The 230,686-nt window shown below is 33.7% G+C and carries 218 protein-coding genes, 5 tRNA genes, 2 rRNA genes, 50 pseudogenes and 1 riboswitch (2 of these 276 running past the window's edge); of the genes and pseudogenes, 114 read left to right on the forward strand and 161 right to left on the reverse strand.

Annotation, left to right across the window (positions count from 1 at the left end; translation table 11 throughout):
* The 6 genes from M3L71_RS06090 to M3L71_RS06115 form a co-directional block, all read left to right on the forward strand.
* Window positions 1–1,660, forward strand: partial view of a hypothetical protein gene (locus M3L71_RS06090; protein ID WP_280143385.1) — the 3' portion only. It extends 1,352 nt beyond the left edge of the window; the window shows 1,660 of its 3,012 coding nt (coding positions 1,353–3,012); the start codon falls outside the window, past its left edge; it ends in the stop codon at window positions 1,658–1,660.
* Window positions 1,633–3,885, forward strand: a complete 2,253-nt coding sequence (locus M3L71_RS06095; protein ID WP_280143386.1) for an SET domain-containing protein-lysine N-methyltransferase — start codon at window positions 1,633–1,635, stop codon at window positions 3,883–3,885. Before M3L71_RS06090 ends, M3L71_RS06095 begins: the two co-directional genes overlap by 28 nt.
* Before the next feature lie 83 nt (window positions 3,886–3,968).
* Window positions 3,969–4,481, forward strand: coding sequence for a leucine-rich repeat domain-containing protein (locus tag M3L71_RS06100; protein ID WP_280143387.1), 513 nt, complete (start codon window positions 3,969–3,971; stop codon window positions 4,479–4,481).
* Window positions 4,482–4,560: 79 nt separating this feature from the next.
* A complete protein-coding gene (locus M3L71_RS06105) occupies window positions 4,561–4,962 on the forward strand; it encodes a hypothetical protein (protein ID WP_280143388.1) in 402 nt (133 codons plus the stop codon).
* 32 nt (window positions 4,963–4,994) lie between these two features.
* Window positions 4,995–5,243 carry a hypothetical protein gene (locus tag M3L71_RS06110; RefSeq protein WP_280143389.1) on the forward strand — a complete coding sequence of 83 codons (249 nt, stop codon included), beginning with the start codon at window positions 4,995–4,997 and terminating at the stop codon, window positions 5,241–5,243.
* Between the two features lie 44 nt (window positions 5,244–5,287).
* Complete coding sequence (locus tag M3L71_RS06115) at window positions 5,288–6,151, forward strand: IS4 family transposase (protein WP_280143390.1); 864 nt, start codon at window positions 5,288–5,290, stop codon at window positions 6,149–6,151.
* An 80-nt stretch (window positions 6,152–6,231) separates the two neighbouring features.
* Here the strand turns inward: M3L71_RS06115 and M3L71_RS06120 are convergent.
* Window positions 6,232–7,151: pseudogene (locus M3L71_RS06120) on the reverse strand (Rpn family recombination-promoting nuclease/putative transposase).
* Window positions 7,152–7,390: 239 nt separating this feature from the next.
* Here M3L71_RS06120 and M3L71_RS06125 point away from each other — a divergent pair.
* Window positions 7,391–7,631 (forward strand): annotated as a pseudogene (locus M3L71_RS06125) (ATP-binding protein); the annotation flags it as partial.
* Window positions 7,632–7,645: 14 nt separating this feature from the next.
* Here the strand turns inward: M3L71_RS06125 and M3L71_RS06130 are convergent.
* A pseudogene (locus M3L71_RS06130) lies at window positions 7,646–8,646 on the reverse strand (IS630 family transposase).
* An 83-nt stretch (window positions 8,647–8,729) separates the two neighbouring features.
* On the opposite strand from M3L71_RS06130, the pseudogene M3L71_RS06135 reads away from it, so the two are divergent.
* Together M3L71_RS06135 and M3L71_RS08470 are read left to right on the forward strand one after the other, a co-directional pair.
* Window positions 8,730–9,086, forward strand: a pseudogene (locus M3L71_RS06135) (transposase); the annotation flags it as partial.
* A 37-nt stretch (window positions 9,087–9,123) separates the two neighbouring features.
* Complete coding sequence (locus M3L71_RS08470; RefSeq protein ID WP_410543475.1) at window positions 9,124–9,414, forward strand: transposase; 291 nt, start codon at window positions 9,124–9,126, stop codon at window positions 9,412–9,414.
* A 190-nt stretch (window positions 9,415–9,604) separates the two neighbouring features.
* Here M3L71_RS08470 and M3L71_RS06145 read toward each other — a convergent pair whose 3' ends face one another.
* Window positions 9,605–10,462: an IS630 family transposase gene (locus M3L71_RS06145; RefSeq protein ID WP_280143391.1), complete on the reverse strand. Its 858-nt coding sequence runs from the start codon at window positions 10,460–10,462 to the stop codon at window positions 9,605–9,607.
* 61 nt (window positions 10,463–10,523) lie between these two features.
* Window positions 10,524–10,655, reverse strand: a pseudogene (locus M3L71_RS06150) (IS630-like element ISWpi10 family transposase); the annotation flags it as partial.
* On the opposite strand from M3L71_RS06150, the gene M3L71_RS06155 reads away from it, so the two are divergent.
* Window positions 10,649–10,771, forward strand: coding sequence for a hypothetical protein (locus tag M3L71_RS06155; RefSeq protein WP_280143392.1), 123 nt, complete (start codon window positions 10,649–10,651; stop codon window positions 10,769–10,771). The pseudogene M3L71_RS06150 and the gene M3L71_RS06155 overlap by 7 nt on opposite strands.
* A 179-nt stretch (window positions 10,772–10,950) precedes the next feature.
* On the opposite strand, the pseudogene M3L71_RS06160 reads toward M3L71_RS06155, so the two are convergent.
* The 4 genes and pseudogenes from M3L71_RS06160 to M3L71_RS08475 form a co-directional block, all read right to left on the reverse strand.
* Window positions 10,951–12,224, reverse strand: a pseudogene (locus M3L71_RS06160) (IS4 family transposase).
* A gap of 84 nt (window positions 12,225–12,308) precedes the next feature.
* Complete coding sequence (locus tag M3L71_RS06165) at window positions 12,309–12,497, reverse strand: hypothetical protein (RefSeq protein ID WP_280143393.1); 189 nt, start codon at window positions 12,495–12,497, stop codon at window positions 12,309–12,311.
* A gap of 170 nt (window positions 12,498–12,667) precedes the next feature.
* The gene (locus tag M3L71_RS06170; RefSeq protein ID WP_280143394.1) at window positions 12,668–13,324 is read right to left on the reverse strand and encodes a JAB domain-containing protein; all 657 of its coding nucleotides are present in this window, start codon (window positions 13,322–13,324) and stop codon (window positions 12,668–12,670) included.
* Between the two features lie 165 nt (window positions 13,325–13,489).
* Window positions 13,490–14,205: pseudogene (locus tag M3L71_RS08475) on the reverse strand (helix-turn-helix transcriptional regulator); the annotation flags it as partial.
* A 54-nt stretch (window positions 14,206–14,259) separates the two neighbouring features.
* On the opposite strand from M3L71_RS08475, the gene M3L71_RS06180 reads away from it, so the two are divergent.
* Window positions 14,260–15,119, forward strand: a protein-coding gene (locus M3L71_RS06180) for an IS630 family transposase (protein WP_280143396.1) whose coding sequence is annotated in 2 segments (ribosomal slippage) — window positions 14,260–14,584 and window positions 14,584–15,119 — 861 coding nt in all. Because the reading frame shifts where the segments join, the coding sequence is not laid out codon by codon here.
* A 28-nt stretch (window positions 15,120–15,147) separates the two neighbouring features.
* Here the strand turns inward: M3L71_RS06180 and M3L71_RS06185 are convergent.
* The 3 pseudogenes from M3L71_RS06185 to rnhA form a co-directional block, all read right to left on the reverse strand.
* Window positions 15,148–15,325, reverse strand: a pseudogene (locus M3L71_RS06185) (helix-turn-helix domain-containing protein); the annotation flags it as partial.
* 67 nt (window positions 15,326–15,392) lie between these two features.
* Window positions 15,393–17,156, reverse strand: a pseudogene (gene mutL / locus M3L71_RS06190) (DNA mismatch repair endonuclease MutL).
* Between the two features lie 92 nt (window positions 17,157–17,248).
* Window positions 17,249–17,672, reverse strand: a pseudogene (gene rnhA, locus M3L71_RS06195) (ribonuclease HI); the annotation flags it as partial.
* Window positions 17,673–18,089: 417 nt separating this feature from the next.
* Here rnhA and M3L71_RS06200 point away from each other — a divergent pair.
* From M3L71_RS06200 to M3L71_RS06210, 3 genes and pseudogenes are all read left to right on the forward strand, one after another.
* Window positions 18,090–18,983, forward strand: a complete 894-nt coding sequence (locus M3L71_RS06200) for an Rpn family recombination-promoting nuclease/putative transposase (protein WP_280143397.1) — start codon at window positions 18,090–18,092, stop codon at window positions 18,981–18,983.
* 504 nt (window positions 18,984–19,487) lie between these two features.
* Window positions 19,488–20,492: pseudogene (locus M3L71_RS06205) on the forward strand (IS630 family transposase).
* A gap of 226 nt (window positions 20,493–20,718) precedes the next feature.
* On the forward strand, window positions 20,719–22,842 hold the full coding sequence (locus tag M3L71_RS06210; RefSeq protein WP_458695200.1) for a heme lyase CcmF/NrfE family subunit: 2,124 nt from the start codon (window positions 20,719–20,721) through the stop codon (window positions 22,840–22,842).
* Between the two features lie 48 nt (window positions 22,843–22,890).
* On the opposite strand, the gene M3L71_RS06215 is transcribed toward M3L71_RS06210, so the two are convergent.
* On the reverse strand, window positions 22,891–25,410 hold the full coding sequence (locus M3L71_RS06215) for an ankyrin repeat domain-containing protein (RefSeq protein ID WP_280143399.1): 2,520 nt from the start codon (window positions 25,408–25,410) through the stop codon (window positions 22,891–22,893).
* A 113-nt stretch (window positions 25,411–25,523) separates the two neighbouring features.
* On the opposite strand from M3L71_RS06215, the gene mutS reads away from it, so the two are divergent.
* A complete protein-coding gene (gene mutS / locus M3L71_RS06220) occupies window positions 25,524–28,034 on the forward strand; it encodes a DNA mismatch repair protein MutS (RefSeq protein ID WP_280143400.1) in 2,511 nt (836 codons plus the stop codon).
* Between the two features lie 61 nt (window positions 28,035–28,095).
* On the opposite strand, the gene M3L71_RS06225 is transcribed toward mutS, so the two are convergent.
* The gene (locus tag M3L71_RS06225) at window positions 28,096–29,496 is read right to left on the reverse strand and encodes an ankyrin repeat domain-containing protein (protein ID WP_280143401.1); all 1,401 of its coding nucleotides are present in this window, start codon (window positions 29,494–29,496) and stop codon (window positions 28,096–28,098) included.
* Window positions 29,497–29,629: 133 nt separating this feature from the next.
* On the opposite strand from M3L71_RS06225, the gene aspS reads away from it, so the two are divergent.
* Together aspS and M3L71_RS06235 are read left to right on the forward strand one after the other, a co-directional pair.
* Window positions 29,630–31,432, forward strand: a complete 1,803-nt coding sequence (gene aspS / locus M3L71_RS06230; protein WP_280143402.1) for an aspartate--tRNA ligase — start codon at window positions 29,630–29,632, stop codon at window positions 31,430–31,432.
* A 35-nt stretch (window positions 31,433–31,467) separates the two neighbouring features.
* Window positions 31,468–32,730 carry an MFS transporter gene (locus M3L71_RS06235; RefSeq protein ID WP_280143403.1) on the forward strand — a complete coding sequence of 421 codons (1,263 nt, stop codon included), beginning with the start codon at window positions 31,468–31,470 and terminating at the stop codon, window positions 32,728–32,730.
* 7 nt (window positions 32,731–32,737) lie between these two features.
* On the opposite strand, the gene M3L71_RS06240 is transcribed toward M3L71_RS06235, so the two are convergent.
* The 3 genes from M3L71_RS06240 to M3L71_RS06250 form a co-directional block, all read right to left on the reverse strand.
* Complete coding sequence (locus M3L71_RS06240) at window positions 32,738–33,661, reverse strand: RluA family pseudouridine synthase (RefSeq protein ID WP_280144161.1); 924 nt, start codon at window positions 33,659–33,661, stop codon at window positions 32,738–32,740.
* A 108-nt stretch (window positions 33,662–33,769) separates the two neighbouring features.
* Entirely contained in the window at window positions 33,770–34,525 is a 756-nt protein-coding gene (locus tag M3L71_RS06245; protein WP_349292696.1) for a hypothetical protein, read from the reverse strand.
* 48 nt (window positions 34,526–34,573) lie between these two features.
* Window positions 34,574–34,819, reverse strand: a complete 246-nt coding sequence (locus tag M3L71_RS06250; protein WP_280143404.1) for a hypothetical protein — start codon at window positions 34,817–34,819, stop codon at window positions 34,574–34,576.
* Between the two features lie 171 nt (window positions 34,820–34,990).
* Between M3L71_RS06250 and M3L71_RS06255 the strand changes: the two are divergent.
* Window positions 34,991–35,251: pseudogene (locus M3L71_RS06255) on the forward strand (IS4-like element ISWpi18 family transposase); the annotation flags it as partial.
* Here M3L71_RS06255 and M3L71_RS06260 read toward each other — a convergent pair.
* Window positions 35,193–35,762 (reverse strand): IS630 family transposase, encoded by a 570-nt coding sequence (locus M3L71_RS06260; RefSeq protein ID WP_349292748.1) that lies wholly within the window; start codon window positions 35,760–35,762, stop codon window positions 35,193–35,195. The pseudogene M3L71_RS06255 and the gene M3L71_RS06260 sit on opposite strands and share 59 nt — an antisense overlap.
* The gene (locus tag M3L71_RS06265) at window positions 35,741–36,118 is read right to left on the reverse strand and encodes an IS630 transposase-related protein (protein ID WP_280143348.1); all 378 of its coding nucleotides are present in this window, start codon (window positions 36,116–36,118) and stop codon (window positions 35,741–35,743) included. The genes M3L71_RS06260 and M3L71_RS06265 overlap by 22 nt, the downstream gene beginning before the upstream one ends.
* Before the next feature lie 38 nt (window positions 36,119–36,156).
* Between M3L71_RS06265 and M3L71_RS06270 the strand changes: the two are divergent.
* Both M3L71_RS06270 and M3L71_RS06275 read left to right on the forward strand, forming a co-directional pair.
* Window positions 36,157–37,186 (forward strand): annotated as a pseudogene (locus tag M3L71_RS06270) (IS4 family transposase); the annotation flags it as partial.
* Window positions 37,187–37,812: 626 nt separating this feature from the next.
* Window positions 37,813–38,919 carry a D-alanyl-D-alanine carboxypeptidase family protein gene (locus M3L71_RS06275; protein ID WP_280143405.1) on the forward strand — a complete coding sequence of 369 codons (1,107 nt, stop codon included), beginning with the start codon at window positions 37,813–37,815 and terminating at the stop codon, window positions 38,917–38,919.
* 32 nt (window positions 38,920–38,951) lie between these two features.
* On the opposite strand, the gene M3L71_RS06280 is transcribed toward M3L71_RS06275, so the two are convergent.
* The 14 genes from M3L71_RS06280 to pgsA all read right to left on the reverse strand — a co-directional run bounded on the left by M3L71_RS06280 (window position 38,952) and on the right by pgsA (window position 49,704).
* Entirely contained in the window at window positions 38,952–40,292 is a 1,341-nt protein-coding gene (locus tag M3L71_RS06280; protein ID WP_280143406.1) for a DNA recombination protein RmuC, read from the reverse strand.
* Window positions 40,293–40,565: 273 nt separating this feature from the next.
* A complete protein-coding gene (locus M3L71_RS06285; protein WP_280144164.1) occupies window positions 40,566–41,726 on the reverse strand; it encodes a porin in 1,161 nt (386 codons plus the stop codon).
* A 100-nt stretch (window positions 41,727–41,826) separates the two neighbouring features.
* On the reverse strand, window positions 41,827–42,630 hold the full coding sequence (locus M3L71_RS06290; protein WP_280143407.1) for a hypothetical protein: 804 nt from the start codon (window positions 42,628–42,630) through the stop codon (window positions 41,827–41,829).
* A gap of 172 nt (window positions 42,631–42,802) precedes the next feature.
* Window positions 42,803–43,399: an IS630 family transposase gene (locus M3L71_RS06295; RefSeq protein ID WP_349292749.1), complete on the reverse strand. Its 597-nt coding sequence runs from the start codon at window positions 43,397–43,399 to the stop codon at window positions 42,803–42,805.
* Window positions 43,378–43,755 (reverse strand): IS630 transposase-related protein, encoded by a 378-nt coding sequence (locus tag M3L71_RS06300; RefSeq protein WP_280143348.1) that lies wholly within the window; start codon window positions 43,753–43,755, stop codon window positions 43,378–43,380. The genes M3L71_RS06295 and M3L71_RS06300 overlap by 22 nt, the downstream gene beginning before the upstream one ends.
* A gap of 104 nt (window positions 43,756–43,859) precedes the next feature.
* Window positions 43,860–44,204 carry a thiamine diphosphokinase gene (locus M3L71_RS06305; RefSeq protein WP_280143408.1) on the reverse strand — a complete coding sequence of 115 codons (345 nt, stop codon included), beginning with the start codon at window positions 44,202–44,204 and terminating at the stop codon, window positions 43,860–43,862.
* Between the two features lie 19 nt (window positions 44,205–44,223).
* Window positions 44,224–44,508 carry a SemiSWEET family sugar transporter gene (locus tag M3L71_RS06310; protein ID WP_280143409.1) on the reverse strand — a complete coding sequence of 95 codons (285 nt, stop codon included), beginning with the start codon at window positions 44,506–44,508 and terminating at the stop codon, window positions 44,224–44,226.
* A riboswitch (TPP riboswitch) is annotated at window positions 44,493–44,595 on the reverse strand. It overlaps the preceding gene by 16 nt.
* A gap of 76 nt (window positions 44,596–44,671) precedes the next feature.
* Window positions 44,672–45,541 carry an SPFH domain-containing protein gene (locus tag M3L71_RS06315; RefSeq protein ID WP_280143410.1) on the reverse strand — a complete coding sequence of 290 codons (870 nt, stop codon included), beginning with the start codon at window positions 45,539–45,541 and terminating at the stop codon, window positions 44,672–44,674.
* The gene (locus M3L71_RS06320) at window positions 45,525–46,565 is read right to left on the reverse strand and encodes a M23 family metallopeptidase (protein ID WP_280143411.1); all 1,041 of its coding nucleotides are present in this window, start codon (window positions 46,563–46,565) and stop codon (window positions 45,525–45,527) included. The genes M3L71_RS06315 and M3L71_RS06320 overlap by 17 nt, the downstream gene beginning before the upstream one ends.
* A complete protein-coding gene (locus M3L71_RS06325; RefSeq protein ID WP_280143412.1) occupies window positions 46,562–47,302 on the reverse strand; it encodes a YebC/PmpR family DNA-binding transcriptional regulator in 741 nt (246 codons plus the stop codon). Before M3L71_RS06325 ends, M3L71_RS06320 begins: the two co-directional genes overlap by 4 nt.
* Before the next feature lie 7 nt (window positions 47,303–47,309).
* Window positions 47,310–47,996: an outer membrane protein assembly factor BamD gene (gene bamD / locus M3L71_RS06330; protein ID WP_280143413.1), complete on the reverse strand. Its 687-nt coding sequence runs from the start codon at window positions 47,994–47,996 to the stop codon at window positions 47,310–47,312.
* 67 nt (window positions 47,997–48,063) lie between these two features.
* The gene (locus M3L71_RS06335) at window positions 48,064–48,900 is read right to left on the reverse strand and encodes a hypothetical protein (protein WP_280143414.1); all 837 of its coding nucleotides are present in this window, start codon (window positions 48,898–48,900) and stop codon (window positions 48,064–48,066) included.
* A 17-nt stretch (window positions 48,901–48,917) separates the two neighbouring features.
* A complete protein-coding gene (locus M3L71_RS06340; RefSeq protein WP_280143415.1) occupies window positions 48,918–49,061 on the reverse strand; it encodes a hypothetical protein in 144 nt (47 codons plus the stop codon).
* Window positions 49,062–49,161: 100 nt separating this feature from the next.
* Window positions 49,162–49,704 (reverse strand): CDP-diacylglycerol--glycerol-3-phosphate 3-phosphatidyltransferase, encoded by a 543-nt coding sequence (pgsA, locus tag M3L71_RS06345; protein ID WP_280143416.1) that lies wholly within the window; start codon window positions 49,702–49,704, stop codon window positions 49,162–49,164.
* 127 nt (window positions 49,705–49,831) lie between these two features.
* On the opposite strand from pgsA, the gene M3L71_RS06350 reads away from it, so the two are divergent.
* Genes M3L71_RS06350 through grxD form a run of 3 tightly spaced genes read left to right on the forward strand, consistent with a single transcriptional unit; the run spans window position 49,832 to window position 51,748 of the window.
* Window positions 49,832–51,151 (forward strand): malic enzyme-like NAD(P)-binding protein, encoded by a 1,320-nt coding sequence (locus tag M3L71_RS06350; RefSeq protein ID WP_280143417.1) that lies wholly within the window; start codon window positions 49,832–49,834, stop codon window positions 51,149–51,151.
* 38 nt (window positions 51,152–51,189) lie between these two features.
* The gene (locus M3L71_RS06355; RefSeq protein ID WP_006012412.1) at window positions 51,190–51,408 is read left to right on the forward strand and encodes a BolA/IbaG family iron-sulfur metabolism protein; all 219 of its coding nucleotides are present in this window, start codon (window positions 51,190–51,192) and stop codon (window positions 51,406–51,408) included.
* Window positions 51,409–51,424: 16 nt separating this feature from the next.
* A complete protein-coding gene (gene grxD / locus M3L71_RS06360) occupies window positions 51,425–51,748 on the forward strand; it encodes a Grx4 family monothiol glutaredoxin (protein WP_280143418.1) in 324 nt (107 codons plus the stop codon).
* A gap of 269 nt (window positions 51,749–52,017) precedes the next feature.
* On the opposite strand, the pseudogene M3L71_RS06365 reads toward grxD, so the two are convergent.
* The 4 genes and pseudogenes from M3L71_RS06365 to ppdK form a co-directional block, all read right to left on the reverse strand.
* Window positions 52,018–52,485, reverse strand: a pseudogene (locus M3L71_RS06365) (HlyD family efflux transporter periplasmic adaptor subunit); the annotation flags it as partial.
* 13 nt (window positions 52,486–52,498) lie between these two features.
* Window positions 52,499–53,503, reverse strand: a pseudogene (locus M3L71_RS06370) (IS630 family transposase).
* A gap of 271 nt (window positions 53,504–53,774) precedes the next feature.
* A pseudogene (locus tag M3L71_RS08480) lies at window positions 53,775–55,115 on the reverse strand (hypothetical protein).
* 157 nt (window positions 55,116–55,272) lie between these two features.
* Window positions 55,273–57,942, reverse strand: a complete 2,670-nt coding sequence (ppdK, locus tag M3L71_RS06385; protein ID WP_280143422.1) for a pyruvate, phosphate dikinase — start codon at window positions 57,940–57,942, stop codon at window positions 55,273–55,275.
* A 532-nt stretch (window positions 57,943–58,474) separates the two neighbouring features.
* Here ppdK and fabG point away from each other — a divergent pair.
* Complete coding sequence (gene fabG, locus M3L71_RS06390) at window positions 58,475–59,209, forward strand: 3-oxoacyl-[acyl-carrier-protein] reductase (protein WP_264374640.1); 735 nt, start codon at window positions 58,475–58,477, stop codon at window positions 59,207–59,209.
* 93 nt (window positions 59,210–59,302) lie between these two features.
* The gene (locus M3L71_RS06395; RefSeq protein ID WP_280143423.1) at window positions 59,303–59,638 is read left to right on the forward strand and encodes a TrbC/VirB2 family protein; all 336 of its coding nucleotides are present in this window, start codon (window positions 59,303–59,305) and stop codon (window positions 59,636–59,638) included.
* Window positions 59,639–59,640: 2 nt separating this feature from the next.
* On the opposite strand, the gene M3L71_RS06400 is transcribed toward M3L71_RS06395, so the two are convergent.
* From M3L71_RS06400 to carA, 36 genes are all read right to left on the reverse strand, one after another.
* Entirely contained in the window at window positions 59,641–60,930 is a 1,290-nt protein-coding gene (locus tag M3L71_RS06400; protein ID WP_280143424.1) for a M48 family metalloprotease, read from the reverse strand.
* Window positions 60,931–61,001: 71 nt separating this feature from the next.
* Window positions 61,002–61,646 carry a 3,4-dihydroxy-2-butanone-4-phosphate synthase gene (gene ribB, locus M3L71_RS06405; protein WP_280143425.1) on the reverse strand — a complete coding sequence of 215 codons (645 nt, stop codon included), beginning with the start codon at window positions 61,644–61,646 and terminating at the stop codon, window positions 61,002–61,004.
* Between the two features lie 3 nt (window positions 61,647–61,649).
* A complete protein-coding gene (gene greA, locus M3L71_RS06410; RefSeq protein ID WP_007302559.1) occupies window positions 61,650–62,144 on the reverse strand; it encodes a transcription elongation factor GreA in 495 nt (164 codons plus the stop codon).
* A 9-nt stretch (window positions 62,145–62,153) separates the two neighbouring features.
* The gene (atpA, locus tag M3L71_RS06415) at window positions 62,154–63,695 is read right to left on the reverse strand and encodes a F0F1 ATP synthase subunit alpha (RefSeq protein WP_280143426.1); all 1,542 of its coding nucleotides are present in this window, start codon (window positions 63,693–63,695) and stop codon (window positions 62,154–62,156) included.
* Window positions 63,692–64,240, reverse strand: coding sequence for an ATP synthase F1 subunit delta (gene atpH / locus M3L71_RS06420; RefSeq protein WP_280143427.1), 549 nt, complete (start codon window positions 64,238–64,240; stop codon window positions 63,692–63,694). The genes atpA and atpH overlap by 4 nt, the downstream gene beginning before the upstream one ends.
* Before the next feature lie 38 nt (window positions 64,241–64,278).
* Window positions 64,279–64,632: a YraN family protein gene (locus tag M3L71_RS06425; protein ID WP_280143428.1), complete on the reverse strand. Its 354-nt coding sequence runs from the start codon at window positions 64,630–64,632 to the stop codon at window positions 64,279–64,281.
* Window positions 64,633–64,643: 11 nt separating this feature from the next.
* Window positions 64,644–65,072, reverse strand: a complete 429-nt coding sequence (gene rplQ / locus M3L71_RS06430) for a 50S ribosomal protein L17 (protein WP_010404731.1) — start codon at window positions 65,070–65,072, stop codon at window positions 64,644–64,646.
* A gap of 7 nt (window positions 65,073–65,079) precedes the next feature.
* Entirely contained in the window at window positions 65,080–66,147 is a 1,068-nt protein-coding gene (locus M3L71_RS06435) for a DNA-directed RNA polymerase subunit alpha (RefSeq protein ID WP_280143429.1), read from the reverse strand.
* 20 nt (window positions 66,148–66,167) lie between these two features.
* Window positions 66,168–66,554, reverse strand: coding sequence for a 30S ribosomal protein S11 (gene rpsK, locus M3L71_RS06440; RefSeq protein ID WP_006012273.1), 387 nt, complete (start codon window positions 66,552–66,554; stop codon window positions 66,168–66,170).
* Between the two features lie 24 nt (window positions 66,555–66,578).
* Window positions 66,579–66,947 carry a 30S ribosomal protein S13 gene (gene rpsM / locus M3L71_RS06445; RefSeq protein ID WP_280143430.1) on the reverse strand — a complete coding sequence of 123 codons (369 nt, stop codon included), beginning with the start codon at window positions 66,945–66,947 and terminating at the stop codon, window positions 66,579–66,581.
* A 59-nt stretch (window positions 66,948–67,006) separates the two neighbouring features.
* Entirely contained in the window at window positions 67,007–67,648 is a 642-nt protein-coding gene (locus M3L71_RS06450; protein WP_280143431.1) for an adenylate kinase family protein, read from the reverse strand.
* Complete coding sequence (gene secY, locus M3L71_RS06455) at window positions 67,645–68,973, reverse strand: preprotein translocase subunit SecY (protein ID WP_280143432.1); 1,329 nt, start codon at window positions 68,971–68,973, stop codon at window positions 67,645–67,647. Before secY ends, M3L71_RS06450 begins: the two co-directional genes overlap by 4 nt.
* A 3-nt stretch (window positions 68,974–68,976) precedes the next feature.
* Window positions 68,977–69,447, reverse strand: coding sequence for a 50S ribosomal protein L15 (gene rplO, locus M3L71_RS06460; RefSeq protein ID WP_006012263.1), 471 nt, complete (start codon window positions 69,445–69,447; stop codon window positions 68,977–68,979).
* A 3-nt stretch (window positions 69,448–69,450) separates the two neighbouring features.
* Window positions 69,451–69,963, reverse strand: coding sequence for a 30S ribosomal protein S5 (gene rpsE, locus M3L71_RS06465; RefSeq protein ID WP_010404712.1), 513 nt, complete (start codon window positions 69,961–69,963; stop codon window positions 69,451–69,453).
* Window positions 69,964–69,975: 12 nt separating this feature from the next.
* The gene (gene rplR, locus M3L71_RS06470) at window positions 69,976–70,347 is read right to left on the reverse strand and encodes a 50S ribosomal protein L18 (protein WP_280143433.1); all 372 of its coding nucleotides are present in this window, start codon (window positions 70,345–70,347) and stop codon (window positions 69,976–69,978) included.
* A 5-nt stretch (window positions 70,348–70,352) separates the two neighbouring features.
* On the reverse strand, window positions 70,353–70,898 hold the full coding sequence (gene rplF, locus M3L71_RS06475; protein WP_280143434.1) for a 50S ribosomal protein L6: 546 nt from the start codon (window positions 70,896–70,898) through the stop codon (window positions 70,353–70,355).
* A gap of 16 nt (window positions 70,899–70,914) precedes the next feature.
* A complete protein-coding gene (gene rpsH / locus M3L71_RS06480) occupies window positions 70,915–71,310 on the reverse strand; it encodes a 30S ribosomal protein S8 (RefSeq protein ID WP_007302546.1) in 396 nt (131 codons plus the stop codon).
* A gap of 22 nt (window positions 71,311–71,332) precedes the next feature.
* Entirely contained in the window at window positions 71,333–71,641 is a 309-nt protein-coding gene (gene rpsN, locus M3L71_RS06485; RefSeq protein ID WP_280143435.1) for a 30S ribosomal protein S14, read from the reverse strand.
* Window positions 71,642–71,653: 12 nt separating this feature from the next.
* Window positions 71,654–72,190, reverse strand: coding sequence for a 50S ribosomal protein L5 (rplE, locus tag M3L71_RS06490; protein ID WP_264374629.1), 537 nt, complete (start codon window positions 72,188–72,190; stop codon window positions 71,654–71,656).
* Between the two features lie 6 nt (window positions 72,191–72,196).
* Window positions 72,197–72,511 (reverse strand): 50S ribosomal protein L24, encoded by a 315-nt coding sequence (gene rplX, locus M3L71_RS06495; protein ID WP_405197776.1) that lies wholly within the window; start codon window positions 72,509–72,511, stop codon window positions 72,197–72,199.
* A complete protein-coding gene (gene rplN, locus M3L71_RS06500) occupies window positions 72,511–72,870 on the reverse strand; it encodes a 50S ribosomal protein L14 (RefSeq protein WP_007302542.1) in 360 nt (119 codons plus the stop codon). The genes rplX and rplN overlap by 1 nt, the downstream gene beginning before the upstream one ends.
* 18 nt (window positions 72,871–72,888) lie before the next feature.
* On the reverse strand, window positions 72,889–73,119 hold the full coding sequence (gene rpsQ, locus M3L71_RS06505) for a 30S ribosomal protein S17 (RefSeq protein WP_010404696.1): 231 nt from the start codon (window positions 73,117–73,119) through the stop codon (window positions 72,889–72,891).
* Window positions 73,112–73,315: a 50S ribosomal protein L29 gene (rpmC, locus tag M3L71_RS06510; protein ID WP_280144166.1), complete on the reverse strand. Its 204-nt coding sequence runs from the start codon at window positions 73,313–73,315 to the stop codon at window positions 73,112–73,114. Before rpmC ends, rpsQ begins: the two co-directional genes overlap by 8 nt.
* 11 nt (window positions 73,316–73,326) lie before the next feature.
* Window positions 73,327–73,740 (reverse strand): 50S ribosomal protein L16, encoded by a 414-nt coding sequence (gene rplP, locus M3L71_RS06515; protein ID WP_019236922.1) that lies wholly within the window; start codon window positions 73,738–73,740, stop codon window positions 73,327–73,329.
* 11 nt (window positions 73,741–73,751) lie between these two features.
* Window positions 73,752–74,372 (reverse strand): 30S ribosomal protein S3, encoded by a 621-nt coding sequence (rpsC, locus tag M3L71_RS06520; protein WP_280143436.1) that lies wholly within the window; start codon window positions 74,370–74,372, stop codon window positions 73,752–73,754.
* A 39-nt stretch (window positions 74,373–74,411) separates the two neighbouring features.
* A complete protein-coding gene (rplV, locus tag M3L71_RS06525) occupies window positions 74,412–74,762 on the reverse strand; it encodes a 50S ribosomal protein L22 (protein WP_280143437.1) in 351 nt (116 codons plus the stop codon).
* Between the two features lie 9 nt (window positions 74,763–74,771).
* Window positions 74,772–75,056, reverse strand: coding sequence for a 30S ribosomal protein S19 (gene rpsS, locus M3L71_RS06530; protein ID WP_010404687.1), 285 nt, complete (start codon window positions 75,054–75,056; stop codon window positions 74,772–74,774).
* 3 nt (window positions 75,057–75,059) lie between these two features.
* Window positions 75,060–75,884, reverse strand: a complete 825-nt coding sequence (rplB, locus tag M3L71_RS06535; RefSeq protein ID WP_265030536.1) for a 50S ribosomal protein L2 — start codon at window positions 75,882–75,884, stop codon at window positions 75,060–75,062.
* Window position 75,885: 1 nt separating this feature from the next.
* A complete protein-coding gene (locus M3L71_RS06540; RefSeq protein WP_010404680.1) occupies window positions 75,886–76,173 on the reverse strand; it encodes a 50S ribosomal protein L23 in 288 nt (95 codons plus the stop codon).
* On the reverse strand, window positions 76,170–76,784 hold the full coding sequence (gene rplD / locus M3L71_RS06545) for a 50S ribosomal protein L4 (protein WP_280143438.1): 615 nt from the start codon (window positions 76,782–76,784) through the stop codon (window positions 76,170–76,172). The genes M3L71_RS06540 and rplD overlap by 4 nt, the downstream gene beginning before the upstream one ends.
* Before the next feature lie 2 nt (window positions 76,785–76,786).
* Entirely contained in the window at window positions 76,787–77,509 is a 723-nt protein-coding gene (gene rplC, locus M3L71_RS06550; RefSeq protein ID WP_280143439.1) for a 50S ribosomal protein L3, read from the reverse strand.
* 9 nt (window positions 77,510–77,518) lie between these two features.
* The gene (gene rpsJ / locus M3L71_RS06555; RefSeq protein ID WP_264683408.1) at window positions 77,519–77,839 is read right to left on the reverse strand and encodes a 30S ribosomal protein S10; all 321 of its coding nucleotides are present in this window, start codon (window positions 77,837–77,839) and stop codon (window positions 77,519–77,521) included.
* Between the two features lie 14 nt (window positions 77,840–77,853).
* A complete protein-coding gene (gene tuf / locus M3L71_RS06560; protein ID WP_280143440.1) occupies window positions 77,854–79,026 on the reverse strand; it encodes an elongation factor Tu in 1,173 nt (390 codons plus the stop codon).
* A 77-nt stretch (window positions 79,027–79,103) separates the two neighbouring features.
* A tRNA-Gly gene (locus tag M3L71_RS06565) sits at window positions 79,104–79,174 on the reverse strand.
* A 4-nt stretch (window positions 79,175–79,178) separates the two neighbouring features.
* A tRNA-Tyr gene (locus M3L71_RS06570) sits at window positions 79,179–79,260 on the reverse strand.
* A gap of 109 nt (window positions 79,261–79,369) precedes the next feature.
* Window positions 79,370–80,458, reverse strand: coding sequence for a glutamine-hydrolyzing carbamoyl-phosphate synthase small subunit (carA, locus tag M3L71_RS06575; protein ID WP_280143441.1), 1,089 nt, complete (start codon window positions 80,456–80,458; stop codon window positions 79,370–79,372).
* A 203-nt stretch (window positions 80,459–80,661) separates the two neighbouring features.
* Here carA and M3L71_RS06580 point away from each other — a divergent pair, with 203 nt between their 5' ends.
* Complete coding sequence (locus tag M3L71_RS06580; RefSeq protein WP_280143442.1) at window positions 80,662–81,378, forward strand: SDR family NAD(P)-dependent oxidoreductase; 717 nt, start codon at window positions 80,662–80,664, stop codon at window positions 81,376–81,378.
* A gap of 132 nt (window positions 81,379–81,510) precedes the next feature.
* Window positions 81,511–81,978, forward strand: coding sequence for a hypothetical protein (locus M3L71_RS06585; RefSeq protein ID WP_280143443.1), 468 nt, complete (start codon window positions 81,511–81,513; stop codon window positions 81,976–81,978).
* 775 nt (window positions 81,979–82,753) lie between these two features.
* Here the strand turns inward: M3L71_RS06585 and fsa are convergent.
* On the reverse strand, window positions 82,754–83,398 hold the full coding sequence (gene fsa, locus M3L71_RS06590) for a fructose-6-phosphate aldolase (RefSeq protein ID WP_280143444.1): 645 nt from the start codon (window positions 83,396–83,398) through the stop codon (window positions 82,754–82,756).
* A gap of 249 nt (window positions 83,399–83,647) precedes the next feature.
* Here fsa and M3L71_RS06595 point away from each other — a divergent pair, with 249 nt between their 5' ends.
* The 3 genes from M3L71_RS06595 (at window position 83,648) to M3L71_RS06605 (ending at window position 87,012) form a co-directional block, all read left to right on the forward strand.
* Window positions 83,648–83,995: a transposase gene (locus tag M3L71_RS06595; protein ID WP_264336399.1), complete on the forward strand. Its 348-nt coding sequence runs from the start codon at window positions 83,648–83,650 to the stop codon at window positions 83,993–83,995.
* A gap of 28 nt (window positions 83,996–84,023) precedes the next feature.
* Window positions 84,024–84,548 (forward strand): IS630 family transposase, encoded by a 525-nt coding sequence (locus M3L71_RS06600; RefSeq protein WP_280144167.1) that lies wholly within the window; start codon window positions 84,024–84,026, stop codon window positions 84,546–84,548.
* Window positions 84,549–84,729: 181 nt separating this feature from the next.
* Window positions 84,730–87,012, forward strand: a complete 2,283-nt coding sequence (locus tag M3L71_RS06605; RefSeq protein ID WP_410543480.1) for a hypothetical protein — start codon at window positions 84,730–84,732, stop codon at window positions 87,010–87,012.
* Between the two features lie 368 nt (window positions 87,013–87,380).
* Here M3L71_RS06605 and M3L71_RS06610 read toward each other — a convergent pair whose 3' ends face one another.
* The 3 genes from M3L71_RS06610 to pstC form a co-directional block, all read right to left on the reverse strand.
* Window positions 87,381–87,722: a F0F1 ATP synthase subunit epsilon gene (locus tag M3L71_RS06610; RefSeq protein ID WP_264682324.1), complete on the reverse strand. Its 342-nt coding sequence runs from the start codon at window positions 87,720–87,722 to the stop codon at window positions 87,381–87,383.
* A 5-nt stretch (window positions 87,723–87,727) separates the two neighbouring features.
* A complete protein-coding gene (gene atpD / locus M3L71_RS06615) occupies window positions 87,728–89,164 on the reverse strand; it encodes a F0F1 ATP synthase subunit beta (RefSeq protein ID WP_280143446.1) in 1,437 nt (478 codons plus the stop codon).
* A gap of 94 nt (window positions 89,165–89,258) precedes the next feature.
* Window positions 89,259–90,347, reverse strand: a complete 1,089-nt coding sequence (pstC, locus tag M3L71_RS06620; protein WP_280144168.1) for a phosphate ABC transporter permease subunit PstC — start codon at window positions 90,345–90,347, stop codon at window positions 89,259–89,261.
* A gap of 107 nt (window positions 90,348–90,454) precedes the next feature.
* On the opposite strand from pstC, the gene rpmH reads away from it, so the two are divergent.
* From rpmH to M3L71_RS06635, 3 genes are all read left to right on the forward strand, one after another.
* Entirely contained in the window at window positions 90,455–90,589 is a 135-nt protein-coding gene (gene rpmH, locus M3L71_RS06625) for a 50S ribosomal protein L34 (protein ID WP_010404613.1), read from the forward strand.
* Entirely contained in the window at window positions 90,573–90,950 is a 378-nt protein-coding gene (gene rnpA / locus M3L71_RS06630) for a ribonuclease P protein component (RefSeq protein WP_280144169.1), read from the forward strand. The genes rpmH and rnpA overlap by 17 nt, the downstream gene beginning before the upstream one ends.
* 73 nt (window positions 90,951–91,023) lie before the next feature.
* On the forward strand, window positions 91,024–91,233 hold the full coding sequence (locus M3L71_RS06635) for a hypothetical protein (protein ID WP_280143447.1): 210 nt from the start codon (window positions 91,024–91,026) through the stop codon (window positions 91,231–91,233).
* A 1,035-nt stretch (window positions 91,234–92,268) separates the two neighbouring features.
* On the opposite strand, the gene rrf is transcribed toward M3L71_RS06635, so the two are convergent.
* Window positions 92,269–92,375: ribosomal RNA gene (rrf, locus tag M3L71_RS06640) — 5S ribosomal RNA — on the reverse strand.
* A gap of 67 nt (window positions 92,376–92,442) precedes the next feature.
* A 23S ribosomal RNA gene (locus M3L71_RS06645) occupies window positions 92,443–95,207 on the reverse strand.
* Between the two features lie 331 nt (window positions 95,208–95,538).
* On the opposite strand from M3L71_RS06645, the gene M3L71_RS06650 reads away from it, so the two are divergent.
* Genes M3L71_RS06650 through ruvX form a run of 3 tightly spaced genes read left to right on the forward strand, consistent with a single transcriptional unit; the run spans window position 95,539 to window position 98,967 of the window.
* Complete coding sequence (locus M3L71_RS06650; RefSeq protein ID WP_280143448.1) at window positions 95,539–96,609, forward strand: methyltransferase domain-containing protein; 1,071 nt, start codon at window positions 95,539–95,541, stop codon at window positions 96,607–96,609.
* A 48-nt stretch (window positions 96,610–96,657) separates the two neighbouring features.
* Window positions 96,658–98,442, forward strand: coding sequence for a ribonucleoside-diphosphate reductase subunit alpha (locus tag M3L71_RS06655; protein ID WP_280143449.1), 1,785 nt, complete (start codon window positions 96,658–96,660; stop codon window positions 98,440–98,442).
* Window positions 98,443–98,499: 57 nt separating this feature from the next.
* Window positions 98,500–98,967, forward strand: coding sequence for a Holliday junction resolvase RuvX (gene ruvX / locus M3L71_RS06660; protein WP_280143450.1), 468 nt, complete (start codon window positions 98,500–98,502; stop codon window positions 98,965–98,967).
* 25 nt (window positions 98,968–98,992) lie between these two features.
* Here the strand turns inward: ruvX and ruvC are convergent, their stop codons facing one another.
* The 15 genes and pseudogenes from ruvC to pheS all read right to left on the reverse strand — a co-directional run bounded on the left by ruvC (window position 98,993) and on the right by pheS (window position 109,509).
* Window positions 98,993–99,481 (reverse strand): crossover junction endodeoxyribonuclease RuvC, encoded by a 489-nt coding sequence (gene ruvC, locus M3L71_RS06665; protein WP_280143451.1) that lies wholly within the window; start codon window positions 99,479–99,481, stop codon window positions 98,993–98,995.
* A complete protein-coding gene (locus M3L71_RS06670; protein WP_280143452.1) occupies window positions 99,482–100,309 on the reverse strand; it encodes a cytochrome c oxidase subunit 3 in 828 nt (275 codons plus the stop codon).
* Window positions 100,310–100,356: 47 nt separating this feature from the next.
* Window positions 100,357–100,674 carry a thiaminase II/PqqC family protein gene (locus M3L71_RS06675; protein WP_280143453.1) on the reverse strand — a complete coding sequence of 106 codons (318 nt, stop codon included), beginning with the start codon at window positions 100,672–100,674 and terminating at the stop codon, window positions 100,357–100,359.
* A 100-nt stretch (window positions 100,675–100,774) separates the two neighbouring features.
* A pseudogene (locus M3L71_RS06680) lies at window positions 100,775–101,845 on the reverse strand (IS3 family transposase).
* 103 nt (window positions 101,846–101,948) lie between these two features.
* On the reverse strand, window positions 101,949–102,308 hold the full coding sequence (locus M3L71_RS06685) for a thiaminase II/PqqC family protein (protein WP_280143454.1): 360 nt from the start codon (window positions 102,306–102,308) through the stop codon (window positions 101,949–101,951).
* 39 nt (window positions 102,309–102,347) lie between these two features.
* A pseudogene (locus M3L71_RS06690) lies at window positions 102,348–103,014 on the reverse strand (TenA family protein).
* 102 nt (window positions 103,015–103,116) lie between these two features.
* Window positions 103,117–104,292, reverse strand: a complete 1,176-nt coding sequence (metK, locus tag M3L71_RS06695; RefSeq protein ID WP_280143456.1) for a methionine adenosyltransferase — start codon at window positions 104,290–104,292, stop codon at window positions 103,117–103,119.
* 39 nt (window positions 104,293–104,331) lie between these two features.
* Window positions 104,332–104,408, reverse strand: a tRNA-Ile gene (locus M3L71_RS06700).
* Between the two features lie 8 nt (window positions 104,409–104,416).
* Window positions 104,417–104,686, reverse strand: coding sequence for a 50S ribosomal protein L27 (gene rpmA, locus M3L71_RS06705; protein WP_280143457.1), 270 nt, complete (start codon window positions 104,684–104,686; stop codon window positions 104,417–104,419).
* A gap of 10 nt (window positions 104,687–104,696) precedes the next feature.
* Window positions 104,697–104,999 carry a 50S ribosomal protein L21 gene (gene rplU, locus M3L71_RS06710; RefSeq protein ID WP_280143458.1) on the reverse strand — a complete coding sequence of 101 codons (303 nt, stop codon included), beginning with the start codon at window positions 104,997–104,999 and terminating at the stop codon, window positions 104,697–104,699.
* 218 nt (window positions 105,000–105,217) lie between these two features.
* Window positions 105,218–105,690 (reverse strand): annotated as a pseudogene (locus M3L71_RS06715) (P44/Msp2 family outer membrane protein).
* A gap of 234 nt (window positions 105,691–105,924) precedes the next feature.
* Complete coding sequence (locus M3L71_RS06720) at window positions 105,925–106,395, reverse strand: porin family protein (RefSeq protein WP_280143459.1); 471 nt, start codon at window positions 106,393–106,395, stop codon at window positions 105,925–105,927.
* Between the two features lie 235 nt (window positions 106,396–106,630).
* A complete protein-coding gene (locus M3L71_RS06725) occupies window positions 106,631–107,167 on the reverse strand; it encodes a P44/Msp2 family outer membrane protein (RefSeq protein ID WP_280143460.1) in 537 nt (178 codons plus the stop codon).
* 62 nt (window positions 107,168–107,229) lie between these two features.
* The gene (locus M3L71_RS06730) at window positions 107,230–108,465 is read right to left on the reverse strand and encodes an NTP transferase domain-containing protein (protein ID WP_349292697.1); all 1,236 of its coding nucleotides are present in this window, start codon (window positions 108,463–108,465) and stop codon (window positions 107,230–107,232) included.
* Window positions 108,466–109,509: a phenylalanine--tRNA ligase subunit alpha gene (pheS, locus tag M3L71_RS06735; protein WP_280143462.1), complete on the reverse strand. Its 1,044-nt coding sequence runs from the start codon at window positions 109,507–109,509 to the stop codon at window positions 108,466–108,468.
* A 661-nt stretch (window positions 109,510–110,170) separates the two neighbouring features.
* Here pheS and M3L71_RS06740 point away from each other — a divergent pair.
* From M3L71_RS06740 to M3L71_RS06755, 4 genes and pseudogenes are all read left to right on the forward strand, one after another.
* A pseudogene (locus M3L71_RS06740) lies at window positions 110,171–110,353 on the forward strand (hypothetical protein); the annotation flags it as partial.
* Window positions 110,354–110,404: 51 nt separating this feature from the next.
* Window positions 110,405–110,752 carry a transposase gene (locus M3L71_RS06745; protein ID WP_264336399.1) on the forward strand — a complete coding sequence of 116 codons (348 nt, stop codon included), beginning with the start codon at window positions 110,405–110,407 and terminating at the stop codon, window positions 110,750–110,752.
* Between the two features lie 28 nt (window positions 110,753–110,780).
* The gene (locus tag M3L71_RS06750; RefSeq protein ID WP_280144170.1) at window positions 110,781–111,281 is read left to right on the forward strand and encodes an IS630 family transposase; all 501 of its coding nucleotides are present in this window, start codon (window positions 110,781–110,783) and stop codon (window positions 111,279–111,281) included.
* Window positions 111,275–111,855, forward strand: a pseudogene (locus M3L71_RS06755) (hypothetical protein); the annotation flags it as partial. The gene M3L71_RS06750 and the pseudogene M3L71_RS06755, both read left to right, overlap by 7 nt.
* A 13-nt stretch (window positions 111,856–111,868) precedes the next feature.
* Here M3L71_RS06755 and M3L71_RS06760 read toward each other — a convergent pair.
* Window positions 111,869–112,525: pseudogene (locus M3L71_RS06760) on the reverse strand (IS630 family transposase); the annotation flags it as partial.
* Between the two features lie 78 nt (window positions 112,526–112,603).
* On the opposite strand from M3L71_RS06760, the pseudogene M3L71_RS06765 reads away from it, so the two are divergent.
* The 3 genes and pseudogenes from M3L71_RS06765 to M3L71_RS06775 all read left to right on the forward strand — a co-directional run bounded on the left by M3L71_RS06765 (window position 112,604) and on the right by M3L71_RS06775 (window position 115,030).
* Window positions 112,604–113,605 (forward strand): annotated as a pseudogene (locus M3L71_RS06765) (IS630 family transposase).
* Between the two features lie 183 nt (window positions 113,606–113,788).
* On the forward strand, window positions 113,789–114,385 hold the full coding sequence (locus M3L71_RS06770) for a riboflavin synthase (protein ID WP_254229936.1): 597 nt from the start codon (window positions 113,789–113,791) through the stop codon (window positions 114,383–114,385).
* 57 nt (window positions 114,386–114,442) lie between these two features.
* Window positions 114,443–115,030, forward strand: coding sequence for a CvpA family protein (locus M3L71_RS06775; protein WP_280143463.1), 588 nt, complete (start codon window positions 114,443–114,445; stop codon window positions 115,028–115,030).
* A 148-nt stretch (window positions 115,031–115,178) separates the two neighbouring features.
* Here the strand turns inward: M3L71_RS06775 and M3L71_RS06780 are convergent, their stop codons facing one another.
* The gene (locus tag M3L71_RS06780; RefSeq protein WP_280143464.1) at window positions 115,179–116,504 is read right to left on the reverse strand and encodes a phosphomannomutase/phosphoglucomutase; all 1,326 of its coding nucleotides are present in this window, start codon (window positions 116,502–116,504) and stop codon (window positions 115,179–115,181) included.
* A 129-nt stretch (window positions 116,505–116,633) separates the two neighbouring features.
* On the opposite strand from M3L71_RS06780, the gene M3L71_RS06785 reads away from it, so the two are divergent.
* Both M3L71_RS06785 and M3L71_RS06790 read left to right on the forward strand, forming a co-directional pair.
* Window positions 116,634–117,110: a hypothetical protein gene (locus M3L71_RS06785; RefSeq protein ID WP_280143465.1), complete on the forward strand. Its 477-nt coding sequence runs from the start codon at window positions 116,634–116,636 to the stop codon at window positions 117,108–117,110.
* Window positions 117,100–117,447 carry a transposase gene (locus M3L71_RS06790; protein WP_264336399.1) on the forward strand — a complete coding sequence of 116 codons (348 nt, stop codon included), beginning with the start codon at window positions 117,100–117,102 and terminating at the stop codon, window positions 117,445–117,447. Before M3L71_RS06785 ends, M3L71_RS06790 begins: the two co-directional genes overlap by 11 nt.
* A gap of 248 nt (window positions 117,448–117,695) precedes the next feature.
* Here M3L71_RS06790 and M3L71_RS06795 read toward each other — a convergent pair.
* Window positions 117,696–118,698: pseudogene (locus tag M3L71_RS06795) on the reverse strand (IS630 family transposase).
* Between M3L71_RS06795 and M3L71_RS06800 the strand changes: the two are divergent.
* The 3 genes and pseudogenes from M3L71_RS06800 to M3L71_RS06810 all read left to right on the forward strand — a co-directional run.
* The gene (locus M3L71_RS06800) at window positions 118,692–118,814 is read left to right on the forward strand and encodes a hypothetical protein (protein ID WP_280143383.1); all 123 of its coding nucleotides are present in this window, start codon (window positions 118,692–118,694) and stop codon (window positions 118,812–118,814) included. The pseudogene M3L71_RS06795 and the gene M3L71_RS06800 overlap by 7 nt on opposite strands.
* Window positions 118,815–118,839: 25 nt before the next feature.
* Window positions 118,840–119,079 (forward strand): transposase, encoded by a 240-nt coding sequence (locus M3L71_RS08485; protein WP_410543496.1) that lies wholly within the window; start codon window positions 118,840–118,842, stop codon window positions 119,077–119,079.
* Window positions 119,070–120,539, forward strand: a pseudogene (locus tag M3L71_RS06810) (hypothetical protein); the annotation flags it as partial. The gene M3L71_RS08485 and the pseudogene M3L71_RS06810, both read left to right, overlap by 10 nt.
* 88 nt (window positions 120,540–120,627) lie before the next feature.
* Here the strand turns inward: M3L71_RS06810 and M3L71_RS06815 are convergent.
* Window positions 120,628–121,696, reverse strand: a pseudogene (locus M3L71_RS06815) (IS3 family transposase).
* Between the two features lie 108 nt (window positions 121,697–121,804).
* Window positions 121,805–121,945 (reverse strand): annotated as a pseudogene (locus tag M3L71_RS06820) (IS110 family transposase); the annotation flags it as partial.
* Between the two features lie 303 nt (window positions 121,946–122,248).
* Between M3L71_RS06820 and M3L71_RS06825 the strand changes: the two are divergent.
* Window positions 122,249–122,497 carry a hypothetical protein gene (locus tag M3L71_RS06825; protein ID WP_280143466.1) on the forward strand — a complete coding sequence of 83 codons (249 nt, stop codon included), beginning with the start codon at window positions 122,249–122,251 and terminating at the stop codon, window positions 122,495–122,497.
* 372 nt (window positions 122,498–122,869) lie between these two features.
* Here the strand turns inward: M3L71_RS06825 and M3L71_RS06830 are convergent.
* Window positions 122,870–123,701 (reverse strand): annotated as a pseudogene (locus M3L71_RS06830) (hypothetical protein).
* A 144-nt stretch (window positions 123,702–123,845) separates the two neighbouring features.
* Between M3L71_RS06830 and recG the strand changes: the two are divergent.
* Both recG and M3L71_RS06840 read left to right on the forward strand, forming a co-directional pair.
* Window positions 123,846–125,885 (forward strand): ATP-dependent DNA helicase RecG, encoded by a 2,040-nt coding sequence (recG, locus tag M3L71_RS06835; protein ID WP_280143468.1) that lies wholly within the window; start codon window positions 123,846–123,848, stop codon window positions 125,883–125,885.
* 427 nt (window positions 125,886–126,312) lie between these two features.
* The gene (locus tag M3L71_RS06840; RefSeq protein WP_280143469.1) at window positions 126,313–126,444 is read left to right on the forward strand and encodes a hypothetical protein; all 132 of its coding nucleotides are present in this window, start codon (window positions 126,313–126,315) and stop codon (window positions 126,442–126,444) included.
* A gap of 170 nt (window positions 126,445–126,614) precedes the next feature.
* Here M3L71_RS06840 and ykgO read toward each other — a convergent pair whose 3' ends face one another.
* Together ykgO and M3L71_RS06850 are read right to left on the reverse strand one after the other, a co-directional pair.
* Window positions 126,615–126,743: a type B 50S ribosomal protein L36 gene (gene ykgO / locus M3L71_RS06845; protein ID WP_006015378.1), complete on the reverse strand. Its 129-nt coding sequence runs from the start codon at window positions 126,741–126,743 to the stop codon at window positions 126,615–126,617.
* Between the two features lie 69 nt (window positions 126,744–126,812).
* Window positions 126,813–127,631 carry a pyruvate, water dikinase regulatory protein gene (locus M3L71_RS06850; protein WP_280143470.1) on the reverse strand — a complete coding sequence of 273 codons (819 nt, stop codon included), beginning with the start codon at window positions 127,629–127,631 and terminating at the stop codon, window positions 126,813–126,815.
* 142 nt (window positions 127,632–127,773) lie between these two features.
* Here M3L71_RS06850 and ccmC point away from each other — a divergent pair, with 142 nt between their 5' ends.
* From ccmC to M3L71_RS06875, 5 genes are all read left to right on the forward strand, one after another.
* The gene (gene ccmC / locus M3L71_RS06855) at window positions 127,774–128,484 is read left to right on the forward strand and encodes a heme ABC transporter permease CcmC (protein WP_280144171.1); all 711 of its coding nucleotides are present in this window, start codon (window positions 127,774–127,776) and stop codon (window positions 128,482–128,484) included.
* A 681-nt stretch (window positions 128,485–129,165) separates the two neighbouring features.
* A complete protein-coding gene (locus tag M3L71_RS06860) occupies window positions 129,166–129,420 on the forward strand; it encodes a hypothetical protein (protein WP_280143471.1) in 255 nt (84 codons plus the stop codon).
* Window positions 129,421–129,985: 565 nt separating this feature from the next.
* On the forward strand, window positions 129,986–131,461 hold the full coding sequence (locus tag M3L71_RS06865) for a type II secretion system protein GspD (RefSeq protein ID WP_410543481.1): 1,476 nt from the start codon (window positions 129,986–129,988) through the stop codon (window positions 131,459–131,461).
* Window positions 131,462–131,688: 227 nt separating this feature from the next.
* Window positions 131,689–133,251 (forward strand): glutamine-hydrolyzing GMP synthase, encoded by a 1,563-nt coding sequence (guaA, locus tag M3L71_RS06870; protein ID WP_280143473.1) that lies wholly within the window; start codon window positions 131,689–131,691, stop codon window positions 133,249–133,251.
* A gap of 549 nt (window positions 133,252–133,800) precedes the next feature.
* Window positions 133,801–134,322 carry an ankyrin repeat domain-containing protein gene (locus M3L71_RS06875; RefSeq protein ID WP_280143474.1) on the forward strand — a complete coding sequence of 174 codons (522 nt, stop codon included), beginning with the start codon at window positions 133,801–133,803 and terminating at the stop codon, window positions 134,320–134,322.
* A gap of 232 nt (window positions 134,323–134,554) precedes the next feature.
* On the opposite strand, the gene M3L71_RS06880 is transcribed toward M3L71_RS06875, so the two are convergent.
* Entirely contained in the window at window positions 134,555–135,247 is a 693-nt protein-coding gene (locus tag M3L71_RS06880) for a TerC family protein (protein WP_280144172.1), read from the reverse strand.
* A 282-nt stretch (window positions 135,248–135,529) separates the two neighbouring features.
* Between M3L71_RS06880 and M3L71_RS06885 the strand changes: the two genes are divergently transcribed.
* Entirely contained in the window at window positions 135,530–136,906 is a 1,377-nt protein-coding gene (locus tag M3L71_RS06885) for a malonyl-CoA decarboxylase (protein ID WP_280143475.1), read from the forward strand.
* Between the two features lie 529 nt (window positions 136,907–137,435).
* Here the strand turns inward: M3L71_RS06885 and M3L71_RS06890 are convergent.
* Together M3L71_RS06890 and M3L71_RS06895 are read right to left on the reverse strand one after the other, a co-directional pair.
* A protein-coding gene (locus M3L71_RS06890) for an IS3 family transposase (RefSeq protein ID WP_280143476.1) occupies window positions 137,436–138,550 on the reverse strand; the annotation gives its coding sequence in 2 pieces (ribosomal slippage) (window positions 137,436–138,277 and window positions 138,277–138,550; 1,116 coding nt in all).
* 69 nt (window positions 138,551–138,619) lie between these two features.
* On the reverse strand, window positions 138,620–138,862 hold the full coding sequence (locus M3L71_RS06895; RefSeq protein ID WP_280143477.1) for a hypothetical protein: 243 nt from the start codon (window positions 138,860–138,862) through the stop codon (window positions 138,620–138,622).
* A gap of 143 nt (window positions 138,863–139,005) precedes the next feature.
* Between M3L71_RS06895 and M3L71_RS06900 the strand changes: the two genes are divergently transcribed.
* From M3L71_RS06900 to M3L71_RS06910, 3 genes are all read left to right on the forward strand, one after another.
* Complete coding sequence (locus tag M3L71_RS06900) at window positions 139,006–140,538, forward strand: actin-bundling T4SS effector WalE1 family protein (RefSeq protein WP_280143478.1); 1,533 nt, start codon at window positions 139,006–139,008, stop codon at window positions 140,536–140,538.
* 227 nt (window positions 140,539–140,765) lie between these two features.
* Complete coding sequence (locus tag M3L71_RS06905; RefSeq protein WP_280143479.1) at window positions 140,766–141,473, forward strand: uroporphyrinogen-III synthase; 708 nt, start codon at window positions 140,766–140,768, stop codon at window positions 141,471–141,473.
* Entirely contained in the window at window positions 141,473–142,255 is a 783-nt protein-coding gene (locus M3L71_RS06910; RefSeq protein ID WP_280143480.1) for an exodeoxyribonuclease III, read from the forward strand. The genes M3L71_RS06905 and M3L71_RS06910 overlap by 1 nt, the downstream gene beginning before the upstream one ends.
* Before the next feature lie 37 nt (window positions 142,256–142,292).
* On the opposite strand, the gene M3L71_RS06915 is transcribed toward M3L71_RS06910, so the two are convergent.
* The 3 genes and pseudogenes from M3L71_RS06915 to M3L71_RS06925 all read right to left on the reverse strand — a co-directional run bounded on the left by M3L71_RS06915 (window position 142,293) and on the right by M3L71_RS06925 (window position 144,444).
* The gene (locus M3L71_RS06915) at window positions 142,293–143,204 is read right to left on the reverse strand and encodes a hypothetical protein (RefSeq protein WP_280143481.1); all 912 of its coding nucleotides are present in this window, start codon (window positions 143,202–143,204) and stop codon (window positions 142,293–142,295) included.
* Window positions 143,205–143,416: 212 nt separating this feature from the next.
* The gene (locus M3L71_RS06920) at window positions 143,417–143,626 is read right to left on the reverse strand and encodes a hypothetical protein (protein WP_280143482.1); all 210 of its coding nucleotides are present in this window, start codon (window positions 143,624–143,626) and stop codon (window positions 143,417–143,419) included.
* Window positions 143,623–144,444 (reverse strand): annotated as a pseudogene (locus M3L71_RS06925) (IS630 family transposase). The gene M3L71_RS06920 and the pseudogene M3L71_RS06925 overlap by 4 nt, the downstream one beginning before the upstream one ends.
* 76 nt (window positions 144,445–144,520) lie before the next feature.
* On the opposite strand from M3L71_RS06925, the gene M3L71_RS06930 reads away from it, so the two are divergent.
* Both M3L71_RS06930 and M3L71_RS06935 read left to right on the forward strand, forming a co-directional pair.
* Window positions 144,521–144,898, forward strand: coding sequence for an IS630 transposase-related protein (locus M3L71_RS06930; protein WP_280143348.1), 378 nt, complete (start codon window positions 144,521–144,523; stop codon window positions 144,896–144,898).
* Window positions 144,895–145,260, forward strand: a pseudogene (locus tag M3L71_RS06935) (transposase); the annotation flags it as partial. The gene M3L71_RS06930 and the pseudogene M3L71_RS06935, both read left to right, overlap by 4 nt.
* Before the next feature lie 119 nt (window positions 145,261–145,379).
* Here M3L71_RS06935 and M3L71_RS06940 read toward each other — a convergent pair.
* The 10 genes and pseudogenes from M3L71_RS06940 to M3L71_RS06985 form a co-directional block, all read right to left on the reverse strand.
* A pseudogene (locus M3L71_RS06940) lies at window positions 145,380–145,493 on the reverse strand (IS630 transposase-related protein); the annotation flags it as partial.
* A gap of 424 nt (window positions 145,494–145,917) precedes the next feature.
* Complete coding sequence (polA, locus tag M3L71_RS06945; RefSeq protein ID WP_280143483.1) at window positions 145,918–148,446, reverse strand: DNA polymerase I; 2,529 nt, start codon at window positions 148,444–148,446, stop codon at window positions 145,918–145,920.
* Window positions 148,447–148,557: 111 nt separating this feature from the next.
* Complete coding sequence (gene gatA, locus M3L71_RS06950; protein WP_280143484.1) at window positions 148,558–150,024, reverse strand: Asp-tRNA(Asn)/Glu-tRNA(Gln) amidotransferase subunit GatA; 1,467 nt, start codon at window positions 150,022–150,024, stop codon at window positions 148,558–148,560.
* 192 nt (window positions 150,025–150,216) lie between these two features.
* Entirely contained in the window at window positions 150,217–152,589 is a 2,373-nt protein-coding gene (gene gyrB / locus M3L71_RS06955) for a DNA topoisomerase (ATP-hydrolyzing) subunit B (RefSeq protein WP_280143485.1), read from the reverse strand.
* 221 nt (window positions 152,590–152,810) lie between these two features.
* Window positions 152,811–154,043 carry a hypothetical protein gene (locus tag M3L71_RS06960; protein ID WP_280143486.1) on the reverse strand — a complete coding sequence of 411 codons (1,233 nt, stop codon included), beginning with the start codon at window positions 154,041–154,043 and terminating at the stop codon, window positions 152,811–152,813.
* Between the two features lie 58 nt (window positions 154,044–154,101).
* On the reverse strand, window positions 154,102–154,863 hold the full coding sequence (locus M3L71_RS06965) for an ankyrin repeat domain-containing protein (protein WP_280143487.1): 762 nt from the start codon (window positions 154,861–154,863) through the stop codon (window positions 154,102–154,104).
* The gene (locus M3L71_RS06970) at window positions 154,856–155,482 is read right to left on the reverse strand and encodes a group II intron maturase-specific domain-containing protein (RefSeq protein ID WP_280143488.1); all 627 of its coding nucleotides are present in this window, start codon (window positions 155,480–155,482) and stop codon (window positions 154,856–154,858) included. Before M3L71_RS06970 ends, M3L71_RS06965 begins: the two co-directional genes overlap by 8 nt.
* Before the next feature lie 202 nt (window positions 155,483–155,684).
* Window positions 155,685–155,828, reverse strand: coding sequence for a hypothetical protein (locus M3L71_RS06975; protein WP_280143202.1), 144 nt, complete (start codon window positions 155,826–155,828; stop codon window positions 155,685–155,687).
* A pseudogene (locus M3L71_RS06980) lies at window positions 155,825–156,678 on the reverse strand (IS630 family transposase). Before M3L71_RS06980 ends, M3L71_RS06975 begins: the two are co-directional and overlap by 4 nt.
* Window positions 156,679–156,737: 59 nt before the next feature.
* A pseudogene (locus M3L71_RS06985) lies at window positions 156,738–157,633 on the reverse strand (IS630 family transposase); the annotation flags it as partial.
* An 83-nt stretch (window positions 157,634–157,716) separates the two neighbouring features.
* Here M3L71_RS06985 and M3L71_RS06990 point away from each other — a divergent pair.
* The 4 genes and pseudogenes from M3L71_RS06990 to M3L71_RS07005 all read left to right on the forward strand — a co-directional run.
* A pseudogene (locus tag M3L71_RS06990) lies at window positions 157,717–158,749 on the forward strand (IS3 family transposase); the annotation flags it as partial.
* Window positions 158,750–158,849: 100 nt separating this feature from the next.
* Entirely contained in the window at window positions 158,850–159,194 is a 345-nt protein-coding gene (locus M3L71_RS06995; protein ID WP_280143489.1) for a hypothetical protein, read from the forward strand.
* A gap of 219 nt (window positions 159,195–159,413) precedes the next feature.
* Window positions 159,414–160,640 carry a tRNA (N(6)-L-threonylcarbamoyladenosine(37)-C(2))-methylthiotransferase MtaB gene (mtaB, locus tag M3L71_RS07000; protein WP_280143490.1) on the forward strand — a complete coding sequence of 409 codons (1,227 nt, stop codon included), beginning with the start codon at window positions 159,414–159,416 and terminating at the stop codon, window positions 160,638–160,640.
* Between the two features lie 59 nt (window positions 160,641–160,699).
* Complete coding sequence (locus M3L71_RS07005; protein WP_280143491.1) at window positions 160,700–161,614, forward strand: P44/Msp2 family outer membrane protein; 915 nt, start codon at window positions 160,700–160,702, stop codon at window positions 161,612–161,614.
* A 179-nt stretch (window positions 161,615–161,793) separates the two neighbouring features.
* Here M3L71_RS07005 and M3L71_RS07010 read toward each other — a convergent pair.
* A pseudogene (locus tag M3L71_RS07010) lies at window positions 161,794–162,111 on the reverse strand (transposase); the annotation flags it as partial.
* Between the two features lie 99 nt (window positions 162,112–162,210).
* Between M3L71_RS07010 and M3L71_RS07015 the strand changes: the two are divergent.
* A pseudogene (locus M3L71_RS07015) lies at window positions 162,211–163,278 on the forward strand (IS3 family transposase).
* Between the two features lie 252 nt (window positions 163,279–163,530).
* On the opposite strand, the gene pdxH reads toward M3L71_RS07015, so the two are convergent.
* Genes pdxH through M3L71_RS07030 form a run of 3 tightly spaced genes read right to left on the reverse strand, consistent with a single transcriptional unit; the run spans window position 163,531 to window position 165,185 of the window.
* On the reverse strand, window positions 163,531–164,124 hold the full coding sequence (gene pdxH / locus M3L71_RS07020) for a pyridoxamine 5'-phosphate oxidase (protein ID WP_280143492.1): 594 nt from the start codon (window positions 164,122–164,124) through the stop codon (window positions 163,531–163,533).
* 15 nt (window positions 164,125–164,139) lie between these two features.
* Window positions 164,140–164,955, reverse strand: coding sequence for a bifunctional DNA-formamidopyrimidine glycosylase/DNA-(apurinic or apyrimidinic site) lyase (gene mutM, locus M3L71_RS07025; RefSeq protein WP_280143493.1), 816 nt, complete (start codon window positions 164,953–164,955; stop codon window positions 164,140–164,142).
* A gap of 17 nt (window positions 164,956–164,972) precedes the next feature.
* On the reverse strand, window positions 164,973–165,185 hold the full coding sequence (locus M3L71_RS07030; protein WP_280143494.1) for a hypothetical protein: 213 nt from the start codon (window positions 165,183–165,185) through the stop codon (window positions 164,973–164,975).
* A gap of 28 nt (window positions 165,186–165,213) precedes the next feature.
* Here M3L71_RS07030 and M3L71_RS07035 point away from each other — a divergent pair.
* Window positions 165,214–165,286 (forward strand) — tRNA-Thr (locus M3L71_RS07035).
* 211 nt (window positions 165,287–165,497) lie between these two features.
* Here the strand turns inward: M3L71_RS07035 and M3L71_RS07040 are convergent.
* Window positions 165,498–165,737 carry a hypothetical protein gene (locus M3L71_RS07040; protein WP_280143495.1) on the reverse strand — a complete coding sequence of 80 codons (240 nt, stop codon included), beginning with the start codon at window positions 165,735–165,737 and terminating at the stop codon, window positions 165,498–165,500.
* Window positions 165,738–165,785: 48 nt separating this feature from the next.
* Between M3L71_RS07040 and M3L71_RS08490 the strand changes: the two genes are divergently transcribed.
* A complete protein-coding gene (locus M3L71_RS08490; protein WP_410543482.1) occupies window positions 165,786–166,163 on the forward strand; it encodes an IS630 transposase-related protein in 378 nt (125 codons plus the stop codon).
* Complete coding sequence (locus M3L71_RS08495; RefSeq protein WP_410543466.1) at window positions 166,094–166,642, forward strand: IS630 family transposase; 549 nt, start codon at window positions 166,094–166,096, stop codon at window positions 166,640–166,642. The genes M3L71_RS08490 and M3L71_RS08495 overlap by 70 nt, the downstream gene beginning before the upstream one ends.
* A 25-nt stretch (window positions 166,643–166,667) precedes the next feature.
* Here the strand turns inward: M3L71_RS08495 and M3L71_RS07050 are convergent, their stop codons facing one another.
* The 7 genes from M3L71_RS07050 to M3L71_RS07080 all read right to left on the reverse strand — a co-directional run bounded on the left by M3L71_RS07050 (window position 166,668) and on the right by M3L71_RS07080 (window position 170,593).
* Window positions 166,668–167,396: a recombinase zinc beta ribbon domain-containing protein gene (locus M3L71_RS07050; protein WP_280143497.1), complete on the reverse strand. Its 729-nt coding sequence runs from the start codon at window positions 167,394–167,396 to the stop codon at window positions 166,668–166,670.
* Entirely contained in the window at window positions 167,383–167,679 is a 297-nt protein-coding gene (locus M3L71_RS07055) for a hypothetical protein (protein WP_280143498.1), read from the reverse strand. The genes M3L71_RS07050 and M3L71_RS07055 overlap by 14 nt, the downstream gene beginning before the upstream one ends.
* Window positions 167,680–167,741: 62 nt before the next feature.
* A complete protein-coding gene (locus tag M3L71_RS07060; RefSeq protein WP_280143227.1) occupies window positions 167,742–168,101 on the reverse strand; it encodes a recombinase family protein in 360 nt (119 codons plus the stop codon).
* 631 nt (window positions 168,102–168,732) lie between these two features.
* Window positions 168,733–169,251, reverse strand: coding sequence for an IS630 family transposase (locus M3L71_RS07065; protein ID WP_349292750.1), 519 nt, complete (start codon window positions 169,249–169,251; stop codon window positions 168,733–168,735).
* A 10-nt stretch (window positions 169,252–169,261) separates the two neighbouring features.
* Window positions 169,262–169,609 carry a transposase gene (locus M3L71_RS07070; protein WP_264336399.1) on the reverse strand — a complete coding sequence of 116 codons (348 nt, stop codon included), beginning with the start codon at window positions 169,607–169,609 and terminating at the stop codon, window positions 169,262–169,264.
* On the reverse strand, window positions 169,599–169,736 hold the full coding sequence (locus tag M3L71_RS07075; RefSeq protein ID WP_280143499.1) for a hypothetical protein: 138 nt from the start codon (window positions 169,734–169,736) through the stop codon (window positions 169,599–169,601). Before M3L71_RS07075 ends, M3L71_RS07070 begins: the two co-directional genes overlap by 11 nt.
* 65 nt (window positions 169,737–169,801) lie before the next feature.
* Entirely contained in the window at window positions 169,802–170,593 is a 792-nt protein-coding gene (locus M3L71_RS07080) for a M61 family metallopeptidase (RefSeq protein ID WP_280143500.1), read from the reverse strand.
* A 358-nt stretch (window positions 170,594–170,951) separates the two neighbouring features.
* Between M3L71_RS07080 and M3L71_RS07085 the strand changes: the two genes are divergently transcribed.
* The 3 genes and pseudogenes from M3L71_RS07085 to M3L71_RS07095 all read left to right on the forward strand — a co-directional run bounded on the left by M3L71_RS07085 (window position 170,952) and on the right by M3L71_RS07095 (window position 172,847).
* Window positions 170,952–171,356, forward strand: coding sequence for an IS630 transposase-related protein (locus M3L71_RS07085; protein WP_280143501.1), 405 nt, complete (start codon window positions 170,952–170,954; stop codon window positions 171,354–171,356).
* Window positions 171,349–171,777: an IS630 family transposase gene (locus tag M3L71_RS07090; protein WP_280144174.1), complete on the forward strand. Its 429-nt coding sequence runs from the start codon at window positions 171,349–171,351 to the stop codon at window positions 171,775–171,777. Before M3L71_RS07085 ends, M3L71_RS07090 begins: the two co-directional genes overlap by 8 nt.
* Before the next feature lie 64 nt (window positions 171,778–171,841).
* Window positions 171,842–172,847 (forward strand): annotated as a pseudogene (locus tag M3L71_RS07095) (IS630 family transposase).
* An 872-nt stretch (window positions 172,848–173,719) separates the two neighbouring features.
* On the opposite strand, the gene M3L71_RS07100 reads toward M3L71_RS07095, so the two are convergent.
* The 3 genes from M3L71_RS07100 to M3L71_RS07110 all read right to left on the reverse strand — a co-directional run bounded on the left by M3L71_RS07100 (window position 173,720) and on the right by M3L71_RS07110 (window position 176,265).
* Window positions 173,720–175,246 (reverse strand): acyl-CoA carboxylase subunit beta, encoded by a 1,527-nt coding sequence (locus M3L71_RS07100; RefSeq protein WP_280143502.1) that lies wholly within the window; start codon window positions 175,244–175,246, stop codon window positions 173,720–173,722.
* A 124-nt stretch (window positions 175,247–175,370) separates the two neighbouring features.
* Complete coding sequence (locus M3L71_RS07105) at window positions 175,371–175,532, reverse strand: hypothetical protein (RefSeq protein WP_007302286.1); 162 nt, start codon at window positions 175,530–175,532, stop codon at window positions 175,371–175,373.
* Between the two features lie 46 nt (window positions 175,533–175,578).
* Window positions 175,579–176,265 (reverse strand): hypothetical protein, encoded by a 687-nt coding sequence (locus tag M3L71_RS07110; protein WP_280143503.1) that lies wholly within the window; start codon window positions 176,263–176,265, stop codon window positions 175,579–175,581.
* 63 nt (window positions 176,266–176,328) lie between these two features.
* Between M3L71_RS07110 and der the strand changes: the two genes are divergently transcribed.
* The 6 genes from der (at window position 176,329) to lpdA (ending at window position 181,835) form a co-directional block, all read left to right on the forward strand.
* Window positions 176,329–177,654, forward strand: a complete 1,326-nt coding sequence (gene der / locus M3L71_RS07115; RefSeq protein ID WP_280143504.1) for a ribosome biogenesis GTPase Der — start codon at window positions 176,329–176,331, stop codon at window positions 177,652–177,654.
* A gap of 206 nt (window positions 177,655–177,860) precedes the next feature.
* Window positions 177,861–178,268: a hypothetical protein gene (locus M3L71_RS07120; protein ID WP_280143505.1), complete on the forward strand. Its 408-nt coding sequence runs from the start codon at window positions 177,861–177,863 to the stop codon at window positions 178,266–178,268.
* Window positions 178,258–178,605, forward strand: a complete 348-nt coding sequence (locus M3L71_RS07125) for a transposase (RefSeq protein ID WP_264336399.1) — start codon at window positions 178,258–178,260, stop codon at window positions 178,603–178,605. The genes M3L71_RS07120 and M3L71_RS07125 overlap by 11 nt, the downstream gene beginning before the upstream one ends.
* A gap of 28 nt (window positions 178,606–178,633) precedes the next feature.
* Complete coding sequence (locus M3L71_RS07130) at window positions 178,634–179,146, forward strand: IS630 family transposase (protein WP_280144175.1); 513 nt, start codon at window positions 178,634–178,636, stop codon at window positions 179,144–179,146.
* Window positions 179,147–179,293: 147 nt separating this feature from the next.
* The gene (locus M3L71_RS07135; protein WP_280144176.1) at window positions 179,294–179,773 is read left to right on the forward strand and encodes a disulfide bond formation protein B; all 480 of its coding nucleotides are present in this window, start codon (window positions 179,294–179,296) and stop codon (window positions 179,771–179,773) included.
* 676 nt (window positions 179,774–180,449) lie between these two features.
* Window positions 180,450–181,835, forward strand: coding sequence for a dihydrolipoyl dehydrogenase (gene lpdA / locus M3L71_RS07140; RefSeq protein ID WP_280143506.1), 1,386 nt, complete (start codon window positions 180,450–180,452; stop codon window positions 181,833–181,835).
* A 1-nt stretch (window position 181,836) separates the two neighbouring features.
* Here the strand turns inward: lpdA and M3L71_RS07145 are convergent, their stop codons facing one another.
* Window positions 181,837–182,199, reverse strand: coding sequence for a hypothetical protein (locus M3L71_RS07145; RefSeq protein ID WP_280144177.1), 363 nt, complete (start codon window positions 182,197–182,199; stop codon window positions 181,837–181,839).
* A gap of 29 nt (window positions 182,200–182,228) precedes the next feature.
* Between M3L71_RS07145 and M3L71_RS07150 the strand changes: the two are divergent.
* Both M3L71_RS07150 and M3L71_RS07155 read left to right on the forward strand, forming a co-directional pair.
* Window positions 182,229–183,234: pseudogene (locus tag M3L71_RS07150) on the forward strand (IS630 family transposase).
* A 138-nt stretch (window positions 183,235–183,372) separates the two neighbouring features.
* The gene (locus M3L71_RS07155) at window positions 183,373–184,395 is read left to right on the forward strand and encodes a UDP-N-acetylglucosamine--N-acetylmuramyl-(pentapeptide) pyrophosphoryl-undecaprenol N-acetylglucosamine transferase (RefSeq protein WP_280143507.1); all 1,023 of its coding nucleotides are present in this window, start codon (window positions 183,373–183,375) and stop codon (window positions 184,393–184,395) included.
* Here M3L71_RS07155 and gshB read toward each other — a convergent pair.
* Window positions 184,380–185,306 (reverse strand): glutathione synthase, encoded by a 927-nt coding sequence (gshB, locus tag M3L71_RS07160; RefSeq protein ID WP_280143508.1) that lies wholly within the window; start codon window positions 185,304–185,306, stop codon window positions 184,380–184,382. The two genes, M3L71_RS07155 and gshB, sit on opposite strands and share 16 nt — an antisense overlap.
* Before the next feature lie 63 nt (window positions 185,307–185,369).
* Between gshB and bcp the strand changes: the two genes are divergently transcribed.
* Window positions 185,370–185,837: a thioredoxin-dependent thiol peroxidase gene (gene bcp, locus M3L71_RS07165; RefSeq protein ID WP_010403789.1), complete on the forward strand. Its 468-nt coding sequence runs from the start codon at window positions 185,370–185,372 to the stop codon at window positions 185,835–185,837.
* An 8-nt stretch (window positions 185,838–185,845) separates the two neighbouring features.
* On the forward strand, window positions 185,846–186,925 hold the full coding sequence (gene recF / locus M3L71_RS07170; RefSeq protein WP_264336463.1) for a DNA replication/repair protein RecF: 1,080 nt from the start codon (window positions 185,846–185,848) through the stop codon (window positions 186,923–186,925).
* Between the two features lie 15 nt (window positions 186,926–186,940).
* Here the strand turns inward: recF and M3L71_RS07175 are convergent, their stop codons facing one another.
* The 5 genes from M3L71_RS07175 to M3L71_RS07195 all read right to left on the reverse strand — a co-directional run bounded on the left by M3L71_RS07175 (window position 186,941) and on the right by M3L71_RS07195 (window position 191,409).
* Window positions 186,941–188,101: an aspartate kinase gene (locus tag M3L71_RS07175; protein ID WP_280143509.1), complete on the reverse strand. Its 1,161-nt coding sequence runs from the start codon at window positions 188,099–188,101 to the stop codon at window positions 186,941–186,943.
* A 19-nt stretch (window positions 188,102–188,120) separates the two neighbouring features.
* Complete coding sequence (locus tag M3L71_RS07180) at window positions 188,121–188,684, reverse strand: IS630 family transposase (RefSeq protein WP_349292751.1); 564 nt, start codon at window positions 188,682–188,684, stop codon at window positions 188,121–188,123.
* 10 nt (window positions 188,685–188,694) lie between these two features.
* Window positions 188,695–189,042: an IS630 transposase-related protein gene (locus M3L71_RS07185; RefSeq protein ID WP_280143264.1), complete on the reverse strand. Its 348-nt coding sequence runs from the start codon at window positions 189,040–189,042 to the stop codon at window positions 188,695–188,697.
* Window positions 189,043–189,112: 70 nt separating this feature from the next.
* Window positions 189,113–190,831: a monovalent cation:proton antiporter-2 (CPA2) family protein gene (locus M3L71_RS07190; RefSeq protein WP_264375200.1), complete on the reverse strand. Its 1,719-nt coding sequence runs from the start codon at window positions 190,829–190,831 to the stop codon at window positions 189,113–189,115.
* A gap of 5 nt (window positions 190,832–190,836) precedes the next feature.
* Window positions 190,837–191,409 (reverse strand): thioredoxin family protein, encoded by a 573-nt coding sequence (locus M3L71_RS07195; protein WP_280143510.1) that lies wholly within the window; start codon window positions 191,407–191,409, stop codon window positions 190,837–190,839.
* A 106-nt stretch (window positions 191,410–191,515) separates the two neighbouring features.
* On the opposite strand from M3L71_RS07195, the gene tmk reads away from it, so the two are divergent.
* A complete protein-coding gene (gene tmk / locus M3L71_RS07200; RefSeq protein WP_280143511.1) occupies window positions 191,516–192,109 on the forward strand; it encodes a dTMP kinase in 594 nt (197 codons plus the stop codon).
* Window positions 192,110–192,134: 25 nt separating this feature from the next.
* On the opposite strand, the gene M3L71_RS07205 is transcribed toward tmk, so the two are convergent.
* Window positions 192,135–192,503 carry a hypothetical protein gene (locus tag M3L71_RS07205; protein WP_280143512.1) on the reverse strand — a complete coding sequence of 123 codons (369 nt, stop codon included), beginning with the start codon at window positions 192,501–192,503 and terminating at the stop codon, window positions 192,135–192,137.
* Between the two features lie 756 nt (window positions 192,504–193,259).
* Between M3L71_RS07205 and M3L71_RS08615 the strand changes: the two are divergent.
* From M3L71_RS08615 to sucD, 4 genes and pseudogenes are all read left to right on the forward strand, one after another.
* Window positions 193,260–194,214, forward strand: a pseudogene (locus M3L71_RS08615) (IS5 family transposase).
* A 249-nt stretch (window positions 194,215–194,463) separates the two neighbouring features.
* On the forward strand, window positions 194,464–194,664 hold the full coding sequence (gene rpsU, locus M3L71_RS07220; RefSeq protein WP_280143515.1) for a 30S ribosomal protein S21: 201 nt from the start codon (window positions 194,464–194,466) through the stop codon (window positions 194,662–194,664).
* Window positions 194,665–194,694: 30 nt separating this feature from the next.
* Window positions 194,695–195,846, forward strand: coding sequence for an ADP-forming succinate--CoA ligase subunit beta (gene sucC / locus M3L71_RS07225; protein WP_280143516.1), 1,152 nt, complete (start codon window positions 194,695–194,697; stop codon window positions 195,844–195,846).
* 3 nt (window positions 195,847–195,849) lie between these two features.
* The gene (sucD, locus tag M3L71_RS07230; RefSeq protein ID WP_280143517.1) at window positions 195,850–196,731 is read left to right on the forward strand and encodes a succinate--CoA ligase subunit alpha; all 882 of its coding nucleotides are present in this window, start codon (window positions 195,850–195,852) and stop codon (window positions 196,729–196,731) included.
* Between the two features lie 6 nt (window positions 196,732–196,737).
* On the opposite strand, the gene dapF is transcribed toward sucD, so the two are convergent.
* A complete protein-coding gene (gene dapF / locus M3L71_RS07235) occupies window positions 196,738–197,532 on the reverse strand; it encodes a diaminopimelate epimerase (RefSeq protein WP_280143518.1) in 795 nt (264 codons plus the stop codon).
* Between the two features lie 276 nt (window positions 197,533–197,808).
* Here dapF and M3L71_RS07240 point away from each other — a divergent pair.
* Window positions 197,809–198,880, forward strand: a pseudogene (locus tag M3L71_RS07240) (IS3 family transposase).
* Window positions 198,881–199,125: 245 nt separating this feature from the next.
* Here the strand turns inward: M3L71_RS07240 and M3L71_RS07245 are convergent.
* The 3 genes and pseudogenes from M3L71_RS07245 to M3L71_RS07255 form a co-directional block, all read right to left on the reverse strand.
* The gene (locus M3L71_RS07245) at window positions 199,126–199,248 is read right to left on the reverse strand and encodes a hypothetical protein (protein WP_280143519.1); all 123 of its coding nucleotides are present in this window, start codon (window positions 199,246–199,248) and stop codon (window positions 199,126–199,128) included.
* Window positions 199,249–199,269: 21 nt separating this feature from the next.
* Window positions 199,270–199,470, reverse strand: coding sequence for a hypothetical protein (locus M3L71_RS07250; RefSeq protein ID WP_280143520.1), 201 nt, complete (start codon window positions 199,468–199,470; stop codon window positions 199,270–199,272).
* 323 nt (window positions 199,471–199,793) lie between these two features.
* Window positions 199,794–200,828: pseudogene (locus M3L71_RS07255) on the reverse strand (IS3 family transposase); the annotation flags it as partial.
* 83 nt (window positions 200,829–200,911) lie between these two features.
* Between M3L71_RS07255 and M3L71_RS07260 the strand changes: the two are divergent.
* Window positions 200,912–201,914, forward strand: a pseudogene (locus M3L71_RS07260) (IS630 family transposase).
* Between the two features lie 86 nt (window positions 201,915–202,000).
* Here M3L71_RS07260 and M3L71_RS07265 read toward each other — a convergent pair.
* Window positions 202,001–202,702 carry an ABC transporter ATP-binding protein gene (locus M3L71_RS07265; RefSeq protein ID WP_280143521.1) on the reverse strand — a complete coding sequence of 234 codons (702 nt, stop codon included), beginning with the start codon at window positions 202,700–202,702 and terminating at the stop codon, window positions 202,001–202,003.
* The gene (locus M3L71_RS07270) at window positions 202,695–203,477 is read right to left on the reverse strand and encodes an MlaE family ABC transporter permease (RefSeq protein ID WP_029237671.1); all 783 of its coding nucleotides are present in this window, start codon (window positions 203,475–203,477) and stop codon (window positions 202,695–202,697) included. Before M3L71_RS07270 ends, M3L71_RS07265 begins: the two co-directional genes overlap by 8 nt.
* Before the next feature lie 234 nt (window positions 203,478–203,711).
* On the opposite strand from M3L71_RS07270, the gene rpmF reads away from it, so the two are divergent.
* The 4 genes from rpmF (at window position 203,712) to M3L71_RS07290 (ending at window position 206,105) form a co-directional block, all read left to right on the forward strand.
* Complete coding sequence (gene rpmF / locus M3L71_RS07275; protein WP_280143522.1) at window positions 203,712–203,894, forward strand: 50S ribosomal protein L32; 183 nt, start codon at window positions 203,712–203,714, stop codon at window positions 203,892–203,894.
* An 8-nt stretch (window positions 203,895–203,902) separates the two neighbouring features.
* Entirely contained in the window at window positions 203,903–204,940 is a 1,038-nt protein-coding gene (gene plsX, locus M3L71_RS07280) for a phosphate acyltransferase PlsX (RefSeq protein WP_010405337.1), read from the forward strand.
* On the forward strand, window positions 204,933–205,889 hold the full coding sequence (locus M3L71_RS07285; protein WP_280143523.1) for a beta-ketoacyl-ACP synthase III: 957 nt from the start codon (window positions 204,933–204,935) through the stop codon (window positions 205,887–205,889). The genes plsX and M3L71_RS07285 overlap by 8 nt, the downstream gene beginning before the upstream one ends.
* A gap of 142 nt (window positions 205,890–206,031) precedes the next feature.
* A tRNA-Arg gene (locus tag M3L71_RS07290) sits at window positions 206,032–206,105 on the forward strand.
* 8 nt (window positions 206,106–206,113) lie between these two features.
* Here the strand turns inward: M3L71_RS07290 and M3L71_RS07295 are convergent.
* Both M3L71_RS07295 and M3L71_RS07300 read right to left on the reverse strand, forming a co-directional pair.
* Window positions 206,114–207,079, reverse strand: coding sequence for a complex I NDUFA9 subunit family protein (locus M3L71_RS07295; protein WP_280143524.1), 966 nt, complete (start codon window positions 207,077–207,079; stop codon window positions 206,114–206,116).
* Between the two features lie 33 nt (window positions 207,080–207,112).
* A complete protein-coding gene (locus tag M3L71_RS07300; protein ID WP_280143525.1) occupies window positions 207,113–208,489 on the reverse strand; it encodes a UDP-N-acetylmuramoyl-tripeptide--D-alanyl-D-alanine ligase in 1,377 nt (458 codons plus the stop codon).
* Between the two features lie 184 nt (window positions 208,490–208,673).
* On the opposite strand from M3L71_RS07300, the gene M3L71_RS07305 reads away from it, so the two are divergent.
* From M3L71_RS07305 to mdh, 7 genes are read left to right on the forward strand one after another with little or no spacing between them, the layout of a single operon-like run.
* Window positions 208,674–209,408 (forward strand): hypothetical protein, encoded by a 735-nt coding sequence (locus M3L71_RS07305; RefSeq protein WP_349292752.1) that lies wholly within the window; start codon window positions 208,674–208,676, stop codon window positions 209,406–209,408.
* A gap of 3 nt (window positions 209,409–209,411) precedes the next feature.
* Entirely contained in the window at window positions 209,412–209,672 is a 261-nt protein-coding gene (locus M3L71_RS07310; RefSeq protein WP_280143527.1) for a hypothetical protein, read from the forward strand.
* A gap of 6 nt (window positions 209,673–209,678) precedes the next feature.
* Window positions 209,679–210,047 (forward strand): HIT domain-containing protein, encoded by a 369-nt coding sequence (locus M3L71_RS07315; protein ID WP_006014413.1) that lies wholly within the window; start codon window positions 209,679–209,681, stop codon window positions 210,045–210,047.
* Window positions 210,048–210,064: 17 nt separating this feature from the next.
* Window positions 210,065–210,418, forward strand: a complete 354-nt coding sequence (ndhC, locus tag M3L71_RS07320; protein ID WP_280143528.1) for an NADH-quinone oxidoreductase subunit A — start codon at window positions 210,065–210,067, stop codon at window positions 210,416–210,418.
* A complete protein-coding gene (locus M3L71_RS07325) occupies window positions 210,409–210,912 on the forward strand; it encodes a NuoB/complex I 20 kDa subunit family protein (RefSeq protein WP_015588278.1) in 504 nt (167 codons plus the stop codon). Before ndhC ends, M3L71_RS07325 begins: the two co-directional genes overlap by 10 nt.
* Before the next feature lies 1 nt (window position 210,913).
* A complete protein-coding gene (locus tag M3L71_RS07330; RefSeq protein WP_264374529.1) occupies window positions 210,914–211,489 on the forward strand; it encodes an NADH-quinone oxidoreductase subunit C in 576 nt (191 codons plus the stop codon).
* Between the two features lie 3 nt (window positions 211,490–211,492).
* Window positions 211,493–212,437, forward strand: a complete 945-nt coding sequence (gene mdh / locus M3L71_RS07335; RefSeq protein WP_280143529.1) for a malate dehydrogenase — start codon at window positions 211,493–211,495, stop codon at window positions 212,435–212,437.
* Window positions 212,438–212,442: 5 nt separating this feature from the next.
* Here the strand turns inward: mdh and M3L71_RS07340 are convergent, their stop codons facing one another.
* Genes M3L71_RS07340 through M3L71_RS07350 form a run of 3 tightly spaced genes read right to left on the reverse strand, consistent with a single transcriptional unit; the run spans window position 212,443 to window position 214,301 of the window.
* The gene (locus M3L71_RS07340) at window positions 212,443–213,231 is read right to left on the reverse strand and encodes a TatD family hydrolase (RefSeq protein WP_280143530.1); all 789 of its coding nucleotides are present in this window, start codon (window positions 213,229–213,231) and stop codon (window positions 212,443–212,445) included.
* Window positions 213,221–213,709, reverse strand: coding sequence for an RNA pyrophosphohydrolase (locus M3L71_RS07345; protein ID WP_280143531.1), 489 nt, complete (start codon window positions 213,707–213,709; stop codon window positions 213,221–213,223). The genes M3L71_RS07340 and M3L71_RS07345 overlap by 11 nt, the downstream gene beginning before the upstream one ends.
* A complete protein-coding gene (locus M3L71_RS07350) occupies window positions 213,702–214,301 on the reverse strand; it encodes an AAA family ATPase (RefSeq protein ID WP_280143532.1) in 600 nt (199 codons plus the stop codon). The genes M3L71_RS07345 and M3L71_RS07350 overlap by 8 nt, the downstream gene beginning before the upstream one ends.
* 128 nt (window positions 214,302–214,429) lie before the next feature.
* Between M3L71_RS07350 and rsfS the strand changes: the two genes are divergently transcribed.
* The gene (gene rsfS / locus M3L71_RS07355) at window positions 214,430–214,747 is read left to right on the forward strand and encodes a ribosome silencing factor (protein WP_064085463.1); all 318 of its coding nucleotides are present in this window, start codon (window positions 214,430–214,432) and stop codon (window positions 214,745–214,747) included.
* A 230-nt stretch (window positions 214,748–214,977) separates the two neighbouring features.
* Window positions 214,978–216,240: a tyrosine--tRNA ligase gene (gene tyrS / locus M3L71_RS07360; RefSeq protein WP_280143533.1), complete on the forward strand. Its 1,263-nt coding sequence runs from the start codon at window positions 214,978–214,980 to the stop codon at window positions 216,238–216,240.
* 102 nt (window positions 216,241–216,342) lie between these two features.
* Here tyrS and M3L71_RS07365 read toward each other — a convergent pair.
* A pseudogene (locus M3L71_RS07365) lies at window positions 216,343–216,570 on the reverse strand (ankyrin repeat domain-containing protein); the annotation flags it as partial.
* Between the two features lie 147 nt (window positions 216,571–216,717).
* Window positions 216,718–217,458 (reverse strand): annotated as a pseudogene (locus M3L71_RS07370) (IS630 family transposase); the annotation flags it as partial.
* 421 nt (window positions 217,459–217,879) lie between these two features.
* Between M3L71_RS07370 and M3L71_RS07375 the strand changes: the two are divergent.
* Window positions 217,880–218,261: pseudogene (locus tag M3L71_RS07375) on the forward strand (IS4-like element ISWosp8 family transposase); the annotation flags it as partial.
* A 79-nt stretch (window positions 218,262–218,340) separates the two neighbouring features.
* On the opposite strand, the gene M3L71_RS07380 reads toward M3L71_RS07375, so the two are convergent.
* Window positions 218,341–219,510: a WD_0033/WD_0034 family tandem repeat-containing protein gene (locus tag M3L71_RS07380; protein ID WP_280143534.1), complete on the reverse strand. Its 1,170-nt coding sequence runs from the start codon at window positions 219,508–219,510 to the stop codon at window positions 218,341–218,343.
* Between the two features lie 129 nt (window positions 219,511–219,639).
* Between M3L71_RS07380 and M3L71_RS07385 the strand changes: the two genes are divergently transcribed.
* The 3 genes from M3L71_RS07385 to M3L71_RS07395 all read left to right on the forward strand — a co-directional run bounded on the left by M3L71_RS07385 (window position 219,640) and on the right by M3L71_RS07395 (window position 221,605).
* The gene (locus tag M3L71_RS07385; RefSeq protein ID WP_280143535.1) at window positions 219,640–220,659 is read left to right on the forward strand and encodes an Mrp/NBP35 family ATP-binding protein; all 1,020 of its coding nucleotides are present in this window, start codon (window positions 219,640–219,642) and stop codon (window positions 220,657–220,659) included.
* 66 nt (window positions 220,660–220,725) lie between these two features.
* Entirely contained in the window at window positions 220,726–221,073 is a 348-nt protein-coding gene (locus tag M3L71_RS07390) for an IS630 transposase-related protein (RefSeq protein ID WP_280143264.1), read from the forward strand.
* 19 nt (window positions 221,074–221,092) lie between these two features.
* Window positions 221,093–221,605, forward strand: a complete 513-nt coding sequence (locus M3L71_RS07395; protein ID WP_280144179.1) for an IS630 family transposase — start codon at window positions 221,093–221,095, stop codon at window positions 221,603–221,605.
* Here the strand turns inward: M3L71_RS07395 and M3L71_RS07400 are convergent.
* Window positions 221,595–221,918 (reverse strand): annotated as a pseudogene (locus tag M3L71_RS07400) (IS630-like element ISWpi10 family transposase); the annotation flags it as partial. The gene M3L71_RS07395 and the pseudogene M3L71_RS07400 sit on opposite strands and share 11 nt — an antisense overlap.
* On the opposite strand from M3L71_RS07400, the gene M3L71_RS07405 reads away from it, so the two are divergent.
* Window positions 221,912–222,052: a hypothetical protein gene (locus M3L71_RS07405; protein ID WP_280143536.1), complete on the forward strand. Its 141-nt coding sequence runs from the start codon at window positions 221,912–221,914 to the stop codon at window positions 222,050–222,052. The pseudogene M3L71_RS07400 and the gene M3L71_RS07405 sit on opposite strands and share 7 nt — an antisense overlap.
* On the opposite strand, the pseudogene M3L71_RS07410 reads toward M3L71_RS07405, so the two are convergent.
* From M3L71_RS07410 to M3L71_RS07420, 3 genes and pseudogenes are all read right to left on the reverse strand, one after another.
* A pseudogene (locus M3L71_RS07410) lies at window positions 222,001–222,288 on the reverse strand (DNA-3-methyladenine glycosylase); the annotation flags it as partial. The gene M3L71_RS07405 and the pseudogene M3L71_RS07410 overlap by 52 nt on opposite strands.
* A gap of 68 nt (window positions 222,289–222,356) precedes the next feature.
* The gene (locus M3L71_RS07415; protein WP_280143537.1) at window positions 222,357–222,878 is read right to left on the reverse strand and encodes a hypothetical protein; all 522 of its coding nucleotides are present in this window, start codon (window positions 222,876–222,878) and stop codon (window positions 222,357–222,359) included.
* A 243-nt stretch (window positions 222,879–223,121) separates the two neighbouring features.
* On the reverse strand, window positions 223,122–223,322 hold the full coding sequence (locus M3L71_RS07420) for a hypothetical protein (protein WP_280143538.1): 201 nt from the start codon (window positions 223,320–223,322) through the stop codon (window positions 223,122–223,124).
* A 157-nt stretch (window positions 223,323–223,479) separates the two neighbouring features.
* Between M3L71_RS07420 and mraY the strand changes: the two genes are divergently transcribed.
* Together mraY and M3L71_RS07430 are read left to right on the forward strand one after the other, a co-directional pair.
* A complete protein-coding gene (gene mraY, locus M3L71_RS07425) occupies window positions 223,480–224,460 on the forward strand; it encodes a phospho-N-acetylmuramoyl-pentapeptide-transferase (RefSeq protein WP_280144180.1) in 981 nt (326 codons plus the stop codon).
* Window positions 224,461–224,465: 5 nt separating this feature from the next.
* Window positions 224,466–225,083 (forward strand): ribonuclease HII, encoded by a 618-nt coding sequence (locus M3L71_RS07430; RefSeq protein WP_280143539.1) that lies wholly within the window; start codon window positions 224,466–224,468, stop codon window positions 225,081–225,083.
* Here the strand turns inward: M3L71_RS07430 and virB9 are convergent.
* Window positions 225,067–225,852 carry a P-type conjugative transfer protein VirB9 gene (virB9, locus tag M3L71_RS07435; RefSeq protein ID WP_280143540.1) on the reverse strand — a complete coding sequence of 262 codons (786 nt, stop codon included), beginning with the start codon at window positions 225,850–225,852 and terminating at the stop codon, window positions 225,067–225,069. The genes M3L71_RS07430 and virB9 overlap by 17 nt on opposite strands.
* A 246-nt stretch (window positions 225,853–226,098) precedes the next feature.
* Between virB9 and M3L71_RS07440 the strand changes: the two are divergent.
* Window positions 226,099–227,426: pseudogene (locus M3L71_RS07440) on the forward strand (IS4 family transposase).
* A gap of 143 nt (window positions 227,427–227,569) precedes the next feature.
* On the opposite strand, the gene M3L71_RS07445 reads toward M3L71_RS07440, so the two are convergent.
* Together M3L71_RS07445 and M3L71_RS07450 are read right to left on the reverse strand one after the other, a co-directional pair.
* Window positions 227,570–227,956: a histidine phosphotransferase family protein gene (locus M3L71_RS07445; RefSeq protein WP_225247280.1), complete on the reverse strand. Its 387-nt coding sequence runs from the start codon at window positions 227,954–227,956 to the stop codon at window positions 227,570–227,572.
* The gene (locus M3L71_RS07450) at window positions 227,920–228,195 is read right to left on the reverse strand and encodes a hypothetical protein (protein WP_012481935.1); all 276 of its coding nucleotides are present in this window, start codon (window positions 228,193–228,195) and stop codon (window positions 227,920–227,922) included. Before M3L71_RS07450 ends, M3L71_RS07445 begins: the two co-directional genes overlap by 37 nt.
* A 101-nt stretch (window positions 228,196–228,296) precedes the next feature.
* Between M3L71_RS07450 and M3L71_RS07455 the strand changes: the two genes are divergently transcribed.
* The 3 genes and pseudogenes from M3L71_RS07455 to M3L71_RS07465 all read left to right on the forward strand — a co-directional run.
* Window positions 228,297–229,124 (forward strand): IS630 family transposase, encoded by an 828-nt coding sequence (locus M3L71_RS07455; RefSeq protein ID WP_280143542.1) that lies wholly within the window; start codon window positions 228,297–228,299, stop codon window positions 229,122–229,124.
* Between the two features lie 64 nt (window positions 229,125–229,188).
* Window positions 229,189–230,089 (forward strand): annotated as a pseudogene (locus M3L71_RS07460) (IS630 family transposase); the annotation flags it as partial.
* A gap of 59 nt (window positions 230,090–230,148) precedes the next feature.
* Window positions 230,149–230,686 (forward strand): annotated as a pseudogene (locus tag M3L71_RS07465) (IS630 family transposase); it runs 314 nt beyond the window's last position.

Below are 230,686 nucleotides of genomic sequence, written 5' to 3' on the forward strand. Positions count from 1 at the left end.
TGAGGATTTGTGTGATCTTTGGTTTGATGAGAAGAAAGGATACCTAAAAAAATTGAAGGAAGCAGGAGTAGATCTGGCTCGCGTGTCCGGTATCTTACATGGAGCAGGGGCTAAGGCACCAAAAGCTTTTAAGGATTTGTATGATCTTTTGCTTGATGAGAAAGGAGAGAAGAAAGAATACCTAAAAAAATTGAAGGAAGCAGGAGTAGATCTGGCTCGCGTGTCCAGTATCTTAAGTGGATCAGGGGCTAAGGCACCAAAAGCTTTTGAGGATTTGTGTGATCTTTGGTTTGATGAGAAGAAAGGATACCTAAAAAAATTGAAGGAAGCAGGAGTAGATCTGGCTCGCGTGTCCGGTATCTTACATGGAGCAGGGGCTAAGGCACCAAAAGCTTTTAAGGATTTGTATGATCTTTTGCTTGATGAGAAAGGAGAGAAGAAAGAATACCTAAAAAAATTGAAGGAAGCAGGAGTAGATCTGGCTCGCGTGTCCAGTATCTTAAGTGGAGCAGGGGCTAATGCACCAAAAGCTTTTAAGGATTTGTGTGATCTTTGGTTTGATGAGAAGAAAGAATACATAAAAAAATTGAAGGAAGCAGGAGTAGATCTTGCTAGTGTGTCCAGTATCTTAAGTGGAGCAGGGGCTAATGCACCAAAAGCTTTTAAGGATTTGTATTATCTTTGGTTTGATGAGAAGAAAGAATACATAAAAAAATTGAAGAAAGCAGGAATAGATCTGGTTACTGTTTCCAGTATCTTAAGTGGAGCAGGGGCTAAGGCAAAAGATGCTTTTAAGGATTTGTATTATCTTTGGTTTGATGATGAAGGAGGGGAGACAAAATATCTAAGAGTTCTAGAAGAACAAAGAATAGATCTGGTTACTGTGTCCAATATCTTAACTCGAGCAGCGGCTAAGGCAAAAGATGCTTTTAAGGATTTGTATCATCTTTGGTTTGATGAGGAAGAGGAGAAGACAAAGTATCTAAGAGTTCTAGAAGAACAAGGAATAGATCTGGCTAGTGTGTCCAGTATCTTACATGGAGCAGGGGCTAAGGCAAAAGATGCTTTTAAGGATTTGTATCATCTTTGGTTTGATGAGGAAGAGGAGAAGACAAAGTATCTAACAGTTCTAGAAAAACAAGGAATAGATCTGGTTACTGTTTCCAGTATCTTAAGTGGAGCAGGGGCTAAGGCACCAAAAGCTTTTGAGGATTTGTATAATCTTTTGCTTAATAAGGAAGGAGAGAGGAAAGAAGACCCAAAACATTTGGAGAAAGGAGGAAGAAGTTTTGCTAGTGTGATCAGTAACTTAGGTAAGGCAAAAGATAAAGGTTTGTCTTATAGAGAGGGAAGAGAAAATTCAGAGGAGTATAATTCTCAAGCTGAAGAACAATTATTGTTGCCAGAAAAGAATGATTTTACAATTACAGAAAGTAATCCTTTAATCGATAAGGATTCGTTGAAAAAGTATACGTTAGAAGAGTTCAAGAAAGAACTTGAGAAAGAGGGAAAAATTGAGTATAGGCCAGGTGTTGAAGCTGAAAGTAGAAGAGGCATTTATAAGAATAATGTAGAGAAAGGAGAGCCTAAAATTTTGATCGCGCAAGTTGCTGCATTGAAAGGAGAAAAGAATTGGGAGTATTTGCAAAGGATGAAATAAAAGCAGGAACTTTTTTAGGGACTTTTGCAGGAGAGAGGATGAGCCAAGATGAAAATCTGGAAAGTTTATATGTGTTCAACGTTGGTAAGAAAACCATCATAGATGGAGAGAAAAAGCGCAACTGGGCAAGTTACCTAAATCACGGATCAATAAATAACGTTAACCTTCAGCACTTTATAGAAAAATTCCAGAACAAAGGACAGGTTACGTTTTATGCAAAAGTGGATATTTCTCCCAATTCACAACTACTTTTTGATTATGGGGAAGGTTATTTTTCTAAATTAGGTAATTACAACCCCATTTACTTACATCCAACAGATAACGATCTAACACCATCACAGCGTTATAATAGTGTAAAAGATGTTTACTATGATCATGTTATTGAGCTTGATGAAAAAATTGCTCAAGGTTTAGGGTATAGTAGGGAAAAGTACTTTGTAGTACCTAAATTGTTTCAAAAAATATATAATAATGAAGATATATCAGATGATAAAACATTATCAAAGGGGTTAAATACACCAATTTATGCAGTAAAATTAAATGGAGATAAAAAATGGGAGTTTTATAGTTATGATAAACAACAACAAGCAACGTCCTTGATGCTTGCATGTTATTCAGGGAGAGAAGGTTCAGTAAAGTCTTTATTAAGAGAAAACAGTATTGATATTACGCGCAGTACGTTACATGGTGGACGTAATGCACTATTTTTTACGATTCTAAGTGATACGGACGATAAAGGTACTAAAGAGAGCATTTTAGGCTTCTTGGTTAACAAGATAAAAGATCTATATAAGAGTAATAAAGTAAATGAGTATGTAAGTGAGTTGTTATATGCTCCTGATGGTTCTGGTAAAAATCTATTTGATCATATGATGGATAAAGGTGAGTACTCATTGTATAAAGCATACTATGAGAAGAGTAGTAAACCGTGGCAAAAAAAGGTGGCAGAAGAGTATATAGCTGATCAGGGGATACTTAGTATTGTACTGAGCTTAGGTACACAAGAGCATGTGGAAGTGATAGATGCATTATTAAAGCGATTATCAGCATCTTTTACTAGAACATGCCTCAAAAATGATGTAAAGGATAAGGAAAATGTTGACTATAGGAAAGAACAGTTGAGTAAATTAAAACAGCTTACAAACCTTAGTGAAGCCATGAAGAAAGAGATGATAGAAATATTAGAGGAGAAATATGGATCATCTACTGATGAGAAAGAATTAGAAACATCAGATCAGCACAGTCAAATTGAAAAAAGGAGGAAAGTTTTCGGCCACAATCTAGCCGCTACTGATGAGAAAGAATTAGAAACATCAGATCAGCACAGTCAAATTGAAAAAAGGAGGAAAGTTTTCAGCCGCAATCTAGCCGCAAGGGAAATTTTCAGTCCTGATATAAACGAATTGAAATTACTGGAATCAACTGTAGTGAGCAAAGGGGAAACTTTTCCGAATTGGGTTGATGTAGGAAGAGATCGGTTAAAGGGCTGGGGATCTAGATCTAAAAAAATTCAGAGTATTGAGGAATATTTAGCACAATTTAAACCTGGTATTGATAAGTTTTTGGATCTATCCAATATAGGTTTGGAGGATTGTCAAGTTCAAGAATTAACTGAATTTCTAAAAGCAAACAAAAATGTGGAGATTGATTCCTTAGACTTTTCTAGTAATAACCTTAGCCCAGAAGGAGCAGTAGAGTTAATAAATGCTCTAATAGAAAGTAAGCAAGGAGCATTTTCTCTAGATTTATCTAACAATGATATAGGTTCATACGGTTCTAAATCACAAGCTATTGCCTTACTTGCTAAGCTCATTAGGAGCAATAAGATTACCCATTTAATTATCAATGATATTGGACTCATTACTCCCGATTACAGTAAAATATTTGGAGCTTTGAAAAGTAATACCAGCATAGAAAAATTAGATCTTTCTGGAAATTACGTATCTCAAGGTTTTAGCAAAAGAATTGCTAAGCAAATAGCTCGTGGTTTACATAATCATCCAAAGCTGGTTTCATTGAACCTAAGTGAAACAGGTATAACTGATAGTGTGATGGAAGATGTTGTAAAGTATTGTACAGAATCAAGTATAAAAGAACTAGATATAGGGAACAATGAAATAACTGAAGAAGGAATGGATTCATTAGTAAAGCTTGTGCAGCAGTTTAGAGAATTGGAGAGTTTGAAGTTATATGATAATTTTATAGGTGAGGGTATAAAAAGTTAGTAAATGTATTAGAAGATACCCGTATTAGTATTTTAGACCTTTCTCGCACTTCCTTACATGATGCTAAAGACGTAACAAGTGCAATGATAAAATTAGTCGATAAATCAAAAATTACTACTCTTAATCTTCTTGGTAATTCTTTAGATGAGGAAGTGATAAAAGAAATATTTATTGCTATATCAAACAAGCAAGAGAAGGTGCTTAAGGAGCTTAATTTATCACATAATTTCATAACGAATGAAATGGATGAAGATGATTTATGGAACAAGCTACATAATGGATTAGGCAGTAATAATTCTTTAGAATTCTTGAGTTTATCGGATATGGATATAACAGATAGTGGTTTAGAAAAAGTAGTTAATGCATTAAAGGGCAGTAACATTCAGGGTTTAAATATTGATAATTATGGTGGTATAGGTCAAACTACCATACAAGCGTTACCAGGGCTTTTAGAGAGTAGCAAATTACGCTTTTTAAGTATTGCTAATTGTGGTGGATATACTGTAAAACATCCTTCTTTGGAAATAAAAGGGTTATTTAATACCTTAAAAGGATCGATCTTTAATATATTTAGATATTTCAGGCTATTCTCTTAATGGGGGGTCTATTGATATTATTTCTGAGTATTTAGGTTCCAATATCGGTCTTAAGTATCTTAACCTTGCTCATAGCAAGTTGGAAGCTGGAGATTCAATAAAAAGTTTATTTCAGTCGTTAAAGAATAATAGTCAACTTCAGTACCTGGATATCAGAGGTATTCCAATAACTAATGAAGTAGCAGACGAGATAATCGAATATGTAAAAGTAGAAAACATAGTAAAGTTTTTGTATGTAAGTCAAGACCAATTATCTCCTGATAAACAAGAAGCTTTTGTAGATCTATTTTCAGAAGTTTCTGTAGTAATAGATTCTAAGCCAGTGATTCGAAAAGATGTTATCAGTTCAAAACGCAAGCTCTCTGATTTGGGTATCAATCAAGAACCATCAGCTAATCAAGATGAAAATGGTCCTCCTACAAAAAAACAGCAGGTGAGTCTAGAGCCCATAAGTGTTGAAAGTAGTATCAGAAAGGTATAAAGAACTGTTATTGCAAGAAAATGTAGGCAATAATGGATCAAATAGAAAGAGTACTAAATTTAATAAAAGATGAGGATTTAGAAAGGCTAGGAAAATTAAGTGAAGTAGATAAATGTAATACTAAATTGTTGGGCAAGATTATATTTAAAGGTCTAATGAAGTTAATATTAATGGGGCAAAAAACAAGCCCAAGAGCGCTAGAAATGGTAATAAACAGGTGTATAATGGATAAGAATAGCGATAAAAGTACAGTAACATACAGTGGTTTGTCAAAAGGTTAAAAGTTATAAATCCAGAATATTTTAAGGGAGTATATATTGATTTGATGAGCAAGATTAAAAAGCTATTACCCCAAAAAACATCAAATAACTTACATAAGTTTGATTCGACGATCATAAATTTATCGGGATATCTCATAAAAGATGGGCTAAAAATAGGCGGTAAAAGTAACGACAGTCAAGTTAAAGTGAGTGTAGGATTAAAGGATCAATTGCCTACAAGTATAAGATTTTGTAAAGGACAAGAAGAAAGTAGTGAAGATATAGCATTAGTGAGAGCCATTAATGAAGCTAAAGTTGAAAAAGAGGATATTTTATTATTTGATAGAGGAATCAGAAAAGTTGGGACTTTTGCCGAATTTGATGAAAAGGAGTACAAATTTATCACAAGAGTTAAAGTAGGAAGAAAACATGATGTTATAAGCAGGAACAAAGTTATAAGAGAACAAAAATCGGATGGATCAGAGATTTTAGAAGATATAATAGTTAATCTTTATCGTGCACGAGGTAAAGTAGCAGAAAAGCATGACCTACGTTTAATAAAAATTCGAAATAAGGCAGGAGATGAAATATGGTTTTTAACCAACTTGCTTGAAATGCTAGCTTATGAAGTAACAGAGCTATATAGGCGCAGGTGGGACATAGAGGTATTCTTTAAATTTATAAAGCAAAATCTTGGATATAAGCACTTTTTAAGCCATACTATGAATGGCATGAAAGTGTATATTTACATGATTATTATTACGGCTTTGTTATTTCTTGTTTATAAAATCAAAAATAATCTACACGGATTCAAAATAGCACTATTACAATTCACATTGGATCTTAATGATTCTTTTATACGTTCAATTGTTTTACTATCAGGAGGGAATTTACATGCCGTCAATCACCTTGTATCACGCCACTTATAGCACTTTCAACACTTATGGTCTAGAGCCTCAAAGTTATTTAAGTAATGCTTCAGTCCAAGGTCATTTGACTAAGAATAAGGTTAAATTAATTTCTTAATATCATCTAAAGAAAGTCCGGTTATTTCAGCAATAACATCAATAGATACACCGGCCTTAAGTGAGTTTTTTGCCACAGCAATTTTAGCCTGTTTTTCGCCTTCTGCTTTGCCTTTTTCATGGCCTATTTGGATGCCTTCTTGTCTACCTTCTTGTCTACCTTTTTGAGTGGCATCATCGAGTTTTTGTTCCAAGATAGCAGCTTCTTTTGTAAATCCATTACCCTTTCTTCATAAGCTACAAGATCTTTCTCATTCCAATGAAACTTATCTAACTCGTCATATGCTAGCTTTATTATTGGTGACTTTTCTGCTATTTTTCTTAAATCTTCATCCGTAGTTTCTTCTGCATATTTGAAGAAAAATAGCCAACGATCTACCACATTTTCTAGCTGCTCTTCTCTACTCTTAGGAAACTTTGGCAGCTCAATGAAGATAAATTGAAAATCTTTTAAGTCATGCTCGTTAGTTTTTTCATCTCTTATGGTATGGCTAGATATATAATCAGGCTTATCAGGAAATAAATTACAATTGGAAATAGCAATAAAGAAAACCTTCTTTAAATCAATGTACTTACCACCTTTATCAGCCTGCCTTGAGTAAGCCTTAGCAGCATAAAGTTGGGCACGTTTTTCGAAGCCTTTATCACGAGCGAGTTGCATTTCAATCACGTATCTGGCCCCAGTGGAATCTCTGCACAGAACATCAACAATACTCTGCTTATCAGAGGCAATTTCAGGGTCCATAATGGTGCTGAGGAACTCAACATCTTGAATAGCATTGACTCCAGTAAACCCCAAAATATCATTCAAAAAGTGGATAAGGATATTCTTATTTTTTTCAGTACCAAAAATTTTCTTAAATGTTAAATCAAGCTTAGGATCTAAAAATTTTGAAAGAGCCATGAGAAATTAAGATAAAAAGCATTAATAATCATACACAATTCTGAAGAAATATTCAACTAAAATTCAAATATGTTAGTCAGAGAATGATCTACTCAGAAGGACTAGCGTTTTAAGCTTTATAGGGTTTCTATACATCTTTATTACAATTATTTCTGTTTTGAAATCAGTGAAGATGCCTAATAGAGATTGATTTTTATTAACATTGAAGCTATATCTTCATCAGACTGAGAGTTGAAAATATGGCAATAATTCTTTTAGACACAAAAACTATAAATCGTATAGCAGCGGGAGAGGTAATAGAAAGGCCAGCAAAAGGAATTAGTAGAAAATGCAATAGATGCTGGAAGTTCAGAGATAGAGATCAAAATAGAAAGTGGTGGGCGTAATCTTATAACTGTAACAGACGATGGAAATGGAATAGAAAAGGAAGATTTGGAACTTGCGTTTATGCGCCACTCTACTTCAAAATTAAGCGATAGTTATACCAAAATCCATTACTGACGGAACAAATAAGAAACATTATAAACTCGTTTAATAGTAGTACTGGAAATATTGACAATAAAATTACACAAAACATCTTCAAGTAAACCTATGGTATCGTAGATACTATTGCGTAAAGTATTGTATTTGATATATTGCCACAACCTTTCAACAGGATTCAGTTCCGGTGAATAAGGAGGCAAGTATATGATGGTAATGTTTTCCTGAATTTTCAAACTTTTTGATCTATGCCAACTTGCACAATCCATTACAAGAAAGGCTTCTTTCGTGCCTAAATCTTTCGACATCTGCTCCAGAAATATATTCATACAATCAGTGTTTACATATGGAGCAAGTAGGCTAATTTTCTTACCACTTCTTGGATTTACCGCACTTTAGATATAGAAATTTTGTCTACCAATTTTCATTTTAACCTGCGTTCTGAACCCTTTTAAACCATCCGTGTCCGATTTTTGAATGAGTCCCAAATCGTGATTCATCAAAAACACCTCCCTTTTAGGGTGGAAATTGACTATTTTATTGAAGTATCTTTTAAACTCTTCTTGCTTGTTTTTATCTTGTTTATGGTGCATTGGCCTCGGTGTTATGTAAGAAAATTTCATCCTTTGTATCTCACGGTGCACTGTTGATTTGCTGATGTTTAGGCAAATTCCTCTGAGATTTTTATTTGTACTTCCTTAATAGTAATATTTGGATTTCTTTCTACCCATATTTCAATTTGCTCACGTTGATTTTTGTTTAATTTGCTTTTTCTTCTCCGCTGAAACGGGGCAAATAATTTTTCTACTCTACCAAATTTTAGATGCTTTATCCATTCAGTCAAAGCAGTCCTTGAAATTTTACATATTCTTGCCACAGCGCTTATACTACTTTCTTTTCCTGCTATCACCGCTTGTAACTTTTTTGAAACATATGCGTTATTTCTTACCTTTTTTAACATTTCTTTCGCTAAATTTACAACTCTTTCGTCTAATAGTTTTGACCTTAATGCCATTTATACCTCGCTATTTCACTTACTCTAGTATGACTTTTTCCCCATTATTCTCTATCTGTTCTTTCTATAGCGGGAATTGGTATAAGAAAATTAGCCTACTTGCTCCATATGTAAACACTGATTGTATGAATATATTTCTGGAGCAGATGTCGAAAGATTTAGGCACGAAAGAAGCCTTTCTTGTAATGGATTGTGCAAGTTGGCATAGATCAAAAAGTTTGAAAATTCAGGAAAACATTACCATCATATACTTGCCTCCTTATTCACCGGAACTGAATCCTGTTGAAAGGTTGTGGCAATATATCAAATACAATACTTTACGCAATAGTATCTACGATACCATAGGTTTACTTGAAGATGTTTTGTGTAATTTTATTGTCAATATTTCCAGTACTACTATTAAACGAGTTTGTAATGTTTCTTATTTGTTCCGTCAGTAATGGATTTTGGTATTATTTGTTCGGTCAGTAATGGATTTTGGTATTATTACCTAAATTGCCACTTGGCACAACCATAGTTATGGATAATGCTACATTTCATAAGACCACTAAAACAAAATCATTAATAGAGTCTTTTGGCTTTCATGTGCTGTATCTTCCAACATATTCACCAGATTTGAATCCCATAGAGCACTGTTGGCATACCATCAAAAGCCGCCTCAGACCTCTAATGTATAAATGTACAGACTTACAACTTTTGGTTGGTAATACCATAATGGAAATTTATCCATTCATTTTAGAAAATACTATAGTGGAAAATTTAAAGTGAGGGTAGCCAAAATAATTAGGGAAACAACCAGTAGCAAGTTTGATAGTCTTAATGCTAAAATGGATGAAGTAGACATTAAATGCTAAGTGGTTAATGTGTTTTCCATATTGAACTTACAGTACGTAGCTTTGATATAGAAGTTTGGGTAATGTTATGATAGTATAGCTCTTTTCATAATAGTCCGGAAAGTTCATAGAAAAGCAGAATCAACAGCATGACGAAAAGATGTGAATAGAGGGATGTTTTTCCTAGCTCTATTTTTTATAGCAAACCAATGATGCTCAATTTTATTGAAATCTGGGGAATACGTAGGAAGATACAAAATTTCAGCACCAACTTCTTTAGCAAGTTCAGTAATCTTATTAGACTTATGAAAAGTAGCATTATCAAGGATAACAGTTTGTCCAGGTTCCAAAATAGGTGTCAAAAACTGCTCAAACCATTTATTAAAGATATCCATATTACAATGGCCCTCAAATGTTAACGGAACAACTATTTTTCTACTATTTAGAGCTGCAATCATGCTAATTCGTTGAGTTTTCTTTCCAGATTTTAGGGCATAAAATCGCTGTCCTTTCTGAGAATATCCATAGGGATAGTCTTCGGTATTATCAATACCAGATTCATCTATATATACTAAGTTTTGAGGTTCTTTCGTTGCTATAATTTTCAAAAATTCAGCACGTTTTTCTTCATTCCTTTCTTTGTATCCATATGTCTTTTTGCGTGTGAGTCCAATTTTTTTAAGAGCTAGATGAATCGTTGGGATACTAACATTACTCCAAAGCTTAGCCATTTCCGATAGAGTTTTTCCACCATGTTTTTTGGCAAATTCAGTAAATTTATTCCAGTCGGTAATTTTATGATTATAACCTCCATTTCCAAGTTTTTTCGACTGAAAATCTCCTGTTTCTTTTTTTCTTTGCTGCCACTCCCATAATGTAGTTCTTCCAATTTTAAATCTTTCTGCTACCGTTTCTCTGCTTTCCCCTTCGTCTAGTACCTCCATTGCTTTTTTTCTTAAATCATAACTATATGCTGCTGGCATACTTACCTTCACTACTATAAACTCTTATTTTAAACCGTTTGGAACATTATGAAAAGAGCTATACTATACTTTCTTTTCCTGCTATCACCGCTTGTAACTTTTTTGAAACATATGCGTTATTTCTTACCTTTTTTAACATTTCTTTCGCTAAATTTACAACTCTTTCGTCTAATAGTTTTGACCTTAATGCCATTTATACCTCGCTATTTCACTTACTCTAGTATGACTTTTTTTCCCCATTATTCTCTATCTGTTCTTTCTATAGCGGGAATTGGTATGAGCAGTACTGGATCACTGCCATTAAGTTAAGGGAAAGAGAAGTTAAGATTGGACAAAAAATTTGAAGTGATTGATAATTATGGTAAATACTAGGGTGAATTTTTAAGAAAAGGGAGTCTGAAAAGTGCAAGTTATTTAAAAAAGTAATAATTGCAGGTTATTTTGCAAAGAATGTACTAATACAATGATACTGAAAAGATATCTTGAATTTAAAACACATGTTTTCTAGCTCTTTTCTGGTAGTTGAGTGAACGAATATCAGATATCTTATGACGATTAACTCTTCTCCCTTTTCTCACCACTAAAGTGTTCATCAAAAATAACTGTGATAGTCGATACATAATGCAGTCTATGTCTGACTCTGTAGAAAAAATATCAAAGGATAAGTTTTTAATCGCATTAAATGAGACAGATTTATTGATGCTTTTTTAGTTCACTATTCTGTGAGCTCAATGTCTCTTCATCATCTTCTATCATGATACTTTCTAGATTACTGATGAAGATAGTTGACCAAAAATCCTGCTTGATAGTTTCAATACTTTTTCCTGTGAAATTCTCTAAATTTAATCTTCCCTTCAGCCTAGAAAAATGTTTCTACTCCCCAGCGCAAGTAATATAATCTCTCAAACTCTTCAACTGTAAAACGTTTCTCATCTAACAGAGATGTTACTAATACTTCAACTTCTCCAGAAGAAAGTATTATTTTGACTAACCTGAATTTCATCTCATCAGGTAATCCTAGCTTTCGTAGCTGTCTTGCTACTTTAATAGGTGCGGTAGACACTACCACCGTACTAGATGGGCTTTCCGGCTTAAACATAGCGTTTATTTCATTGAAAGACGAACTTGAACAGCGAATTATATAATTGATTTTCCTTCCTGTAAGCTCAGCAAGAAATCGATAAGATACGTATCCTCTATCACAGATTAACAAATCGTCTGATTTTATGGATTCAAGCATACCGATCGCTAAATCAACCTCATAGCTGTCACCTCTACTTAGCACAGATTTTATTGCAATATTATTTGGCACATCGTAGCAAACTTCAAAGGTTGCACTTGTATAGTCTTCAAATCTCTGGATTCGATTTCATACTGCTCTTGAGCCAAACTCGCCTATTATTTTGTCGCTCTTTGGCAGAATCAGTATTGAAGCATCAAATGCAAGTACTCTGAAGCCATGGTGGGTTTTAAATTCCTGATCTTGTTAGTATAGGGAAACTATATCATCATTTAACTCTGAAAACGCAGTATGCTTTAGCTTCTTTCTTGCTTGAGTAAATGCACTTGCCGTAATTGTGTAATCTTTTCTTGTATGCAGAACAAACTCATTAAGCATTACTTGTAATGACTTTACACTCTTTCTAAAAATCAGGAGAAATACACTAATGAAGGGCAGATTTCTTTTTCGTGAGAAGTCTTTTGAGGATGCTCTGTGTGCGTTTATAAAGTTTAAACTCATCAATTTATTTTTTATAAACATGATTATTCTTTTTTTTACTCATGTCATTACTTCTTTTAATTTGTGGATCTTACCTGATTTTACAATACAGTCCATCACTTTCCCTTAACTTAATGGCAGTGATATTTCCTCAGGCTTTTTAGCCTTATTAATTTTTCTTACAAAGGTGTTAGTACGACCTATTCCTACAATAGCATTTAACACCTCACCTTTTGATAATCTATCAAGATCAATGTTTAACTCGCAAGTACCTCCTTCTTGATCATCAAAAGGTACAATTATTTTATTACTCATATTAGCCTCCGCTATTAAATATATTTAACTAAGTCTATAACCGACTTTATTACTTTATTATTAATTTAGTATATACTTTCTCATTAATTGTAAGCAATAATTAATGCACTTGCAAATACTTTCTTCATTCAAGTAGTTAAACAACTCATGAAAATCTTCAAATATCTGCTTTATAACAGTCCTTGCTCTTTAAAGCTAAAATACCCAACACTTGTGATGATAATGTGATCCAGTAACCTAATCCCTATAGTCTGACAAGCTTTAGCCAAGTCTTTAGTTACAGCTTCATCCTCATCAGATGGCTTTAACCTTCCTTCTGGTTGGTTATGCGATATTATTATTGACGTCGCTTTTCTTATTAATGCCTTTCTTGTAATCTCCTTTATGTATACTGGTGCTTTTTCCATTTCACCAATATAGGATTCTTCTCCGATTAATTGGCGCCTCTTATTCAAATACAGTATTTTTACACATTCCCTTTCTGAGTGTCCTATACTTACGTTCAAATACTCTACTAGCCCTTGTAAGTCCATTATTGGGTCACTCTTAAGCTTTTCTCTGAGCACCCTTTCTAGTGTTTCCTTAACACACATAATCATTGCTACTGCAGAATCAGTTACTCCTTCTATAACTTTCAGGTCATCCATTTCTCGGACTAAAATCCTTCCTACTCCCGTATAGCTATTCACCAGATTTTTAGCAATTTCTTGAGCTTGTGGTCTTTCATGTACTGCACTTAGAAACGTTTCCATTATTTCACGATCAAGTAGTACTTTGCCTTTGCTTTCTAATATTATGAATTCGATTTCTTCTTTACTTTTATTCATATAATTTACCCTTCACTAACAACAAACTTTTTTTAGATATTTACTGCTGTTTTTTTATCAGCATTGGCATAGAGCCATAGCTTTCGAGTGAAGTCAAATCAATTTTTCAATCTTTTTTACTTATTTTTTCATCTAAGAGTAAAGATATTAATATATACTGATTTTTTATTGTTGAATTTCTCCTAAAGAGAGGCCTGTTATTTGCAAAATAATATCGGTAGAAATTCCTCCTTTCACTAAATCCTTTATCTTTTCTGCTCTTTTCACTTTCTCTTCGCAAATCCGTATGCCTTCAAACAGAGATTTTATTAGTACATTACTTGGCTTTTAATCTTTTTGTATTCTTCTATTAACTTTGATAGCTCTGCTTCACTATTCTCATTTTCTCTTGTTTCTGGAAGCAGATCTGTAATATTAATTCTTTGCTATTTCATCTAGCATTTCAAGTATATCTTCCTTGTTCATACTCATATATTCTTTATGCCCACTTTACTTGCCAAATCTTCTTGTGTGTATCCTCTTCTCAACCTCCATTCTTTTATTCTTCGACCTACTTTATACGGAATAGAAATTTTTTTTTCATCATTATCATCTTCATCAATAGATAAACTGGTCGTTTGAGAGATAGAAACTCCTTCCTTAACCAAACCCTTTGCTACTTCTATTTTTACCGCCTTTCCACTTTCTTCCTCACTAATACGGATGAATTTAGTTAATAAATAAAACGTTTCACGTAATTCTTGATCCTTAATCTCTTTATGTCTTCTTACTAGATTTAGTACCTCCTCTTCCTCATACCTTCCCTCATTTGATACTTCTTGTACGCAAGCTAGATCTCTAGCAGTTGTTGATAATGCTTCTGCTAACTCATATATAGCTCTTTTCATAATGGTCCAAACGGTTTAAAATAAGAGTTTATAGTAGTGAAGGTAAGTATGCCAGCAGCATATAGTTATGATTTAAGAAAAAAAGCAATGGAGGTACTAGACGAAGGGGAAAGCAGAGAAACGGTAGCAGCAAGATTTAAAATTGGAAGAACTACATTATGGGAGTGGCAGCAAAGAAAAAAAGAAACAGGAGATTTTCAGTCGAAAAAACTTGGAAATGGAGGTTATAATCATAAAATTACCGACTGGAATAAATTTACTGAATTTGCCAAAAAACATGGTGGAAAAACTCTATCGGAAATGGCTAAGCTTTGGAGTAATGTTAGTATCCCAACGATTCATCTAGCTCTTAAAAAAATTGGACTCACACGCAAAAAAAGACATATGGATACAAAGAAAGGAATGAAGAAAAACGTGCTGAATTTTTGAAAATTATAGCAACGAAAGAACCTCAAAACTTAGTATATATAGATGAATCTGGTATTGATAATACCGAAGACTATCCCTATGGATATTCTCAGAAAGGACAGCGATTTTATGCCCTAAAATCTGGAAAGAAAACTCAACGAATTAGCATGATTGCAGCTCTAAATAGTAGAAAAATAGTTGTTCCGTTAACATTTGAGGGCCATTGTAATATGGATATCTTTAATAAATGGTTTGAGCAGTTTTTGACACCTATTTTGGAACCTGGACAAACTGTTATCCTTGATAATGCTACTTTTCATAAGTCTAATAAGATTACTGAACTTGCTAAAGAAGTTGGTGCTGAAATTTTGTATCTTCCTACGTATTCCCCAGATTTCAATAAAATTGAGCATCATTGGTTTGCTATAAAAAATAGAGCTAGGAAAAACATCCCTCTATTCACATCTTTTCGTCATGCTGTTGATTCTGCTTTTCTATGAACTTTCCGGACTATTATGAAAAGAGCTATAATTTCTCAATTGAAATTCTGCGTGTTCCTTTTTCATATTGCAGTATTACCTGATATGTTGTTCCGATTTTTTTGCTAAATCTTTTTGAGTATATCCCTTTGCTAGCCTACGATTTCTTACTTCCTGTCCTATTACTTTGTAATCTAAAAATTAGAGCATTTATTCTCTTTTTTCACATTTTATACTCATAATCAGAAGAGCAGTTACTTATACTTAATTGGGAACCTTTTTGACAAACTGAACTCATCTCCTTTCAAACAATTTTTCTATATCACTTAGTTTCATTTCTATATACGTTGGTCTTCCGTGATCAGAATATGGAGTTTTCTCAATTTGTCTTAGTATCTCATTCATCTCTTCCAATTTCATTTTTCTTCCTGCTCCGTGGCAAGCGATTATGGATGATATTTTGTTCACCTTATCCTCTATTGGTAGAGTATCTTCTATTTCCATTAACTTATCTACTATATCAACTAGCATCTCTTTTATATCTATTGTTCCCAAGATTGCAGGTATTTCTTTTACCCTTACTTTATCTTCTGATTCTATTTCAATACCAAAACCCATTTCAAAAAGCTTATCTTTATAAGTTTTAACCATCTCCATTCCAGCTTGGTTTTTAATTTCAACTATTTCAGGAATGAGAAGTTTTTGTCTTTTTATGCTTGTTAAGCACTCGTATATCAACCTCTCATAGGCTGCATGTTGATCTACTATAATCAGCCTATCTCCAGCCTCAGCAATAATGTAAGTATTGTGGACCTGACAACGTGCATATCCTAGAGCTCTACCAAATCAATTTGCTTCCTTTCTAAAACCATCGTTCCCTTTTGGGGTGGAGATTCTCCATATTTAAACGTTTCTGGTAAGCTTTGCCTTCTTTCATCTGGTGAATTGAATTATTTCATTAGACGATTTTCTAAAAGACTTGGTCTCTTTTCATAAAACTCTTTTTGATCTTTTTTCTCTTGACTATCAACCTGCTCTTGGCTTTTACTATCATTAAAAATTATCTCCTCTTCAATACCTTGATCACCCGCTGCAAATCTCGTTGATAGTGTTTTTATTATCCCTCTTCTCACTATTTCATATATTAGCCTTTTATTCTGAAATCTTACTTCCGATTTATTTGGATGCACATTTACATCTACTTGGTCATATGGTACTTCTAAATGCAACAATGCAAAAGGATACCTATTGTTTGGAATAAAATCGTGATACGCATATCTAATTGCACCAATAAGTAGATTATCCTTGATTGGCCTTCCATTAACAAACGTATAAATTTGAGTTGAGTTGCCACGATTGACATTAGGTTTACAGATGTGTCCCTTAAGTTTGATGCCTTCTTCTTCCTCTTTAACTTCCAGTGAATTGTTTTGAAATTCTTCTATTTCACATAATCTGTTGAACAGCGAAGTTTGCTTAACATATTTTAAGAGCTTTTATTACCGGAAGTGAGAGTAAACCCAATACTATAATTAATCATCGCTAAGTTATTCACAATATCAACAATACTTTGTGTTTCTGCCCTTTCGGTTTTTAGAAATTTTAGTCTATTTGGAGTGGCAAAAAATAAGTCACGAACTTCAATATATGTACCCTGTAGCAAAGAACAAGGGATAACCTCTCCTATTTTTTCTCCTCCTTCATAACTTATAGACCATGCTTCCTTTGCTCCACTTGCCTTAGACGATAAGTTCATTCTACTTACTGCTGCAATTGAATTCTCCCCTAAAGCCAAGATGTTTGACTTCTATTAACTCACTATCGCTTAATTTTGAAGTAGAGTGGCGCATAAACGCAAGTTCCAAATCTTCCTTTTCTATTCCATTTCCATCGTCTGTTACAGTTATAAGATTACGCCCACCACTTTCTATTTTGATCTCTATCTCTGAACTTCCAGCATCTATTGCATTTTCTACTAATTCCTTTTGCTGGCCTTTCTATTACCTCTCCCGCTGCTATACGATTTATAGTTTTTGTGTCTAAAAGAATTATTGCCATAACACTCCCTCCAATCTATAAAACTTAGAGCTCCCTCTATTTTTTTGTGATTTCTTGATCTCACAATCTCTATATTTTAGCTTTTTAGATTCCTTTCTAGCAAGTCTATCTGCTTCTTTATTATAGGTATTACCACTGTGAGCCTTAACCCACTTCCAGTTAATATCATGCTGCAAGACAATTTCATTCAATTCCTTCCATAATTCCTTGTTCTTTACTGGCTTTTTATCAGCTGTCTTCCAACCATTTGTTTTCCACTTATTGATCCACTCTGTTATACCTTGTTTAATATACTGACTATCAGTGTGTAAAACAACTTTGCAAGAAACTTTCAACATCTTTAGCCCGTTAATCACAGCCTCTAACTCAATTTTGTTATTCGTTGTGTTTTCTTCACCTCCAGAGATGCGTTTTTTGATAAAGATACTTTTATTTTCATACATCACCACGGCTGCCCATCCACCAGGCCCCGGATTTCCATCCATCTGTATATATTATAACCTTCTTTTTGTCCATATTGACAGGATATAGATTTAACATAAATTTGCTACTGAAATGTTGACACTAAGTTTCAAGATCTTTATCATGTAGAGGTGTGGGAGATTAATGAACCTGTCCTCACGATATTAGGTAAATCATAATTGAGCTTTTGGGCTTGTATTTTTATTAGGAGGTTAATCTCTCACACCCAAAATAAGTGTTTTTAAAGCTCTTTATAGCTCATGAATTCATTTGCTGGGGTTTATGGAGGGAGTTGTAAAAGATGATAAAACAAACAGCTAAGGTGCGCAGTAGCATTCTATGGTCATCTATGAAGGTAGTTTTTTTGCCAACTCTTGAAATTTAGCTAACTTTAATAGACTTTAGCACAAAAACGTTGAATATTTCTTCACAATTGTGTATAATTATTAATGCTTTTTAAGTCGATTCCCTATGGCTCTTTCAAAATTTTTAGATCCCAAGCTTGATTTAACATTTAAGAAAATATTCGGTACTGAAAAAAATAAGAATATCCTTATTCACTTTTTGAATGATATTTTGGGGTTTACTGAAATAAATACTATACAAGAAGTTGAATTCCTTAGCACCATTATGGACCCTGAAATTGCCTCTGATAAGCAGAGTATTGTTGATGTTCTGTGCAGAGATTCCACTGGGGCCAGATACGTGATTGAGATGCAACTCGCTCGTGATAAAGGCTTCGAAAAACGGGCTCAATTATATGCTGCTAAGGCTTACTCAAGGCAGGCTGATAAAGGTGGTAAGTACATTGATTTAAAGAAGGTTTTCTTTATTGCTATTTCTAATTGTAATTTATTTCCTGATAAGCTTGATTATATATCTAGCCATACCATAAGAGATGAAAAAACTAATGAGCATGACTTAAAAGATTTTCAATTTATCTTCATTGAGTTACCAAAGTTTCCCAAAAGTAGAGAAGAGCAGCTAGAAAATGTAGTAGATCGTTGGCTATTTTTCTTTAAATATGCAGAAGAAACAACTGATGAAGATTTAAGAAAAATAGCAGAAAAATCACCAATAATAAAGCTAGCATATGATGAATTAGATAAGTTCCATTGGAATGAGAAGGACCTATTAGCTTATGAAGAAAGGGTAATGGATTTACAGAAAGAAGCTGCTATCTTGGAACAAAAACTTGATGATGCTAAACATGAAGGCATCCAAATCGGCCATCAAAAAGGTAAAATTGAAGGTAAAATTGAAGTAGCAAAAAACTCGCTCAAGGCCGGTGTTTCTATAGATGTTATAGCTCACATTACTGGTGTCTCTCATTCTGAAATTTCACAACTCAAAGAAAAAACATAATACTCCTACTTATTCACTTCAACATTGATGAAAATCTTTCCTAAGTTAGACATATCCCCTAATTAAGAATCTAGTGAACTGTCTAAAATCGCTATAAAGATTGCACATAGAATTATATAAATTACTATCATAACATTACCCAAACTTCTATATCAAAGCTACGTGCTGTAAGTTCAATATGGAAAACACATTAACCACTTATTTACCAATTCTAGTCTTGTATTTCTTATTCCTATTTCATCCATTTTAGTATTGGGATCATCAAACTTAGTCTGGTATCCCTAATTATTTTGGCTACCCTCACTTTAAATTTTCCACTACTTGGCATATTATAGCTCCACCTCTTATATTATAACCTACCTGTTGAGATTACCTCCAAGTTTGGTTACTCCTATCTAAGAAAGACAATTTGATACTTCTGATACCAATTCCCGCTATAGAAAGAACAGATAGAGAATAATGGGGAAAAAGTCATACTAGAGTAAGTGAAATAGCGAGGTATAAATGGCATTAAGGTCAAAACTATTAGACGAAAGAGTTGTAAATTTAGCGAAAGAAATGTTAAAAAAGGTAAGAAATAACGCATATGTTTCAAAAAAGTTACAAGCGGTGATAGCAGGAAAAGAAAGTAGTATAAGCGCTGTGGCAAGAATATGTAAAATTTCAAGGACTGCTTTGACTGAATGGATAAAGCATCTAAAATTTGGTAGAGTAGAAAAATTATTTGCCCCGTTTCAGCGGAGAAGAAAAAGCAAATTAAACAAAAATCAACGTGAGCAAATTGAAATATGGGTAGAAAGAAATCCAAATATTACTATTAAGGAAGTACAAATAAAAATCTCAGAGGAATTTGCCTAAACATCAGCAAATCAACAGTGCACCGTGAGATACAAAGGATGAAATTTTCTTACATAACACCGAGGCCAATGGACCATAAACAAGATAAAAACAAGCAAGAAGAGTTTAAAAGATACTTCAATAAAATAGTCAATTTCCACCCTAAAAGGGAGGTGGGTTTTTTGGTGAGTCACGATTTGGGAGTCATTCAAAAATCGGACACGGATGGTTTAAAAAGGGGTCAGAACGCAGGTTAAAATGAAAATTGGTAGACAAAATTTCTATATCTAAAGTGCGGTAAATCCAAGAAGTGGTAAGAAAATTAGCCTACTTGCTCCATATGTAAACACTGATTGTATGAATATATTTCTGGAGCAGATGTCGAAAGATTTAGGCACGAAAGAAGCCTTTCTTGTAATGGATTGTGCAAGTTGGCATAGATCAAAAAGTTTGAAAATTCAGGAAAACATTACCATCATATACTTGCCTCCTTATTCACCGGAACTGAATCCTGTTGAAAGGTTGTGGCAATATATCAAATACAATACTTTACGCAATAGTATCTACGATACCATAGGTTTACTTGAAGATGTTTTGTGTAATTTTATTGTCAATATTTCCAGTACTACTATTAAACGAGTTTGTAATGTTTCTTATTTGTTCCGTCAGTAATGGATTTTGGTATCAGCTGTGCTTTTTTGATTTTTTATTGCTTCCAAAGCTATCTTTGCTTTTAACTCTGGTTCATATTTTTTTGTTGCCATTCTTTTACCCCTTTACCTTCCTACTCGGATCAACCATTTTTTTGGTCTAGTTTATGGGGTGCATTATAAACTTTGTTCCTATATTAAAACTTTAACTCCCAATTTATTATTAGTAATATCATTATATGAATCTTATGCCTGAATTTGGGAATATATTGTTATTGGTAGCCTGTTTGTTATCTTTAACTTATTTGTTTCTACCGTTTAGTTCTTACCGATTCGTCTCCTCTGCCATATTTTTTTGTGTGTCAGCATCAATGGCTATTTTGATATACTGCCACATTAAAAATGATTTCTCACTTGAAAACGTATATTACCACTCACACACAACAAAACCTTTAATCTATAAGATTTGTGGTGTTTGGGGAAATAAAGAAGGGTCTATGTTGCTTTGGACCTTAGTGCTTGTCATGTATTTATTACTAATGGATATTTATATACCTTCTGTCATCCCAGTGCCCAGACACTGGGATCCAGACAATTTAATTGCAAATGAGTACATCAAATGGCAGTGTAATAAAAACTGGATTCCAGTGTCAGCTACTTGCATGACACCAGAACGAACTAATGGTAGTAAATTAAAAAAAATATCTCTTATCACCCAAGGCTTGATTTGCTTTTGTTTTTTACTGTTCACTTTACTTGAATCCAGCCCCTTCACTAAAATGCCAGGCATTGAAACAGATGGACTGGGTTTTAATCCGATATTGCAGGATATAGGCCTTGCTATTCATCCACCGGTATTATATTTGGGGTACCTTGGATTTAGCGTTCCTTTTTCGCTCTCTATAGCTGGATTAATTTTAAATACTGAAGGAAATGTTTGGGCTAAAATTGTCAGGCCTTGGGTACTTATTTCTTGGTCGCTGCTCACTTTGGGCATCAGCTTGGGTAGCTGGTGGGCATATCGTGAACTCGGTTGGGGTGGATTCTGGTTCTGGGATCCAGTGGAAAACGTTTCTTTGATGCCTTGGCTAATTGCAGTGGCGCTGACACATTTGTTGCTCGTTGTACGAAATTTCAATACTTTAAGGAATTTCGCTATTTTACTTACGCTTACAACTTTTATATTGAGTGTGACTGGAACATTTCTAGTCCGCTCAGGAATACTTACCTCAGTGCACACATTTGCGGATGATCCAAAATATGGATTATATATATTAGCTTTGCTCAGCGTAATTACAGTCAGTAGTTTAGTAGTATTTATCGTATTTGTAAAAAAGAATAGATCTCTTGCACAACCACCTGTCATTCCAGTGCTTGACACTGGGATCCAGGAAAAAAATATGTGGTCACGCGCTGGAATGACATCAGGGGACATACCAAAGCAAAACTTCCCTATTTTCTCACGTTTTACAATGATGCTAATAAACAATCTATTATTTATTACTGCATTTTTTATCGTATTTGTTGGCACTTTATACCCTACAGTGCTTGAGTATTTAACCGGTGAATTAATTTCAGTTGGAGCACCATATTACAATTCTTTATTTAACTCTATTGCACTAGCTATTCTAGTGCTCACCATGATAGGGCAATACTGCAGTTGGCAGGGAAATAGTCTATTGCCAATATTCCGTGAATATAGATTTTCATTTTGTAGTGCTGCAGCTATTTTGCCGTTTATCTTTCACATGGAGCTAATGATTGTGCTATCAATTACAATCTCCATAGCATTATTAATCTTTGTTTTAGAAGCATATAGTAAAAGAATTTGTTTATTTAAGGTAGCATTTGGTGAATCAATTTTATTAGCAAGAAGAGTTTCTAAGTCCTACTATGCAATGATGCTTGCTCATGCTGGAGTGACAATTCTAGTGCTTGGTATATCTTATTCAGTTGGTTGGCAGGAGAAAAAAGAAAACTACTTGGGAATAGGAGACAGCATAACAGTCAATAAATTTAAAGTTACTTTACGAAATATTGAGCTAATAAAAGAAAAAAATTTCCATGCAGTGAGGGGTACAATGGATATCAGGAATTTGCTGAATAATAAGATATTAGGTGAAGTAACTCCTGAATATAGATTTTACCTTGCGGAAGGTCAGAAAAATGTTGAAAGCAGTATCTACCACAATTTATTTTCTGATATTTATGTTGTAATTGGAGAGATTGATAAGAGTAAGAGCAAAATTGCAGCTAAAGTGCACTATAAACCTGGAATGTCTATAATCTGGCTTGGATCCTTTCTTATCGCTTTTGGTTCGCTCCTTGCTGCTTTGCCTTCTAGCAAAAAAGTAGTTCCTTCAGTATCATAAATTGCATTTTTTGGCAATTTAAACTTAAGCTAAGCAACACTAACCTTGCTAGCGAATTTTCTCTATGTTCTGTTGTACAATAGGAAATAAAGATATATTTTCTAATGAAGAACTTACATGATATATGGAATCTACTTCCTCAGGCCTTTTAAAATATCCCTGCTTAATAGCTTCGTAGACAGAAGAACCACCAAGCAAGCAGTTCTCACCTAACTCTTCTTTATAATTTTTAAACTTTTCCAATATTTCCTCCTTGTTACTCACTTCTACTATAATTTTTCCTGCATTTTGCACATCAGAATACAATCTAGCATCTACTTTTCCCAAATCAGTATGAAAAGTCAGTACTATATTACCTATAAGGTAAGTATAATTTCTTACCCCACCTTCCGTTAAAATTTCTATCTCGCTTTCACCGATTGCTATCACGTCTCTTCGAAATTCTGTGCTTTCATCTGTTCCATTTATGATTTTTGCAACCTCGACTATACTATTCTTTGAGTATTTCAAGTAGAAAGTGAAGTTGTCCATTTTTGCCTCTTTTACCTTGCCAGTAGTTGCGTTTTTTGCAGCTTCCAAAAACCTTAGAGAATAATGTATATAGCTTTTACGTGCTTCTTTCAGATTAGCTTTGTGGTCTTTAAACTTCTCTAGTTTATCAATTACAATTATACTACTTAGAGTTTCAAATACTGCACCTCTTTTTACCAAATTACATACTATGCGACTAGCAACTTCTATGTCCCTTTCACCTTGAAAAATCTTTAATTCACTAATTCTTCTTATTACATAATCTGTAAAATTATACTTACTCTCATAAGTATTTTCATATATATTTCCCTCACAAGTAAGATTGAACCTTACCTTAGATTTTATAGCTTCATTTACAACCTGTTCTAGCTGATTTATGTCTTGAGCTTTATCTAATCGATCTAAATATTTCAATGGGTCTTGCTTATCTAGTGTGAAATCATTCCATAAATTTATATATTTGTCTTCTCCATTAAGGTCAACTTGTGTTTTTTTACGAAAAGTTCCATAAAGAACATCATCAGTTAAAAAGTACTCTTTAATATTACGGTTGGGATTATTAACTGCAAATTCTATTGGGGTTTTACCTTTCTTATCCTTTATATCAGGATTAGCTCCTTTCCTTAGAAGCAATTTGATGATTGTACCACAATGACCAGAACGAGTAGCATAATGCAAAGGCGTTCTTCCTGTGTCGTCCTTTTCATTAGGATCAGCACCTGAATTCAACAGTAAATCTATGAATTCTCCCGCATTGCTACATTCCATACTTGATAGAATATGCAGTATTGTCAGTTTAGATTCTCCTCTTTTAAGGTTGAGGATTGTTTTTAGATCTTGATTACTTTTATGATCCAGTAAAAATTTTTTAATTTTTTCAACATCGTTCTTATAATCCTTATAAGTAACATGTGGAAAGTCTTTAAAAGTACTTAAGAATTTTTTATTCAACTCCTTCTGACTCTCTGTTAAGTTGGACATGTCAACAAGCCACGTAGATATCAGCTTACCAAATGCACCTCTTTCAGCAATATCAGTTAAAGAACAGTCATTGCGAAGTACCAGCGAGTATTTAATCAATTCATATTCATCATCCTCTTGTTGCTGTGTTTCTTCTGCTTTCTTAGAGTGCTTAAAATCATTTTTTATTAATTCAATCAAGAGCTTTAATGTGTTAAAACTTTTATGTCCCAATAAAGGATCTGCTTTGTTTTCAAGTAGAATTCTTGCTATTTCTGAATAGCCATTTCTAATAGCCCAGCATAACGGAGTACGCCCGTATTTATCCGCTATGTCAACAGCAGCTTCCTTTTCTATGATAGCTTTTACTATTTCCACTTGGCAATTTTCAGCAGAAACAGCATGATGTAATGCAGTACTCTCAGCCTGACTTACTGCATCAACATTAGCTCCCGTGTCTAATAGGAGTTCTACTATCTCTTTATTTGCATTGTGAGCAGCACAATGCAAAGGAGTACACCCATTTTGATCTGCTGTATTAACATTAGCCCCGTTTGCTATGAGAACTTTTATTATCTCTGTATAACCAAAGCGAACAGCAGCGTGTAAAGGAGTTATCTTAACTTTATCTACTGCATCAACATTAGCCCCCTTGTCTAATAGGAGTTCTACTATCTCTTTATGTCCATTGTGAGCAACAGAATGCAAAGGAGTACACCCATCTTGATCTGCTGCATTAACATTAGCCCCGTTTGCTATGAGAATCTCTACCACTCCTATACTACCACTTGCAGCAGCAAAGTGTAAAGGATTCCATCCATCTTGATCTGCTGTATTAACATTACCCCCTTTTTTTATTAAAAGCTCTGCTATCTTTACAAGATCATTTCTAGCAGCTATATGTAACAATGTACTTTGATCATCGAATGTATAATTTATGTTAAATCCATTATCTTGCCACTTTTTATACGTGTCTGGATCTTCTTTTTCCAATTCCTCTTTTACCCTTTCGATTATATTGTTCTCATTTAAGTCACTTATTGTCCTTAATATTTTTAACAACCGTTCATATTCCATAATTCTACCTCAAACTGTTTGTTTTTGTACTATAGCTAAAAAAAAATATTGATCCATAATAAAATAACCAACACCAGAGTAAGTGGTTTGCTGCTAACATATTTAAAAATGTTATGAACTTAATAAGAGAAAAAAATACCCCTGTAATGGAGCAATATTTAAATTTGAAAGCTCAATACACGGATCATCTATTGTTTTATAGACTGGGCGATTTTTATGAATTGTTTTTCGATGATGCTATTAAAGCTGCGAAATTGCTGAATATAGTGCTAACCAAGAGGGGCAATTCAAATGGGCAAGAAATACCAATGTGTGGAGTGCCAGCACACAGTAGTGAGTCTTACCTGCACAAGCTAATAGATTTAGGATTCAAAGTAGCAATCTGTGACCAATTAGAAACTGCTGATGAAGCAAAAAAGAGGGGCTATAAATCCATAGTAAAACGTGATGTAGTACGAGTTGTAACTCCAGGTACAATTATAGAAGATTCGCTACTGGAGGATAAAAGCAATAATTATCTCGCATGCATAGTTGAACAAAATGACGAATATGCTATTGGTTGTCTTGAATTATCAACGGGAAAGTTTTTTCACACTTTAACGAATTTGAAAGCTCTAGATAGTGATTTATTGCGTATATCACCAAGAGAATTATTAATTTCTGAAAAATTCACTGAGGACGAAAAAATTAGATCGATTTTAAAAAATTATAAAATATCAATTACGCAACACGCACAGAGTTTTTTTGAGTATAGTAAATCTCACAGAACGTTATGCGAGTTTTATAAAATCAGGGAACTTGGGAGTATAGGAAATTTCAGCAAAGTAGAAATCATGGCGTGCGGTGCACTGCTTGAATATGTCAGAGTAACACAAAGGGGCTCCATTCCAAGGCTTGAATTCCCAAAAAACTATAAGCAACAAAATTTCATGCTTATTGATGCTTCAGCAAGGAGAAATCTTGAGTTGTTTTCAACTCAATTTGGTGAAAAGAAAGGTTCACTAATTTCAGTTATTGATCACACAGTTACAGCCTCTGGTGTACGCCTGCTCAACCAAATGCTCGCTTCACCCCTTGCTTGCTCTAAGGCAATTAATTTGAGGCTCAGCACCGCTCAATTTTTTGTAAATAATCATGAGCCACGCAGAAAAATACGAGAGATATTATCTAACATTCCAGATATTGAGAGGTCTTTATCGCGCTTAATACTAGGGCGTGGTTCACCAAAGGATATGAACCTATTAAAAATAGGCCTAGGAAAAACTTTAGAGTTGTCTGAGTTTCTGTCTACCTTGCATAATTATTGTTTAAGTGAAAAATCAGAAATTAACTCTCAGATGTCATTCCAGTGCTTGACCAGAGAAAAGGAACCAGTGTCTACTACTCAGGTGATAAGTAGTGACGAAAGTGAACTAAGCACAATACATAAAAGCCTTGGCAATCATAAAGACCTATTTGAACTGTTAAATAGTGCTATACTTGATAATAACCTCAGTTCCGTGAAAGAAGGAGGATTTATTCACTCAAAATACAACTCAGAATTATCTGAGTTATCCTACATATTAAATAATAGTAATAAACTAATAACCAAACTCCGTGAATCTTATCGCGACCTAACTGGTATTGCCGCACTTAAAATATTACATAACAACATACTCGGTTATTACGTTGAAGTGTCGGCAAATCACAAAATAACTTCGGATATATTTATTCATAGACAAAGCTTAGCAAATAGCATGCGCTACACTACTAATGAATTGAAAGAACTAGAAAATAAAATTCTTACGGCACGTGATGCTGCAATCGGCTTAGAAATGAAAATTTTTAGTGAACTGTGTAGTGAAGTCGCTAAAGAATCTGAAAAAATTGCTCTTGCTGCAAATGCTTTGGCAAAACTTGATATTAGAACCGCGTTTGCAGAGCTTGCAGTGCAAAATAATTACGTAAAACCCATCATTGATGACAGCAAAGAGTTCAATATCTGTAGCGGAAGACATCCAGTGGTTGAAGTTAACGATAAATTCATTTCAAATAGCATCAATTTAGCTGGTATACATCTAATTACTGGGCCTAATATGGCGGGAAAAAGCACTTTTTTGAGGCAAAACGCTCTCATTGCAGTTTTAGCTCACATGGGGTCATTTGTGCCAGCAGAGAGTGCGCATATAGGAGTGATTGACAAGATATTTAGCAGGGTTGGTGCAACAGATAATATAACAGCTGGTTATTCTACCTTCATGGTAGAGATGATCGAAACAGCAACGATAGTAAATCAGGCAACAGATCGTTCCTTGGTGATACTTGATGAAATTGGTAGGGGCACAGGAGTGTATGATGGATTATCTATTGCACAGGCAGTGATTGAACATATTCACAATGTAAATAAGTGCCGCGCCATTTTTGCAACTCATTATCATGAATTGACTAAAGTAGGTGAATACTTAGAAAATGTGAAATGTTTTTGTATGAAAATAAAAGAATGGAAAGGAGAAGTCATCTTTTTACATGAAGTAATTGAGGGCTTTGCAGATGAGTCATATGGAATACATGTAGCAAAACTTGCTGGTTTTCCTGATTCTGTTTTAAACAGAGCAAGAGAAGTATTTGAGGAGCTAAAGGCTTGAGGAAAGTAACATTATATTACTCCACAATTATGGAGTTTTAGCAATCTATGGCGCTTTAATTTTAGTCAGCTTTCTGAGTAGCTGAATTAACGTAGCATTGATCTATTGCCACATTGGTCAAGATTACAGTTCCACCACCTACAACTGCACCTACAGCTCCTAATGCTAGTTGAGTACCAATTCCAGCATCAGACCCAATGATTAATGGAGCAAGAAAATATAATGCTAAAGCGCAAGTTATTGCAGCTACACTTATAACAGCCAGCTTTCTCGGACAAAAATTTTCTGGTGCCTCAGCACTAGATATGAATGATGATTTTACTAGATTTTTTCTACTTTCATGATCTAAAAAGCCACTCACTGTTCTCATTATAGGACGGGTAGAGCCGTCACCAGTCAAGTCAATTCTATCTTCCACTATATCATTAAGTTCTTTAACTTGAGCTTTATATTCGTCCCAGTAGACTGATAACTCTTGTTGGTCATTGAGAAGATCTGGTTTATTTGAAGTTGTTAAACAGTGTGAGTCATGTTTCAAAATATATCGAATTGTAGCTTTCCCTATATCTATATGCCCTTTAGTAATTGCATACTTTAAAACACCTTCTGCTTTTTCCATTCCAACATTAAGATCAGCACCAGCTTTTATCAATAATTCTACTATCTTTGGAGAATTATTAGATATAGCAATATCTAAAGGGACCCTCTCATTACAACCTTTAATATTTAAGTTTGCTTTTTGTTCTATTAAATAACTTATAAATTTTAAGGTTTCATCAGATTTTTCATCGTCTATGTCTTTATATTGGTCATATATTCTAATTGCAAAATTCAACGCAGTCTCACCCTTTAACGCAATACCACCAATAATTAATTTCCGATAGCTTTTTACCTCTTGATTTATTAAGTTAACATCCGCGCCGTTTTCTATTAAAGCCTTAGCTCCTTTGAAATTGCCTCGTGCAATTTGCAGATGAAGTGAGTAACGACCAAAACGATCAGTTACATTAGGATTTGCACCTTGTTCAATCAAATACCTTACAATTTTATCATTAAATTTGTGATCATGAGTTGCATGTTGTAGTGGCTCAGGATTTCGCGATAACTCATTTTTAGCTATTGATTTATTCATCTGACAGATTGATTTGACTAACTCTAAATCTTTTTTCATAACTGCCTTTCCGACTGCATTGACGAATTGTACACCTTGCTCTATTAGATATTTAGCCATTTTACTATCAATAGCATAACCTAATAAATTTTCACCATCTGGGGCATTAATATGAGTAACAACATCTTTAATAATAGAGCTGTTTTTCTCAAAAATTGATTTTACTTTTTCTAAGTCATTCTCCTTAACAGCTCTAAGAAGCTTTTTTAATACAGAATGTTTCTTCTCACTTTTAGATTGAAATTTCTCTCTTTCAGCTAGAATTTTGTCTAGTTTTTCTTCAGGATTCATAAATACACCTCAATACACACAATCAAAAAAATTATATCCACATCAGAATTGTTTGTAAAGGATCTTTAGATATTATCTTGCCCAAAGGTTAATTTATTTTATAATCTTTCTGTATTCTAGAAATTTCAATTAAATGAACTTCTATAAAACTCACGCGTGTAATGAATTAAGGAAGAATGATGTAGAAAAGGAAGTTACTCTCTCTGGGTGGCTGTACCGTAAACGTGACCATGGTAACCTAATCTTTGTTGATTTAAGAGATTTTTATGGAATTACTCAACTGGTATTCAATAATGACAAAGACTTTTTTGATGAAATTTCAAATTTAAAATCAGAAAGTGTGATTACTGTCACAGGAATAGTAAAAGCTAGAACTGAAGACACGGTAAACAGCTCTATTTCCACAGGAGAAATTGAAGTTATAGTTAGTAATTTACAAGTTGAATCGGAAGTTGAATTACACTGTGATGAGGAAATAGCAAAAGAAGAAAGGAGTATATTGGCAAGCATTGCCGGTGAGCAAGAATACCCAGAAAATATGAGATTTAAATATCGTTTTCTTGACTTAAGGCGAGAAAAAGTCCGCAATAACATTATTCTTCGCTCACAAATCATCGCAGAACTCAGGAAGCTCATGATAGAGCAAGAATTTTTGGAAATTCAAACCCCAATACTTACTGCCTCTTCTCCTGAAGGTGCACGTGACTACTTAGTGCCAAGCAGACTAAATCCTGGTAAATTCTATGCATTACCACAAGCTCCTCAGATTTTTAAGCAGTTACTTATGGTTTCAGGGTTTGATAAATATTTTCAAATTGCACCTTGTTTTCGTGATGAGGACGCAAGGGCTGACCGTTCTCCTGGGGAGTTTTATCAGCTCGACCTTGAAATGTCTTTTGTGACTCAAGAAGATATATTTCAGGTTATTGAATCTACTTTATATAAAGTGTTCGCGAAATTTTCTCGCAAGTCTGTCGATAAAGATTTTCCACGTATTACATACAAAGAAGCAATGCTCAAATATGGATCTGATAAGCCAGATTTGCGTAATCCATTATTAATTAGCGATGTAACAGAAATTTTCCGTGATTCAGAGTTCAATATTTTCAAAAGCAATATTGAACGCGGTATGGTAGTGAGAGCCATTCCTGCTCCTAAAACAGCAGAGGAACCACGCAGCTTTTTTGATAAAAAAATAGAACATGCGCAAAAAGAATTAGGTGCTAAAGGTCTTGGGTATATAACATTTGATAAGGACGGCATTGCAAAAGGACCAATTGCTAAATTTCTTGATGACAATAGGTTAAATTCTATAAAAGAAATAACAAATGTAAAGCCTGGAGATAGTGTATTTTTTGCTTCTGACAAAGAGAATGAGGCAGCAACAATTGCAGGGAAAGTGCGTATTCTTTTGGGATCAGAACTAGGTCTTATAGATGACAATATCTTCAAATTCTGTTGGGTGATTGATTTTCCTTACTTTGCGTATGAAGATAAAAGTAAAAAAATTGATTTCTTTCATAATCCATTTTCTATGCCACATGGTGGCTTGAAAGATTTAGAAGAAAAGAATCCACTGGATATCCTTGCTTACCAATATGATCTTGTTTGCAATGGAATAGAGCTGTCAAGTGGAGCAATTCGTAATAACAAACTAGATATTATGTACAGAGCTTTTGCCATTGCAGGCTACAGTAAAGAGGAAGTTGATACAAAATTCGGTGCGCTCGTGCGTGCATTTAGGTTTGGAGTGCCACCTCATGGTGGAATAGCACCAGGGGTTGATAGAATGGTTATGCTGCTTGCTGATGAGACGAACATTCGTGAAGTAATCTGTTTTCCTATGAATCAGCAAGGTGAAGATGTTCTAATGGGTGCTCCTTCTAAAGTAGAGGATAAGCATTTACGTGAGTTGTCTTTAAAGGTTGTTGAATAAAAATTTTTATAGCGGAGTGTGGTAAACTGGAAGTTATGAACAATATTAAAAAAGCAATACTATCAAGCATAATCTGCAATATGATTATATGGTATGAAGTAACTCTGTTTGGAGTTTTAACGCATATAATAAGCAACGTTTTTTTTCCTTCAGAAAGTGATTATTTAAGCACAATCAAATTTCTTGGCAGTTTTGCAATTGGATTTGGATTTAGACCACTTGGTGCATTTATTTTTGGTTACATTGGAGATAAATACGGCAGAAGGAAAATTTTGCTGACTTCCGTAATATTAGCTTCGATATCATCTACTGCAATTGCGATTATACCAAGCTTTAAAGAAATCGGAATATTTTCTCCTATAATGCTTCTGCTTTGTAGAATAACACAAGGAATGGCAGCAGGTGGAGAAACAAGTATCAATTCAGCTTTTTTAATAGAGCATTCAAGAGACAAAAAAAATCTAGGCTTTTTAGGTAGCATGAAAGCTTTTAGTGGTGCTCTTGGTTCTATTATATGCTTTGTAATGATAGCTGTTTGCAAAAAGTTTACAGGTGAAAATTATGAAATTTGGGGCTGGAGGTTGCTCTTCTATTTCTGCTCTGTTATGGGTGTAATAGGCTTTTTAATAAGGTACATAATGGAAGAGAGTCTAGCATACAAAACTCATGACCAAAATAAAAGCTTATCTAATTCTCCCTTTTTAGAATTAATCAAGAATTATAAAAGAGCATTTGTGATAGCAATTGGACTTGGCATTGCTCAAAACGCAATTGTTTATTCAGTAATCATGTTTTACAACATATCTGTAAAAGAGCTTATTCTTTCAGATATTGATATTAAAAATGTAGTAAGGATTATGGTTGAAATTACATTTGGGACGTCTGCAGTGCTGTTTGCAATACTGTCTGATAAAGTTGGAAGAAAAAACGTGATCATTCCTACGTTATTAGCTTTAGCTTGTGTCAGTTTGCCGGCACTTTCACTATTATCATATGATAACCACTATATTGTAACGCTCACTTTTCTATTAATAAGTGTGCCGATAGGCTCATCTTTTGGAATATATAATTCTCTCGCCTGCGAGTTATTTCCAACAAAAGTTAGATGCACTGGCTTTAGCCTAGCACATAACATATCTGCAGGTATTTTTGGTGGTCTTTCTCCATCGATATGCATGTGGCTTATAGAAAAAACTGAAACAAAACTTGCAGCAGGCATTTATCTTACTATCTGTGCATTAATTAGCCTAATATCTGTACTTCAAATTAAAGCCAAAGATAGAAAAGTTGATTGGTGAAATCGTTTTAGTTGAAAGATAGCACTTCAATAGATTTTTCGATATGCCTAGGGATAGGAGCAGTAATAGTGATTTCTTTATTATTTGGCAATTTTAAAGATAAAGAATGCGAATGAAGGTGGATCTGATTTACTACCCCATCAATAAAAGCTTTTTTACCACCATATTTACCATCACCAATAATAGGACAATTTATATGAGCTAAATGTGCACGTAACTGATGAGTTCTACCCGTAATTGGTTGTAATTTTAAATAAGCTGTATTGTGTTTTAGCTTTGCTATAGTTGAAAAATGTGTAGTGGCATTTTGAGGTGAATCTTCATCAACGACTACTTTTTCTTGCCCTGAAATATATTTTTTCACCAACGGATAGTCTATTGTTCCATTATCTTTGCTCGGTATACCATAAGTCAATGCTAGGTAAGTTTTTTTTATTCTCCGTCCTTTAAATTCTTCCATAAGATATCTTGCAATATTAGCATTGCGCGCGAATATTATTACTCCACTTGTATCTCTATCAAGTCTATGGACAATTTTGAATATTTCCCCTTCTCTTATTTGATCAAGCAAATCACTAATGCTAATTTTTACCTTTATGCCGCCTTGAACAATGACCCCTGCGGGTTTGTTTATAGCTATTATATATTCGTCTTCATATAATATGTTCTCTCTTAGTAGATTCACTAACTTTTCATTATATTTGCAGTCAGAATTAGTGTTCTCAATATAGTCTAAGTATCTTATCATTATAGTTTGCCCAGAGCTTACCCTATCGCTGGATTTTGCCGTGCAATTATCAACCTTGATTAATCCTTTCCTTAAAGACTTCTCAATTGCAGATTGTTTCAAATTGGGAAAAATTCTTCTGATGTACCTATCGAGCCTAGCGTTATTGTCTTCTACTAATATAGTTTTGATACCTTCTGACATCTTACTTATAAAAATTTTATTGTGTAAACTAAAATCTAACATAGCTAATGTACTCCTCAGTTTCAGCTACTTGCATCGAGTGCTACGTGCTGGAATTTAGAGGATTATTTAACTATTTATAACAGCTTCATATTTTCCTACAGCTGAGTAAAGTGGTAACAATGATAGTTTCTCGATCATAGAGAGGTGAGTATTAGGCTCTTTAGTACTAGGGCCTGGACACGCTTCAGTGTTAGGCCCTAACTTCATACACTCAATGCCGTTAGCTAAAGATGTTACTCTTCCTACATTAACATTTTTAGTGCGATATGACCACCTGCAAGGACTATGTAATATTTGTTCTTTTACTCCATCCATTTCAGCTGGACACGCTTTAGTGTTAGTTCCTAACTGCATACATTTAATGGGGTCAGTTATAAGTACTACTCCTTTTTCATTAAGTTTAGCGTTATACTGTAATTGTTCAATTTGATTATCTTGATCTCTTATCATAAATTCAAAGCTGATAGATAGATGTAATTCTATTTCTCTCAACATATGTGATGCTATGTGTTGCACCATATGTGAATCTGTGTGTTGCACTGTCATTAATGCTTTGTTTCTGAGTATACTTAATTCTAAGTTAAGCCGCGTAAGTATATCTGGTGCTCTTTTTTCTGCTTCTATTAGAAGATTACTTATACCTTGACGTTCAGCTAAATCTTTTACAGTTTCACCGCAGTGATCAGGCAATGAAGTTTTTGCGCAATAAAATAGTAAGGTCATTACTACTATCCAGTGTCTACGTTCGATAGCATAACTTAAAGGACATTCGCCTGAGTTATTCTGTGCATTAACATTTGCTCCATATGAAATTAAGGTCATTACTACTTTCGGATGGTTATACTTGGCAGCTTTATGTAAAGCAGTTGATCATAAATCGTCACTTGCATTAACATTTACTCCAGCTTCTAATAAAGCACATACCATTAGTATATTACCATTTCTGGAAGCATAACGTAAAAGATCAGTTTCCACCAATTTTATCACATCCTTACATATTTCAAGTTGTATCATAGTATTTACTGCTTTTAGAAAATTATATGGATGAATAGAAAATAATATTTTCTGTGGATCATTCGTCTCAATATTTGCTCCATTGGCTATTAGACAATTCATTACTTCTATATTGCCTCTTGCAGCAGCACAATTAAAAGGAGTCCATCCCCATGCATCCTTATAGTTAACCCACTGCCATTAAGTTAAGGGAAAGTGATGGACTGTATTGTAAAATCAGGTAAGATCCACAAATTAAAAGAAGTAATGACATGAGTAAAAAAAAGAATAATCATGTTTATAAAAAATAAATTGATGAGTTTAAACTTTATAAACGCACACAGAGCATCCTCAAAAGACTTCTCACGAAAAAGAAATCTGCCCTTCATTAGTGTATTTCTCCTGATTTTTAGAAAGAGTGTAAAGTCATTACAAGTAATGCTTAATGAGTTTGTTCTGCATACAAGAAAAGATTACACAATTACGGCAAGTGCATTTACTCAAGCAAGAAAGAAGCTAAAGCATACTGCGTTTTCAGAGTTAAATGATGATATATAGTATTTTCTAAAATGAATGGATAAATTTCCATTATGGTATTACCAACCAAAAGTTGTAAGTCTGTACATTTATACATTAGAGGTCTGAGGCGGCTTTTGATGGTATGCCAACAGTGTTCTATGGGATTCAAATCTGGTGAATATGTTGGAAGATACAGCACATGAAAGCCAAAAGACTCTATTAATGATTTTGTTTTAGTGGTCTTATGAAATGTAGCATTATCCATAACTATGGTTGTGCCAAGTGGCAATTTAGGTAATAACATCTTCTCCAACAATATATTGAATACCTCTTTTTCACACCCACCTTTGAAAGTCATTGGTGCAATAAATCTCATTCCAATCCACCCGGCTACTATACTGATTCTCTCTCGAGTTCTCCCTGGAACATCTGCATAAATTTTCTTTCCTCTTGGAGCACGTCCATATTCTCGGTATAACTTATTATCAACTCCTGCTTCATCTATATATAAGATGCTGGAATGTTCTATTTTTGAGATTTTATCAATAAATTGCTGCCTATCTTCTTGATTGCGCTCTTGATATAGTGTGACTTTTTTAAAGTAATTTTTAGCTGTTTTAGTCTATACCAAATTGAATTTATTCCAAATCCAAGATTTTGTTTCATCTCTGCCAGAGTATGATCTGGATTCTTTGTAACATATTCTTCGAGTATTTTTGGGTCTATTTTTCGAATAAAGCTACCGTTTTTAGATGGCTTTAAGCTTTCACCAGCAGCTTTCTTTTTTAACCAGCGGTACAGAGTTGCTATTCCTATCTCCATGAGCTCTGCTATCTCAACCTTTGTCTTCCCTTTTTCTATCATCAATACTGCCTTTTCCCTTAAATCCACACTATATGCCATTATAACTCAAATACTTTGTTATACCTTTATCATTTGCTTTGGGAAATACTATAGTTTCCCTATACTAACAAGATCAGGAATTTAAAACCCACCATGGCTTCAGAGTACTTGCATTTGATGCTTCAATACTGATTCTGCCAAAGAGCGACAAAATAATAGGCGAGTTTGGCTCAAGAGCAGTATGAAATCGAATCCAGAGATTTGAAGACTATACAAGTGCAACCTTTGAAGTTTGCTACGATGTGCCAAATAATATTGCAATAAAATCTGTGCTAAGTAGAGGTGACAGCTATGAGGTTGATTTAGCGATCGGTATGCTTGAATCCATAAAATCAGACGATTTGTTAATCTGTGATAGAGGATACGTATCTTATCGATTTCTTGCTGAGCTTACAGGAAGGAAAATCAATTATATAATTCGCTGTTCAAGTTCGTCTTTCAATGAAATAAACGCTATGTTTAAGCCGGAAAGCCCATCTAGTACGGTGGTAGTGTCTACCGCACCTATTAAAGTAGCAAGACAGCTACGAAAGCTAGGATTACCTGATGAGATGAAATTCAGGTTAGTCAAAATAATACTTTCTTCTGGAGAAGTTGAAGTATTAGTAACATCTCTGTTAGATGAGAAACGTTTTACAGTTGAAGAGTTTGAGAGATTATATTACTTGCGCTGGGGAGTAGAAACATTTTTTTCTAGGCTGAAGGGAAGATTAAATTTAGAGAATTTCACAGGAAAAAGTATTGAAACTATCAAGCAGGATTTTTGGTCAACTATCTTCATCAGTAATCTAGAAAGTATCATGATAGAAGATGATGAAGAGACATTGAGCTCACAGAATAGTAAACTAAAAAAGCATCAATAAATCTGTCTCATTTAATGCGATTAAAAACTTATCCTTTGATAATTTTTCTACAGAGTCAGACATAGACTGCATTATGTATCGACTATCACAGTTATTTTTGATGAACACTTTAGTGGTAAGAAAAGGGAGAAGAGTTGATCGTCATAAGATATCTGATATTCGTTCACTCAACTACCAGAAAAGAGCTAGAAAACATGTGTTTTAAATTCAAGATATCTTTTCAGTATCATTGTATTAGTACATTCTTTGCAAAATAACCTGCAATTATTACTTTTTTAAATAACTTGCACTTTTCAGACTCCCTTTTCTTAAAAATTCACCCTAGTATTTACCATAATTATCAATCACTTCAAATTTTTTGTCCAATCTTAACTTCTCTTTCCCTTAACTTAATGGCAGTGTTGTCATCTCCTGCTCCCTCCTTCTTGTCATTCAAGTAGCCTCTATCCCAGTGGGCTTTGTTGCAAATATTAATAAATTTACCAAGCGAAAAAAGGCAAAAAATCCCCATGTAACGAGTTTAATAATGTAAATTGGCGCTGTAATAATCTGCTAACGCTTAAAATAAGAGCGTTTTGGCTGAATGTAGAAAAAATAAAAAAAGACATGCAGCCGCTATAATTTTTATGTAATTTGCCAATAAATATCTGAGTTTTTTACTGAATTTTTGTTGTTGAACCCGCGCGGATCGAAAACAAGGATAAATGCTCTTATTGTCATAATAAGGGGGCTGGCGCAGTTTGTCAAGGAAGTTTTATGCGAGAGATCTATTGAAATGCTCGTGCAAAATCATACTATTAATTAGTACACTATAAATTTAAAATTATAAATATGTTAAGTAAATTAGTAACTTTGCTATTAATTTTTATACTCCCTTTTAATTCGTACTCATATCAGTTTAGAACTAAAGCAAAGCAAGCAGTTGTTTTAGATTTAGCTTCAGACTCTTTCATTTTTGACCATAATTCCAGTGAAAAAATGGCCCCATCTTCAATGAGTAAGTTAATGACTTTATATGTAGCTTTTGATTATCTAAAAGCTGGAATAATAAAAATGGAAGATAAATTTCGAGTAAGTAGAAAAGCATGGGAAAGGAAAGGATCTTCTATGTTTTTGAAAGAAGGTCAATTTGTTACGGTAAAAGAACTACTTGAAGGAATTACAATTGCCTCAGGTAATGATGCATGCATAGCGCTAGCCGAGGGTATTGCAGGATCAGAGGAGAATTTTGTTGCTGAAATGAATGAAGTTGCACAAGATTTAAATCTTAATGATAGTCATTTTGTTAACTCAAGCGGGTGGCCAGATGAAAACCATTTTATGAGCGCAAAAGACTTGGTAACACTGGCAAAAAGAATTTTCACCGATTTTCCTGAATACTATGATCTATTCTCTGAACAATATTTGACATATAACGATATTGTACAAAAAAATAAAAATCTTTTACTTTTCCATGATATTGGAGTTGATGGTCTAAAGACAGGTCATACAAGTGCTGGTGGTTATGGCATTATAGCATCTGCAAAACGGAACGATAGGAGAATTTTTGCTATTGTGAATGGTTTGGACACCGAGAAAGAGCGAATAGAGGAAGCAAAAAGACTAATACAATATTCCTTAAATCATTTTAATACCAAGAAAATATTTGCTAAGGATAGCGTAGTTGAAGAAATAAATATTGTTTATGGAAAAGATAAAAAAGTGCCCGTTACAGTTGCAAACGATGTTACCATAACTTATAACCGCAGATTACATAATAAAATTAAAGTGCGTATTGAGTATAAAGATATGGTACCCGCACCAATTAAAAAAGGTCAAGAAGTGGGCAAAATTTTTGTAGAAATAACTGGTACTGAGCAACAAACTATACCTGTTTATGCAGCAAATGATGTGCAGGAATTGAGCTATATAAAAAAAATTTTTAGAAAGTTGTTTTAATCAGCAAATGTAAGTTAAGTAGACCTGAAATACTAATCTACTTTCAACCCCTCAGCATGTAAACTGCGTGGTAAAGATTCCAACTCTTTTGCAGCAGTGAGTTCTTTATTTTTTGCATGTATACCAAGATTATTGAATTCTCGAGCAGCGGGAAATACTCTTACCTCAAGCGAGCCAGCAGTTTTATTGTAATGGTCGACAGCGCTTTTTAAGCTCCTGCGTAAATTGTCAAAGTTTTCGCCCATTGTGCAGATTCGCTCATATAAAATATGGCCTAGTTTACTTATTTTCTTTGCATTTTCTGCTATCACCTCTTGCTTCCATCCATAGGCTACTGCCCTAAGCAGCGCAATTAAAGTTATCGGTGTTGCAATAATAACTTTTTTTTCTATTCCAATTTCTATCAAAGCTGGTTCACACTCCAGTGCTGCGCTGAAAACTCCTTCTCCTGTTAAGAAAAGTACTACAAGTTCTGGCGTATTTTCAAACTGATTCCAATATTCCTTTCTGCCTAGATCGTTTATATGTTTTTTTATTGCCAGAGAATGATTCTTCAATTTTTCCCTTTGTATCTGCAAATCATTTTGCGACATAGCATCCATATAAGAATCAAGTGGTACTTTAGCATCTATTATTATTTGCTTTCCTGATGGCATTTTTATTATCAAATCAGGACGCAACAAATTGTCCTCATTTTTATCAATTACTGAGGCTTGAGTCAAAAAATCGCAATATTCAATCATTCCCGCCATTTCCACTACTCTTTTTAGCTGCATTTCACCCCATTTTCCCCTAATGTGAGGCTTCCTCAGGGCGTTAGCAAGGCTAGAAGTTTGACTCATTAATGCTCCAATTTGCTCCCTTAAACCTTCATAGGCCCCTACCCTCTCCTTCTCTAAGTCACGTATTTCACTATCGAATTTTTCTAACTTTTCTTTTATTGGAGTGACAACTTCGTTGATCGTTGCTTGCCTTTTTTTGAAATCACTTTCTGTTTCTTTTAGTTTACTATCGATTACTTCCTTCGCTAAATTCAGAAAATTATTGTTGTTTACCTGCAAAGCATCAAGAGAAAGCGCTTTAAAAGTATTTGTAAGCCTCTCCTCTGCTTTTGTCAGTAATTCTATTTCCTTTTTCTTTTCCTCACGCTCTTTTTGTAGAATTACTTCAAGCTCTGCTTTTTTGACTTTCAACCCAACTATCTCTTCATCCTTATTCAGTAAAGTTCGCTTTGCCTCTTGAAGCTCACGCTCTAATTTAAGTTCAAGATTTGCTTTCTCCTCACTTAGCTTTCTATTCTTTTTTACGACGAAAAAGAGAAATAACAGTAAAAAAAGAAAATTTAACCCGAGAACTATAGAATTGAGAAGCATCAGAATACAGAAAAAACCGCACTCACAATACTATCTAATTTTTCTATATATAAAAAAGAAAAAAGAGAATGAAATGAGGTACTCTTTTGTGAAGGATTTGGTTTGCTAATTAATAATCGCCTACACTTGGATTAGTGACATAATGTCTTTTTATTAAAAATCTTATATGATAGTTATTTTTATCATATTAAATAGCACATATATTAACAACTCGATTTTACTCTCATTGCTTACTATTTACCACATTACAACACTTACAAACCGTTTATTTCATTAAAAACTTAGCTTCAGCCCAGACAAAAGCACATACCCGGAGTTATTACTTTCGATTTCAGGTTCTTTGGTAATAAATTTTACAATATCGAAGTAGTATGAAGTGCCAAGAGCTAATGGATATTCAAGACTGAAAGCCTGTGATGTTAATTCGTTTGTACCTTTGCCTACAATATCCCTGCTACTACTAAAATATGTTAAGCTCACTTTACGAGAATCAGAATGATAAGCAACACCTGCATTTATATAATTCATATTACTTGTTTCAGGACTACGTTTCTCACCAGATTTACCGCCATTACCGTACGAAAAAATGCAATCAAGTTCAAAAAGTTTTAGCTTCAAGCCAAAATTCCAGTGTAGCAATTGATTACGGCATTTATAATTTTCAGAAGTACCATCCGAGCAATCAGTTAAATTTTCTCTTACAAACTCACCAGTAAAAGCAGTAGTAAAATTTATTTCATCTGATAAGCCATTTTTATAGGAAAGACCAGCGGCTATTAGATTGTTATATTGCAAATTATTTTTTCCTGGAACATAACTGAGTCCAAGTTGAAAGTTATAGATTTCAGGAGAAAGATAGTTTATCGTTGGTTGTTTTAACTTCAGCTCTAGTCCATTATAGTCGCTGTAAATATTGGGTTTTACCCAAAATACCTCATCTTTATCATACCCAGGATCATTATCTTTTTTTTCATTACCGCGCAAATTTGAGTAATTTGTCCAATGACCATTTATTCCTCCGGCAGCTGTGTAAATTTTTGAAGTGTTAATTAACATACTCTGACTAACTAAACTTCCTTTACCATATTCAATTGATCCAAATTCCTGGTTCTTTATGATAAAATACCACTTCTCCATTTCTAACTTTTCTATGTCTAGTGCCTTTAAGTTTGCAATACCAGAAACTCCTACCTTAACATCAAACCCCATTTGTGTATTTGGATAAACTTGCTGCAAATAAAGAAAGCGCAGGTCTGAATAGCTTGAGGTCTTGTCTTTTGTAGAGCTAAAATAATCTCTGTTGAAAGCGTAGCCAAATCTTAAATCTATTTTTCCATCTAGTTCTGCATAAAATATCTCCTTATCTAGAATTACCCTAGCGTTAGCACTCCCTACCACGAATAATAATGAAAATAGTGTGATCAGTAACCTCATAGGCAAGCTTAAATTTTTAATATAAGCTTAACAGAAATAAAAAACAATCCTTATATTGTGTAGAACTTAGATACTACAAAGCAATTAATGACAAAAGCGTTTAAGCATTCTTCACACTATGTTTTTGAATTATATTTCCATAAATAATTGATATACTTGATAGTTTTCGCTTTAATAACTGCTTGTTAATGGAAGAATGTATACGATTAACTATTTTAGATGTGTTATTTGCATCACAGTTCATCAAAATAAAAAGTACCTTATTCTCATCAATACATCCTAGAAAATCATCACTACGGCAATTTTTATAAAAATGCTCTATGATCAAACTCAATGCATTGTTTGTCTCATTCAATTTACTATTAAAACCTATTATCCCTATAACTGCGTTAATTTGATATTCAAAGGCAAAATTCAATACAACATATAACTCCAAAATAGTGGACTCATTGTCTGGTATATCAAACAAGTTGTGTTTTTTATATTTCTTACCCATCAGATATTTATCCCTAAACATTGCTAGCTTATGAAACAGGCTAATGTCACGTATCAATAGCTCATAATTAATCTTGCTATTAGTAAATTGCGTGGTGCGAAAAACTTTTACCTTTGTTTTTATATCTTCTCCTTTAGCATCAATTAGAGAAAAGCCTATCACTTTTGGCAATATATCGGGCAAATCGCGCCCATCTTGAGTATACTCCAAATAGCTTTTCATATCTTCAGCTGCTCTTTTACTTAAAATATTAATTAACGGCTTATTAAGTAAATTCCCTTCCTCACATTTTAATAAATTCCTTGCAGCTTGATTGAGTCCCGAGATTAATACGTTCTTTTTCTCATTATCCTGACAAACAGATATCACAGCATCATCTTTCCTTCTTGCAGTCATAAAATCTTCCATATCTTCTCACATATAACGTATTTATAAGTATAATAAGATTGTATTAAAATTCATTTACCCATTAATATACTTGATAAAGCATAGACAAATCGTCATGTTGCTGCATGTTCTAAGTCATGATAAAGGAAGCAAAATTATAAATATAATTTTGCTTGTTCTCTTTATACCTTCACTACAACAACTTATTTTGCTGTATTGGATTAGATGGTTGAATATAACCTAAACTACTGTAACACGATTCTTCGTATGAAGGTAGTATAGTATTTTCTAAAATGAATGGATAAATTTCCATTATGGTATTACCAACCAAAAGTTGTAAGTCTGTACATTTATACATTAGAGGTCTGAGGCGGCTTTTGATGGTATGCCAACAGTGTTCTATGGGATTCAAATCTGGTGAATATGTTGGAAGATACAGCACATGAAAGCCAAAAGACTCTATTAATGATTTTGTTTTAGTGGTCTTATGAAATGTAGCATTATCCATAACTATGGTTGTGCCAAGTGGCAATTTAGGTAATAACATCTTCTCCAACAATATATTGAATACCTCTTTTTCACACCCACCTTTGAAAGTCATTGGTGCAATAAATCTCATTCCAATCCACCCGGCTACTATACTGATTCTCTCTCGAGTTCTCCCTGGAATATCTGCATAAATTTTCTTTCCTCTTGGAGCACGTCCATATTCTCGGTATAACTTATTATCAACTCCTGCTTCATCTATATATAAGATGCTGGAATGTTCTATTTTTGAGATTTTATCAATAAATTGCTGCCTATCTTCTTGATTGCGCTCTTGATATAGTGTGACTTTTTTAAAGTAATTTTTAGCTGTTTTAGTCTATACCAAATTGAATTTATTCCAAATCCAAGATTTTGTTTCATCTCTGCCAGAGTATGATCTGGATTCTTTGTAACATATTCTTCGAGTATTTTTGGGTCTATTTTTCGAATAAAGCTACCGTTTTTAGATGGCTTTAAGCTTTCACCAGCAGCTTTCTTTTTTAACCAGCGGTACAGAGTTGCTATTCCTATCTCCATGAGCTCTGCTATCTCAACCTTTGTCTTCCCTTTTTCTATCATCAATACTGCCTTTTCCCTTAAATCCACACTATATGCCATTATAACTCAAATACTTTGTTATACCTTTATCATTTGCTTTGGGAAATACTATACCTTTTTGTAAGGCGTACCCCACCATGGGAGGCGAAGGCATATAAAAGATACTATCTGTACTTAAAAAAAAAGTTAATATTTTGTAGTATATGATCAATTGCTCCTCCAGTAATACCCGTTACTATTGATGGCAATAACTTTACTGTTTTTAAGTGAGCCATTGCTTTAGAAAAGTCGCAATAATCTTGATCAGGTAGATATACTGTATTTAAATCAGCACGTAAATTCGGATTTATACTATCCAAATCTCCTATTACAAGATCAGGTTTTACGCCAATTGATAGAAGATTATTTGCTCCTCCATCTACAGCAATAACAGGTATATCTTGTTTAAAAAACGATGAATCAGGTATTTCTCGATTTAGTACTACAATAGAACGATATTCTTGCTCCACGCTACAATGTAGCATATGGTTATAAAACGCTTCGTGCAGTTTTTGCATCGTAGTAACATTTTTGAACAATTGATATTATACTGATCACTAATCCAGCAATATTACTGAGTATCACAAAAGTTAAACCCTGACAAATACCGTAAATAAGCCGAGATGATGAAAAAATAAGATAATTCACCAACATTAGCATCGATACGTCACGAGTAAGTTTTGTGATATATGCTCTATATACTTGAGGCAATAACCCAATGAGAGATGTAATGAACGGGATGAAGCCAAAGCATTCTTCAATATTTATATACATTTTCCTACGTTTGTTTTAACAAGATCAGGTTCAAAGGGTTGTACTTTATGTACTCTCAGCTTTTTTAGAGCACCCCTAATGCGTGTAATTTATAACATCATTTAGTCTATTAATCAAGAAATTAACAGTGACTTGCATTCATGAAACCCAATCGGCTTATATGCTAATTATTATCCAAACTAATAGTCGGCTGTGCATCCTGCTCAGAGATCAGAGCAACTAGCAAATTGTTTATCAATTGAACCTTTTGTTTTACATCCAATTGTAAGCTTTTATTTTTTTCAAAATGGGCTATTACTTCTTCGATAATTCCTATTGCATTTTGCACTATATGCCTTCTTGCAGAGGTGATGGCATGTGCTTGTTGACGTCTCAGCATTGCTTGTGCAATCTCAGATGAATACGCCAAATGCGATATTCTCGCTTCTGCAATTTCAATTCCAGCAATATTCAATCTTTGTTGTAACATTGACCGCAATTCATTTGAAATTTTGTCAGAGTTTTTACGCAAAGATTCTTCATCGTTTTCGCTATCATACGGATAATTACTTGCCAGTTCTCTAATTACCGAGTCACTTTGCACAAAAACAAAATCATGATAATTATTAACATTATAATATGCCTTCGCAGGACTGCTCACTCTCCAAACAATTACTACTGAAATCTCTATCGGACTTCCATTAGCATCATTAACTTTAATTTTTTCTGTATTGATATTCTGAAATTTCAAAGAAACTCTATATTTACTCGAAAATGGAAGCGTTACGCATATTCCAGACTTAAAATAAGTTCCAATATAATGACCAAAAAACTCTATCACTCTTGCTTCATTAGGATCATTAACGAAAAATCCTTGAGAAAAAGTCAATATTGAAACAGCAGCAACTCCAAGTGCAATTGTGCTGTCATACACAAAAAGTACCAATAAAATTAACCCTAGCGCTATTAGTACGGGAAAAGCCCGAATTTTACTTAGATTTCTATCATTTATTGTATTTTTATCTGTACTGTCTTCATCAGATTGCTTTTTCACTTGCACCCTCTCTGCTGATTATTTCATCTACCTTACTTACAAATAATTTAAACTCTCTTAATTCACAATCAGGCAACTTTATCTCATTGCCATGAGCTATCGTAAGCGGATCAATGTGTTTACCATTATACATAACTTCATAATGTAAATGGGGCCCTGTTGCAACACCAGTGCTACCAACATAAGCTATAACCTGACCCTGCTTTACTTTAGAGCCTAACTTTACATCGCTACTAAATTTGCTTATATGTGCGTAACAAGTTGAATATTTATTGTTGTGCTTTATTTTGATGTAATTCCCATAGCCACCATTCTTTCCTATATATTCTATTACACCTTCTGCAGTGGCGTGTATAGGAGTGCCAAGTTTAGCTGCATAATCTACTCCTTTATGAAAAGCAATTTTACCATGAATGGGATGCTTTCTATTACCAAAATTCGAGGATATAGGAAAATCTCCGTTTAAAGGACTTACAAAAATTTCGCTACTCTTCAAGCTTACCCCCTCTTTATTAAAATACTCTTCTTTGCTGTTTTGTGACTCATAATAATATAAACTTATAGCTTTATTGCTTGTTGTGAGTGAAGTATATAAAATTTTTTCTTCAGCCTTCTGATTACCGAGCGATTTCTCAAAAAGAACCTCCAACTTACCTTTTGGCACAATGTCTTTTTTAAAATCTACACCATAATCTTTATATATGCCGATTAATCTCATTATTGTATCTGGCGCCAAACCTTCTGCATCAAAAAAAGAGGATTTTATGTCACTGGATATGAATAACAACTTTCTATCACTTTCTGTAGCTTTTTTTTTCCTGATCCCGTCTTGGAATAACACTGGAGAGTGGGTTAGTGTCATTCCAGTGCTTGACCAGTTTTTTAATCGAAAATGTTGTATAGCGTGCTGTTTACAATCAATTTCCAGTGTCTGGGCACTGGAATGACAATAGTCTTTCTGCGCAAATGTTTGAGTTGCATATGCTGGTAAAATACAAAGCAGTAGAAATATTACCAGCCTCATAGTTTATCAGCAAAAATAAAATTACCTTCAACATACTGCACATCATCATTATCTTCTAGCTCTTCAACTAATGTAGATAATTTATCAATTAATTCTTTGTCGCTAACTTCAATCAGGTCCTTTGGTTGCCATGAAAGACGAGCAAGTTCTGGTTCTCCAAATTTTGTATAGAAAGCATCACGCACTCTACCAAAATCTTTCACTTCACAAGTTATAACATATAATTCTTCCTTGTTATTTTCCTCAACATTCAATACTTCTAATTCAATTCCATAGTTAAATAAATCTTCAAAATTTATACCCTCTGCTTTATAGACAATTAAGCCTACATGATCGAAAAGGTAACTCACACATCCTGTTTCTCCCAAATTACCGCCTTTGCGAGAAAAGATATAACGTATCTCAGAAGCAGTTCGGTTGCGATTATTTGTCAGAGCATGGACAATAAGTGCAGCACCAGAAGGTCCGCAGCCTTCATATTGTATTTCTTCATAACTTTCTCCAGCAACGTTACCAGCTGCATTTTTTATTGCTGTTTCTATTTTATCTTTTGGTACATTTTCCTTTCGCGCAGAAAAGATAGCAGAGCGAAGACGTGGATTAAGCTCGGGATCAGGTAGCCCTTGTTTTGCAGCAACTGTTATTTCCCTAATGAGCTTCGTAAATTTTTGCGAGCGCTTTGCATCCTGAGCACCTTTTCGATGTTTTATATTTGAAAACTGTGAATGACCAGCCATAAGAAAACTAATTCACCCCTTCTACTAACATATTTTCATACTGCTCAGCTTCTAAGTCAAGGCCAAGAGCTAAGTGAGCTGTTATTAAATAACTAATAACTCTAGAAGAATATTTAGAATCTTTATTGCTTATCATATCTTGAAAACGCTTAATTGCTGCTAAATATTCACCACGCTTTAGGTAAAATTCACCAATAGAATACTCTTTTTTTGATATATGTTCTGTGATTAATTTTTCTTTTTCTTTGATCTCTTCTATATATTCGCTATTCGGAAAAAGATTAATATATTCAGTAGCTAGCTCTAAAGTTTTATATGAAATTTGTTGCCCAAGCTGCACTTTGTTAATTTGCATGTAATAAGATAATACTCTTAAGTAATATACATATGGCAAATCTTCACCATTTGGATAAACGTATATATAATCATCCACATCACTTGCAGCACCGCTGTATTTACCCATATTATAGTGAGAAACACCAGACAATAATTTGGCTTTCATTGCCCAATAAGATAAAGGATACAAATCCTCTATCTTTTGAAATGCTCTAATAGCTTGCTTATATTTTTTCTGATCATAAAGCTTAACTGCCTCCTCATATAGTTCAGTTTCAGTGTGTTCAAGATAATTCGCATACGACTGCGTGAAGGGGCAAGTCAGAAGAAAAAAGCATATGATTAAAGTCTTATACATAAGATTTTTTTTGATCAAAATAAAGTATAGACTAAATATTACCTAAATAAACAAATTTTTGGCATTATCATCGAACGAAAAGCGGCTCTTGGCCACCATTACCTATATTGCTCGCACCACCACCTATTGCAACACCCTTTCCACTCACTTCTACGTTCTCTAGCTTTCTACTATAAGAATGTGTGATCAATCCACTTCCTACCATCAAAAGAGCAATACCTACCAGACCTAAAGCAGGCCCAACAGAAGATGATGCTAATGCTACTCCAGAAATCAATATTATTCTCCTGATTAGTAATAAAGAAGAACCAGCGAGCATTAACTTAGCTGCAGACATATTGCTTGTCTTTTTTTCAGATTTCTCATCAAAATCTTGCTCTTTTTCTACTTCATATTTTTTACTTTTCTTGTACTCGCGATAGCAGAAAGTAGCACTCGCTACAAAGTAAAATAGACTAGAAATTGAAAAAGCTACGTCTCCTATTATTCCTTTCTCCAATGCTTCACCTACTATGCTAGCCACAATAACTAATGTAACTAAAGCAGCATCAGCATAGTTAAAGTAATCATCAACGGTACAAGAAAGGTCTCTCTTTTCTTTTTCTACTGTTTTCCCACTTTCAATATTCTCCAATTCTCGTTCTTTTTGTGCTATTTTTCTATTATTATAAATTAAATATAGCGTGCAAATAAGGGATAAGACTGTGAAAGGTAATATAGTATGGCCTAATGAGGTGCTTATAAGGCCAAGTAATACCTGATCGCTACATATTTTTTCCAGCTCAATTGCCATAAACAATGCAAATGGAACCATTGTTGCCAATGATACACATTTTCTATATAGCTCTCTTTTTTTTAACGTTAATAACTCCTGTTCCAGCTTCTGCTTTTTTTTCTTCTTCAAGTATTAATAATTCTTGCTCAAGTTTTTTTCTCTTTTTTTTCTTCTTCATCAACTGTTGACCAGAAATCTCGAAAAAAATCCTCTATTTTAATATCTTTCTCAGAACTTGATCTCTTAAAGGAAGACTCAGTATTAAAGCTATCTATAATAATACCAGTCATACAAAATTGACTAATTTATAAACTAATACATTATACAGGATTTTAACTAATCAGTCAATATTGTGAAATTATTAACTTTCTTTGTATGCTCTTAAGTAATTTAGTCAATCTGTTTGATGCCAGCTAGAATGTAATTATAGCCTGACCACATAGTCATAACAGCCGCAGCCCATAAGCAAACCACACCTATATATTTAGTTGCTTCATAATCACTCATTATTAACGCTACTATAGCAACCATCTGCAAAAATGTTTTAATTTTCCCAGCCTTACTCACAGGTAAACTAACGTTTGTAGCTATCAAGAACTCCCGCAAGCCTGAAACTAATATCTCCCTACAAACAATTATAACTGACGGTATAATTGTAATATCATCTATCTTATGCTTATAAACTAGCATGATTATTGTTGAAGCTACTACTAACTTGTCGGCAATTGGATCAAATAACTTGCCAAAATTCGATTGGACTTTCCATGCACGCGCTAAATAACCATCAAAAAAATCTGTAATGCACGCAAACATAAAGATCAATATTGTTATTAGACTTGCATATTTACTTTCTATATAAAAGCTTGATATTATTGCCGGTATTGCGAGCGCACGAGAAATTGTTAGCAAATTAGGCACGTTTTTCTTAAGCATGTCACATCACCCTACTTAGTAGATAAATTTATACAGAAGTACAATAGAGTTCACAAGCTAATAGTTGAACATTCATAAAAACCCCATATACTTAAAAAATTACTAACAATAAGCTCAAAGCATAAGAATGAATAATGATTTATATAACACCACAAAACAAGAAGCACTGAAGTATCATAATAGGGGTGGTAAACCTGGTAAAGTGTCGATTATACCAACAAAACCCTTATCCACACAGTATGACCTATCACTTGCTTATTCCCCTGGTGTTGCAGCCCCATGCCTTGCAATAGCTAAAAATCCTAAAGCTGTTTATGATTACACGGCAAAAAGCAATTATGTGGCTGTCATTTCAAATGGCACCGCAGTGCTGGGACTTGGCAATATCGGTCCTCTTGCTTCAAAACCCGTCATGGAAGGCAAAGCTGTTTTATTTAAGCGTTTTGCTGACATTGATGCAATTGATATAGAAGTTGACACAGAAGATATAGAAAATTTCATCAATGCAGTAAGGTATCTTGGGCCAAGTTGGGGGGGAATAAATCTAGAAGATATAAGATCTCCTGATTGTTTCATAATAGAAAAACGTCTAAATGAATTGATGGATATTCCGGTTTTTCACGATGATCAACATGGAACTGCAGTAGTTGTTGCAGCTGGTATAGAAAATGCCCTCGATATTGCTGAAAAGAAATTAGAGAATGTCAAGATCATCATGAATGGAGCTGGAGCAGCTGGTATTGCGTGTTTGGAAATACTAAAGTCCATGGGCGCTAAGAACATAGTACTATGTGACAAACAAGGAGTAATACACAAAGACAGAAAAGAGGACATGAATGAGTGGAAGGGAAAATATGCAATTGACACTAAAGAACGTTCTCTACTTGATGCCATAAAAGGCGCTGATGTATTCATCGGACTCTCTGCAAAGGATGTGCTCAGCGAAGAGATGTTAAAAAGCATGGGTAAAGACCCGATCATTTTTGCTCTTGCTAATCCTGATCCAGAAATAAGGCCTGAATTTGCAAAGTCTGTAAGGCCAGATGCAATAATTGCAACTGGTAGGTCAGACTATAACAACCAAGTCAATAACGTAATGGGGTTTCCTTATATATTCAGAGGAGCACTTGATGTACATGCAACGACAATAAATGAAGAAATGAAAATTGCAGCTGCAGATGCAATAGCGAAGCTTGCCCGTGAGCCAGTGCCGAACGAGATATCTGCAGCCTATGGCGGTCGTAAAATGAGCTATGGACGTGAATATATAATACCTACTCCATTTGATCCAAGATTAATTTCTATGGTATCTCCTGCTGTTGCAAAAGCTGCCGTTACCTCAGGTGTGGCAAGAAAGGAAATAGAGGACTGGAATGAGTATGCAAGTCAACTAAAATCTCGTCTTGCTAGTGCTCTCAATACGCTCAATTTATTGTCTTCACAATAATCAATTGCATATTTTAGGCTTATAATTAAAATAAACCAATGACTATTACAATTCACGAGTTAGAGAAAATTATCAAACAATCATTTCCTGATGCTGATATAAAGATTAAGGACCTTGCTGGAGATGATGATCATTATCATTTAAAAATAACTTCCAAGTGTTTTTCTGGAAAGACAAAAATAGAACAACACAGAATGGTATATAAGGCTCTTGAAGGTCAGTCTATACATGCATTGCAACTAGAAACTGGAGCTTAAAATTAAGGTGATATTTATGAACAACTTTGAACAAATAAAAAAAGACATAGCAGAAAACGATGTAGTGCTGTATATGAAAGGCACCTCTGACTTTCCTCAATGCGGATTCTCTGGACTTGTCGTGTCAATTCTCAAAAACTTAAATGTAAAGTTTAAATGCATCAACGTGCTTGAGAATGATGAAATACGTCAGTCCATAAAAAGTTTTTCTGATTGGCCAACAATTCCACAATTATATATAAAGGGAGAGTTTATTGGTGGTTGTGACATAATTCGTGAGATGTATGAAAAAGGTGAGTTACAAAATTTGCTAAAAGAAAAAAAGGTTATTGCAGAGTAAGTTTACACAGCAGAGTGGCAAAATAAGATAGATAAAAACATAGTGTTAGTGTCCAGACACTGCCTTCTTTTCTCGATTTTAGTGTCAGCTACTTGAATGACATCCTTTTAGTAGCACACACACAACTGTACAAATATTGTGATTTATACCTCAAAAATGCGAGTAGCTCATTTGGTGTCATCCCAGGTGGGGTCCAGGAATTTTGAGTTTTTGATGAGATTATGACCACGCACTGGGATGACAGGATTCGTTGTCATGTTACATTCGAGTTATACCTTATCACCAGGCTTAACAGATAGATGACCCAATGTTATTAAATTTATAGGCTTATTTTCGTTATTTACCACCACCCAAACACCATCGTTTTCATGATCAACAATTTCTATTGGTGTAAATACTACATAATTATTGTCATCAACAATCTTTATTCCAAGAACACCATCGTCACTTAAGCTCAAGGCTGAAGAAGGAATTTTATATGCAAATTTTTCACCTGAAGGTAGGCTTACACTAGCAGTCAGTCCTTGCAAGGATATAATTTCATTATCAGTTACCTTGACCTCCACTCTATAAGATCCAGTTTTAGGCTCAGCAATTTTACTAATAAAACTCACTTCACCTACTAATTCCCTTCCGTCTAGCAAATTAATTTGCGCTGCACTACCCAGTTTTATTTTATTTACTTCATTTTCTGAAACATACAACACTACAAGAACCTGATCAAAATTAACCATGTCATACCAAAATCCATTACTGACGGAACAAATAAGAAACATTACAAACTCGTTTAATAGTAGTACTGGAAATATTGACAATAAAATTACACAAAACATCTTCAAGTAAACCTATGGTATCGTAGATACTATTGCGTAAAGTATTGTATTTGATATATTGCCACAACCTTTCAACAGGATTCAGTTCCGGTGAATAAGGAGGCAAGTATATGATGGTAATGTTTTCCTGAATTTTCAAACTTTTTGATCTATGCCAACTTGCACAATCCATTACAAGAAAGGCTTCTTTCGTGCCTAAATCTTTCGACATCTGCTCCAGAAATATATTCATACAATCAGTGTTTACATATGGAGCAAGTAGGCTAATTTTCTTACCACTTCTTGGATTTACCGCACTTTAGATATAGAAATTTTGTCTACCAATTTTCATTTTAACCTGCGTTCTGACCCCTTTTAAACCATCCGTGTCCGATTTTTGAAAGAGACACACATCGTCTTTCATCAAAACAAACCCCTCCCTTTTAGGGTGGAAATTGACTATTTTATTGAAGTATCTTTTAAACTCTTCTTGCTTGTTTTTATCTTGTTTATGGTGCATTGGCCTCGGTGTTATGTAAGAAAATTTCATCCTTTGTATCTCACGGTGCACTGTTGATTTGCTGATGTTTAGGGCAAATTCCTCTGAGATTTTTATTTGTACTTCCTTAATAGTAATATTTGGATTTCTTTCTACCCATATTTCAATTTGCTCACGTTGATTTTTGTTTAATTTGCTTTTTCTTCTCCGCTGAAACGGGGCAAATAATTTTTCTACTCTACCAAATTTTAGATGCTTTATCCATTCAGTCAAAGCAGTCCTTGAAATTTTACATATTCTTGCCACAGCGCTTATACTACTTTCTTTTCCTGCTATCACCGCTTGTAACTTTTTTGAAACATATGCGTTATTTCTTACCTTTTTTAACATTTCTTTCGCTAAATTTACAACTCTTTCGTCTAATAGTTTTGACCTTAATGCCATTTATACCTCGCTATTTCACTTACTCTAGTATGACTTTTTCCCCATTATTCTCTATCTGTTCTTTCTATAGCGGGAATTGGTATAAGTATAACACAGCTATTGTCACTCTATAAATAGTTTTATATGAGCAAGTTTTCTTACAATAAATAAGTTTTTATTGCAAAAATGCAATTTTTAATCAAATAAAAAAGTTGTGCATAAAATTTCCATCATATTATATGATGAAAATAAGAATATTGTAACAAAACTAAATATATATTTAAACAGAGCTTTAGCCCATCACCAAACTGGTACTCAATTGTTCAACACTATCAATTTTAATTTGTAAAGTGCCCTTTATAAATTTATTAGCCTGGTCTGTACTCATAAAAACTGTATGTTCATTGGGCATTAATTTTTCCATATCGGCTCTATTTTTTTTATCTTGCAAATGAGGTTCGCAAATATAGCTATACTTTTTAAAATCTAGAAGTTTAGCAAAGCCATCACGATCATTCTCATGGTGAAAAGCAACATTTATACCTACTATTTCGTCCGTTTCTTGCAGCTTTCCATCTTTATCTATTACCTGTGCCTTAGCAAGCGCAACTGTAGGTTTATAGACATAATTTGCTCCAATAATTCTCCTTATTGAGTGTTCTATTGCCATTTTTATTATTTTAGGATTACTGCAGTCTGAAATAGGCACTGATTTATAATTATGAGCAGCTACTTTAGCATAAACCGACTGGCTTTCTAATTTCTCTGAGTATTTTTCATTAAATTCTTTTATCCTGTGAAAATGTCTTTCATATTGAGTCAATCCATCTTTCCCTTTTTTCTCCATCCTTTCCAAGAATTTCTCTACAGGTTCTCGTTTGGCTAGACTAATTTTGCGTATAAGCGGAATTTGTTTTTTCAAGCTAATCCAATATGGTAGGCAAACAACTTTCGCATCTTTCGAAAATAGACCTTCTAACTTTTTCACTGCATTGTATAAGTTTGCTGATTATGGTTTATAATGCCCGCTATTATTGTCTATATAAGTTATTTTACCATTTACCACTTTCATTAAACCAGAACATAAAACTGGCCTACCACCTGCAAGAGTTGAATGACGATAAGCCCATTCGCTTTTGTTAACATTAATATGTTCATGAGTTACTAATTTTCCATCAAGCGTGATAACATAAGCTACACAACCTTTTTTACCCTTACTAATTTTATCAGTTGTATCATATAGTTTGCCTTTAAAGCCTTTTAACTTATTACCTTCCACTTCTGGAATTAAGTCCACGTATAATTTTCCTTTATAAGGAATTTTAGTATATTCTGCTTGGTCATCTGGAGTAAAATACTTAACCCTTGTATTAGTTCCAGGAATTTTTCTTCCTTCAACTCCAACTTCTGGAAACAAATTATATCGTGAAAAAAAATAAGTAAAATTATTCTCTATCCAATACAGAATCTTATTTATGATACCAAAAACTTTTCTATTACCTAAATCAATAGAGAGTTGCTGTTCCTTTGGTACTGCTAGATGATTGGACTTTGTACCAGACTTGCCAAATTCTTTGGCAGCATATTTAAACTTTTCTAGTAAATATTCCTTATGTTCTTTTGATATTGACATTTTTACCTCACTCACTACTATTTTATCGTATATTATTTTAGACAAAAAGTCAATCTTTCTTAAGATATTAAGAAAAAAAGTAGCAGCAAAATAGCTAAACTGACTTAGATTTATCGACAATTTGAAAAATCATCATTCCGCTACTTGTTAGCGAAATCTATGTTCGTACAGTTGTGCTGCCCAACAAACTTATGCTAAGCTGTGCTGCCACTAATTTTGCAATCGGTACTCTGTAAGGCGAGCATGACACATAATCAACCCCTGATTTGATGAAAAACTCTATGGACTGTGGATTCGCTCCATGCTCTCCACATATACCAAGTTTAATTTCTTTTCTGGTTTTTTTGCCCCTTTCGATAGCTATTCTGATTAATTCCCCTACCCCTTCGACATCTAGCACCTCAAAGGGATCGTTTTTGAATATGTTGCTTTCCTTATAAGAATCGAGGAAATTAACTGAATCATCTCGTGAAAGTCCCATAGTTGTTTGTGTTAAATCATTAGTGCCAAAACTAAAAAATTCTGCGTGTTTTGCGAGTTTGTCAGCAATAAGTGCTGCTCTTGGCAGTTCTATCATCGTTCCAATTGAATAGTTCACATCGAAATTTTCGGCTTCTTTCTTTATTAACTCGCATATCAGAATAAACTCTTTCTCACTCATGATAAAAGGAATCATGATTTCAGGTTTCACTTCTATCTTCTTTTCTTTCCTTAATTCACTTGCAGCACTGAGTATTGCCCTAATCTGCATTTTATATATTTCAGGATGAGAAATAGCAAGTCTACAACCTCGATGGCCAAGCATTGGATTTTTTTCTGATAACTGCGCTATTTTATTTTTTACTGATTCAACTGACTTATTCAGTGATTTGGCAATTTTCTCTATAATAGATTGATTGTGGGGCAAAAACTCATGTAGAGGTGGATCAAGTAAACGTATAGTAACCTCCCTGCCCTCCATAATAGAAAATATTTCTTTGAAATCAGACTTTTGCATTTCTTCGAGTTTATTTAATGCATTTGTCCTTTCATTTTCATCATCAGCTATTATCAACTTTTGAATGAATTCGATTCTATCACTAGCAAAAAACATATGTTCTGTGCGACATAATCCTATACCTTCTGAACCGAATTCTTTTGCAATTTTTGCATCTTTTGGAGTATCAGCATTCGCTCTCACCTTCACTGTTTTGATTTCATCTACCCAGTTAATTATCGTTTTGAATTCTTGAGATAATTCAGGCAAAATTGTAGGGAGAATACCAAGCATAACCTCTCCTGTTCCTCCATTGATGGTGATTGATTCACCTTTATTTACTTTTATATCCCCTATAGAAAGAAATTTTTCATCTTTATCAATATAAAGTCCATTTAGACTACAAATGCATGGTTTACCCATTCCACGAGTTACAACAGCGGCATGCGAGGTCATACCTCCTCGCGCTGTTACTATTCCACTTGCAGCATTCATTCCATTAATATCTTCAGGGCTCGTCTCTGATCTTACCAAAATTACTTTTTTACCCTGCTCTGCAGCTTTTTCAGCATCACTTGCACTGAATACTACATATCCAGAAGCAACGCCTGGAGAAGCTGGCAGTCCTTTGCCTATTACTTCTTGATCGATTTTAACATCAAGAACTGGATGTAATAAATTGTCAAAAGTTTTTTGATCAATTCTCAATATTCCTTCCTCTTTTGTAATCACTCCTTCGTTTACCATATCAACTATTATGCGAATAGCAGCTTCGGCTGTGCGCTTGCCAGACCTAGTCTGCAAAATCCATAACTTACCGTCCTGTACAGTAAATTCGATATCCTGCATGTCCTTATTATGACTTTCAAGTTTTTCACATACCGCGCATAATTCTCGGTAGATGTTTGGTAGCAACTTCTCTATGGTGTTTTCTTGCTCGCCGTTAACTGGCATAGGAGTATAAACACCAGAAACCACATCCTCACCCTGAGCATTAACTAAAAACTCACCAAAAAGCTTTTTTTCTCCAGTTGAAGGATTACGTGTAAATATCACGCCGGTTGCAGAATTATCGTTCAGATTGCCAAAAACCATTGCTTGTACATTAACTGCAGTTCCAAGGTTTTCAGAAATACTATGTATTCTTCTATAGGAAACAGCCCTATCGTTTTTCCAAGAGGCAAATACTGCATTAACCGAGTTTAACAATTGCTCTTCAACGTTCTGCGGGAAATGCTTTCCAGTTTTTTCATATACTATCTCTTTGAAATCATTAACAATTTTCTTTAAAACATCAACATTAAGATCAGCTAAGCTTTTTGCTCCACTTTTTTGCTGTTCACTATCAACAATGTCTTGAAATAAGTGATGGTCAAGCTGTAGTACAACACTCGAGTACATCATGATGAAACGACAGTAGCTATCATAGGCAAAACGTTCGCCACTTTTTTTTGCAAGCCCAACAACGGTTTCATCATTTAGACCAACATTTAAAATAGTATCAAGCATGCCCGGCATTGAATTCACACTACCAGAGCGTATGGAAACTAATAAAGGATTATTTGAATCCCCGAATTTACAACCGATGTCACTTTCGAGCATCGCCATGTAGTTTTTTATCTCGTTACGTAGATCACAAGACAATTCATTATCTTGACAATAGGCCTGACAAACAGCAGTGGAAATTGTAAAACCATGTGGAACAGGAATGCCAATGTTACACATCTCTGCCAGATTTGCTCCCTTCCCTCCCAGTAGATTTCTCATTGCTGCATTACCTTCACAGTTGCTTTGGCTAAAGTAATATATTAACTTTTCTTGCATTTTTTTCGGATTTTCACTAATAAACATACTATACATACTATTCTAATAAATTTGTCAGGCAGGAGTAATAAATTTTGTAAAATTCAGCACAATTAAATAGCCTCTTTTCCTTTCATTCTAATGTCCCTATTGTCATTCAAGTCTGTCATCTCAATGACCTCTATGATGTCATACCTGTTGGAGTATGAATGTAGCCTTATCTCACACTCCTGTCATCCCAGTACTGGGATCCAGAAGACTGATCAAGTAATAAGAACTAGTCACGCGCTGGCTCTCTAAAATTACTTTAGCTATAAGTGTTAAGAAATTTACCAGTCAAAAAAAGGCAAAAGAATCCACATGGTGCTGATTTTATTACTGTAATTGATAATGTGCTAACGCTTAAACGAAGCGAGTTTAGGCTGAATAGAAAAAAATAAAAAAAGGCATGCAGCCGCCATAATTTTCGCCAATAAACACAAGAGTTGTCAAGAAGCTTCTATTAAATGAAAGTTATGAAAAAAATCTATTGCAATTCTTTTAATATTCTGTTAAGGGCTGGAATAATATAAAAATTATCATGTTCGGATTAGAAGACAGGAAATTTCTGATTACTGGTGCATCAGGCGGGATAGGGCAAGCAATTGTAGAAATTATGCATAAGGCCAGAGCAACTTTATGTATTTCTAGTACAAAAAAAGAAGTACTCGAAGAAGTTGCTAAAAAATATGAAAAAAACATTCACGTACTTCCTTGCGACTTATCAAATCCTGAAGAGGTAAATCAACTAATAAATAAAGCAAGTGAGTTGATGAAAGGCTTTGATGGACTCATATGCAATGCAGGAATTACACAAGACAGCTTATTGTTGAGAATGACAGATGAAGCATGGCAAAAGGTAATTGATATTAATTTGAACTCTACATTTAAACTAAATAGAGAAGCATGCAGAAAATTAATTAAAAACAACTGGGGAAGAATCATAAATATTTCCTCAATAGTAGGATTGACAGGAAATGCCGGGCAAGTAAATTATGCAGCATCAAAAGCTGGAATAATAGCTATGAGCAAATCTATAGCAAAAGAAGTTGCAAGTCGCGGTGTAACAGTAAATTGCATTGCTCCTGGGTTTATAGATACTAAGATGACTGAAGTTTTAAATGAAAAACAAAAAGAAAAAATATTAGATAATATTCCAATGAAAAGAATGGGAACAGGAGAAGAAATAGCAGCAGGGGTATTGTTTTTAGCAAGCGACGAAGCAAGATATATAACGGGGCATGTGCTTAACATCAATGGTGGGCTATTTATGTAGCAACACTTATTTATGGACAAACTATGAGTTTTACCTTAAAATAAATATATATAAATTTAGATTCACACTAGTTTATTACTTGGAGGCAAAAGAATGAGCTATATAACAAAAAAAATTTTTAATGCTTTATGTATAGTGCTGTTTCTCTCTTTTTCAGATTACGCAAGTGCTGCTAGCGACATAGAAGATACAACTGCCCAAGTAATATGCAACATTATTGGTTACGTTTGGGGAATAGGCGGACCACTTATGACTGTAGTCATAATAGGTGCAGCTTTGCTTGCAATATTTGGTAGAATGCCATGGCCAGCTCTCTTTGCCTTAGGTATGTTTTGTGGTGTATTTTTTGGCGCCAAAACGATTATAATGAAAATTATACCCAATATAAGTACTGAAGTAAAAGATATGCTGGATAAGTGTGGAAAATAATCCTAAAAGTAAGCGTGTTTTTGTGTGTATTGTTGTTTCATATCTTCAATTTGTAGCAAGTAAGATCTGTCTTTTGGTAAGCTTTTAACAGCTAAATCGGCGTATTTCATAAATTTCTCTAAATTACCTTCAATACAAGCCTTTTTCGTCAAAGCAAAATAATACATTGCCATATCAGCGCTACGTTTATATGCAATACTTAAATACTTCCAGACAAAGGCGTTATTTGTTTCTACGTTTGCAACCTGCTCTAGGTAAAAAATTGCCTTCTCTATTTCACCGTGTAATAATAAAGTATGAGATAACGCAAGTTTCACTAAATAGTTATTCTTCTCAGATAAATATCTAAGTGATTCTTCATACATTTTTATTGCTTCACTTAAATTTCCAGCTTTGTATAACATCTCCGCTTTTAATTCATATAAATAAGGATCATTGCGTGACTCTTGAATCAATGAATTAACTTTAGTAATAGCCTCTTCTATCTTTCCTTTCCTATAGTAAATTACAGCATTTACATACTTAGAACTACCTTCATATTTATTAGATAACACATGAATAGGAGCAAAAAAAGAGTCTAGCTTTGCAACCATACGCTCAAACTTCAGCAATTTATCTGCAAGGATTGGTTTTATATTGTTTTTAACCTTATAATTCTGTACAGCAAATATACGCTTATCACTAAGTGGGTGAGTGCGGAAATACTCTTCAGTGTTTTCATGCTCAATACTCTTAAAATAGTCAAAAATCTCTTTCATACCCAAATTATCATAGCCAGATTCATCTAGGTATCTTAAAGCATAGCTATCTGCTACACTCTCTTGCTCTTGAGAATAGTTAAAAAACAACCTTGAACTAAGCGTTACACCACTAATCAAGATTGCACTCGCAACCTGAGGGTTAATGACAATACTAGAAACTAATCCTACCATATAACTAATCATTGCTATTGATTGAAAATAACCTACAGCACTACTCATTTGTAATACATGACCAGCAGATATATGAGCAATTTCATGTGCTAATATACCAAGTAAGACATAAGGTTCAGTCGAATATTGTAAAAGCCCTAAATGAATGAAAATGCTATTATTGTTAATTACAAAAGCATTAATCGATCTATCATCAACTATAAAAACTTTTGTTTTATCATTATCAATACCCGCAGCAGAAAATAAAGGTTGCGCTAGATCCTTAACTACCGCTTCCACTTCATTATCTCTAATAATACTAACAGAGTAAGCGCTATTACAGTATACGAAAAAAAATAGTAAAACAAAAAGCTTAGACATGGAAATTCCTTGTTTGTATAACTTTGAGGAATTTTGTATTTTAACACTTAAACTATACGAATCTATAAACGCTAGTTTAAATTTTGAACGTAACTGATAAGTTTATCAATGGTAGTTAACTTAATATTATGTTGTTCAGCAAATTCAAGCAACTGGGGTAAGCGCATCATAGAGCCATCATCATTCACTAATTCACAAATAACTGCAGAATGATTACATCCCACTAACTTAGCTATCTCAACACTTGCTTCAGTATGACCAGCACGTTGCTCTACTCCACCCTCATGTGCAATCACAGGAAAAATATGACCGGGAGTTATAATGTCATCCTTAGTTCTATTTTTATCAATAGCAACATGTATAGTTTTTGTTCTATCCTCAGCTGAAACACCCGTAGTAATACCATAACGTGCATCAATTGATGTAGTAAAAGCAGTATGATTTTCACCAACATTTTTTTTTTCCATGAAACTAAGGCCTAACCTTTTCATGTGAACTTTAGTCATTGCTAAACAAACAATCCCTGTACCGTATCTAACCATAAAAGCCACATGTTCTGGCTCTAATTTCTCAGCTAATACAATAAGATCACCTTCATTCTCTCTGTTTTCATCGTCAACTAAAATGAATAATTTACCAGAAATAGCATCCCTCAATACATCTTCCACAGAAGAAATACCGGGTAGACTAATTGAAGGATAAGTTACTTGTACCATGATTTACTTAAACTCAATCTTAACTATTTTATACAATTTCTCTCCATTTGGCACTATCACTTCCACATACTCACCAACTTTTTTGCCAATTAAAGCACTACCGAGTGGTGAATCCGTAGAGATCAACTGCTTTGAAGCATCAGCTTCATACCCACCTACAATCTTATAAACATATTCTATTTCACTGTTATCATCACCGAGCATACTTACCGTAACAGTTGCACCAAACATTACTGTGTCACCAGACAAATTTTTTACTTCTATCACTTCTGCATGTGAAAGTTTACTCTCTACCTCAATTATGCGGCCTTCAATAAAACTTAATCTTTCCCGTGCTGCATGATATTCTGCATTTTCAGATAAATCGCCTTGATCACGAGCATCAGAAATAGCCTGTATGATAGAAGGTTTTTCTTCCTTTAATTTCTCAAGTTCGACTTGCATACTCTCAAAACCTTCCCTTGTAATAGGAAACTTGTTAACAATGGATGAAGTCATAATCACCGCCTAAACGCAATTAAATTGAGTGACAAAATCACTCACAATACCAAGAATATCATCTTTTATATCATCATTAATGTCACCTGACAACTTTTTTAAAACTCCAGGGTGAACAGTTTGAAAATAATTGATAAGATCACACTCGAACCTATTGATGTTGCTCACCTGTACCTTATTTAATTGACCATACAGATTAGAAAAGATATACATAAGCAATACTTGCTCTTCTATTTGCATAGGTGAATACTGTTTTTGCTTTAATAATTCAATAAGGTATTTACCTTTGTTTAAGGACAATTGAACAGTAGCATCAAGATCAGAACCAAATTTAGCAAAGTCTTCCAGTTCTCTATATTGGGCCAAACTCAGCTTTATAGAACCAGCAACTTTTTTCACAGATTTCAATTGTGCAGCAGAGCCAACCCGAGAAACCGATAAACCTATATTCACTGCAGGGCGAAATCCTTTGTGAAACAATTCAGACTCAAGAAAAATTTGTCCATCGGTAATTGAAATCACATTAGTTGGAACATATGCAGATACATCGCCAGCCTGAGTCTCAATAATCGGCAAAGCAGTCAAAGATCCCCGTCCTTTTTCATCAGACATTTTGGCAGCTCTTTCAAGCAAGCGAGAGTGTACATAGAATATATCTCCAGGATAAGCTTCACGACCAGGAGGACGTCTGAGCAATAAGGACATCTGCCTATATGCCACAGCATGCTTAGATAAATCATCATATACCACCAAGCAATGCATTCCATTATCACGGAAAAATTCTCCAATAGTGCAACCGGTATAAGGTGCTAAAAATTGCATAGGCGCGCAGTCAGATGCGCTAGCCACAACTACGGTTGTATACTCTAATGCTCCACTTTCTTTTAGCTTATTCACCACTTTTGCTACTGTCGAAATTTTTTGTCCAATAGCAACATAAACACAGTAAATTTTTTGATTTTCGTTTACCTCATCATTAATCTTCTTCTGATTGATAATAGTATCAATCGCAATAGTGGTTTTACCAATTTGTCTATCGCCAATAATTAATTCACGTTGGCCTCTACCTATAGGAATCAACAAATCTATAATTTTAATTCCTGTCTGCAGAGGTTCATGCACAGATTTACGGTCAATAATACCTGGCGCTTTAGATTCTATATACATTTTGTTCTTGGCTCTAATTTCTCCGCCATCGTCTATAGGATCGCCTAATGCATTTACAACTCTCCCTAATAATTCATGACCTACAGGCACCTGTACAACATCACCACTACATTTTACAACGTCCCCTTCTTTTACATCACGGTCATTGCCAAGCACAACTATTCCAGCTGTATCATGATCTAAATCAAGAACTATTCCTTCTACACCTCTTGCAAAAGATACCTTTTCACCAAACTTTGCTTTTTCCAGCCCATAGACCAATGTGATACCATCCGTTACTGAAATTACTTCACCTATATTTTCTCGTTTTATAGGATTATCAAATGTCTCAACCTTCTCTTTTATTATGTTTACTACTTCAGAGGCATTTATGCTATTCTTCATATACAATTCCTTATTTTCAACATTTCCATTTTACTCAAATCAACCAATCTATCCAAATAACTCTTAAGCGAAGCATCAATCAAGTTAAAACCATACCTAACTACAAAGCCACCTAGTATAGAAGGATCAACCACATGAATGACTTTTATTATTTTACCAAGAAAGTTCAAAGATTCAGTAATTATTTTTATATCAGGTTTCTTTAAAATCTCTGCTGATTTTATAGTAATTTCCAATTCATTTTCACTTTCCCTTACAAGATTTAAGAATTTTTCTAATATAAGGATTAATAAACGGGAGCGCTTGTTTGCAAGTGTAACCATAATAAATTTGACTAAGTTTTCACTCAAGTTCTCCTTTATAGAAAGTATCGCTTCTTTTTTGTGCAAAAGAGAAACCATAGGATGAGATAGATACACAAAAACATCTTGATCTTTAAAAAAAGCTAACAAAAATTCTACTTCTTTTCTTATAATACCTAATCTGCTTCCTGAGACATGAAACAGTGCTCTAGCATAAGATGAAACTAAATTATTGTTTTTCATATTCAATTACCTGTTCTAGTAAATCTAAATTATTTTAGCTACCATTGTTCAATCCAAGCATTTTTTATATAAATAGGTCTTCTCCTTAAGGAAAGAAAACACAAATCATATCTGACTGAATAATCTAAAAAATCAAGATTTTTACTTAAGAAATATTTAGAAGAATTTATAATAGACTGACACTGAAAATGAGATATCGGTACTTCTTTTCCAAATAAACTTGTTTTAACTTCTATAAAAATCAGCTCCCTTTTTTTAGATAGAATTAAGTCAATTTCACCCAACTTGCAACGAAAGCGACGTTTTATAACATTATAGAATTTCAGCTTTAAATATATCGAAACTAACAATTCTCCAAAGTAACCTACAAAATAGCGTAACCTACTTACCATAAAAAGAATAATTAGCTTTGTGTAACTACTTTGCTTCCTTTTTTATTTTTACTATAAATCTCACCTTTTGCTGAAATATCTCTATCAACTAGCTCTATCACTGCCATTGGAGCGCAATCACCCTTTCGAGTACCAAATTTTATTATTCTAGAATATCCACCTTTACGGTCTTGATAACGATTAGCTAGAACGCTTAATAATTTATCAACTACTAACTTACTATTATGAAGACGTGAAAGCAAAAGCCTTCTACCATGTAAAGAATCGTTATTCTTAGCAATTGTAATAAACTTTTCCACATATGGACGAAGTGCTTTAGCCTTTGGTAAAGTAGTTACAATCTGCTCATGATTAATTAACGAGATAGATAGATTCTTTAACATTGATAACCTATGCTCGGTACAACGAGAAAGTTTATTTTTCTTTATTCCATGTTTCATATACTACCTAATCCTCATCAGTATGTTGTTTAGCCAGTTCATCTATATCCTTAGGAGGCCAATTTGGTATATTCATACCCAAAGACAAACCTGAATTATTTAAAATTGCCTTGATTTCATTCAAAGACTTTCGGCCAAAATTAGCAGTTCTTAACATTTCAACTTCCGTCTTTTGCACAAGATCACCTATATAAGTGATATTTTCATTTTTCAGACAGTTATGAGATCTAACAGATAATTCCATTTCATCTACTTTACGCAATAGAACAGGATCATAGCCCAAATCTTTAGCACCACTAGACAAAGAGACCTGCGATTTTTTATAACTCATATCAGAACTAATAAAAGGCTGAAATTGCTCCTGTAATATTCTTGCAGCATAGTCAACAGCTTGACTTGGAGAGATTGTACCATCAGTTTCAATTGACAATATTAGCTTATCTTTATCAGTAACTTGACCAACACGACTATTCTCTACTCTATACGAAACCCTCTCGACAGGACTATATAAAGCATTAACTGGAATGAAACCAATTAAATCTTGTTCATTCATAAGCTTTAAAAATTCATTTTCTTTATATTTATTTACAGGAAGATAACCTTTTCCGCTAGCAACATATATAGCAATGTTAAGCTCCACATCTTGACCTAGTGTACATATCACCAAATCTTTATTAACAATAGAGCATTGGTCATCAGTTTCTATCATTCCAGCTAATACTTGACAAGGCCCTTTAGCGCTCAAATTTAAGCACTTATTAGACGTGTTATTTAGCTTACATCTCAACATGCCCATATTTAATGCTATATCAGTTACGTCTTCCCTAACTCCTTGGATCGAAGTAAATTCATGATTCACGCCTTCAATTTTTATTCCATAAACAGCACTACCGCGAAGAGAAGACAACATTACACGCCTTAATGCATGACCCAACGTTAAAGCAAAACCACTTTCCAAAGGTTCTAGAACTATATCACCTTTTTTACTTGAATCACCTGATATTACCTTAATCGCATTAGGCTTAGTTAATCTATCTAAATTTCCATAGAAAGAGACATTATCACTATAATACATACAAAAACCTTCCAAATATCCTATACTCTTCTTTTTTTCCTTAGTCTACACCCATTATGAGGTATCGCCGTTTTATCTGCAATTGAAGTGACAGTCAATCCACAATTCCTAAGTGCTTTAACTGCAGCTTCTGCACCAAAACCAGGACCACGAATTATTACAGAAACAACCTTCATACCAAATCTCTCTATTACTTTCTTCGCAGCAGAATCGGCAACCTTACCTGCAGCATAAGGTGTGGATTTTCTCGAACCAGAAAAACCACATGCACCAACAGAAGTCTGGTAAAGCGTATTACCACAAACATCAGTCACATTTACAAAAGTATTATTAAAAGTTGCACGAATATGGACAATACCAGTAATAAACCTTTTTGTATTCTTACCAACCGTTTTAACTTTTTTCATAAAAACTCACGATAATAACAAATTTTATTTTTTTCGAGCAATAGGCAATTTAGATCTGCCTTTACGAGTTTTAGCATTAGTATGGGTTCTTTGTCCCCTCACAGGCAAACCTTTTCTATGCCTTAATCCTCTATAGCAACCGATTTCTATTAAAGATTTTATATCCATAGCCACTTTTTTTCTGAGCTCACCCTCTATGACATATTTTTGCCTAATAAAACTACTAATTTTCTCTATATCTTCATCTTGTAATTCTGAAACACGCTTACGCTCATCAATTTTACAGCTACGACAAATTATATTCGCAGTAGTAATACCTATACCATGTATATAAGTTAATGCAAAAGGAATACACTTCTTCACCGGAACATTTATGCCTGCAATACGTGCCACTGATACCTCGATACTTTATTAATAATAACTCTTAATTTATACCATAAAACAACTTATAGTCAAATCAAATTACAAGAAATTTTACTTTCAATCTCTTGCATTACTCTATCAACACTCAAATTAGCGTTAATTGTTAACAACTTGCCCTTATAATACTCGCGCAAACCCTTTATCTGAGAATGATATTCTCTTATCCTCTTATTAATTGCAAGCATATTAGCATCATCAATTCTCTTCTCCAATCTCGTACTTTTACATTTAGCACAAGTAGTATTCTTAAAAGAAGATATACTATATATACTTTTACAATCCAAACAAGTAAGACGATCTTTTAATCTATCAATTGCAATATTATCGTCAAGCTGCAACTCAATTACAAGATCAACATCCCTATTGCATCTTTTTTGCAAAACTTGAGTTAAAAAATGAGCTTGATTTAAATTTCTTGGAAAACCATCTAACAAAAAATCACCATCTATTAATCCAAGCTGGTCACACAATAATTTACATATAACTTCATCTTGAATTAAATTACCAGATTCAACAGTATCCTTTATTCCTTTACCTAACTTACTCCCACTAGATATAATATTCCTTAATAAATCTCCTACTGAAACTAATTTAAAATTATACTTTGCTATTAACAAACTGGACTGAGTACCCTTACCAGAGCCAGGAGGACCAAAAATTGTAATAATCACTTTAGTCTCCTTGTTTTAGACTCATATTTCTTTATCCAACTATCGTACCTATTTGAAAAAACGTAAGATTGTACTTGCATAATAGTATCAGTAATAACGTTAACTATAATCAGCAAGCTCGTCCCACCAAAAATAAATGGTATATCATAATGATACCTCATAATTTCAGGTATAGTACATATTACCACCAAATACGCAGACCCAATAAATGTTAATTTAAAAACTATATCTTGAAGATAATCAGAAGTATGTTTTCCAGGGCCTCTACCAGGAATAAAACCACCATTTTTCCTAAGAAAATCAGCATTTTCCTCTGGATTAAATATAAAATTGGTATAGAAAAAATTAAAAAGTACTATGAGTATTAAGTAAGTTATAATGTACATCACTTTATTTGCCATAAAGTAGTTTAAAATAAAATCAGCAATGGCATGACCTTTATAGAAATTTGCAATTGAAATAGGCGTTAATAGAATTGCGTTAGCAAAAATAGTTGGTATTACACCAGATAAATTGATCTTCAATGGAATGTAAGTAAAATCATGATTATGTAATTTTTTAAACTGTTTTTTGGGATATTGAACAATTACCTTTCTATAAGAAGATTCTGTAAAAATGACTAAAAGGAGCAGTAAAAAAAACAATGCTATAACAAAAAGGGTAATGAAAAACGACATACTACCATTTTTATTTAATGTTAGCAGAGATGATAAAGCATTATGCAATTCAGATGTTATGCCAGTAAAAATGATTAATGAGATACCATTGCCTATACCGCTCACACTGATCCGCTCACCAAGCCATATTAAAAATATAGTTCCACCTAGAAGGCTAAAGACACCTATAGTACGAAACATAATACCAGGTTCAACTACAACTAATACCCCTTCCCTATTCATTCTTTCTAACCCTATTAAGATCGTAATTGATTGAAAGATACAAAACACTATAGTCATATAGCGTATATAAGAGTTCATCTTTCGACGTCCTAACTCTCCTTCATTTTTAATTTCATTGATTCCTTTAACGGCAGAAGATAATAATTGCATAACTATGGATGCAACTATGTATGGCATAACGTTTAACGCCAAGATCGTCATTCTAGCTAAAGCGCCACCAGAAAATAAATTAAATACTCCAAAAACACCAGAACTCTCTTTTGGAAATATATCATTGATTATATCAAGATTAACTCCAGGAATAGGAACATAAGTGCCTAAACGATAACAAACTAAAGCCATTAGCGTAAAAAATATACGCTTTAGTAAATCACTTTTATATAACAACGTAGAATCCAAACTATTAAATGCAAATTTACTGCTCATGATTTACGATAGTATTTCTACACTACCACCAACTGAAGCTACAGATCTTTTTGCAGCTTCTGATGCAAAATCAACATGAAACACAAATTTTTCGCTTAATTTACCCTTATTAAGAAGTTTGATTTTACTTTTAACAGATCTGATAAAACCTAATTTATGCAGTAGCTCCTTATCTATGATAGAATCCTTGACTATTTTTTTAGCTTCCATTAAGCACTGTACATCACCAACATTAAATATAGAGTATAAGTTTTTGCGTATAGGCTTAAAACCTCTTTTAGGTAAACGAGTATATATAGACTGCTGTCCACCTTCAAAACCATTTATAGAAACGCCACTTCTCGCTTTTTGCCCTTTATGACCCCTACCGGATGTTTTACCTTTACCACAACCAATACCTCTACCTAATAATTTAGGCTTCTTTTTCTTAGATAATTTGGTAAACACAGAATTTAATTTTACAGCATCATTCATACTTTACCTATTTCCAACTATCTCACTAATCTTTTTACCCCTCTTACCTGCCACTTGGCGAGGAGATAACATAACATCAAAAGCCTTAAATACTGCACATATAATATTATGGGGATCATTTGATCTAGTAGACTTAGCTACCACATCCTTTATACCTAATACCTCAAAAACCGACCTCATTGCTCCACCAGCAATAATACCTGTTCCAGTTCTTGCAGCTCTTAAAACTATCTCACCAGAACAAAATTTAGCTTTAATATCATGATGTAAAGTTCTACCTTCACGTAAGTACACCCTAATCATCGACTTCTTTGCAGCATTTACAGCTTTCACTCTTGCTTCAGCAACCTCTGCGTGTTTACCTATTCCACATCCTACCCTACCCTTACCATCACCAACAACAACCAAAGTTGAAAATGAAAATCTTCTACCACCTTTAGTAACCGTTGTTACCCTTCGCACTGAAACCAAAAGTTCTGATAAATCATTATTATTTTGTAAATTCTTTACAGCCATATTTAAAACCTTCTAAAATTTAAATCCAGAGCTTCTTAAAGCCTCAGCAAATTGAGAAATCAATCCTGTATACTTATATGCTCCCCGATCAAAGACGAACCGCTGCTGCAATTTTGTACTAGGCAGACGCTCAATCACTAAAGAAGAAACCTGTTTTATAGTTTCAGCATTGACCCTACCTTTACATACATTCCTAATTTTATCATCCAAAGTAGAAGCAGAAGCTAGGGTTATTCCTTTTGCATCGTTAATCAACTGAACGTAAAAATGTTTATTAGACTTAAATACGGATATACGTAAACGTCCAGCGCTCTTATCGAACTTCGCTCTATTACGAAGTTTCCTTTTTTCATAGCTACTTAAAAAATTATACAATCTTTTCATTTTAATTACTTCTTTTTATTTACAATCTTACGGAGCATAAATTTGCCTTTTATTACAATACCCTTACCTTTATAAGGATCATATTTTCTAATTTTGCATATATCAGAAGCCACCATATAGACTTTTTGCTTATCCATACCGCGAATCACTAAATGAGTTGGCTTTATACACTTAATCTCAACGTCTTTAGGCACTTTATACTTAATATTATGACTATAACCAAGATATAAAGTCAAATACTTATCATCACATTCTGCTTTATACCCCACACCATTAATCTCAAGATCAACAGAAAAATCATTAAGCATACCGTTAATCATGTTATTAATATTACTTCTATAAGTTCCCCATATAGATTTTATTTTATCATAATCATCCCTGCCTTGATCAACAGAAAGTAACAATTGATTATCAACTATCTGACACAGAATGCCACTACACAAGTTCAGCTCTTTTTCTGCCCTAACACTTTTTATTAATACCCTGCCATCATTATACTCAACTGAAAGATCAGCAGGAATATTGATAGGTGCGGCACCTATACGAGACATACATTTCTCCTATCATTTAAAATACACGACACAAAACTTCTCCACCAACTTTTAATCTACGTGCATTATAATCGGTCATCACTCCTTTCGGTGTAGATATAATAAAAATTCCAAGACCATTATATGCTTTAGAAATGTCCTTACACTTAGAATAATAACGACAACCTGGCTTTGATACCCTAGCTATATCATTAATCACAGGTGATTTATCATAATACTTCAACTGCACAACAAGCGAAGGGATACTATCACTCTCTTGCTTTTCATAATTAAGAATATACCCTTCCTCTTTTAAGATCTTCAATATAGAAGAATTCACTTTAGAGAATAGGACTCTTGTTTCCCTATGCATTGCCAATTGAGCATTACGTATTCTTGTTAAAAAATCACCAATACCATCAGATAACGACACTATTACACTCCTTATATCACATTTACCAACTAGATTTTGTAACCCCTGGAACTTGTCCAAAAGAACACAAATCACGTAAAACAATCCTACATAAACCAAATTTTCTATATACTCCTCTCGGCCTACCAGTTAAAGCGCATCTATTCCTAATTCTGATTTTAGAAGAATCTCTAGGCAATTTTTTAATCAGCTTACTTTGAGCTGAAAACCTTTTTGCAATAGATAAATCCTTATTATTCATTATAGATTTTAATTCTTCCCTTCTCTCCCTATATTGATCGCATAACTTTATTCTACGAAGATTCTTCTGTATCATGGATTTTTTTGCCATATATATTTTCTCTCAATTATCAAAAAAAGGGAATTTAAGAGCCAGTAATAATTCCTTTGCTTCCTTATCACTAACTGCACTTGTTATAATATTAATATCCATACCTCTAATTTTACTTATTTTATCATAGTCTATTTCTAAAAATGATATATGCTCCTTGATACCAAGGGAAAAATTACCATGACCATCAAATTGCTTCACACTAAACCCTCTAAAATCTTTTTCCCTTGGCAAAGCAATATATATTAATCTTTCTAAGAATTCATACATTTTATTTCTACGCAAAGTCACTTTACAACCTACAGTTGCACCTTTTCTAATTTTGAAACCAGAAATAGATTTTTTTGCAAAGGTTAACACAGGCTTTTGCCCAGCAATCAAATGTAGATTATCAAATGGCTCATTTATCGCTTTATTGTCTGTAGCAGCATCTCCAACGCCCATATTGATACACACCTTGACAAGTTTAGGCACTTGCATTACATTGCCGTAATTAAACTTATCCTTTAAGGATTTTACTATATTATCTTTATACAATTGTTTAAACATATCAACCTAATCTATCACTTCTCCAGAAACTTTTGCAAAACGCACTTTTCTACCATCTATAATCTTAAATCCTACTTTAGTTGGAGTTTTACACTTAGGATCCAATATTGCAACATTTGATACATCAATAGCTAACTCTTTATTCAATATACCACCACCACCAGCTCTTGGTTTAGTATGTCTCTTACACACATTTACGCCAGAAACAACTACTTTCTTTTTAGCATCACGTATTATAACTTTGATTACCTTACCAATTTTTCTCTTATCTTTACCAGTTAAAACTATAATATCATCACCACTTTTTATTTTAGCACTCATTATAAAACCTCATCAGCTAATGACATTATTTTCATAAAAGAACCAGATAACAACTTTTTTACTGGACCAAACACCCGAGTGCCAAGTGGTTCACCTTGATCATTAATTAAAACCACAGCATTGCTAGAAAAACGAATTACAGAACCATCAGATTTCTTAACACTATTTTTTACTCTAACAACAACTGCTTTATACACTTTTCCTTTTTCAACTTTACCTTTTGGGTTAATGGACTTAGTAGATATAATAATCGTATCACCTACAGATGCAGATTTCCTACCACCTAACAAGCCAATACAAAGCACTGCACGCGCACCAGAATTATCAGCTACTTCTAACAATGTATTTTTTTGAATCATATAAATACCTATTCCTTTTTAGCTATTGATAACAACCCATTTTTTAGTAACAGAAATAGGCTTATGTTCCTGTATTAAAACCCTATCTCCCTTTTTGCAACTATTATTCTCATCATGTGCTGTATACTTCTTGTATTTTTTAATAACTTTTTTATACAGCCTATCCTTATACACTTGTAACACCGAAACCTTTACAGTCTTATCAGACTCAGCATTAGTTACGACACCACAAAAAACCTTCTTAGGCATTTTTTCCCTCTCTCTTTCTTCTATTTAATACAGTTAGACTACGAGCTATGCTCTTTCTTATTAAGCTAAAACGCGAAAAATTGTTGCACTGTCCCAGCTTTTTTTGAAAAGCCAAATTAACAAATTCTTTCCTCAAACTCACAAGAAGTTCATGTAATCCTTGTGAAGATTCTGATTGAAATTTAACCATATCCATTGCAACTCCATTCAATTATGATTAGATATAAATTTACACTTCATAGGAAGCTTAGCAGTCGCTTTTTCAAGCGCCAATCTTGCTAAATGCATTGGAACATCACTACTAATTTCAAACAAAATCCTACCGGGCTTAGCTTTAAATACCCAAAATTCAACACTACCTTTCCCTTTACCCATACGTACATCTGCTGGCTTTTTACTAACCGGAGTATCAGGAAAAATTCTTATCCACACTTTACCAGAGCGTTTTAACGTTCTAGATATTACGCGCCTTGCAGTTTCAATATGCTTGGACTGAACCTTACCTACTTCCATAGCTTTTAATCCATAATCTCCAAAAGACAGCGTGCTACCACCCTTAGCATTACCCTTTATTCTCCCCTTAAATACCTTTTTATATTTACTCTTTTTGGGAACAAACATCTCAATATACCTTAACTACCAACATAAACCCAAACTTTAACTCCTATAATACCACATATAGTCTTCGCTTCACAAAAAGCATAATCTATATTAGCACGCAAAGTGTGTAAAGGCAAACGACCTTCTTTGTACCATTCAGTACGAGCTATTTCAGCTCCGCCAAGACGCCCAGAGCAACTTACTTTAATACCCTCAGCACCCACCTTCAAACAATTTTGAATAGCTTTTTTCATCGCTCTTCTACATGAAATCCTTTTTTCTAGCTGATGTGTAATACTCCTTGATATTAAAACTGCATCTATTTCAGACTTTTTAACTCCTACTACATTCACTTCAACACTACTTTCTACTTTTTTAGCTATTTTTTGCTTTATCTTCTCAACATCCAAACCTTTCTTACCTATTATAACCCCAGGTTTAGAAGAATGTATTATTACAGACACTAAAGTAACTGTACGCTCTACAGTTACTTTAGAAATACCAGCATGATCAAAGGATTCATTTATATAACTGCGAATAAATAGATCTTGATGCAATTTCTGTTTATAATCGTCCGTAGCACACCAAACAGAATCCCAGGTATTACTATTTATTTGCAATCTAAATACTTTAGGATTAACCTTCTGTCCCATATTTTTACACTTTCCTTATTAATTTTCCATTTCTATAAATCATACAATTTCTTTCAATTTTATAGTTATATTACTATAAAATTTGCTCATTCTATTAGCCCTACCCATAGCTTTTGGATATACTCTACGCAAAGTAAGTGACTTACCTATTAAAATTTCCTTTATATATAAATTATCAAGGTTCAATCCATAATTATTTTGAGCATTAGCAATTGCAGAATTCAACACCTTCATTATAAAACCGGCAGCCTTTTTTTCACAAAATCTTAATTGTACATTAGCAAAAGAAACTTTTTTATTACGCACTAAATCAGCAACCAAATTTAATTTGCGAGGAGTTGATCTTAAAACCTTAGAACCAGCCTCAACTATTATATCCCTATTTTTCATATCAATTTCCTACCTTCTTGTTGCCTTTTTATCACCACCATGCCCAGTAAATTTACGAGTAGGTGAAAATTCACCGAATTTATGACCTATCATATTCTGATTATCAACACTAACAGGAATGTAATCTTTACCGTTATAAACAGCAAACTTTAAACCCAAACAATTAGGAAGAATTACAGAAGCCCTGGAATGAATTTTTATCACCTTATTAATAGAACCCTCTTTTAAAGCCCTCTGAACTAATCTTAGTACAGATGGATGTAAAAAAGGTGGTTTCCACACAGATCTACTCATAAATTAACCTTTCAATTTTTTTATATACTTATCACTAGATTTATTTTTTTTCCTAGTTTTCTTTCCTTTTGTTGCAACACCCCAAGGAGTAACAGGATGACGACCGCCAGAAGTTTTTCCCTCTCCACCTCCATGAGGGTGATCAATCGGATTCATTGCAACTCCACGCACAGCAGGTCTAATTCCAAGCCACCTACTTCTCCCAGCCTTACCCAGCTTTCTATTTTTATGATCAAGATTAGACACTACACCAATAGTAGCTTTACAAGAAGATAAAATCAACCTAACTTGACCAGATCTAAGCCGCAATAAAACATATTGACCATCACGACCAACAATTTGCGCACAACAACCCGCAGCTCTAGCAATTACAGCACCACCACCTGGCTTCAATTCAACATTATGAACAAAAGAACCAACAGGTATATATTTCAACAACAAACAATTACCTGGCAGAATATCAGCATCATCTCCAGCTGTCACAACATCACCAGGCTTCATACCCTGAGGAGCTAATATATAAGATTTAGTATCATCTTCCTTATATGATATTAATGCTAAAAACCCACTTCTATTTGGATCATACTCTATTTTCTCAACCATACCCTGATCACTTCTATTACGTTTAAAATCTATAACTCTATACTTCTTCTTGTGACCACCACCCCTGTGACGAGTTGTAATTCTACCATGATTATTTCTTCCACCACTGGATTTCTTACCAAACACAAGAGACTTCTCTGGCTTATCTTTTGATAAACCAACTTTACTTATTAATATAGTCCCACGAGAAGACGGAGTAACAGGATTAAAAAATTTCATACCCATATTAAACGCTCATTATATCTAATTTTTGACCATCTATCAAAGAAAAATAAACCTTTTTTCTCTGTTTTTTACAACCAACCACACCCCTGAAACGTCTATATTTAGGTTTAACTCTAATAACATTTATAGAAGAAATTCTGACATTAAATAAAGACTCTATTGCCGATTTTATTTGACGCTTATTTACATTTACAAAAACATACAAAGAGTATTTATTAAACTTCTCTCTTAAAAGAGAAGCCTTTTCTGTGATTACAGGAGATTTTATTATATTATTATATTTAATCATAACAATCTACCTTCAAGATGCTTTAAAGTGTCTTTTGTTAACATCACGCATTCATGATTCAATATATCAAAAACATTTAACCCAATAGGTTTGATTAAATCTACATAATGCAAATTTTTAGCAGCACGTAACAAATCATCTCCATAATCACCAACTATTAAAAAAGAAGAAAATTTAAAATTTTTAATATATTCACACATTTTAGATGTTTTCTTCACATCAACATTTAAACTATCAAGAACAATAACTTGATTATTTAAATATTTTAGAGATAAAGCAATTTTCAAACCAAATTTACGTACTTTTTTATTAAGAGAATAAGCATGACTCCTCACAACAGGACCAAAAATAATTCCACCACCTCTAAACTGAGGAGACCGGAAGCTCCCCTGTCTCGCCCTACCGGTACGTTTTTGACCATACGGCTTAGCTGTTGTACCAGAAACATCACTGATACCCTTTGTTTTATGAGCACCAACTCTTCTCTTTGCTAATTGCCATCTCACTATATCATGCAAAATACTCAATTTTTGCTTGGCAGAAAATATCAAGGGATTAAGCTCAACACTACCTACATTATTATTAGATAGATCAACTAATTCACATTCCATAACTAACTCACCAAATTATTAGCATCATCACTCATATTCAACAGCAGAACTGCTGGAAAAGGAACATCTTTATGTAAAGGCTTTTTAACCGCATCTCTCACAAAAACATAAGAGTTTTTAAACCCAGGAACATTATTACCCTTTACAGCAATTATGCTATTTTCATAATCAATGGATAATATTTTCATATTCTGTACAGTTACTCTGCTATTACCTAAATGACCAGCCATTTTCTTCCCCTTGAATACTCTACCAGGATCTTGACATTGACCAGTAGAACCTTGTGATCTATGAGCAATAGAAACTCCATGGGATGCCCTAAGCCCACTGAAATTATGCCGCTTCATCACACCAGCAAACCCTTTACCTAAAGAATAACCCGTAATGTCAAGATATTGACCAACTACAAAATGATTAACCCCCACCTTTTTACCACATTCTATTCCGAATAGATCAGTTAATCTACTTTCGTATAATTTACATTTACTATTTATACCCTTTTTCTTTAAATATTCCAACTGAGGTTTTGCTATTTTTTTTAAATCCCCTGTGCCTAAAATGACTGAATTGTAGCCACATTTATCTTGTCCTTTTATATCGATAATATAAGTTTCGCTGAGATGCAATAAGGTTACAGCCATGCGACTATTATCAAAATACATAGCAGTATGGCCAACATTCGTCATTAACAAACCAATCCTCCTAAGCGAATTTATTCTCTTCATTTCCTTTTCCTAAATATTAACTTCCTTAACCTTTAAATCCACTTCTACACCAGCAGAAAAAGATAAATCTGCAAGCATCTTCATCAGAGTAGAAGTAGGATTATGTACAACAATTAACCGCTTAGAAATTCTCATTTCAAATTGCTCACGAGATTTTTTATCAACATGAGGAGACCTATTAACAGTAAATTTAGAATCTTTTCTTGGCAACGCAATCGGACCAGATAAATCTGCATTAAACTGCTTTAATTGATCAATAAACTCGCGAATACACTTTTCCAATAAAGAACAATCGAAAGCTTTGATTCTAATATATATATCTTGCTTCATCTTAGTTATTACACTCATTCTAAAATTTCCGAAACAACGCCAGAACCAACAGTTCTACCACCTTCTCTTATCGCAAAACGTAATCCTTTATCCATTGCTATTGGTACTTGCAACTCCACTTCTATACTTACATTGTCCCCTGGCATTACCATCTCCTTTCCATCTAGCAATTTTATGCTCCCAGTTACATCCGTTGTCCTTAAATAAAACTGTGGCTGATAATTTCCAAAAAATGGTGTATGCCTTCCTCCTTCTTCTTTCTTCAATATATACGCCTCCGCATTAAATTTCTTATGCGGAGTTATTGTCCCTGGTTTTGCCAATACTTGCCCTCTCTCCACTTCTTCTCTCTTTGTTCCTCTTAGTAGTATTCCTACATTGAGTCCTGCACTTCCCTTATCTAGCAACTTCTTAAACATCTCAACACCAGTACATATCGTCTTTTGCGTCGCTTTCAGACCTATTATCTCTATCTCATCCCCTGTCTTTATCTCCCCCTTCTCTATTCTTCCTGTTACTACCGTTCCTCGGCCCGATATTGAAAATACATCTTCTATTGGCAATAAAAACGGCAAATCTATAGGCCTTGGAGGTACTGCCACATACTCATCTAACTTCTCCATCAATTTATCTATTGATTTCTTTCCATACTCACTACCATCATCCTCTAATGCTTTTAACGCAGACCCAACTATCATAGGCACTTCATCACCTGGAAATCCATACTTACTCAGCAACTCTCTCACTTCCATTTCTACCAAATCTATCATATCAGCATCAGCAACATCAGCTTTATTTATATATACCACGATATATCCAACACCCACCTGTTTTGCCAGCAATATATGCTCTCTCGTTTGTGGCATCGGCCCATCAACCCCTGACACTACCAATATCGCTGCATCCATCTGCGCTGCACCTACTATCATATTCTTTACATAATCAGCATGTCCAGGGCAATCAACGTGTGCATAGTGTCTCTTTTCTGTTTGATATTCAACATGCGCTGTTGCTATTGTTATACCTCTCTTTCTTTCTTCTGGCGCTTTATCTATTTGATCATATGCTACAAAATTACCATAATGCTTTGTTATCGCCGCTGTTAACGTTGTCTTCCCATGATCCACATGTCCTATCGTTCCCACGTTTACATGGGGCTTTCCAAATGCTTCTACTATCGCTGTCATAATTTTAACTCTTCTACCTAAAATATAAATACATCAACAAATAATATGTTGATTTTATATAAATACAACAAAAAAAGAGCGGATAGTGGGAATCGAACCCACGTCACTAGCTTGGAAGGCTAGAGCTCTACCATTGAGCTATACCCGCACAATGGAGGAGGTAGGATTCGAACCTACGCACGCAATGCGGACAGATTTACAGTCTGTTACCTTTAACCACTCGGTCACTCCTCCACAAAAATCTGTTAAGAGAACACTACCTTAACTTAAGTTTTATTATTCCTAATATTAAACATCCAAATCCAAAAGATCAAGTAATAAAAGCTAATCTAACTGATTTCAGTTAGATTTTACTTTTATATAACAAAATATTGTCAATAAAACGCCCAAACAAGTAATGTGAATCATGTGTACCTGGCGCTTCTTCTGGATGGTATTGAGTAGAAAAGACTGGGTAATCCTTCATCATTATCCCCTCTACACTATTATCAAATAGAGAAATATGAGTAACTTCAACGTTACTTGGAAGAGAAGCTGAATCAACAACAAAACCATGATTTTGGCTAGTTATCTCAACTTTTTTACTCTCCAGATCATAAACTGGATGATTACTCCCTCGATGACCAATATCCATCTTGACAGTCTTTGCTCCCAAAGTAACTGCAAGTAATTGATGGCCCAGGCATATGCCAAAAACTGGTATTTTAGATTTCACAATAATTTCTATTTCTGAAATTACACTCTCTCCTATCTCTTGTGGATCACCAGGGCCATTTGAAAGCACTATACCATCTGGATTCATGCTTAATATTTTGTGAGCAAAACCTGTATCTGGTTTGACTAATTCAACCGTACAATCAAGTTCTACTAAGCGTGAGATTATACTATTTTTTACACCGAAATCAACAATTACAAGCCTATATTTTGCATTAAGAGCGCTTTGAAAGTTATTACTTAAACTGACTTTCTTAGTCATTTCTATTCCATTTACAGATTTGTATTTCTTCAATTCATCTAATGTATGTGCCTCACTTGACGGACATATCATTCCATTTTGAGATCCATGTTTTCTCAAATATCTCGTCAAAGCTCTAGTATCAATTCCCGATATCCCAACTACATTATTTTTCTCCAACCAATCATTTAAACTAATATATGAAGAAGAGTGAGACATAGGAGAAAGTTCACGCATAACCACACCACTTGCAAAAACTTTTTCTCCTTCATTATCTTTGTGATTTATTCCAACATTACCAATATGAGGAAAAGTGAACGCTATTATTTGATCAGCAAAAGAAGGATCTGTTATAGTATGCTGATAACCTGTCATACCAGTGGTAAAACAAACTTCACCTATACATTTGCCTCTTTTACCTACCGATTTTCCCAAAAAGCACTTGCCATCTTGTAAAACTAAAGCTGCATCCTGCATTTAATTCTCTCAACTTATTTAAAATATTATATAAGAATTTTAAATTACAAGTAAGCAAATACTAAACTTCCCTTTAAGTTTATATAAAATTCAAAATTATAAGTAGATTTCTTTTTTTTATTATTCAGCAAAATTATAGCAAACTTAACTTGTGTGAATAGGCAATAGTCATTACATTCATACTTCACGTTATGTAAATTCACATGGATAGAAAAACTTGTCTCATTACAGGAGCATCATCTGGCATTGGAGAAAGTCTAGCAAGGTTGCTCATTAAAGATGGATGGTTTGTGGTTGGCATTGCAAGGCGCACTGAAAAACTGGAAAAATTAAAAGAAGAATTAGGTAGTAATTTTTTACCTATAACATGTGATGCAAGCAAAAGTGAAAATATTAAAAACTCGTCTGATTTTTTAAAAAAGCAAAATATTATACCAAATCTCTTTTTTCTTAATGCAGGATGTGGCGAAATAGAAGATAAGTTTCATACCAACATTCATAGAAAAACATTTGAAACCAATTATTTTGGCGTTATCAACTGGATTGAAGAATGGATTCATCATAATTCCTTGGCAACTTTTGCGTTTATATCTTCTCTTGTTGCTATGCATGCAACACCACATGCTTCTGCATACTGTGCCAGCAAAGCAGCACTAAAAAGTTGTTTTCAATCACTAAAAATCCAACATGCTAACAGTAGCACAAAGTTTATCACCATAATGCCAGGGCCAGTAAAAACAGATATGTTTAAGTCTAATAAACCACTTCCCTTCATATGGGAGCCAGAAAAAGATGCAGCATATATTTTAAAAAGTATATTTAAAGGAAAGAAAGTTATAGCGTTTCCAATTTTCTGGCGGTTATTTTTTAATATTTTACAAATTCTTCCCACTAAAATGACTGCAAGAATCTTACGATAATCACCAAATCTACCATCTTGTAAAGCTAAAGCTCTTCAAAACTCAATCGCAAACTTCTCCACACAAAAACATCTTGACTATCGCATGTTTCATATTATATGAATAAACTGTTAATGAAAGTGGAGGGTTGCAATGCCTAATAATACAGATCAGTCTAAAAAAATAAATGAGAAATGGTTATTTATAGGAGGTGCTTCACTGTTTCTTGTAATAATGCTACCATCAATTTTTCTCTTAGCAAAAATAGCTATGATGTTTGTTATAATCCCAACTACAGCAATAGCAATAAAAATTGCCTCAAAAGCAATATCAAACGTTTTAGAGGATAAAGAGAATCAATCAACACAAAATAAAATTATAAACCTAGCTATTGGAGCAGTGTCTATACTTGCAGGTGGGATATCATTACTTATTACAGCAAAAGTTGGTTTCATCGCAATATGTTCAACTATAGCTATTTTAGCTCTGTATGAATATATTAAAGATGAAAAAATAGGTAAGGATATAAATGATAAATTCGATGAAATAGCTAATAATACAACTGAGTTTTGCGTCAACAGCATTGAAAAACTTATTCCATCACAAAGTTGTGAAGTGTAATCTTTTGTTTATAAATTTTTAGATGCATGGCTAACGTATAAACACTGAAATCAGCACTTCCTTTCTTGTTATCCTAGTAATGGCTTCCATCATCAAAAATGTTGTATTACTTTTATACTAGCAAATCTAACTGGATTCCAATGATGGAATGACATTACCTTGAATGGAAATCGGTGCGTGATGTACATCTGTATAGAGATTAAATATGTCATTCAGTTTGTTATCATTCTAGTACTGCCATTCTATAGGTAACAGCTGTACCTGGAGCTCCTCTCTTGTCATTCCAGCACTGGAATCCAAAAAACTTAATTTCAAACCAGTACTTTCCCTCTTTTCATCCCAATTTCCAAAATGTTACTCCAGTACTGAAATCCAGCTTTTTTATAACTATCGAAAACACTGTATTACTTTACAAATTTAACTAGATATAACTACTGGCATGGCACGTTCGTAAAATTACGATAAAAAATTACTTGACAAACTATAATAGTTTTGTTACCATGGAAAGTGAAGGTGTTCTAGAGCTCGGAATCTATCTTCGTCTGCAGACTTTTCAATTCAATTAATCTATAATCTTCAGTTAAAATATATTTTAGCTATACTTCGGTCGTAGCTGTATACATTTTTCTCAATCTTTTTTATTAGTGGAGGACTATCATGTTTAAAACACTGAATTACGCATATCATTGACCTACATGTCTTTAAAGGACAGATGGTACCTATGTCCTTTTTATATAAATTATTGTGTTTTTATGTCTTTTTTTAGCAATGTCATTTATTGTTTTACGCCCCAGTCTTTTTCAAATATTGCGAGCCCTTGATCAGTAAGTGGATGATTAATTAACTGTCTAAGTATTTTTGCTGGCACAGTAATTGAATGAGCACCAAGCCGTGCAGCTTCTATTACATGTGCTGGACTTCTTACTGATGCAACAAGAACTTTTGTCTTAAAATTATAATTAGAATATATAGTGCATATATCTTCTATTAGCGATAAGCCATCATAGCTTATATCATCAAGGCGACCAACAAAGGGAGAAATAAAACAAGCACCGGCCTTAGCGGCAAACAGTGCTTGTCCAGGAGAAAAACATAATGTGATATTAGCAGGTATTTTATGTTCTGTCCACAACTTTTTACAAGAAATTAATCCTTCATGTGTAAGGGGTAACTTTACTACGATATTACTAGCGATTTTCGCTAACTTAAGGCCTTCCTTAACCATATCTTCATGGCTATCTGCAACAACTTCAACACTAACAGGTCCTTTTATAATAGAACATATTTCGCTTACTAAATCTTCGTACTTATCTTTATGTCCATATTTTGCTATTAAAGAAGGATTAGTTGTTATACCATCAATGAACTCTTTTAGCTCCTTAATTTCATTCAAATCAACACTATCAAGAAAAATTTCCATATTATTGTCCTATTAAAAACCTATTTTTACAAAATATTGTCATCTTTGAAAAGTATTAAATAAAATCGGATTTTTAACTCAACTCAATTTTCAGTCCGTTAGGAAAGAAAATATTGCACTGAGACACAGTATAGCGCTTTCCTTAATTGGTTGCATTTTATTAACAAAATTAGCATAACCAATTTCTGAAGTTTACTATAGTATTTCCCAAAGCAAATGATAAAGGTATAACAAAGTATTTGAGTTATAATGGCATATAGTGTGGATTTAAGGGAAAAGGCAGTATTGATGATAGAAAAAGGGAAGACAAAGGTTGAGATAGCAGAGCTCATGGAGATAGGAATAGCAACTCTGTACCGCTGGTTAAAAAAGAAAGCTGCTGGTGAAAGCTTAAAGCCATCTAAAAACGGTAGCTTTATTCGAAAAATAGACCCAAAAATACTCGAAGAATATGTTACAAAGAATCCAGATCATACTCTGGCAGAGATGAAACAAAATCTTGGATTTGGAATAAATTCAATTTGGTATAGACTAAAACAGCTAAAAATTACTTTAAAAAAAAGTCACACTATATCAAGAGCGCAATCAAGAAGATAGGCAGCAATTTATTGATAAAATCTCAAAAATAGAACATTCCAGCATCTTATATATAGATGAAGCAGGAGTTGATAATAAGTTATACCGAGAATATGGACGTGCTCCAAGAGGAAAGAAAATTTATGCAGATGTTCCAGGGAGAACTCGAGAGAGAATCAGTATAGTAGCCGGGTGGATTGGAATGAGATTTATTGCACCAATGACTTTCAAAGGTGGGTGTGAAAAAGAGGTATTCAATATATTGTTGGAGAAGATGTTATTACCTAAATTGCCACTTGGCACAACCATAGTTATGGATAATGCTACATTTCATAAGACCACTAAAACAAAATCATTAATAGAGTCTTTTGGCTTTCATGTGCTGTATCTTCCAACATATTCACCAGATTTGAATCCCATAGAACACTGTTGGCATACCATCAAAAGCCGCCTCAGACCTCTAATGTATAAATGTACAGACTTACAACTTTTGGTTGGTAATACCATAATGGAAATTTATCCATTCATTTTAGAAAATACTATAGCTTTACGTTCAATAGAAATTCTTGCATAGCCTAAAACTTAGTGCTAGTATTAGTATAGTAACACAAATAGGTAGTGATGAACAATAAACAAAATGACTAAGTTCGAGTTTAACGCTCGCAATTAAATTCAACTAAAAAGGTTAATATAAAAGTAGTTAATCACTCCTAAAGTAAATATATTATCAGAACAATAGTAACAAGGGGTATACTATGTCAACAAATTTCCCGACATTGAAAAACATATTAGCAGAGCTGAAAAGAAAAAATAGCATTACTGTTTTAGAAAAACATTGTCAGGAAAAATGGGAGGTTTATGACTTGCTCATGGATTTAACAAATGATGAAAATTTTAAGCAAGCATATATAGATCTATCTTTCAACAAGAGCTTTAAAAAAAACTTTATAGAATTAGCAAATCAGGCAAAAAAAGCTGTAAGTAAGTATTTTAGAGACAAAGACATAGACCTTCGAGCTTTTTATGTAGAAACTAACAATTCTGATAAATTGTTAAACATTAATCTTATTAATTACAATAGAAGTGAGCCAATAAGAATTAGTGATATCTTACAGCAAGAAAGGGATATTAGCACATTGAATATCTATTGCGATAAAAAGCATGACATATACGCTTACCGAAAAGGTAAGGAAAGACATTATGAATTTAAAGAGGGTGCATATTATGAAATGACAAGCACTTGGCCTGTGCAGGACAAGGATGGGAAAACTTTTACCTGTACTATGGTTATGAATGTAAGTAATTCTGGTATAACTAAAGTACTACAGTTTAATGGTAAAGATTTTGAATCGCCACCTGAGGAGTTTTTGGAATTAATAAGACAAAATAAAGAATTATATATTCAAGGTCTCTCTCTACATGACAATGTCAAAGAATTATTGAAAAAGAACAAAAATGCTAACATTGCACCGGCTGTTAGTAATCTGCAAAATAACGAACATATCGTAATCAATCAAGACGAAAAGATGAAAGATCTTGAAAATGATGCTAAAAGCAATCCTATTCTTTCTTTCACTAGCAACAATGTATCAGAGGTTAATCCACAGCAGATTGCAACTCAGGCAATTGCAACTCAAACAGAAGTTAATTCACAACAACTAGATCAAAAGCTTACAAAAGCTGAGAAAGAAATTAGAGAATTAAATGAGCAGAGGAACAATTTACAGCATAGGCTCGAAGAGGCCAAGCAAGAATTTGAAGAGCATAATAGTGATTTACAGAATAAACTTGGAGAAGAAAAGCAAAAAAATGCAAAATTACAAACTGAACTGACACAAAAAGATGAAAAACTAGCAAATATGTCAACAGAGCTGCAAGAAAGAGCGCAAGAACTTGAAGGTGCATATGAAGAAAAGAAAGACCTGAAGAAAAAGCTGGAATTTGCCAATGCAGGAAAAGAAGAGTTGATAAGTGAGTTAAGAAAATTGCACGAGGAATTAAATCAACTGAAAGAAGAAAAGTATAGTTTGGAAGACAAGCTTGATCAATTAGAACACTATAGCAATAGTACAAAAGAAAGCAGTGAACAACAAATATCAGATTTGAAAGAAGAGTTATTATTACTAAAAGAAGAAAATCAAGTGTTAAAAGCAAAGCAAGTAGAATCAGAACAAGAACTCGTGGAGGCTAAGCAAAAAATTGAGGAATTGGAGGAACAGTGCAATGATTTACAAGTTGAGTGTAAAGAAAAGGAACAAAGACTTGAGAAAGAAATGAGTAAAACAGATGAGCGAATAATCCAGCTCAATAAGGAGCAAGAGCAGAAAATTCAAGAAATTTATGGAAAAAATAAGGAACTGGAAGAAAAGGTAGAAGAACTGAAGGAAAAGCTAAAAACTGCTAATGTAGAACAAGAGAAACTACAAGGTAAATTGAACCAGTTTGAAAAAAAAGAGGAAGAGATAGAGGAAGCAGAACACATGATAAGTGCAAGGGATAAGTGTATAGCGAGCTATAAATCTCAAATACAAAATTTAGAAAATGAGCATAACGCACATTTGGAATCTGATGAACAAGAGGAAGATCAGCTAACGTGGGATTTTGAAACGTTAAAGAACGAGCTAGAGCTTAAAGATGAGCAGATCGAGACAATAAGAGGGCAATTACGGCAGGAGATAGAAGAAGAAATAGTTAATAAGTACCGTCCATCACTGGAATTAAAGTTTAAAGAATATGAAGATGAGATTGAAAGATTAATAAGAGAAAAAAAAGAGCTAAAAGGTACAGTGCAATACTTAAATAGCCAAGTAGAACTGTTAAGTCCAGTAATTGATCAAGTACTTGTTAATAAAAAGGAAGTTTTTGATAACAATTCAAAAATGTTTTACCAGCTTACAGAGGAAATTGATGATTCAGAAAAAAAACCTAGGTCTTTAAGCCTTGATAGCGCATTTCATAGCGATCACTGTAATTCACTTCTAGACTTAATCAGCAGTCCATCAAAGGTGTGTAGCCAAAGTCAGCGTGGAAATTCTTAAAGATGCATATGAAACCAGCGGCTTCTTTATTCAAGTAGCCCCTCTTGTCATCCGAGTAGTGTGACACATAGCTGTACGAACATTGCAATACGGCACATAATAAACAATGTCATCCCAGTGCGTGACACTGGGATCTGGACATAAAAACATTTGCAAATTATGCAATGGACAACAGATTCTAGGAACATATGTTAAAATCATATCCATGATGAAAATAAGATAGATCCCAGTGTCACGCACTCGGATGACAAGAAGGAAGATACTGGAATGACATCTTCCCTGAACCATAATGTTCGTACAGTTGTGTGTCAGCTACTTGAAGTGGGAATGACAAGAGTAAACTCATTTCTTGAACACAAAAAGAGCCCCTAAAGAGATTTGACATCAAGATAACTTAAATATATACCAACTCTCTTATCTTTTAATGATTCCTCATCATGAGTCAAATGATCAAAAACCTGAATTTGATTCGTTATAATGCTACAATTATTATTTGCAACCTCTAATATACCATTATCAATTACAACTTTTTCCTTTGTCTGGTTACTCATTTGAACAGTAATTATACCAGGCAATAAATAAATTAAGTAAGGAGAATGGTAAGCTAAAATCACTAGCTCTCCTTCAAGCCCATTCACTGAAAGCGAAACCACTTCATCGAATGAAATTCGATTATCAGGAGAAAAAAATTGCACCTTAAAAGTGTTCATAATCTTTAATGTCCGGCTCCAACTTCAGCTTTTATTGATTCAGCCTTTTCTATTGCTTCACTTATACTTCCCACCATATAAAAAGCAGCTTCTGGCAGGTTATCATATTTACCTTCAATAATTCCTTTAAAACTAGAAATAGTATCAGAAAGTGAAACAAATTTGCCAGACATGCCAGTAAATACCTCCGCAACATGAAAAGGTTGAGAAAGAAACTTCTGAATTTTACGAGCTCTATCAACAATAATTTTATCTTCATCAGATAGTTCATCCATACCAAGTATTGCGATAATATCTTGCAGCGACTTATAAGTTTGCAATATACGTTTCACTTCATAAGCCACATTATAATGCTCTTCACCAATGATTTCAGCAGATAAAGACTGAGAAGTTGAGTCAAGTGGATCAACAGCAGGATATATACCCATTTCAGCTATCTGCCTTGACAATACTGTAGTGGCATCAAGATGAGAGAATGTCGTTGCTGGAGCTGGATCAGTCAAATCGTCTGCAGGAACATATATAGCCTGTACAGAAGTAATAGAACCAGCAGTAGTTGAGGCTATTCTCTCTTGCATAGCGCCTATATCAGTCGCAAGAGTTGGCTGATAACCAACAGCCGACGGTATTCTTCCAAGCAAAGCAGAAATTTCAGAGCCAGCTTGAGTAAAACGGAAGATATTATCTACAAAAAATAGAACATCTTGATTTTCATGATCACGAAAATACTCCGCCATAGTTAGTGCTGTTAAAGCAACCCTAGCCCTTGCTCCAGGAGGTTCATTCATTTGACCATAAACCAAAACGGCTTGAGATTTTTCGTGCTCATTTATATCTATTACATTCGAAGTAATCATCTCGTTATAAAGATCATTACCTTCACGCGTTCTCTCTCCTACTCCAGCAAACACAGAAAATCCTTTATGAGCTTTTGCTATGTTGTTAATCAGCTCCATTATCAGAACTGTTTTACCAACACCAGCTCCACCAAATAAGCCAATTTTTCCTCCTTTAAGATAAGGAGCAAGAAGATCTATAACCTTTATTCCTGTAACTAAAACTTCTTCCTGTATCTTCTGCTCAGTAAAACTTGGAGGTGATCTATGTATAGGTTCTAAATCATACTTTCCTTTTAGCGGACCACACTCATCTATAAGCTCCCCTACAACATTAAAAATCCTTCCTAAAGTTGAGCGTCCAACCGGAACTGATATTGGTGCACCTGTATCAACAAACTCATCACCTCTTGACATACCATCTGTGCTATCCATAGCAATGCAACGAACTATATTGTCACCTATATGTTGTGAAACCTCTAAAACTAGCTCCTTGCCCTTACATTTTAGTTTGCTTTTTAAAGCATTAAATATCTTAGGTAACTCGCCTTCAAATTTTAGATCAACAACTGCTTGAGTTATCTTAACCGTTCTACCTATATTCATCTCTTTCATCACCTAACACTATAATTCTATAAAAGAACTTCTAAAAAATAAATCTTATATTATTAACCGAAATTTTGCAATATAAAAACACTTACTAGTTACGTTTCATTATAAATAGTGCAAATGCATTTAATAGCCAAGTAATAACAAATAACACTAAACTAAGCGCATAAGCAGCAAGAGTTTGCACACTATTGAAATCCTGATCTCCGGTAAGTAATGTAGCAATTTGTACAGTAATAGTAGTAACTGAATTGAGAGGATTAAAGGTCAAATTTGCATTGATTCCCACAGCCATTAGTACAATCATTGTTTCACCTATCACTCTTGAAATTGATAATAAAATTGCACTTAAAATTGTAGGCATTGCATAAGGTATTGTTATATGCCATATAGTTTCCGCTGGAGTTGCACCAAGCGCCATAAAACCATAACGCAAACTTTTTGGAACAGATCTTATAGCATCTTCAAGCAAAGAAATAATAAAAGGAAGAATCATTACCCCGATCGATAAACCAGCAATCAAAGCACTTTCTGAGTGTATACTTAAATTAAAAAAATTTGCTACCTGCTTTATAAAAAAAGACAAAAATACAACTGAGAAGTATCCATATACAACAGTAGGAATAGCAGACAAAACCTGTAAGGCTGTATTAATAACATAACGCACTTTTTCACTCGCATACTCACTAATATATATTGCAGAAAATAAACCAAGCGGCACCGCAACTAACATTGCTACAATAGTTATAAGTAATGTCCCCACTAAAAGTGGCGCTATACCAAAACATCCCACCTCTCCTTCGCCAATAATAGCTACATTATGCTTCCATTTTAAGCAAAATAAGAATTCTGAAATAGCTACTTTATTAAAAAAAGAAATGGACTGAACAAAAATAGATAGCATTATAAATAAAGTGATAAAAAGTGATATTGCTAAAGCCATAAATAACAAAAATTTTACCATCTTATTTCTTTTACCTTTAAAGATAAAAATCAGCATAAAAAAAAATAACGCTATAGAAATAGAAGTTATAAAATAACCATCATAGAATGCTAACAAACAAGGTAGCATCCACATACAACTCAAATATATATAAGACTTAACTTTACTTACTGCTTGAAACTTACTCAAACAAAATAAAAGGATTAGTAAAACAGGTACGCCTATAATTAAATTCATTTTTCCATATATCAAATTTTATTCAATAAGAATGCCATAGAAGTTGACCATTATTTGACAATAGAGAAAAATAATTTAAAATAAATATTTATATTAATATAAAAACAATGAAAAGAACATTTCAACCAAAAAATTTAAAAAAAAAGCACAAACATGGATTTCGTTCACGTATGTCAACAAAAGCTGGAAGAAAAATTCTTAATAAGCGTCGCTCATTAGGGTGTAATAAATTATGCGCATAGTAAGCATAAAAAAAAAGAGTTTTCCTTTGCTTTTAAAAACAGATTAGCACCTGACAGTCTTTTTTATCGAGGGGTATATATATCACTATATGCTATAAAAGAAAGAGAACCTGAAAAGTATATTCATGTTATTAGAGTAGGTCTGGCTATCAGTAAAAAAGTCGGAAAAGCAGCAAAAAGAAATAAAATAAAAAGGCAATTACGAATGCTAGCTAAAGTTACCATTTCTAATATAAGTAATGTAGGATACTATTACATAATACTAACCCATAAAAACATTATGCAAGCAGGCTATAAAAATTTACAAAAAGACCTCAATATTTGCTTAAAGAAAGATAAAATAAGAAGAAATTTTCACTAAAGTATTTACAGATATATTTTTTATGATAAGATAAGTAAACTTTTTAAAATAAATTAATAGATGTGGCTGCTTGATGGTAGAGAGTATAAGAAAAGAAGATAAAAAGCTCGATACAAATAATGCTGAAGAGAGTTTTTATGAATATAGAAGGTCTAGCTATCGTACACAATGGGGAATGGCATTTGAACAAAGCCAATACTTAGAACAAAATAAGGATAATCCTAGAGGGAAGTTGCTAAACTTAAATATAGAAGCAACTTATTACAATAAGAGAATAGTTTGATAAAAGTAAAAGTACCCGTTCAAGGGAGTGGTTCAAGAAACGATAGGCAGGGGATTGTATAATTCTCTTTGTTTCCATGTTAAGTATAATGAAATTATCCTTTCAAATTCGCAGCTCTGATTACGTAAAATATGAGCTTTTACAGTAAATGATATAATGCCTAATTTGCTGTTCAGCGCGATAGTGGAATACTTTCTGGTTTACTTAAAAAATTTCACACCATTCCTTCAGATTTTAAAATATTTTTCGCAACTTGAAAAGCTCCAGTTGCTTCAGATAGGTAGCTTCAAGTAATACCTTATACGTTTTGCAACTTTCTTACACTTCTGTTTCATTTTTTAATAAAGCTTTTTTTTAGCATAAACAATTCAGTGGATGCGTTTTTTAAGTAACAGCCCAGAATTTTAACTTCAATAGTCCAGCTATGTTTCAAAGTACCTGTCAGCGACTATTAGGATTGCAACATACACTGTCTTTTAAATCTTCTTTCCCTTTAAAACTTGCAGTATTGCTTCAGCACTAACCAAGTTTACCTTTATTATAACACGTTGATGGGCAAAACCTCACTTTTCTTATTCGATTTGCTCATACACCTTTTTGCATTTTGAGGGAATTCTATATTCACTATTTGATACGCTTTCAATTCACATTAAAAACATCACTTATAATTTTCACGTTTTGAATTTTTATAAAATCCACTGAGTGCTACAATTATCACCTAACTATTGGACCAAATGTATCTGCTTTTTGGTAGTTTGCTACTTCTTCTTTCTCCTCATCTCCAACAACTTAATTAATATTCAATTATATAAAGTTTGATTTTCGGAAGATCAATTGTTTGATGATTTGTTAAATGTTAGTATCTCTCCTCCTCATTTGCAAATAGGTGACAAATTCTACTTTTAAATTTTCTACTTTTATTTTAAAGTTTTTGCAAAGTTCTAAAAGATTAGTTATATTACCTCAGAGCTACTCTATGTTTACCTTGTTTCATCGCTCTACTGAACAGATATAGATAAAAAGAAATTTTTATAAGCTTGGCAACGACCTACTTTCCCTTTTTAAGTATCATCGGCGCTAAAAAGTTTCACTTCCGAGTTCGAAATGAGATCGGGTGGTTCATTTTTGCTATAGTCACCAAGTCAATAAAAATTTCTGACTTAACAAATTTCAATTTAATATTTAACACTGCATATGCACATATAGAAAGGAAATAAATCAATCAGGCTATTAGTACTAGTTAGCTTCACATGTTACCATGCTTCCACACCTAGCCTATCAACGTGGTAGTCTTCCACGGCCTTAATTGGGAAATCTTTTTGAAGAGGGTTTCTTGCTTATATGCTTTCAGCAATTATCCCATCTATACATAGCTACCCAGCGATGCTATTGGCATAACAGCTGGTACACCAGAGGTATATCCATCTCGGTCCTCTCGTACTAGAGTCAGATCTTCTCAAATTTCCTTCACCCACGGAAGATAGAAACCGAACTGTCTCACGACGTTCTAAACCCAACTCACGTAACACTTTAATCGGCGAACAGCCGAACCCTTGGGACCTTCTCCAGCCCCAGGATGTGATGAGTCGACATCGAGGTGCCAAACGGTGTCGTCGATATGAACTCTCGAACACCATCAGCCTGTTATCCCCGGCGTACCTTTTATCCGTTGAGCGATGACCCTTCCATACAGAATCACCGGATCACTATGACCGACTTTCGTCTCTGCTTGGCTTGTCAGCCTCGCAGTCAGGCAAGCTTATGCCATTGTACTATCAAGCTGATTTCCGACCAGCTCTAGCTTACCTTCGCACGCCTCCGTTACTTTTTAGGAGGCGACCGCCCCAGTCAAACTACCCACCATACAATGTCCTAGTTCCAGATAATGAAACATAGTTAGATATCAAAAGTGTAAAGGGTGGTATCTCAAGGTTGACTCCATTATAGCTAGCGCCATAACTTCAAAGTCTCCCACCTATCCTGCACATAACACTTTTAATAGCAATGTAAAGCTATAGTAAAGGTGCACGGGGTCTCTTCGTCTAACCGCGGGTACCCCGCATCTGCACGGGGAATTCAATTTCGCTGAAGTGATGTTGGAGACAGTGGAGAAATCGTTACGCCATTCGTGCGGGTCGGAACTTACCCGACAAGGAATTTCGCTACCTTAGGACCGTCAGTGTTACGGCCGCCGTTTACTGGGGCTTCAATTCAGAGCTTGCACCCCTCCTATTAACCTTCCAGCACCGGGCAGGCGTCAGACCCTATACTTCCACTTACGTGTTTGCAGAGTCCTGTGTTTTTAGTAAACAGTCGCTACTCCCTATTTTGTGCCACCTACTCATAATTGCCTAAAAGCAGGTTACCCTTCTTCCGAAGTTACAGGTATAATTTGCCGAGTTCCTTCAACATCATTCTTTCAACACCTTAGTATATTCTACTCATCCACCAGTGTCGGTTTACGGTACGGCCTCATAAATATAAGTGCTATTTCCTGGAGCTTCTTTTAAGCATAGATCAATCCAATAAGACCTATACAAATACAAAACCCGTCACACTTAAGAGGTTTAGGAATATTAACCTAATTGCCATCGACTACTCCTTTACGGACTCGCCTTAGGAACCGACTAACCCTACGCAGATTAACTTAACGTAGGAACCCTTAGATTTTTGGTGAGAGTGTTTTTCACACTCTTTTACGCTACTTATGTCAGCATTCTCACTTCCGATATCTCCAGCAGTTTTCACAAACCGCCTTCACAGACTTACGGAACGCTCCGCTACCGCGCCTATTAATCGAAATTAATAAGCACCCACATCTTCGGTATACAGCTTTAGCCCCGGTACATTTTCGGTGCAGAAAAACTTATTTAGACAAGTGAGCTGTTACGCTTTCTTTAAAGGATGGCTGCTTCCAAGCCAACCTCCTAGCTGTAATGGTTTTTCCACTTCCTTCCCCACTTAGCTGTAATTTTGGGACCTTAGATAGTGATCTGGGCTGTTTCCCTTTCCACCACGGACTTAGCACCCGTAGTGTGTCTGCTGTATAATTAATTGTTGGTATTCGGAGTTTGGTTAGATTTGGTAAGATGATGAATCCCCCTAGTCTATCCAGTGCTCTACCCCCAACAAGATACATACAACGCTCTACCTAAATAGATTTCGCGGAGAACCAGCTATTTCCAAGTTTGATTGGCCTTTCACCCCTAATCACAACTCATCCAATAATGTTGCAACATTAACTGGTTCGATCCTTCAGTATGTTTTACCATACCTTCAATCTGGTCATGACTAGATCACTTGGTTTCGGGTCTAATCCACAAAACTAAACGCCCTATTCAGACTTGCTTTCGCTACGCCTACACCTACCGGCTTAAGCTTGCTTCATAGATTAACTCGCTGACCCATTATGCAAAAGGTACGCTGTCACTCTAAATATCAATAAATTGATATAGAGCTCCAACTGTTTGTAAGCACTTGATTTCAGATTCTATTTCACTCCCCTCCCGGGGTTCTTTTCACCTTTCCCTCACGGTACTTGTTCACTATCGGTCGTTAAGGAGTATTTAGGCTTGGAGGATGGTCCCCCCATATTCAAACAGGATTTCACGTGCCCCGCCCTACTTAAGGATTTAAAAACTTTCTATTTATACAGGACTATCACCTTCTATGGTTACCATTTCCAGAGTATTCTAATTCTTATTTTTAAATCACTAGCCTTTTCCGCTTTCGCTCGTCACTACTAACAGAATCTCGGTTGATTTCTTTTCCTTTGGCTACTTAGATATTTCAGTTCACCAAGTTTGCTTTATATACTTAGTATATAATAACTAGCTAAGCCAGTTGGGTTTCCCCATTCGGAAATCTGCGGATCAAAATTTGTTGACAATTTCCCACAGCTTATCGCAGCCTGCCACGTCCTTCATCGCCTCTTAACGCCAAGGCATCCATCAAGTGCTCTTAATAATTTATTTATCTGACTATATGTAGAATATGCAGAGTTAAATATTAACTTACAGTTGAATTGAGATTAAATAATCTCTACCATAAAACTTTTCAAACATCTAAAAACTAATCTTTTATATGTTACAATCTGATAAATCATATGTCAACGCCTTTTTACACAAAACATTTACCTATTATTATCAACAACAATATACCAGCAATCTTAAACAGTACAATCTGAGAAATATTCGACAAATTGATATGTACAGAAAAATTAATGAAAAAGATATTTTGTAAGATAAAATGTGTTAAAATTAGTTACTTAAAAATGAAAATGAACATTTGGAGTATTTCTAATGTATGAAAAGTAATCTATCTTTTATAAAAAACTTTGCTTTAAATTGTATATCTAAGCTCACTGGCTTATTAAATATTAAAAAAGTAAAAAATTTCATTATGGATAGATACAATACTCTCCATAAAGAAATTGTAGCGCTTCTTGAAAAATCTAAAAACCTGTTAAATACCAACATTGAAATCGGGTTATATCACTTCTATAAAGGTAATATATCAGATGCAAAGTTAAGATTTTGGTTAATTAGCATATTCTACCCCAATTTACCTATAATCTGGTATAATATTGGAAGATGTCATTTTGCAGTAGGAAATACTAATAGAGCTTATAATTATTTAACAAAGACGCTAAAATTAGATAGTAGTCACAAAGAAGCTTCTTACTACTTTAAAAAAATAACAAACACATCAGATATCGTAGAATTGCCTGAAAATCTCATAAAACAATATTTTGATTACACAGGTGAATATTTTGTTGAGCATTGGCTAATTGCCAAACAATACAGAGGGCATGAACTCGTACACATGATAATTACAAAAGTCTTTAACAACTCCACTTCTAAACTGAATATACTAGACCTTGGTTGCGGTACTGGAATATGTGGTCACTTCCTAAAAATAAGTAGTATTAGAAGTCGCATAACAGGAGTTGACATCTCAAATAGAATGCTCAATATTGCAAGAGGATGCCTTATAAAAGGTAAACCTGTTTACGATGAGTTAATACATACAGAAATGAAAGAGTTTCTTAAACAAGAGAAGAACCAGCAGTATGATGTAATTATCTTTGCTGAAGTGCTACACTATCTACATGATTTTCTAGCAGAATTGGAACTAGCAAAAGGATTGACAAACAAAAAAGGGGTTGTTGTATGTTTAGTAAGAAGAAAGGAAGGTAAAGGTATTGACTTTGTAAACAAAGGAGATTATTTTCGTCATTCAGAAGATTATATTCAGCATGTCGCAAAAGAAACAAATATGCAAATAAGTCAAATGAGTTACTGTAAAATATATGGCAGTCAGGTTGATGGTATCTTATTTGCATTACAACATCCACAAACAAATTCAACAACTTAATCGAGAAATCTCTCAAATAAATTTCTATATTATCATAAAAGGAGCCTTATGAATTACATTACTATTAATTACGCAAAAGATAGTAAATTAACCGATTTTGGAAAAGCAGTTCTATTGGATAGGTATTTAATAGAAAATGAAAGTTATCAAGATCTCTTTATACGTATTGCTAATTACTATTCTGATGATAGAAAACATGCACAACGTCTTTATGATTACATGAGCAACTTGTGGTTCATGCCTTCAACACCAATACTTAGTAACGGCGGTACAAAAAGAGGATTGCCTATTTCCTGCTTTCTTAATGAAACTGAAGATAGCTTGAAGGGAATAGTTGATCTATGGAATGAAAATGTTTGGCTCGCTGCACGTGGTGGTGGAATAGGTAGTTATTGGGGAAATTTACGTTCAATTGGTGAAAGTGTCAAAGGTAGCGGTAAAACATCAGGAATTGTGCCATTTATCGTAGTACAAAACGCTCTGACGCTTGCAATCAGCCAAGGATCCTTAAGAAGAGGAAGCTCAGCAGTTTATCTTCCTGTATGGCATCCAGAAATAGAAGAGTTTCTAGATTTACGTAAGCCAACTGGTGGTGACCCAAATCGCAAAGCATTAAATATACATCATGCTGTAATAGTAACAGATAAGTTTATGCAAGCTGTTGAAGATGATCAAGAATGGGATTTAATAAGCCCTCATAACAATAAAGTTATTTCAACAGTAAAAGCACGGGATATATGGATTAAAATATTAACAGCAAGAGTTGAAACTGGAGAACCTTACATTATTTTCCTTGATGCAACAAATAACAATAAGCCAGAATCTTACAAAAAGCTCAACTTAGACATCAAAATGTCAAACCTATGCAGTGAAATAACTTTAACTACAGGTTACGATCACCTAAAAAAGTCACGCACTGCTGTATGTTGTTTATCATCCGTAAATCTTGAATACTACGAAGAATGGAAAGATAATGAGCTTTTCATAGAAGATATAATGCGTTTTCTTGATAATGTATTAGAGGATTTCATAAACCACGGACCAAATGAAATACAGCGAGCAAAATATTCCGCAATAAGAGAGCGTAGTATCGGTCTTGGTGTGATGGGCTTTCATTCATTTTTACAAAGTAAAATGGTTCCTTTTGAATCAGTAACAGCCCAACAATGGAATAAAAAAGTATTTAAGCATTTGCGCGAGCAAGCGGATGTAGTTTCTAAAAAATTAGCAGAAGAAAAAGGGCCATGTCTTGACGCTAAAGAAATCGATCTAATGGAAAGGTTTACACATAAGCTCGCTATTGCTCCAACTGCCTCAATTTCGATTATCGCAGGCAACACTTCTCCTGGAATAGAGCCGTATGCAGCAAACGTATTTATACAGAAGACACTTACAGGTTCATTTGTAGTACGAAATAAATTCTTGCAAAAACTACTAGCAGAAAAAAATCAAGACAATGATGAAACATGGTCCTCAATTTCAACAAATGAGGGTTCTGTTCAGCATTTAGATTTTCTTAGCAAGCACGAAAAACTGACATTTAAAACAGCATACGAACTTGATCAACAATGGATCATAGAACATGCAAGTGATAGAACTCCTTATATTTGTCAATCTCAATCAGTAAATCTGTTCTTACCTGCCAATGTGCATAAACGTTACTTACACAAAATACATATGCTTGCTTGGAAAAAAGGATTAAAAAGCTTGTATTACTGCAGATCACAATCAATGCAGAGAGCTGACAAGGTCTCACATGACATATTCAAAAAAAGTGAAATATTGCAACAAAAAACAGATATTAATTATGATGAATGTCTATCATGCCAGTAGACTGTACATAACTTACTTTCACAAAAATACAATTGTACAAAAGTTATGTTTTCATAGATGCTACATAGAAATCCAGATGAATTTCTAAAGTCTATTCCAAGAGATAGACGTATAATGTGCCTTGATATGGGAGAAAAACAAATAGGCATAGCATTTAGTGATAAAACACAGCTTATAGCTACAGCTCATAGTATATATTATAGAAGAAATATGAGCAAAGATTTAGGTTATCTAAATAGAGTGCTTAAAGAAAATGAAGCTGGATCAATGGTAATAGGACTACCATTCACAATAGATGAACAAGAGACCGAATGGTGCAAAGTAATAATCAAGTTTGCAAATAAAATAATAAAAAAATGCAAAGTACACATATACCTACAAGACGAAAGTCTATCAACATCTCTTGCAACTCACGCACTAAAAATTATTGGAATATCAATCACAAAATCAAAAAAAATAGATGATAAAATTGCTGCATGTATTATTCTGCAACGAACATTGGATAAGATAAACGCCATCAAATAGTTTTTTAAACTGAATTCATGTAAAACTACTCAATAAAACAAAAATTTCTCGTATAAGCATGACAAATTGCTGTAGCGAGAGCATCAGCAGTATGGTGACATTTTATATTTGAGCTTTTAACTATTTGCTTGACCATAAATATAATCTGACCCTTATCAGCATGACCATTTCCAGTAATGCTCTTTTTTATATAGTTTGCATCATATTCATTCATGGGTAAATCCGTCATTCGTAATATTAAAATTGCAATTGCTCTTGCATATCCTAAAGTTAGCGAAGATTTTGGATTCTTATTAATAAAAATTTTTTCCACAGCAGCTTCATTTGGAGAGTATAGGAAAATTACTTTCTTTAATTGTTCAAAAATTATATGTAGACGTTCACCTACACCCAATTTAACATCAGTTGATATGGTACCGCCACCCAAAAATTTAATATTATTCTTTTCTTCCAGTCTAATAATGGCCCAACCAGTCTTACTCATCCCTGGATCTAGGCCTATTATTTTAATCACTTAATAAAGGCTTAACCAATAAATAAACAGAAATAAAAATATCCAGACTAGATCGACAAAGTGCCAATACCAAGAAGCAAACTCAAAGCATAAGTGATCTTGAGGTGTAAATTGACCTTTTCGAGCTCTAAATAAGCATACTGACAAAAATATTATTCCTATTATAACATGCACACAATGAAAACCAGTAATCATGTAAAAGTTAGATGTATAAATAAGTTTTTCTCCTGTTTCTCGCAAAGAAAAACTTGCTTCATGATATTCGATTGCTTGCACTATTATAAAGAACATCCCAAGCAATATAGTTATAGACAGCATTTTAATCATGCTTTTTTTATCATTTTCAAGTAAAAAATGATGTGCTGAAGTAATTGTTGTACCAGAAAGCAATAATATTAGTGTATTCATAAATGGTAAAGACCACGGATCCGGTGGTAAAATCCCTTCAGGGGGCCATTCAACTTTTTTTGTAGGAGAAAACGCTTCAAATAAAAAAACCGGATCAAGCCAGGCTTTAAAGAATGAACAAAAGAACGCTATAAAAAACACAACTTCCGAGAGGATAAATAAGTACATTGCAAGCTTGAGTCCATGTTTTACAATGGCAGTATGGCATTTATCATAAATTGCTTCTCTTATTACATCTCTCCACCAATAAAACAGCACTCCTGATACCGCAGAGATTCCCAAAACTAAACCAAATATTCCAGAAATTTGTTTATGGAGTGTACCAACTAATCCAATTGCAAGAACAAGAATTGCTGCTGATATGGCAATTGGCCAGGGACTTGGGTCCACTAAATGAAAATCATGTTCTTTACTTTTCATATCATCTTCAAAAATACGTATTAAGCATACAAATTAGCTTAAAATTGTCAATATTTCTTAGGAAATTGATTAAATCTTGAAAAATTATATGCCCCACTCCAAAAATCCAACTCAAATTGTGCAGTTATTTTAAATAATTCTAGCATTCTGGTTCTTTCACTTTCTCCTACTTTGTTACAATATTCGTCAACAATATCTTCCAAAGCAACACATCCAGATTCCATTAAACTAACGCCAAAAAAATCAAGCCAATCCTTATACCTATTATTTTTTTTAATTTTATTTCTCATATTATCAACAACAATTTTATATATGAAATGGCAAGAGTAAAGAACTGTTACAGCTTCATAAACATTATAGTGCACCCATTTGTCTAGACCATTTTTTTAAAGTGATCCGATTTTTAAAATGAATATGTTGATAAATACGTCGACACACATTTAAAGTATTTATCAATATATTCATTTACTGTTTATGATAATAAAGATCAGCAGGAACTTTATAATTTAGAGTCTGATGTAGCCTTCTATAGTTATACCAACCAACAAAGTCATTTATTATAAGATTCAAATCTCTGATACTATTTGGTCTATAATAATATATAGCTTCTTGCTTTAAAGTTCTCCATAAGCGCTCAACAAATATATTGTCGAAGCAACGTCCTTTATGGTCCATACTGATTTTAATATTAGCATGCTCTAATTCCGTAATAAAGTTGTAGCAAGTAAACTGTACCCCTTGATCACTATTAAAAATCTCATGTTTACCTTGTTTTAGAGCTTCTTTGAGAGTATAAAGGCAAAATCCAGCATCGAGATATGGTGATAATGAATGAGCAATAATATAGCGACTATACAAGTCCATTATTGCCACAAAATAGACAAACTTACCTTCTACCATAATATATGTTATATCAGTAGCCCATACCTGATTAACTCTACAAATAATCAAATCTTTGAGTAGATAAGGATATATTTTATGCTTTTTTCTTTAATACTTGTATTACATCTTTTTCTACAATACAGCCCACTAATCTTCATTTTTTTCATAATTCTTAAGATTTTTTTGCGATTGACTACTACCCCACTCGCTATGATTTCAGCAGTAATTTTACGATATCCATAACGGCAATCAGAAGCCAAATATACTTCTTGAATCAAATTTGCTACTTCACTTTCGTTATTAATTATAGGCCTATAATATAGGCTAGATCTGCAAATCCCCAATAAATCAGCATGTTTCCTAATTGACAGATCAGAATCTTTTTCTATAAACCTTACTCTATCTTTTTGCTTATTTCAGTAATTTTTTCAAATAGCTATTTTCCACTGTCAATTCTCCTATTACTTTATGTAAACTTTCTATTTCTTGCGCTAAGATTCTTTGTTTTCTCGCACTTTCACTTTCTTCAACAAATAGGTCTTTTAACCTTGCCAATACTCTATCACGCCAATCATATAGATTTGTTGATGGTATTTTATATTCACTACATATCTCAGCTGTGCTTTTTTGATTTTTTATTGCTTCCAAAGCTATCTTTGCTTTTAACTCTGGTTCATATTTTTTTTTGTTGCCATTCTTTTACCCCTTTACCTTCCTACTCGGATCAACCATTTTTTTGTCTAGTTTATGGGGTGCATTATACATCGCTATATGAAGTAGACAAAAGAAAGTTAGTAAAATTGAAACACTCAAGCGACTTTTCTCCACGATTTATTGAATACACAGCAAAGTAGTGGTTGTATAACACTTTCATAATCTCTATTACCCCTTTAGCCACCTCAATAAATGGAACAATGTTGTTACAACTCTCCATTTTTGATGCAATCATTAAAACAGTACGAATATAATCAGCTAAAAAGAATGCATCTTGTTGTATATAAAATTTGAAGTTTTCTATGTTTAAAGTATTATTTGCTAATTCAACATTGAAAGGATGCTCAATAATATCCTTTAAAAGATTTGACCCATAATACCTCTTAATTATACCACTGAACATCACATAAACTAGAATATAATTTAGTGTTAATACTACAGACTACGCTAGAGAATACATCTCATCCCAAAACAATATTTCTAGCTCTAAACCTCTCTTAAAAAACTCATGCATCCTTCTTTTTTTCACAATCGCCAGCTTTCTTATAAAATTTATTCGTAACATTAGTAAACTCATCAATTGCAGCATTCATTGCTTTGCTATTGTAAATATTGATCCATCCTTCGTACTTGCTATTTTTAACCTCATCAGGTGTTACCTCACTCATCATATTATGTAGAATGATTTGGTATATGTTAAAGCAAGGGTAAGATGCTGATAAAGCTTCAGCAACAGAACTGTGATATGCAGCGCGCATGAAAAAGTCAGTAAAGGCAGAACAGGCTCTTGATTTTTTGTGATTATCAGATAAATCACAATCTCCAAAATGTTCTTTATATTGCCTCCGAACATCAAATGTTCCTGTTGCCACATTTATTAAGCTGCTCATTATTTGAATGTCATGAACTTTAGCTGCAATGATCAATAAAGCACGAGTACAGTCCACTAAATATAAAAAATCCTGCTGAAGATAAAATTTGAACTTTTCATAATCTAGCGTATTGTTCATCAATTCAACATTGAAAGGATGTTTTATTATTTTTTCAATAAGGCTAGATGACTCTCTTACAGCAATATCGTAAAATTCTTCTTTTGGTTTGTTGGACATCTTGTAAGCCTCATAAATATTAAAACTGGTATAATTACTAAAAAGTTACTTGCAATTTAATAATAAGTTATTATATCAGTATCAAGCTAGAAATAAAAGAGTTTAATAGTTTGAAGAAATTCTCTCTTTTTTTTCTTCTATATTAAATTCTTCACAAAAATCAGTAGATAAGTCCACACCTTCCCAAGAAAATCCACCATCACTTTCTAACTTTTTACCAAAATGCCCATAGCAGGCTGTACGTTTATATACAGGACGATTAAGTGATAAATGTCTTATTATGCCTTTAGTTGATAAATCTATGTTACCTTCAATAAACCCTTTAATCCTCTCTTCATCTATTGTATTCGTGCCAAATGTATCAATGTAAAATGAAGTAGGTTTTGAGACACCAATTGCATAAGAAAGCTGCACAAGACAACGTTCAGCTAAACCTGCAAAGACAATATTTTTAGCAAGGTATCTCGCCATATAAGCTGCGGATCTATCAACTTTTGTTGCATCTTTTCCAGAAAACGCTCCTCCACCGTGTGGAATATAGCCTCCATAAGTATCAACCATAATTTTTCGTCCGGTTAATCCACAATCACCAACTGGTCCACCAATAACAAATCTACCTGTTGGATTGACTAAGAGATTTTCTTTAGGGCACATCCACCCTTCAGGTAAAGATGAAGCTATGTAAGGATAAATTATTTCCTTCACTTTCGATTGACTCAGATCCTCAAGATGCTGTATTGAAAGAACAATACTTTCAGCACGCACTGGAAGGTTATTCTCATACGCCAAAGTGATTTGCGATTTTGCATCCGGACCAAACTTTACCTCTTTGAACATACTCATGATATTTCTCAGAATCGAGTGTGCATAAAAAATGGGTGCTGGCATGAGGCTTTCTGTCTCTATTGTTGCATAGCCATACATTATGCCCTGATCCCCAGCACCTTGATCCACACCTATTGCAATGTCATTTGATTGTTCATGTAGTAATATATTTACTTTCACTGTTTCCCAGTGGAAACCATCATGCTCATAACCAATATCTTTTATTGTATTACGTACAATACTTTCAATCTTGCTATTTTCAATGTTCGGCCCAAATACTTCCCCAGCTATAATAACATTATCTTTAGTAACTAAAGTCTCTATTGCAGTACGAGAGGAAGAGTCATTAAAAAGGTATTCGTCAAGTATTGCATCTGAAATCTGGTCTGCTACTTTGTCTGGATGACCGGCTGCTACTGATTCACTGGTTACTGAATTCTTATGTAAAACCATCGCTTAGTTACACGATATCAAAACTATTGCAAATTTAAATGGTGGGTCTGGGAAGAGTTGAACCTCCGACCTCACGCTTATCAGGCGTGCGCTCTAACCACCTGAGCTACAGACCCGTATCTATTCAAGCCAAGGCTTGCATATCATCTGTAGGCACAACATCAATAAACGTCTTTTTATTTGATGATTTTCTAAAACTCACCCAGCCTTTCGTTTTAGCAAAAATCGTATGATCTTTACCCATACCAACATTCTTTCCAGGATGAAATTTTGTACCTCTTTGACGTACAATTATGTTACCTGGAATAACCTCACCATTCTTCTTTATCCCGAGCCGACGCCCTGCCGAATCTCTACCATTACAGGAACTACCACCTGATTTTTTAGTTGCCATATCTTACCTCTTACTTTTGAAGACTGATTTCATTGATACGAAGAACAGTAATATACTGCCTATGACCATTTTTCCTACGGTAATTTTTTCTTCTCTTTTTCTTAAAGATTATAATTTTTTTATCTCTACACTGCTCCAGTACTTCAGCTTTAACAACAGCATTAGATGAAAAAGATAAGCCATTACTTGAAACACGAATCACTTTATTGATTTCCACTTCCTCTTTTTCTTCAGCTTGTAATCTTTCTACTTTAATTATGCTGCCTTTTTTTACTAAATACTGCTTTCCACCAGTTTCGATTACTGCAAACATGACAAATATCAATTATTGTTATTAACACTAATCGTAAATGATGTCACACATACTGTCAATATAAATAAAAACATGAAATACTTCTACCTTTATCTGCTTTTCCTCGTGGAGAGTAGTCAAGTTTTAAAACTTGACTACTCTCAAATTCTCTTAGTCTCATGAAAACTTTACGACGTTAATAAAAACTCAAGCTTTCACTAAAAACATTCAATCGGAGCTTATAAATTAAAACTCATTCCAAGTTCAAAACCATGAGAAAAATCACTGAACTTGTGAAGTTTATAGCCAGCGAAAACATTCGTTCTCTCAGAAAGTGGAAGATTAATACCAGCACCTATCTGGTAGGAAAAAATCCTTCTTGTTTTTGAGATATTGCAATAATGCCTCCTGTGCCAAAAGTAATATAAGGAGTAATATCCGCACTTTCAAATTGATGATGATAATGAAGCTTTGCCATAAGTCCCAACTCTAGTCCAGCAAGGTTATACTGACTATTGAGAATAGTGAGAATAGGTTTAACTACAGAACCAACCGAAATTTTAACACTATCTGTATAGTGATAACCAAGATCATAATTAACACCAAGATTGCCATATGACGACGAAGTATAGATTCTATCTCTAATCCAATCAACTCCAAAAGACGGTGCTGACAGAGAACAGCAGACTACTAAAGTAAGTAATTTTTTCATTTTCACCCTCTAACCATGAATATACGCATATATACTCACAGAAAAGTTAAAAATTACATAACTTACATAATAAAATCGGAATCACTTTCTTAGCTACTTGCCTTTCTCTTGCAATTGCCAAACTTCTGTTTGTCACATTTTGTTACCTACTGCAATCATCATTTTAGCCTATATCACTTGCTTTTTTTCAACAAAAATTCCAACCAGACTTCACTAAAAACATTCAATCGGAGCTTACAAATTAAAACTCATTCCAAATTCAACCCCATGCGAAAGTTCATGGAACTTTTGCAGCTTGTAGACAGCAAAAACAATTGTTCTCTCAGAAAGTGGAAGATTAATACCAGAACCTATTTGATAAGAAAAAAATTCTTCTACGTCTGGCCCTTGATTTTCTGAAAGAGGAATTTTAGCAACTCCTCCTACACCAAAAGTAACATAAGGAGTAATATCTGTATTTTCAAATTTATAATGATAATGAAGCTTTGTCATAAGTCCCGCGTCTAAAATCCCTTCACTCATAACAAGTTTAACTGCAGGACCAAATGAAATTTTAATGCTATCTGTACAATGATAGCCAAGATCATAATTAATACCAAGCATACCATACGACGAAGAGGTGTAGGTTCTATCTTTAACCCAATCAACTCCAAAAGACGGTGCTGACAAAGAACAGCAAGCCAAGAAAGTAAGTAACTTTTTCATTTTTATCCTCCAAAGATTAATATATGCATACACAAGCATATAAATATTAAAAATAGTATAAATTGCAAGTAAAAAATTGGAATTATTTTATTTTTTTTGTTATTTGTCTTTCTCTTGCAATTGCAAATTGGCATATCTTTCACTATCTGCTGCAATCATCATTTGAGTCTACATCACTTACTTTCACTTCAATATAATTTCCCACTAGCCTTTACTAAAAATATTCAATCAGAGTTTATAAATTAAAACTCACTCCTAGCTCAATTCCATGGAAAATTTTATGAAACCTTTGCAATTTGTAAACAGCAAAAACACTTGTTCTTTCAGAAAGTGGAAGATTAATACCAGAACCTATTTGATAAGAAAAAAATTCATCATTGACTACAGCTTTGAAAGCCTCTCCAAGTAGAGCACTTATGTTTTCACCTATACTATCAGCTCTACCTACATTAGGTTTAGCCTTCATTGTACGCACTATAACAGCACCAACACCAGCAGTAATATAAGGAGTAATACCCGTATTTTCAAATTTATGATGATAATGAAGCTTTGCCATAAGCCCCACCACTGCTCCAAATTCTTCATCAAGAGTAGGTTTGATTACATAGCCAACTGAAATTTTAACGCTATCTGTATAGTGAAAACCAACGTCATAATTAACACCAAGTAGGCTATATGACAAAGAAGTATAAATTCTATCTTTAATCCAATCAACTCCAAAAGATGGTACTGAAAGAGAACAACAAACCAACAAGGTAAATAATTTTTTCATTTTTATCTAAGATCTCATCATATGCATATATAAGCATAACCATCAAGAAAAAAAAATTGGAATTATTTTATTTTTTTAGTTACTTGCCTTTCTCTTGCAATTGCAAGACTTCCCTTTGGCACATCTTTCACTATAACGCTACCTGCTGCAATGACAGAGTCATCATGCACATTAAGCGGTGCAATTAATGAACTATTGGCACCAATAAGACAATTGCTTCCAATATTTGTTTTATGTTTCTTTTTCCCATCATAATTACAAATAACGGTACCTGCACCTATGTTACTCCCCTGCCCTACCTGAGTATTTCCTATATAACTTAAATGCTTTATCTTAGTATTTATACCTATATCACTTGCTTTTGTTTCAACAAAATTACCTATGATTGCACCATCACCTATTGTTGTATTTTCACATTTGGCAAATGAACCAACCCTAACACCAGATCCTATTTTTACTCCAGGACCAAAAAAAACGTATGGGTAAACAATCGAATCCATACCAATTTGCGTATCAAGAGAGAAGAAAACAGTTTCTGGAGCAACAAGCGTTACTCCAGAGTTAGTGAAAAACTTTCTTTTTTCTTCTTGAAAGTAAAACTCGGCCGTTGCAAGGTCATTCCTATTATTTATGCCAGTTGCCTCCTCCTCATCAGCAATAACATAGCCGACATTTAAATTACTCTTTACTGCAATGGAAACGATATCGGTCAAGTAATATTCATGAGCTTGTTTATTAGACTCTATTTTCTCCACCAATTCACGTAGATTCTTTTCACGTGCAACCATTATTCCGGCATTAGCAAGAAATTCCTCATCATTATTTCTACCATTTTGTGCTTCTACGATTTCTCTTAGGGAACCATTCTCAATAATTAGTCTACCGTATCCTTTATTATTAGTTTTAAACCCAAGACAAACTAAAGCATTACTCTCTCCTAAGCAGCTTATCATTTTAGTTATTGTGCTGCTTTTTATTAGTGGAGTATCCCCATACTGCACAACAACTATATCTGACAATTCTTTCAGGTTTCTCATTGCAATTTTGACTGCATCCCCTGTACCGAGCGTTGACTCTTGTGTAATTAGTTTTATACCCTCAAAGCATTTCAGCCTTTGAGTTAAAGGCAAATCGACTACAATAACTATTTTTTCAGGATTCAGCTGCTTTGCATTGTAAATGACGTGCTCAAGCATGGAGAAATTACCTATTTTGTGCAGAACCTTAGGCAAGCTTGAATTCATTCGTTTACCATGCCCAGCAGCAAGTACAACAAATGTATAAGATTTATTTGTCACTTATCTTAAAGACGAAAAATGAAAACCATAATGGTTGAGCCAACTAACTCTATTGTCGTAAAAGCTCCTTAGATCACTAATTTGATATTTCAGCATTGCTAGCCTTTCTATGCCAATACCGAAAGCAAAACCACTGTATTTAGTATGATCTATGCCAACATTTTTAAAGACATTTGGGTGCACCATACCGCATCCAAGCACTTCAATCCATTTACTACCTTTATAACTTATGTCCACTTCTGCAGAAGGCTCAGTAAAAGGAAAAAAACTATTACGAAAGCGTATTTTTAGACCTTTATCTCCGAAAAATTTACTAAGGAAGCGATGAATAGTAAATTTTAATTGGCCCATATTGACATTTTCATTAACATAAAGCCCTTCTATCTGATGAAACATAGGAGTGTGAGTTGCATCAAAGTCATTTCTGTATACCCTGCCTGCAGCTACTATTTTAATTGGAAAAGTTTTTGTCTTTTTCATGGTTCTAATCTGCACAGATGAGGTATGAGTGCGCAGCACCATTCTTTTATCGTTTATTTTATTCTTTAAGTAGAAGGTATCTTGCTCCTCTCGCGCAGGATGATGACTTGGAGTATTTAGCGCATCAAACACGTGAAATTCATCTTCAATATCAGGACCATCAACTGCTTTGAAGCCCATATGTGCAAAAATGAGCTTTACTTCACTTATAACTTTGCTCAGTGGATGAATCTTGCCAATTCTTTCTGGTCTGACAGGCAGTGTGATATCAACTGCTTCATTTTGCAGTTTTAACTTAACTTCTTTATCTTTCAGTTCATTTTCTTTGCTTGTTATAAGCTGGTCTATCTTATTGCGTAAAACATTAATCACTGCACCTAGGTAGCGTTTTTCTCCTGCATCATCTATATTCTTTAAGTCATCGAAATAAGCTTTTACTACACCCTTTCTCCCCAAGTATGACAACCTAACTTTTTCTAAATCTTGCAAAGAAGCAGCATTTTCAATCTCAGAAACTGCCTTATCTTCAAGTAAAGGTATTTCACTTATTAGCTCTTTATTCACCTTAAAAACGCTAGCTTAAACTTTCATTATAGTGCAATCTTTAATATCATCAATAAAACTATTTTGATAAAACGTTGTCATCCAAGCACTCTCCTTCTTGTCATTCCAGTGCTCTCTGTGGTGTCATCCCAGTGCCCAGACACTGGGATCCAAGTTACTCACAAGCAAACTAGCATAGAAAGTGGTACAACGTTTTCGATGAGATTGCAGAAAGTATGGATTCCAGCATCAAGTGCTGGAATGACATCTCTATAGGACTCCTAACTAATCCATAATATTAAAAAATTTATCAAGCGAAAAAAAGGCAAAAGAATCACCCAGTAGTGAGTTTTATAATGTAAATTGGCGTTGCAATAATGTGCTAACGCTTATTTTAAGCGGATTTTGGCTGAATGTAGAAAAAATAAAAAAGCCGCTATAATTTTATGTAATTTGCCAATAAATATCTGAGTTTTTTACTGAATTTTGTTATTAAATCTGCAGAGATCAAAAACAAGGATAAATACTCTTATTGTCATGATAAGGAAACTGATGAGGTTTGTAAAGTAACTTCTTCTGCTCTTATTGAATCCAACGCGCCGCTGTTATGCAAGGGTGCTATAATTATTAATTTATTGACTAATTATGTTTTTTATTTCACTCTACATTAAAAAATTTACTCATGCATAGTAGTAACATAGAAACTAAGAAAAAATACAAAATTGAGGATTTACCTAAGTTTTTTAAGGATAGATCTAAAAAAATAAGTAAGGCATTTTCTAATGAAGTACTGGAGATTAGAACCATTCGCTCACAAAATATTACAAGTGATACACAAGAGTTTTCATTTAAGCTCAAGCTGCTATAGTATTTCCCAAAGCAAATGATAAAGGTATAACAAAGTATTTGAGTTATAATGGCATATAGTGTGGATTTAAGGGAAAAGGCAGTATTGATGATAGAAAAAGGGAAGACAAAGGTTGAGATAGCAGAGCTCATGGAGATAGGAATAGCAACTCTGTACCGCTGGTTAAAAAAGAAAGCTGCTGGTGAAAGCTTAAAGCCATCTAAAAACGGTAGCTTTATTCGAAAAATAGACCCAAAAATACTCGAAGAATATGTTACAAAGAATCCAGATCATACTCTGGCAGAGATGAAACAAAATCTTGGATTTGGAATAAATTCAATTTGGTATAGACTAAAACAGCTAAAAATTACTTTAAAAAAAAGTCACACTATATCAAGAGCGCAATCAAGAAGATAGGCAGCAATTTATTGATAAAATCTCAAAAATAGAACATTCCAGCATCTTATATATAGATGAAGCAGGAGTTGATAATAAGTTATACCGAGAATATGGACGTGCTCCAAGAGGAAAGAAAATTTATGCAGATGTTCCAGGGAGAACTCGAGAGAGAATCAGTATAGTAGCCGGGTGGATTGGAATGAGATTTATTGCACCAATGACTTTCAAAGGTGGGTGTGAAAAAGAGGTATTCAATATATTGTTGGAGAAGATGTTATTACCTAAATTGCCACTTGGCACAACCATAGTTATGGATAATGCTACATTTCATAAGACCACTAAAACAAAATCATTAATAGAGTCTTTTGGCTTTCATGTGCTGTATCTTCCAACATATTCACCAGATTTGAATCCCATAGAACACTGTTGGCATACCATCAAAAGCCGCCTCAGACCTCTAATGTATAAATGTACAGACTTACAACTTTTGGTTGGTAATACCATAATGGAAATTTATCCATTCATTTTAGAAAATACTATAGAGTAGCTATGATAGATAATGTAGCTAAGCACAAGGGAAAAAAACTCGATGAAATATTCGTAGAAGTAGTAAGTGAATATAAAAATCAAGATCCAGAAATATTTCACAATATTTTCGACTCAATGTTTAATATTATTTATTTCCAAGATAAACAACTACATGAAGTATTAGAACCAGATGAGATATCAGAAGCATTAGAAATGCTGAAGATAACACAAACAGCCGGCAAATCTTCTTTTCCAAAAGAGTATTTACACAAGCAAGTATATAGAAAAAAAGAGCAGTTGATTAAATTAGTTTCAGGCCAACCTTCTCCACAGCCTAAAAATGTTTCTCATGAAATTTTACCAAGCAAAGCTGTAGACCATTTACCAAAACAAATGAAGCTAAAACTCGATTGCCTACTAATATTAGGCTCAAATCACCATTAAAAGCTATGTTTTCTTCGAAAGAGACTTATTTTTGTCTATTTTTAGTAGCAGCTTCTATATCAGCACTCTGCCTATGGCACTTGCCGCTGGGAAAAGTGTCAATTTTAAAGGAATTGGTGCCAACAGAAAAAAGGGAAAGTATCGGTCTAATACCAAAATCCATTACTGACGGAACAAATAAGAAACATTACAAACTCGTTTAATAGTAGTACTGGAAATATTGACAATAAAATTACACAAAACATCTTCAAGTAAACCTATGGTATCGTAGATACTATTGCGTAAAGTATTGTATTTGATATATTGCCACAACCTTTCAACAGGATTCAGTTCCGGTGAATAAGGAGGCAAGTATATGATGGTAATGTTTTCCTGAATTTTCAAACTTTTTGATCTATGCCAACTTGCACAATCCATTACAAGAAAGGCTTCTTTCGTGCCTAAATCTTTCGACATCTGCTCCAGAAATATATTCATACAATCAGTGTTTACATATGGAGCAAGTAGGCTAATTTTCTTACCACTTCTTGGATTTACCGCACTTTAGATATAGAAATTTTGTCTACCAATTTTCATTTTAACCTGCGTTCTGACCCCTTTTAAACCATCCGTGTCCGATTTTTGAATGAGTCCCAAATCGTGATTCATCAAAAAAAACACCTCCCTTTTAGGGTGGAAATTGACTATTTTATTGAAGTATCTTTTAAACTCTTCTTGCTTGTTTTTATCTTGTTTATGGTGCATTGGCCTCGGTGTTATGTAAGAAAATTTCATCCTTTGTATCTCACGGTGCACTGTTGATTTGCTGATGTTTATACCAATTCCCGCTATAGAAAGAACAGATAGAGAATAATGGGGAAAAAGTCATACTAGAGTAAGTGAAATAGCGAGGTATAAATGGCATTAAGGTCAAAACTATTAGACGAAAGAGTTGTAAATTTAGCGAAAGAAATGTTAAAAAAGGTAAGAAATAACGCATATGTTTCAAAAAAGTTACAAGCGGTGATAGCAGGAAAAGAAAGTAGTATAAGCGCTGTGGCAAGAATATGTAAAATTTCAAGGACTGCTTTGACTGAATGGATAAAGCATCTAAAATTTGGTAGAGTAGAAAAATTATTTGCCCCGTTTCAGCGGAGAAGAAAAAGCAAATTAAACAAAAATCAACGTGAGCAAATTGAAATATGGGTAGAAAGAAATCCAAATATTACTATTAAGGAAGTACAAATAAAAATCTCAGAGGAATTTGCCCTAAACATCAGCAAATCAACAGTGCACCGTGAGATACAAAGGATGAAATTTTCTTACATAACACCGAGGCCAATGCACCATAAACAAGATAAAAACAAGCAAGAAGAGTTTAAAAGATACTTCAATAAAATAGTCAATTTCCACCCTAAAAGGGAGGTGTTTTTGATGAATCACGATTTGGGACTCATTCAAAAATCGGACACGGATGGTTTAAAAGGGGTCAGAACGCAGGTTAAAATGAAAATTGGTAGACAAAATTTCTATATCTAAAGTGCGGTAAATCCAAGAAGTGGTAAGAAAATTAGCCTACTTGCTCCATATGTAAACACTGATTGTATGAATATATTTCTGGAGCAGATGTCGAAAGATTTAGGCACGAAAGAAGCCTTTCTTGTAATGGATTGTGCAAGTTGGCATAGATCAAAAAGTTTGAAAATTCAGGAAAACATTACCATCATATACTTGCCTCCTTATTCACCGGAACTGAATCCTGTTGAAAGGTTGTGGCAATATATCAAATACAATACTTTACGCAATAGTATCTACGATACCATAGGTTTACTTGAAGATGTTTTGTGTAATTTTATTGTCAATATTTCCAGTACTACTATTAAACGAGTTTGTAATGTTTCTTATTTGTTCCGTCAGTAATGGATTTTGGTATAACATTAAACATAGGGTTACCAATATTAATTACACTGTGCGTTTTAAGCCTAGCTTACTTTCTATATTCTGAATATTCTGTAGAATCTATTGAGAAGATAAGTAAAAAAGATCTTCCTTTGCGCACCTAACAAATAAGATCTTTTGTGATATAATTATTTATTTTATTGCATGTTTAAAGGAATTATCAAAGATATTGGCACTATAACTGATATCACTATCCACCCTAACTCTGATCAAATCTTCCATATTGAGACGCAAAATTTATCCTCTATAAACAAAGGAGATTCAATATCCTGCTCCGGAGTGTGTTTAACTGTTGTCAACATAATGAGCAATGTATTCACAGTTCAAGTATCTCAAGAAACCATGAAGGTTTCTAACTTAAATACGTGGAAAACAGGGAAAAAAATAAACCTAGAACAAGCAATGAAACTGAGTGACAGAATTGACGGCCACTTGGTTCAGGGTCATGTGGATGACACGGCAGAAATTTTAACAATCAATCAAAATTTAGAATCTCATGAAATCAGACTATCATGCCCACAAGAATTAATTAAATTTATTGCAAAAAAAGGTTCTGTAACGCTAGATGGGGTTTCCCTTACGGTCAATTTAGTTATCAACCAAGAATTCACTGTGAACATTATTCCCTACACATGGAAAAATACAACTTTTCAATATAACAAAACAGGTAATTACCTAAATTTAGAAGTTGATATGATTGCTCGGTACTTAGACCAGCTGATAAAATATCAACACAATTAATTTTACAACTTTGTTATTTACAACTATTATATCTTGAAAATCATATAGATAAAAAATATGTTTTTCGATAGCCTAATTATCTTTATTATTGTCTTGTGTGTAATAATATCGATAACTAGAGGTTTTATAAAAGAGCTATGTGCATTAATGTTCTTGCTCTTATCAGTCTTTTTGACAGCTAGTTACTATGATTTTTTTATTATAAATTATAGTAAGTATTTTGACTCTAAAGTTACACAAAACATACTTTCTACAATCTCTGTATTTATCATACTTAATCTTACATTCATGACAATGAATAACTGGCTAATGTACATATTATCACCTATAAGGTTGGGATTAATGGATAGAGTTACTGGAATCTTTGTCGGAGCACTCAGAGGAATATTGCTTTCTTATGTACTATTTTTTGCTGTGCACTTATATTGCCACGCAGTATATGATAAAAAAGAGGGAGAGTATAAAATAGACGCAGAAGACATATTGCCCAATTGGATAATAAATTCACACTCTTATCAGGCTTTATTTGTGACAACAGAAGAAGTAATTAACATGTATGTACCAGAGTCATTGATACTAAAAATAAAAGAGATTGGTGAGGAAATGGTTGATCAAGAAAAACCTCAAAACAATAAAGAAAAGTGAGTGTTCATTTTCTATAGCTAAACTAGATTAGACAGTGTTATTCTGCTACTTGTTAGCGCCACAGCAGTGCGCCATAGATCATACCAATTCCCATTACTAATCAAACAAAACTGCAAACATTGACGAATAAGTAAATCATCAAAAAAATTTAAATGTATAATTTTAGTGCATCAATGTAATAAAACAAAACTTTTTTAGTGAGTTCAAAATTTTCTAAGGTATTTCCTTCACATCTTGCTGTTATGCAGTTTTGCGTATTTGATACTCTAAGAAGCCACCAACCTTTATCATCAGTTACCTTAATTCCATCAAGCTCTGAAAATACAATGTTTTGCTGCTTTAGTGTCTCCTTGATTGATTCAATTATTTGAAATTTTTTCTCATCCTTCACCACAATTTTCACTTCATGAGTGATATATAACTTTGGTAAATCTTCAATCACCTCAGATAGGCTTTGGTTTTTCTTAAGTAAAATGTCAATGGCTTTAATAGCAGAATATATTCCATCATCAAAACCCAGCTCAGAAAAGAAAAAATGCCCACTGAGTTCACCGGCAAACTTGGCCCCTTCTTCTACCATCTTTTTCTTAACCAGTGAGTGTCCAGTGGCACAGGTAATTATTTGCCCTCCTAATTTGCTAACGAAATCATGCACTTTCATACTCATTTTTACGTTGGCAATAACTTTGCTTTTTGGGTATTCCGCCAATACTTCACGTGAAAAAATCATAAACAAGTGATCATTGGAAACAACATTACCTTTATTATCAATCAAGCGTACCCTATCACCATCACCATCAAGTGCAATACCAAGATCACATTTATCTTTCTTGACAATACTGATTAACTGAGCAAGATTTTTTTCTTCTATGGGATCTGGGTCATGCAGTGGAAACGTCCCATCTATAGAGTTATTGGTTATGATGTGTATATGACTTGGTAAAACTTTTTCAATATACCTTACAATTGTTGGACTATTGCCAAAATCCCAGGCTATCTTTAGCTTGCGTGTAGTATTATTTTTTAGTGCATTTTTTAATATGTGAATGTATTCACTATATGTATTCGTGTTAATTAAGCTTCCAATTTTCGTGCTGTTTTTAATTGTACTGCCTATAATTTCCTTCATTTCTTGATCTGAGTAAACTTTTTTACTACTGAAAAATTTAAAGCCGTTATATTCTCTGGGGTTATGAGAAGCAGTGATCATAATCCCAAGATCTACCTGCATTGTTGCAGCGTAGAGCATAGGTGAAGAACAGAGCCCAACGCGTATAACATTTGCACCGGATAAAATTAAGCCTATGATTAATTCTTTTTCTATACTTGGTGAATCTATCCTGCTGTCATAGCCTACACAAACGTTAGCTGCAGTTTGACCAAATTTTCTGCCTATTTCATACCCATCACTGATCTGCAGGTCTCTGCCTACCACACCTCTAATATCGTATTTTCTTATAATAGTATTGTCCATACTGCACTTCTTGTAGTGGTTAATATATAACATTCCCGCCAAATACTCAAGTTTATTTAACTATAAGATTAGTTGATTTTTTAAGAAAATATGCTAATATTATAACACAGTTCTCTAAAAATAGAAATTATGCCAAAAGAAAACTTATTTATAGCTGAAAATCAAGATTTAGATGTAGATGAGCAAAAGAAAAATGATATTTTAAGTTTCATTGAACCTTGCAACAATTTTCAGGATTTTATAAAAAAATTAGAGGAAAAAAACTTAATTTGGTATTTTATTGGCCCTTTACGCAAAGATAAGGAAATTAAAGAACAGATAAATTTAAAGTGGGAAAATGAGTTTCAAAAGTTTGAGCAATCAATAACTGCAACACATAAAAAATTTGAAGAATCTCTACCAGGTGAAAATTTCTTAGTATATACAACAAAAGATAATGACTTTCAAATTAGGTTTGAAAATAAAGAAAAACCAATAGAGATTAGCGCCCTTTTAAGAGCCAGCGACGAAGGTAAGGTTTATAACCTATCTTTGGAGAAAGATATAGTATTTCCCAAAGCAAATGATAAAGGTATAACAAAGTATTTGAGTTATAATGGCATATAGTGTGGATTTAAGGGAAAAGGCAGTATTGATGATAGAAAAAGGGAAGACAAAGGTTGAGATAGCAGAGCTCATGGAGATAGGAATAGCAACTCTGTACCGCTGGTTAAAAAAGAAAGCTGCTGGTGAAAGCTTAAAGCCATCTAAAAACGGTAGCTTTATTCGAAAAATAGACCCAAAAATACTCGAAGAATATGTTACAAAGAATCCAGATCATACTCTGGCAGAGATGAAACAAAATCTTGGATTTGGAATAAATTCAATTTGGTATAGACTAAAACAGCTAAAAATTACTTTAAAAAAAAGTCACACTATATCAAGAGCGCAATCAAGAAGATAGGCAGCAATTTATTGATAAAATCTCAAAAATAGAACATTCCAGCATCTTATATATAGATGAAGCAGGAGTTGATAATAAGTTATACCGAGAATATGGACGTGCTCCAAGAGGAAAGAAAATTTATGCAGATATTCCAGGGAGAACTCGAGAGAGAATCAGTATAGTAGCCGGGTGGATTGGAATGAGATTTATTGCACCAATGACTTTCAAAGGTGGGTGTGAAAAAGAGGTATTCATACCAAAATCCATTACTGACGGAACAAATAAGAAACATTACAAACTCGTTTAATAGTAGTACTGGAAATATTGACAATAAAATTACACAAAACATCTTCAAGTAAACCTATGGTATCGTAGATACTATTGCGTAAAGTATTGTATTTGATATATTGCCACAACCTTTCAACAGGATTCAGTTCCGGTGAATAAGGAGGCAAGTATATGATGGTAATGTTTTCCTGAATTTTCAAACTTTTTGATCTATGCCAACTTGCACAATCCATTACAAGAAAGGCTTCTTTCGTGCCTAAATCTTTCGACATCTGCTCCAGAAATATATTCATACAATCAGTGTTTACATATGGAGCAAGTAGGCTAATTTTCTTACCACTTCTTGGATTTACCGCACTTTAGATATAGAAATTTTGTCTACCAATTTTCATTTTAACCTGCGTTCTGACCCCTTTTAAACCATCCGTGTCCGATTTTTGAATGAGTCCCAAATCGTGATTCATCAAAAAAACACCTCCCTTTTAGGGTGGAAATTGACTATTTTATTGAAGTATCTTTTAAACTCTTCTTGCTTGTTTTTATCTTGTTTATGGTGCATTGGCCTCGGTGTTATGTAAGAAAATTTCATCCTTTGTATCTCACGGTGCACTGTTGATTTGCTGATGTTTAGGCAAATTCCTCTGAGATTTTTCTTTGTACTTCCTTAATAGTAATATTTGGATTTCTTTCTACCCATATTTCAATTTGCTCACGTTGATTTTTGTTTAATTTGCTTTTTCTTCTCCGCTGAAACAGGGCAAATAATTTTTCTACTCTACCAAATTTTAGATGCTTTATCCATTCAGTCAAAGCAGTCCTTGAAATTTTACATATTCTTGCCACAGCGCTTATACTACTTTCTTTTCCTGCTATCACCGCTTGTAACTTTTTTGAAACATATGCGTTATTTCTTACCTTTTTTAACATTTCTTTCGCTAAATTTACAACTCTTTCGTCTAATAGTTTTGACCTTAATGCCATTTATACCTCGCTATTTCACTTACTCTAGTATGACTTTTTCCCCATTATTCTCTATCTGTTCTTTCTATAGCGGGAATTGGTATCAATATATTGTTGGAGAAGATGTTATTACCTAAATTGCCACTTGGCACAACCATGGTTATGGATAATGCTACATTTCATAAGACCACTAAAACAAAATCATTAATAGAGTCTTTTGGCTTTCATGTGCTGTATCTTCCAACATATTCACCAGATTTGAATCCCATAGAACACTGTTGGCATACCATCAAAAGCCGCCTCAGACCTCTAATGTATAAATGTACAGACTTACAACTTTTGGTTGGTAATACCATAATGGAAATTTATCCATTCATTTTAGAAAATACTATAGTCAAATAACTGCAACCAAAAAAGGCAGCGAAAGGCACTATGATTTTGCTGGTCCAAGCTCATGTAAGATGACCATCAACTGGCAGGCTAAGGATTCTAAAGGCAATAGCGTAGATTGTAGCATGACTGTGGAAGTAAATTCTAAGGGCATAAAAAAAGTGATTGATGCACCAAAATTTGGTGATTTAATTTTCAAAGATTTAGAATCAGAAGAAACAAAAAAGAAAATATTAGAATTAGTAGAACAAAACACAGAAGTTTTTATCAACGGAAAAACTCTGCATCAAACTTTTACTGACATGGGCAAAAGTGTGAACGAGCAGCAAACGCTGGCAGAGGAAATATTTACAAAAGATCCACCACAGTCACCTATACCAAGTAGTAGTGGATATTCTTCTCCTGATTCGCGTAGAAGTTCTTTCTCTGGCGTTAGTGAATTTAGTGACGAAGAAGATGAAATGCTTGAGAATAGCATGTCTGATGACGAGAAAGAGTACGAACAAGAAGGATCAGAAAATAGAGTGGATGAAATTATAGATGGAATTGAGGAGTTAAAAGAAGAAAAAGAAACGCTTGCTCAATATTTTGCAAAGCAGGCAAAGCAGCGTGATGATCTAATCTCGGAACGTGATTACCTGAGAAATGAAATTAACGAACAACAGGAAGCAATGCGTGAAAGAGATCAAAAAATCGAGGAACAAGATGCTTCTATTAAGTCACTTACAGAGAAACTCAAAAAATCAGAAGAGCTTAATCAAAAGATAGAAAAGGAAGGTGGTACAGGAATAAGAACACTAAATGAGGGAAAGCAAGATCTGGAAAAAGAATTCACAAGATTTAAAGATGAATTGAAAAGAAAGGAAAAAGAGTTAGCTGAAAAGGATCAAGACATTAAGCAATTAGAACTAGAGGTAAACGCACTAAAACAAAGTGAAAAAGATGAAAACGCTAGAATAACACATTTAATGAGTCAATTGAACGATAAAAAAAGTGAGATTCAGTCAATAAATAGAATAAATGAAGAGCAGCAGGAAAAATTAGAGCAAAGTGAAGCTAAGTTAAGTGTGCTAGAAAAAAAGAATGCAAATTTGGAAAACGATCTAAAGAAAACATTGTTAGAAGGTTTAAAGGATAATCACGAAAAGCAGTTGGTAGAAGAATTGACGGAAGAAAAAGGGAAAAACAATGCATTGGCTAAAGAGATGAAACAATTGTCTCAAGAATTCAATGAACTACAAAGAAAAAATGAAGATTTAGAGAGGAAAATTCGACAACTTAAATCTGGGAAATCACTTGCAGATGAGATGAGTGAAGTAAATGCGAAAGTAGCTACTTCAACTCAAACTGAAGTTGAATATGAAAGTAGAGGAATCCAGGCAAGTGATCACGAAACTACAGTTCCTAAAACACAAGACCAAGGTACAAATGCAGGTGTTAATACATCATCTATAGTGCACCCATTTGTCTAGACCATTTTTTTAAAGTGATCCGATTTTTAAAATGAATATGTTGATAAATACGTCGACACACATTTAAAGTATTTATCAATATATTCATTTACTGTTTATGATAATAAAGATCAGCAGGAACTTTATAATTTAGAGTCTGATGTAGCCTTCTATAGTTATACCAACCAACAAAGTCATTTATTATAAGATTCAAATCTCTGATACTATTTGGTCTATAATAATATATAGCTTCTTGCTTTAAAGTTCTCCATAAGCGCTCAACAAATATATTGTCGAAGCAACGTCCTTTATGGTCCATACTGATTTTAATATTAGCATGCTCTAATTCCGTAATAAAGTTGTAGCAAGTAAACTGTACCCCTTGATCACTATTAAAAATCTCATGTTTACCTTGTTTTAGAGCTTCTTTGAGAGTATAAAGGCAAAATCCAGCATCGAGATATGGTGATAATGAATGAGCAATAATATAGCGACTATACAAGTCCATTATTGCCACAAAATAGACAAACTTACCTTCTACCATAATATATGTTATATCAGTAGCCCATACCTGATTAACTCTACAAATAATCAAATCTTTGAGTAGATAAGGATATATTTTATGCTTTTTTCTTTAATACTTGTATTACATCTTTTCTACAATACAGCCCACTAATCTTCATTTTTCATAATTCTTAAGATTTTTTTGCGATTGACTACTACCCCACTCGCTATGATTTCAGCAGTAATTTTACGATATCCATAACGGCAATCAGAAGCCAAATATACTTCTTGAATCAAATTTGCTACTTCACTTTCGTTATTAATTATAGGCCTATAATATAGGCTAGATCTGCAAATCCCCAATAAATCAGCATGTTTCCTAATTGACAGATCAGAATCTTTTTCTATAAACCTTACTCTATCTTTTTGCTTATTTCAGTAATTTTTTTCAAATAGCTATTTTCCACTGTCAATTCTCCTATTACTTTATGTAAACTTTCTATTTCTTGCGCTAAGATTCTTTGTTTTCTCGCACTTTCACTTTCTTCAACAAATAGGTCTTTTAACCTTGCCAATACTCTATCACGCCAATCATATAGATTTGTTGATGGTATTTTATATTCACTACATATCTCAGCTGTGCTTTTTTGATTTTTTATTGCTTCCAAAGCTATCTTTGCTTTTAACTCTGGTTCATATTTTTTTTTGTTGCCATTCTTTTACCCCTTTACCTTCCTACTCGGATCAACCATTTTTTTGTCTAGTTTATGGGGTGCATTATAGTCTTCAGTAAAGCAACCAAATTTCTGAACGCGTTGCTCATCTCCTCCTTCAGGTATACACACATAGTGTACAGCTGAACCAATGTCTATTCCTGCTGCATTAGGATTCACTATTTCTAATTTACTTTTTGCTTTTTTCATGCTAACTCCTACATATAATTTGTTACAGGGAAACGCTTCAGCTTGGAACGGTTGATAGTACAATCTCCTAACCGAGGTAGTCTAAATGACTCCATCAATGATTTGACCGTTCCTTCCAAGACCATGCTTGCATACGGGCACTTATGCACCATTGAAAATGTCGATCATAACTGCAGAGGCGCTCCCTCTACAACTATACTTGAAAATTACTAAAAACTTAAATTTGTGTGTTTCTTTCTGATTTGACAGATTTTTCTGTTCGATGCTTGTATAAGATACTCTTTATATCAAAAAGAGGACCATATGAGTGAAGCAACTTTTTCTGAAAAAAATCAGCTTTCTAGAGAAGACATAGCAGAGTTAACAGAACTTATGTGTCTTCAACGAAGTGAAGTAAGTGAAAGTGGAACAGGTCTATTAGAACTTATAGCTGAACAGGAGCAAATACTTGAGGATTTAGGAATAGAATCAAAAGAGCTTTTATGTTCTCAGCATACAGGAATGTATGAGAACCTTAGTCAGCCCTATTCTACGGATCTCGAGGTTTTATAGCAGATATATAGATTATCATTATTATTGATACCTACTCAAGAGTTGCTATGGCAAACAGAGAAAACTGCAATTACTGCCGCTAATCTTTTTAATATATCTTTCTTTGATGGTGCTATTATCGCGCATTTTGACTGATATGGGCTATGATAAACCAGAAAATCACAGCTATATTTAGGAATTGAGACAAGGCCTCATTTAGGTAAATATTGCTATGCAGACTTTTCTTGATAGCAAGCATATTGCTTTTTAGAAAAATATTAGTAACATCAAACATAGAGATTGATATTAGTTTTTCTGTCAGATTAAGTTGCGTCTAGTACAACTGAATATGCAAATAAGCTAACAGAACTTGAGATATTTTAATTGTTAGTTTTAGAGTGTATTTTCGTGTTCATTGCTATGAATGTGCAGAGCTACCTCTTCGAGGTAGGTCATCGGATCACCTAAATCATGCTCTATTTCTACTTCAAAATTGAACCCTAACTTCTCGCAGAATTTATAGAAATATTCTTTAATAATATCAAATAAACTTCTGCCATCAATTTTGTAATCTCTCAATTTCCGGGGCACAGTAAGTGACAATTTGCCATCTTTATATATCACATCATCTTTCCCATCTTGAAATTCAAGTGTAAATTCCAGTGAGCTACCCAACTTACATAACTCTTCTTCTGGCTTTTCTGTAACACATGCAGAAATTGGTTCTTTAACTGTAATTGCTGCGTGATTATTATTATCACAATTAATATGTATTATATAATCAATAGATCTAAAACTTAATCCATGTTTAAGGCTTATTGTAGTTAAAGATCCATCATTTCCCATTAACGGACCCACATATCCTGCTTGATTACAATGAGTGATTAGCTCTTCCAAAATGGAATTACTTGGGATTTGAGCTTCAGCATATTTAAACATTTCCTGAAAAACTTCTTTTGCAAATTGGCGATAATTCTTTTCTCCATTTTCGTCATTTTCAATTAAACCAGCATGTCTTTCATATAATTGCTTAATAAAATCTTGATCTATATCCTTTTTGTTGATAATAAACTTCATTCTTGGAAAATCTAAGTGCATCTGTTTACCAGAGTTTGCTCCCACATTCTCTTTACCAGCTCTTAATTTGCTAAAATCAAACTTTTCTGACTGAGCTTTTAGTGTAACGACTGGATTTCCCTTTTTTTTCCTGTATAGAGTTGTTCATTATTAATACTTTGATATGAATTGCTGATAGTATAATAATACATAAAAATAGTTAATATGTCAATAATATACTTAACATAGACAGTCATAATAGGGTGACAGGATTTTAGCAAGGCTCTATTATGAATAAACGGTTTTACACAGTATGAATGTTGATGAACAGTCAAGTGTGCTGACTTTTCTAAATAGTAAAATTGAGAATATACCAAGGTTTCATTCCGCAATATTGCCTAAACTTTGCGGTGGAGACAGAGTGGTAGATCTGCTATTTTATAAGCCACTCAGTTATGTGGATAGAAGTAAATCACTACCTGATGCTCAAGTGGGAGAATTTACAACTTTTGTGGCAAAAGTGTATGAGCACCAGCGCCCCACTGTTAGAGGTAGGCCATATAAAATAATCGTTGAAAGTGAAAGTCAGTATTTATTTATAGTTTTTTTTAATTACTCAGTTAAATATTTGTATAAATTATTTCCAGTTGGAACAGATATAGTAATCAGTGGTAAACTTGAAAAGTTTGCCGAACATTGGCAAATTACTCACCCAGATTACATGTTGTCTGATATCAATCTATTTAAAGAAATAGCCTGCATAGAGCCAATTTACCAATTACGTCGCGGTATTACTAACAAGAGCATTAGAAACATAATAAGTTCTAATCTAAAAGATTTGCCTGATTTGCCAGAGTGGATAGATGAAACATTAATCAAGCGAAAGAAATGGCTGAATTGGAAAGAAAGCATCATAAGATTGCACAGACCGAGCTCACTCGCAGAAGCAGAAGTTTGCAGAGAAAGACTTGCTTATGATGAGCTATTTGCGTACCAGTTGGCACTAAAGCTTGCAAGGGAAAATCATGTAAAAAAAGAGGGAAAAGAATTTATAATATTGAGTAAATACAAAGAGCAGGTCTTAAATGAATTACCGTTCCAATTAACAAATGATCAAATTCGAGCGATAGATGAAATCTCAGAAAGACAAAAATCCAGATACCGCATGGTAAGTCTGCTGCAAGGTGACGTTGGGAGTGGCAAAACTGTAGTTGCACTCTTTGCGATGCTGAATGTGGTAGAAAATAACATGCAAGTAGCTCTAATGGCACCAACTACTATCTTGGCTGAGCAACATTATAATTGGATCGAAGAAGCTCTATCTTCTACTGATATAAAAGTTGCTTTGCTTACCGGTAAAACTGCGCGCAAGGAAAGAAAGATTATTATGAACGAACTTGCAAGTGGTATTTTAAATATAGTAATTGGTACTCATGCATTATTTCAAGCCAACGTTACATTTAAAAATTTAGGACTCGCAGTCATAGAGGAACAACAGCGATTTGGAGTGATACAGAGGAATAGGTTGGTAGGAAAAGGAGAAAATACCGATATACTTTTTGTTACTGCAACTCCCATTCCAAGAACCTTGCAGCAAGCTATGTATGGTGATATTGAATGTTCTATTTTAAGGGAAAAACCAAAATCTAGATTGCCAATAAAAACCGTTATTATGAACGTTAAAAAAGTATCAGATATTATTCAAAGACTGAAAGATGCTATAAATAGAGGCGAAAAAGCATATTGGATTTGTCCATATATAGAAGAAAACGAAGAACTCAATATTGCCGCAGCAGAAATGCGCTTTCAGGAACTACAAAAGACATTTTTTGATAGAGTTGGAATAATACACGGAAAACTAACTCAAGAGCAGAAAGATCAAGTGATGTTTTCCTTCAAGAGGAATGAATTTTCTCTGCTTGTTGCAACTACTGTGATAGAAGTTGGCATAGATGTACCAGATGCAACTATTATGATTATAGAGAATGCAGAGCAGTTCGGGTTATCGCAATTACATCAGTTAAGAGGTAGAGTAGGACGAGGAAATAAACCTTCTTTTTGTGTACTGTTATATGACAATCTCAGTAAAAGTTCGTATTCAAAGTTAAAGATTATGTGTGAGTCACAAGATGGATTTTATATTGCTGAAAAGGATATGATGATGAGGGGTAGCGGAGATATTCTAGGCACAAAACAATCAGGGTGCATGGAGTTTAAATTTGCTGATTTATATGAGGACAGAGAATTGCTCAACCTTGCATATAATAGTGCAAAAGGTACAATAGCTAATTTTGAATTACTGCTTGATATATTTGAATATAGAAGTAGACTACATTTTTCAAAATTTCAGTAATCTTGCAAGCCATAACCTTCATGAGTAGAAATTCCTTGACAGACGGGAGTATTTAACAAACCATATGCGTCAAGTTAAGGAAAAATAAGAGTGAAGAAGAAGTTTTTACCATAAGAATAAATTGTGCAGAGTTAATAGCAGGCCCTGTAAAAAAATGTTAGCAGGTCAAATTAATCAAGGGCAGGAAGTATAAAAATGGAAAAAAAAGCGGTAAATTAGCCTAATGACAATAAATATATATATAGAAGCTACCGTTTTAAAGAGCACAAAAGGAATACACAGTAAAAGCGAGAAGAAGTTGAGAATATGTATGGAAGCAGTGTGGAGAAGTGGCTGCCAATGATCAAAAATTTACCACAATTACAGAAATATAACAAGAGGTTTAAAAGGTGATGCAAAAAGGGAATTTTGGCAAAATGACTTAAGTATGCACAACAAGATTTGCATAATTGATGATCAGATGTCATTCATGCTCAGCCTATATATAGAAAAAATTCTCAAGCTCAAGATGGCTTATGGTGGAACTAAAATTCATGGACTTGTTGACGCACGTAATTAATTTCTTTTTTTTAAGTTAATTAATGTTAACGAGACACGTCTGCCTGTAATCATGTTAATACCAAAATATAATGTAAGAGAAGAAATGGGCAGTGCTATGCAACAATTTTTGTTTCTTTCTAACCATGCTTCCATATGAAAAACATATGACATAAAAAGGAAAACAAAAAGCTAAGAACCTTGACGCGCTTTACATCTTGGCTTTACCTTATTTATAATATAAACCTTACCACCCCTTTTCACAACTTTACAATTTTTATCTCTGTTACGATGAGATTTTAGTGACCCTTTAACTTTCATATCTACAGTAAGAATAGAATTACCTTACATTATGATCACTGACAGAGAGTTAGTCAATTGATAAATTTTTCACATTTTATTAAAATACTGTATAATTGTTGCTGATACTTCTTCGATTGACCTTTGCGTGACATCAATAATTGGCCAGTTATTTTGCTTAAAGAACTCCTCTGCTTCTTTAATTTCCTTTTCTACTTTTCTAGGGTCAGCATATATATTATTACCTTCATTATTAATTGAAGTCAGTCTATTTTTGCGTATTTCTATTAGCCTTCTTACGTCTATTGTTACTCCTATAGTCAGTTTATTTTTTAATTTTGCTAAGTCGACGTAAAAGGGTATCTCTCTAACAAAAGGAACATTTGCAACTTTATAGCCTCGGTAAGCTAAATACATACTGGTGGGAGATTTTGATGTGCGTGAAACTCCAACCAAAATTATATCGGCTTTATCAATATCTTGAATATTTTGTCCATCATCATGATTAATGGTATAGTTTATTGCCTCAATGCGCTGAAAATATTCGTTATTTATCTCAGCATGTAAGTCAAGTTTTTCGTCTTTTTCAATTTCAAGATAGGATGAGATTTCCCTAATAATGTGTGATAATATCGCTCTGTAGGGAATTTTTAGCTTTATACAATTATTTTTTAGATATTTTCTTAGCTCATCATTAGTAATAGTGCATATAACAAAATTATGCTCATCACTTTTTCTATTAATTTCCTCTAAAATTTTGTCAATCTGCTCTTCTCCTTTTACGAAAGACCAAACATATTCGATCGTTTCTACAGAACGAAAGTGTTTCAGAGCTGATTTTGCAACTGATATAACAGTTTCACCACTTGAATCTGACACTAAGTGTAGGTTGAGCTTTTTAAGGGTCATCAACGTTATAATAAAAATAATAGCAAGCAATCTGCTAATGAAATTGTGCTAATTTATTATACTACGTAAATATAGAAAAACTATCTTGTTGATAAAACTCAAACTAATTGATAAATTCTTAACACAATTATTCTCAAAACGAATGTTTTTATTAAAGCCTACAAATTTCACTTCTTTTGCTAAAAAAGCTCTACCTTGGCTTGGGGTTATTTGTTTCGCATGTTTTTTAATTGGAATGTTCTTGGCATTATTCTTCTCCCCAGGAGATTATAAACAAGGAGAAATTGTACGAATTATGTATCTTCATGTGCCTTCTGCATGGCTTGCTCTTGGAATATACGGACTCATTGCATCACTCAGTTTCATTTCTTTGGTATGGAACAATAGTGTTGCTAGTGTCTTAGCACATGCCTCTGCTCCTGCAGGGACAGTCTTTTCGGCAATATGCTTAATCACAGGTAGCGTCTGGGGAAAAGGAACATGGGGTACTTGGTGGGTATGGGATGCAAGGCTTACTTCAATGCTGATTTTGTTTTTTCTGTATGTTGGTTATCTTTCATTGTGGAGCGCTTTTGATAATCAAGCAAGAGCAGAGAAATCATCAGCAGTATTTGCCATTTTTAGTGCTATAAATATTCCCATAGTAAAATTTTCTGTGAATTTATGTTCTACTCTTCATCAGCCAGCAAGTATTTTTAGAAAAGGTGGAGTAGCAATAGAAGGTTCTTTACTGCTGACACTCATTGCAATGTTTATATTTTGTACCACACTTTTTTTAGTAGTGTGGATACTTAATACCCTTCATTTAATTAATTTGCAGAAGATAAAGAGAGAAATCAGCATGCGATATTAGGTATGTAGTTCCAGAGTGTAATGTTGTGAACAGCGACGGAAATTAAAATGTAGAGCAATCATCAGCAGAGACTAAGTGGTATAAAAATAGCTGAAGAATGTAAAAAAGGAAGTGGTATAGATAAACCTGTTACCGATAGAGAAGGTTAAATTGATACGGGCGAACCTGTTACTGATGAAGGAGAGAATGAAAATGGAGAAATTACATCTCAAAAAGTAACCTAAGATTGTTCCAAGTATGAAAATTGTGGGCCATATTCTCATTTTTATAAAGTTGATAATAAGATAGGTTGTCAAGGTTTTAGTGCATCTGATTTACTAAAGGAATTATATCCTGAGATGTACAGTAATCCTAAGATTGCAAAATATATAGAAGAGGGAGCAAATGGTAATTATGGTGCAGTAAATTTTAAATTTGCCTTTACAGAGGATCTTAATTCAATATCCTGGCTTGGTAATATAGAATGTGAAAAATGTGTCGATGATCAAATAGAGTTAGCGTGTCAAGAAGAAGAGATTAAGAGTTTCTGTTACCCGAACGTTTACCGTAGTAATCCAGAATTCAACAAGAGCTTTTTTTTTCAGAGGAGCATGTCCTAATCTCTTTAGAGAGTCCAGTGAAACAAGTGTTGTAAAAGCAAAACAAGTTGCACCATTGATACTTGTTAATACCTTAGGACAAATGATAGATAAAGAGGGTAATAACACTAAAGTATACTATGATGCATTGAAGCGTTATCTAAATGATGATAGTAAAATCAAGGATTGTGGAGATAATCAAAAGTGTAAGGATTATATTCCAATTATGGAGAAAGTTGCATGGAATAGTGATAAGGAAGTACTATTAAAAACTGCTGTTAATAATACGGAAGAAGAAAATCCTTACTATTATGGAAATGAGGATAATTCTACTTCCGTTGAATTTGGTTCTATATAAGGCTGAATTTGTCTAATTTTTTCTACACTAGACACAATTTAGTCGTATCTGAACAAATACATAATCTATATAAAGAGGACGTAGGTACCATCTGTCCTTTTAAGGCATTTATGTCAATGATATGCGTAATCCATGATTTTAAACATGATGATCCTCCTAAGTAATACAAAAAAACTCAGAAAAATGTATATAGCTATGATAGAAGTTATCTATACATAAGTACAATATACTTTAACTAGAGATTATAAATTAATGAAGTTGAAAAGTCTGCAGACGAAGATAGATTTCGAGCTGTAGAATATCTTCACTATCAAAATAACAAAGCTGTCAAAATTTGTCAAGTAATTTTTATCGCAACTGTACAAACATTCCACAGGACAAATTTAAAATGCTGTAAAATGGTGTCTGTTCAGACGCATGTGAAACCAGTGCTTCTTTTCATCCCACTTTCATGCGGCTAAAACCCTTTTCATAATCTCCTATCTATCATTTCTTAAACCACTCCCCTGAACGGATACAATTAAATACATTTTTAACATTTTTATAGAAAACTATTAGTATAGATTTGTATGTTGCCCTCATGGCTATTTTAAAATGTTTAATACTCCTTTTCATTATTTCTTGTACACATCTACCTAACAAGCAACATTCTGTTAATATAGACAATTATAAGCACGATTATTCGTTGCAACAATATAATACTCCTTTGAAGAATAACGAACCAGCAATACCAGAAATGATACCTTTACCGGTAGAGTTTCCCGATCTTACAACCAGTAATCAGTTTCTTTCGATTAATGTTGATGAAAAAGTACCAGTAAAGGATTTACTGATTGAGATAGGAAAACTTTCTGACATTAACTTAGACATAGACCCCAAAATATCAGGTAATATTACTTTAAAACTAAAAGATAAGAACATAAACGAAGTAATTCAGAATATAGCCAACAGCGCCAAATTGCGTTACTCAATGAATAATGGTGTAATTAGAATTGAACAAGATTTGCCATATGCACAAAATTATTACGTAGACTTCATCAATATTCAACACTCTGCGCAAAGGAGTTTTATCATTGGTAACAATATTACCGACAGTGATGGTGATAGAAACTATATGAAATCTCAATATAGCAGTGATTTATGGAATTCATTAGAAAAAGGCTTAAATGCAATAATGGATGTTAACGGAGTAGATGATGGTGAGTTTCTTTCATCCAACAGAGAAGCTGGTGTCATTATTCTAAATGCTAGAAAAGATATTCACAAAGCTGTTGAAGAATATATTAATAAAGTTAAGAAATTGGCGTCTTCTCAAGTAATGATCGAGGCCAAAATAGTTGAAGTTTTATTAGACGATAAATACCTTTCTGGTATCAACTTAAATGATTTGCATAATGAAACCAAATCTATAACAAATCAAGGTAACTCTATTATTGACCTAGCAATTAACTCTAGTGTGAGTGATTTAGGAGATTTAGTAAAAATTTTAAATAAATTTGGCACTTCAACCGTAATTTCAAGCCCTAGAGTACATGCTATAAATAATCAGCAAGCAATGATTTCATTTACTAAAAACCATATCTATTTTACTTCCGATATACAGAAAGATACCGGAAACTCCAATCATGCCTTAATTACCAAGATGAATAGCACTCCAATAGGTGTGGTGTTAATAATCCACCCAAGCATTAACATTGATACTAATGAAATATTCATGGATATACATCCAACCTTATCAAGAATTAACGATTACACTAAAGACCCAAATATAGAATATGTCGCACAGCAGAATAAAATGAAATTAAATAGTGACATTCCAATTATTGAAACCAGAGAAATGCACTCTACGTTAAAAATTAAGAGCGGCGAAGTTATGGTAATTGGTGGGCTTATAGATCATAGAAAAGATAACCAAAACTTATTGCATCAAAAGTCAAAAAAACTGGCCAAGACAGTAGAAACCGTCATCTTCCTGAAAGCAACAATCGTACCAACACTTGGTTTATTAGATATAAAAGATAGTAATTTATATATATATTAAACGTATCCGTTCAGGCAATGGCATCAACTTAAGGAAAGATGTTGGGGTTGCTATTATGATAAGAAGAGAGTATCAGAATGATAATTAAGACAGCTTAATCACAAATCTGTTGCGGTAAATTTAAGTTGCTTTAGTCATATATTAAAGTTTTTAAACAGGTCTTAGTTTACTTACTTTATTGTTTTCTTTATTATCAAATATTGCTTTAAATAATATGGAGGAGCACATTGTCAGCAATTGCCGTTATTGATTTTGGTTCACAGTTTACACAGCTTATTGCAAGACAAATCAGGGAAATGGGCGTTTACTGTGAAATATTTCCAAGCAATATCGATTTCGAAACAGTATCAAAATTCAATGGATTTATTTTTTCTGGAGGACCGCAATCTGTAAATGACAATTGCTCTGAAGTAAGTGAAGTAGCACATAAAATTATAAAACTTAACGAAACAATAAACACTCCTATACTTGGAATATGTTATGGACAGCAACTCATTTGTCATTATTTCGGGGCAAAGGTAAGAAAAGAATTCAATCAGGAATTTGGCAAAACTAAAATCAAGATACTAAAAGAATCCCCAATTATAAAGGATACTTGGAACGTTAATTCCGAAGTCGATGTGCTAATGAACCATGCAGACAGTGTCGAAACTATACCGCAAGGATTTACTGCTATTGCCTCAGGTATAATAAATCAAACAATCTCAATAATTGCCAACGAACAGCGGAAGATTTACTGCACTCAGTTCCATCCTGAAGTTAAACCTACGACAAATGGTAGTAAACTTCTCTCTAATTTCTTAGATATTGCAAATTGTGAGAGAGATTGGACAATGAAGTCATTCATTGAAAAACAGAAGGAAAAAATTCAAAACTTAGTAGGGGAGAAAAAAGTAATTGCTGCAGTAAGTGGGGGGGTTGATTCAAGTGTTGCAGCAGTTCTTACACACAAAGCTATAGGAAAACAATTAAACTGTATTTTTATCGATACTGGGTTATTGCGTAAGAGCCAGACCACTGCTATGTTAAAAGAAATTCCAATAAATTACGTTGATAAATCAAACTTGTTTTTAAGTAGGTTAAAGGGAATAACTGATCCGGAAGAAAAGCGAAAAATTATCGGCAATACTTTTATCGAAGTATTTGAAGAAGAGGCAAAAAAAATAGGTGATGTGGATTTTTTAATGCAAGGCACCATTTACTCTGATGTAGTTGAATCAGGGCACGCTTCAGGAAACACTAGTACAATTAAATCTCATCACAATGTTGGTGGGTTGCCAGAAAAAATGAATCTGAAACTAGTAGAACCTTTACGCTATCTCTTTAAAGATGAAGTAAGGCTGCTTGGCAAAGAAATTGGGCTTTCAGATGAGATAATATTGCAACATCCATTTCCTGGACCTGGACTTGCAGTGAGGATCATAGGTGAGGTTGATGAAGAAAAGGTACGAATATTGCAAGAAGTAGATGAAATATATATCAACACAATGAAAAATTTTGATCTGTATGATAAAATATGGCAGGCTTTTGCTGTACTGTTACCAGTAAAAACTGTGGGAGTTATGGGAGATAATCGTACATACGGATATGTTTGCGCTTTAAGGGCTGTGACTTCATCTGATGGCATGACAGCCGATGCATTTCCATTTGAAAATAAAGATCAACATTCGTTAGTATTTTGGAGGTTTTTGCAAGACGTCAGTAGTATAATTGTTAACAAAGTTTCCGGGGTAAATCGAGTTGTGTATGATTTAACTTCCAAGCCACCAGCAACTATTGAGTGGGAGTAGCAATAATTTCATTCCAGTTTCAGCTACTCTAATCACACCAAAGAGGATGCTTGCATAACTCAAATTTTAAGGAAAACTATTTAATGTCATTCCAGCGCGTGACGCTGGTTCCTGGATCCCAGTACTGGGATGACAACGAAGGGTTATTTGGATGATAGCCGTACTTGATCTGTATTCCAGTGTCACGCACTGAAATGACAGAAAAAGGAGTACTGGGATGACAACGAAGTTGAATGACACCGCAGAGGCTACTTGAATCTAATTTACTATTCACAATCCCAGTTATTAGCTTGTTTTAATTGACTTTTTATCATTATTATGTAATAATTAAATAACATTTTTAATATTGAAGGTAAAATCACGACAAGAAACTATGAATCACTGGAAAAAGTACTGAGGACGATTGAGGCTAAGGGAGATTTAAATAAAGATAATATAATTAAGGAAATACAAAAAGAACTAAAGGAACAGGATCAAGGTCTATATCAAGAGTGGGAGAAAGGTAATTTTGATGTAAATCATGTATTTGATATTGACCTATACGCAAAGTTGACGTTATTAATTATAGCTGCTAGGAATGGTTACAAAAAGACAGTAGGGTTTTTAATCGGAGCAAAAGCAGATATTAATGAGAAAGATAGTTTTAGTTGCACTGCTTTGTTCTATGCTGCTTTGCATGGTCACAAAGAGACAGTAGAGGTTTTACTCGAAAGAGGAGCAAATGTTAACGCAGTAAATAAATATGGAAAGACTCCTTTAGATTATGCTAAGAATCAAGACGTAGTAAAAGCTCTATTAGACGCAGGAGGAGGTTCTTTTGTAAAAGCACGTAATAAGGGAATGATTGCCGGTGGAGTGAATACATTATTAGGCACTGCTATAGCAGTGGCACTTTTTACAACTGGAACAATTACAGCTCAGTTGATACCTATCGTTATAGCAGTGGTTGCAGTTACAGCAGCAGCACTGGTAGTTGGTTGTGCTACATATGCATTACTAAAGCCTAGTACTAAAGTTGATGGAGCAGAGAAATCATCTGCCGTCTTAAATGGACAGCAAGAAGCTGCTTGACAGTAGAGCGCGTGACGCACAGCTGTATGAACATTATCTGTAGGATGCCAGTGTCTGGGCACTGGCATCCAGTTAAGTTGGTAAGCATAAAAGTAATGTAAAAATACAATGTTTTTGATGATGGAAAAATGGATCCCAGTGTCAAGCATTGGGATGACACCTTCCTGCTAGAAAATGTTCGCACAGTTGTACGTCACGCACTGATTGGATTTTTGCTTCGTGTAAAATAGTTTCAAGGCTGTATTTTCTTTATTTTGCTTATAGCTTCCACAAGCAATGCAAACATAAATGAAGAATACAAACATGCTTTTGGTAGCTCTATGTGAAGCACTTCAAGTGTGAGATATACACCGACGAGTAAAATAAATAGAATGGCAATTACTTTTAAGCTTGGGTTGGATTTTATTACCTGAGCGGTATAACTTGATGAAAATAGCATCGCTAGTATGGAAAATGTAAATGCTATGGCAATGATTATCATATTGTGGGTTAATGATATGGCAGTTAATATCGAATCAACCGAAAAAACTAAATCTATTAATATAATTTGTAGCACAACTAAAAAAAATTGTGATTTAACATTTGCCTTTGTTTTGTTCTCCTTATGTACAAAAATTTCGCTCCATAACTCTATAGAACTTTTAACAATAAGGAATAACCCTCCTGCAATCATAAGTAAATCCTTTACTGAGATATCTAGCGATACAGCGTGAAATATAGGCTTTTGCATTGATAGTATATATGATGTAAAAAATAGTATTACAAAACGCATCAATAGCGCTAAGCCAAAACCTATAAGGCGGGCTCTTTCTCTCAGCAGATTTGGCACCTTATCTATTGCTAGAGAAATAAAGATTAAATTGTCTATGCCAAGTATAGTTTCAAGTAGCGTAAGTATCAATAAAGTCCAAGCATCAGCTAGCATTTTCATTCCAAAGTCAGATTTTGTACTTTACAATAGATGTGTAAAAATTAAGTAACTTCGCCTAGGTAATTAAAAAATCATCCTTACCCGAAAAAGGAAGAGAAAAAAGGTCATTTTTATAATAAAAGTACTTTTATAAGAAGAATAATAAATTTAAAAATCTAACTCTCTTTACGAAAATTTTAAATAGATTATAAAATAGTTGTAACATGAAAGTATATGCCTTCTTTGTAGACTAAGATTTTTCTTTAAATTAAGATAGATACATAGTAAAAGGAATTTATGACAAAAGAATCATTAGCAAAAACTGATATAGTGAAAGTTGAAGATCAGAAAGCACCAAAGAGCTTTTTTAAGATACTAGGTGAAGTAGCAAACGCTGTAAGATCATGGGTTGGCAATATTAACCCTGATTTAAGTAGTAGTCGCGATGTCGATAGTTTAGTCTTGAAGATGAACGAATGCTTAAACCCAAAGGGGGGTGAAGTCTCAGCACGTAAGAACACCGTATCTCTTGGTAATTTGTACTTGAGTTTATCAGAGGCAGGTCAAATAAAATTTTTACAAACCCTGGCAGAAAAGTTCAATCCGGATAAAACGAAAATAGATGAAGAAATAAAAGTATATAAGAAAAATCAAGATTCTGAGTCGAGCTATAAGTTTGAACAAGACTTAATAAAAGTCCTTGAATCACCACGCTCTAAAATATTGAAGCAGTTTATCTCCTTACCAGAAGGTCTTAAGTTTATTGTTGATATGCGTTCTGATGTGCTTAAGCTAAAGAACCAATATGAAAATCTAAACCCACTAGAAAATGAATTAAAAAATATACTCTGTACTTTGGTTGATGTTGATCTACTTGATCTTCATCAAATCACCTGGGATTCACCTGCATCATTGTTGGAAAAACTTATAAAATATGAAGCTGTACATAAAATTTCTTCTTGGGGTGACCTAAAAAATAGGCTAGATTCTGATCGTCTCTGTTTTGCTTTCTTTCATTACAAAATACCAAACGAACCTCTAATTTTTGTAGAGGTTGCATTGATGAATGAGATTTCAGATAGTATTCAACACCTTTTGGATGAGTCAGTGCCCTCAAGTGACCCAAGCAGTGCAAGTACTGCTATATTCTATTCAATATCAAACACTCAAACTGGTTTATCTGGAATTAGCCTCGGTAACTTTTTAATAAAGAGAGTCGTAGAAAAACTATCGCAAGAATTTAAAAGCGTAAAAGTGTATGCAACTCTTTCTCCAGTTCCTGGATTTACAAAATGGCTAAAAAATCAAGACTTAGCTTTATTAGGTAAGCTTAATATAAAACAATCAGGTACAGAAATTTTAGAAAGCATAAAAACTAACATTGAATGCGAAAAACAGTCCCTACTGAAACTTTGTGCACACTATTTGCTAAAGGTTAAAAGCAGTAGTGGTGGTGCTTATGATCCGGTCGCACACTTTCATTTAAGCAATGGTGCATCAATAAAACAACTAAACTGGATTGCTGATACTTCTGAAAAAGGCATTAGTCAGTCAGCCGGGATAATGGTTAATTATTTGTATGAATTGCCTAAAATAGGTAACAATCATGAGAATTATATGATTAATAAAGTGATTTCTCATTCAAAAAAAGTGTCGGCTATGTTAAAGGAATAATAGGAAGTGCGCAAGCATGTAGAAAGTGCTAACATTCCCTAATGTTTATGTATATAATATTGAATAGTTTTATGAGGTAAAATGTATTAGTGGTGAGATATTAAAAAAAATAAAACAAAAAATACAAGATAGAGTAACACGTAAAGAACTGTACAGTGTCTTTACATATTCTGAAGAAATAAAGTCATTTAATGATTATGTTAGTAGTATTAAACGTGATGGAATAAACTCAGAGAAATCAAGTCTATTGAAAGATATTTATGAAGGCCTTAATTCTATGTTTACTAACATTGCTATCGACTGGGATAGCAATCGAGGTAGCCTAAGTAGTGAAAAAATTAATATACATTATCAAAACTTAGGGTCTGTCTTAGAGATGGTAATCATAATTGAAGGATTGAAAACAGGATTGGGACAAGTATAGTGCACCCATTTGTCTAGACCATTTTTTTAAAGTGATCCGATTTTTAAAATGAATATGTTGATAAATACGTCGACACACATTTAAAGTATTTATCAATATATTCATTTACTGTTTATGATAATAAAGATCAGCAGGAACTTTATAATTTAGAGTCTGATGTAGCCTTCTATAGTTATACCAACCAACAAAGTCATTTATTATAAGATTCAAATCTCTGATACTATTTGGTCTATAATAATATATAGCTTCTTGCTTTAAAGTTCTCCATAAGCGCTCAACAAATATATTGTCGAAGCAACGTCCTTTATGGTCCATACTGATTTTAATATTAGCATGCTCTAATTCCGTAATAAAGTTGTAGCAAGTAAACTGTACCCCTTGATCACTATTAAAAATCTCATGTTTACCTTGTTTTAGAGCTTCTTTGAGAGTATAAAGGCAAAATCCAGCATCGAGATATGGTGATAATGAATGAGCAATAATATAGCGACTATACAAGTCCATTATTGCCACAAAATAGACAAACTTACCTTCTACCATAATATATGTTATATCAGTAGCCCATACCTGATTAACTCTACAAATAATCAAATCTTTGAGTAGATAAGGATATATTTTATGCTTTTTTTCTTTAATACTTGTATTACATCTTTTTCTACAATACAGCCCACTAATCTTCATTTTTTTCATAATTCTTAAGATTTTTTTGCGATTGACTACTACCCCACTCGCTATGATTTCAGCAGTAATTTTACGATATCCATAACGGCAATCAGAAGCCAAATATACTTCTTGAATCAAATTTGCTACTTCACTTTCGTTATTAATTATAGGCCTATAATATAGGCTAGATCTGCAAATCCCCAATAAATCAGCATGTTTCCTAATTGACAGATCAGAATCTTTTTCTATAAACCTTACTCTATCTTTTTTGCTTATTTCAGTAATTTTTTTTTCAAATAGCTATTTTCCACTGTCAATTCTCCTATTACTTTATGTAAACTTTCTATTTCTTGCGCTAAGATTCTTTGTTTTCTCGCACTTTCACTTTCTTCAACAAATAGGTCTTTTAACCTTGCCAATACTCTATCACGCCAATCATATAGATTTGTTGATGGTATTTTATATTCACTACATATCTCAGCTGTGCTTTTTTGATTTTTTATTGCTTCCAAAGCTATCTTTGCTTTTAACTCTGGTTCATATTTTTTTGTTTCCATTCTTTTACCCCTTTACCTTCCTACTCGGATCAACCATTTTTTTGTCTAGTTTATGGGGTGAATTATAGGTCAAAAAGAGGATAAGGAAGAAGAAGCTCGAACAAACATACCACAAAACATTATGGATTGGCCTACTCCAATTCCAGACGATAAACCGGAAAAACTGCAAACTCCATTAGAGCCAACTAAGGTAAACACAGAATTATCAGATCCAAACACAGTTCCTGCTAAGGCTACGGAAAAATCTACCCCTTGAGGATTATGAGTTTTTACTTCAACTATAGATAATCCAAACGAAACATCATACCGCAACAATCACTAATTTTCTGTCCTTTCAACAAAACACATCAAGTAAAATCATTTGAGTGCAAATGAACATTGTTAGATGAATTAACCCTAACTTAAGAATCAGATATATACAATATTAGTATGTTTAATTAATAGTGAGGTTAAAAATGTCACCTAGTGAAAAAAACTCTTCAAATTTTGTTGAAAATAAGCAAGATGATCTTAAAATGATTCAAGATTCTTCATTAAATTCAGATATCATTCACGATCCCAAGAAGCTAAAAGACAGAATTATGGATCTGGTAAAAGGAGATACAGAATTCTCTAAAATGAAGCAAGGAGATAAGGCCCTTGTAGTAGGTACAGCAAGTGGATTATTTACAGCAGTGCTACCACTTTTGGCAGTTGGTGCAACACTTGCTATACCAGGTGCTATAGTTGGTCTTACTCTATTTTTCGCTGTGAAAGTTGCTGTAAAAGCAGTTCAATCTGGATATAAAGGACTCAAATGGTCAGCAGAAAAAACAGTTGAAGGGGCGAAGCATATTGGCGGAAAAATCAAAGATGGTGCTGTATATGCCAAGAATTCGGTAAAAGAAACTGCAAGTTCTGTAAAACAGGCAACACAAGAGAGAGCTAGCTCTACATTAAGAAAAATGGGGGATAACATTCAAAACCTTGGAAGGAAGATGAGTGATAGTGGTGCAAGCATGTCTAGTTTAGATGGTATCCCATATTCAATAGGTAATGAAGATCAAACTGTTATTTTGAAAACAACAGAAAAAACGAGAAATTTCAACAGTGTAAAGGAAATGCTTACCAAGAAAGTTTTTGAAGACAAGGCCGTAAACGGCTCTGCTTTCACTAAGGAAATGTTTTCTAAATTGGTAGGAAAAATATCAGAAAAATCTTATCCTATTGATGATCAACGAAGTGCCAAAAAGGACCAGTTGACCAACCTATTGGATCAGCAAATAGATTTTATCAATAAATTAGATGCTAAGAAGTTGCAACATTTGTTAGATAAAGATAATAGCAACCTATATGAAATTTTTTCTGAACATCATGGTGAGATTAAGGAAATTATTAGAGAATGCAAAAAAGAGCATAATTTTTTTAATACTTTAGAAAGGCTTAATAAGTCAGCAAAAAGGCATAAAGCAAGTTCTATGAATTCACTGGAAAATAGCTTATCAGGTAGTAGTTCAACGAGTTCTATAAGTACTGTTAGCAGCAAAGCAGACTTATTAAATCCTAATGAGAATAGGGAAGTAAAAGAACCTACTTCATTTTGGAGCAAGTTGTTATCACCACTAAAAGGTGTCAAAAAGCCAGAGGAAGTTACTTGCACAGGATATAAAAGGATTTCTGAGGATGAGATGCCATCTGCGGAGATAGGAAATAGCCGTTTTTATGTTGCTCCGGAGAAACCGCTAAGAAGCAATTCAATGGGTTCTTTAAGCACTCACAGTACTGCTACAACTTCTAGCTTTGCCAGTTACCTTCATAGTTCTGATAGTGGGTTCAATTCACCAAGTTCTTCTCCGCAACATGGTATGTTCACTGAGAAAAATGGCAAGTTAAAAACCCAAGATAACTTAAGAAAGACAGGTTCTTTGGAAAAATTGGTGGGACCTTCTTCAACAGTAACTGCTGAAGCTAAAGCAGAGCAGCAAACTCCACACATAAAAGTAAAGTAAATAAAACTACCTACTTTCTCCAAAAGGATGTTACTCAATGAGTAACATCCTTTTTTCCATTTAGTCAAAATTTTCACTTATTTAAGATCAGTTTTCTAGCACTGGGCCAATTATGGAGTTTCTTTTGCCTTTTTTCTAGATTATGCAAGAAACTTAAAAAATGAAAGTTTTTATTCAATAATTTGTGTATAAAGGATATTATTTTACTGCTAGTGAAATAAACCAGAATGAAGTCTATTTTATTGACAAGGCCTTTATTACATTCGTTGAGCACAAGAAGCACGCTAAAAAAATATGGGTACAAAGTTTTTATAGAGCCATTATTCACAATAAAGTACTTAAATCCTGATATATCCGCGCACGAATTTGATGTTGTGATATCTACAAGTAAAAACAGTGTAAAGGCTTTCAGTCAAATATGCAAAGAGGATAACTTTTCGATTATTACAGTTGGTAATTCAACTATGCAGGCTGCAAAAAATTTTGGATTTTCCGATATAATCTCAGCAGACAGCAACGTTGATGGTCTGATATCATTCATAAAATCTCATTATTCAAATGCAATAAAGTTCTTATATATAAGGGGACAAGAAGTATCATGTGACCTAAAAAAAAGATTATCTGAAGAAGGTTTTAACGTAAGAGAAGTTGTACTCTATAAAACAATTACTAAAAGGAGTCTAACTAATAGGTGTAAAAATTTACTATTGGACGGTAAAATTGATAGCGTTGCTTTTTTTTCCTCACAAACTGCAAGGGTATTTTGTTCATTAGTTCTAAAAAGTGGGCTATCTCCTGTGATGAATAATACAGTTGCATATACCATGAGTAAAAACATTGCTGATAGTTTAAAGTTAATCAAGTGGAAAAAAATTATAACATCGAGGTTGCCCACAGGGGAGAGTTTAATTGATATAATTAATAAGGATTGTTGATGCTAAAGATTGCAACTTGGAATGTAAACTCCATACGTAAAAGAATTAACCAACTTTGTAGTTTTATAGTTGATAGTCAGATAGATATAGTTTTGCTGCAAGAGATAAAATGTACAGAAGAGCAATTTCCTTATGCAGAGATAGAAAAGTTAGGATATGAATATGCTGTCTATGGACAGGTTGCAAGAAATGGTGTTTGTGTTTTATCTAAATATCCAATACTGGAAAAATTAAAAATTGATGTTGTAGAGAGTCATCAAGAAGCACGTTATATAGAGTGTGTGATAAAACACACCAATAATAAAGTAAGGGTAGGAAGTGTATACGTTCCAAACGGTCAAAGAACAGACTCTCATACTTTTGAGTATAAACTCAAGTTTTTTGATAACCTATATGAAAGGATGGGCACTTTGTTGAAAAATGAAGAGTTAACTATTATAGCTGGCGATTATAATGTTGCACTGGATGAAATTGATGTTTTTGATTCAAATTTATTAAATGGCCAAGTGTGCTTTCATATAAAAGAGCGTGAGAAATTAAGAGCGATCTTGAATATTGGTTTTAAAGATGCATTTAGAATATCTCACCTCAACTTACAACAATTCACTTGGTGGCATTATCAAGGTAATTCACTCAGAAACAATCAAGGAATGCGAATAGATCATATTCTGCTATCGCCACAAGCTGCAGATAAATTGGAAACATGTTACATAGATGATAGGTTGCGTAAACTAGAAAACCCATCTGATCATACTCCCGTTGTATGTGTTATAAAACAATAAAAGACCTATTACACAATTCACCTTTGGCAAATAGGTCTTAATTGACTGCTGTCTTTTCTGTGCTTTTGGCTGGCTGATCTAAAGTAGGTTGTTTAAGGGTAGAAGGTGTTTCTTTTCGTGGACTGCAAACTCGCTCAGAAGCAAAATGCTGTTTATTCTCTCCGTCTCCCTGAGAAATTTGTTCAGTAATTTCTTTGATTTCGGTTTTGAAAATATCATCAATGCCATTGCGAATTTTTTCATTCAATTTTTCTCTCTTTTCTATATCATCTTTATCTGGTGAGCTAGGGTCATATAAAGTACCCGGCCTATTATTTGAAAAAAGAACTTCAATTCCTCCCTTTACAGCAAATATTGTACCAATAACAGCAGCAATTATCGCAAGTGTAGTAGGACCAAAAATTAATATTGAAGCAATGGAAAAAAAAATAGGAAGAAAAACTTTACGTAAGAACTTTGTTACCATCTCTTCATCACTAAGTAGTGGTTTATCCTCTTCTTCCTTAACATCTAAAACTTTTCCAAGACCTGGTATTTTTTTTAATAATCCTCTTCCAGGTATTTTACGCTTAACAAAATCAACAACCCAATCCCTAGCTTCTGTACCACGTACATCATCTAAGCATCCTTCTACTATTTGCTTTACTTTACTATCTTCCTCTCTAGCTAATTTTTTCTCTCTAATTTCTTTAAGCACAGAAAGTAAAAACTGACAAAAATTCTCTTCACTGAGTGGTCTTATCTTTTCTGGATTGACATTATTAAGTAGTATGTACTCATAATCTGATATGAAAACATTAGTTATTCGTGGGCTCTCCTGTGATTTGGCTTTATCTTGTAATTCTTCCATGAAGGCATCATAAATTGCCTTATGTTCTTCTTTGAAAATTATCTCACTTTCCTTTATAGGTGATTTTGAAGACTCTGCTTTTACTGGTGGAACTGTCATGGTTGACCTATTTCATTTACCTATGCCATAATTATAGCATATTTTTCGTATTAGTTCAAATTTCTTAGAACCTGTCTTGAAAGAGAAAAAAAGAAAAGAATAAAGCAAAAAATAGAAAAGTAACAAATGATATAAGTGATAAGGGAATGTAAAAAATTGCTTCCATATATTTTAAATCTGATTATAATTACAGTTAGAGATATTTTAAGAGCTCAAAATATATCTTTGTCTGCAGACTTTTCAGTCAAATTTTTAATCAAAAAGCGTAGCGTATCTTCTTTAGTGCATGTAAATATGATTAATCTCTGTTGTATGTGCGCTGCACTTTTTTCTAATCTTTTTTTTACACAGGGGGATTTTATGTCCAGAATTCCAGATATTTGACCTTTATAGCTCTTTTCATAATAGTCCGGAAAGTTCATAGAAAAGCAGAATCAACAGCATGACGAAAAGATGTGAATAGAGGGATGTTTTTCCTAGCTCTATTTTTTATAGCAAACCAATGATGCTCAATTTTATTGAAATCTGGGGAATACGTAGGAAGATACAAAATTTCAGCACCAACTTCTTTAGCAAGTTCAGTAATCTTATTAGACTTATGAAAAGTAGCATTATCAAGGATAACAGTTTGTCCAGGTTCCAAAATAGGTGTCAAAAACTGCTCAAACCATTTATTAAAGATATCCATATTACAATGGCCCTCAAATGTTAACGGAACAACTATTTTTCTACTATTTAGAGCTGCAATCATGCTAATTCGTTGAGTTTTCTTTCCAGATTTTAGGGCATAAAATCGCTGTCCTTTCTGAGAATATCCATAGGGATAGTCTTCGGTATTATCAATACCAGATTCATCTATATATACTAAGTTTTGAGGTTCTTTCGTTGCTATAATTTTCAAAAATTCAGCACGTTTTTCTTCATTCCTTTCTTTGTATCCATATGTCTTTTTTTGCGTGTGAGTCCAATTTTTTTAAGAGCTAGATGAATCGTTGGGATACTAACATTACTCCAAAGCTTAGCCATTTCCGATAGAGTTTTTCCACCATGTTTTTTTGGCAAATTCAGTAAATTTATTCCAGTCGGTAATTTTATGATTATAACCTCCATTTCCAAGTTTTTTCGACTGAAAATCTCCTGTTTCTTTTTTTCTTTGCTGCCACTCCCATAATGTAGTTCTTCCAATTTTAAATCTTGCTGCTACCGTTTCTCTGCTTTCCCCTTCGTCTAGCACCTCCATTGCTTTTTTTCTTAAATCATAACTATAGTATTTCCCAAAGCAAATGATAAAGGTATAATAAAGTATTTGAGTTATAATGGCATATAGTGTGGATTTAAGGGAAAAGGCAGTATTGATGATAGAAAAAGGGAAGACAAAGGTTGAGATAGCAGAGCTCATGGAGATAGGAATAGCAACTCTGTACCGCTGGTTAAAAAAGAAAGCTGCTGGTGAAAGCTTAAAGCCATCTAAAAACGGTAGCTTTATTCGAAAAATAGACCCAAAAATACTCGAAGAATATGTTACAAAGAATCCAGATCATACTCTGGCAGAGATGAAACAAAATCTTGGATTTGGAATAAATTCAATTTGGTATAGACTAAAACAGCTAAAAATTACTTTAAAAAAGTCACACTATATCAAGAGCGCAATCAAGAAGATAGGCAGCAATTTATTGATAAAATCTCAAAAATAGAACATTCCAGCATCTTATATATAGATGAAGCAGGAGTTGATAATAAGTTATACCGAGAATATGGACGTGCTCCAAGAGGAAAGAAAATTTATGCAGATGTTCCAGGGAGAACTCGAGAGAGAATCAGTATAGTAGCCGGGTGGATTGGAATGAGATTTATTGCACCAATGACTTTCAAAGGTGGGTGTGAAAAAGAGGTATTCAATATATTGTTGGAGAAGATGTTATTACCTAAATTGCCACTTGGCACAACCATAGTTATGGATAATGCTACATTTCATAAGACCACTAAAACAAAATCATTAATAGAGTCTTTTGGCTTTCATGTGCTGTATCTTCCAACATATTCACCAGATTTGAATCCCATAGAACACTGTTGGCATACCATCAAAAGCCGCCTCAGACCTCTAATGTATAAATGTACAGACTTACAACTTTTGGTTGGTAATACCATAATGGAAATTTATCCATTCATTTTAGAAAATACTATAGTTCTTCCAATTTTAAATCTTGCTGCTACCGTTTCTCTGCTTTCCCCTTCGTCTAGCACCTCCATTGCTTTTTTTCTTAAATCATAACTATATGCTGCTGGCATACTTATACCAATAATCGTTATTGGCAAGACAAATGAGGTAGGTTATAAATTTGCTTAACTCCCTAATTATAGGCAAAAAGAGCTCCTTTTCATGTGTTTTATTACTAATGGGAATTGGTATTACCTTCACTACTATAAACTCTTATTTTAAACCGTTTGGACCATTATGAAAAGAGCTATACTTTAGCTAAAAACCAATAGGCGCCTATAGTTTAACGCTAATTAAAATAAAAATTTTTCTAATATATAGAAGAATCACTGTTTACTGAAAACGGGGCAAGAAAGCTGCTAATGTCACAGAATTTTAGGTAAATGTTGTTTGCTTGACGTATGAGTGTACTCTCCTTACTTCAAGAAATATTTAATATGACTATGCTTGTTAATTAAGTCCTTTCAAGACAGGTTCTTAGGGTCTACGGTATAATTAAGAAAAGCCCCAGTTGTCGCTAATTTTTATTTCTACTTCAAGTGGTATAGAGATTTCTACTGCATTTTCCATTATATCTTTCATAAGTTTTGCTGTTTCTTGCACTCTGCTCTCTTCCACTTCTACAAGTAATTCATCATGAACCTGGAGGATTATTTTACCTGACTTTAACTGATCAAAAAGCCGAATCATCGCGCGTTTTATTATATCAGCGGCAGTTCCCTGCAGTGGTGCATTTATTGCTGCCCTTTCTGCAAATTGTCTTAGATAAGGAATTTTATTGTTGATGTCTCTTACAAAACATCTTCTACCAAACAAAGTCTCTACATAACCATGATTTCTCGCGATAGATACTGCTTTTTCCATATAGACCTTTATTTCTGGGTAACAAGAAAAATAGTAATTAATGTATTCAGCAGCCTCTTGAAAGGTAATGCCAAGTCGCTTTGCAAGGCCAAATGGACTAATGCCATATATAATGCCAAAATTAATGGTTTTTGCTTTGCGTCTTAATTGCTCATCTATTTCTTGCACTCCAAAAACTTGTCTTGCAGTGATATCATGAATATCTTGCCTGTTTGCAAAAGCTTCTTTAAATGCGGTAACATTTGCAACGTGTGCCAGGAGTTTTAATTCTATTTGTGAATAGTCAGCAGAAATTATCTTGCAACCTTTTGGCACAATAAAGGCTTGCCTGATAAGACTACCTTCTTCGCTTCTGATAGGAATATTTTGTAAATTAGGATTGCTAGAGCTCAGCCTTCCAGTTGCAGTCACAGTGATTGAAAAGCTTGTATGTATTCTACCATCAAGCGGATCAACCTGTTTTATTAACGCGTCAGTATAGGTACCCTTTAATTTACTTGAATGTCGCCAACTTAAAATTTTACCTGCGATTTCTGTCCCCTCCTCTTCAAGTGCCTCTAGAACTTCAGAGTTTGTGCTATAAGACCCAGATTTTGACTTTTTCTTTTTACTTAGCTCCATTTTATTAAACAAAACATCACTTAATTGTTTTGGCGATGCAATGTTGAATTTTTCTCCTGCTAAATTATGTATATCGTTTTCAAGTACAGCAATTAGCTGCTCAAACTTATCAGACAATTCCTGTAGTTTTTGAATATTGAGCAGTATTCCATTTTGCTCCATATCAAATATTACTTTCATGAGAGGTCTATCAAAGCGCTCGTAAATCGTAAAAAGTTTTTCCTGAAATAATCTTTGTGTCAGTTTCTCATGGATCGCTATTAAAATTTTTGCCGAGAAAGTTTCTACATTTTTACTTAAATTGTGTGCAATTATGTTTGGAATGCTGTGATCATGCTTACCTGTGTCAAGGCTGTATGACATGATCATCAGGTCATCAATTGAGTCTAGCACTCTCTCTATTGTAGGAAATATTTCTCTGATCTTTCTAATATCATGTACTATTTTAAGCACCCCATTTGAAAATAAAGTTGAATTTATTATAGTAAGTGCATCTTGTAGGCAGCTTTGATCTATGTAGAAAATATTATCCTCACTACAAGATAAGGAGATTTTGTTCAATCTATTGTTCTCAAAGTGGCAATGAATTGCAATTTTACCTTCATATCTGCAATGCTCCAAAAATTTTTCTAATTCTTCACTACTATATTCTATTTTCTCTTTTGTGCTAGATCCACTATAAGAAAAGAGCTTTTCTACTTTTGCTATCAATGAATTAAATTCATATTTCTTCAAAAAGGATAACAATTTTTCCATATTTGGAGGATGGACTTCATATTTTACAATATCATGTTGAAGATCTACTTTTTTGCATAGTGACAAAAGTTCTCTTGAAATTAGTGCTTTTTCCTTATGCTCAGTAAGAATATTACGAACTCTTGTTTGCTCAATGTTATTGATGTTTTCTATAACGTTATCCAACGAATCAAATTTATCCAGCAATTTAGCTGCAGTCTTTTCCCCTATTCCTGGAACGCCTGGAATGTTATCAGATGCATCTCCAGTTAGAGAAAATAAATCAAGAAGCTTATTTGAATTTACACCAAATTTTTCTATCACTTGTTTTTCATCTACGTATATATTTTTGATAGGATCAAATATTAGAATGTTGTAATTCAAAAGTTGAAATAAGTCTTTATCTGATGAGACTACTACTACTTTAAAGTCTTCGTGGTTGGCATATTTTGCAGCTAGTGTTGCAATTATGTCATCTGCTTCATAGCCTTCAATCTCTTCATAGCTGAAGTTAAAAGCTTCTACCGCTTCTCTCAGTATTGTAAATTGTGGAATTAGATCCTCATGAGGTGTTACTCTGTTTGCTTTATACTCAGAATATAAACTGTGCCTGAAATTTTTTTTGCCAGAATCAAGTGCTATAGTTAAGTAGTCCGAATGGGAAATATACTTCAGAACCATATTAAGAAAACCGTACACAGCACCTACTGGAATACCAGCTGTGGTAGTTAAATGATGTAAGACATAGTAAGCTCTGAAAAGAAAACCATAACCATCAATGATTGTGAAAGTTTTTTCTTTCATTGTAGATATTTATGTGTGCCTTTGATGGTCTGTTATTTAGCTATAAAAATCAAGCTCTTGTTTCCTATAGCCAAAATAATCATAATGCTATAGTTACTATAAGAAAACATATTACGTAAGGGAATTAACTATTCTGCCACAATTTTGCTCTATCACACTTGCCATATTTAATATTCCAGCTTCATCGTAATAATTTCCAATTACTTGTAAAGCAAGTGGTAAGCCTTCATTGGAAAGTCCAACAGGAACAGAAATAGCAGGCAACCCTGCTAAGCTTGCCGGCACCGTAAACACATCATTGATGCACATAATTAGCGGGTCTGGCTTTTCATTTAAGCCAAAAGCCTCTGTTGGAGCAGATGGCACAAGTATGTAATCTATTTTTTCAAACGCTTTTATAAAATCATTTCTGATTAATGCCCTAATGCACTGTGCTTTTTCATAATACTCATTGTAATGACCTGAAGAAAGAGCATAAGAACCAATTAAAATTCTCCTTTTCACTTCTTTACCAAAACCTTCTGCTCTTGTTAGCGAATACATTTCTTCAAGGGTATCAGCATCAACCCTGAATCCATAACGTACACCATCATAGCGAGCAAGATTAGATGAAGTTTCAGCAGAACAAATTAGATAGTAAACCGGTATAGCATATTTAGTATAAGGCAGAGTAATGTTAACAACTTCAGCACCATTTTCTTTTAAATTGGAAGAAACTTTTTCCCAATTATGAACTATTTCATCTGAAATTCCATCCATCTTATACTCTTTTGGTATACCAATGCGCTTACCCTTGATATCACCATTTATAAAACTGGAAAATTTAGGCACTGGCCTTTTGCTCGATGTTGAATCTTTTTCATCATAGCCACAAATTGTTTCCAGCATTAACGCTGAATCAGAAACGGAACGAGTAATTACTCCTGCTTGATCAAGAGAGCTCGCAAATGCAATCATACCAAAACGCGAACACCTTCCATAAGTTGGCTTTATTCCCACTACTCCGCAATAAGCTGCTGGTTGACGTACAGACCCACCAGTATCGCTTCCTAATGCTCCAGCACATAAAAACCCAGCAACTGATGCTGCAGATCCACCAGAGGACCCACCAGGAACAACTTTTTCTCCGTCACTTTTTCTAACCCACACATTTTCAACAGGACCAAAATAGCTGTTTGTGTTCGCAGAACCCATAGCAAACTCATCCATGTTAAGTTTACCAAGCATGGCTGCTCCATTTTTTAAAAGCAAGTTAGACACCGTAGATTCATAAGTCGGGATGAAATTTTCCAGCATTTTTGAGCATGCTGTTGTTTTTATTCCTTTTGTACAGAATAAATCTTTAACACCAACTGGTATGCCCATAAGTGGTGAAATATTATCTTTTTGTTTAAAGAAGTATTGATCTGCTATTTTAGCAGCTTTTATCGCGATTTCTGGGGTTTTTGTTACAAATGCATTTAGTTGCTCATTTTCTACTGCATTAACATGCGTCTCTACAAGCTCAACAGCAGAAAAATCTCCCCGCCTAAGTCCATCATGCATCTCTGTAATAGTGAGCCTTCTCAATTCATTCATTAATATTCAATTTTAGCGAGGTATTAATTATAACAACAATAGGGCAGAAAATCTATATATTTATGATCGAAAATAGTAATACAATCAAGATCAATTCAGATTTCTGAAATAGACTGATTAGTAGTACGTTTTAAATGTTGTGTTGGCACACAATGCTAAGCCCTAAGGGCCTTCATATCTAGATTTCTAAAATCAAATATCAATATCATGCACGTTAAGTGCATTGTTATTTATAAAGTCACGACGTGGTTCAACTATATCACCCATTAGCACCGAGAATATGCTATCTGCTTCTTCACAATCTTTTATTTCAACTTTTAGCAGAGTTCTAGTTTCTGGATTGAGTGTAGTTTCCCAAAGCTGATCAGCATTCATTTCACCAAGGCCTTTAAATCTCTGCAGAGTTAAACCTTTTTTACCATAATCCATCACTATTTTTGCGAGTGCACTTGGAGACTTTATTTTTATTTCAGTTTCTTGCGACTGTAAAAATGAATCACCATTAAATAAGTCAATTATGTTATCAAGAGAACTAAATATATTCCGTATTTCTTTGCTTTCAAGCATACTAAGCGAGAATACATATTTGTCTGCTAACCCTTGAAACAATTTAGCAATGTGAATTTCCTCATCTTTTACTTCTACTTCCCAATTATATTCACTATACATCAATTTTAAATATTTTAATATCTCATCAGCAGACAATAGAGCATTCTTTTTGCTTAAAATTAGCAATGATTCTAAGAGATCTTTTGGTATTTCCCTATCATAATTTTTGCTAATGTTTGAAATACTGAGGCAGTTATTCAAAACGAAACGCAAATCTTTGCCTACACCATTTAATGTTAATCTTTTAATCGCTGAATTTACTATATACTCTTCAAAATTTTCATCATCTTTGATATAAGTATCTTTAGCATTTTTTGTAACTTTATAGAGCGGTGGCTGCGCTATGTATAAATATCCTTTTTCAATTACTTCACGCATATGTCTAAAAAAGAAAGTTAGAATCAAAGTTCTTATATGCGAGCCATCAACATCTGCGTCTGTCATAATGATAATTTTATGATACCTAGTTTTTTCAATATCGAAGTGCTCACTCCCTATTCCAGCCCCAATTGCCGTGATCAGAGAGCCAATTTCTGCAGATGAAAAAATACGATCCAGCCCTGCACGTTCTACGTTTAGAATTTTCCCTCTTAAAGCAAGTACCGCCTGTGTTTTACGATTACGTCCCTGCTTTGCAGTACCACCTGCGGAATTACCCTCTACTATAAACAATTCCGATAACTCAGGAACTTTTTCCTGACAATCGGCAAGCTTTCCAGGTAGAGTTGCAATATTAATATTGTTTTTATTTTTAACTAACTCTCGTGCTTTTCTTGCGGCTTCTCTTCCTTTTGCTGACCTAATCGCTCTTTCTACTATACTTGCTGCTAACTTGGGGTCAGTTTCAAGTATTGTACTCAACTTGTCAAAAACTATGCTCTCTACAACTGCCCGCGCTTCAGAACTGACCAATTTATCTTTTGTCTGTGAAGAAAATTTAGGATCAGGCATCTTGAGAGATAAAACACAAGTTAAGCCTTCTCTAACATCTTCTCCAGTCAAATTCACTTTTGCCTTCTTCAAAAAACCTTCATTGTTTGCATAGTTATTGATACATCTGGTTAGTGCAGATCTAAACCCTGCCAAATGCGTACCACCATCCCGTTGTCTTATATTATTTGTGAAGCATAGCATATTCTCATAGTAGGAATCATTCCACTCCATTGATATTTCTACACTGGTACCTAGATCTTTTACATCATCTCTAATGCTGGCAATTTTAGTAACATGTGTCTTATTCTTGTCTAAGTACCGTACAAAATTAGCTGTACCAAAATTATCTTCAGACTCTTTACTATCGTTAAAATGAGACTTTACATGTGGTTTATTACGGAGATCACACAAAATGATCTCAATATTTGAGTTTAAAAATGCCAATTCTCTGATGCGACTCTCAAGAGTGGAGTAACTAAAATCAATACTACTAAAAGTCCCCGTTGATGGCATAAACGTTACTCTAGTTCCTATTTTATTTTTGTTTTCATTAATTACCTTTAAAGATTCAACAGACTCACCATCTTCAAAGCGCATGAAGTATTCCTTCTTATTGCGCCAGATGGTCAATTCCAACCAGCTTGATAACGCATTCACAACTGAGATACCAACACCATGTAATCCTCCGGAAACCTTATAGGTGTTGCTGTCAAATTTACCTCCTGCATGCAATTGGGTCATTATCACTTCTGCTGCTGATATCCCTTCCTCTGGGTGAATATCTGTTGGAATGCCACGACCATTGTCGGTTACAGAAACTGAACCATCTTCATTTATGCTAACTTCAATCTTACTGCAATACCCAGCCAAAGACTCATCTATCGCATTGTCAACAACCTCGTACACCATATGGTGCAGACCAGATCCATCATCAGTATCACCAATGTACATACCTGGACGCTTTCTTACAGCATCAAGACCTCTTAGGATTTTTATTGCATCAGCGTTGTAATTGCTTTCCATGGAATTGCTTTATTTATAAATATTAATTAATATTACATTTGTATGTGCTGATTAGCAACATCTTTAAGTTGAGAGAAGGATTCTTGACATATAGATAAAATATAATACATCACCTACACGAAGTGGTTTTACATGTTATTTCAATACATAGACTTAAATTGAAACAACCACACAAAATTCTGCTTCATATTTCAAAATAAATGGCCACAATCAAATACAATTTACCTTCTTCTTTCAATTGGACTTTCTAGATCAACACCGGATAAGTTGCTTATACACTCTTTTAATATTTCATTCTTTTTATCATTGTTTAATCTATTGCTGAACTCTTGACACCTTCTCTCAAGAGCTGAATGCGTAGTCATAATATACCTTACTGTTTCAGATGATAACTCTTGTAACTCGCTACGGATCCTTTCTTGTTCTATTCCAGGGAAATTGGTGAAATTGGCTTTGGCCATTTCAGGGAATTTTTGTGTGATCGTTTCTTTTATCATTTCTCTAGCCTCTTCTCCATCTAGTGTAATAACCACTGATGGATGTAAGACAGATAAAGACTCAAATAATTTATTGTATGTTCCACCTGCACAACTTTGACCTTGATTACCGTAAGTTGTTGCAGCGTCTACAAGACCTTTTAAAAACATATCTTTTCTGTTTTTTATGTCTTCATCATTCAAAGGAGTTCTTTGATTTTCTGTCCCTTTATTTCTATCATTGCAGGCTTTCCAACATAAAATAGCTGCTTTCTTTAGTGTTAACTTACTATGATTGTCTTTAAAATTATCTCCTGTTCTATTGATAAATCTTAAGCATTTAAGTGCATGAGATTTATCGCCTTCTGTAAATTCATTTGACTGTTTGATGTACTCTTCAATGTAGGTTGTGTTGCCTATATTTAGCTGCACATAGAATTCATCTTTGCTTAAATTCTCTTTATACTTTTCTATGAGTCTATCAACACTCAAGTTTATACTAGCAACTGCACTTGGGTCATGAGTAGTTTGTGCCATAAAAGGAATGGCTGCTAAATCTTGAAAGAAAATAGGCCTTTCTTCCTCTGGAATTTGTTGTATTAAATCGTTAAACTGCTGTATGTCTTCAATGAGTGATTTGTTTAGCAACCATAAACACAATATAGGCAGTACCAAAAGCACAGAAGAATTAATAATGTGTACAATTAAAAAAATGCTTAATGTTATTCTAATAACATTTTTTGGCCACGCTGATAATCTTTTTTCATTTTCCCTTGTTTTGAAAAAATAATTTACTAATGATAAATACAAAGAGAGCTGTACAAGAAGAAAAAATGAAGCAATCATACTTACTAATAAAACTATATTAATGAATCTTTTAATCTTATTAGTGTTGTTGTAAGCATTTTGCACTCTTTCTATTAAAGCCTGTACTCTATTTCTATTTTGCTGTTGATTATTATTTTGACCTGCAAACATACCCTATTCTAACATTAATATATCGTGCTATAGAAAGAATGTAAATAAAGCAAGGAATTTAGAGCTGATTTTGTTTTTGTTTGATTGGGGATACCACTTCTATACTTTCTGCTCCATCTAAGGTACTATGTGGTTTTTCTACAGTAATCTTGGGAGTTACTTTATTCTCGATATCTGCTCCATATGAGCTAAGTACTTCAATGGCCTTTTCATTTCCACTATTGAGTGCAATATCCAAAGCATCTATTCCATCTTTATTTTTGTGGTTGATAAAATCCTTCAACTGATCTCTACCAAAGCTTTCTATATATTGTTTAATGATGAGTTCCACTACTTTTCCAGGACAATTATTAGCAGCAGGAAAAAGTATTGTGTTGTTATTATTATCTTTTTTCGTTATGTCTGCTTTGAGTTTATTCATCAAATACTCGATAACTTCTACTCTGCTATCATTCTTTGCTTCAGTGCATTGCCTAATAGCTAAAAATAAAACTGTACGCCCATTATTATCAATATCTTCAATATTCTGTCCCTTGTCAACTAAGGCTTGTATTACACTTTTATTTCCATATAAAGTAGCAAGGTGAAAAGGTGTATGTCCTTCAGTGCTTTCTCTTTCATCAATTGACGCACCATTGCTAGCTAGCAATTCTATAAACTCTGGCGTGTTTGCAAAAATTGCAAGGTGCATTGGTGTTAAGTCATCTTTGCCATGATTTACAGTTTTTGCGTTAAGGAGAGTAGACCAGTGGAACTTCCCCACCAGTCTCTCGCAAAACTGTACGTAAACCTCTCGATTTATACAGCTTCCATTATTCATCCTTTTGGCCTAACCCTAGTGTCCAGTGATAGAAAATATCCGGAGACCTCTTTCTCACCTTTCCTAGAAATTGTCTTGCTAGTCTTCCGTGACTCCTGAGTCTCTTATATTTCCTTTTCACCCACTTTTCTAGATGGCGCTCTATATTCTTTAGAGATTTGTATACTTCAGTTCTGTAAAATTTGCCATAGTACTGATACCAGCCTCTGACTATTGGATTTACTTTTCCTGATATCTCCTCTAATGTTATATGCGTATTTCGTAGCATTTTCCATGACATTATGGTTGTAGTAATCTTTTTCTTGGCCTTGTTGCTAATTGCTGGAAGAAATGAAACAAAATACTTCCCTATTTTATTTCTTGCTAACCTGGGTCTGAATGTGTAACCCAGAAAATCAAAACTTTGTTTAGGAAATTCACCACTCCTATTGTCATCCTTACAGTACACTATCTGTGTCTTTTCAGGATGCAATTTCAACTTATACTCAGCCAATCTTTCTTCGATCATTACTTTCACAAACTCTGCCTGTTTCTCTGTTCTGCAGTGCACTATCGCATCATCCACACACCTCTCAAATGGTACTGTCGGGTAGTTCTTTTTCATCCATATATCAAACACATGATGCATGAATATATTAGAAATGATTGGGCTAACTGAACTATAATGCACCCCATAAACTAGACCAAAAAAAATGGTTGATCCGAGTAGGAAGGTAAAGGGGTAAAAGAATGGCAACAAAAAAATATGAACCAGAGTTAAAAGCAAAGATAGCTTTGGAAGCAATAAAAAATCAAAAAAGCACAGCTGATACCAAAATCCATTACTGACGGAACAAATAAGAAACATTACAAACTCGTTTAATAGTAGTACTGGAAATATTGACAATAAAATTACACAAAACATCTTCAAGTAAACCTATGGTATCGTAGATATAGCTCTTTTCATAATAGTCCGGAAAGTTCATAGAAAAGCAGAATCAACAGCATGACGAAAAGATGTGAATAGAGGGATGTTTTTCCTAGCTCTATTTTTTATAGCAAACCAATGATGCTCAATTTTATTGAAATCTGGGGAATACGTAGGAAGATACAAAATTTCAGCACCAACTTCTTTAGCAAGTTCAGTAATCTTATTAGACTTATGAAAAGTAGCATTATCAAGGATAACAGTTTGTCCAGGTTCCAAAATCGGTGTCAAAAACTGCTCAAACCATTTATTAAAGATATCCATATTACAATGGCCCTCAAATGTTAACGGAACAACTATTTTTCTACTATTTAGAGCTGCAATCATGCTAATTCGTTGAGTTTTCTTTCCAGATTTTAGGGCATAAAATCGCTGTCCTTTCTGAGAATATCCATAGGGATAGTCTTCGGTATTATCAATACCAGATTCATCTATATATACTAAGTTTTGAGGTTCTTTCGTTGCTATAATTTTCAAAAATTCAGCACGTTTTTCTTCATTCCTTTCTTTGTATCCATATGTCTTTTTTGCGTGTGAGTCCAATTTTTAAGAGCTAGATGAATCGTTGGGATACTAACATTACTCCAAAGCTTAGCCATTTCCGATAGAGTTTTTCCACCATGTTTTTGGCAAATTCAGTAAATTTATTCCAGTCGGTAATTTTATGATTATAACCTCCATTTCCAAGTTTTTCGACTGAAAATCTCCTGTTTCTTTTTCTTTGCTGCCACTCCCATAATGTAGTTCTTCCAATTTTAAATCTTGCTGCTACCGTTTCTCTGCTTTCCCCTTCGTCTAGTACCTCCATTGCTTTTTTTTCTTAAATCATAACTATATGCTGCTGGCATACTTACCTTCACTACTATAAACTCTTATTTTAAACCGTTTGGACCATTATGAAAAGAGCTATACTATTGCGTAAAGTATTGTATTTGATATATTGCCACAACCTTTCAACAGGATTCAGTTCCGGTGAATAAGGAGGCAAGTATATGATGGTAATGTTTTCCTGAATTTTCAAACTTTTTGATCTATGCCAACTTGCACAATCCATTACAAGAAAGGCTTCTTTCGTGCCTAAATCTTTCGACATCTGCTCCAGAAATATATTCATACAATCAGTGTTTACATATGGAGCAAGTAGGCTAATTTTCTTACCACTTCTTGGATTTACCGCACTTTAGATATAGAAATTTTGTCTACCAATTTTCATTTTAACCTGCGTTCTGACCCCTTTTTTAAACCATCCGTGTCCGATTTTTGAATGAGTCCCAAATCGTGATTCATCAAAAAAACACCTCCCTTTTAGGGTGGAAATTGACTATTTTATTGAAGTATCTTTTAAACTCTTCTTGCTTGTTTTTATCTTGTTTATGGTCCATTGGCCTCGGTGTTATGTAAGAAAATTTCATCCTTTGTATCTCACGGTGCACTGTTGATTTGCTGATGTTTAGGGCAAATTCCTCTGAGATTTTTATTTGTACTTCCTTAATAGTAATATTTGGATTTCTTTCTACCCATATTTCAATTTGCTCACGTTGATTTTTGTTTAATTTGCTTTTTCTTCTCCGCTGAAACGGGGCAAATAATTTTTCTACTCTACCAAATTTTAGATGCTTTATCCATTCAGTCAAAGCAGTCCTTGAAATTTTACATATTCTTGCCACAGCGCTTATACTACTTTCTTTTCCTGCTATCACCGCTTGTAACTTTTTGAAACATATGCGTTATTTCTTACCTTTTTAACATTTCTTTCGCTAAATTTACAACTCTTTCGTCTAATAGTTTTGACCTTAATGCCATTTATACCTCGCTATTTCACTTACTCTAGTATGACTTTTTCCCCATTATTCTCTATCTGTTCTTTCTATAGCGGGAATTGGTATAAGATATGTAGTGAATATAAAATACCATCAACAAATCTATATGATTGGCGTGATAGAGTATTGGCAAGGTTAAAAGACCTATTTGTTGAAGAAAGTGAAAGTGCGAGAAAACAAAGAATCTTAGCGCAAGAAATAGAAAGTTTACATAAAGTAATAGGAGAATTGACAGTGGAAAATAGCTATTTGAAAAAAAAATTACTGAAATAAGCAAAAAAGATAGAGTAAGGTTTATAGAAAAGATTCTGATCTGTCAATTAGGAAACATGCTGATTTATTGGGGATTTGCAGATCTAGCCTATATTATAGGCCTATAATTAATAACGAAAGTGAAGTAGCAAATTTGATTCAAGAAGTATATTTGGCTTCTGATTGCCGTTATGGATATCGTAAAATTACTGCTGAAATCATAGCGAGTGGGGTAGTAGTCAATCGCAAAAAAATCTTAAGAATTATGAAAAAATGAAGATTAGTGGGCTGTATTGTAGAAAAGATGTAATACAAGTATTAAAGAAAAAAGCATAAAATATATCCTTATCTACTCAAAGATTTGATTATTTGTAGAGTTAATCAGGTATGGGCTACTGATATAACATATATTATGGTAGAAGGTAAGTTTGTCTATTTTGTGGCAATAATGGACTTGTATAGTCGCTATATTATTGCTCATTCATTATCACCATATCTCGATGCTGGATTTTGCCTTTATACTCTCAAAGAAGCTCTAAAACAAGGTAAACATGAGATTTTTAATAGTGATCAAGGGGTACAGTTTACTTGCTACAACTTTATTACGGAATTAGAGCATGCTAATATTAAAATCAGTATGGACCATAAAGGACGTTGCTTCGACAATATATTTGTTGAGCGCTTATGGAGAACTTTAAAGCAAGAAGCTATATATTATTATAGACCAAATAGTATCAGAGATTTGAATCTTATAATAAATGACTTTGTTGGTTGGTATAACTATAGAAGGCTACATCAGACTCTAAATTATAAAGTTCCTGCTGATCTTTATTATCATAAACAGTAAATGAATATATTGATAAATACTTTAAATGTGTGTCGACGTATTTATCAACATATTCATTTTAAAAATCGGATCACTTTAAAAAAATGGTCTAGACAAATGGGTGCACTATAAACCTGTTAGTGATCAGGTTGCAAAGCAAATCGTTGTTCCATTAGGAACGGAGATTATAAGTAAAATTGTCGTACCTATTACAAAGAAAGTTGCAGAACAAAATCAAGACATGATAAAAGAGCTAACAGATAAACTCATGGTTCGCGTGGAAGATTTTGCTCGGTTACAAATAGAAAAATTAAAAGAAGACGTAAAGCAAGAGATAACATCAATACCAGGTAAAGTTTTAGAGAAGATAAAACCTTCTTCATGGCTTCCATGGAAAGCAGAAAGTTTGGATGAAGCTTATTCTGACACTTATGTACCAAATGATATAGATGAATTTGCATGGTAGAGCTTCAAGGTTTAGCAAAATGTTTTTTGGTTTATATTCGCTTGAGGTTAACATCATTGGCCTTAAGCTTTTTTTAATGCTAAATGATCTTACTGTATATCTACAAATTCTTCCTGTGATTTTCAACTCTAGAGGTTATGCTTAAATTATAATATCTACCAAAAAAATAGTCATTTTGCTTGGATATTTGATATAATTTAGATCTATTAAAGCAAAAGCATGAATGAAGTAATAACATTTGGTTGTCGTCTAAATTTCTACGAGAGTGAGTTAATCAAAGAAGCATTAAAAAAAGCAAAGAGAGAAAATGTTGTTGTAGTGCATAGCTGTGCAGTGACAAACGAAGCAGAACGCCAAGTGAAGCAAAAAATACGTAAGATCTATAAAAACGACCCAAGTAAAGAAATTATCGTAGTTGGCTGTGCCGTTCAATTAGATCCTAAATCATATAGTGATATTCCTGGTGTAAGTAAAGTTCTAGGTAATCAAGACAAGCTAAGAGCTGAAAATTATCTACTAAATAATGATGAAATCTTAGTAAGTGATAACCAAGTAGAACCTATTCTCATTAATGGATTTGAAGATAAATCAAGGGCATTTATTGAAATTCAAAATGGTTGTAATCATAGTTGTACATTTTGCTCAATTACTGAGGCAAGAGGAAATAATCGATCTGTGCCAGTAAACAATATTATAGAGCAAATTAAGATTTTTATAGAAAATGGGTATCAAGAAGTGGTGTTTACAGGTGTTGATATTACTGACTTTGGTACAGATTTGTTTGGTAAGCAATCACTCAGTTCAATGATTAGAAGAGTTTTAAAGGATATACCACAGTTAAAGAGACTAAGACTTTCCTCTATTGATGTTGCTGAAGTGGATGATGAACTAATGGATTTAATAGCTAATGAGTCAAGACTTATGCCTCACTTACACTTGAGTCTACAGTCTGGTAATAATTTAATACTAAAGAGAATGAAACGTCGTCACAATAGAGAACAAGTGATAGAATTTTGTCATAAAATGAAGAGCTTAAGACCTAATATAGCATTTGGCGCTGATATTATTGCTGGATTTCCAACAGAAACTGATGAAATGTTTCAGGATACAGTTGATTTACTGAAAAAAATAAATGTAGTTTATCTACATGCTTTTCCATATTCAGAGCGGAAAAACACACCTGCTGCACGGATGCCACAAATACCAGAGAATGTACGTAAAGAACGAGTAAAGCATCTAAGAGAAATAAATAGAGAAATGATGAGCAGTTTTTATCAGTCTTTGCTCGGCACTGAGCAAAGCGTTTTGGTTGAGCAGAATAATATTGGTAGAACAGAAAATTTTGCATTAATAAAACTTACATCAAGAGTTCAAGCTAAAAGTATTGTGAAAGCTCATGTTAAAGGAATAGAAAATAATTGTTTAATTGGAAATATTATTTCTTAATTTTTGTACATTAAAGGAATATATGATATAGTAGTTATACTATAAGTGATAATTCATTTATGATAATTAGAATATCTATTGCTTTATTTTTCATCTTCATTACGTGTGTCTATTTTGTTATTACTTATATCAGTAATAATACACACATTGAGCAAGTGCAGCCCTTAAAATTAGAAACGGACAATAATGAAAGTGTGATACATTCTGAAGAAGTTACTGAAAAAGAAGTGCCAATAAAATGTCAAGAACTTGAAAGTAGTTCACCTTCTGTTTTCCAAGTAGCTAATCAGAAAAATATGTGGCCAAGTATTGCAGATCAAGCTGAACCTACAAAGGAAAAATCAAAAAAACTTGATTTCTATGTTAGTGCTAATGGTGGTAAGATATATTCTGATAGCTCAGAAGTATTTGTGGAGGGTATACGTGAAATAGGAAAAAGAATTCTTGCTTTAGCTGAGGGCCGTTATGGTAGTTTTCTTTTAGACCTATTCTTAGGAGATGAAATTAAAAACATAAAAAAATTTAACGGTAAAATTGATTTTCAGTGGCTTAGCAGCATATCTGTAGGTTACTATGCTGGAGAAAATGGACGAGTTGATTTTGAGACCATGTATTCTAAAGTCAATATTGAAGATAGTAACTCTCCTCCGGTATTTGATAAATCAGCAAGTGTATCTGCATTCTTATTAAATTTTTACTATAACCCTAATGTTCAAAATACTCAATTTGCTCCGTATATTGGTCTTAGTATAGGATCAACAGTTTTTAGATTAAAAAGGATTGATAAATCATCTAAAAATTTAGTGCCACTGAATGTTCCTTGGCTTGTTTATCAAATAAAGCTTGGTGTTGATTACTCAGTAATTCCAGAAGTTAAAACCTTTCTCGGCTATCGTTACTTTAATATTCCAACACCTATTGCAGACGATATATCCACTCATAATATTGAAGTTGGTTTGATGTTTAATTTCTAGTAATAATATCTGTTCAAGGGCATCTGAAGCAAAAGTGGTCAGTGCTTGCCATTAGACTTCTTGGATAACTTAAGAAACAAGTAGTAGAAGCAATATTAGGGAAGGTATAAATTTTGAGCAGGTAAGTAAACTTGATGAAGAGAAGCTTCGAAGAATAAGAGGAGTAATACCAAAATCCATTACTGACGGAACAAATAAGAAACATTACAAACTCGTTTAATAGTAGTACTGGAAATATTGACAATAAAATTACACAAAACATCTTCAAGTAAACCTATGGTATCGTAGATACTATTGCGTAAAGTATTGTATTTGATATATTGCCACAACCTTTCAACAGGATTCAGTTCCGGTGAATAAGGAGGCAAGTATATGATGGTAATGTTTTCCTGAATTTTCAAACTTTTTGATCTATGCCAACTTGCACAATCCATTACAAGAAAGGCTTCTTTCGTGCCTAAATCTTTCGACATCTGCTCCAGAAATATTATAATGCACCCCATAAACTAGACAAAAAAATGGTTGATCCGAGTAGGAAGGTAAAGGGGTAAAAGAATGGCAACAAAAAAAAATATGAACCAGAGTTAAAAGCAAAGATAGCTTTGGAAGCAATAAAAAATCAAAAAAGCACAGCTGAGATATGTAGTGAATATAAAATACCATCAACAAATCTATATGATTGGCGTGATAGAGTATTGGCAAGGTTAAAAGACCTATTTGTTGAAGAAAGTGAAAGTGCGAGAAAACAAAGAATCTTAGCGCAAGAAATAGAAAGTTTACATAAAGTAATAGGAGAATTGACAGTGGAAAATAGCTATTTGAAAAAAATTACTGAAATAAGCAAAAAAGATAGAGTAAGGTTTATAGAAAAAGATTCTGATCTGTCAATTAGGAAACATGCTGATTTATTGGGGATTTGCAGATCTAGCCTATATTATAGGCCTATAATTAATAACGAAAGTGAAGTAGCAAATTTGATTCAAGAAGTATATTTGGCTTCTGATTGCCGTTATGGATATCGTAAAATTACTGCTGAAATCATAGCGAGTGGGGTAGTAGTCAATCGCAAAAATCTTAAGAATTATGAAAAATGAAGATTAGTGGGCTGTATTGTAGAAAAGATGTAATACAAGTATTAAAGAAAAAAGCATAAAATATATCCTTATCTACTCAAAGATTTGATTATTTGTAGAGTTAATCAGGTATGGGCTACTGATATAACATATATTATGGTAGAAGGTAAGTTTGTCTATTTTGTGGCAATAATGGACTTGTATAGTCGCTATATTATTGCTCATTCATTATCACCATATCTCGATGCTGGATTTTGCCTTTATACTCTCAAAGAAGCTCTAAAACAAGGTAAACATGAGATTTTTAATAGTGATCAAGGGGTACAGTTTACTTGCTACAACTTTATTACGGAATTAGAGCATGCTAATATTAAAATCAGTATGGACCATAAAGGACGTTGCTTCGACAATATATTTGTTGAGCGCTTATGGAGAACTTTAAAGCAAGAAGCTATATATTATTATAGACCAAATAGTATCAGAGATTTGAATCTTATAATAAATGACTTTGTTGGTTGGTATAACTATAGAAGGCTACATCAGACTCTAAATTATAAAGTTCCTGCTGATCTTTATTATCATAAACAGTAAATGAATATATTGATAAATACTTTAAATGTGTGTCGACGTATTTATCAACATATTCATTTTAAAAATCGGATCACTTTAAAAAAATGGTCTAGACAAATGGGTGCACTATATACTTTATTATACCTTTATCATTCACTTTAGGAAATACTATACAATACGTTACATACAACAAGTTTTAAGCCATAAAAAGTTACTTTCCTTGTTATGACAATAAATCCTTATCTTTGATCTGCAGAGTAGCTTTCTCTAACGTTAGGGATATAATTGTTCCACTTTCCAATTGCTTTTCTCAACAAGAGTATATCTAAATCTAGTGTGTCTCCTATATTCACCTTCTTGCCAAAATTCAATTACCTTTGGGATTACGCAAAATCCCACCCAAAAGTCAGGACGAGAAACTTGTGTATTGTGAAATTCTTTCTCTTTCAATTCTATAGCCCTCTCAAAATCTTGCCAATTTTTCAGAACTCTTGATTGTTTTGAGCACCACGCGCTAATTTGACTATCACGTGCTCGAGAAGAGAAATATTCGTCAGCCTTTTTGCCGCTTAGAAGCCTAACTTCTCCTTCAATTCGTACTTGTCTAGAAAATTCTGTCCAATGAAATACGAGTGCAGCTTTGGGGTTCTCAGTCAATTCTTTCCCTTTTCTACTGTTTGCGTTAGTAAAGAACACAAAACCTTCTTTACTATACTCCTTTAGTAATACCACTCTTGCAGATGGAATGCAGTCTTTGCTACACGTTGCTAGCGTCATTGCAGTTGACTCTTTACACGGAAAATTAAGTACTTCTTGATACCACTTTGAGAACAAATCAAAAGGATCTTTTTCAGGTGAGAGTGTCATATGCAAAAATAAAATTTAATTCTGACATGCATTGCAAAAATAAGTGCTACGACCATTTTGTCGTATAAGTGTTATGATATTGTTGCAGATTCTGCAAGGTTTTTGCACTTTACCATATACGTAAAAGTTATTTTGAAAGTATCCAGCAGATCCAGATGGTTGTGCATAATCTTTCAGTGTTGAACCACCAGCAGCAATTGCATCACTCAGAGTATTTTTTATTTCGATAGCAAGTTTTTCGCACTCTATATATGTTAAATCTTGTGCTAGCCTAAGTGGTGATATTCGAGCTCTAAATAAGCTCTCAGAAGCATATATGTTACCTACGCCAACTATTAGCTTATTATTCATTAATACTGATTTGATATTTTCTTTTCTGTTCTTTAGCAACTTCTGTAAATAATTTCCGTCAAATTCATCTGTGAGGGGTTCTATTCCTAGGTTATTAAAAAAATTTAGTTCTTGCTCTCTGTTTAAAACAATCACTAATCCAAACCTTCTTGGGTCATTAAAGATTAGTGAAGTGTTGTCAGAAAATAAGAATATCACATGATCATGTTTGTTCTGTGCTTGATTGTCTTCAGCATATATAAGCTTTCCGCTCATGCCAAGATGTATGATTACAGCCATACTATCATCTATATTCGAGATTATATATTTACCTCTACGCTTGATATCATTTATAACTTTGCCCTTTAGCAAATCATCAATATTTTTTGTTATTGGTACACGCAAATTCCAATTATTGACTGTAAAATTGCTTATTTTCTTATTTTTGATTTTATCAAATAAGAAGTTAGAGATGACTTCCACTTCTGGGAGTTCTGGCATGATACCTCCTTCAAAACTTAAGTTTCTGATGGTAATTTTGTTGTTAAAGCTTCCTCAAATACGTTTGGGTATTCTGCGGCGCTTTCTCCTAAAAATTCCTCACCACAAAGAAATTTTGGAAGGGTTCTGCTTTGTCTACTCTGTTGCTGTTTTTTTCTTTTTAGAATATTTTGCTTTAAAGCTTTTGCCAATCTTTTTCTCTCTTCTTCTTTTTCCTTATTTTTTTTCATGTTATTCATTATCATAATACGTGAACTTGCCGTTGTAGCTCAGGTGGTAGAGTACGTCATTGGTAATGACGAGGTCCCAAGTTCGAATCTTGGTAACGGCAGTTTAGAGGACGATATTCATAAAGTCAATCCTCTAGATGCTAATTAGATTATAGAAAAACGTCTAGTAAATACCTTTTATACACTACCATTAAGCTGCTTTTTCAGCATTACTATTCAATAATACCTGCCGTAATTTTTCTTTAGAAAATCCATGCATTAAAAGAAATTGTATAATCCTTTGCCAAAAATCCCTCACAATATACTGAAGGATTATTGACTACTACGACAATGTTGTAAATTTTGACCTTTTTCATTGTGATGTTCTGTAGAATGAGGTATATCTTTTACTCGAAACACTATATTTACTTCTTCAATATCAACTTCAATTCGCTTAACTAATATTCTGATAACATTACGTTTAGTTAGCCAATCTAAATCATCAAGCTTTGATTTAATATTGGAAAAAAACTCTTCTAAATTGTTTACAACGAGAGTTATATCTCTTTTCATAATGGTCCAAACGGTTTAAAATAAGAGTTTATAGTAGTGAAGGTAAGTATGCCAGCAGCATATAGTTATGATTTAAGAAAAAAAGCAATGGAGGTACTAGACGAAGGGGAAAGCAGAGAAACGGTAGCAGCAAGATTTAAAATTGGAAGAACTACATTATGGGAGTGGCAGCAAAGAAAAAAAGAAACAGGAGATTTTCAGTCGAAAAAACTTGGAAATGGAGGTTATAATCATAAAATTACCGACTGGAATAAATTTACTGAATTTGCCAAAAAAACATGGTGGAAAACTCTATCGGAAATGGCTAAGCTTTGGAGTAATGTTAGTATCCCAACGATTCATCTAGCTCTTAAAAATTGGACTCACACGCAAAAAAGACATATGGATACAAAGAAAGGAATGAAGAAAAACGTGCTGAATTTTTGAAAATTATAGCAACGAAAGAACCTCAAAACTTAGTATATATAGATGAATCTGGTATTGATAATACCGAAGACTATCCCTATGGATATTCTCAGAAAGGACAGCGATTTTATGCCCTAAAATCTGGAAAGAAAACTCAACGAATTAGCATGATTGCAGCTCTAAATAGTAGAAAAATAGTTGTTCCGTTAACATTTGAGGGCCATTGTAATATGGATATCTTTAATAAATGGTTTGAGCAGTTTTTGACACCTATTTTGGAACCTGGACAAACTGTTATCCTTGATAATGCTACTTTTCATAAGTCTAATAAGATTACTGAACTTGCTAAAGAAGTTGGTGCTGAAATTTTGTATCTTCCTACGTATTCCCCAGATTTCAATAAAATTGAGCATCATTGGTTTGCTATAAAAAATAGAGCTAGGAAAAACATCCCTCTATTCACATCTTTTCGTCATGCTGTTGATTCTGCTTTTCTATGAACTTTCCGGACTATTATGAAAAGAGCTATAATTCTTGTTGTAGATTTTTTCGATTGAATATTTTTTTCTTTTCCTCTTTAACTATTTTTAAGCTCTGTTTTGCTGCTTTAATTCGTGGTTCAAATTCTTCTTTGCTAATATACCCTTGAGTATAGCTATCAATAAGTCTTGAAATGCCTTGTTTCAGCTTATCATCTTGTTTTTTAAGTGAATCAGTTATTTGATCACATGGTGATTTTTGAAGTTCTGAGAGCCTACGCTGATATTCCTTTAAAATTCTGTTTGGATTTTTTAATAGGCTTTTAACTTCTTCCCACACAGCTGTCTCTAATGTAGAAGCACGAATTGTTTTACTATTACAAATCTTATTACCAGCAAAACGGTAAGCATCTGAGCCAATACAACGATAACATTTTTTTTGAGACTTGCCATATCTTTTAGCATAATAAGAATACTGGCAACGCTTGCATACCAATAAGCCTTGCAATAGATTAGTTGTTCCTATTTGTCTTGCTCTTTGCCTTTTTGCGTTCTCAGCTAATTGCTTTTGAACTATATCAAACAAATCTTCATCAACTATTTTAGGTACTGGAATGTAAATCCAATGTTCCCTTCCAACACGATAGGTAGAACTATTATTTTTAGGTTGTTCACAGGAATGTTTGTATGGTCTTATTTGCGGCAGCTTTGCACCTACCTTTGTTTTACCAAAAGCTGCTTGTCCTTTATAGACAGGATTTTTAGTGTACCACAAAGCGTGCCTTTATTCCAGAATTTCCCTTCGCTGACATGATAGACATGGTATTTAGCTGGCGACATACTTCTCCAGCACTCATTCTTTCTCTGCCTATCCAAGAAAATAGCTTACGAACCACTTCCGCTTCTTCTTCATAAACTTCAAACCGAGCTTGTCCTCCTTCCATCTGTTTATTTATATAACGGTAGCCGTAAGGAGCTCTACACATTACATTTACACTACCTTTTAGCTGCATAAATTTTTCCTCGACGACATCGTTCAGTAATCTTTGTGTGTTCATATTCTGCTATCATACCTTGCATTTGTAACAATAAATGAGCTTATGGACTATCATTAATCTGATTATTTAAAAAAAATTACTTCTACTTTTGCTTTCTGTAATTCTTCAAGTAAAACCATCTGATATGCATATTTACGCGATAAACGATCAGGAGAATGAATATAGATTATGTCAATTTTACCTTCTGCTACTTTATTACGTAATTTTTCTAAGGCAGGACGAACTAAATTAGATCCACTATAGCCATTATCAACGAATTTATGTTCATCTAGCAATTCATGCCCATCTGCTTTAATTTTATTTTCTAAAGCTGAAAGTTGACTTGCAATCGTATTCTCTTGTACTTGTTTTTCTGAAGAAACTCTTGCATATAAGCTTACTGTTAACATTTGATCCTCCTTGAAGTTCTTTTTTATTTGCATTTACTGAATACTTTAGCACTGGCATTAATTTTGTGTAGGCGTATAATAAATATACCTCTGCCAACCTATCAGGTTCATAACTAACTCGTATGGCAAATCTTTCTTTACTGTTCATAACATTCCATTTAAATAATATGCTCATTATTAATCCACTACATTAAAGCTGATAATTAGTTCGTCATTAGCGTCATAAATAAATGGAGCTCTTACTTTTGGACATAAAAGTTTTCTGGAAATACTTTTTTCAAGTTTTAAATTATTGGCAACATTGTCGTAGGTGTATTAAAACTTACGTTGGCAGGGTTAAACCTGTTACCATAACTTCCCCCACCACAAATATTTTCATAACAACACTGCTTACAATCGTCAGGCCTGTTTTCCATATCACTCAAAAAGTTATTAAAAAATTTATCTGATAAGAACTTAGCCCAACTAGTATTGCTTATGTTATATTCAACAAACTTATGAGGGACACATGTTCTCAAATCATCTAGTGGGCCGAGATTACCATTATTGGAAACACATATTAACGGTAATACAAAAGGACTTCTTTTGCCAAATCCTTCAACTCTTGAATAATTACCGTAAAATAGCTCTAATGAAAAGTTAGATAGAAATTTCTCTATCCTTTTTATGACATAGTATTTTCTAAAATGAATGGATAAATTTCCATTATGGTATTACCAACCAAAAGTTGTAAGTCTGTACATTTATACATTAGAGGTCTGAGGCGGCTTTTGATGGTATGCCAACAGTGTTCTATGGGATTCAAATCTGGTGAATATGTTGGAAGATACAGCACATGAAAGCCAAAAGACTCTATTAATGATTTTGTTTTAGTGGTCTTATGAAATGTAGCATTATCCATAACTATGGTTGTGCCAAGTGGCAATTTAGGTAATAACATCTTCTCCAACAATATATTGAATACCTCTTTTTCACACCCACCTTTGAAAGTCATTGGTGCAATAAATCTCATTCCAATCCACCCGGCTACTATACTGATTCTCTCTCGAGTTCTCCCTGGAACATCTGCATAAATTTTCTTTCCTCTTGGAGCACGTCCATATTCTCGGTATAACTTATTATCAACTCCTGCTTCATCTATATATAAGATGCTGGAATGTTCTATTTTTGAGATTTTATCAATAAATTGCTGCCTATCTTCTTGATTGCGCTCTTGATATAGTGTGACTTTTTTTTAAAGTAATTTTTAGCTGTTTTAGTCTATACCAAATTGAATTTATTCCAAATCCAAGATTTTGTTTCATCTCTGCCAGAGTATGATCTGGATTCTTTGTAACATATTCTTCGAGTATTTTTGGGTCTATTTTTCGAATAAAGCTACCGTTTTTAGATGGCTTTAAGCTTTCACCAGCAGCTTTCTTTTTTAACCAGCGGTACAGAGTTGCTATTCCTATCTCCATGAGCTCTGCTATCTCAACCTTTGTCTTCCCTTTTTCTATCATCAATACTGCCTTTTCCCTTAAATCCACACTATATGCCATTATAACTCAAATACTTTGTTATACCTTTATCATTTGCTTTGGGAAATACTATACTACTAACTTGACCAATATTAACGCTAAGACGCTCTAATAATAAATCCACTTGTTTTTCTTTATTGTTTACCATAATTATTTTGCTTTAAAATAGCAAAGTCTAGGTTTACTATAGCTTTTGTCAAGCATTTATCTGAGCTATTTATATATTGGAATGCTACTCGTCATTTTATTTGCTTTCAAATGTATAACTTTCGGTATCTTGTTTTCAAGGACTTTTAACTTAATATTACCACTATTAAAGTCAATACTATAACACTTTAGTTCTTGACCATTCTTGAGTCCCATATTATGGCAATCACTACCTAATTTAACCCCACGTATTTTTTGTATCTCTAGACTTCTGGTTAAGTTAAAGCATATATCACTATACTTATCATTATCTTGGAAAGTTAAATTTTTATTTAGTAATCTACCGGGTAATAGACTGAGAAGTATGCTAGAATCTCTTATAGAGGCTATGATGTCTTTTATAAAAGACTCTGGTAAGTAATGTTTTAAATGACTTGCAAATAAGTCAACATTAAAATTAACTTGCTTTGAAGTCGCTTCATTTATTATTCTATTTATAACATTTAATAAGTTATATTCTCCATTACTAATCTCATTTAATTTCTCATCAATTATCATTGCAAGAATAAAACCTTTGTTATAGCTCAACATGCTTATGTTTTGATCAAGTAAATGTTTTTTGCCTACCTTTTCAAAATTAATATCAAGTACTAAGGAGTTAAAATATTCTTTTAAAATAGTATTAATTATTTCTAAATATTCATCTTTATTAATAAGTTTCGTGTCAAGTAAGGTTTTCACTCCATAAAATTCCGTAAATCCTTGAAAAAACCACTTATATTTTATTTCATTTTTCTTATCGTTGTCTTGCGCTATTATATGTCCTATATATCTGTGAATTAATTCATGTGATATCACTCTAGTATAATCTTTGATATTTTTTTTAAGCTTCCCTCAATAATTACATAGTCCTTTCCTGCAGCACCTGTAGTTCTACTAAGATTGGGATTATCAACAAGTACTATATTATACGGCTTACTTTCTAGTATGAATAAGTTATCTTGAGCTAAGATAATTTTATTAATAATATTTACAAGACTGATACTATTATGAGCATTGGTATAAAGCTTATTTCTTTTATCAAGATCAAAACTTCTAAAATTGTCATACCAATTCCCTCTATAGAAAGAACAGATAGAGAATAATGGGGAAAAAAGTCATACTATAGTATTTCCCAAAGCAAATGATAAAGGTATAACAAAGTATTTGAGTTATAATGGCATATAGTGTGGATTTAAGGGAAAAGGCAGTATTGATGATAGAAAAAGGGAAGACAAAGGTTGAGATAGCAGAGCTCATGGAGATAGGAATAGCAACTCTGTACCGCTGGTTAAAAAAGAAAGCTGCTGGTGAAAGCTTAAAGCCATCTAAAAACGGTAGCTTTATTCGAAAAATAGACCCAAAAATACTCGAAGAATATGTTACAAAGAATCCAGATCATACTCTGGCAGAGATGAAACAAAATCTTGGATTTGGAATAAATTCAATTTGGTATAGACTAAAACAGCTAAAAATTACTTTAAAAAAGTCACACTATATCAAGAGCGCAATCAAGAAGATAGGCAGCAATTTATTGATAAAATCTCAAAATAGAACATTCCAGCATCTTATATATAGATGAAGCAGGAGTTGATAATAAGTTATACCGAGAATATGGACGTGCTCCAAGAGGAAAGAAAATTTATGCAGATGTTCCAGGGAGAACTCGAGAGAGAATCAGTATAGTAGCCGGGTGGATTGGAATGAGATTTATTGCACCAATGACTTTCAAAGGTGGGTGTGAAAAAGAGGTATTCAATATATTGTTGGAGAAGATGTTATTACCTAAATTGCCACTTGGCACAACCATAGTTATGGATAATGCTACATTTCATAAGACCACTAAAACAAAATCATTAATAGAGTCTTTTGGCTTTCATGTGCTGTATCTTCCAACATATTCACCAGATTTGAATCCCATAGAACACTGTTGGCATACCATCAAAAGCCGCCTCAGACCTCTAATGTATAAATGTACAGACTTATACCAATTCCCGCTATAGAAAGAACAGATAGAGAATAATGGGGAAAAAGTCATACTAGAGTAAGTGAAATAGCGAGGTATAAATGGCATTAAGGTCAAAACTATTAGACGAAAGAGTTGTAAATTTAGCGAAAGAAATGTTAAAAAAGGTAAGAAATAACGCATATGTTTCAAAAAAGTTACAAGCGGTGATAGCAGGAAAAGAAAGTAGTATAAGCGCTGTGGCAAGAATATGTAAAATTTCAAGGACTGCTTTGACTGAATGGATAAAGCATCTAAAATTTGGTAGAGTAGAAAAATTATTTGCCCCGTTTCAGCGGAGAAGAAAAAGCAAATTAAACAAAAATCAACGTGAGCAAATTGAAATATGGGTAGAAAGAAATCCAAATATTACTATTAAGGAAGTACAAATAAAAATCTCAGAGGAATTTGCCCTAAACATCAGCAAATCAACAGTGCACCGTGAGATACAAAGGATGAAATTTTCTTACATAACACCGAGGCCAATGCACCATAAACAAGATAAAAACAAGCAAGAAGAGTTTAAAAGATACTTCAATAAAATAGTCAATTTCCACCCTAAAAGGGAGGTGTGTTTTTTGATGAATCACGATTTGGGACTCATTCAAAAATCGCACACAGATGGTTTAAAAAGGGGTCAGAACGCAGGTTAAAATGAAAATTGGTAGACAAAATTTCTATATCTAAAGTGCGGTAAATCCAAGAAGTGGTAAGAAAATTAGCCTACTTGCTCCATATGTAAACACTGATTGTATGAATATATTTCTGGAGCAGATGTCGAAAGATTTAGGCACGAAAGAAGCCTTTCTTGTAATGGATTGTGCAAGTTGGCATAGATCAAAAAGTTTGAAAATTCAGGAAAACATTACCATCATATACTTGCCTCCTTATTCACCGGAACTGAATCCTGTTGAAAGGTTGTGGCAATATATCAAATACAATACTTTACGCAATAGTATCTACGATACCATAGGTTTACTTGAAGATGTTTTGTGTAATTTTATTGTCAATATTTCCAGTACTACTATTAAACGAGTTTGTAATGTTTCTTATTTGTTCCGTCAGTAATGGATTTTGGTATCAGTTCTAATAATTTTTTCTATATTATCAAAAGGTTTTCTAAAAGGTAAAAAATCAGGTAAGTTTTTTAAATGTGATGAAGAGTTATCTAAAGCAATAGCAGAATGCATATACTTAATGTATATAAGGAAAAAACAAATAATATAATTTAATAGACTGTGTACATTTTTAAGCTTAATGTTTGCCATAAATAAAACAGGACATTGAAGAAGTGTAAGTAATTACGATTAAGCAAATATAATTTATTGCGAAGTAGGTGATAAGGATAATTTTAATTATCTCTTTAAAACTTTACTCTTCCCATATTATTGAACACCTTATAATAAAGACTGAGAAGAAAGTTATAAAGGATTCCATATTCTTATCATCATAGCGCTGTTACTATAGTAATAACACTAAGAATAACTATAAGTTTCTTTGAATGATAGTTGAATTTTGATTGAAATTTTGAAGCTATAAAAACCGCAGGTACCAGTTGGTTTTTATTAGCTAAAGTAAAGGTCAAGTATCTAGAATTCTGAACATAAAATCCCCCTGTGAAAAAAAAAGATTAGAAAAAAATGCAGTGCACATACGACATAAATTAAGGATGTGTGTATGCACTCACATACGCTAAAGAGGATACGCTACATTTTTTATGAGTTTAATAAAAAAGATCTGCAGACAAAGATAGATTTTTGAGCTCTAAAAGTATCTCTAATTGTAATTATAATCAGATTTAAAATGTGCGGAAGTAATTTTTATCTAAAGTAAGAATATATTGTAGAAAAAAGAACCCAAAAGTTAGCGTTATTGGTAATCCAAGCGCTAGTCTTGGTATGACGGCACTGTAGAACTTACAATAAAGACTGAGAGGAAAGTTACAAAGGAAGATTATCATGCTTCTTCCATATCCTTTCTACTTTCTTGTTTTTAAGTAGCTCTAATGCTTTGTGAAAGTGATGCCTTGTTTTACTTGGCACTATAATGTCATCAATGTATCCATGTGATGCAGCAAAAAATGGATTAGCAAATTTCTCTTTATATTCTTTGATTAATGTTTGCTGGTCTTTTTCATGCCTAAATATAATTTCAACTGCACTTTCAGGGCCCATTACAGCTATCTCAGCGGTTGGCCAAGCATAATTTATATCACCTTTTAAATGCTTTGAGTTCATAACAATATATGCACCACCATACGCTTTTCTAGTGATAAGGCTAATTTTCGGCACGGTCGCTTCAGCATAAGCGTAAAGCAGTTTCGCTCCGTGTTGTATTATATTATTGTATTCTTGATTTGTACCTGGCAGGAAACCTGGAACATCAATAAGTGTGATGATGGGAATGTTAAATGCGTCACAAAATCTTACAAACCTCGCAGCTTTTCTTGAAGAGTCAATATCCAAGCATCCTGCAAGGTGCATAGGTTGATTTGCAACAACACCAATAGTATTTCCTCCAATTCTGCCAAAGCCAATTATGATGTTACGGGCAAAATCGGGTTTTAGTTCAAAAAATTTCCTTTCATCACACACCTTTTCAATGAGTTCATACATATCATAAGGAGTATTAGGATTACTAGGAACTAGAGTGTTCAAAGATTCATCAACATCATCAATTAAGTCACAGATTGTTACAGGTTTTGGCAACTCTTGATTGTTTGCTGGCAAAAAGGTAAAGAATTCACGCATTTCTAGCAACATTTCAACGTCGTTATTGAATGCAAAATCTGCTACTCCTGTTTTGCTTGTATGAATTTTTGCTCCACCGAGGTCTTCTAAGCTTACATCTTCATAGGTAACCTTTTTCACTACATCTGGTCCGGTTATAAACATGTATGAGCTATTTTTTACCATGAAAGTAAAGTCAGTTAGTGCTGGAGAGTAAACTGCACCGCCAGCACATGGGCCCATGATTAGAGAGATTTGTGGTATAACGCCTGATGCATTTACATTCCTTTGAAAAATTTCTCCGTAACCAGCAAGGGAATTTACTCCTTCTTGGATTCTGGCTCCACCAGAATCGTTTAGTCCGATAATTGGAATCCTGGCATTAATTGCCATATACATAATTTTGCATATTTTTTTTGCATGTGATGCACCAAGTGATCCACCAAAGACAGTGAAATCCTGAGAATAAACAAAAACTTTTCTGCCATAAATAGTACCATGGCCAATTACAACTCCATCACCTAAAAAATCAGCATTTTGCATGCCAAAATCATTTGCGTGATGCTTCACAAACTTATCATACTCTTGAAATGAATTTTCATCGAGCAATATACTCAGCCTTTCTCTAGCGGTTAGCTTTCCTTTTTCATGTTGCTTCTTAACTCTATCATGACCTCCTCCTTTTTCGGCTTCTAATGTTTTGATCTTTAGAGTTTCTAGTATTTTAGAGTCTTGCATGTAGTAAAATAACTTTCAAATTGGTTGTAAACTTTATTGAGCTTACAAATCCTATTGATTATACACATACACCGTTGCTGCATGCAACGGTGTATGTGTACGATAATTAATGCGCTAGCAATTTCTATTTAATATTTTGAGAATGCTGAGACTCACTAACATTCTGTGCACTTGCACTTGTTACACCTGTTGATGGATTAATTGTTATAACTTCTCTTTCAATTCCTTGTAAGTTTGAAGCCAATGAGACCAATTTTGCTAGAGTCATGTCATTATATTTATCCATCTTCTTATTCTCATAATAGCCAATTTATTTTTACAGCTTTGTTTTCCTAGAAGTCCTCAGGACTTATATTATCACTTAAATCAGTACAAAATACGTTACCATTTCCACTAATATTTAAAGCAATACTGCAATCTCTATCACCCACTTTCCAGTTAAATTTAATTATACAAGACTCATTTAGTGTTTGATAAAGCCTTACACCATCATCACTTTGTGAAACACGCACCAACCTTTTATCTTCTGGAGATACCAATGTAAAAGCTCCAATTTTTGGATTACTATCCTTTAAGGCTTTACCAGGAAATGAGTTATCAAATTTTAACTCACCTCTGCCTTCTTTTAACGATACCCATGCAATAAATGATTTATCTTCTTTTCCTCTCAACCTCACATCTACAGAATCATTACCTGTATATTCAGCAATTCCTTTTCGAATTACACTCAGAAATTTCTTAGTTTCTTCATCATTGTCACTCAAAAAAAGCTCCTTATTTGCATGTGACCGGGATGGATCATTGAGGTTCTCCAATGCTTTAGCTAAAGTTATATAGTTATATATACGTGTCCTGTTGTTATAAGGTGTCCCTAATTTATAAATTTGAGGAGTTAATTGAGCAACTTGATCGAAATTCATTATTAAAGTTTCATTTGCATTATGCATAGCGCCTCCAATTCTACATAATAAACTTAAGATAAAATATCCTAATTTTAGTATAGGTATATAATCTATCAAGTCAATAGTTAAAATGAAAAATTTTGATTATAATCTATTATGTACAAAACATGCTCTTAAACTATGCTGAAAATAGTCATAATAGGCCTTCCAAATGCAGGCAAGTCAACTCTATTTAATAGGCTAGTAAGAAGAAAAGCAGCGGTAGTTAGTGACATTCCAGGAGTAACGAGAGATAGGCGTGAAGGAATTGGAAGAATTAGTGATTTAGAGTTTAAAGTTATAGATACAGGAGGATGGAATGACCAAACTAGTTTTTCACTACAAGTTATTGAACAAATAGAGTTTTCTTTATTAAGCGCAGATGTAATTTTTTTTCTTGTTGATGCAAAAGTGCAAAACGAGCAGAACAAAGAGTTTGCAAAGTGGCTGAAGAGAAAAACGAACAAACCTGTAATACTAATAGCAAACAAATGCGAAAGTAATAAATCGGAAAACGTTGATTATTTGCAGTTCTTCAACTTCATAGGTCCGGTGTACATCTCAGCCGAACATAATCTTGGTATGATTGATCTTTATGATGCATTAGCTAGTGTTATTGAAGGTCTTAGCGAAGGCACTGAGCTGCCTGAAAGTGAGTCCTTTAGACTGAGGATTGCAATCATCGGTCGCCCAAACGTTGGAAAATCAACTTTTTTAAACAGTTTACTTGCAGAAAATAGACTAATAGTAAGCTCAGAACCCGGTACCACGCGTGACTCTGTGGATATTTCATACGACCATAATGGGAAATTAATCACTCTCATCGATACTGCGGGAATCCGCAGAAAGGCAAATGTTGTTGATAACTTAGAATCAAGATTTGTTGAAAAAAGTATAGAGTCAATAAAGCGCTCTCATGTAGTGATTTTAATGCTAGATTCCTTGCTTGGCGTTGAGCAGCAGGATTTATCAATTGCTGAAGCTGCAATTAAAGGGGGGAAGGGAATTATCATTGTTTTAAATAAGTGGGATTTAATAGGTAAGGATGACAGAAGTAAGTTAATAAAATTTGTCAAACAACAGGAAGTGACTCGGTTATTTTTGGAAGTGCCAACTGTAACAATTTCTGCATTGAAAGGTATGCGCTGTGGTGATGTGATAGATAAGTGTCTTGAAGTGAGTGAATCCTTAAACAAGAAGATCAGCACTGCAAAACTGAATAATTGGCTAATAGATGCTGTGGAAAAACATTCTCACCCACTTATAAAAGGTAGAGCAATTAAAATGAAGTATATTGCTCAAATTGGCACCAAACCTCCAGCTTTTTCTTTGGTATGCAACGTCCCGGAAAGTGTTGATGAGAGTTATAAACGTTATTTGACTAATGGTCTTAGAAAAAACTTCTTTGTTGAAGGCGTACCAGTCAGATTACTTTTGAAAAAGAACAAAAATCCCTATGTAAAGTAGGTAATCTTGCTTCCTTTTAATCTAGACAAAAATATAGAGCTTATAGACTTTAATGAGCTGGATTTAGGAGAGTATGGATTTAGCTTTCACTTGCAACCAAATAAGAAAACAGAACTATCTAAATGTCCTTTATACACTGTATCTCAATATTTTAGAGATCTATACTCTATTCCAGAAAGTAAAATTTTGGTGTTGAGATAGACAGCATGCGTATATTTATGTTGTTGATATTGAAATCTCCTATGATCTATTTTGATTTTGATATCTCACCTAAAGAAGACAAGAAAGTCGTTGAGATTCATGCTAGGCAGGGCTTTTTGGTTGCTGAAAATGACAGAAAAGGTTATGACTATGATGGTATAGCAAGTATTGAAAATGCTATCATTGCTCTAAGCGATGCTGGTAGAGTAAAAATTATGGAAATTTACAATGAAGTAAAGAATGAGTTTCAAAAAGATTATCCTTTGTTTAAGTTATCAGAACATGAGATTTACAAAATCATGGAAGAGATAGTATATTTCACTCTTTCTAATGACGTTCTTCTTATATCTATAGTATTTCCCAAAGCAAATGATAAAGGTATAACAAAGTATTTGAGTTATAATGGCATATAGTGTGGATTTAAGGGAAAAGGCAGTATTGATGATAGAAAAAGGGAAGACAAAGGTTGAGATAGCAGAGCTCATGGAGATAGGAATAGCAACTCTGTACCGCTGGTTAAAAAAGAAAGCTGCTGGTGAAAGCTTAAAGCCATCTAAAAACGGTAGCTTTATTCGAAAAATAGACCCAAAAATACTCGAAGAATATGTTACAAAGAATCCAGATCATACTCTGGCAGAGATGAAACAAAATCTTGGATTTGGAATAAATTCAATTTGGTATAGACTAAAACAGCTAAAAATTACTTTAAAAAAAAGTCACACTATATCAAGAGCGCAATCAAGAAGATAGGCAGCAATTTATTGATAAAATCTCAAAAATAGAACATTCCAGCATCTTATATATAGATGAAGCAGGAGTTGATAATAAGTTATACCGAGAATATGGACGTGCTCCAAGAGGAAAGAAAATTTATGCAGATGTTCCAGGGAGAACTCGAGAGAGAATCAGTATAGTAGCCGGGTGGATTGGAATGAGATTTATTGCACCAATGACTTTCAAAGGTGGGTGTGAAAAAGAGGTATTCAATATATTGTTGGAGAAGATGTTATTACCTAAATTGCCACTTGGCACAACCATAGTTATGGATAATGCTACATTTCATAAGACCACTAAAACAAAATCATTAATAGAGTCTTTTGGCTTTCATGTGCTGTATCTTCCAACATATTCACCAGATTTGAATCCCATAGAACACTGTTGGCATACCATCAAAAGCCGCCTCAGACCTCTAATGTATAAATGTACAGACTTACAACTTTTGGTTGGTAATACCATAATGGAAATTTATCCATTCATTTTAGAAAATACTATAGAGTTGCAACTGATATGAAAGGGCTGATTACTGAACCAATATACAACGGCGAGCATATGTATAGAGGTGTAAAAGTAGTAACATAGTACTTAGTGTTCTATCGTTACATGAAACGTTGTCAAACAAGAGTTGACTCTTCACAGATATTGTAGTAATTCATTAACTATGTCAGATGTAAATAACAGTTCTATAATTTTTCTATTATCAAGCGCTGTCGCTTTAATTTTTGCATATGTGCTGGAGTATTTCTTCAATATGCTAACATGCAAGTTATGCATATACGAGCGAGTAGTTTACTATGTTACAGGGCTACTTGCAGTTGCGTACATGTTCAAAGACAACAAAATCCTAATCTATGCGATGTTTTGCAGCTATCTCATTGGTGCAGTAATATCTTTTTATCATATAGGTCTTGAACTTCACTTATTTCATGATGTTTTAGGCTGTACAGAGCAAGCAAGTGGCAACGCTAGCATAGAAGAGCTAAGAAATAATCTATTAAACCCTAATTACTCTCCATCTTGTGACAGGCCTCATTATATTTTTGGTATTTCCTTAGCAACATGGAATCTTATTTACCTTATAGTAGCTCTATTCTTATCAGGTAAAATGTATTGTGGAGAAAGAAATAAGGTACAACAGTAACTGGTATAGACGCTGTACTTGTGCGTTACTTGGTGCTGTCCGTAATTTAAAAATTTGGCAAGTCACACCCACTGATTCTTGCACACCTGTACGAACATTATGGTTCAGCATGCCAGTGTCATCTTTCTTGTCATCCGAGTAGCTGAAACTGGAAGTGCAGCTATCATCCAAATAACCTTTCATTGTTATGAAAGCAGCCTATTTCTTGTCATCCCAGTGCCCAGATACTGGGATTCAGTTTGTCCATAGTCTCACCAAAACGTTGTATTTTAGAATAATTTTGTGCTCAATATGCTTATTTGTAGTAAAGATTTCAGCATCAAGTGCTGGCCTGAAGCTTTAGCTATAAATATAATAAATTTACTAAGTAAAAAAAGGCAAAAGAATCCCTATATAGTGAGTTTTAATAATGTAAATTGATAATGTGCTAACAAGCGTGTTTTGGCTGAAGTAGAAAAAATTTAAAAAACATGCAGCCGCTATAATTTTTATGTAATCTGCCAATAAATATCTGAGTTTTGTTTTTAAACCCGCGGAGATTAAAAATAAGGATAAATACTCTTATTGATATAAGAAGAAAAGTGGTAAGGTTTGTCAAGTCGCTTCTATGTACCTTAGCATTGATTATACGGTTTCCATCTGTTATATATAATCTTTTTGAATACGAAGAAAGCTGATGAATGAGTATGATATTACAGTTATAGGCAGCGGTCCTGGTGGTTATATAGCAGCAATTAGAGCGGCGCAGCTTGGACTTAAAACTGCAATTGTTGAAAAGGAGGAAAATTTGGGTGGTATATGCTTAAATTGGGGATGTATACCAACAAAATCGCTACTTAGAGCGTCTGAAGTTTATAGATTAATAAGAAGATCAGAAGAATTTGGCATAAAAGTAAAGGATACAAGTTTTGATATACAATCAATAGTGAAATATTCAAGGAACGTTGTTGATAAGCTATCAAGTGGTGTTGAGTATTTGATGAAAAAAAATAACATCAAAGTTCATCAAGGCTTTGGTAAACTTGCAGGTAACTATGTTGTAAAAATTCTTAATGATAAGAAGGAGGAGGAAATTTCTTCTAAGCATATCATTTTAGCAACAGGTGTAAGGGCAAGAAATCTTCCTGGAATCGAAGTAGATGGAGATTTAATATGGAATGCGCAGCACGCTATGACTCCAAAGAAGTTACCAAAATCTCTACTAATCATAGGTTCTGGTGCGATAGGAATAGAATTTGCAAGTTTTTATAGTACTTTGGGGGTTGATGTAACAATTATAGAAGTAAAAGACACTATTTTGCCGCTGGAAGATAAAGACATTTCAAATTTAGTACAAGAGATATTTACAAAACAAGTAATAAAAATATATACGAGCAATAGTGTAAAAACTTTCACTAAAAATAAAGACTCTGTTCAAGTGCAGCTAAGTAGTGGTGATAATAAAGAATTCGATAGAGTAATTGTTGCAGTTGGCGTTCAAGCAAACACTGAAAATATAGGTTTAGAAAATACAAAAATTAAGTTGAGTCCTTCTGGTTTCATTGAAACGAATGAGTGGTATGAAACAAGTGAATCAAGTGTGTATGCAATAGGTGATGTAGCTGGTCCCCCATGTTTAGCGCATAAAGCAAGTCATGAAGCTGTAATCTGTGTTGAGAAAATTGCCGGTAAAAATGCTCATAAGTTAAAAAAAGAGTGCATACCAAATTGCACTTACTCTCATCCGCAAGTAGCAAGCGTTGGCCTTACTGAGGAACAGGCAATAAAAAGTGGATACGATATAAAAGTAGGAAAATTTCACTCCAACTTTAATGGTAAATCTATTGCACTAAGTGAAACTGAAGGTTTAGTGAAAACAATTATAGACAAAAAAACAGGCGAACTTCTTGGAGCTCACATGATAGGAGCGGAAGTAACAGAGTTAATTAGCAATTTCTCTCTTGCAAAGCAACTAGAGGGAATAGACTGCGACATAAAATCTACGATTTTTCCTCATCCAACTATTTCGGAAATTATACACGAATCAGTACTTGCTGCAGATGATGAATCGTTAAATAGTTAAGCTAACGATCCATTGTTTTAGAGCTACAATTATCCTGATTAGGCGATTCAATTCTAATAGATTGATTACCAATATCAGATTTTTCTAACTTTTCTTTTAACCCTTCAGCTGCTTCTTTCACTTCAAGCTTTTTTTCCTGATTAAGATCCTCTGGGCTTTTTCTTTTACTGTCTAAAGCTTGTTGTCTATCAATATTTTTATTGAGTTGTTCTTGCTGAGGTAGATCAACAACTGAGTTAAAAAGAGCTTTTATTATGTTTTTTAGCAAACCTCCGCTTCTGCTTTGCTCTTGAGGCTTATTTTTTACGTTATACCAATTCCCGCTATAGAAAGAACAGATAGAGAATAATGGGGAAAAAGTCATACTAGAGTAAGTGAAATAGCGAGGTATAAATGGCATTAAGGTCAAAACTATTAGACGAAAGAGTTGTAAATTTAGCGAAAGAAATGTTAAAAAAGGTAAGAAATAACGCATATGTTTCAAAAAAGTTACAAGCGGTGATAGCAGGAAAAGAAAGTAGTATAAGCGCTGTGGCAAGAATATGTAAAATTTCAAGGACTGCTTTGACTGAATGGATAAAGCATCTAAAATTTGGTAGAGTAGAAATATTATTTGCCCCGTTTCAGCGGAGAAGAAAAAGCAAATTAAACAAAAATCAACGTGAGCAAATTGAAATATGGGTAGAAAGAAATCCAAATATTACTATTAAGGAAGTACAAATAAAAATCTCAGAGGAATTTGCCCTAAACATCAGCAAATCAACAGTGCACCGTGAGATACAAAGGATGAAATTTTCTTACATAACACCGAGGCCAATGCACCATAAACAAGATAAAAACAAGCAAGAAGAGTTTAAAAGATACTTCAATAAAATAGTCAATTTCCACCCTAAAAGGGAGGTGTTTTTTTTGATGAATCACGATTTGGGACTCATTCAAAAATCGGACACGGATGGTTTAAAAAGGGGTCAGAACGCAGGTTAAAATGAAAATTGGTAGACAAAATTTCTATATCTAAAGTGCGGTAAATCCAAGAAGTGGTAAGAAAATTAGCCTATTTGCTCCATATGTAAACACTGATTGTATGAATATATTTCTGGAGCAGATGTCGAAAGATTTAGGCACGAAAGAAGCCTTTCTTGTAATGGATTGTGCAAGTTGGCATAGATCAAAAAGTTTGAAAATTCAGGAAAACATTACCATCATATACTTGCCTCCTTATTCACCGGAACTGAATCCTGTTGAAAGGTTGTGGCAATATATCAAATACAATACTTTACGCAATAGTATCTACGATACCATAGGTTTACTTGAAGATGTTTTGTGTAATTTTATTGTCAATATTTCCAGTACTACTATTAAACGAGTTTGTAATGTTTCTTATTTGTTCCGTCAGTAATGGATTTTGGTATTAGAGTCTTTTTTACTGTCACTACTTTTAGGCATTTTTAACTCAACTATCATAAAGCTTGATAAAATTTTACATGCAAAGTATTAAAAAATAATTAACAATATATTATCAAATTACTACTTACAGATGACTATTATTATAGCAACAGGCGGTACAGGTGGACACATTTTTCCAGCTATAACCTTAGCAAGGGCACTAAAGGTACAAGGATACAATTGTATATTATTTACGGATCAAAAAACCATCAGTGTAGAAAGTTATATTTTACCATTGTGCAAGCCAAGCGGCAACAAATTGAAATTTCTCTTTTTGTTAATGTATAGTTGTGTATTAGCACTGTATCAAACAAGAAAATTAAAACCAAAGCTAATCATTGGTTTTGGTAGCTACGCTTCTTTTCCAACTCTTTTTGCAGCAAAGATTTTTTCTATACCTATAATTTTACATGAACAAAATATAGTTTTAGGGAGAGTAAATAGATTCTTTTTCAAGAGTGCAAAATTAATTGCAACTAGCTTTCCAGAGACTAAGTATGCAGAAGGTAGTAAATGCGTTTTTACAGGAAATTTTGTCGATATAGAAGCACAAGGCTATTCTAGAGCTGAAACAGTTTTAAACGTGTTAATAATAGCAGGCAGTCAGGGTGCAAATTTTTTTGATGATGTAGTGAGTAGCGTAATTTGTGATCTACCTGTTGAAGTAAAAGAGAGGATTAGAGTAACGCAGCAATGTACGAAGAAAAATATAAACAAGGTCAAGAGTCTATACAAAAGTGAAGGAATTGATTGTGAGTTAAGTGAGTTTTTCGATGATATGGAAAATAAACTGGCCAATGCTCATTTGGTAATTAGCAGAGCGGGGGCAACTTCAATAGCAGAGATTACTCTTGCTGAGCGTCCTGTTGTATATATTCCTTATCCTCACTCAAAAGATAACCATCAATTTTATAATGCAAAACATATTGAAGATTCGGGAGCAGCTGTAATGTTTGAGCAAAATAGTAACGGGAAAAAGAATCTAGGAGAGTTGCTAGTTGATTTATTGCAAAATTGTCAAAAATTGCGTGATATGGCTAATAATACTAAGAAAACAATAATAAGGAATGGAGTTACTGAATTTATTAAGGCAATAGCTCAAGAACTTAGTTGACGAATTGCTTTTTCTTCAAATGCATCCCATAGTTCTTTTTCTAGTGGTTTACTATACAACTTGTTGATATAAACTACTCCCGTAGGCGAAGTTGTGTTAATTTCAAGAAGGAAGTCATCTATAATATCAATACCAACAAATATTAGCCCTCTTTTCTTTAGCTCAGGACCGATTTTATTACATATTTCAGTGTCTCTATCATTCATTTCAATAGATTCAAAACTTGCTCCAAGCCTCATATTTGTTCTGATTTCTCCGCTAGACTTTGGAACTCGCTTCATTACTCCTATTGGCTTTCCATCCAGTAGCAGTATTCTTTTATCTGTATTTATCTTTTTACAAAATGCTTGTGCAATTACAGGACATTCATATTTTGCAATCATGAGATCTACTACCACTTGAATGCTATTTTGGTCTTGTATTCTTATTACGTCATTTCCTCCATAGCTATATAGTGGTTTCAAGATGATATCTTGATAGTCGTGACAAAAATTTCTAATCATCGATATATTTTCAGTGATCAAAGTTGGAGGAATTAGCTCTAGAAATAGTGAAGTAATTAATTTTTCAGGACAGTTTCTTATTTCTGTTGGATTATTTATTACTAACGCAGTAGTCTTTTCTAAGATATAGGTTGTTGTAATGTACCGCATATCAAAAGGTGGGTCCTGCCTGATAAGTATGATATCCATTTCATTTAGGTTGATTACTACATCCTCTTTTGAAACGAAGCTACAATCATCAACGCTGACTTTCTGAGCAAGGGCAATTGGCTGATTTAACTTGAGTGCTAAATTATTAGGTACATAAACAAAAATTTCGTACTTTCTCCTCTGCGCTTCTTTTATTAATACAAATGTAGTATCAGTTTCAAAATTTATATTTTCATCCATTTGAAAAGCTACTTTCATTTATCCTCCCTTCCTATTACAATATACTATAGTACCATAAAAGTGTTAATAATGGAGCAAAGTATGGAATTAACAGTAGGAAATAATGCACCTGATTTTAGTTTACCAACAGATTCTGGCGAAATTTTATCGCTGAGTGAATTTTTTGATAAAAAAAATGTAGTCCTTTATTTTTATCCTAAAGACGATACTCCGGGCTGTACAATGGAGGCAAAAGGCTTTAGAGACAAAATAGAAAATTTCTCTTCTCTTGACACAGTGATAATTGGTGTATCAAAAGATAGCGTTAAGTGCCACGCTAACTTCAAAGCAAAATATTCTTTGCCATTTTCTTTAGTTTCTGATGAAAATGCTGAAATGTTGGAAAAATATGGTGTTTGGGTAGAAAAAAGCATGTTTGGCAAAAAGTATATGGGAATAGAGCGCACTACTTTTTTAATAGATAAAAAAGGTAAAGTAGTGAAGATCTGGAAAAACGTAAAAGTTAGTGGACATGTTGATGAGGTTCTAGAAGAAGTAAGGAGAATATAAATTAAAGAATGACTACCCATTGCTATATAAAAAAACTTAAATTATATAACTTTCGTAGTCATTCAAACTTTGAACTGGATTTAGATGATAGACCAGTTGTAGTAACTGGCAAAAATGGTATTGGAAAAACTAATATACTTGAAGCAATCTCATTGCTTGCTAAAAGCAACGGAATGAAAAAAGCAAAAATCAATGAGATGCAAAATAGGCGCAGTAATGAAAGTTGGGTAGTGTATTATGATTTTTTCAATGGAGCAGAGCTTAACTCAATTGGTATAGGAAAGAATCTTAATAAGAAATTAATACAAATTGATGGGAAAACGCAGTCAAGCTACTCATCTTTGTATAGAATATCTAATGTAATATGGCTAATTCCACAAATGGACTATATTCTTCTTAATTCTCCAAGCGACAGGTTAAAATTTTTAGACCGTATAGTTTCACTATTTGAAGAAAATTACACCTATTGCTACATGAAATATAGAAAAGCTAAGCATGAGCGAAGTAAATTGCTTAGAGAGAATATTTTGGACGAAAGTTGGCTCTCTAGTCTTGAAAACGTCATGGCTACCAATGCAATTGATATTTTACGTATGCGATCATCTGTTTTAAAGATATTACAAGACACAATTGATAACCATTCCTGTAAGCTTTTTCCGAAGGCAAGTTTGAAATTCAGCAGCCAGCTAACTTTGGACGATACTGCAGAATATTTTCAGAATCGTCTAAAGGAAAACAGAGAAAAAGACTCATTAACTGGTAGAGTAACCTTTTCTGTACATAATGATAATTTTTGGGTTTTTTGCCAAAAAGGGGACATGCCAATAAATCTTTGTTCTACTGGAGAGCAAAAGCTATTACTGCTTTCTATCATCTTATCTAGTGTAAAAGCAAGGTGTATTCATTACAATAAAGCACCTCTTCTTCTGCTTGACGATATAATGTCGCATCTGGATAAAGATTACAGAAAGGTGTTAATGGAGGAGGTGTTAAGTATTCAATGTCAAACTTGGATAACCGATGTAAATCAAGATAATTTCAATAACTATCTTTGCTCTTTCAAGTTTTTTGAATTATCAAGTAAATAAATTTCAAGCGTGCTGTCATACATCAAGCTCATATTCGGTATGTAAATCTCTAATTAAAGCCTCAGCGTGTTTTTTTTGAACAACTATACTGATCTTGATTTCGGACATTGTGACAGCAAGTATTTCTATCTTTTTTTCGCTTAAAACCTTGAGTGTGCGGTACATCACTTCAGTGTTAGACATAACACCAATACCAATTATTGAAATTTTAGCTATATTATTGTTTACGACATAATTTTCATTTTTGTTCAATAACTTTGTCATTAAATCAACATCAAATTTAGAAATCAAAAAGCTTGACCCATGTGTCATGTCAATTTTAACGTTTGCTCCTGCTATATCTCTTAAAGTATCCAAAGTATTTGCAAAGTTAGTAAAAGTTACAAGAGCTTCGTGAGTGCTATAAGTTATTCCAGTAATTAAGTATCTTTCCAGTACATCTTTTTCGTGTAGTACTGTAGTGCCTTCTACTTCCTCAAAAGTGGATAACACCTGCACCTTAATATTATGCTTCATTGCAAGTTGTACTGAACGATTATGCAATATTTTAGCACCAGATGACGACATCTCCAATATTTCATTGTAAGAGATAGATTTAAGCTTGCGTGCCCTTGGAACAATTTTTGGGTCTGCTGTATATATTCCGTCAATATCAGTAAAAATTTCACAAGTCCTAATACCAAAGACTACAGCAAAGGCAATTGCTGAGATATCAGATCCTCCTCTACCAAAAGTAGTGATTCTATCATCGTGTATACCCTGAAAACCAGCAATGATTGCAGCAGTATAACCCTCAGCAAAAGATCTTTTTACATGGTCAATTTTTATCTTTTTTATTTTAGACTCAGAATAAAAATTATCCGTTACAATTGGTAACTGCCAGGCGAGCCATGATTTAGCATTAACTCCAACAGACAGAAGAGTGATAGCTAATAACCCGCAAGAGATTTGTTCTCCTGCTGAAAGCAGGACATCATACTCTGATAACTCTTGTCTACAATTTAAATTTGAAATTTGCCTGGCTTGAAAAGCCATTTGGTCAGTGAATCCTGCAGCAGCAGATACAACAGCAATTACATTATAACCTTTTTCAATATCGTTTTTTATTAGATTTGCAACTCGATTTAAGTCAGTTAGCGAAGTACCACCAAATTTTTTTATTATTATTTTGTTCATAGTTACAATAAGGTCAATTTCACCTTTCTAGAGAGTATAGTTGCTTAATTAAATGTGTTTTTCTGGTCACTATAGTATTTTCTAAAATGAATGGATAAATTTCCATTATGGTATTACCAACCAAAAGTTGTAAGTCTGTACATTTATACATTAGAGGTCTGAGGCGGCTTTTGATGGTATGCCAACAGTGTTCTATGGGATTCAAATCTGGTGAATATGTTGGAAGATACAGCACATGAAAGCCAAAAGACTCTATTAATGATTTTGTTTTAGTGGTCTTATGAAATGTAGCATTATCCATAACTATGGTTGTGCCAAGTGGCAATTTAGGTAATAACATCTTCTCCAACAATATATTGAATACCTCTTTTTCACACCCACCTTTGAAAGTCATTGGTGCAATAAATCTCATTCCAATCCACCCGGCTACTATACTGATTCTCTCTCGAGTTCTCCCTGGAATATCTGCATAAATTTTCTTTCCTCTTGGAGCACGTCCATATTCTCGGTATAACTTATTATCAACTCCTGCTTCATCTATATATAAGATGCTGGAATGTTCTATTTTTGAGATTTTATCAATAAATTGCTGCCTATCTTCTTGATTGCGCTCTTGATATAGTGTGACTTTTTTTTAAAGTAATTTTTAGCTGTTTTAGTCTATACCAAATTGAATTTATTCCAAATCCAAGATTTTGTTTCATCTCTGCCAGAGTATGATCTGGATTCTTTGTAACATATTCTTCGAGTATTTTTGGGTCTATTTTTCGAATAAAGCTACCGTTTTTAGATGGCTTTAAGCTTTCACCATCAGCTTTCTTTTTTAACCAGCGGTACAGAGTTGCTATTCCTATCTCCATGAGCTCTGCTATCTCAACCTTTGTCTTCCCTTTTTCTATCATCAATACTGCCTTTTCCCTTAAATCCACACTATATGCCATTATAACTCAAATACTTTATTATACCTTTATCATTTGCTTTGGGAAATACTATAATTAAAGTGATAGAGGATTATTCATCTTTATCACTACCAAGGTCTTTTAACATACTGTAGTTGCCTTTTCTAAATTTACCTTTTAAAGATGTAACTCCGCTTTCGCTAATTCCACTTAAGCTTAATGCTGCTCCACCTAGCTGCAATCCAATCTCAGACGTCTCGGGAATAATTTTACTAGCCCCTAGATCTTTATAAACCTCCACATTATTCAAATCTGGTAAACGTATTATAATATTTACATGCGGGAAGTTTGTTGCAACTAGAGAAACTATTTTCTTTATAGTGACTTCGTTCTTTATTGAAACCACAAGAGCTTGAGCTCTTTCTATTCCTACTGATTTTAAAATTTCATATCTTGTAGCATCTCCAAGATATATAGGGAAACTGTCATTTTTTCCTTCTTTCACTATTTTTGATTGAATATCTACAACAACATAACTTAAATGCTCTGCAGTAAGCATTTTCGTTACCATATATCCCACTCTACCAAACCCGGCAACTATTACGTGGTTATAAAGATCTTGTGTGTCTGTTTCGATTGCTTCATCGTCTAGTATTATTTTTTCAGTGCTAAATGAATTTGCTATCCAGTCTCCAATTCCCGATAAAAGAGGAGTAAAAGCCATAGTTACTGTAGTTACCATCATAAGCACTTGAGCGATTTCACTTGATAGTACATCTAATTCATCTGCTAAACGGAATAAAATAAATGCAAATTCACCACCTTGTGCAAGCAGTAATCCAGCTTGTATTGCAGGTGCACTTCTAAATCCAAAAAATCTACACAATGTATATATAATGGACGTCTTTAAAACGATAAGGATAATTGATAATAAAGTAACGAGTGGTAACTTATTGAGTAAAAGGTCAATATCAATAGACATGCCAACAGTCATAAAGAATAAACCAAGAAATAAGTCTTTAAATGGCAATACTGCATGTTCTACCGAATTCCTGTGTTCTGTTTCTGCAACTAGTAACCCAGCAACAAATGCACCTAATGCCATTGATAAATGAAATTGTTCAGTAATAAATGCTGATCCTAATATTATCAGAAGTGTTGTTGATATAAAGATTTCATTACTCTCCATTTTGGCAATAACCGAAAACAATGGCCTCAGTAATAACCTACCAGTTACAAATATCAACACCAATGCAATAGCTGCTTGTACTAATGAGCCTGCCAACGAGCTTATTAAGCTGTGTTCAGAATTGCCAGTAAGCAGAGGCACTAGTACTATCAGAGGTACCACTGCAAAGTCTTGCATTAGTAGCACTGCTATCGACAATCTACCAACTTGGCTTGCTTGAGAACCCTTTTCTTGCAGAACCTGCAACACTATTGCTGTTGAAGATAGTGCAAGCCCACCACCAATAACTGCTGCCATGTTTATGCTCACTCCAAAGGCGAGAGCAATGCACCATATTGCTATCATAGTAACTATAACTTGGAGAGAACCAAACCCAAACACATGCCTACGCATGGCGATGAGGCGTTCAAATGTCAATTCAAGACCTATAATAAACAACAGGAAAACTACTCCAAATTCTGCGAAGTTATCCATTACTTCAGCTGAATGTATCAGATTAAATCCATGAGAACCAATCAATGCACCTGCAACAAAGTAACCAAGCACTGGACTAATATTCATTTTCCAAAACGCTATTACTATAAACACAGCAGCGGAAAGTAAGATTATAATATCAAACAAATGCTGAGAGCCACTGTGCATGATATTTACCCTGTAGAATTAGACCACTTGATTGAGCAACCAATACTTGATTTTTGGTCAATTGGAGGATTGCTAGTTTTTGCAATAAATTTCATCGCTTGAAATAAATCACTACTTCCTATTTCATAATTTTGAACTTTCTCTTTTTTTGCATTGTTAAAACGTCCACGATAACGAAGTTTTAAATCAGCGTTAAACCCAAAGAGATCAGGGGTACAAACAGCACCATAATCTTTAGCTACTTCTTGGTTAATGTCAATTAAATATGGAAATGTAAACTTATTTTTCTCGGCAAAATTAATCATGTTTTCAAAGGAGTCTTCTGGGTACTTATTCACATCATTTGGCATGATTGCAACGGTGTTTGCCTGATAATCTTTTTTCAACAAATTAACATCGCTTACTAGATTGCTAATAATTGATTGAACGTAAGGACAGTGATTGCATATAAACATTACAATAAGACCATTTTCCCCATAGCAGTCACTTAATGTATAATATTTGTTATCCACTCCCAAGAGATTGAAATTCTTTGCAGTAAAGTCTAAATCTATCTTAGGAGTGTCTAGCGCAACCATAGCTCATAGAGAATTGTATACCGTGTATAATTTATGATCTTATTGCTTAAATGTCAAATGGTTTCTATGTACACTGTTTGCATTTAGCATTGTAATTATAAAATTTATGTTCATAACCTTCGAAGGAATAGATGGTTCTGGTAAAACAACACAGTCTGAGTTACTTGCAAATTATTTCAAGCAAATTCACGGTGAAAATAATGTCGTATTGACTAGAGAACCAGGTGGTACTGATTTTGCAGAAAAAATAAGAGGATTACTACTTAAGGATAATATTGATCCTATTTCTGAACTCTTGCTGCTTATCTCGATGAGGCGCGAACATATGAAAAAATTAATATTGCCAGCTATTAAAGAGGGAAAGACAGTTATTTGTGATCGATTTATCGATTCAACTATTGCGTATCAAGGGTATGGACTAGGTGTTGACTTGAGTCTAATAAGAGACTTACACAAATTAGTGGAAATTAAATATCCAGATATCACATTTATTTTAGATATTGATGTTCAAGTCGGACTCAGCAGAGCAAAGGATAAAAATAAGTATGAAGAAATGAGCATTGATTTCTATCATAAAATTCGAAAAGGATTTCAAGAAATAGCTATAAAAGAATCTAATAGATGTAATGTTATTACTGGAATTGAAAAAAAAAGTGATAATCATGTACACAATGAAATTATTGATATTGCAAAGACTTAGCTATACGTATTGAACTTTTGCTAACCTAAACAGTTACTGCATTAACCTGTGGTAAAAAATTATCAATTTTAGGTGACGTTATTTCATACGAAAGACTCTCTTTTTGATTAGCTAAAAAACTTTGTATTTCATTTTTAGGTTTTTCACTTATTGTTCTATATATTCTTGCGCGATTAATTAGCTCATTTCTACTATTCTTATTGCTTACTTCAGTTATGGTAAAAAATTGATCAAAGTGACTTAAAAGATCCTCATTCTTTATTAAAGATGCAATATCATCAATGTCTTTTACGTATAAAGCAAGTTTGTGCGATTTGATACGATCCTCAAAACAAAGATTAATCAGTATGTTACAAAACTTATTTTTTGTGATATCTCTTGTTTTTGCTAGCAAAGATTCGATCTAGTCTTGGCAACGCACTCTCTTAACTGACTCAGCAGGTTCAACCATACCTAGAACATTTTCTACTACAGATTTTTTCTCACAACCAAAAAGAAACGTATAATATCCCATAGACAGAGTCAAGAGAAGGAATATAGCTGGAAGCAAGAATGGAGCAAGTACATTTTGCGATCCAGGAAAGATAAACCATACAGCAGTTGCTGCTGATACAGCTAAAAATAACCCTGACATAACGAGTTTATTTTTCTTCTGTATCCGTTATCAATAACCGTATTTACGCCAATAAAAGCCACATCAACCATTTCTCATACCTCACTAAAAGTAATATTAGCTTAATAATAGCATTGTTGTGATAAGAAATCAATATTATGAATATTTTAATTAATTTATAAAATCATCCAACCAAATAGAAAAAAGGTAAAAGAAGTCCCGAATAGCGAGTTTTGATAATTTAAATTGATAATGTGCTAACAAGCGCGATTTGGCTGAATGTAGAAAAAATTTAAAAGACATGCAGCCGCTATAATTTTTGTGTAATTTGCCAATAAATATCTGAGTTTTTTACTGAATTTTGTGATTGAGCCTGCAGGTCAAAAACAAGGATAAATACTCTTATTGGTATGATAAGAGGCTGGTGAAGTTTGTCAAGTGATTCTTCTATCCGAAATGGCTTTGTTGGATGGCTCAAGTAAAAAAACTCGAAGTTACTGACAGAAATCATTATAAAACAGGTATTTAACCACCAATATGCCAGTCAAAATGAAGGTCAGTAACTGCTACGAATATAACAAATTTCTTCAAAAAAGAGGAAATGTTTTTCATTTTGTTAATCAAGCCATAGAAAATTGGTATGAAAATAGTCCAAAAGTTGCAGGTGGCAATAACATTTATAGTGATAAAGTTGTAATTTTGATACATATAGTAGTCCATTTTTTTAGGATTGGCTTAAGACAAGCAGTTGGTTTCGTAAAAGGTTGTATAGAGCAAATGGGAAAAGACCTCAAAGTCATTAGCTATACTCAAGCTTCTAGAAGATTCAAAAAGCTTAACTTGAAAATTGATGATTGTAGAATTGATAAAAATGGTATGGAAAACATTGAAATAGCTATAGATAGCACCAGTATTTGTATCTATAACAACACCCATCAACGTAATAAAGAAAATGCAAAAGTAAGAAAATATAATGGATATGATCAAGTAAGAAAGTTACATATTATTTTAAGTATAAATAATAAAAAAGTTATAGATATGAAGTGCACTAATGGTACTACACTTGATTATCATGCGATATGTTAAAGGGAACAGTAGATAAATATAATATTTCATCTGTTCGCGCAGATGCAGCTTATGATAAAGCTAGTATGTATAAAGTGCGTAAAGGACATAATATAAAACCAATCATTCGACCAATAAAAGGTGCGAAAATCTATGAGAAAATTGATTATCAATTAGAAAGAAATAGCAACATTAATGTGATTAAATTATGTGAAAACTATGAGAACGGTATAAAGAAATGGACACAAGAAACAAAATATGGACTAAGATCCTTTGTTGAATGTTTTTTCTATAGGTTGAAAAAACGTTTGGGTTTAGTCTCAAGAATAAATCTGAAATAAATCGTGAAAAAGAACTACTAATTAAGTGCTATTTGCTTAATAAATTCACTGATATAGGTATGGCTAAGTTCGAATTAGCTGCATGAATTTACTGTACCTACCTGCCCTATCAGGAGCTATGCAACAAAGCCCTCCGAGATTAGAAAAATTACAAGAGCACTGTAACCTAAGAGCAATTTTTATCAGCAAGTAAATGATTGACAGCAGAATGAAGCTTTTTTCATATAAATCACTGCATATCATATTCTATCGCTCAAGTTTATAAAATAATTGACAATGTTAATTTTCTAATTTATAAATGGATTTTGAAGTGATTACCGAAGGAGGTATAGAGTTTGATTGAAGTATCAGTCCATTATGGTGATGTAGATAGAGCTCTTCCAGTGTTGAGAAAAATAATTCAAAAGGAAGGAAGAGGCGTCAAAATGAAGAAAAAATATCACGAAAAGAAATCAGAGAAAACAGCTAAAAAAAAAGCTGAAGCAAGGAAAAAGAGGTATCAGCAAGAATGCAGAAGACAGCGTTATGGTTGGTAGTTTTTACTAAGGCTAATAATTAGTTATCTTATGAATATTCATGAATATCAAGCAAAGGAAATTTTACACAAGTTTAATGTCCCGGTACCAAAGGGTTTTGTTGCTACATCTGCAGAAGGAGTAGAAACTCAAATAAATCAACTAAAATCTGACGTGTTTGTGGTTAAAGCTCAGATTCATGCAGGTGGTAGGGGTAAGGCTGGTGGTGTAAAGCTAGCAAAGTCAGTTGAAGAAGTTCAACAGTTTGTAAAGAACATGATTGGTATGACTTTAGTTACTCATCAAACAGGGCCAAGCGGGCAGCAAGTAAGAAAAGTGTACGTTGAAGAAGGCTCAAGCATTAAGAAAGAGTATTATTTAAGCCTGGTAATCGACCCGAAGCTCAGTAGGCCAATATTCATATTTTCCTCAGAAGGTGGAATGGACATCGAAGAAGTGGCAAAAAATTCTCCTGCAAAAATTGTGAAATTTGATATTGATTCTGCTACAAGTTTTGATAGCAGCAAGTTAAGCAGCAGTTTTCATTTGAGTCCAGAACAAATAGAAAAGATATCGAACATTGCAAAAAAAATATATGATGCCTTTATTGCAACTGAAGCGAGCCAAATTGAAATTAATCCACTGGTTGAAACAAATTCTGGAGATTTTATTGCGCTCGATGCGAAAATTAATTTCGATGACAATGCTTTATATCGTCACCCAGAAATTATGGAACTTCGTGATTATGATGAAGAAGTGAAAGAAGAGATAGAGGCTTCAAAGTATGGGCTCAGTTACATCAAAATGGATGGCAGTATTGGTTGCATGGTAAACGGTGCAGGTCTTGCGATGGCAACAATGGATATAATAAAATACTACGGAGTAGAGCCTGCTAACTTTTTGGATGTTGGTGGTGGAGCGAGTAAAGAAACTGTAACTGAAGCATTTAAAATCATATTGTCTGATAGCAACGTAAAAGGAATTCTGGTTAACATATTTGGTGGTATAATGCGTTGCGATATTATCGCAAGTGGAATTGTTGCGGCTGCAAAAGAAATGAGCATTAAAGTTCCTCTAGTGGTTAGATTATCAGGTACTAATTTTGAAGAAGGAAAAAAAATCTTAGAAGAGTCAGGATTAAATATTATTGCTGCAGATGAACTGGGTGATGCTGCGCAAAAGATAGTAAAAGAGGTAAAATAAAGCATGTCCGTTTTAGTAAACAAAGATACAAGATTAATATGCCAGGGTTTTACTGGTGCACAAGGCACATTTCATTCAGAGCAAGCAATTGATTACGGAACGAAAATGGTGGGAGGTGTAACTCCTGGAAAGGGTGGTAGCACTCACCTTAATTTACCTGTTTTTAATACTGTAGCAGAAGCCAAAGAAAAAACCGGTGCAAATGCTACAGTTATATATGTACCTGCTAAATTTGCTGCTGCTGCAATACTTGAAGCAATAGATGCAAAAATAGAATTGATAATTTGTATTACAGAGGGCATTCCTATACTTGATATGGTGAAAGTTAAGCGTGCGCTTATCGGCTCAAAAAGTCGATTGATTGGTCCCAACTGCCCGGGAATTATTACACCTGAAGAATGCAAAATAGGAATTATGCCTGGCCATATCCATAAGCGTGGACACATAGGAATTATGTCTCGCTCCGGAACTTTAACTTACGAAGCAGTAGCACAAACAACCGCTGTTGGTCTTGGTCAATCCACATGTATCGGAATTGGGGGGGATCCAGTTCATGGTATGACATTTGTTGACTGTATGGAGCTCTTTTTAAAAGATGACGATACTCATGGTATTGTAGTTATTGGTGAAATAGGTGGAAACGAAGAAGAAGATGTATCACATTTTGTGAAAACAGAAAAAACTAAAAAGCCAATCGTTGGTTTTGTATCAGGCCAAACGGCACCTCCAGGAAGACGTATGGGACACGCTGGAGCAATCATCTCTTCCAGCGGTGGAAGTGCTGGTGCAAAGTTAGAGGTTATGCGCAGTGCTGGGATTGCGATTGCAGAAACCCCTGCTGTGATTGGTAAAAAGGTGTTAGAAGTAATGAGTGTCAGTGCCTAGCCTAGGTCATAAAAACCCTATATCCCCAGTCATCAGTATATTTTTTGACCACTCAATCAGTAAATGACCTCCTGGTAAATGTACTGAAGTTTGTTTAGTAGCCAAACACTTACGAAGTGTAGATGCAACAAATGCTGCACAAGCCGCACTACCACATGAAGCAGTAATACCTGTTCCTCTTTCCCAAACTCTTAAGTTTATTTCTCCAGATTTTTCTATTTGTGCAATACTAACATTTGTTTTCTGAGGAAAGAATTCGTGATTTTCTAGCTTTGGTCCTAAATTCTGCAATGGTATTTCGCTTATGTTATCAACAAAAAAAACTATATGAGGGTTACCAATATTTACTGCAACTGGCTCTTTCAGCATTTCAAGCTCTATAGGTAGATAAAGGGGATCGCATTCACAAGAAAGAGGAATTTCATTCCATTTAATCAGTGGTTTACCCATATTGACCTTTATTGATTTATCACCTACTTTAAAACATTCTAAGATACGATTATTTATCAGCTCAATAGTGATATATTCAGTACCTTTTTCTAACATTATCAAATATCCAACACAGCGTGCTGCGTTTCCACACATTTCAGCTCGACTACCGTCAGCATTGTAGATATGCATAAAGCAGTTTGCAGCATTAGACATTGTTATAATTATCACTTGATCACAACTGCCTTGATCAGCAATTTGTCTATAATTCCAGTCTAAATTATTTGCTGAACGTGAGTCTATGATAACAAAACTATTGCCAGTACCGTGCATCTTTACAAACGGGATCTTGTCTGTTAGGTTACTTACCATTATAGCAAAATTATATAAGTGAAAATTTTTCTTCTAATTACAGCTGTTTTGTATTCTATAGTTTTCTGTAATGTGAGTGCTAAGTCAATACCGGAGAACAGCAAAATGCTCTTTTGGCAAACTGGAGTTAGAAAGGGAGCAAACGGTGTGCCGTAGAGACACAAAGAATATAATTCACCCCATAAACTAGACAAAAAAATGGTTGATCCGAGTAGGAAGGTAAAGGGGTAAAAGAATGGCAACAAAAAAAAATATGAACCAGAGTTAAAAGCAAAGATAGCTTTGGAAGCAATAAAAAATCAAAAAAGCACAGCTGAGATATGTAGTGAATATAAAATACCATCAACAAATCTATATGATTGGCGTGATAGAGTATTGGCAAGGTTAAAAGACCTATTTGTTGAAGAAAGTGAAAGTGCGAGAAAACAAAGAATCTTAGCGCAAGAAATAGAAAGTTTACATAAAGTAATAGGAGAATTGACAGTGGAAAATAGCTATTTGAAAAAAAAATTACTGAAATAAGCAAAAAAGATAGAGTAAGGTTTATAGAAAAAGATTCTGATCTGTCAATTAGGAAACATGCTGATTTATTGGGGATTTGCAGATCTAGCCTATATTATAGGCCTATAATTAATAACGAAAGTGAAGTAGCAAATTTGATTCAAGAAGTATATTTGGCTTCTGATTGCCGTTATGGATATCGTAAAATTACTGCTGAAATCATAGCGAGTGGGGTAGTAGTCAATCGCAAAAATCTTAAGAATTATGAAAAAATGAAGATTAGTGGGCTGTATTGTAGAAAAGATGTAATACAAGTATTAAAGAAAAAAAGCATAAAATATATCCTTATCTACTCAAAGATTTGATTATTTGTAGAGTTAATCAGGTATGGGCTACTGATATAACATATATTATGGTAGAAGGTAAGTTTGTCTATTTTGTGGCAATAATGGACTTGTATAGTCGCTATATTATTGCTCATTCATTATCACCATATCTCGATGCTGGATTTTGCCTTTATACTCTCAAAGAAGCTCTAAAACAAGGTAAACATGAGATTTTTAATAGTGATCAAGGGGTACAGTTTACTTGCTACAACTTTATTACGGAATTAGAGCATGCTAATATTAAAATCAGTATGGACCATAAAGGACGTTGCTTCGACAATATATTTGTTGAGCGCTTATGGAGAACTTTAAAGCAAGAAGCTATATATTATTATAGACCAAATAGTATCAGAGATTTGAATCTTATAATAAATGACTTTGTTGGTTGGTATAACTATAGAAGGCTACATCAGACTCTAAATTATAAAGTTCCTGCTGATCTTTATTATCATAAACAGTAAATGAATATATTGATAAATACTTTAAATGTGTGTCGACGTATTTATCAACATATTCATTTTAAAAATCGGATCACTTTAAAAAAATGGTCTAGACAAATGGGTGCACTATAGTCCAGTATGATAGGGGTTTTTAGGTCAATGCTTTGTTCTACGTTATAAATAGCCGAATCTGCAGTATTATAAAGCCTTTCTGGATGTGGTTCATTTAAGATATTATATCCAACAATAGCAGGATGATCTTTAAGCTATTTCGCAAGATCTTGCCAAAATTTTGCTGCTTGTTTTTGAAAAGCTTGATCTGACCATAAACGTAAATCATCTTTATCGTTATTATTTTGCTTCCATCTAGATCCAGGTAAGCTAAGCATCGTTAATACTACTGGTATTTTTTATTGATGAAAAGCATCTAAAACATCTTTCAGAACTTTCAGATCTTTGGAAATCAGGCCAGGATAATTGTCTGCATTGCCTAAGAGGAAGTCACGTTGCGTAGTTTCAAATTTTTCAGGAGAAAGACGAATAAAACCAATTTTGTATTCCTTTGCTGATTTGATTAAGTCATACCAATTCCCATTAGTAATAAAACACATGAAAAGGAGCTCTTTTTGCCTATAATTAGGGAGTTAAGCAAATTTATAACCTACCTCATTTGTCTTGCCAATAACGATTATTGGTATCACTATCAACTTTTCTATTGAAAAGGAGAGTAGACCAGTGGCACTTCCCCACCAGTCTCTCGCAAAACTGTACGTAAACCTCTCGATTTATACAGCTTCCATTATTCAGCCTTTTGGCCTAACCCTTATAGTGCACCCATTTGTCTAGACCATTTTTTTAAAGTGATCCGATTTTTAAAATGAATATGTTGATAAATACGTCGACACACATTTAAAGTATTTATCAATATATTCATTTACTGTTTATGATAATAAAGATCAGCAGGAACTTTATAATTTAGAGTCTGATGTAGCCTTCTATAGTTATACCAACCAACAAAGTCATTTATTATAAGATTCAAATCTCTGATACTATTTGGTCTATAATAATATATAGCTTCTTGCTTTAAAGTTCTCCATAAGCGCTCAACAAATATATTGTCGAAGCAACGTCCTTTATGGTCCATACTGATTTTAATATTAGCATGCTCTAATTCCGTAATAAAGTTGTAGCAAGTAAACTGTACCCCTTGATCACTATTAAAAATCTCATGTTTACCTTGTTTTAGAGCTTCTTTGAGAGTATAAAGGCAAAATCCAGCATCGAGATATGGTGATAATGAATGAGCAATAATATAGCGACTATACAAGTCCATTATTGCCACAAAATAGACAAACTTACCTTCTACCATAATATATGTTATATCAGTAGCCCATACCTGATTAACTCTACAAATAATCAAATCTTTGAGTAGATAAGGATATATTTTATGCTTTTTTTCTTTAATACTTGTATTACATCTTTTTCTACAATACAGCCCACTAATCTTCATTTTTTTCATAATTCTTAAGATTTTTGCGATTGACTACTACCCCACTCGCTATGATTTCAGCAGTAATTTTACGATATCCATAACGGCAATCAGAAGCCAAATATACTTCTTGAATCAAATTTGCTACTTCACTTTCGTTATTAATTATAGGCCTATAATATAGGCTAGATCTGCAAATCCCCAATAAATCAGCATGTTTCCTAATTGACAGATCAGAATCTTTTTCTATAAACCTTACTCTATCTTTTTTGCTTATTTCAGTAATTTTTTTTTCAAATAGCTATTTTCCACTGTCAATTCTCCTATTACTTTATGTAAACTTTCTATTTCTTGCGCTAAGATTCTTTGTTTTCTCGCACTTTCACTTTCTTCAACAAATAGGTCTTTTAACCTTGCCAATACTCTATCACGCCAATCATATAGATTTGTTGATGGTATTTTATATTCACTACATATCTTATACCAATTCCCGCTATAGAAAGAACAGATAGAGAATAATGGGGAAAAAGTCATACTAGAGTAAGTGAAATAGCGAGGTATAAATGGCATTAAGGTCAAAACTATTAGACGAAAGAGTTGTAAATTTAGCGAAAGAAATGTTAAAAAAGGTAAGAAATAACGCATATGTTTCAAAAAGTTACAAGCGGTGATAGCAGGAAAAGAAAGTAGTATAAGCGCTGTGGCAAGAATATGTAAAATTTCAAGGACTGCTTTGACTGAATGGATAAAGCATCTAAAATTTGGTAGAGTAGAAAAATTATTTGCCCCGTTTCAGCGGAGAAGAAAAAGCAAATTAAACAAAAATCAACGTGAGCAAATTGAAATATGGGTAGAAAGAAATCCAAATATTACTATTAAGGAAGTACAAATAAAAATCTCAGAGGAATTTGCCCTAAACATCAGCAAATCAACAGTGCACCGTGAGATACAAAGGATGAAATTTTCTTACATAACACCGAGGCCAATGGACCATAAACAAGATAAAAACAAGCAAGAAGAGTTTAAAAGATACTTCAATAAAATAGTCAATTTCCACCCTAAAAGGGAGGTGTTTTTTTGATGAATCACGATTTGGGACTCATTCAAAAATCGGACACGGATGGTTTAAAAGGGGTCAGAACGCAGGTTAAAATGAAAATTGGTAGACAAAATTTCTATATCTAAAGTGCGGTAAATCCAAGAAGTGGTAAGAAAATTAGCCTACTTGCTCCATATGTAAACACTGATTGTATGAATATATTTCTGGAGCAGATGTCGAAAGATTTAGGCACGAAAGAAGCCTTTCTTGTAATGGATTGTGCAAGTTGGCATAGATCAAAAAGTTTGAAAATTCAGGAAAACATTACCATCATATACTTGCCTCCTTATTCACCGGAACTGAATCCTGTTGAAAGGTTGTGGCAATATATCAAATACAATACTTTACGCAATAGTATCTACGATACCATAGGTTTACTTGAAGATGTTTTGTGTAATTTTATTGTCAATATTTCCAGTACTACTATTAAACGAGTTTGTAATGTTTCTTATTTGTTCCGTCAGTAATGGATTTTGGTATAACAGAACGACAATTGTCAGTAGCTCAAGTTAGGCTAGATATGGCATTCACAATATCGTTTGTAAACCTATAGCTATATATAATGAATGAATTTTTTTATATATTCGTTATTAGTATTTTGTATTTCTTGGACAGTTCCGCGGTAGATAATATTCCCTTCGTATAATACTGCTATTTTATCAGCTATTTTAAATGCACTATGAATATCATGTGTAATCGTGATAATTGTAGGGTTAAAGTCTTTAGATAATTTTATTATTATCTCGTTTACCATATCTGACATAATTGGTTCCAATCCTGAAGTTGGCTCATCCAATACAATAATTTCTGGATTGTGCGCAATCGCCCTTGCAAGTGCTACTCTTTTTTTCATTCCGCCTGATAGCTCGATTGGAAACATATCTGCTATGCTTTCCTCAAGTCCAACATCATTTAACTTCTCGATTGCTAGCTGTTTTGCCTCCTTTTCTCTGATATTAAAGCGCTTTTTATAATTAAAAGATATATTTTCCCACACTGTAACGTAGTCAAATAAAGCAGAATTTTGAAATAAGACTCCAAATTTATTTTTGCTTTCACTATTTATTTTAATAGACCCTGAGTCTGGTTTTAGCAATCCAATGATTATTTTTGTTAATACAGATTTACCACTTCCTGAGCCGCCAAGTATGACTAATGATTCCCCCTTCGATATATTAAAACTTATGTTGTTTAATATCGTTCTATCATCAAAAGACAAGCTTAGGTTCAATATTGATATTATGGGGCTATACATGTATCAAAGTAATCAAGTAGTTTGCTAAAATGATCAATATGGACGAAAAAACAACAGTTGATGTTGTAGCAACACCTACTCCTCGTGCACCTTCTCTACAATGGTAACCGTAATAACAACTTGAAACAGAAATTATAGCGCCAAAAGCAGTCGCTTTCATTAGCCCAACAACAAAATCGTTTATATTAAAGAATTGAGCTGTGTATTTTATGTATATATTTAAATTGTGGTTAAATTCAAAGACTGCGGTGACATACCCTCCAAATATTCCTATTAGATCTGCACATACTGTAAGTATTGGAAATACTATAACTGACGCTAGAATTCTTGGTGCAATTAAATATTTGAAAGGATTGATGTCCAAAGTTGTAAGTGCATCTATTTGTTCAGTGATGCGCATCGTGCCAATTTCTGCTGCAATTGAGGACCCAACCTTTCCTACCATTATTAAGCTAATCAAAACTGGCCCTAACTCTTTAATGATAGTGATCGTAACAAGCTTAGGTACTACTTGTTCTTGATTAATCAATAGACCACTTAAGCTACTTTGTAAAACTATCACCGCTCCTATAAAAACTCCAGTTAGCCCAACAATTGGTAAAGAGAAAAAGCCTATCTCTATAATTTGTTTTGCTACATTGCTAAAATAATACGGTGGAACAAAGCAGTGGTATAGAGATTGAATAAAAAACACAAATGCGTTACCAAGCCTCAACAGAAAGTTGATAAAGCACCTACCGATTATTCTAACACTGTTTACATCAAAGGAACTCACTTTGCATTTATCTTAGCTAAAAATTAGTTTTACTGATTTTATTAAAATTTTTATTAACTCTATCGCAGAGTATAGTCAAGATATATCTTAAGTTCAATATACTTTGATCACAATGCTTGAGTTTAAGTTTATAAGACTGAATTGTATAAGAAAACCTTACTTATTTCGCTATTTACTTCTTGTAAAAAACATGCTACTAATAAATTGTGTTATATAATTGAATTGGAGTAAGTTTTGGCAGTTCCGAAGAGAAAAAAGTCAAAGTCAAGGCGTAATATGCATCGTTCTCATCATGCTATTAAGCCTAAGAATATTGTGGTATGTGCAACAACTGGAGAATTCATGTTGCCTCATAACATAGCAGTTGACAATAATTACAAAGGAAAACGTGTTTTCATTAAACAAAAGGCGGAGTAACTCATGATATGTTACCCACGGTCAACAACAACATAGTTATCGCACTTGATGCTATGGGAGGGGATTTTGCACCTCTTTCCGTAATTCAGGGTGCTAGTTTTTTCTTGGATAATCTTGTTGATCCAGGTGTTGAAGTTTTTTTTCATATTTATGGAGATCAGAAAGAAATATCTCCTTTGCTTTCAAAATACAAAAAAGTAATCGATAACTCCGAATTTACCCATTGCTCTGATAATGTTCTTCCAAATGATAAACCCTCTTTTGCACTGAAACATCGCAAAGATTCAAGTATGAAGGCAGCTGTTGAAGCAGTGAAAAAAGGTAAAGCTTTTGGAATGGTGTCTTCAGGCAACACTGGAGCATTGATGGCTATCTCCAGATTTATTTTAGGAACATTACCCAATATCTATCGTCCTGCTATTGCATCTGTCTGTCCAACTAAGACAAAAAGCTTTGCATTGCTTGATCTTGGTGCAAATGTTGACTGTAATACTGACTCATTATTTCAATTTGCATTAATGGGGAGTATATTTGCAAAAATAGCATTAAAAGTTGAAAATCCTGAAGTCGCTTTGCTAAACATTGGTACAGAAGAAGTGAAAGGTACTGACTCAGTAAGAGGAGCTTTTGAGTTACTCAAAAATGCTCCAAGTATTAACTTCAAAGGATATATAGAGGCAAGTGAATTTTTAGATGGTAATATAGACGTAATTGTTGCTGATGGTTTTGTTGGTAATGTAATGCTCAAGACAGCTGAGGCAACTGCTGGTACTTTTATCAGTCTAATAAAACAGGAAGTATTTAATTCATGGATGACAAAAATGCTTGTCGGCATATTGTTGAAACCCAAGCTAAATAAAGCATTAGAGCGTTTTAATCCTAAAATTAGAAGTGGAGCTATGTTTTTAGGGCTAAATGGTATCATTATAAAGAGCCACGGAAATTCTGATGCTATTTCTTTTGCTCACGCTATAAAATTTGCAGTAAATGCAATCAGTGAAAATTTAAACCAGAAGATAATTAACGGGGTAAGTCATATTGAATAAAAGTTTCATATTGAGCACTGGTTCTTACCTACCAAAAAAAATTTTGAGTAATAACGAAATTGCATCGATAGTTGAAACAAACGATGAATGGATAAGGCAAAGAACAGGAATAGTTCAAAGACATATAGCAGATGAAGGAGAACTAACGTCAGATTTAGCTGTTAATGCAGCGAAAAATGCTATAGAAAAAGCGAAAATTTCAATAGATGAAATTGGTTTGATCATAGTTGCAACAACAACACCTGACAAAACTTTTCCTAGCTGTGCAACGATTATACAAAGTAAATTAAAGTGTAAAAACGCATTTGCTTTTGATGTACAGGCAGCATGCTCTGGTTTTATATATGCAGTTACAGTTGCTGATTCACTTATAAAGTCTAACGATAGAATTAAATACGCGCTTGTTATTGGTGCTGAAATAATGTCTAGGATTGTTGATTGGGAAGATAGGTCAACTTGTGTACTCTTTGGTGATGGTGCTGGTGCAGTGATAATGAAATCAGAAATGAGTAGTAGTAGCATTATATCAACAAACTTACACTCTGATGGCAATGTGGACTTATTATGTACAAACGGAGGAATATCCTCTACTCGTGATTCTGGAAAGATACTTATGAATGGAAGAGAAGTGTTTAAACATGCAGTAGAGAAATTAACAGCCTCAGTAGAGGAAACTCTAAAATGCAATAGTTTGGAGATTACTGATATTGACTGGTTAATTCCCCATCAAGCAAACATTCGCATTATTGAAGCAGTAGTAAAGAAATTAGATTTTCCTATAGAAAAAGTAATTAATACAGTTGATAAGCATGCAAACACCTCAGCAGCGTCAATTCCACTAGCCTTAGACTATGCAGTACAAGAATCAAAAATAAAGTCAGGAAATCTGATATTGCTGATTTCAATAGGTGCAGGTTTAGCCTGGGGTTCTGTGTTACTGCGCTATTAGACTTCCTATTACCCACGCTTCTTTTTTCTCAGTTTTATCGTTACATGCTGTACTGACAAAGTTTTGAGATATTATCACAAACATTATATTCACAAGAAATACTTGACTTCAAGTGTACTAAGAAGCATTTTATATATGATGTGTGCCCGTAGCTCAGTTGGATAGAGCAACAGCCTTCTAAGCTGTGGGTCGTAGGTTCGAATCCTACCGGGCACATTCTTCTATCAATGCTTTCTATAAATTTTCAAGTATTCTGATACCACATTTTCAATTGCTAGTGGTCTAATTTTCATTGTTTCGAGATCATCTGACTTTTCGATTGAACTACTCATCATAACTTTCACCTGATCTCGAGTAAGTATAGGGCTTGCATCTCCAGTTATAGGTTTTAACAGCACAGAAACAACTTTACTTTCTAAGAAAAAGGCTATCAATCTTGCCATTGGAAAAGGTACATTGATCAGTAGACACTTTCTGTTAGTCACATTCAGAATAAACTTTAATAAGCTTTTAAAAGAGTAAACTTTTGATCCACCTATATTATAAATTTTTTTATCTTGCTTATTAAAGCTGATAATACGGTATACCACTTCAGCTAAGTTTGTTACACATATCGGCTGAAACTTCGTTATTCCACTACCGATCAACGGCAAAAAAGGAAGAATTGTTGCTAATCTTGCAAATTTATTAAAGAAATTATCTTCTTTACCAAATACAAGACTGGGCTTAATTATCATTGCTCCTTGAAACGCCGAAGCTACAGCTTTCTCACCTTTCAATTTACTTTGGGCATATTTTGATAACTTATCATTTTCTATTCCCATGGCAGAAAAATGTATCATCATGGATACATTTTTTATTTGCGCAGCTTTTGCTATTCTTTCAGCTATTCCAACATGAACTGTATAGAAATCGTATTTTCTTTTTTCATATAATATTCCTACTAAGTTTATAACAACATCACACCCCTCCATACTTTCTAAAATTGATTTTTCATTAAAAAAATCTCCTTCAAGTATTGATATTTGCCCTAAGTTGCCACATAACTTTAGACAAGCAGCTTTTTCCTGATCACGAGTAAATATTCTTATTAAATAACCCTCCGCTGCCAAGCGTCTTACGATGTGTTTTCCTATAAATCCCGTTCCACCAAAAATAACTATACGTTTTATCACAGTTAAAACTTCCAATAACTTAACTTTAAATTAATACAATAGTTTTATTTAATATTCTATTGTGAATTCCTGCACTATAAGGTCCATTCTCATTCCATGAGAACCTTTAACTAAAATTACATCATTACCTTGAACAATATTAGCTAAATTACTTTTCAATTGGTTAGAATCATCGAAATGCATGCCTTTTATATTCTCCGGTAAAAGTTTATTCAATTCTAACATAAATTTACCAACTGTATGAACTTTATTCACATTTTGTTCTACTATATAGTCAAGCAATTCTGTATGAAATACTATGCTTTCATTACCAAGTTCTAACATATCGCCGAGTAGTGCCACTTTTCTTAAATTAGAATATGTACCTAAAGTTCTTATTGCAGCCTTCATTGAAGTAGGGTTAGCATTATAGGAGTCGTTAATCAAATGTACTAATTTTCCATTGTATTTAGCTTGATGAACATTACCTCTACCTTCTGTTACAGTAAAATTCTCAAGTGCTAGTGGTAATTTCGATAAATCAAGTCCTAGAATTTGCACAACTGCTGTCACAACTAATGCAGAGTATGTAAAATGCTCACCCCGCAAACGTAAATTACAGTTTATAATTTGACCGTTGTGCGGTTTAATTTTTAAATTTATACCGCTATCGTTTCTTATTAGGTCTAACAAACGAACAGTAGCACTTTCATTCTTACCAAAGCTCACTACATTTCTGTCAGCATTTGATAAAAGATAATCATAATGTTTATTATCCTTGTTCAAAACCAAAGTACCATTATTTTTCATACCACATAGGACTTCTAACTTCGCTTGCGCAATATCAAGTAGAGATGAAAAATTTTCAACATGCGCAGGTTCGATGTTGGTAATAACTGCAATATCCGGATTGCTAATCTTCGATAGCTCTTTTATCTCACCAGCTCTATTCATTCCCATTTCAAGTATTAAGTACTGGCAGTTTTTTGGGACTTTTAGAATAGTAAAAGGTAATCCTATATTATTATTCAAGTTATCTTTGTTTGCATAAGACGCTCCATATTGCGATAGAACAGTGTGCAGCATGTCCTTTGTAGTCGTTTTCCCTACACTACCTGTAATTGTAATAACTTTAGCATTAACAAGAACATTTCTAATGTAATATGATGCCATATTATGCAAAGCTTTTAGAGTATCTTGCACAACAATTAGAGGAAAATTTCTATATTTATCTTCGCTTACTACCGCAGCAACAGCTCCTTTTAAAAATGCTTCATGTAGAAAATCATGCCCATCAAATTTCTTTCCCTTGAGAGCAATAAATAAATCACCTTTTTTTGTGCTTCTTGTATCCGTTGAAATATTTGAGCTATATACCGAATTACAAACACCCTCCCCTCTTCCGCCAGTAGCATCGATAATATTATTTGCGTTCCATTTTAACATAATTTATCTTTAAAGGTAATTTGAACAAGAAAAGCAGCAAAAATACTACATACTTTCGTAATGTACAAATAATGATTGCTATCTCTATAATTTCATCTTATAATAGATATACAAGCTTAAATATTTTCGTCTATAATTGGGTGTATTTTACTATCCGATTGTAGAAAGTGACTTGGAGGTATGTATGGCAAAAGATGAGTCAAATAAAAAGTCTATTTTGGCTAAGATAAAAGGCGTGTTTTTTCTTGTGCCTAAAGCACTTATTTATCCTATAAAGAAACCGTTTGCTTCAATTGATGAAATGAAGCATGATGTTAAACTTTCATTAAAAAAGGCTGTGAGTGATGCACCTAAAGAAGAAGAGAAATATGACCCACCTATAAAAACCACAGAAGCTAGTAAGTACCTTGGCATACAAATAACAAAACAAGAAAAAGGTAAGGTAAGTTTTTTAGCGTCAAGAACTTTAACGGGGGATATACCTTACTTGAGTCCAGAGAAATTAGATAAAATAAGGAAAGATCTGCCAAATATAACTATTTTTAGAGAAGAAAACAAAATTGTAATTGAAGTTGATGTTGAGAAGATTATCCAAGAAATAAAAGATAAAAATCCAGGTATAGACGAAAAAGTAATGAAAAAGTACGCTATTGAAGGAATTTATAATAAAATTGATTATGATCTCAAAAATTTGGCAAAAATTACTGGTGGAGAGTTTAAAGTTCACACAGACCGAAAGTTGCTGTATGATATTGCAGAAAAGTTGTATAGTGGATACGATAGTAAAAAGCAACAGTCACAAGAAGTTATAAGGTCTATAGGTAAAGAAAAGTCATCAGAGAAAATTTTAAATAATTGGCAAAAAGCTATTAAACAAGATTTTGAAAGTTGCGAAAGCATAAGAGGTAGGGGGAAATAAATTATGGAGAGTGTTATGAAAGAAGTTAAAATAGAGCAAAGGTATCATAGCCTAACTGTTCCTGGAGATATGTATCATTTACAACCAGAAGTTATTGCTGCAAGAAGGGCAAAAAGACACCAAATGGACTATGGGTCAGTTTTGCGTGGAAAAGATATACAGCTAAAAGACGTTTCAAGTCTTGAAGATGCTTCTAGCGAAGCAGCAATAAGCCCACCTTCTACACCAAATCATAAGCAAAATAGAAGAGGACCAGGAATTTAATAAAGTATGGGTAGTACAGCTTATGATGACACTAATATTTTTGCTAAGATATTAAGGGGCGAGTTGTCTTATGAGGAAATACATAAAAATGAAAATGTGCTAGCTTTTCGTGATAAGTATCCTGATGCACCAGTTCATATTCTAGTTATACCAAAAGCTCAATACGTTTCATATGATGATTTTGTTCTGAAAGCTTCCGAAGAGGAAATAGTAAGTTTTTTTAAAACTGTTAGAGAAATAGCACATAAATATAACTTAGAAAAAACAGGATATAGATTAGTTACTAATCACGGTAAAGATGGAGAGCAAGTTATACCGCACTTTCACATACATATTTTAGGTGGTAAAAGATTAGGAAAGCATGTAAATTCATAGTGTTATATGTTTTTTAAATGAGCGAATATTTAACCATATTAATTTTTATCTGTGTATCAATTGTAGTATCCTTTACTTTAGGTGTATTAACTATGTTTCTTGCAGTCAGTAACCCAGATGGTGAAAAGCTTTCTACATATGAGTGTGGCTTTAATCCTTTATCAAGAGCCAGAAAAAGTTTCGACATAAAATTTTACTTAGTTGCAATATTGTTCATAATATTCGATTTAGAAATTGCTTTTCTTTTCCCTTGGGCCGTTTCTTTATCTAAAATAAGCTATTGCGGATTTTGGTCTATGATGATATTCCTTGCAATACTTACTATAGGCTTTATTTATGAGTGGTGTAAAGGTGCGTTGGAATGGGAGTAAATTTATCTAATGGAGACTGGAATCGTTACAAAAAAGAAGGTTTTCTTATCACTAAATTTGGCGATTTAATAGATTATATAATGAACTGGGCAAGGTCTGGTTCATTGTGGCCAATGACATTTGGTCTTGCATGTTGCGCAGTAGAGATGATGCACACTGCATCCAGTCGTTATGATCTTGATAGATATGGCATAATCTTTCGTGCAAGCCCAAGGCAAGCAGATGTTATGATTGTTGCTGGCACGTTAACTAATAAAATGGCAGCAGCATTGCGTAAAGTTTATGATCAAATGGCAGATCCCAAATACGTCGTTTCTATGGGAAGTTGTGCAAATGGCGGTGGCTATTATCATTATTCTTACTCAGTAGTCCGTGGTTGCGATAGAATTGTGCCAGTTGATGTGTATGTTCCTGGATGCCCTCCAACTGCTGAGGCGTTGCTATATGGAATGCTATGTCTACAAAATAAAATAAAACGAACTAAAAATATATAGCATGGATAAAACTGCAAAATACATACAAAAAAAGACTAAATGTGAATGTATTCAGAAAAATGATGGCACTATTGTAATATATTCAGCTTTGAATGACATTGAAAATCACTTACTCTTTCTACGTGATGATGAAAAGTGTAGGCTTGAATTATTAGTTGACGTTTTTGGAGTTGATTACCCAGATAGAGAAAAACGTTTCGAGCTAATATACAATTTGCTCAGCGTTGTACACAATATCAGAGTGCACATAAAGCTTCAGTTATGTGAAGGTGATATACCTCTAAGTGTAGCAAAGATATTTAACGCAGCTTCGTGGTTTGAGCGTGAAGTATTTGATATGTATGGAATAGAGTTTTCTGATCACCCTGATTTACGTAGGATTTTAACGGATTATGGATTCAAAGGTCATCCAATGTTAAAAGATTTTCCTCTCACTGGCTACGAGGAAGTAAGATACGATATAGAGGCAAAAAAGGTTGTATATAATCCTATAGACTTACCGCAAGATTTTCGTATGTTTGACAGCTTATCCCCTTGGGAAGGTAGGAAAGCCACAAAAGTAAATATAAAGGAGTAAAAAATGACAGCACAAAGAAAAAAAATATCTTTGATTGGCGCAGGAAATATCGGTGGAACGCTTGCCCATATGATTGCACTAAGAGAGCTAGGAGATATTGTTTTGCTTGATGTCAGCAATGGAATACCACAAGGTAAAGCGCTTGACATTGTAGAATCATCTCCTATTGATGGGTATAATGTCAATATTACTGGTACAAATAGGTATGAAGATATAAAAAGCTCTGACGCAATTATAATAACTGCTGGCATTGCCAGAAAACCTGGAATGAGCAGAGACGACCTTCTGGAAACTAATGCTGCAGTAATGAAAGAGGTTGGGGAAAATATTAAAAAACATTCTCCAAACGCATTTGTAATAGTGGTTACCAATCCTTTAGATGCTATGGTTTCAGTAGTACACAAATCTTCAAGTCTGCCAACTAATATGATTGTTGGTATGGCAGGAGTGCTTGATTCTGCTCGTTTTCGTTATTTTCTTGCAAGTGAGTTAAATATTTCTATTGAAGATGTATCTGCTTTTGTTCTTGGAGGACATGGTGACAGTATGGTACCACTAATCAATTATGCTTCAATTGCTGGCATTCCACTTACCCAAATCATTGAGATGGGTTTGATTACGCGAGGAAAAGTTGATGAAATAGTTGAGCGCACTCGTAATGGTGGAAAAGAAATAGTTGATCTACTTAAATCTGGATCTGCATACTATGCTCCTGCATCTTCAGCCATAAGCATGCTAGAATCATACTTAAAAGACAAAAGGCGTATATTACCATGCGCTGCTTATCTTAATGGTGAATATGGTGTGAAAGACTTATTCATTGGTGTTCCTACTATTATTGGCAAAAATGGAGTTGAGAAAATTCTAGAAGTTAAAATGAACGATAGTGAACAAGAGATGTTTTATAAATCTGTAAGTGCAGTAAAAGAGCTCTGTCAGCTAAATTAATTGCCCTATAGAATTTCTTTGACCTCAAGCTTCGAAAACAGTCTAAAAAAATTATTTGTAGTTATTTTTTCTACTTGTTCCGGCGATTCATTCCATAATTCTGCTAAACAATTCACAACATATTTCACCATTGCCGGTTCATTTTTTCTTCCTCTGTAAGGCTCAGGAGATAGATAAGGTGCATCAGTTTCAACTAAAACACGCTCACGTGGCACATTTTGTGCAATTTCTCTTAGTAAGTTCGCATTTTTAAAAGTAATAATTCCAGAAAATGAAATGTATAATCCCAAGTCCATAGCCTTATAAGCAAGCTCTTTAGAAGAAGCAAAGCAATGCATTACTCCACTAAAAGCGTCCTTCTTCATTTCTGAATTTAACATATCAATCATCTCACTATCAGCATTTCTAGTGTGAATAACTAAAGATAATCCTGTTACTTTTGCCGCTTCTATATGTGATGCAAAACTTTTTTTTTGATTGCTTTTGTTATCAGATTTATAAAAATCTAATCCGGTTTCACCGATACTAATTACCTTTTTGCCCCTAGTAAATTCAATCAATTCATCAGCATTTATACACTCACCTTTTTCCACATTAGTATCAAGCGGATGTATACCAACGGAGCAGTAGACTTGATCATAGGATGAAGAGATTTTTAATAATTTAGGGATATCATTAATGCTTATACATATGTTATGCAAAATTCTCACACCATTTTGCTCTGCTCTTGAAATTACCTTTGGTATTTCATCATCAGAAAAATAAATTAGATGACAATGAGAATCAACTATCATAAATAGATCCTTTTATGATAGAAGAAAACTCTTCTATCACTTTTTTATAAACTTCTTTTTTGAACGGTATGGAACTGGCTACCAAATCATCCACATTTTGCCAACGCCACTCTTTGAACTCTGGATGATCAGTATAGTTAATATTAATATCCTTATCCTTCCCACAAAATTTCATTAAGAACCACCTTTGCTTTTGGCCAGAATACCTCCCATTCCAGCATATCGGTATAACTTCCTCGGGTAAGTTGTAATATATCCACTCTTTATTTTGAGCCACAACTTCTACTTCATCAGTACCAACTTCCTCCAATAGCTCACGTAGCGCTGCCTGCTCTAGCTCTTCACCTTCATCAACTCCTCCTTGTGGCATCTGCCAATAAGAGTCACTATCAAAGCGTTTTCCAATAAAAATATTCCCCTGTTTGTTAAATAGCATTATGCCAACACAAGGGCGATACTCTTTCTCCTGGCTAACCACAAATATTCTCTGTTACTAAATTATCTATCATAGAAGTTCCAACTACTTTTTTACTATTCATTTTTTCAACAATTTTTTTTGCAACTTCTTTTGCGCTTAAGTTTGAGTTATCAATTTCAAGTGAACCTTGAGGCACAAATAGTTTCTTTCCTTTAATTTTTCTCATAGCAAAATCTGAATCAGTAATTTTTCTCTCCTGCTCTCTTTCCTTTAATTGAACGCGCTTTACTAGTTCTCCACTATTACAATATAACACCACAGGGAGAATCTCCACGTTCATTTTTTTACTTAAATTCACCACTGAGTTATATACTTTTTGATCATAGGAATCACCTTTTATCAATTCGTTTGTAAATATATAATGCTTTGATTCTATATGGTATTTTTCCAATATTGCTAACATATTCTCTCTAATCACAAAAATTTCTTCCCATATTTCACTTGTAACCTCAGCGTTTCTGAAATCAATCATATCAAATATAATATTATTAAACAGGTTATTGTCTACTATCACCCCATCAATAATATTACACAGCTCTTTTGCAATCGTAAGTTTGCCACTACCCGAAAATCCTATTAAGTAAATGATCATACCATCAGAAAACTATCATATATTACAAATATATGTATTATAAACGTTACACTAGAAACATATCAAAAATAGTTCATATTCAGAAATTTTGAGTGTATCATTACAGATAAATTATATAATTTAGAATAATGAACGGTGATACAGAATCAATAAAAAATACAATTGTAGATGTAATAGATCAAAACAAAGGTCAAGATATAGTTACTTTTGATGTACAGAATAAAACTGTCATTGCAAAATATATGATCATTGCATCCGGTGATTCGAGCCGCCATGTAAAAGCATTAGCTGAGCAAGTGATGAAAAATCTCAAGCAATATGATAAAATAGATGTAGAAGGTATGGATGAAGGTAACTGGGTGATTGTGAATTTTCAAGGTATAATGGTTCACCTATTCAGGCCAGAAGTAAGAGAATATTATAAGATAGAAGAGTTATGGAATTGATTATCCAGGTAGCTGGTATACACTTGCTCAAATGTTGTAATTTTGAAGGCAACCCTTATGAAGTTGGTGGTGTCATTCCAGTGCTTGACGCTGGAATCTAGAAAACTTAATCATAAACGAGCACACTATACAACATTTTTGATGAAATTTCATAATAAACTGGATTCCAGCGTCAAGCACTGTAATGACACCATCGTTAACAACACCGTTTACACACAAAATAACATATTATGAAACATAAATCCGAGTTTTTAAACTTCATTCAAGAAAGAGGATACCTATATCAATGTACAAACATTGATAGGTTAGACCATCTATTATCACAAGATAATTATATAATTGCATACATTGGGTTTGATTGTACGTCACCAAGTTTGCATATTGGCAGTCTCATTCAAATCATGATGCTCCGTCACCTACAAAAATTCGGTTATAAGCCAATAGTTCTACTTGGAGGTGGCACAACAAAAATTGGTGACCCATCTGGTAAAGACAAAGCAAGAAGCGTCTTGCCGATAGAAGATATCAATCAAAATATACTTGGTATAAAGAAAACCCTCGAGAAGATGATATCTTTCGATTATGGAAAAACTGGTGCAATCATAGTAAACAACGCAGATTGGTTAGATAACATAAAATATATAGACTTTTTGCGTGATATAGGGACACATTTTTCTGTAAATCGCATGTTAGGCTTTGATAGTGTGAAAATTAGGCTAGATAGGGAGCAAAATCTAAGCTTTCTCGAGTTTAATTACATGTTGTTACAAGCCTATGATTTTGTCGAGTTGAATAAAAAGTATGGCTGTCGTCTCCAGATTGGAGGGTCAGACCAATGGGGAAATATAGTAAACGGAATTGAACTTGGCAAAAAGTTAAATTTACCTGAGCTGTTTGGTCTTACCACACCTCTTTTATTAAACGCACAAGGAAAAAAGATGGGCAAAACTGAAAGTGGAGCAGTATGGCTTGATGGCAGCATGCTAAATTCTTATGACTATTGGCAATATTTTCGCAATGTTGATGATCAAGATGTTGGTCGTTTCTTGAGACTTTTCACTGATTTACCAACTGATGAAATTAAAAAACTAGAGTCCTTGAAGGATCAAGAAATAAATGAAGCAAAAAAGGTCTTGGCAACAGAGGTGACAAAAATATGTCATGGTTGCAAAGAAGCTGAACTTGCACGATCTGCTGCAATCTCTGCTTTTGAAAATGAAGACAGTTCATTGCTTTCTGGTTACACTATCACAAGAGAACAAGTTGCAAATGGCATACTCCTGATAGACTTGCTTCATGACACCGGTTTTGAACCTTCAAAAGGTGCGGCAAAGCGTTTAATACAGGGAAATGGATGTAAAGTTAATGATAATACTATAAACGATGTTAACTATATAATAAATTCTGAGAGCTTCAAAGATCATTCATTCATAAAATTGTCTGCAGGAAAGAAACGCCATATTAAAATTTTAGTGAGTGAAGTAAGAAAGTGAATTTGTATCTGTTCAGCAGAATAGCAAAATAAGGTAGCCAAGAAAAGATAATTATAGGAACAAATGGATATCATTGAAGCAGCTGACACTGTGGCAGAATCGCTAGGCAACCCTACTATCGCTAGCAGTTTCTTGCTGTCGATTTGCTAAGATTGGTTTATCAACTTGAGTATCAGGATTTGACAATTTATATATAGCATTGCCAACTATTAGTGCTGTTGCTGTAATTGCAACTACTGCTATAACTATAGGTATTAACTCAGCTGTAATTGCTCCGGCTGTAAAAAGTGCTATAGATATAGCAGTACCTAATAATGCAGTTACTCCACCGGGGCTTTGTTGCATCACTATAGTATTTTCTAAAATGAATGGATAAATTTCCATTATGGTATTACCAACCAAAAGTTGTAAGTCTGTACATTTATACATTAGAGGTCTGAGGCGGCTTTTGATGGTATGCCAACAGTGTTCTATGGGATTCAAATCTGGTGAATATGTTGGAAGATACAGCACATGAAAGCCAAAAGACTCTATTAATGATTTTGTTTTAGTGGTCTTATGAAATGTAGCATTATCCATAACTATGGTTGTGCCAAGTGGCAATTTAGGTAATAACATCTTCTCCAACAATATATTGAATACCTCTTTTTCACACCCACCTTTGAAAGTCATTGGTGCAATAAATCTCATTCCAATCCACCCGGCTACTATACTGATTCTCTCTCGAGTTCTCCGTGGAATATCTGCATAAATTTTCTTTCCTCTTGGAGCACGTCCATATTCTCGGTATAACTTATTATCAACTCCTGCTTCATCTATATATAAGATGCTGGAATGTTCTATTTTTGAGATTTTATCAATAAATTGCTGCCTATCTTCTTGATTGCGCTCTTGATATAGTGTGACTTTTTTTAAAGTAATTTTTAGCTGTTTTAGTCTATACCAAATTGAATTTATTCCAAATCCAAGATTTTGTTTCATCTCTGCCAGAGTATGATCTGGATTCTTTGTAACATATTCTTCGAGTATTTTTGGGTCTATTTTTCGAATAAAGCTACCGTTTTTAGATGGCTTTAAGCTTTCACCAGCAGCTTTCTTTTTTAACCAGCGGTACAGAGTTGCTATTCCTATCTCCATGAGCTCTGCTATCTCAACCTTTGTCTTCCCTTTTTCTATCATCAATACTGCCTTTTCCCTTAAATCCACACTATATGCCATTATAACTCAAATACTTTATTATACCTTTATCATTTGCTTTGGGAAATACTATATCTATGAAAGGCTAACTATACAAGCAGCTTATTGAAAATCTTATTTTTTGCAATCAATCTGATTAAATTTAAGAATAGTAATTTATTGTTTGTACTAGTAAATTTAATTCTACTTAAAATAGCTAAAGCATTGAAATTCTTTAATTCTAGCTAGATTAGTGAATGATAGTAAAACTTCTTTTACTTAAATTTAGATATTTACTGACTGTCCTTACTATAAATGCTAGAATAATAAACTATTGATATTCTACATTTTATCTTTTATTCATCGTAGATAGCGATTCAACAAAGCCCAATAGCGTCAACTTAAGGAAAGATGTTAAGGAGTAAAATACTGTGAAAAATAGGACCTTTGGTTTCTATTTTATTTCAATAAAGAAGATATCAGTAAAGCTTATCTATTAAGGTGTCACATAGAGGAGTGCTATAAAATACTCAAAGTAGAAGGAGAATTAGAGAATTTTTCTGAGATAAATTTAGAGATAAGAATTTTGTGCAAATTTGGTCATGTGCAATACTTCATATGTGTGATGCACAAGAGCCTTGGAACCCAGATCAAATTGCTAAGTATCGTTTAAATTTTTCAGTTTTATTTGCTATAATGAAACAAAAACTTTATCAGGTGCTTGTTGGAACCAAAAAATTTTCAAGCCCTTTTTAAAATACTCACTAAAGTTAACGTGAAGATTGTATAGCCGCAATAAAATAGATAAGCCTAAACGCCATAATGTCTTTAGGAGAGCTTGCTAATTTATTCTCTTAAGTTAACGCCATTGCCTGAACAGATACATAAAAAAGTAGTACTTGCAAGAAAGAGTTACTTAAGAAATTAATTAACTTTGCTATTCTCTCTAACATACCTAGAAGAAATAGATACATTATCTAATGCACTACTAATCCTAGTATTCCTTTCATTAATCGCTGCAGTTGGTTGAAAAGTGGCATAGATATATTGTGGTATGTCATTAATTCGTACTATAATAGAATTAATACATTCAATATTACCTTTATGTATAGCGATGCCAAGTGGCGTTAAGCTGTACGTCTGACCAGTTGGAGATATTACAGCATTGTGATTAGCAAGAATATCTTGCAATAAACCACTATTTTGAGCATGAGTTAAAATCGAATTAATATGTGCATGATTACCTTCATATATAGCAAAGCCAAGTGGTGTTAAGTTGTACTTCCAACCATCTGAAGAATACAAAGTATTTTTAGCAGTAAGAACTTCTTGCAGCTTACCATTATTTTGAGCTTGTCTTAAAATAGAATTAACATATTGATTGTTATTTCTATATATAGCAAGGCCAAGCAATGTTAAAATGTATGTCCAATTATTCAGAATATCTTGCGATACAACATTATTTTGAATCATTGTTGAAATGTAGTTACAACATTCCTTATTATTTTCATATATGGCAAAGCTAATTGGTGTTAAAATATGCGTCAGACCATCTGAAAACTGTAAAATATTTTCAGCAATAAAAACGCCTTGCAGCATATCATTATTTTGAGCGTTTTCTAAAATAGAACTGATACATTCTTTATTACCTTTATATATAGAGAAACTGAGTGTTGTTAAAGCATACTCCTTAGTATTGAAATACTGTACAATATTTCTAGCAGCAAGAATATCTTGTAGTATTCCACTGTCCTGGGCTTTTGTTAAAATATCATTAATATATCTTGGCTTATTGTAATGTATAGCAAAGCCAAGCGATGTTAAGGTGTACATCAGACCATCTTGATAGTTTATAATATTTTCAGTATTAATAATCTCTTGCACTGTACCGTTATTTTGAGAATGTATTAAAATAGAATTAACGCATTCGTTATTACATTTGAATATGGCTAGGCTAAGTAGTGTTAAAGTGCGTTCCCCACCTCTTGGAAATCGTTTAGTATATCCTATTGTAAGAACTTTTAGTAAATCATTCTCTGAGGCTCTTTTCAAGATATTACCAATTTCCTCACGATTTGATATTACCTTTTTCAACTTTAAATGCAAATTTCGTTGTGCTTGTGTTAAGTTGTTATCATTTAGCATATTCTTGTAACCTCGCTTTAAAGTCAGTGCAGTTTAATTATTCTATGTTAGTATACACCAATAGAAAAAATTCATCATATGTTCTGGAAAAAATTTACACAGGTTAATGAGGAAATCGTAAGAGAGAGCCTAAAAAAGGTTATAGAGAAGAAAAGTGGTAAGAATGTTGGTGTAGTATCCTCAATTGTTATTAAGGGTAAAGATGTTGCTTTTGCTCTTGAAGTTACTGAGCCAAATGAAGAATTAAGAAAAAATTGTGAGCAAGCTGTTAAGGCGATACCGGGAGTAGGAAAGGTTACTGTAGTTGCTACTGGTAAAAAACAAGCTAGGCAACAAAAAGCTAAACTTCATATCGAAGGAGTGAAAAATATAATTGTCGTTGCTTCTGGTAAAGGAGGTGTGGGTAAGTCGACAGTTGCACTAAATCTAGCTCTTTCGTTAGCAGAATTAAAACATAAAGTTGCGCTAGTTGATGCAGATATATATGGTCCTTCGATTCCTAAAATGTTGGGCACTGAGAAATTAAAACCAGAAATACAGAGTGGTAAAGCAATGCCTATAGAGAAACATGGTCTCTATACTATTTCAATTGGCTATTTTATTGATAAGGACCGCGCAGTAATATGGCGTGGACCTATGATCACAAAAGCACTTTACAATTTGCTAATGGGAACAAGGTGGTCTGATATAGAATATTTAATCATTGATACACCGCCTGGCACTGGCGATGTACATTTAAGTCTGATGGAGAATTTTAGTTTAACTGGAGCAATAATAGTTTCAACTCCACAGGAGCTTGCTTTAGTCGATGCACAAAAAATTTATGATATGTTCACAAAGCTCAGCGTGCCAATTATCGGCATTGTGGAAAATATGAGCTATTTTGTTCAAGATAATTCAAAAATACACATATTTGGAAAAGGTGGTGCAAAAAAAATGTCTGAAGAGCTGGGAGTCAAACTCTTGAGCAGAGTTCCTCTAGATCCGCAAATATGTAGTGCTTCTGATTGTGGAAATCCTTCAATACTAAGTGAGGATTTAGTAAGGATTTATGAAGGCATTGCTAAAGATGTTAGGTCTTTTGTATGCAGTCTATAAAGTTTTTTTAAACTATAGTATTTCCCAAAGCAAATGATAAAGGTATAATAAAGTATTTGAGTTATAATGGCATATAGTGTGGATTTAAGGGAAAAGGCAGTATTGATGATAGAAAAAGGGAAGACAAAGGTTGAGATAGCAGAGCTCATGGAGATAGGAATAGCAACTCTGTACCGCTGGTTAAAAAAGAAAGCTGATGGTGAAAGCTTAAAGCCATCTAAAAACGGTAGCTTTATTCGAAAAATAGACCCAAAAATACTCGAAGAATATGTTACAAAGAATCCAGATCATACTCTGGCAGAGATGAAACAAAATCTTGGATTTGGAATAAATTCAATTTGGTATAGACTAAAACAGCTAAAAATTACTTTAAAAAAAAGTCACACTATATCAAGAGCGCAATCAAGAAGATAGGCAGCAATTTATTGATAAAATCTCAAAACTAGAACATTCCAGCATCTTATATATAGATGAAGCAGGAGTTGATAATAAGTTATACCGAGAATATGGACGTGCTCCAAGAGGAAAGAAAATTTATGCAGATGTTCCAGGGAGAACTCGAGAGAGAATCAGTATAGTAGCCGGGTGGATTGGAATGAGATTTATTGCACCAATGACTTTCAAAGGTGGGTGTGAAAAAGAGGTATTCAATATATTGTTGGAGAAGATGTTATTACCTAAATTGCCACTTGGCACAACCATAGTTATGGATAATGCTACATTTCATAAGACCACTAAAACAAAATCATTAATAGAGTCTTTTGGCTTTCATGTGCTGTATCTTCCAACATATTCACCAGATTTGAATCCCATAGAACACTGTTGGCATACCATCAAAAGCCGCCTCAGACCTCTAATGTATAAATGTACAGACTTACAACTTTTGGTTGGTAATACCATAATGGAAATTTATCCATTCATTTTAGAAAATACTATACTTCCTTAATAGTAATATTTGGATTTCTTTCTACCCATATTTCAATTTGCTCACGTTGATTTTTGTTTAATTTGCTTTTTCTTCTCCGCTGAAACGGGGCAAATAATTTTTCTACTCTACCAAATTTTAGATGCTTTATCCATTCAGTCAAAGCAGTCCTTGAAATTTTACATATTCTTGCCACAGCGCTTATACTACTTTCTTTTCCTGCTATCACCGCTTGTAACTTTTTTGAAACATATGCGTTATTTCTTACCTTTTTTAACATTTCTTTCGCTAAATTTACAACTCTTTCGTCTAATAGTTTTGACCTTAATGCCATTTATACCTCGCTATTTCACTTACTCTAGTATGACTTTTTCCCCATTATTCTCTATCTGTTCTTTCTATAGCGGGAATTGGTATAACACTGCTGCTGGGAATCCTTCTGCTTCTGTTACAATATTTAGACAATAGTACATTCCATATATAAAATATACGTACGAAAACCCTGGCGTACCAAACATTACTGAGGTTCGATTAGTATAGCCTCTTGCTGCATGACAAGCTGGGTCATCCATTCCTATATACGCTTCAACTTCAGTTATTATTCCACTAAAATTAGAAAATTTCAGCATCTTCCCTAGCAGCTCCCCAGCTACGGTTAAAGTTGGCCGTTCATAGAAATTTCTTGGTAATATTGTGTTATTCATCATAGAAGTACAAGTTACTTACATTTGTAAGCAAGTTATACTATTTTTGCTTTTTCTTATTTATTTAGTCAAGAGCATTTCTGAGAAGTAGAAGTTGGTGTTGTTGTCACATTTGTTACATCTGTTGAAGGCTGCTGTAAAACCTTGACTGATTCAGAGCTCTTTTGTTGCAATTGCGGTACTAACGCTTCATATAAAGATTTTGGCTCACGTCTCTTACCTATTTTGACTTCTTTATTTGCACGCAACTGCTCTGCAGTAACACCGTTGCCTTCAAGGAGAGTTACACCATTCTTACCATCAATGTTAACTTTAACTTTGCATTCTCTTCCATCAACATACCACTTTAAAGTCATTTCATATAACCCACTCATTATTTCATAAACTCTTTCCTCATTATCACTATAGCAAGATGCCCCCCTCTTTTTTTCTTGATTAGGATGACAAAATGTAATTGTTCTTACACCATACTCTTTACATATACTACCGCCTAGAAGTTTAGCTATATCTACTCCTTCTTTATTGGCATGTAGCACAACTCTCACGGTAGGATAAACAATACTCTCTTCCCTTTTGCCTTCTTTTATCATTATGGACTCTATGGTATATACCTTCGATATCTCTGCCTTAATTTGGTCAGCAATCTTGCCTACAATCTCTTTACCATGATAGTGAGATTCTGCTTTCTTCGGAGAAAAAGGTTCTTTGTTTGTAGTATTAGTGTCTGGATCATTCTGTAACTCAAAGAATTTATCACATTCTTCATCACTGTCTAATTTGATATATTCACGCTTGTTCTTGCCTGATACTGCATTCTGAATACTAGACGATCCTTATGTTACAGTTGTACCAGATCTATTGCCTTTACCTTTTAGAAGAACAAGATGCTCTTCTGACCTTTCTTCCTTACTCAACTTTGAAGCTGCATCACCAAAAGAAGGTTTCTCTACTATATGCGTGTAAGAACTTTTAACTCTACTCTCATTATCAGGTACTGTAGTAGCCCACAAAAGCTTTTTAATATAATCTAACATATGCCACCTCTTACCATTAACTAAATATCAGTATGCAAACTTTGCTATAACTAATCAATAACTAAATTTACTCCAAATAAAATGAGCTGATAAAAAGGTATAAATTGAGATTAGGTAAAGCTTTTGGTATAATATCTAGTTAATTTTGAATAGGCAGGTGATCTCATCTACAAAGACGTTTTTTATCTCATTTATTTTTGGGTTTATTCTCTTTCCCTATTTTATAAAACTTCTAAAAAAGATAAGTAAAGATGGACAACCAATCAGATCATATGGACCAGAAAGTCATTTAATAACAAAAAAGAATATACCACCTATGGGTGGAATAATAATACTAACTTCTGCTTTATTACCAATCCTGCTTTCGACTCAATTAACACCAGAAATTTCATTGCTGGTATTTATAACTCTATTTTTTGCTCTACTTGGATTTATTGATGACTATTTAAAATTGAAGACAAATCACCACCGAGGTTTAAGTGCAAAAACCAAAATACTTATTCAGTTTGTCGTTACTCTGGTCTGTATGTTTATACTTAAGCTACAATCTGCTGAAGGTTTTACAAAAATTTCTCTATTTAGAGAAGTAGAAATCGACCTTGGCTATCTATATCTTCCGTTTGCTGCATTTGTAATTGTCGGCTCTTCTAATGCTGTGAATCTTACAGATGGCCTAGATGGCCTTGCTGCAACTCAAGCCATTACTTCCTTTTCTTTTTTGGGGCTAATTGCATACATCACTCAGACAGATGTAAACATTACTTTATTCTGCATTGCATTTATAGGAGCTATTTTAAGTTTCTTGTGGTTTAACACACATCCAGCAAAAATATTTATGGGTGATGTTGGAAGCCTATCAATCGGTGCAGCTTTAGGACTCACTAGTGTTCTAATTAAAAAAGAAATGCTTTTTGCCGTTATTGGAATAATCTTTGTAATAGAGACTTTATCTGTGATTATTCAGGTATCATATTTTAAATATACAAAATTTAGATATGGAGCAGGAAGAAGAATTTTCCTTATGACACCAATACATCATCACTTTGAAAAGAAAGGGTGGTCAGAAAATACAATAGTTATAAAATTTTGGATAATTTCTATTGCTTGTTCGATTTTTGCTTTAACTTTCTTATTATAGGAATTATGAAATATCCAGACTTTTCATTAGAAAATACATTATCAGGAATTATAGCAGGAGTAGATGAAGTAGGAAGAGGTCCGCTTGCCGGTCCAGTGATGTCTGCAGCTGTAATATTTACTGATAGAGATACGGTTATTGATGGAATAAACGACTCAAAAAAGCTAACCCCTAAGTGTAGGCAAGTTCTATACGAAAAAATAACGTCTGTTGCAAAATTTGGTATAGGAATGGCAAGCGTAGAAGAAATAAACTCATACAATATTTTGCAAGCAACAAAGCTTTCAATGAAACGTGCGTTGGCAAACTTGAATCTAGAACTAGATTATGTTCTAGTTGATGGTAATCAACCACCTGAAGTAAAATGGCAAGTAAAATCTATAGTGAATGGTGATAGCTTAAGTATATCAATCGCAGCTGCTTCAATCGTTGCAAAAGTTACAAGAGATCGGCTTATGGAAGAATTGCATAATAAGCATCCTCAATATAATTGGTATAAAAATAAGGGATATGGAACAAAAGAACACCTCAGCGCTATTGGCCTTCATGGAATTACGAAGCACCATAGAAAGAATTTTGCACCTATAAGAATACTACAGCCTTTAATCACTTACCTTTTTTGAAAGGTATGTTTTCATTAAACAGGCAGACTGTGATTGATCCGTTTCTTAAGGTAAATACCGAGCTTACTCTTTCAATTATCAGGTAGTCATCAACTGTACGAAAATTTATCAAGGATTCATATCCTGCAGAATCAACCATAAAAACTGCCGGGAAATCAGAGTTTATTTTATTAAATTGTAGATATGTAAATTTTCCGTCATCAAAAACCTTAATTGGTATTATTGATTGACTGCCTTTAACGTGAGAGATGGAATAGTTAAAATTCAAGCCTTTCTTTATAACCTCAATATCACTTATATCAGGGATAGTGGTATGACTAGCTTGCTCTAGAATATCACCGTTACTCGTTGAATAAATTTCATCACTGTTGAACAGTGGATAAAGAAACCTTACTTCATATGCTAACCTTGGATCATCTAGCCCGTTTGCTTCTTCAGCATGAAATTCGAAATAATAAACTCTTTTATTGGTAATTATAGTTGCATTAGTATCGGCAATATCATCTATAGGCTTAATAAATAATCTATTACCTTGAGGAAGGAGTTGCCAACCGGTTGCATCACCCATTGAAAGACTCTCTATTACCTCCCCTGGCTCAAACAATATGCTGGATTGATAACCATAAAAGCCCGTGTACTTATGTATAGCCTGTGGATTATAATTCATTACCTTTATGTGGTTATCACCAGCTATTGGTCTTGGTTCCTGTTTTGCAAGTGCATAACCACCACAAAAAAATAATAGTGCAACAAAGAGTACCCTAATCATAGTATCAAAATAAACTGATCTTCATTTTATCATTGATAGACATGCACTGCAACTGTTAAGCTATCCCAGTAGTAAGCGACAGAAAATGCAAGCTTCATAATAATTCATTACTGCAGGAAAAAGGGGAGTGTTAAATAAACCATACGCGTCAAGTTAAGGAACTGTGGTAATAAACTTAGTGTAAGGAAGAGAAAGAAAAGATATAAGTTCTCTTAAATCTAACAAAGAAAACGGAGAACTTATACAATGAAAAGAATAGTTTGCATCTCAAAAAAGCTCAAAGAATTTTTTAATGAAAAAGCAGATAAAATCTCAGCTACAACAGGGTTCATAAAAAGAAAGAGGAAGCTAAAAGGCTCGTAGTTCATAAAAGCCATCGTTTTGGGTAATATAGGGGTTGATAATTGTAGTATAGAGACAGTGTGTCAATTATTGAATGAAGACTCGATAAATATAACAAAACAAGGTCTGGACTTTAGATTTACCAAGGAAGCAGTGGAATTTATGAAAAGAATGTATAATGAATCTTTAACGTTACTTAAAAATACCTTACAAGTTGATTGCAGAATCTTGAAGCACTTTGGAGGTGTTAAATTATTAGACAGCAGCTACATTAGCTTACCTAACAGTATGGAAGACATGTATAAAGGTTATGGTACCAGCTACAGTGGTTATGAAAGCAATACTAAGTCTGGAATAAAGTTACAATTAGTTTTTGACTACCTAAACCAGACATTAGACCAGCTTAATATAACTGAAGGAATAAGGTCAGATCAGGGTTATAGAAGCCATTTAAGCAATATATCGAACAACGATTTACTAATATCTGATTTGGGTTATTTTGTGCCAAGTTCTTTTAAACACATCAATGAAATAGGAGCTTATTTCATAAGTCGTTATAAATCCGATACTAACATATATGATATAGAGACAGGTCAAAAATAGATTTACTAGAACATTTGGGAGATCGATCTTTTCTAGAACAGGAGGTATTGTTAGGAAAAGAGACAAGGGTTAAAGTAAGAATTATATTTAAAAACTAACTGAAGAACAAGCTGTGGCTAGAAGAAGAAAGGCTAATAGGTTAGCAAGATCACATGGATACACATCTTCTCAAAGGAACCAAAAGTTACTAAATTGGTCAATATTTATAACTAATGTTCCAAAAAGTAAGATTAATGCTGAGCAAATACTAGTAGTTTACCGAATAAGATGGCAAATTGAATTATTGTTCAAATTATATAAGAGTAATATAAGGATTGATAAGCTGAGAGGAAAGCCATACAGAGTATTATGTGAGCTATATGCCAAATTGTGTGCAATTCTTATATTTCATGGAATAGTGGGTTGCACAGAACTGAAAAAAAAATACGGAGCTTAGCTTAACAAAGGCATTTATTGAGCTAAAAAGACGGGTTAGAGAGTTATTTTTAGCACTAAATAATAAAATTAAAGGCTTAAATATTTTTCTCAAAAAGCTTACCATAACTTGGTCGCAGTTTTCATTAAAAGACAAGTGCAGAAAAACTAGGGTATCCACCTTAACTTCTCTAAATTTGCTCACAATCTCTTAACTCGACGCGTATGGTTTATTAACACTCCCTGCAAAAAATTAACTACAGATTTTATGTCTAAGTTACTCCACAAAATTTTTCCTTTCCTTATCCAAGATTCAAATTTATAGTATCGATTCCTTTTTATGAAATATGAAGCCACCTCAAGTTATAGTTAAGCCTATATTCAGTGAATTACTTTCACAAGTGCAATTGATTTTAGTGTTATACTGTTCTAACAGTAAAGAAGTCATATAGATAATAATGTCTTTTGTATCCAAACGAATATCATTTTTTTTTGTTAATTTGCTCACTAATAATGTACTTATTGATTTATGTTCATTTACTACTTTTATAGTGAGTAGTGTTTTATCTTCTGTTTTAGTCAATAAAATAGACACTAATTCAATTTGTGCCACTGCACTGATTATAGTTATCACCATATTGGAAATTATCTTATTTATTTTTTCAATTAAGTTTTCTGTAGGACATTCACTTACTCTCCACTGAAGCTTTACTTTTTTTTTAATAAATAATTTTCTATATTGGATTTAGTCTTAACAAAGCTGCAATTATCTGATGAATGAGAATACGCTTGCTTCATAACTTTATATTTATATATTAAATCATCGGAGCTTTCTTTAAGCAATGACAATGCTTCGTTTTGCATATTAGGGTTGTTTTCTTCAAGCTCTTCCAATCCACCCACTATTCCTTGCATAGAACTAGCAAAATCATGAAGAATTCGTCCTGATAGGCACTCTGTTATTAACATTATGTTTTTATTCATTTGATAAAAGTATAAATGATTTAAGTTAACCCTATATTGGTAGGCATGTATAGTATTTCCCAAAGCAAATGATAAAGGTATAATAAAGTATTTGAGTTATAATGGCATATAGTGTGGATTTAAGGGAAAAGGCAGTATTGATGATAGAAAAAGGGAAGACAAAGGTTGAGATAGCAGAGCTCATGGAGATAGGAATAGCAACTCTGTACCGCTGGTTAAAAAAGAAAGCTGCTGGTGAAAGCTTAAAGCCATCTAAAAACGGTAGCTTTATTCGAAAAATAGACCCAAAAATACTCGAAGAATATGTTACAAAGAATCCAGATCATACTCTGGCAGAGATGAAACAAAATCTTGGATTTGGAATAAATTCAATTTGGTATAGACTAAAACAGCTAAAAATTACTTTAAAAAAAGTCACACTATATCAAGAGCGCAATCAAGAAGATAGGCAGCAATTTATTGATAAAATCTCAAAAATAGAACATTCCAGCATCTTATATATAGATGAAGCAGGAGTTGATAATAAGTTATACCGAGAATATGGACGTGCTCCAAGAGGAAAGAAAATTTATGCAGATGTTCCAGGGAGAACTCGAGAGAGAATCAGTATAGTAGCCGGGTGGATTGGAATGAGATTTATTGCACCAATGACTTTCAAAGGTGGGTGTGAAAAAGAGGTATTCAATATATTGTTGGAGAAGATGTTATTACCTAAATTGCCACTTGGCACAACCATAGTTATGGATAATGCTACATTTCATAAGACCACTAAAACAAAATCATTAATAGAGTCTTTTGGCTTTCATGTGCTGTATCTTCCAACATATTCACCAGATTTGAATCCCATAGAACACTGTTGGCATACCATCAAAAGCCGCCTCAGACCTCTAATGTATAAATGTACAGACTTATACCAATTCCCGCTATAGAAAGAACAGATAGAGAATAATGGGGAAAAAGTCATACTAGAGTAAGTGAAATAGCGAGGTATAAATGGCATTAAGGTCAAAACTATTAGACGAAAGAGTTGTAAATTTAGCGAAAGAAATGTTAAAAAAGGTAAGAAATAACGCATATGTTTCAAAAAAGTTACAAGCGGTGATAGCAGGAAAAGAAAGTAGTATAAGCGCTGTGGCAAGAATATGTAAAATTTCAAGGACTGCTTTGACTGAATGGATAAAGCATCTAAAATTTGGTAGAGTAGAAAAATTATTTGCCCCGTTTCAGCGGAGAAGAAAAAGCAAATTAAACAAAAATCAACGTGAGCAAATTGAAATATGGGTAGAAAGAAATCCAAATATTACTATTAAGGAAGTACAAATAAAAATCTCAGAGGAATTTGCCCTAAACATCAGCAAATCAACAGTGCACCGTGAGATACAAAGGATGAAATTTTCTTACATAACACCGAGGCCAATGCACCATAAACAAGATAAAAACAAGCAAGAAGAGTTTAAAAGATACTTCAATAAAATAGTCAATTTCCACCCTAAAAGGGAGGTGTTTTTTTTTTGATGAATCACGATTTGGGACTCATTCAAAAATCGGACACGGATGGTTTAAAAAAGGGGTCAGAACGCAGGTTAAAATGAAAATTGGTAGACAAAATTTCTATATCTAAAGTGCGGTAAATCCAAGAAGTGGTAAGAAAATTAGCCTACTTGCTCCATATGTAAACACTGATTGTATGAATATATTTCTGGAGCAGATGTCGAAAGATTTAGGCACGAAAGAAGCCTTTCTTGTAATGGATTGTGCAAGTTGGCATAGATCAAAAAGTTTGAAAATTCAGGAAAACATTACCATCATATACTTGCCTCCTTATTCACCGGAACTGAATCCTGTTGAAAGGTTGTGGCAATATATCAAATACAATACTTTACGCAATAGTATAGCTCTTTTCATAATGGTCCAAACGGTTTAAAATAAGAGTTTATAGTAGTGAAGGTAAGTATGCCAGCAGCATATAGTTATGATTTAAGAAAAAGCAATGGAGGTACTAGACGAAGGGGAAAGCAGAGAAACGGTAGCAGAAAGATTTAAAATTGGAAGAACTACATTATGGGAGTGGCAGCAAAGAAAAAGAAACAGGAGATTTTCAGTCGAAAAACTTGGAAATGGAGGTTATAATCATAAAATTACCGACTGGAATAAATTTACTGAATTTGCCAAAAACATGGTGGAAAAACTCTATCGGAAATGGCTAAGCTTTGGAGTAATGTTAGTATCCCAACGATTCATCTAGCTCTTAAAAAATTGGACTCACACGCAAAAAAGACATATGGATACAAAGAAAGGAATGAAGAAAAACGTGCTGAATTTTTGAAAATTATAGCAACGAAAGAACCTCAAAACTTAGTATATATAGATGAATCTGGTATTGATAATACCGAAGACTATCCCTATGGATATTCTCAGAAAGGACAGCGATTTTATGCCCTAAAATCTGGAAAGAAAACTCAACGAATTAGCATGATTGCAGCTCTAAATA

The organism is Wolbachia endosymbiont of Frankliniella intonsa (genome assembly GCF_029856955.1).
In the GTDB taxonomy this organism is placed as follows: domain Bacteria; phylum Pseudomonadota; class Alphaproteobacteria; order Rickettsiales; family Anaplasmataceae; genus Wolbachia.

Bases quoted from the DNA above. Each gene is read 5' to 3' on its own strand.
- ppdK (WP_280143422.1), bottom strand. From the start codon at position 57,942: ATGTTTATTAGTGAAAATCCGAAAAAAATGCAAGAAAAGTTAATATAT.
- mutM (WP_280143493.1), bottom strand. From the start codon at position 164,955: ATGCCAGAACTCCCAGAAGTGGAAGTCATCTCTAACTTCTTATTTGAT.
- M3L71_RS07385 (WP_280143535.1), top strand. From the start codon at position 219,640: ATGTTCTGGAAAAAATTTACACAGGTTAATGAGGAAATCGTAAGAGAG.
- M3L71_RS07175 (WP_280143509.1), bottom strand. From the start codon at position 188,101: ATGAACAAAATAATAATAAAAAAATTTGGTGGTACTTCGCTAACTGAC.
- M3L71_RS06720 (WP_280143459.1), bottom strand. From the start codon at position 106,395: ATGAAAAAGTTACTTACTTTCTTGGCTTGCTGTTCTTTGTCAGCACCG.
- M3L71_RS06225 (WP_280143401.1), bottom strand. From the start codon at position 29,496: ATGAATCCTGAAGAAAAACTAGACAAAATTCTAGCTGAAAGAGAGAAA.
- M3L71_RS06425 (WP_280143428.1), bottom strand. From the start codon at position 64,632: ATGGTAAGTAGGTTACGCTATTTTGTAGGTTACTTTGGAGAATTGTTA.
- M3L71_RS06110 (WP_280143389.1), top strand. From the start codon at position 4,995: ATGGATCAAATAGAAAGAGTACTAAATTTAATAAAAGATGAGGATTTA.
- rplF (WP_280143434.1), bottom strand. From the start codon at position 70,898: ATGTCTCGTATAGGTGCCGCACCTATCAATATTCCTGCTGATCTTTCA.
- M3L71_RS06245 (WP_349292696.1), bottom strand. From the start codon at position 34,525: ATGACCTTAATTTCATATGGAGCAAATGTTAATGCACAGAATAACTCA.
- M3L71_RS08485 (WP_410543496.1), top strand. From the start codon at position 118,840: ATGGATAATGCTACATTTCATAAGACCACTAAAACAAAATCATTAATA.
- fsa (WP_280143444.1), bottom strand. From the start codon at position 83,398: ATGGAAATTTTTCTTGATAGTGTTGATTTGAATGAAATTAAGGAGCTA.
- rpsE (WP_010404712.1), bottom strand. From the start codon at position 69,963: ATGGCTGTAAAGAATTTACAAAATAATAATGATTTATCAGAACTTTTG.
- M3L71_RS06635 (WP_280143447.1), top strand. From the start codon at position 91,024: ATGGTAGAGAGTATAAGAAAAGAAGATAAAAAGCTCGATACAAATAAT.
- rpmH (WP_010404613.1), top strand. From the start codon at position 90,455: ATGAAAAGAACATTTCAACCAAAAAATTTAAAAAAAAAGCACAAACAT.
- M3L71_RS06115 (WP_280143390.1), top strand. From the start codon at position 5,288: ATGAGCAAGATTAAAAAGCTATTACCCCAAAAAACATCAAATAACTTA.
- M3L71_RS06685 (WP_280143454.1), bottom strand. From the start codon at position 102,308: ATGTTCAGTGGTATAATTAAGAGGTATTATGGGTCAAATCTTTTAAAG.
- M3L71_RS07350 (WP_280143532.1), bottom strand. From the start codon at position 214,301: ATGATCATTTACTTAATAGGATTTTCGGGTAGTGGCAAACTTACGATT.
- M3L71_RS06350 (WP_280143417.1), top strand. From the start codon at position 49,832: ATGAATAATGATTTATATAACACCACAAAACAAGAAGCACTGAAGTAT.
- M3L71_RS07105 (WP_007302286.1), bottom strand. From the start codon at position 175,532: ATGGATAAATATAATGACATGACTCTAGCAAAATTGGTCTCATTGGCT.
- M3L71_RS06825 (WP_280143466.1), top strand. From the start codon at position 122,249: ATGAGTGAAGCAACTTTTTCTGAAAAAAATCAGCTTTCTAGAGAAGAC.
- M3L71_RS06595 (WP_264336399.1), top strand. From the start codon at position 83,648: ATGGCATATAGTGTGGATTTAAGGGAAAAGGCAGTATTGATGATAGAA.
- rplU (WP_280143458.1), bottom strand. From the start codon at position 104,999: ATGTTTGCAGTAATCGAAACTGGTGGAAAGCAGTATTTAGTAAAAAAA.
- M3L71_RS07305 (WP_349292752.1), top strand. From the start codon at position 208,674: ATGGCAAAAGATGAGTCAAATAAAAAGTCTATTTTGGCTAAGATAAAA.
- ccmC (WP_280144171.1), top strand. From the start codon at position 127,774: ATGTTTTTATTAAAGCCTACAAATTTCACTTCTTTTGCTAAAAAAGCT.
- M3L71_RS06860 (WP_280143471.1), top strand. From the start codon at position 129,166: ATGATAGATAAAGAGGGTAATAACACTAAAGTATACTATGATGCATTG.
- tuf (WP_280143440.1), bottom strand. From the start codon at position 79,026: ATGACAGCGATAGTAGAAGCATTTGGAAAGCCCCATGTAAACGTGGGA.
- M3L71_RS06910 (WP_280143480.1), top strand. From the start codon at position 141,473: ATGCTAAAGATTGCAACTTGGAATGTAAACTCCATACGTAAAAGAATT.
- M3L71_RS07405 (WP_280143536.1), top strand. From the start codon at position 221,912: ATGCCATTTATACCTCGCTATTTCACTTACTCTAGTATGACTTTTTCC.
- rsfS (WP_064085463.1), top strand. From the start codon at position 214,430: ATGAACGGTGATACAGAATCAATAAAAAATACAATTGTAGATGTAATA.
- metK (WP_280143456.1), bottom strand. From the start codon at position 104,292: ATGGTTTTACATAAGAATTCAGTAACCAGTGAATCAGTAGCAGCCGGT.
- rpsJ (WP_264683408.1), bottom strand. From the start codon at position 77,839: ATGAAGCAAGATATATATATTAGAATCAAAGCTTTCGATTGTTCTTTA.
- grxD (WP_280143418.1), top strand. From the start codon at position 51,425: ATGAACAACTTTGAACAAATAAAAAAAGACATAGCAGAAAACGATGTA.
- tmk (WP_280143511.1), top strand. From the start codon at position 191,516: ATGTTCATAACCTTCGAAGGAATAGATGGTTCTGGTAAAACAACACAG.
- M3L71_RS07325 (WP_015588278.1), top strand. From the start codon at position 210,409: ATGGGAGTAAATTTATCTAATGGAGACTGGAATCGTTACAAAAAAGAA.
- M3L71_RS06200 (WP_280143397.1), top strand. From the start codon at position 18,090: ATGGCTCTTTCAAAATTTTTAGATCCCAAGCTTGATTTAACATTTAAG.
- M3L71_RS06610 (WP_264682324.1), bottom strand. From the start codon at position 87,722: ATGAACACTTTTAAGGTGCAATTTTTTTCTCCTGATAATCGAATTTCA.
- pgsA (WP_280143416.1), bottom strand. From the start codon at position 49,704: ATGCTTAAGAAAAACGTGCCTAATTTGCTAACAATTTCTCGTGCGCTC.
- M3L71_RS06540 (WP_010404680.1), bottom strand. From the start codon at position 76,173: ATGATTAAATATAATAATATAATAAAATCTCCTGTAATCACAGAAAAG.
- sucD (WP_280143517.1), top strand. From the start codon at position 195,850: ATGTCCGTTTTAGTAAACAAAGATACAAGATTAATATGCCAGGGTTTT.
- rpsN (WP_280143435.1), bottom strand. From the start codon at position 71,641: ATGGCAAAAAAATCCATGATACAGAAGAATCTTCGTAGAATAAAGTTA.
- M3L71_RS07455 (WP_280143542.1), top strand. From the start codon at position 228,297: ATGGCATATAGTGTGGATTTAAGGGAAAAGGCAGTATTGATGATAGAA.
- M3L71_RS06785 (WP_280143465.1), top strand. From the start codon at position 116,634: ATGCCAAAAGAAAACTTATTTATAGCTGAAAATCAAGATTTAGATGTA.
- secY (WP_280143432.1), bottom strand. From the start codon at position 68,973: ATGAGCAGTAAATTTGCATTTAATAGTTTGGATTCTACGTTGTTATAT.
- M3L71_RS06775 (WP_280143463.1), top strand. From the start codon at position 114,443: ATGTTTTTCGATAGCCTAATTATCTTTATTATTGTCTTGTGTGTAATA.
- M3L71_RS06850 (WP_280143470.1), bottom strand. From the start codon at position 127,631: ATGACCCTTAAAAAGCTCAACCTACACTTAGTGTCAGATTCAAGTGGT.
- M3L71_RS07125 (WP_264336399.1), top strand. From the start codon at position 178,258: ATGGCATATAGTGTGGATTTAAGGGAAAAGGCAGTATTGATGATAGAA.
- rpmC (WP_280144166.1), bottom strand. From the start codon at position 73,315: ATGGATATGGTTAAATTTCAATCAGAATCTTCACAAGGATTACATGAA.
- M3L71_RS06355 (WP_006012412.1), top strand. From the start codon at position 51,190: ATGACTATTACAATTCACGAGTTAGAGAAAATTATCAAACAATCATTT.
- M3L71_RS06235 (WP_280143403.1), top strand. From the start codon at position 31,468: ATGAACAATATTAAAAAAGCAATACTATCAAGCATAATCTGCAATATG.
- rpsC (WP_280143436.1), bottom strand. From the start codon at position 74,372: ATGGGACAGAAGGTTAATCCTAAAGTATTTAGATTGCAAATAAATAGT.
- M3L71_RS06290 (WP_280143407.1), bottom strand. From the start codon at position 42,630: ATGGAAGATTTTATGACTGCAAGAAGGAAAGATGATGCTGTGATATCT.
- M3L71_RS07265 (WP_280143521.1), bottom strand. From the start codon at position 202,702: ATGTATAGCCCCATAATATCAATATTGAACCTAAGCTTGTCTTTTGAT.
- M3L71_RS07195 (WP_280143510.1), bottom strand. From the start codon at position 191,409: ATGGTTGCGCTAGACACTCCTAAGATAGATTTAGACTTTACTGCAAAG.
- M3L71_RS06340 (WP_280143415.1), bottom strand. From the start codon at position 49,061: ATGACTGGTATTATTATAGATAGCTTTAATACTGAGTCTTCCTTTAAG.
- M3L71_RS07415 (WP_280143537.1), bottom strand. From the start codon at position 222,878: ATGATAAAAGAAGGCAAAAGGGAAGAGAGTATTGTTTATCCTACCGTG.
- rplO (WP_006012263.1), bottom strand. From the start codon at position 69,447: ATGAATGATGCTGTAAAATTAAATTCTGTGTTTACCAAATTATCTAAG.
- M3L71_RS06165 (WP_280143393.1), bottom strand. From the start codon at position 12,497: ATGAGTAATAAAATAATTGTACCTTTTGATGATCAAGAAGGAGGTACT.
- ykgO (WP_006015378.1), bottom strand. From the start codon at position 126,743: ATGAAAGTTAAAGGGTCACTAAAATCTCATCGTAACAGAGATAAAAAT.
- rplQ (WP_010404731.1), bottom strand. From the start codon at position 65,072: ATGAAACATGGAATAAAGAAAAATAAACTTTCTCGTTGTACCGAGCAT.
- M3L71_RS06745 (WP_264336399.1), top strand. From the start codon at position 110,405: ATGGCATATAGTGTGGATTTAAGGGAAAAGGCAGTATTGATGATAGAA.
- M3L71_RS06975 (WP_280143202.1), bottom strand. From the start codon at position 155,828: ATGAACTTTCCGGACTATTATGAAAAGAGCTATATCTACGATACCATA.
- mdh (WP_280143529.1), top strand. From the start codon at position 211,493: ATGACAGCACAAAGAAAAAAAATATCTTTGATTGGCGCAGGAAATATC.
- M3L71_RS07135 (WP_280144176.1), top strand. From the start codon at position 179,294: ATGTCAGATGTAAATAACAGTTCTATAATTTTTCTATTATCAAGCGCT.
- virB9 (WP_280143540.1), bottom strand. From the start codon at position 225,852: ATGATTAGGGTACTCTTTGTTGCACTATTATTTTTTTGTGGTGGTTAT.
- plsX (WP_010405337.1), top strand. From the start codon at position 203,903: ATGTTACCCACGGTCAACAACAACATAGTTATCGCACTTGATGCTATG.
- M3L71_RS07300 (WP_280143525.1), bottom strand. From the start codon at position 208,489: ATGTTAAAATGGAACGCAAATAATATTATCGATGCTACTGGCGGAAGA.
- gshB (WP_280143508.1), bottom strand. From the start codon at position 185,306: ATGAAAGTAGCTTTTCAAATGGATGAAAATATAAATTTTGAAACTGAT.
- M3L71_RS06790 (WP_264336399.1), top strand. From the start codon at position 117,100: ATGGCATATAGTGTGGATTTAAGGGAAAAGGCAGTATTGATGATAGAA.
- M3L71_RS07040 (WP_280143495.1), bottom strand. From the start codon at position 165,737: ATGAAAAGAGATATAACTCTCGTTGTAAACAATTTAGAAGAGTTTTTT.
- M3L71_RS06325 (WP_280143412.1), bottom strand. From the start codon at position 47,302: ATGGCTGGTCATTCACAGTTTTCAAATATAAAACATCGAAAAGGTGCT.
- M3L71_RS06100 (WP_280143387.1), top strand. From the start codon at position 3,969: ATGATAAAATTAGTCGATAAATCAAAAATTACTACTCTTAATCTTCTT.
- rplN (WP_007302542.1), bottom strand. From the start codon at position 72,870: ATGATTCAAAAAAATACATTGTTAGAAGTAGCTGATAATTCTGGTGCG.
- M3L71_RS06240 (WP_280144161.1), bottom strand. From the start codon at position 33,661: ATGTCAGAAGGTATCAAAACTATATTAGTAGAAGACAATAACGCTAGG.
- bamD (WP_280143413.1), bottom strand. From the start codon at position 47,996: ATGTATAAGACTTTAATCATATGCTTTTTTCTTCTGACTTGCCCCTTC.
- ndhC (WP_280143528.1), top strand. From the start codon at position 210,065: ATGAGCGAATATTTAACCATATTAATTTTTATCTGTGTATCAATTGTA.
- atpA (WP_280143426.1), bottom strand. From the start codon at position 63,695: ATGAAGAATAGCATAAATGCCTCTGAAGTAGTAAACATAATAAAAGAG.
- M3L71_RS06885 (WP_280143475.1), top strand. From the start codon at position 135,530: ATGACAAAAGAATCATTAGCAAAAACTGATATAGTGAAAGTTGAAGAT.
- rplR (WP_280143433.1), bottom strand. From the start codon at position 70,347: ATGAAAAGATTGTATAATTTTTTAAGTAGCTATGAAAAAAGGAAACTT.
- rplX (WP_405197776.1), bottom strand. From the start codon at position 72,511: ATGAGTGCTAAAATAAAAAGTGGTGATGATATTATAGTTTTAACTGGT.
- M3L71_RS06310 (WP_280143409.1), bottom strand. From the start codon at position 44,508: ATGTATATAAATATTGAAGAATGCTTTGGCTTCATCCCGTTCATTACA.
- rplP (WP_019236922.1), bottom strand. From the start codon at position 73,740: ATGTTTGTTCCCAAAAAGAGTAAATATAAAAAGGTATTTAAGGGGAGA.
- sucC (WP_280143516.1), top strand. From the start codon at position 194,695: ATGAATATTCATGAATATCAAGCAAAGGAAATTTTACACAAGTTTAAT.
- M3L71_RS07075 (WP_280143499.1), bottom strand. From the start codon at position 169,736: ATGGTAAACAATAAAGAAAAACAAGTGGATTTATTATTAGAGCGTCTT.
- M3L71_RS06395 (WP_280143423.1), top strand. From the start codon at position 59,303: ATGAGCTATATAACAAAAAAAATTTTTAATGCTTTATGTATAGTGCTG.
- M3L71_RS07070 (WP_264336399.1), bottom strand. From the start codon at position 169,609: ATGGCATATAGTGTGGATTTAAGGGAAAAGGCAGTATTGATGATAGAA.
- rpsK (WP_006012273.1), bottom strand. From the start codon at position 66,554: ATGAAAAAAGTTAAAACGGTTGGTAAGAATACAAAAAGGTTTATTACT.
- M3L71_RS07145 (WP_280144177.1), bottom strand. From the start codon at position 182,199: ATGACTTTTTCCCCATTATTCTCTATCTGTTCTTTCTATAGCGGGAAT.
- rplC (WP_280143439.1), bottom strand. From the start codon at position 77,509: ATGAAGAGAATAAATTCGCTTAGGAGGATTGGTTTGTTAATGACGAAT.
- M3L71_RS07185 (WP_280143264.1), bottom strand. From the start codon at position 189,042: ATGGCATATAGTGTGGATTTAAGGGAAAAGGCAGTATTGATGATAGAA.
- M3L71_RS06800 (WP_280143383.1), top strand. From the start codon at position 118,692: ATGCCATTTATACCTCGCTATTTCACTTACTCTAGTATGACTTTTTCC.
- M3L71_RS06650 (WP_280143448.1), top strand. From the start codon at position 95,539: ATGAAAAGTAATCTATCTTTTATAAAAAACTTTGCTTTAAATTGTATA.
- M3L71_RS06780 (WP_280143464.1), bottom strand. From the start codon at position 116,504: ATGGACAATACTATTATAAGAAAATACGATATTAGAGGTGTGGTAGGC.
- M3L71_RS07100 (WP_280143502.1), bottom strand. From the start codon at position 175,246: ATGCAAGACTCTAAAATACTAGAAACTCTAAAGATCAAAACATTAGAA.
- M3L71_RS06770 (WP_254229936.1), top strand. From the start codon at position 113,789: ATGTTTAAAGGAATTATCAAAGATATTGGCACTATAACTGATATCACT.
- M3L71_RS06300 (WP_280143348.1), bottom strand. From the start codon at position 43,755: ATGGCATATAGTGTGGATTTAAGGGAAAAGGCAGTATTGATGATAGAA.
- M3L71_RS06905 (WP_280143479.1), top strand. From the start codon at position 140,766: ATGAAGTCTATTTTATTGACAAGGCCTTTATTACATTCGTTGAGCACA.
- lpdA (WP_280143506.1), top strand. From the start codon at position 180,450: ATGAATGAGTATGATATTACAGTTATAGGCAGCGGTCCTGGTGGTTAT.
- M3L71_RS06285 (WP_280144164.1), bottom strand. From the start codon at position 41,726: ATGAGGTTACTGATCACACTATTTTCATTATTATTCGTGGTAGGGAGT.
- M3L71_RS06210 (WP_458695200.1), top strand. From the start codon at position 20,719: ATGCCTGAATTTGGGAATATATTGTTATTGGTAGCCTGTTTGTTATCT.
- rpsS (WP_010404687.1), bottom strand. From the start codon at position 75,056: ATGAGTAGATCTGTGTGGAAACCACCTTTTTTACATCCATCTGTACTA.
- M3L71_RS06155 (WP_280143392.1), top strand. From the start codon at position 10,649: ATGCCATTTATACCTCGCTATTTCACTTACTCTAGTATGACTTTTTTT.
- M3L71_RS07085 (WP_280143501.1), top strand. From the start codon at position 170,952: ATGGCATATAGTGTGGATTTAAGGGAAAAGGCAGTATTGATGATAGAA.
- atpH (WP_280143427.1), bottom strand. From the start codon at position 64,240: ATGAAAAACAATAATTTAGTTTCATCTTATGCTAGAGCACTGTTTCAT.
- M3L71_RS06280 (WP_280143406.1), bottom strand. From the start codon at position 40,292: ATGCTTCTCAATTCTATAGTTCTCGGGTTAAATTTTCTTTTTTTACTG.
- M3L71_RS06250 (WP_280143404.1), bottom strand. From the start codon at position 34,819: ATGAATTGTCTAATAGCCAATGGAGCAAATATTGAGACGAATGATCCA.
- gyrB (WP_280143485.1), bottom strand. From the start codon at position 152,589: ATGGAAAGCAATTACAACGCTGATGCAATAAAAATCCTAAGAGGTCTT.
- M3L71_RS07450 (WP_012481935.1), bottom strand. From the start codon at position 228,195: ATGAATAAAAACATAATGTTAATAACAGAGTGCCTATCAGGACGAATT.
- M3L71_RS06965 (WP_280143487.1), bottom strand. From the start codon at position 154,863: ATGAATAATGGAAGCTGTATAAATCGAGAGGTTTACGTACAGTTTTGC.
- M3L71_RS06900 (WP_280143478.1), top strand. From the start codon at position 139,006: ATGTCACCTAGTGAAAAAAACTCTTCAAATTTTGTTGAAAATAAGCAA.
- M3L71_RS07245 (WP_280143519.1), bottom strand. From the start codon at position 199,248: ATGCTTAGCTTACCTGGATCTAGATGGAAGCAAAATAATAACGATAAA.
- M3L71_RS07190 (WP_264375200.1), bottom strand. From the start codon at position 190,831: ATGCACAGTGGCTCTCAGCATTTGTTTGATATTATAATCTTACTTTCC.
- dapF (WP_280143518.1), bottom strand. From the start codon at position 197,532: ATGGTAAGTAACCTAACAGACAAGATCCCGTTTGTAAAGATGCACGGT.
- rpsQ (WP_010404696.1), bottom strand. From the start codon at position 73,119: ATGCCTAAGAAGGTTTTTTGTGGTGTCGTAACTAATGCTGAGTCTGAT.
- fabG (WP_264374640.1), top strand. From the start codon at position 58,475: ATGTTCGGATTAGAAGACAGGAAATTTCTGATTACTGGTGCATCAGGC.
- aspS (WP_280143402.1), top strand. From the start codon at position 29,630: ATGAACTTCTATAAAACTCACGCGTGTAATGAATTAAGGAAGAATGAT.
- recF (WP_264336463.1), top strand. From the start codon at position 185,846: ATGACTACCCATTGCTATATAAAAAAACTTAAATTATATAACTTTCGT.
- M3L71_RS07315 (WP_006014413.1), top strand. From the start codon at position 209,679: ATGGGTAGTACAGCTTATGATGACACTAATATTTTTGCTAAGATATTA.
- M3L71_RS07030 (WP_280143494.1), bottom strand. From the start codon at position 165,185: ATGAAAAAAAATAAGGAAAAAGAAGAAGAGAGAAAAAGATTGGCAAAA.
- M3L71_RS07430 (WP_280143539.1), top strand. From the start codon at position 224,466: ATGAAATATCCAGACTTTTCATTAGAAAATACATTATCAGGAATTATA.
- ruvX (WP_280143450.1), top strand. From the start codon at position 98,500: ATGCTACATAGAAATCCAGATGAATTTCTAAAGTCTATTCCAAGAGAT.
- M3L71_RS07005 (WP_280143491.1), top strand. From the start codon at position 160,700: ATGATAATTAGAATATCTATTGCTTTATTTTTCATCTTCATTACGTGT.
- M3L71_RS07155 (WP_280143507.1), top strand. From the start codon at position 183,373: ATGACTATTATTATAGCAACAGGCGGTACAGGTGGACACATTTTTCCA.
- M3L71_RS06580 (WP_280143442.1), top strand. From the start codon at position 80,662: ATGGATAGAAAAACTTGTCTCATTACAGGAGCATCATCTGGCATTGGA.
- der (WP_280143504.1), top strand. From the start codon at position 176,329: ATGCTGAAAATAGTCATAATAGGCCTTCCAAATGCAGGCAAGTCAACT.
- M3L71_RS07060 (WP_280143227.1), bottom strand. From the start codon at position 168,101: ATGCAAATAAAAAAGAACTTCAAGGAGGATCAAATGTTAACAGTAAGC.
- pstC (WP_280144168.1), bottom strand. From the start codon at position 90,347: ATGAATTTAATTATAGGCGTACCTGTTTTACTAATCCTTTTATTTTGT.
- atpD (WP_280143446.1), bottom strand. From the start codon at position 89,164: ATGAATATAGGTAGAACGGTTAAGATAACTCAAGCAGTTGTTGATCTA.
- M3L71_RS07055 (WP_280143498.1), bottom strand. From the start codon at position 167,679: ATGAACACACAAAGATTACTGAACGATGTCGTCGAGGAAAAATTTATG.
- pdxH (WP_280143492.1), bottom strand. From the start codon at position 164,124: ATGACACTCTCACCTGAAAAAGATCCTTTTGATTTGTTCTCAAAGTGG.
- M3L71_RS06840 (WP_280143469.1), top strand. From the start codon at position 126,313: ATGCACAACAAGATTTGCATAATTGATGATCAGATGTCATTCATGCTC.
- M3L71_RS07330 (WP_264374529.1), top strand. From the start codon at position 210,914: ATGGATAAAACTGCAAAATACATACAAAAAAAGACTAAATGTGAATGT.
- rpmA (WP_280143457.1), bottom strand. From the start codon at position 104,686: ATGGCAACTAAAAAATCAGGTGGTAGTTCCTGTAATGGTAGAGATTCG.
- M3L71_RS06655 (WP_280143449.1), top strand. From the start codon at position 96,658: ATGAATTACATTACTATTAATTACGCAAAAGATAGTAAATTAACCGAT.
- recG (WP_280143468.1), top strand. From the start codon at position 123,846: ATGAATGTTGATGAACAGTCAAGTGTGCTGACTTTTCTAAATAGTAAA.
- M3L71_RS07310 (WP_280143527.1), top strand. From the start codon at position 209,412: ATGGAGAGTGTTATGAAAGAAGTTAAAATAGAGCAAAGGTATCATAGC.
- M3L71_RS06400 (WP_280143424.1), bottom strand. From the start codon at position 60,930: ATGTCTAAGCTTTTTGTTTTACTATTTTTTTTCGTATACTGTAATAGC.
- M3L71_RS06275 (WP_280143405.1), top strand. From the start codon at position 37,813: ATGTTAAGTAAATTAGTAACTTTGCTATTAATTTTTATACTCCCTTTT.
- polA (WP_280143483.1), bottom strand. From the start codon at position 148,446: ATGAAAGAAAAAACTTTCACAATCATTGATGGTTATGGTTTTCTTTTC.
- rplB (WP_265030536.1), bottom strand. From the start codon at position 75,884: ATGGGTATGAAATTTTTTAATCCTGTTACTCCGTCTTCTCGTGGGACT.
- M3L71_RS06585 (WP_280143443.1), top strand. From the start codon at position 81,511: ATGCCTAATAATACAGATCAGTCTAAAAAAATAAATGAGAAATGGTTA.
- M3L71_RS06915 (WP_280143481.1), bottom strand. From the start codon at position 143,204: ATGACAGTTCCACCAGTAAAAGCAGAGTCTTCAAAATCACCTATAAAG.
- M3L71_RS07390 (WP_280143264.1), top strand. From the start codon at position 220,726: ATGGCATATAGTGTGGATTTAAGGGAAAAGGCAGTATTGATGATAGAA.
- ribB (WP_280143425.1), bottom strand. From the start codon at position 61,646: ATGGTACAAGTAACTTATCCTTCAATTAGTCTACCCGGTATTTCTTCT.
- M3L71_RS06215 (WP_280143399.1), bottom strand. From the start codon at position 25,410: ATGGAATATGAACGGTTGTTAAAAATATTAAGGACAATAAGTGACTTA.
- M3L71_RS06320 (WP_280143411.1), bottom strand. From the start codon at position 46,565: ATGAGGCTGGTAATATTTCTACTGCTTTGTATTTTACCAGCATATGCA.
- carA (WP_280143441.1), bottom strand. From the start codon at position 80,458: ATGCAGGATGCAGCTTTAGTTTTACAAGATGGCAAGTGCTTTTTGGGA.
- M3L71_RS06880 (WP_280144172.1), bottom strand. From the start codon at position 135,247: ATGCTAGCTGATGCTTGGACTTTATTGATACTTACGCTACTTGAAACT.
- M3L71_RS07340 (WP_280143530.1), bottom strand. From the start codon at position 213,231: ATGATAGTTGATTCTCATTGTCATCTAATTTATTTTTCTGATGATGAA.
- mtaB (WP_280143490.1), top strand. From the start codon at position 159,414: ATGAATGAAGTAATAACATTTGGTTGTCGTCTAAATTTCTACGAGAGT.
- mutS (WP_280143400.1), top strand. From the start codon at position 25,524: ATGAACTTAATAAGAGAAAAAAATACCCCTGTAATGGAGCAATATTTA.
- bcp (WP_010403789.1), top strand. From the start codon at position 185,370: ATGGAATTAACAGTAGGAAATAATGCACCTGATTTTAGTTTACCAACA.
- gatA (WP_280143484.1), bottom strand. From the start codon at position 150,024: ATGAATGAATTGAGAAGGCTCACTATTACAGAGATGCATGATGGACTT.
- M3L71_RS07250 (WP_280143520.1), bottom strand. From the start codon at position 199,470: ATGTGTTTTATTACTAATGGGAATTGGTATGACTTAATCAAATCAGCA.
- M3L71_RS07420 (WP_280143538.1), bottom strand. From the start codon at position 223,322: ATGTTAGATTATATTAAAAAGCTTTTGTGGGCTACTACAGTACCTGAT.
- M3L71_RS06605 (WP_410543480.1), top strand. From the start codon at position 84,730: ATGTCAACAAATTTCCCGACATTGAAAAACATATTAGCAGAGCTGAAA.
- rplV (WP_280143437.1), bottom strand. From the start codon at position 74,762: ATGAAAAATAGGGATATAATAGTTGAGGCTGGTTCTAAGGTTTTAAGA.
- M3L71_RS06930 (WP_280143348.1), top strand. From the start codon at position 144,521: ATGGCATATAGTGTGGATTTAAGGGAAAAGGCAGTATTGATGATAGAA.
- M3L71_RS06960 (WP_280143486.1), bottom strand. From the start codon at position 154,043: ATGTTTGCAGGTCAAAATAATAATCAACAGCAAAATAGAAATAGAGTA.
- M3L71_RS07120 (WP_280143505.1), top strand. From the start codon at position 177,861: ATGCGTATATTTATGTTGTTGATATTGAAATCTCCTATGATCTATTTT.
- M3L71_RS06145 (WP_280143391.1), bottom strand. From the start codon at position 10,462: ATGCCAGCAGCATATAGTTATGATTTAAGAAAAAAAGCAATGGAGGTA.
- M3L71_RS06920 (WP_280143482.1), bottom strand. From the start codon at position 143,626: ATGAACTTTCCGGACTATTATGAAAAGAGCTATAAAGGTCAAATATCT.
- M3L71_RS06670 (WP_280143452.1), bottom strand. From the start codon at position 100,309: ATGAAAAGTAAAGAACATGATTTTCATTTAGTGGACCCAAGTCCCTGG.
- M3L71_RS06435 (WP_280143429.1), bottom strand. From the start codon at position 66,147: ATGTATTATAGTGATAATGTCTCTTTCTATGGAAATTTAGATAGATTA.
- M3L71_RS06725 (WP_280143460.1), bottom strand. From the start codon at position 107,167: ATGAAAAAATTATTTACCTTGTTGGTTTGTTGTTCTCTTTCAGTACCA.
- greA (WP_007302559.1), bottom strand. From the start codon at position 62,144: ATGACTTCATCCATTGTTAACAAGTTTCCTATTACAAGGGAAGGTTTT.
- M3L71_RS06170 (WP_280143394.1), bottom strand. From the start codon at position 13,324: ATGAATAAAAGTAAAGAAGAAATCGAATTCATAATATTAGAAAGCAAA.
- rplE (WP_264374629.1), bottom strand. From the start codon at position 72,190: ATGTTTAAACAATTGTATAAAGATAATATAGTAAAATCCTTAAAGGAT.
- rplD (WP_280143438.1), bottom strand. From the start codon at position 76,784: ATGGAATGTGAATTAGTTGATCTATCTAATAATAATGTAGGTAGTGTT.
- M3L71_RS06265 (WP_280143348.1), bottom strand. From the start codon at position 36,118: ATGGCATATAGTGTGGATTTAAGGGAAAAGGCAGTATTGATGATAGAA.
- M3L71_RS08490 (WP_410543482.1), top strand. From the start codon at position 165,786: ATGCCAGCAGCATATAGTTATGATTTAAGAAAAAAAGCAATGGAGGTA.
- tyrS (WP_280143533.1), top strand. From the start codon at position 214,978: ATGAAACATAAATCCGAGTTTTTAAACTTCATTCAAGAAAGAGGATAC.